Here is a 211515-nt window from a genome sequence, read left to right on the forward strand (position 1 = left end):
CGGCGCACGAGCCGCAGAAGAAGGTAGCGTCCCACAGGTCGTTGCCGTCTTGCACCAGGCCGTAGAACAACTCGCCCTCGTTGGGGACTTCCTGGAAGGTGCGCAGGTTCTTCTCGAACGGATCGGGTGAGAAGAAATAGTGCGGCGTCTGCAGCATGGCCAGCTTGGGGTCCTTGAGGAACCAGCCCATGCTGATCTGCAGGAAGGAGCGCGTGGGAATGTGGTCGCAATCGAAGATCGCCACGTACTCGCCGTGCGTGCCCTTGAGCGCTTCGTTGATGTTGCCTGCCTTGGCGTGGCGATTGTGGTTACGCGTCACGTGGGTGACGCCGACCTTCTCGCAGAACTCGCGGAATTCCTCGCGCCGGCCGTCGTCCAGCACGTAGACGTTGATCTTGTCGCGCGGCCAGTCCAGCGCCATCGCCGCGAATACCGTCGGCTTGACCACCGACAGCGGCTCGTTGTAGGTCGGGATGAAGATATCCACGGTCGGCCAGCTCGCGGTGTCCGCGGGCATGGCCACCGGACGGCGCTTGAGCGGCCACGCGGTCTGGAAGTAGCCCAGCATCAGCACCACGAACGCGTAGATCTCTGCCAGCACCAGGCCAATGCCAAAAGCGGAGTCGAACCAGCCGCCCAGCCCCACCGTTTCTGTCAGGCGCCAGTACATGTAACGGCTGGAGGCCGCGATCGACAGGATCACCATCATCAGCGTGGCGAGGTGGCCCTTGACCCGGTTCAGCCAGACCGCCAGCCCGAAGCACACCGCGGCAAACCCGACCTGCTGCCAGAAATCCAGCGGCACCGTGATGACCAGCGCAAACATGAACAGCCCGGCCAGCAACGCCAGCCCCCGCGCCACAGCGCTATCCCAAAAGGGAAGCTCGACGAAGGTGTTGCCGAAACGCTGCAACGCGGCTGACAGCGCATTGGGCTTGTCGTTGCCCTTGCTTTTGACCTTGTCCTTGTTCTTGCCCTTGGCCCGCGCGCCCTTGGGCGCCGCGGCGGCTTTTGCCTTGGCTGGCTTCACGCGGCTTCTCCGTGAGCGGCCAGCGCCTGGCGCACCCATGCAGCGCAGCGCTGCAGGTCGTGCGTGGCCTGGCTGTGAGGGTTGTACTCGAGCACGCTGCGGTCGTAGGCCAGCGCCTCTGCCACCGCCTGGTCCTGGTGGATCACGCCCAGCACGCGCTCGCCCAGCTGGGCGCGCAGCACCTGCACCACGTCCTTGCCGAGCTGACGGCTCACGTCGACCTGGTTGATCACCAGCATATGGCCCAGGTAATCGGGCCGGCCCTCGCAATAGGTGCGGATCAGGTCTTCCATCAGGGGCATGGTGGCGTAGGACGCGGCGTCCGGCAGCGACACCATCAGGCACAGCAGCGCGCATGACAGTGCCTGGCGCATGTATGGCGACGGGCCCGGCGGCGTATCAATCACAACGACATCGTCGCGGCCCAGGCCAAGTCCGGCAAGCTGGGCGCGCAGCCATCCCGGATGGGTAGAGAGGTGCGCTTCAAACGCAGAGCGGTCCGTCTCGTTGAGCGAGCCGAACGGCATGACCAGCACACGGGAGCGGCCCTTGTACATGCTCTGCTGCCATGCTTCTCCGGCCAGCGTGGCGCGCGCATGCCCGGCAACTTCCTGCGGCGGCATGCCGAAATGCAGGCGCAGCGCATTCTGCGGATCCAGGTCCACGGCGAGTACGTTCTCGCCGGCAACCGCCAGCGCTTCAGCCAGGTTGGCCGACAGCGTGGTCTTGCCCACGCCGCCTTTGGCCGAGACAACAGCAATGATCTTCACGAGCGATTCAGCCGATCTAGAAAGGAGCGGCGCGCGGGTGCGCGCTCGCTGGTGGTGGCCGGCTCCTGGCGGCCTTCGAGGCGGGCGAACACCTTGGATAATTCGGTGTCGGCGGCGCGGGCTGGCTCAGCCGCCGACACCGCGGGCGCCGCCGGGGACCAAATGCGGGCCGGCTCGGGCTCGGGGGCAGCGACCGGGTTCGCTACGGCTGCGGGTTGGGGCGACGCTGCGGCAACTTCCGGCGTTGATCGCGGCATCGAGGCCGACGTCACCGGCGCCATGCCTTCCGGCGTGCGGAAACGCGGCATCATCGCCGAGGCGGCCGCGCCCGTTGCCGCCGGTGCGGCCGGGGGAGCAACCTGAGCGGCAGGAGCCTCGGCGGCGCGAGCCGGCTCCGCGGCAGGTGGAAGCTCGCCTGCCGGCAGGGCCGCGCGCCACAATGGCGCAGGCGGCGCGGCCGGCGCCGCTGCCGTGCCGGCAACGTCATGCGCAGGCGGCGCGGCGGGCTGCACAGGTGGCACCACGGCAGCGCGGTCGACCCGCACGGACGTCAGCAGCGGCCAGCGCTCGCGCGCCTGCGTCGCCGCGTCTTCGCGCACGATCTCTTTATATGACTCCGCCTTGCCGCCGAAACGCTGGAACAGCTTGGACAAATCGTCGGATTGACTCATGGGATCTCACTCACGCAAGGCAGTACGCCGGCGCGAAAACTGCCGCAAACGGCGGACGGCACTTCAACGCCCGAACCGGAACTCCACGCATCCGGTAGCATCGATCGGTGTACTTTGGCTGACCCGCAGGGTCTCGGACGAGCCGAGCATACGGAACCAGTGCTGGTACGCCCCCTCCAGAAATGCCGGCGACCATGTGTCGGCTCCGTCTCCAAGCGCCGCGTTCAGCGGCGCGCAGAAATGCCGGACCACCAGGGCCCCCCCCACATCCTCGATGCTGGTCCAGCCCCAGTCCACATCCAGCCAGATCTGGGCGACGGCGCGCTCCAGCTCGGCAAGCGTCGCGCAGGCGCCAGGATCGAAACGCTTGGCAAAACGCGCGCCAACGCGCCACATCACGGCGCGCAGGCCGGCCACGTCCATGGACTCGGATAGTTCTTCGGCGAGCGCCGACAGTACATCACGCCATTGCGACGAGCAATGCCGCTCAGTAAGATATTGCAGAATTGCTTGATTCACCCCGAGATCCTGTTTTAATTGCTTACAGTCAATACTCTTCTTATTGTTGGAGCGCCATTTTCTTACCAACCCGGCGATCTGGGCAAATGCTTTGCGAGCGACAATGGCTATGTCCCATCCTCGCAACATCCACAACGGCAGCCCCCATGCCCCGATCCGGAGGATTTCCCGCGCGGGTAGGCGCCACGGCCTTTCGCGGGCAGCCCAAGCCTGACAGTTTCCACGTCATGAGGGAACCCACCCCCTTCTGAAGCGGGGAACACTTCACATTGCCAGCCAAATGTCTCTACATTATCCGGTAAGGCGCTGTTGCCGGGCAGCGATGACCGCTCGCAGTGCCATTCTGGCTCGATAAATTGCAGACCAGTGCATGTTCTCCCAGCGGGGATATCGCGCGGCTTAGGGCGAGAAACGATAGGACAGGGCCCGAGGCAGTAAAGCAGGCGGCTGCGGACTAGTCCGGCATGACCTGCGCGCCAGGGCGGGCCGCGGCGACGAATGCATCGATCAGGCGCGCGCCGCGTCGTTCGCGCAAAAAATAAAGATACTCACTCATTTCCTCGCTACTATCCTCAAAATCCAGCATTTTCAGGTGTGGATGGCTTGGCACCTCGTGGCGGGCAATGACGGATACGCCGAGTCCGCGAATGACCGCCTCCCGGATCGATTCCCGGCTGCCGATTTCCATCGGCGTGGCAGGCACCACGCCCGCCCGACGCCGTAGGCCTCCTCCAGCGCACGGATCTGGGCGGTGATGGTCGGCTGCGACAGGCCGAGCCGCTTGGCAGCCTGGGTCACGCTGCCGATGCGGGCGACCATGAAGAAGGACTTGAGCTGGGCAATGAGCATGCTGGAGACGCGTGGTGATAGCGCAGGTGAATCGGGCGCTGGGCCTCGGTGGCCGCGCCCGGCGCCAGGGATGACGCCGTTGCGGCCGGGGGCGTATTCTAAGGCGCGGGGATCTGTTGCCACGCCGCTTTCGACCGAACAGGAGAATGCCATGCCCGAGCGCAAGCAGGACGCCACCCGGATCGAGACCGACAGCCTGGGCGACATACCAGTATCAGCCCGGCACCTGTGGGGCGCGCAGACCGAGCGCTCGCGCCAGAACTTCCGCATCGGCAGCGAGACGATGCCGCCCGCGCTGATCGAAGCATTCGCCATCCTCAAGCTCTGTGCCGCGCGTGCCAACCGAGAGTTGCGCGTGCTCACGCCGGAACTGGCCCACGCCATCGAGGCGGCGGCGCAGGAGATCATCGCCGGCAAGTGGCCCGGGGAGTTCCCGCTCTCGGTCTGGCAGACCGGCTCGGGCACGCAGACCAATATGAACCTGAACGAGGTAATTGCCAACCGCGCGATCCAACTGCTGGGCGGCGAGCCGGGCGCGAAGCAGCCGGTGCATCCCAACGATCACGTCAACGCCAGCCAGTCTTCAAACGACAGCTTTCCCACGGCGATGCATATCGCCGCCACCCGGGCGATCCAGCTGCAACTGCTGCCCGCGCTGGAGCGCTTGCAGCAGGCGCTCGGGCGCAAGGTGGACGCGTTCAGCGACATCGTCAAGGTGGGCCGCACGCACTTGCAGGACGCCGTGCCGCTGACGCTCGGCCAGGAGTTCTCCGGCTACGAAGCCCAGGTGGGAGATGCCCAGTCGCGCCTGCGCCAGGCCATGCTGCGCGCCATGCCGGTGCCGCAGGGCGGCACCGCGGTGGGCACCGGGCTGAATGCGCCGCATGGTTTTGCCGCGGCCTTCGCGCGCGCGCTGTCGGACTACACGGGCCTGCCGTTCGAGCCCGCGCCGAACCGCTATGCGCTGCAAGCCTCGCACGATGCGCTGGCCGACCTGTCGGGCGCGCTCAATACCACGGCATCGTCCTTCCTGAAAATAGCGCGCGATTTCATGCTGCTCGGCTCCGGCCCGCGCGCGGGCCTTGCCGAACTGATCCTGCCGGCCAACGAACCTGGCTCTTCGATCATGCCGGGCAAGGTCAATCCCACCCAGGCCGAGGCGCTGGCCATGGTGTGCTGCCGGGTGATCGGCAACCACACCACCGTCACGCTGGCCAATGGTCTCGGCACGCTCGAGCTCAACGCGTACAAGCCCGTGATCATCTACAGCCTGCTGCAATCGGTCACGCTGCTTGCCGATGCCGCCGCGAGCTTTGCCGAACGCATGGTGCAAGGGGTACAGGCGGATCGCGAGCGCATCGCCGAGATGCTCGGGCGCTCGCTGATGCCCGTGACGGCGCTCAACCCGTACATCGGCTACGACCGCGCCGCCGAAATCGCCAAGCTGGCGGTCACGCGAGGCCTGCCGCTGCGCGAGGCGGCGCTTGCCTCCGGACATGTCACGGCGGCCCAGTTCGATGCATGGATCGACCTGAAGGGAATGACCAAGGAAATATGAGGCGCCGCTTAGCGCTGGCCCATCTCGCACACGGCGCAGACGGTAACGGCCGCACCACAGGTGAAGGCCAGCATCACCAGCACCATCAAGGCGTCGACAAAGCTCATGCTGCCCGGCGCAATCACGCTGACCAGCCGCCAGCAGATCCAGGCGATCCATCCCAGCGCCGCGATGGCACTGCAGACCGCCAGGGTTGCACAGGCACGGTGCGTCAACCGGCGCCAGGAGGCAGCAGGAGCGGGAGCGCTTTCGTTATCGGATATGACAGTCTGCATCCGGATTCTCCTTAGCCAAGCCTTGCGGCCTTGGCAGAAAACACCGGGGCCCGCATCGTATGCGCCTAAGAAGAGCCCAGCGCGGCGAGGCGCGCACGGAGCTATGAGGACGCATTGGGCCGCATTCGACAATCAGCGTGAGTGCCGCCAGAGTGCCGCCCGGACTGAGTATGGTTCGGCGAAAGCCGGTTGCCTATCGGTGGCCGTCTGACAAGGTGTCCTGGCCGGCTTTTGTTGCCGAAAGGCAAAAGCGTACCCGTTTCTGCGTGCCGTCAAACCCACCTGCAACGGCCAGGAAGGGGCTCGCGCCTACTTGCCCGCAGCCTTCTGCCGATAGCGCGCCAGTTCGGCGCCTAGCCACGGTGCGCTCTGCACCGGCTGGGCCTGGCCGCACTTGACCAGGTAAGGCTTGCCGCTGACGCTGCTCTTGCTCGCGCCCAGTTCGATAAAGCTCTCGCTGGTGCTGATGACGCCCTTGTCGGCCAGGTAGTCGTACTTCTTCTTGAGGTGGGCGGCCGCATCTGGCGCCGAATACCAGCTGCCATTGCGGTTGAACTGGCAATTCGAGCCCGCCAGGTAGCCAAAGAGATGGGTGACCTCGGCCTGCGTGGCGGCGGGCGGTGGCGCGGCGGCGGCGGGGGCCATGGGGGCCGCCAGCGCAGTGGCTAGCAGCAGGACGGACAGGAAGGCAGGCTTCATTTTCACGGAGTCGATAAGTCGCATCCGCTGCATTAGAGCGGTATTCCCGCTCCGGTTCAAGGCTTGACAAGCGGCCAGAGCGCCCGCCGCGCGGGCGGAACCAACTGCCGGCGCGGCAAAGCGTACCCGTTTCTGCGTAGCAATCCGGAGCGTCAGCCGATCGCGCCGCCGCCATCGAGCAGCACCGTCGAACCCGTGGCAAAGCCCGTCCCGGCCAGGTAAAGGATGGCCTGCGCCACGTCTTCTGGCTGGCCGACGCGCTGCGCCGGGAGCCGCGCGGCCACGTTTTCGAACATGGCCTTGCGCGCGGCGCCGTCCAGCTTGTCCCACAGCGGCGTGGCGATCAGGCCCGGAGAGACGGTGTTGACGCGCACCGGCGACAGTTCCAGCGCCAGCCCGCGGCTGAGCGCGTCCAGCGCGGCATTGATGGCGCCCTGCAGCACGGATGCCTTGCTCGGCCGCACGCCCAGGAAGCCCGAAACCAGCGTCAGCGAGCCATGCGCGCTGATCGGCACCAGGCGCGCCACGCGATAGGCGCCCCAGAACTTGCTGTTCATCGCGGCGTAAGCATCGGCCAACGGCAACTGGCGCACCGGGCCGGTGGGCGTCTGCGCGGCGGAGATCACAACGTGGTCCCACGGGGTGGCGCCGTCCATGAACTGCGCCACGCTGGCGTCGTCGGTGATATCGACCGTGGCGCCGCTGACCGTGCCGGCGCTGGCCAGCGTGCGTACAGCGGCATCGACTTTTTCCTGCGAGCGCGAGGCGATCGTGACGCTGGCGCCGCGCTCGGCAAAGGCAGCCGCGGTGGCCAGGCCGATGCCGGAACTGCCGCCAACCACCAGCACCCTGGCGTTCTTGAAATCGGGAAACATGGCAAGACTCCTTGAATTTCCTTCAATGGCCAATCCATGCGGCAGGAAGGAAGGCCGCATGCTTGCCAGCCATTATGGTCACGGCGCGCCGGCGGATCATCCACCCAGGATTGGAAGCACTCTTGGCAAGCATTTGATAATCGATGGCGCGCCGGAGCACGCCAGCAAGCCCGGCGCGCCGCCGCTACAATGCTGCGGTGCAGCTCAGGCCTCGTCCCGGGGCCGCTCACCCTCCTCCCAGCCGTCGCCAACGGCCCCGAAACAATCTCCTGCCCATCATGAAGCCGCTCCTGCTCGTCCTCAGCCACGTCAGCGCACAGCATCTGTCCTCGATTGCCGAACAATACGAGGTGCTCTACGCGCCCGACAGCGCGGCCCGTGCCACGCAGGTCCGGGAGGCCGGCGCCCGCGTGCGCGCGGTGCTGACGATCGGCACGGTCGGCCTCACCGCCGCGGAGATCGACGCCATGCCCGCGCTGGAGCTGGTGTGCGCGCTGGGCGCGGGGTACGAGAACATTGCCGTGGCCCACGCCCGCGCGCGCGGCATCGTCGTGGCCAACGGTGCCGGCACCAACGACAGCTGCGTGGCGGACCACGCCATGGCGCTGCTGCTAGCCACCGTGCGCGCCATCCCGGCGCTGGACCAGGCCACGCGCGCCGGCAAGTGGCGCACCGCGCTGCCGCTGCAGCCCAATGTGTCGGGCAAGCGCATGGGGATTCTCGGCCTCGGCACCATCGGCCAGCGCATTGCGCAGCGCGGCCTGGGCTTCGACCTGGAGGTGGGGTATCACAACCGGGCCCCGCGCGACGACGCGCCGTATCGCTATTTCGACAGCCTTGGCGCGCTGGCCGAATGGGCCGACTACCTGATCATCGCCACGCCCGGCGGCGCGGGCACCCGCCACCTGGTCGACGCCAAGGTGCTGGCCCAGCTGGGCCCGGGCGGCTTCGTGGTCAATATCGCGCGCGGCAGCGTGCTTGACACCGCGGCGCTGGCGGATGCCCTGCGCGCCGGCAAGCTCGGCGGCGCCGGACTTGACGTGTACGAGACCGAGCCCGAGCCACCCGCCGAGCTGTTCGACTGCCCCAATGTGGTCCTGACCCCGCACGTGGCAGGCAGGTCGCCGGAAGCCATCGACGCTTCAGTGCGGCAGTTCCAGGAGAACAGCCGGCTGCATTTTGCCGGCGAGCCTGTGCTTACACCGGTCGGCTGACGAGAGGCCCCGCCGCGCGCTCAGGCGACGGGAAACGCCACCCGCACGCGCAGCCCGGGCGCGGCGTCTTCCAGCGAGACGCGCGCGCCGTGCGATTGCGCGATCTCCGCCACGATGGCCAGGCCCAGCCCGCTGCCCCCGGTGGGCGCTTCCGGCACCCGGTAGAAGCGGTCGAACACGCGCGCGCGCTCGGCGGCGGGAATTCCCGGCCCGTCGTCCTGCACGATCAGTTCCGCGCTCTGCGTATCCGATTCTCCTCCGCCCGTCATGGCCCGTCCCCGGCCAACCAGCACATCGACCCTGCCGCCTGCCGGCACATAGCGCAGCGCATTGTCGACCAGGTTGGTCAACAGGATGCGCAGCGCATCGACGTCGCCGCGCACCATGGCCGGCCCGGCCGCGGCGTCGAGCCCCAGGTCGATGTGGCGGTCGAGCGCGGCCTGGGTCATCTCCGCCACCACGCTTTGCGCCAGCGCGCGCAGGTCCACCGGCTCATGCGGGGGCGCTGCCGCGCCGGGCTCCTGGCGCGCCAGCGTGAGCAACTGGGCCACCATGTGCGTGAGCCGCTCCAGCCCCTGGCGCAGCTTGCCCACGGCCTCCTGCCGCTCCTCGGCCGTATCGGCGCGCTCCACCAGCTGGGCCTGCAACTGCAGCGCGGCCAGCGGCGTGCGCAGCGCGTGCGCGGCGTCAGCCACGAAGGCGCGCTGGGTATCGATGGCGTGGGACAACCGCGCCAGTAGCTGGTTGAGCGCCTCGGTCAACGGCGCGATCTCGTCCGGCATGCTGCTGACCGCCAGCGGGGCCAGGGCGTTGGCGTCACGCTGGCGCACCCCGGCGGCGATCTCGCGCAAGGGCCGCAGGCCACGTCCCACGGCCACCCACACCAGCCAGCCGATCAGCGGCAGCAGCAATAGCAGGGGCGCCACGGTGCGCAGCGCCATGCGCGCGGCTACCTCGCTGCGCGCCGACATCGGCTGGGCAATCTGCACCACGCCGAGCCCGAGCTGCACGCTGTAGATCCGCCATTCGCCCTGCGCGGTCTTGACGTTGGAAAATCCCAGCTCGGCGCGCGGCGGCAACGCGGGATGCGCGTGCGACAGATACAGGCTGCGGCCGGAGCCATCCCAGATATGGATCACGACGTCTTCATCGGCATGGAACAGGCTGTCGCTAGGCGAGCCCGGCGCGCCGGGCGACTGCTGCGCAACGAACGGCGGCATCACCGGATCGGCAAACTGGCTGGGCAGCGCGGCGGCCACCTGCTTCATCTGGTAGTCGAACAGTGCGTTGGCTTCCTGCCGGGCCTGCCCGTAGATCAGCGCAGTGGCAATGGCGATGCCGGCCAGCAGGCCCAGGGCAAGCCACCACAGCAGGGTTCTCTGGATGGAACGCATCAGCCCGCGCCCCCGGCTTCGAGCTTGGGCACCACATAGCCCACGCCACGGATATTGCGGATCAGCCCCGCGCCGAATTTCTTGCGCAGCGCGTGGATGTAGACTTCCACCGTGTTGCTGCCCACTTCATCGCCCCAGCCGTACAAGCGCTCCTCCAGCTGCGCCACCGACCACACCTTGCCGGGCCGCGCCAGCAGCGCCGAGAGCAAGCCGAACTCGCGCGCCGACAAACGCACCGCCTCACCGTCAAGGGTGGCCTCGCGGGTCACGGGATTGATCACGATGCCGCCGTAGCGCAGCAGCGGCTCCGCCCGGCCTTCGGCGCGGCGCACCAGCGCGTGCATGCGCGCGGCCAGTTCCTGCAGGTCGAAGGGCTTGACGAGGTAGTCGTCGGCGCCGGCGTTCAGCCCCGCCACGCGATCGGCCACGGCGTCGCGCGCGGTCAGGATCAGCACCGGCGTATTCACGCCACGCGCGCGCAGCGCGGCGAGCACCTCCAGCCCGGAGCGGCGCGGCAGGCCCAGGTCGAGCAGGATCAGCGCATAGCAGGCCTCGCCCTCGGGGCCGCCCGACTGGGTGGCCGCGGCCAGGCCAGCCTCGCCGTCCTGCACCCAGTCCACCGCGAAGCCTTCCTGGCGCAGTGCCAGCTTCACGCTATCGCCGATCATGGCGTCGTCTTCCACCAGCAACACTCGCATGGTCAGGTCCGGATCAGGCAGGGTTAGGTTGGTTGGCCGGGTTGGCTTGGCTGGCACCATCGCCATCGCCATCGCCGTCGACGCCATGCGTGATCGCTTCGTCCAGCGCCTGCGCCAGTCCGGGCAGCGCCGGGTATTGCGCGTTGATGACGTAAACCGGCAGGCTTTCCAGGTACGCGCTCAGCCGCCCCTTGGCGGTAAAGCGCGCGTTGAACGCGGAGTTGCGCAGCGCGGGCACGAAGCGCGGCACGATGCCGCCACCCAGGTAAACACCGCCACGCGCACCCAGTACCAGCGCAATATCAGCCGCCACGGAACCCAGCAAGCCGCAAAACACGGCAAGCGCGCGCTCGCAGAGCGGGTCGTGCCGGTGGATCGCGCCTTCGGTTACCTCTGCCGGCTCGAGCTGGCGCGCCAGGGGCGTACCCGTTTCTGCGTGCAACGCGGCATGTATCAGCGACAGCCCCATGCCCGACAAAAGACGCTCGGCGGAGACACGGCCGAAGGCCTGGCGGGCCGCGCGCCACGCGATCCATTCGTCTTCGGTCTCCGGCATCAGCTCGATATGGCCGCCCTCGCCGGCCAGCGCCACGGCCGGCCCGGAGCGCGCGGGCACCAGCCCGGACACGCCCAGCCCGGTGCCCGGGCCCACCAGCGCGAGCGGCGCACCGGCCACGGCCACGCCCTGGCGCATCAGCGTCAGGTCCTGCGCGCCAAGGTGTGGCAAACCCAGTGCCAACGCGGTGAAATCGTTGATGGCCAGCAGCAGGTCCAGGCCCAGCGAGCGCTGCATCTGCGAGATGGAAAACGCCCAGGCGTGATTGGTCAGCTTGACGCGATCGCCGGTCACCGGGTTGGCGAGGCCAACGGCCGCGTGGCGCGGCCTGGCGCTACCGGCCGGCAAGCCGCCGAGGTAATGCTGCATGGCAGCCTCGAGCGAGGGGAAATCGGCCACTTTGAGCGCGGTCACCGGGCCGATGCGCTGCGGCGCGGTTTCCAGCGCAAAGCGCACATTGGTGCCGCCGACATCGCCCAGCAGGCGTGGAAAGTTCTGCATGGCATCAAGCCGAGAAGACATCGGTGCCATGCCGGTGCCGGCTCAGCACCAGGCTGATGGGCAGCGCCGGGATGGGTCCCTTGCAGGCGCGTGCGAACACGGCTGTCTTGACGGGTCCCGCGAACGACAGGAAGACGCGCTCGGCGGCCAGTAGCGCCGCCAGGTTCAGCGTGATGCGCGCGTGCGGCGCCTCGCGCGGATGCGTCACCATATAGCCCGGCTGCGGCTCGGCAAGAGCCTGCTGCAACTCGGGCGCCTCGGGAAACAGCGAGGCGGTGTGGCCATCCTCACCCATGCCCAGCACGATCACGTCGGGCTGGCGCCAGGCCGCGTTCAGCCGGGCCACCGCGCTGGCCGGGTCGGCCGCTTCGGCGGCGTCGGCCACCAGCGGCACGAAGGCCGCCTTGCCAGCCGCCTCGCGCAGCAGGTGGCGGCGCACCAGCGCGCCATTGCTGTCGTCATGGTCGGGTGGCACCACGCGCTCGTCGACCAGCGTGATGGTGACCGCGTCCCAGCGGATGGTGCGATGGCGCAGGCGCTCGAACATCGCCACCGGCGAGCGGCCGCCGGACACCGCCAGCACCGCCCAGCCGTTCACGCCGATGGCGATCTCCAGCGCGTGGGCTACCGAGATCGCCATTGCTTCGGCCAGGTCCGCCTCGGAGGTATGTTCGTAGCGTCGCATGGGCAGTGTCTCCTGTTCGAATGAGGGTCTATCAATGATCAACGGGCGCGGCTCACACCTCTTCGTGCCAGAGCGAGCCGTCGCGCGACATCAGTGCGGACGAGGAAGCCGGGCCCCACGTGCCGGCGGTATACGCCTTGGGCGGCACGGTGCTGCCTGCCCACGTATCGATGATGGGCTCGACCCAGCGCCAGGCCTGCGCCTGTTCGTCGCGCCGCACGAACAATCCGAGGCGGCCGCGAATGACATCGAGCAGCAAGCGCTCGTAGGCGCCCGCGCGGCGCACCTTGAAGGAGTTGGCGAAGTCCAGGTCGAGCGAGGTGCCCGTGAGCGCCACCGTATCGCCGGGCTGCTTGACCAGGAAATACAGGCGGATGCTTTCCTCCGGTTGCAGCCGGATCACCAGCCGGTTCTGCGGCGACAAGGTCAGCGGGCGCGGGAAGATGGCATGTGGCACATCGCGGAAGTGGATGACGATCTCCGCCACGCGCGACTGCATGCGCTTGCCGGTGCGCAGGTAGAACGGCACGCCGGACCAGCGCCAGTTGGCGATCTCGGCCTTGATGGCGACAAAGGTCTCGGTATGGCTGTCGGGCGCGATGCCCTTCTCGTCGAGGTAGCCCACCACCGGTTTGCCGCCCACGGCGCCGGCCCGGTACTGCCCGCGCACGGTTTTCTCGGCCACGTCCTGCGGCGTGATGGGCTTGAGCGCCTTGAGGATCTTGATCTTTTCGTCGCGGATCGCATCCTCGGACAGGCTGGAGGGCGGCTCCATCGCCACCATGCACAGCAGTTGCAGCAGGTGGTTCTGCACCATGTCGCGCAGCGCGCCGGTGTTGTCGTAGAACTCGCCGCGCGTTTCCACGCCAAGCTCCTCGGCGATGGTGATCTGCACGTCCTGCACCCATTCGCGGCGCCACAGCGGCTCGAACAGCGCGTTGCCGAAACGGATCGCCATCAGGTTCTGCACCGACTCCTTGCCCAGGTAGTGGTCAATCCGGTAGATCTGGTCTTCGGCGAAGTACTGCGCCACGGCCGAGTTGATCGCATCGGACGAATGCAGGTCGTGCCCGAGCGGCTTCTCCAGGACGATGCGGACATTGGGATGATTGAGCCCGGTGCGCGCGAGCTGCTCGCAGATGGGGACAAAGATATGCGGCCCGGTGGCGAGATAGCACACCACCACCTCTGGCGAGCGCTGCAGCACCTTGGCCGCCAGCGCGTCGAAGTGCTCGGGCACGCGGGCGTCGGCCTGCACATAGCTGATGCGCGCAAGGAAGGTGGCCCAGGCTTCGGGCGGTGCATGCTCAAGACCCGGCCGCACGCTCTGCTCCAGCGAGCCGACGTAGTCTTCGGTGGAAAGGGGATGGCTGCCGGTGGCAAGAATGCGGGCGTTGGGATGAAGCAAACCCGCGCGGTGTGCATCGAACAGCGCCGGCAGCAGCTTGCGCCGCGCCAGGTCCCCGGTGCCGCCGAACAGCACCATGTCGAAATCGGGCATGCTCACCCTGTACTCCTTGTCTTGGCCAACGTGGGTGCGGCGCAAGAGCCCGGCGGGGCCTGCGGGGTTCCAGGAACACCAGCGCGCGTCACTTTACTGAGTGCCGCGGTGCGCCGCATAAGTTCCGGCCAGTTTAGTTGAGTCGCTGCCGCTTGGCGAGGCGTGGAACGCTTGCGCCACCCGGCGCGGAACCCGAGATTTGCCGCCTGCGCGCACTAGCCGGCCAGCAGATCCACCCACAGGCCGCGAGCCTGGAGCTGGTAGGCGCGCGTGGCCTCGATCAGGGCGCGGCGGGGCGCCGGGTCCATGATGGCCTCGGGCAATAGCGGATCGCGCACGATGGCGCGGATGATGGCACGGCCCACCAGCATGGCTTCGCGCGCGCCGGCATCCGGCGCCATGCGCGCCAGCTTGGCCCGGCTGCGCTCAAGTTGCGCCAGCGCGCGGCGATAGGCGGATTGCAGTGCCGGCACGTCCCACAACTGGGGCATGCGCGCGGCGGCATCGGCATCGAACTCGCGGCCCACGAATAGCAGGCCGGCGCTGGCCATCCCGAGGCGGGACAGCGCGGCGCGCATGGCCGGGGCACCGCCCGCGAGATTGTCCGGGCGCACGTTGATGCCGGCGGCCAGCACCCGAAAGCCGGACAACGACAGCGCGCGCGCATGGTGGCGCCAGGCGGTCTTCTCGCTGCGCGCCACGGCGGCGTCCTGCACCACCAGCCAGTCGCCGGCCCAGTGCCCCAGCCGGCTCTCTTTTTCAAACCAGTGCTCGACCTCATCGTAGACCGGGTTGCCTTCCGGCAACACCGCGTAGCAGCCGCGCTCCGTCTTGACGATGCGGCCCTGGCGCTGCAGGCGCGTCAGCGCCACCCGCACGCTAGGCGTGCCGATGCCCATCACCTCAGCGCCGCGCGCCAGCGCCTGCACCGGCAGGGTACGCTCTGGATGGCCGTAGAGCAGGTCCAGGACCAGGTCGGTCGCCGAGGGCTCGCGGATTTCTATTTCATGCATGGGTCGAAAGCGGGAGCAACGTGGGCGGTAAAGGATGCCGCGAAGGGTAAACCAGAAATATTTCTTTTCTTGGCATAAATATATCATTCTGCGAAATATTTATGCATGTGGAAAAACACCTAGAAAGTACCCGATTCGTACAATTCACCCTTGCCAGGCGCAGGCACCGAGGATACGAGCATGGATAGTAAGCCCAGTCAGCCCAACCAGTATGTCAGGACCGAAACGTCCGGCCCGGTCCTCACCATCATTCTGGACCGCGCCGACAAGCGCAACGCCGTGGACGGCCCGATGGCGCTGGCGCTGCGCGAGGCATTCACCCGGTTCGAATCCGACCCGGCGCTGCGCGTGGCCGTGCTGTGGGGCGCGGGCGGCCATTTCTGCGGCGGCGCCGACCTGTCGGCGGTGAGCGACCCGGCGCGCCGTCACGAACTGGATCCACAAGGCGGTGGCTCGGGCCCGATGGGCCCGAGCCGGATGGCGCTGTCCAAGCCGCTGGTGGCCGCGGTCAGCGGCTATGCGGTAGCGGGCGGGCTCGAGCTGGCGCTGCTGGCGGACCTGCGCGTGGCGGAGCGCGATGCGGTCTTCGGCGTGTTCTGCCGGCGCTGGGGCATACCGCTGATCGACGGCGGCACGGTGCGCTTGCCGCGCATCGTCGGCATGGGCCGCGCGCTCGACATGATCCTGACCGGCCGCCCGGTGCCCGCCGAGGAAGCGCTCGCCATGGGGCTGGCCAACCGCGTGGTCGAGCCAGGCCAGGCCCGCGCCGCGGCCGAGGCGCTGGCGCATGCGCTCGCCGCCTTCCCGCAGCGCTGCATGCTGGCGGACCGGGCCTCCGCCTACGGGCAATGGGACCTGCCGCTAGCCGACGCACTGCGGGCCGAAGGCGCCAACGGCACGCCGATCGTGTTCGAGGAGGGCATCCCGGGCGCCGCCCGCTTTGTCGGGGGTGCCGGCCGCCACGGCAATTTCTCCGGCTAGGCAGGCATCGGGAACGGGAACGGGAACGGGAACGGGAACGGGAACGGGAACGGGGACGGGAACGGGAACGGGCCAAACACGCCCCGGCTCGACAAAGCGTACCCGTTTCTGCGTAGCTGAACCGGGACGCAATGGCCATGGAATCAGCCCTGTGCCGCCAGCGCCGAACGCAGCCCACCATGCATGGCCGGCCCGGCAGCCACGATCCCCTGGCACCCCCAGGTAAACGGCTTGCCATCCAGCGCGGTCACCACACCACCCGCCTCGGTTACCAGCAACGCGCCTGGCAACCAGTCGTAGTAGTCCTGCCCGCACTCCCAGTAGCCATCTAACGCGCCACCGGCAACCAGCGCCAGCAACAACGATGTGGGACCGTATACGCGCTGCCCAAACACCTGCGGCAACAAACGGCCAAAGCGATCCAGAAAGGCCGCGGTATCGCTACGCACCTGCCCTGGCCAGTTGGGATGCGCCGTGGAGATCAGCGCCGAGGCCAGATCTCCACGCGCATTGGCCCGCAATGGCGCCCCGTCGCAATCAGCGCCCTGGCCGGCCACCGCCCGATACGTCCGCCCGGTGGCCGGGTCATGCACCAGCGCCAGTGCAGGCACCCCCTCTACCACCAGGCACAGCGCAATGGTCCAGCCCGGCATGCCGCTCAAGTAGTGCAGGGCACCATCGATGGGGTCGCAAACCCAGTAAGCGTCGGCATGCTCCGGTGCCTGCTGCTCGCCGCTCTCCAGTTCCTGGTCGGAGAACGGGATCTGCGGCCAGCGCTCCAGCAAGGCCCTTTTCAGCGCCGAGCCGACGGCGCCGCTGTGCTGGTCGAACGCCGCCCGCAGGGCCTGGAAGTCAGCGGGGGCGCTGCGTGGCTGCTGCGTGCGCAGCCGCCGGCCTTGCTGGGCAAGCAAGGTGCTCAGGCTATCGAGCACAGCCACCACGGGCTGGCCGAGACGTTCGGAAAGGGGCTGAGTGTTGATGTTGGTGTTGATGTTGGTGTTGACGTTGGCATTCACGATGCATCGCTCCTGGCTGGGTTGGAGCAGCCAGTCTAGGCAGTTGCCGCGTTGCCATCTAACGATAGAATGCCAACTTATATTCGAAACGGGCCAAACCGATGTCGCTACGAGAAATCCGGCCGATCGCGCATGAAGCCGCCCGGGAACAGGTGCCGCATGCGCATGCCGAGGGCCAGCTGTTCACCGTGAAGTCCGGCGTGGTCAGCATCGAGGCCGGTGGCGGGCGCTGGCTGATGCCAACCGGCTGCATCGGCTGGGTGCCGCCGTATACATCGCACGGTGCGCGCATCCATGGCGCGATGACCGGAATGAGCCTGTATTTCAACGAGGCATGGAGCCGCGCCGCCATGCCGGAAACCCTCAAAGTGGTACGCCTGTCGCCGCTGCTGGCCGCGCTGCTCGACACGCTGGCGCAAGCCGAGCCGCCGTCCGGGGCGGTGCGCGAGCACTACCTGGCGGTCTTTGCCGATGACTTCATCCGCCAGCCGGCGCAAACACTGTTCCTGCCCATGCCCCAGGAGCCGCGCCTGCTGCGCATGGCCACCGCCTTGCTGGCCAGCCCGGACGACAACACCGGCCTGGATGGTTGGGCGGCGCGCATCGGCATGGCCCGCCGCACGCTCACCCGCCACTTTCAGGCCGACACCGGCTGGAGTCTGGCGCAATGGCGACAGCAGTTGCGCATGCTGGCGGCCATGGAGCGGCTGGTGGCAGGCGAAAGCGTCACTACGGTCGCGCTCGGCCTGGGCTACGCCAGCGTCAGCAGCTTCATTGCCCTGTTCCGCCGTTACACCGGCACCACGCCGCGTGCCTACCTGGCACTGGGCAAGGACTAAGGTACGACAGGCACGGAAGGCCTCTCGCGGGTGCAGCAAGCGCCAACCCACCCGCTCTTGTATGCTACGGCTATTGCCGCCGAAGAAGCCCGACCGCGCCATGAGCCACAAATCCCGCAGCCTCCTGCAGTCGATCTTCAGTCACCCGCTCAGCAACAACATCCACTGGCGCGAGGTGGAGTCGCTGCTGCAACAACTCGGCGCGAAGGTCGAGCCGATCCAGGGCGCCCGCTTCAGGGTGGTGCTCAACGAGTATGAGTTCTACCTTCATCACCCGCACCATGGCAATGTCTGCGCCAAGCAGGAGATCAAGCACCTGCGCGATTGCCTGGTCGCCGCCGGCGTCAGCCCTCCCGACGGCGACGACAAGCCGAAGTGACCCGGCGCTTGACCGGGCAAGCCCCGCGGCGAACCCCGGCACGGCCATCCTCTTCGGCCGCCAAGGCCAACCATTGCCCCAGCCCATCCATTCCTACGGATTTCCATGACCAATCTTTCCGCCTTCCTCGTTACCAATAAGTGGCCCGCCTTGCGCCCGGAGCGAATCCAGCTCTATTCGCTGCCCACGCCCAATGGCGTCAAGGTCTCGATCATGCTCGAGGAAACCGGCCTGCCGTACGAACCGCACCTGGTGCGCTTCGACACCAATGACCAGTACACGCCGGAATTCCTCTCGATCAGCCCCAACAACAAGATTCCCGCCATCCTCGACCCGAACGGCCCCGGCGACCAGCCGCTGGCCCTGTTCGAATCCGGCGCGATCCTGCTCTATCTCGCCGACAAGAGCGGCAAGTTCATCCCGCAAGATCCCGCCGGCCGCTACGAGACCATCCAGTGGCTGATGTTCCAGATGGGGGGCATCGGGCCGATGTTCGGGCAACTGGGATTCTTCAACAAGTTCGCCGGCAAGGAATACGAGGACAAGCGCCCGCGCGACCGCTATGTCGCGGAAGCCAAGCGCCTGCTGGCCGTGCTCAACGGACGCCTCGCGGACCGCGCCTGGATCATGGGCGACACCTACACCATTGCCGACATCGCGACCTTCCCCTGGGTGCGCAACCTGATCGGGTTCTACGAGGCCGGCGAGTTGGTCGGCATCCAGGACTTCCCCCACGTCACGCGCGCGCTCGAAGCCTTCCTGGCGCGTCCCGCGGTGGCAAAGGGCCTGGATATCCCGAAGCGCGTCTAAACCAACCCGGAGCCACACCAGTGCCGCTGATTCAGCTTGACGACCTTGCCGCCGCGCTGCCCAGCGCATGGAAGTCCACAGTCTTGGGCCAGGTCGGCCCCGCCCGCATCAAGGTTCTGCGCATGGATGAACAAGCGTATGAAGCGGAGACGCACGACTACAACGAAGGCCTGCTCGTGGTGAGCGGACGGCTCATGTTGCAAGTGCAAGGCGAAGCCGGCACGGTTGTCGTCGAGCCCGGGCAGATGTACCTCGCCCTTGCCGGCATCCCCCATGCCGTGCTGCCCGGCAGCCACGGCACGCTGGTGATCGTCGACATCTGAGCGAGCCTGTGCGCCCCGGCGGATGATGCCGCGCCGGTGGCCAAGGGGCGGGCACCCACGCGGCGCCCGCCCGATTGCAGCTGCCGTCAGACTCAGCCAGCCATCTCCACCACCGCCGCGGCTGGTGCCGCGGCATAGTGATCGAGCTGCATGGCAAAGCTGGCGCGGCCCGAGGTCAGCGCGCGCAGGCTGCCGATGTAGCCGAACAGGCTGGCCAGCGGCACATGCGCCTCCACCACCGTGGTGTTGCCGCCACCGCGTTGCGATTGCCCGCGCACCATGCCCCGGCGCCGGTGGATATCGCCGATGACGTCGCCCACATGATCGGCGGGCGTCACCACTTCCATGCACATCACCGGCTCCAGCACTACGGGCGCAGCCTGCCGCGCGGCTTCGCGGAAGGCGGACGCGGCCGCGGTCTCGAAGGCCAGGGCCGAGGAGTCGCGCTCGTGATAACTGCCGTCCAGCAAGATGGCCTGGACATCCACCACCGGGTAGCCCGCGAGCACGCCCTGCGCGGCCGCGCGCCGGATGCCGGCCTCCACCGCCGGCACGAACTCGCGCGGCACCGCGCCACCGCTGATGCGGCTCTCGAACCGGACGCCCTCGCCACGCGCCAGCGGCTCGAAGCGCAGCACCACTTCCGCGTACTGTCCCGGGCCACCGCTTTGCTTGCGATGCAGGTAGCGCGCGTCGGCGGCGCGGGTCAGCGTTTCGCGATACGCCACCTGCGGGCGGCCTACTGTGACCTCCACATGAAAGCGCGTGCGCAGCTTCTCCAGCGTGACCTCCAGCTGCAGCTCGCCCATGCCGGACAGCAACGTCTGCCCGCTCTCCGGATCCTGGCGCAGGCGCAGGCTCGGATCTTCCTGCAGCAGCACTTGCAGGCCGCGCGACAAGCCGGCCTGGTCGGACTGGCTCTTCGGCTCGATGGCCACGTCGATCACCGGCTCGGGCGCGTCGATCGTCTCCAGCACCATGGGGTGCGCGGGATCCGTCAGCGTGTCGCCGGTGATGGTGGCCTTGAGGCCCGCTATCGCCACAATATCGCCGGCCACGGCGACCCGCAGTTCCTGCTTGCGGTCCGCGTGCATCTCGTACAGCCTTGCCACCCGCTCGCGCTTGGCATTGCCCGCGTTGAGCACGGTGTTGCCGGCAGCGAGCCGTCCGCGATACACCCGCACGAACGTCAGCGTGCCGTGCGCGTCGTGCACGACCTTGAAGGCAAGCGCCACCAGCGGCTGGTCCGCGTGCGCGCTCACTGCATGACGGCCCGCTTCGCCAGGTGCAGGCAGGTACGCTGTCACGGCATCGAGCAAAGGCTCCACGCCCTTGTTCTTGAAGGCGGAACCCGCCAGCACGGGCACCACGGCGCCGCTGATGGTCACGCGCCGGATGGCTGCGCGCAAGGCGTCACTGGCTGGCTCGCGGCCCGCCAGGTAGTCTTCCAGCAAGGTATCGTCCTGCTCGGCCAGCGTTTCCAGCAAACGCTGGCGCCAAGCCGCGGCCTGCTCCGCCAGCGCCTGCGGCACGGCATCGGTCGCGTAGCCCGTGCCGCCCGCGCTGTCTTGCCATAGCAGGGCCTGCATGGTGACGAGATCGACCACGCCGTGGAAATCGCCTTCGCGGCCGATCGGCAACTGCAGCACGAGCGGCACCACGCCGAGGCGTTCCTCGATCATGGCGACCACGCGCAGGAAATCCGCGCCGGTGCGATCCAGCTTGTTGATGAAAGCCAGGCGCGGCACGCGGTAGTGGTCCGCCAGGCGCCAGTTGGTCTCCGTCTGCGGCTCCACGCCGGCCACGCCGTCGAACACCACCACGGCGCCGTCGAGCACGCGCAACGAGCGGTTCACCTCGATGTTGAAATCGATGTGGCCCGGGGTATCGATCAGGTTGATCTGGTGTCCGCGCCAGAACACGGTGGTGGCCGCGCTGTTGATGGTGATGCCGCGCGCCTGCTCCTGTGGATCGAAATCCATGGTGGCGGCGCCGTCATGCACCTCGCCCAGCCGGTGGCTGGCACCGGTGTAGAACAGGATGCGTTCCGACGTGGTGGTCTTGCCCGCGTCCACGTGGGCAATGATGCCGATGTTCCTGAGATTCCTGCTTTCCTTCCTGCTTTCGTTTCTGCTTTCCATGATGGGCTGCCTGAATGCAAACACCCTGGCGGGGTGCGTGCCTGCCAGGGTGTTTGTGGTCCCTGGGAGGCGATCTACGAGGCCTCCCGGACTGCATGTGCAGCCAGGAGGCTATGGGATCGCTTGCGAGGCGGCGCCAGCATGCCGCATGCGGCACGCAATGGTCTCGGTGACTACGCCAGACGACGCCGTTACCGCACCAAGGGACGAGCGCAAGCCCCCGTTCCCTTGGCCGGTTTGAATCGTGGCAATCAACTTGTCGTAGGTACGCATGGCGTGTCAGATGGTGGCGAAACAAAAAAACAAAACCCCGGCGGGCCTGCGGGCCGTCCGGGGTTGGCGATGATCGGTTTCGTCGTTCCCGGAACTGGCCTTGCAGCCTTCCGGGCGGGACGCTCGGAAGACTAGACGTGAATAGCCAGCAGCACGCGTTCACCGTGAGGTGCCGCGGCAAACGCTGCGATGGCGGGGCGTTGCGCTGCTTGCTTCATGTCGTTTGAACTCCAGAGAATGCGGCGGAGTCTAGCACTTGTGGAGAAAACGTGCAGCGGCTCATACTGGCGCCAAGCACGCACCAACCGCGCACCAACCGTGCGCCCCTCCCCAAAGTGCACTAGGCTAAAAAAGGCACCCACGCAGGAGATCCCCATGCCAAGTCACCCAGTCCTGGAACGGGTCACCGCCCGCATCGTCGCGCGCAGCGCCGCCACCCGCCAGACCTACATGGATCGCACCCGCGCCATGGCGGGACAGAAGGTGGAGCGCGCGCAGCTCTCGTGTACCAACCTGGCGCACGCCGTGGCGGCCATGCCTGAGCAGGCCAAGATCCGCCTGAAAGCGCAGGAGCGCCCCAACCTCGCCATCGTCTCCTCCTACAACGACATGCTGTCGGCGCACCAGCCCCTGGCGGAGTATCCACAATGGCTCAAGGAAGCCGCGCTGGAGGCGGGCGGCACCGCGCAATTCGCCGGCGGCACGCCCGCCATGTGCGATGGCGTGACGCAGGGCCAGGACGGCATGGATCTCTCGCTGTTCTCGCGTGACGTGATCGCGCTATCCACCGCGGTGGCGCTGTCGCACCAGATGTTCGACGCCGCGCTGTACCTCGGCGTGTGCGACAAGATCGTGCCGGGGCTGGTGATGGGCGCGCTGTCGTTCGGCCACCTGCCCGCCATCTTCGTGCCAGGCGGCCCCATGACCACCGGCATCGGCAACGAGGAAAAGGCGCGCGTGCGCCAGCGCTATGCCGAGGGCAAGCTCAGCCGCGCGGAGTTGCTGGAGGCAGAGAGCCAGTCGTATCACGGCCCGGGCACCTGCACCTTCTACGGCACCGCCAACTCCAACCAGATGCTGATGGAGATCATGGGCCTGCACCTGCCCGGCACTGCCTTCGTCAATCCCAACACGCCGCTGCGTGAAGCCCTCACGCGCGAATCCGCGCGTCAGGCGCTACGCCTTGTGCATGGCGGCGATCGCTATACGCCGGTGGCGGACGTGCTCGACGAGCGCGCCTTCGTCAATGGCATCGTCGGCCTGCTGGCCACTGGCGGCTCCACCAACCATACGTTGCACCTGGTGGCAATGGCGCGCACTGCGGGCATCGTGCTGGGCTGGGACGATTTTGCCGAGCTATCGGAAGTGGTACCGCTGCTGGCGCGCGTGTATCCGAACGGCAGCGCGGATGTGAACCAGTTCCAGGCCGCCGGCGGACTCGGGCTGGTGATTCGCGGCTTGCTGCAGCTTGGCCTGCTGCACGACAACGTGACCACCGTGGTCGGCAAGGGCCTGGCCGACTACACGCGCGAGCCGGTGCTGCGCGATGGCCAGCTCACCTGGATCGACGGGCCCGAAGCGCCGCTGGACGACACCATCGTGCGCGCCGCCGGCCAGCCATTCGCGCCGGAAGGCGGCATCAAGCTGCTCGACGGCAATATCGGCCGCGCCGTGCTGAAGATCTCGGCGGTCAAGCCCGAGCACCACATCGTGCAAGCCCCGGCAATGGTGTTCCACACGCAAGACGCGCTGATCGAAGCGTTCAAGCGCGGCGAGCTGGAGCGTGACTTTATCGCGGTGCTGCCATGGCAAGGGCCAGCCGCCTGCGGCATGCCGGAACTGCACAAGCTCACACCCACGCTGACCGTGCTGCAAGACCGCGGCTTCCACGTGGCGCTGGTGACGGACGGACGCATGTCCGGCGCGTCGGGCAAGGTGCCTGCCGCCATCCATGTGTGCCCCGAGGCATTGAGTGGTGGCGGCATCGCCCGTGTGCGCGATGGCGACCCCATGCGCGTGGACGCGCATGCGGGCGTGCTCACGGTGCTGGTGCCCGAAGCGCAATGGGCCGCGCGCTCGGTGACGCCGCCCGACCTCTCAGCCAACCGGCACGGCGTGGGACGCGACCTGTTCGCCAATTTCCGGCGTCATGTGAGCACGGCGGAGGCGGGGGCCTGCTCGCTGTTTGCCGAGGAAGGCTGACGGGAGGTAGCTTGTGCGCGGCTTAGAAGCCATGGCTGATGCCGGCACCGAACCCGGTGCCGCCAGCTGCGTAGCGACTGTGGCGATACGACACCGCGCCATACAGCGTGGTGCGCTTCGATAGCGCATAGTCCACGCCGCTGGTGACGTAGTCGGTCCCGCCCGCCGTGCCATAGCCCTGGAAATCGCGCGCGCCCGAGAGCTTCAGCGTATAGGCGCCCACGCGCCAGTTCACGCCAAGCGTGGCGGCGCTGCGCCTGGCGCTGGCGTCGCCGAGGAAGGCTTGGCTCGCGGCGCTTAGACGGGTCTGGCTGTACGAGGCCATCAGCCGCACCTTGGTGAACGCGTAGGCCAGCCCCGCGAACCACGTGTTGTCATCAGCCGAATTGCGCTCCGCCGTCAGCATGGCCGACCAGGGCCCGGCATCGTAGTTGAGCGAGGCCGCCAGCGGCCGCGTGCGGTCCCGGTTGCCGGCGGCGTCCGGCGTTTCGTTCTTCTCCACGCCGGCGGATACGTGCACGTGCATCCCGCCCCATTTCGGCGAGTCGTAGAACACGCCGTTGTTCAGGCGCGAGTATTCGCCCGCGGGGCCATTGTGATACGGATCGGTGCGATAGGACGGGTGGTACACGTACCACGCCACGGAACTCACGCGATTGAAATTGTCCCAGCTGTCGTACTGCCAGTCGTATTGCCACATCGGCGTCAGCGCACGGCCAACGCGCAGATCGCCGTAGGGCGACTGGATGCCAATAGTGGATTCGCCCTGGAAATACGGCGTGGCGCCGCTGGCTTCGAGCCGGCCATTGCCCATGTCGAAGCGCGTTTGCAGGTTCAGGGTGGCGGCCCAGCCGGGGGCTAGGGTCTCGCTGCCGCGCAGGCCGATGAAGCTGCGCTGCATGGTGCCGAGCTGAATGGGCTGGCCGGGCGCGGGGCGGAAGATGCCGACGTCGGCAAACCCATACAGCGTGAGGCCGCCCTGCGCATGCGCCGCCGGCGCGGCGGGAGCAAGCACGGCGGCGCAGGCCAGCGCAGGCAGGCACCGCGCGAGGCTTGCGCGCGGCGCACAGAGCGAGACGCCTTTGTTTGCGGGAGAGACTTTGCGCAAGCTGAATGGCTTCCGGGCGATGGGGTTCAGTTCGAGCTTGTGTGCAGACAGCAAATCCAATTCCAGAGATTGAAGGCATGCCGTGTTCCGCCGCGTGGCGCAACGAAACGCGGATGCCGGTGAAGAACCCAAAGGGACGAGAGAAATGGATTGGCCAATGGCGGCGCAAGCGCTCGCCACCAGACAGGATCGCCGCCTGGGTGCTTGCGCACCGCTGCGGCGGGATCCGAAGAGGTTGGTTCGTCAGCTCAGGCGATGCGAGGGACTCGGCGCGACGGGCGCGGCCGCTTGCGCGTCCTCGGACACGCGCCACTCCTGCACCGGCACGGCGATGGCGCAACCGGCAGCTTCGAGCACCAGCTTGATGCGGTGGTAGAAAGCGAAGCGCACGTTCCAGTAATCCCCGGCGGCAACCCAGCAACGCACGTTGAGCGTCACGCCCTGCGCAGCGTAGTTGATCACCATGGCCTCGGAGGCCGGGTCCGCCAGGATGCGCGCCTCAGCCGCAAGCATGGCGCGCAGCGCATCGAGTGCGGCCTGGATGTCGGCGCCAAAGGTGATGGTGACTTCGATATCGAGCCGGCGGGTGGGATTCTCGCTGTAGTTGGTGATGGCGCTGCCCCAGATCTTGCCGTTGGGCACGCGCAGGCAAACCCCGTCGAAGGTGGTCAGCTCGGTCATGAACAAACCCGTCTCGCGCACCGTGCCGGCCACGCCCTGCGCATCGATGTACTGGCCCACGCGAAACGGCCGCAGCAGGACCAGCATGATGCCCGCGGCAATGTTCTGCAGCGTGCCCTGCAACGCCAGTCCGATGGCCAGGCCGGCGGCGCCGAGCATGGCGATGATGCTGGCGGTCTGCACGCCAAATTGCGACAGCACCAGCACCACCGTGATCACGCGCACGATCCACTGCGTGACGCTGGCCAGCATCGGGCGCAAGGTGGCGTCCACGCGCGGGCGGTCAAACGCGCGCAGCACCGCGGCGCGGGCGCGCCCGGAGAGCCACCAGCCCAGGATCAGGATCAGCATGGCGGCGATGCAGTTCAGGCCTTGCTGCACCACCAGTTGCAGCAGGTACGCCCAGGCTGCTTCCAGCTTGTGGGGCTCGATGAAGTTCAGGTTCATGGATTCGACTCCGGCGATCAGTGTGGAAAAGCTGGACATGCGCGGCTCAGGATGCATCGTCGTTGCGGCGGCGGTGCGCCGGTCCTCCGGCGTCCGGCAGCGGCGTTTCGCTGCGCGCAAGCTGGCCCGGATCGAGCTGGTGCGAGAAGCCGGCCACCGAGCCGATGCGGCGCTGGCGGTCCTCCGGGAAGGTCGGCCCGCTCTGAATATAGACGGTGAGCCATTCCGCAAGGGGCGCCGGCACGGACATGCGTGTGCGCTCGTAGCCATGCGAGGCGTCGGCGCCAAAACAGAGCAACGCGGTACGCACATCGTGCTCGGCACTCACCGCCGCGCCTGCGTCGGAATGATAGAAGCGGAACACGTCCCGATGGCTGGGAATGCCGTGCTTGTCGCACAGGCGCGGCAAGCACAGCGGCAACTCCGCCTTGTTGTCGAGATGGCGCGAGACGATAAGGCCGTTGTCGACGATCTCGGGGTTGGCATCGAAGGCGACGAAATCGCCCACCTGTATGCCGATTTTGCGCGGCGCCTGCGGCGTGGTCTTGAGGTAAAGCGGGTCGATCTTCAGTGTCTGCATGCGGGCGGATTCATGGTTCGGTTCGAAGAATTTCAGGAAGAGGTTGGTACGCTATTGGTCGCGAAGAGGTTGGTACGCACGAGCGTGGCATCACGTGGCATCAGGCCGTGAACGGGAACAGCAGGTCAACAAAGCGCTCGGCAGTCGGCTGCGGTCGAAGAAGCCGCGCCGGTGAGTGATGACGGCGCCGCCAGCATCCGTGTTCGCGGCCAGCGGCGAGTACCAGTGGTGGCCGCCCACGGTTTCGAAGCCGAAGGCGTAGGTGCGCAGGTCGGGCGTACCCGTTTCTGCGAGCAATCCGGTGATCAGGCTGGAGTCCGTGCCGCCCGACAACAGCACGCTCATCGGCACCTCCGCCACGGTGCGGCGATGGCCGAACACGCGCGCGCCCAAGCCGAACAGGCCCTCTGCGTCGGGGCCACGCCTGGCCTGATCGCGGTTCATATCGGCAACGGCGTGCAGGTCGGCCATGACCCGATCAAAGCGTAGTTCTCCAGCAATGCCGCACATGTTTGTGTCACTCTCCTGTCACTGGCGGTGTCCGGCCTGCCAGAGCCGGCGATGGCCTGACTTGATGTCACACGATTGCCGGCATTTGATTGAAATTGACGATACTTTCAGGACAAATGACAGGGGAATTGGTTTCCCCCGGGTGCGCGGGAACAGCTGGGCGAATCGGCGCCAGCCCTGCGTGGGCAAGGGCTGGCCCCGAATGAAAAAATTTCGCCCGAGTAGGCTTGGGAGTACTTTCTATGAGGGGAGAATCGTGCGGCACCCCTGCGTGGGAGCACGCAGAATTGGGTACGCTTTGGTGCGCAGGAAGAACGGGTGCCGCACCCGGCCGGTGCTCGGACCGGCCGGTTTGGACCTTATTTCAGGCCGTGACGGGGTGATCATGCAAGCGGTCGCGCGCGGCTAGCGAGGGGAACAGGCGCATCCATACCGCCACCACCACCAGCGTGCCGATGCCGCCAAGCAGCACCGCGCCAACCGGCCCGAACAGCGCGGCCGTCACGCCGGACTCGAACTCGCCAAGCTGGTTGGACGCGCCGATGAAGACCGAATTGACCGCGCCCACGCGCCCGCGCATATCGTCGGGTGTATCGAGCTGGACCAGCGTGGAGCGCACCACCACGCTGATCATGTCGGAGGCGCCAAGCATGACCAGCGCCGCCATCGACAGCGGCAGCCAGTGCGAGATGCCGAACACCATCGTCGCCACACCGAAAACGGCCACTGCGCCGAACATCACGCGGCCCACGCGGCGATTCATCGGATGGTGGGCGAGCCACAGCGCGGTCGCCAGCGCGCCGATGGCGGGCGACGAGCGCAGCAGGCCCAGGCCCCAGGGGCCGGTATGCAGGATGTCGCGCGCGTAGATGGGCAGCAACGCGGTGGCGCCGCCCAGCAGCACGGCAAAGAGATCCAGCGAAATCGCGCCAAGCAGCACAGGCCGGCCGCGGATATACGAAAACCCCGCAAACAGCGTAGCGATGCTGACCGGCGTGGTCAGCCGCTGCGCGGCCTGGCGCAGCTTGAGCGCGGTGACCAGGCAAGCGGCCACGGCGAACAGCGTGGCGCTGATGGCGTAGACGACGCCCGGGCCGGCCACGTAGGCGAAACCGCCCAGGGCGGGGCCGATGATGATGGCGGTCTGCGTGGCGGAGCTGGACAGCGCCACCGCGCGCGGAAACATGCGTGGCGTGACCACGCTGGGCAGCAGCGCCTGCAACGTCGGCGTCTCGAAGGCGCGGGTGGCGCCGATCAGGGCCACGAACACGAAGATGTGATCGCGCGTGATCCAGCCCGACAAGCTCGCCACCGCCATCGACACCGCGATCAGCGCTTCCAGCGTCTGGCAGGTGCGCACGATCAGGCGCCGGTCGAAGCGGTCGGCCACATGGCCGGACATCAGTAGCAGCATCACCGAAGGCAGGAACTGCACCAGCCCCACCATGCCAAGCATGAACGGGTCGCGGGTGAGATCGTAGATCTGCCAGCCTACCGCCACAGTAAAGATCTGGTAGCCGATGGTGGTGCATAGGCGAGCAAACCAGAACAGCCGAAATGAAGGGTCGCGAAAGACTGAGTCCGGCTCGGGGGCCGGAACGGAAGCAGGGGTCGACATGGATGGCGGTGATGACAGGACGGGCGGCGGGGCAAAGCTGGCACGAATTCTATCCGAGCCGCGGCGTGCATGCAGGCGCATGCATCACGTTCCACCCCGTTCCATGTATCAACAATGATGCATTGTCGCAACAGGCAAGACATACACAGTGGAATCGATAATGATTCGCATTTATAATGCGAGCCCTCGATGCGGCGGACGCACGGATCCCCGCCAGCGCTTCCCAGGAATTCCATTTTGCAGCCCACCTTCAAGCTCTCCAGCGCCGCCATCGGCGCTGCCCTGCTTTGCCTGACCCTGTGCGTGCATGCGGCCGGCCCGCAGCCCGCGGCCGCGCCGGCAACCGCCCCTGACGCGCCAACCCCAGGTGCTTTCAGCGCCGAAAGCACCCTTAACGCCGTCACGGTGGTCGGCAACTGGCTGGAGAGCCCGAACGAGGCCAAGGTGCTGGAGCACCCCGGCGCGCGGACCATCGTCGACCGCGAGACCATGGTGGAAAGTGGCGCGAGCAATGTGCGCGATGTGCTGCGCCGGGTACCTGGCGTGCAGGTCCAGGACAGCAACGGCACCGGTGGCAGCGACATTTCGCTGAACGTGGGCGTGCGCGGGCTGGCCTCGCGCCTGTCGCCGCGCTCCACCATCCTGCTCGATGGCGTGCCGCTGGCCGTTGCGCCCTATGGCCAGCCGCAGTTGTCGATGGCCCCGGTGTCACTGGGCAACCTGGAAGCGGTGGACGTGGTGCGCGGCGCGGGCTCGGTGCGCTATGGCCCGCAGAACGTGGGTGGGATCATCAACTTCGTCACGCGGCCGATCCCCAAGACCTTCGCGGCAAGCGCCTCGGTGGAGTCCGACATCTACAGCCATGGCGGCGGCGTGAAGACCATTCCGAGTGCTTTCATCGGCGGCACCAACGAGCAGGGGCTGGGCGGCGCGCTGCTGTACTCGGGCGTGCACGGCAACGGCTACCGGGCCAGCAACGACCACGTCAACATCGACGACCTGATACTCAAGGGCGCCTACCGCATCACGCCGGCGGACGAGCTCACCGGCAGCCTGCACTACTACGATGCCACCGCCGGCATGCCCGGCGGCCTGACCTCGGCGCAGTACGCGGCCGACCCATTCCAGTCGGTGCGCCCCTTCGACAACTTCAGCGGACGCCGCAAGGACATCACGCTCAAGTACGCGCACAACGACAACAACCGCAAGTTCGAGGTGCTGACCTACTACACCGAGAGCTTCCGCGGCAGCAATATCGAAAGCGAATCCGGCAACCAGCGTCGCCTGGTCTCGTACCCGCGCAACTACCACACCTTCGCCGTCGAGCCGCGCTACTCGCAGCTGTTCCGGGGCGAGAACGTGAGCCACGAAGTGGGCGTGGGCTATCGCTTCCTGCGCGAGGCCAGCGACGAGCAAGCCTCGCGCACGGCCTTCTATCGGCCAGGCACCGGCTTTGACGCACCCAACGCGCCGTCCACGCTGTACCAGTCACGCACCGGCGGCACCACCGCCAATGCGGTGTACATCGACGACACGATCAACGTGGGCAACTGGACCATCACCCCGGGCCTGCGCTACGAAATGATCCGCTCCTACGTCACGGACAACCTCACCAGGCTGCGCAACGACGTGAAGTCCGAGGAGCCGCTGCCCTCGCTGGCGGTGATGTACCACGTGACCGACCAGTGGAAGCTGTTCGCCAACGCTGGCGTGTCCTTTGGCCCGCTGCAGTATTTCCAGATCGCGCAGACCACCAACGGGCTGACCCCGGAAAAGGCCAAGACCTATGAGATCGGCACGCACTTCGACAACGTCAATGGCTGGGGCGGCGAACTGACCCTGTTCAACATCGACTTCGATGACGAACTGCAACTGCGCGGCGGCACCAGCGGCAGCCCGGACGCCTGGACCAACCTTGGCGCGACCACGCACCGCGGGGTCGAATCCTCGTTGCGCTACGACTTCGCCAAGCTGACGCCGACGCTCGCCGGACTCTCGGCTTACGCTACCTACACCTTCACCGACGCCACCTACAACCAGGGCAACTTCGCCGGGCGCGACCTGCCGTTCTATTCGCGCCACGTCGCCACGCTAGGCATGCGCTACCTGCGCAACCGCTGGATGCTGAACGTGGATGCCTTCGCGCAATCGAAGCAGCGCTCGCCGGGCGACCCGGCAGTCGCCAATGCGCAATACCAGACCGCGGAAAGCGCCAACGGCGCGCTGGGCGATATCCCCGGCTATGCACTGATGAACCTGCGCCTGGGCTACGACTTCGGCAAGGCGGCGCAAAACCTGAAGATCGCGGTGGGCGTGAAGAACCTGTTCGACCGCCGCTACTTCACCCGCTCGACCGACAACAACGCGGGCAAGTACGTGGGCATGCCGCGCACGTTCTACGTCCAGGCCTCGCTGGCCTACTAGGGCACTAAGGCTGCTAAGGCCACTAAGGCCACTAAGGCGACCAAGGCGACTACCGAGGCGACAGCGCCGCGCGCAGGCTCTGCGCCAGCGCCGCGGAGGCTGGCGCGGCGTCGCGGCGCGACAGCAGCAGCACGCGCGTATCACAACGCGTATCACCGCCGGCATCGGCCAGCGGTACGCACCGCACGCCCGGCGGTGCCAGGCGACTGAGCGAAGCCGGCACCAAGGCCACGCCAAACCCTGCCTCCACCAGCGCCAGCTGCGACAGCTTGCGCGAGATCGCCGCCGCCGCGCGCGGATAGAAACCGCGCTCCAGGCAGCACTGCGCCACGCGATGGCTCAGGCCGCCCCGGTCCGGATGCGGCAGCGACACGAAGGGCTCTTCCCGCAACCTCTCCAACGCCACGCTTTCCTCGTGCGCGAGCGGATGCGCGCTACATACCGCCAGCACCAGGCGCTCTTCATAGAGCGAGTCCACCTCGACGCCGGGAAGCCGGCGCAGCAGCGGCTCGCGCGCCAGGCCCAGGTCGGCGCGGCCCTCCTCGATCTCCATCGCCTGCTGTTCGCTGGATGCCTGCGAGATCTCGAAACGGATCCCGGGGTGCTCTGCCTGGTACTCGCGTAGCACCGCCGTGCAGGCCGGCGTCAGCGGCACCGAGCTGGAATGCAGCAGGCGCACCGTGCCTTGCTCGCCGCGCTCGACCTGACGCGCCTGCGCCGAGGCCTCGGTCAGCTCGGCCAGGATGCGGCGTGCCGCCTCCAGGAAAGCGCGGCCGGCCGGCGTGGTCTCTACATGGCGCGGCTTGCGCACCAGCAGCACCACCTGCAGCATGCCCTCCATCTCCTTGATCTGCCGGCTCAGCGCCGACTGCGCGATAAAGAGCCGCTCCGCGGCCAGGCTGAAGCTGCCGGCATCGACAATTTCAACGAAGTAGCGCAACTGCTTGAGGGACGGACTCATTGAATGGGCGGGCTCATGGGACGCACGGGCTGACATCGGCCTGGATCGTGCGCGCAAGTGTGCCATGGCGCGCGCGCCGCGCCCAGCGCGCTGCCATGCCGCTTTGCGATGGATCGCGGGGCGCTTTGATATTGGTCCGCGCACGCGCGCGTGCCTATGCTGTGGGGCACGCAACCCTGATGCCAATGCCCGTGGACCTGACCGCCCTGCTGCCCGATGTTTCCCTGCCTGCCTACCTCGCCATGTGCGTGGCGATCGCCGGCGCCTATGTGATCTTCGGCATGGCGGGCTTCGGCACCGCGCTGGTAGCGGGGCCGCTTCTGGCTTACCTGATGCCAGTGAGCCAGATCGTGCCGCTGCTGGCGCTGATGGACTGCACAGCCGCAGCCTTTGCCCTGCTGCGCGATGGCCGCGCCGCCGACCGCGCAGAGCTTGGGCGGTTGCTGCCCTGCATGCTGGCCGGCAGCCTGGTAGGTGCCGCACTGCTGCTCAAGCTGCAGTCGGACCTGCTGCCGCTGCTGCTTGGGGTGTTCGCCATGGGGTATGCGATCTGGGCGCTTGGCGGCAAGCGACCCACCGGCTTTACGCCACGCGCGGCGCTGCCCTTTGGCCTGGGCGGCGGCGTGTGCTCGGCCATGTTCGGCAGCGGCGGCTTTCTCTATGCGATCTACCTGTCGGGCCGGCTGGGCAAGGACGCCATGCGCATGACGCAGTCCACGCTGATCGGCGTGAGTACGCTGACGCGGCTGGTGCTATTTGCCCTGGCGGGAGTCTATGCGGGTGCGGCCATCATCAAGCTGGCGCTGCTGCTGGCGCCAGCGATGGCGCTGGGCCTGTGGGCCGGGCGCAGGATCACGCTGCGCTTGTCGCGCGAGCAGTTCCTGCGCATGGTCAATGCGGTGGTGCTGTGCTCCGGCGGCGCGCTGGTCCTGCACTACTTGCTGCGCCTGGATTAAACGCGCCGCCCTAATGGGCGGCGCTTGCGCCAGATCGCTCCGGCAGCGCGAAAATCAAACGATTTCGCGCGTCTCCATGAACTGCAGCTTGGGGAAGCGCTCCTGCGTCAGGCGCAGGTTGACCATGCTGGGCGCCAGGTAGACGTGGTCGCCGGCGCCGTCGAGCGCCACATTGTGGCCCGCCTTCTCGATCAGCTTCTCGATCTCCGCGGGGTCGCCCTTGAGCCAGCGCGCGGTGGCGCAGTCGTGCGACTCGAAGATCGCGTCGACACCGTACTCGTGCTCCAGGCGGTGCGCCACCACGTCGAACTGCAGGATGCCGACGGCGCCCAGCACCAGGTCGTTGGAGGCGATCGGGCGGAACATCTGCGTTGCGCCCTCTTCCGCCAGCTGCTGCAGGCCCTTTTGCAACTGCTTGACCTTGAGCGGGTTGTTCAGCCGCGCGCGGCGGAAGAACTCGGGCGCAAACGACGGGATACCGGTGAACTTGAGCGCCTCGCCCTCGCTGAACGCATCGCCCAGCCGGATGGTGCCGTGGTTGGGCACGCCAATGATGTCGCCGGCGTAAGCCTCTTCGGTCGTATTGCGGTCCTGCGACATGAAGGTGATGGCGTTATTGATGGCCATGGTCTTGCCGGTGGACACATGCTGCACCTTCATGCCGCGCTCGAAGCGGCCCGAGCAGACGCGCACGAACGCGATGCGGTCGCGGTGGCGCGGGTCCATGTTGGCCTGGATCTTGAACACGAAGCCAGTGAACCTGGGCTCCTGCGGCTCCACCGCGCGCGACTCGGCATTGCGGCCCTGCGGCGGCGGCGCCAGCTCGCACAAGGCGTCGAGCAGAGATTGCACGCCAAAGTTGTTGACGGCCGAGCCGAAGTACACAGGCGTCTGCTTGCCGCTGAGGAACGCGTCCTTGTCGAAGGCATGCGATGCGCCGCGCACGAGTTCGATCTCGATGCGCAGCTCTTCCGCCTGGGTGCCCAGCACGCGGTCCAGCTCCGGGTTGTCCAGGCCCTGGACCATGGCCGAGGTGCCCTTCTCGCCGTGCGGGTCGAACAGCTGCACGCGGTCGTCGATCAGGTGGTACACACCGCGGAAGGCCTTGCCCATGCCGATCGGCCAGGTCATCGGCGCGCACTGCATCTTCAGCACGTCCTCGATTTCGTCGAGCAGCTCGATGGGCGAGCGGCCTTCGCGGTCGAGCTTGTTGATAAAGGTGATGATGGGCGTATCGCGCAGGCGGCAGACGTTGAGCAGCTTGATGGTCTGCGCTTCCACGCCGTTGACCGAGTCGATCACCATCACCGCGGAGTCCACCGCGGTCAGCGTGCGGTAGGTGTCTTCGGAGAAGTCCTCGTGGCCCGGGGTGTCGAGCAGGTTGATGATGTTCTCTCGGTACGGGAACTGCATCACCGACGAGGTCACCGAGATGCCGCGCTGCTTTTCCAGCTCCATCCAGTCGGAGGTGGCGTGGCGGTCGGCCTTGCGCGCGCGCACTTCGCCCGCGACCTGGATGGCGCCACCGAACCACAGCAGTTTTTCGGTCAGGGTCGTCTTACCCGCGTCAGGGTGCGAAATGATGGCAAAGGTGCGACGACGCGCAATTTCGGATACGAGCGAGCTCACGGCAGTGGATTCGGCAAACAGAAGATGGAAAAGGGGCCCGGGGCGCAGCGGACCGGCGCCAGGGGCCGGCGCGACCATCAGCTTGCGGTCGGGGGCCGGGCACTGCGGGCATGCACGAAGGGAATCGGGCCGTATTTTACCGGTTCGCGGGACCGGCCGCGCGCGGATCGGGCGGCGGGCTGATGCTTTGCCCTTGCAAGCTGCCGAATTGCAGCGCGTATTGGCGGGTCAGCTCGGCACCGAAGAAGAAAATTTGTGCCGAATAGTACACCCATAACATCAGTGCGACCACAGAACCCGCAGCCCCATAGGACGAAGCCACAGCGCTATTGCCCAGGTAAAGGCCGATCAGCCGCTTGCCCACCGAAAACAGCAGGGCGGTGATGATGGCGCCCATGACCACGTCACGCCAGGCGATGCGGGCATTGGGCAGCATCTTGAAGATCACGGCGAACAGCAGGGTCACCACGCCAAATGAAAATGCTGTTGAAAGCACGTCCGCCACCGGCGCAAACCACGATTGCGTCCACATCTGACCCCAAAACCGGTCGACTACCGCCAACGCGGCATTGACGATCAGCGACACCAGCAACATGAAGGCCAGCACCAGCACCAGGCTGAACGAGAGCAAGCGGGCGCGCAGCAATTGCTGCCAGCCGGCGCCCTGTGGCGCCGGTGTCTCCCAGATCTCGTCGAGGCTGCCTTTGAGTTCCGCGAAGGCGCTGGTAGCGCCGACAAACAAGATACCGGTGGCGATGGCCGCGGCCAGCCCGCCACCACCCGAGCGGTGCGTGGCGGCAAGGATTTCCTGGATGGCAGCCGCGCCCTGGGCACCGACGAGGCCGTCGATCTGAGCGAAGATCTCGCCCCGTGCCGCTTCCGCGCCAAAAAAGATGCCGGCAATCGAGATCACCAGCACCAGCACTGGCGCCAGCGAGAAGAGCATATAGAAGGACAGCGCCGCGCCCTTGCTGGCGGCTCGGTGCGCCAGCCATGCGCTGACCGCGGCCAGCACCACCCTGGCCGTGCGCGTAGCGGTATGGCGATCGGGCAGCCAATGGCCGATGCCGCGAGCGCGTTGCTTGGGCGGCGTGCGGTCCAGGGACTGGTCGGGGGAATCGGCTGGATTCAAGCGTGGATCCCGTTGTGGCTGGGCGACTAAAGGGTCCGGCGACCTGCCCTAGCCCCGGTCTTTGCTCAGGCCCCAAATCAACGACACCGCGCACAGCACGAGGAAGATGATGAAGAGGATCTTGGCGAACTCCGCCGCCGCGGCGGAGATGCCGCCGAAGCCAAACACGGCCGCGATCAAGGCGATGACGAAGAAAACCACGGCGTAGCGCAACATGATGGGACTCCAATGAAGCCTTCTCCCGTTTTGTTATCCGTTCCAAGGTTCATGATACAGCCCATCCCGCGCTTTTCCCAAGCCGCCCGGGCGCGGCTCGCGCCCCGGGTTCCGGCCCTGTCCGGGCGGTGACCGGCTAGACTGAAGACGGCTACGCGCCGTCTCGCTGCGGGTGACCGGCGCCACCGGGGCGGTTGGCCGCAAGCACCAGCCGTCCAGGTACCGTCCTCCCGCACACAACCTTTCGACAACCAGAAGGAGGCACCATGAACCGGAAATCCCTCCGCCGCCTTGGCACCGCCGTCTTCCTGGCGCTCGGCCTGCTCGCCGCCGCCGGCTGCGAACGCAGCCAGCCGGGACCCAAGCCCATCTCCGGTGCACTGGCCGAGCAAGCCTCCGGCACCGCGCAGGCACCCCTCGCTCCATCAGCCTTGCCCGTGCTGCCGGCCTGAGCGCCAACAGCTTCGCAACGGCGCGCCCAGGCCAATGCCGCCGACCCAGGCATCACGCTCCTGCAAGCCCGGAGCGTACCCGTTTCTGCGTACAGAGCCGCGCGCCGGGCGACGCGCGTAAAGCGGCGCAGACGAGACGCAAACGGCCTGGGCCGCCCGCCTTGCCGCCGATACCAAAGACGGGGCGGCACACTTGCCGGCCCCTGCCCTGTTTCAGCGATGCAACCAGCACCGGCCTGCCCTTGCGAGCGCTCATGGCGCGTCATCGTGCCTGACTGAGCATGGCCGCGCGCCCAATCGGCGATCGCTTTCATCCAGCGCCATCGGCAATGCCGCGTTACAGCGCTGCAACCAAAATGTTCTTCCTCTATCAGGGAACTTCCGCGCGCTCTTGCGCACCACCCGCAAACCGTTGACAGCGCTCAATTGCAGGGTATTGGCACGCTTGTCGCTCTGTTCGCCACAGGGAGACATAAAAAAATGACGCGACGAGTCCTACAACGCGGGAGTGAGTTCAGCCATGCGTCAGCCGCCAGCGCGAATGACGGCACGGAGGCGTTCGTATCGACTGGCGCGGCCTGCGCCATCGGTCTTGCAGCTTTTGTCGCCGCCCTTGCTTCCTTCCCCGCGATTGCAGACCCAGGCGATATCGTCGTTCTGCGCAGCGTCGAGCCGCGTATTGCCTATCGCGGCATACCGCAGGGGGACATGCCGATAGCCGCCGCTGTCGAGCCGTTTCCGTCCGCACGTTTCCAGCAGTCCACCGCCGCCATCGCCAGCGACCTGACCGACAGCGATCTCGCTGCCGCGGTAGGCCGCAGCGCGGCCGGCGCCGCCGTGTCCGGTGCCAGCCAGTCCGCCACCGGGCGGCTGGCCCTGGCGCCCAGCCAGATCGAGGGCCTGGCTAGTGGCAGTGGCGCTGGGAGCGTTTCGGGCGGCATCGCCGGCCAGGTCGCGCAGGCTACCGGCAACATGACTGGCGCCTTGATGCACGGACTGGCGCCGCTCGCGGTGGGAGGCCGGCCATGACATGCGTCCACACCACACGCGGCAATCACGCTGCCTGGCTTGCCGGCCTGATGCTTGCCTGCCTGCCGCTCCACGCGCAGGTCCAGGGTGCGGCCACCGACAGCACCCGCATCGATGCCGGCGCGCTCACCGGCGTTGCCGGTCGCGCCGCCGTGAACCTGGCCGCTGGCAGCGGCAACGCGCAAAGCAACCAGGCCGCCATCGCGAGTGGCAGCGCGGACGTGCAATCGCTGCAGCGTGCCGGCGCCACCGCGCCCGCGACAGGCGCCGTCAGCCAGATCGGCGGCGGTGCCTTCGCCAATGGCAGCGGGCTGCTTTCGGCAAACGTGGCCAGCGGCAACGGCAACGTGCAAATCAATGCGGCAGTGCTGGCGCCGGCCGCCAGCGTAAAGATCGAAGCCATCTCCGACGGCTTGCTAGCCGCGGAATCGGCCGGAGGAAGTCGCCCGGGTTCAGCGGGCCACGCAACGGGTCCGCGCGAGGCAGTCATCCAGCCAGATGCCTACCGCAACGCAACGGGCCTGGTGCAGCTGAACCAGACGGCAGGATCGGGGAATGTCTCGTCCAACGTTTTTGTGCTCCGTCCCCCGGCGGGCACTTTTTTCTAAGCAGGGAAGGAGAAAATCATGAGAACGAAAATCCTCGCCATCGCAGCGGGCATTGCGCTTTCAACCAGCGCATTCGCGGGCGGCTTCAGTTACTTCGACCGGCCGGACGACGCTGATATCTACAGCCAGACAGCGATCAGCAACGACATCTATGTCCGTGGCTTCGGCTTTGCCTGGGGAGATATCCACTTCCGGTCCGAATCGGGCGCGGTGGTCAACAGCCAGCAAAGCGCGCGTGACAATAGCGTGCGTATCGGCCCGTCCACCAACAGTGCATTCGGCGGCGGCAACGCGCTGGTCAATGCGCAAGGCAACATCGGCGTGAACATATCCGCGGGCGCGGGCAACGGCCAGTCCAACCAGGCCGCGCTGGCCAGCATCGATGCGTCGGATGTCTTCGCCTCGGCGCAGGTGTTCTCCAGCCAGAAGACCGGGGATAACGGCATGCACATGGTCGGCGCCGCAAACAGCGCCAGCATGGGCGATAACATGCTGGCCGGTGCCAAGGGCAACGTCGGCGTGAACATCGCGGCAGGCGCCGGCAACCTGCAGAGCAACGCGCTGGCGGCCTCGGTCAACATGGGCAGCGGCCGCGACGGCAGGCAGCCCGTCGGCGCGCTGGCCAAGGCAACCGCTTCCAATGACCAGACCACCTACGGCAATGACCTGTCGATGTGCGGCTGCAGGCCGAACAATGCCGCCACGCTCAACGGGGGCGCCCTGGCCAATGCGGTCGGCAACATCGGCGTGAACATCGCCGTCGGGGCCGGCAACGCACAGAGCAACGGGCTCGCCATTTCCACGGCGACCCACTGAGCATTGCGGCAACAGCACGAACGCGGCAGGAGAGCCGGGACCCGGGGGTCGCCGGCTCAACCCGCCCAAGGGGGAGTGTCATGCGCGCGCTATTCCGCGTGACCGGGGCATGCATGCTGCTGGCAGCGGCATTCAGTGCCAATGGTCAGAGCACGATGACGATCGACATCGACGGACAGCCGATGCTCAGGAAGCCCGTCAAGAGCATGCTCGAGATGCGCTACCAGAACATGATGCGCCAGCAGCTTGACTTCAGTTGCGGCGCGGCCGCGGTCGGCACGCTGTTGCGCTACGGCTACGGCTATGACCTGGCGGAGCCCAGGATCGTCGAGGACATGTTGCGCATCTCCGACGCCGACACCGTGGTCAAGAACGGCTTCTCCATGCTCGACATGCGCAATTACGTCGAAACGCTGGGCTTGCGCGGGCGAGGGTTCCGCGTGGACTACAGCGCCCTGCGGCAACTCAAGATCCCGGTCATCACCTTGCTCGACGTCAACGGCTACCTGCATTTCGTGGTGGTGCGCAAGGCCATCGACGGGCGCGTGTTCGTAGCCGATCCGGCGCTGGGCAACCGCATCATCAAGGAGGAGGATTTCGCGGCGAACTGGAACGGGCTGGTGTTCGCCATCGTCGGCCGGCCGTTCGATCCGAACTCGCCCCTGCTCGATATCGCCGCGCCCGCCTTGCGCGACCGGACCAACGCCGCGCTGGCCGGGGGCATGGTGCCCGCGGCGCTTGACTTTGGCCTGATACGGATGGACTACTTCTGACATGGACACCGCACAGCGCCTCCTCTGCCTGAGCTGCACCGCCAGCATGGCGCTGGTCACGCCAACGCTTGCGCTAGCATCCACCGCGGCTGACGATGCCAGCGACGTGATGGCCTCGCCAGCAATGGCGGAGCTCGTCTCCGACGCGGAGATGGCCGGCGTGCGCGGCAAGTACCTGGGCGCGAGCCTGGTCAGCGGCTTTGTGGTGGAGATGGTTTCACGCTGGCAGAACGATACGGCGATCGCCACCGCAACCGCCCGCGTCGCCGCCGCCAACCTCGCCGCCAACAGTGCGGTGGCGCAGGCCACGGCGAGCCTGTCGGCTCGCGTCCAGAGCCTTGCCCCGGGCAATGTGCAAGGCAATGGCGGCACTGCCAGCTCCGCGGTGCAGGTGGCGGGCGTGGGCCAGGTCGCGCAGATCGCCGGCGATGGCAATTCGGCCAGCAACGTCAGCACCATCACGACCCAGACCACACCCATCGCGGCGGCGCCCACGGCAAGCGTGGCAAGCAGCAACCCGGCAGCACAAGTGGCTCACGGCAACGGCATCACCGCCAGCGCCACGGTCGCGCCAGGCGGCGGCGTGTCGCTGGCCATCCAGTCGGCCGCGGGCAGCGCCACGCAGAATGCGCAAGGCGGCAGCCTGATGCAGGCGGCACGCATCACGGGCGATGCGCAGCAAGTGCTCAACCTCACCAACATTACGCTGCAGGTGCAGCAACTGACGATCCGGCAACTGACGCAATCCAGCATGCGGGACGCACTAGCGGCGATCGCCACGATGCGACGATAATCCAGCATACGCAGGGCTGGCGCACCCGCTTCGCGCCCATTCAGATTTCCGGGGGGAAAGATGAAGACCGAACTCGCTCTGATGGGTACCCTGGCGGGTACGCTGATCTCGGCCGGCGCGTGGGCGCAGGTCAGCGTCCAGCCCAGCGCCGACGAGCGGATCGAACGGCTGACAAAACTGGTCGAGCAACAAGACAAGACCATCAAGGCTCTCGAACAGCGCCTGAACGACCTGGAAATGGTCGGGGCGCGCGGGCGGGGGGTAGTAGCAGGAACGGGGAGCAGTGCCAACGGGAACGCCGGTGGCGGAATGACCGCCGCCGGCGTTCCCTCCTTGGCACAAAGCGCAAGCCCTGCCGCGGGCGGCACGGCCACCGCAGCGCCCGCCGGCGACACGCCGGTGGTGGGCTCGGACGCGCGCGAGACACAACAACAGGCGCGCGTGCAGAGCAAAGACCTGGTCTACCAGAGCGAGCATGCGCCACTGTTCGAGCGGCGCCTGACCATCGACAGCGGCTTCATCTACAGCTACTACGACCGGCGCGCGCTGTCGCTGTCCGGCTTCCTGGCGCTGGACGCCATCTTCCTCGGCACCATCAACCTCAACCAGACCAAGTCGCACACGCTCACGTACGACACCATCGCACGCTACGGCCTGTCCGACCGCCTGTCGATGGACTTCGATCTGCCGGTGATGTACCGCAACACCAACTTCATCTCCGGCGGTGCGGGCGGCTCCGCTTCGAGCCTGTCCGATGCCACGCTGAGCACGACGGCGCCGGGCGATATCAGCATGGGCCTGTACTACCAGTTCCTGCGCGAAAGCGGCGCCGCGCCCGATGTGGTCGGCAGCATCCGCGTGCGCGCGCCCACCGGGCGCTCGCCGTTCGGCATCAAGCTGGTGTCGGCGAATGCCAATAACAACAACCTGAATATCGCCGACCAGTTGCCCACGGGCAATGGCGTATGGGCCGTGACGGCCGGGTTGTCGCTGCTCAAGACCTATGACCCAGTGGTGTTGTTCGTCAATGCCAGCTACACCTACAACATCAAGCGCTCGGTGAGCGATATCTCCTCGGTGCAGGGACAAGTCACGCCGGCCGATGTGAAACTGGGCGACACCATTGGGTTCGGCGGCGGCCTCGCGCTCGCGCTCAACGACCGCACGTCGATGTCGATGGCCTTCAATGCTGCCATCTCATCGAGCACGCAAGTCACCACCGCGGGTGTCACGCAGACTGTGATCGGCAGCCGGGCCAACGTAGCCACCATGACATTCGGCTTCAATCACGTGATCACCAAAGGCTTGTCTGTGAGCACCGCGATCGGCCTCGGACTCACCCCGGATGCGCCGAACTACACGGTGACGCTGCGTTTTCCCTATACGTTCTGAGCGCCCCAAGGCCGGACAAGAAAAGCGGGCCGCAGCCCGCCTGTCCTTCGCTGGCCGGCTATTCGCCGGCGCCGGGATGCGCTTCAATCCGGATATTGTGCTTGTGCATCAGCCGGTACAAGGTGACACGCGAGACGTTGAGCTCGCGCGCGGCGGGTACCACGTGAAAGCCGTGGCTCGCCATCACGGTACGGATCGCCTCGCGTTCCGCCTCCTCGCGGATCGCGTCCAGGGTCTTGCGTGGCGAGTCGCTGCCGCCGTGCAATTGCAGGTCCTCCGCGGTGATCTTGCGGTTATCGGTCATCACGATCGCGCGCCGTACCCGGTTGATCAGCTCACGTACATTGCCCGGCCACTCGTATTGCATCATGGCCTGCGTGGAACATGGCGAGAATCCGCGAATGCGCCGATGGGCCTCGTGGCCATGCTCGGCAAGCACCGAGTTGGCCAGCAGCAGGATGTCCTCGCCGCGCTCGCGCAACGGCGGGATCGACAGGGTCAGAACGCATAGCCGGTGGAACAGGTCGGCACGGAAGCGTCCGTCGGATTGCGCCGCCACCAGGTCCACGTGCGTCGCCGAGATGATGCGCAGATCCAGCGGAATCGACTGGTGCCCGCCGAGCCGGGTGATGGTGCCTTGCTGCAAGAAGCGCAACAGGGCGACCTGGCTTTCCAGCGGCAGGTCGCCGATTTCATCGAGAAACAACGTACCACCCTGCGCCTGCTCGATCCAGCCGATCTTGCGCTGGTTGGCCCCGGTGAACGCCCCCTTTTCATAGCCGAACAGCTCGGATTGCACCAGGTGCGGGGGAATGGCGCCGCAGTTGATCGCCACGAACGGGCCTTTGCGCCGGCTCGAGGCTTCATGGATGGCTTGCGCCGCCAGCTCCTTGCCGGTGCCGGACTCGCCGGAGATAAAGACGGGCGCCTCGTTGTGCGCGACCTTGGCGAGCGAGCGGAACATGCTACGCATCACCGCGCACTCGCCGATCATGGGGCCGTGGCCGACCAGTTCGTGGCTGCGCGCGCCATGCAGGCAGGCCATGCCGTGGGCATGTTTAAGCGTGTAGAGCAGTTCGCTGAACGAAAACGGCGTGCGCACATAGTCCACGCAGTAGTCGCGTATCAGCCGCCTCACGCGCTCGTCCTCCAGCATGCGCGACGACGTGATCGCCACCCACATCACGTGCAGGTACTGCAAGCTCTGCTCGAGCTGCATCAGCTCGGCATCGCTGTATTCGGTCTCGAGATCGAGCACGCCAGCCATTGGCGCGCTGCCCCGCACCACCCGGCTAAGGTCCCGGATCTGCTGGATGTGGCGAATCTCCCAGCCGGAGCCGAACTGGGCCGGATCAAATCCATAGGGTTCGTGGCGAGATACGACCAACACCTGTGCGGTGCGTGTCGCCGCCTTGCACAGTCGGTCCATAACGTTCTCCCTGACATTGAGCATCTTGACTATTCCGGCTTGCACCGCGGTCCCGCTCTCGTGCGGGCGCTGTGTGCGGTCAAGCTGAGTCGGTTGGGGGGATTCCCCCACGCGCAACGTCGGCATTACGGCTTGGACAGACTGCGGGACTGCTCGCCAAGAATGGCGGTGTGGTCGCTGCCGGCATGGAGCTGGTCGCGAATACGCCGGCGCACCTGGTCTTTTTCGCGCATCAACTCAGTGCGTGGCGCTTCGGGCGATTGCCCCGAATACCGGTAATAGAGCGCCTTGTAGGTCAACTGGCTGAGAATCCATTCCTGCAGCAGCGCGCGCTGGCGGGACAGCTCGCCATCCATCGATCGCTGCCGCTGCAGCAACTGTTCGATCGCGGCACGCACGTAGGCCGGCAACGCCTGGTCCTGGCTCAGGAACGCTTCGACGGTAGTGGCGGCAGGGTCGCCGCGCTCGCTGACGCGGCTTCGGCGCGGTGGCTCGGCTGCGGCTTCTCCCAAAGCCGCCCAGGCACGGTGAATGGAAAGACTGGCGGACTCGCTGATGGGCCCCATGGCGGGTCGCCGGATTTCTCCTGCAGTCATGATTGATCCCCGTTGAACAACACCCCCGGCACTACACGTTCGCGATTACCACTTTTGTTTAGTCTTATTGTTTGCTCTTGTCGGGCGGGCGTGTCTCCGCGCGCTCCTTTCGTGGTGGCGAAGCCATCTTGGCGATGGTCTGCTCATTCAGTCCCTGCCCTCTTACTTGAGGTGGACTTGTTGTTGTCGCTATTGCAGGCCTGAAGGCGCTGAGCCAGCTGGCGCGGCCCCGGAGTGCCGGAGTCAAGAAGGGGCGCCCTGAAGCGCCCCGCAATCTGCCACGCCTCTAGTTCAGTGCATTTAGGCCAGTTTGTCCAGCCCTCAGTATGGGTACTCAGCCGAATATCATCCTTTAGTATGAGCATCTTGGTACACACATTCTGCCACACGAGGTAATTGGTCACTTACATTCCGCGCAGAAATGGGTACGCGAGTCTTATCCCGCGGTGTGCGCCGGCTACGCAGAAACAGGTACGCCGCCGTCCGGAGGGAAGGACAGGAGGGCCACGCCTGGACGCGCAGAAACGGGTACGCTTTTCTCGTCACCCGGCAGACGCTCGCCAATGCGGTCCCTCAAGCGGGCGCCAGGCTCAATGCCCCGGCAGGTAATAGAACTTGAAGATGAAGACCGCCGCGATAATCCAGACCATGAGCGGGACGCTCCTGGCACGTCCGGTCAGGAGCTTGAGCCCTGCATAAGTGATGAAGCCGAAGGCCACGCCGTTGGCCACCGAATAGGTGAAAGGCATGCCAAGCGCGGTCAGCACGGCCGGCACCACCTCGGTCGCATCGCTCCAGTCCAGTTCCACCAGTTCGCGCAGCATCAAGCAGGACACGTAAAGCAGGGCCGGCGCCGTGGCATAGCCCGGGACGGTCCCCGCGAGCGGCGAAATGAACAGGCATGCGAGAAAAAGCACGCCCACGGTGACGGCAGTCAACCCGGTACGCCCGCCTGCCTGCACGCCGGAGGCGCTCTCGATGTAAGCGGTGGTGGAGGAAGTGCCCAGGAACGAGCCCGCCATGATCGCCGTGCTGTCGGCCATCAGCGCTTTGTTCAGCCGGTCCATCTTGCCCGCCTTGAGCAGCCCGGCGCGGTTGGCCACGCCCATGAGAGTGCCGGTGGCATCGAACAGCTCGACCAGAAAGAACACCAGCACAACGTTGATGATGCCGATCGACAGTGCTGCTGAGATATCCAGCTTGAACAGGGTCGGCGCTATCGAGGGCGGGGCGGAAAACACGCCATGGAAGGTGTTATCGCCCACTGCGAAGCTAAGGAGGGTGGTCACCAGGATGCCGATCAGGATGGCGCCTTTGACCTTGAGGTGGTCGAGCGCGACGATCACGAAGAAGCCGACGATCGCCAGGATGGCAGGGGTCCGGTGCAGGTCGCCAATGGTGACAAGGGTAGCGGGGCTTGCGGTGACGATGCCGGCGTTCTTGAGCGCGACGATGGCAAGGAAGAGCCCGATGCCCGCGGTAATCGCCACCCGGATCGAGTGCGGGATGCCATTGACGATCATCTCGCGCACGCGGAACAAGGTGACGAGCAGGAACAGGCAGCCGGAGATAAAGACGGCGCCCAGCGCGGCCTCCCAGGGAAATCCCATGCCCTTGACGACCGTGTAGGCAAAGTAGGCGTTCAGTCCCATGCCCGGCGCCATCGCGATCGGGTAGTTGGCATACAGGCCCATGATGAACGTGCCGATCGCGGCCGCCACGCAAGTAGCGACGAATACGGCGTCCTTCGGCATGCCGGCATCGCCCAGGATGCTGGGGTTGACGAAGATGATGTACGCCATGGTCAGGAACGTGGTCAGCCCCGCCAGGAGCTCGGTACGCACGTCGGTCTGGTGCTCGCTGAGCTTGAACCAGCGTTCCGCCAGCGAAGTGCCGGCGGCGGCGGGTGGCGCGGGTTGGCTGATGGGTTCCTGTGTCGGCATGGGGTTTCCTGTTATCGTGGTCGCGGCCGTGTTTCTGGCATGCACATGCGGCTGGGGTTGCGTGCCGTGCACACAGGCCCTGCCGAGCGTACTGTCGGGCAATTTCCGCCTCGATGCAGCACTAGCGGCGAATAGGAATCATCTGAAAAACGTGATGACCCGACGATGGCTCGCAGTGGATCCAGGCAGACATCCAGAATGACCCTACCTTGACGCTGACGCTAATCCGCCGTATAAACCCCGCTAGATTCAAGCGACGAGGCAACAGCACATTCGTTAGCCACCGTCATGGTACTTCCGTTGTCCATGGTGTCCTTTCCTTGAGTTGCTTTGCTCGGATATGCGTGAGCTATCCGTTTCTTTTAAATTTTTCCCAGGAAAAGCAATACCATGCAAACCGGTATCGTTAAATGGTTCAACGACGCCAAGGGCTTCGGTTTCATCAAGCCGGACGCTGGCGGTGACGATCTCTTCGCGCACTTCTCTGAAATCCGCTCCGACGGTTTCAAGTCGCTGCAGGAAAACCAACGCGTGTCGTTCGAAGTCAAGAACGGCCCGAAGGGCCTGCAAGCTGCGAACATCACGCCGCTGTAAGCAGTAGACTGGCACCCCACTAGGGGTGCGCCCAGTCAGGAAAACCCCGCCTCTCGAGGCGGGGTTTTTTTTGTCCGGCAATCCTCCTGGCCTCGCGCGGATCCTGCATCGCAGCGGAATCGCCGCAGGGACGGCGCCGCTGATCCCACCTGGCAACGTCGTCTCCCCCCCAAAAAGCACGCAGAAACGGGTACGCCCCGCTCTCTGTGACCATTTCGATTCCAGAAAGCCTCCGAATCCCCGCGCAGAAATGGGTACGCACCCTCCAGGAACCGTGATTTCTTTAACCCGTAGTCGCCTCTCCTGACGTCAGGCAGCAGCCAGGCACGCAGAAACGGGTACGCATGGCGTGAAATTCCACCGCGCGTCGGCATTCGGGCGCTGTGAGCACCTCCGCGGGCCTCTCGCAAGGGGCTGAGTGACGCAATATCACAACGCAGAATCGGGTACGCCAAGTTTTTTTTCTTCTCATCGCCCCAGTAGCTCAAACACCTGAAATCGCGCAGAAACGGGTACGCGCGATGGCCGGAATCGCGTTTTCCGGTATTCAGCCGGCCCCTTCACGCGGCCCCTCGACCGCATTCCACGTCTCCTCCCCTCCTAAAGTCCTCGCCCCGCAAGGACTTTGCCCTTTTCCCGCAGAAATGGGTACGCATAGCGCCATTTTCGGCCCTGCCACGGCCGCAGAAACGGGTACGCACACCTGACCGGTGCTCGCCGCAGATTCTCGCGCCGGCGCCAGCCCGATCAGAGGCTTACGCAGAAACGGGTACGTCTGCAAAAGTCCTTTTATTTATTTGCTCTTTTTGAGTGCAAGCACTCGCTTTCGATATAAGTCTTGTGTATAATAGAAAGAAGAGAATTTTCTGCACCAGATAACTAGTTCTAAGGCCGCAGAAACGGGTACGCGAGGCGGAAAACGAGGTCGCAACGAGCACGCAGAAACGGGTACGTTTTTGGCTCCGCGCGGATCTGAATGCGGGTTCGCAGAATTGGGTACGCCGCAGAAACGGGTACGCTGCGGGTCGGCGAACCCCCGAAAGCCGGTTTTCAAATGCCGCAGCGCAGAATTGGGTACGCAAATGGAACGGAAGGGGCCTTCGCCACGCAGAATTGGGTACGCAAGGCAGCAGGAAGGGCTTTGGTAAACCTGGGGGGGCGTACCAATTTCTGCGGGGATAACTACTCCGGAATGCCGGTTTACGCGGTATACGTGATGAAAGGCGCTCGGCGCGCGCAGAAACGGGTACGCTTTTGGTGTCCCCAGCTGTGGAAAAGCCTGTGGGAACAGGGAGTTATCCACGCAGAAACCGGTTCGGGCTTTGCGCTGAAACGGGTTCGGTATACCGCAGAATCTGGTACAGCACTTCGCAGAATCGAGTACGGTTTCACGCAGAATCGGGTTCGCAGAGGGTGATTTTCCTCATGCGAATCAAGGGCCTGGGTCTCCCGTATACGGTTTACAAGTAGTTAACCCATACTCTTAACGTTTACCGGTAGCTGATGGCTGGCCTCCCGTGGACAACCCTTCGGGATTGCCCACCGTAGCCCACCATGCAATCAGCCATGAGACCCAGCACACCCAAAACACGCGGCATTGCAGGAAATTCGTCTACCGAACCCGTTTCTGCGTGACAAGGCGGATTGCTTCGCGTAAAAAGTCGTGTATTCCGAAGCACGCCAATATGCCCATCAAACGCAACCAGACCATCCTTGGGTCCCGCGGTCCAGCCGATATGGACAGTGAGCCCTCCCGCATCATCGTTCCCGGCGACGAGAACAGTCTGGTTCCGTCCGAGAAATTCCAGCGCCTGTTCGACGAAGCCCAGGCCATGGAGCGGGAAGATGCCTGGCAAAGTGGCGAAGTCGGCTTTTTGAGCCGGGCCAGTGTGCAGGTCACCTTGCCTTACCGGGCGCCAAAGGGTGCACCACCCGTCTGGACGCGGACCAGCGGAAATATTTCGTTGATGATCCAGCCCGGGTATTTCACCCAGCAGCGTTCAGAAAAGGCCAGCAACGGTCGCCAGAAACTGGTGTCCGAAACGGTTTCGCTCGGCTATCCCTATGGCTCCTATCCGCGCCTGATGCTTGCCTGGATCGGCAAGGAGATCATGGCAAAGAAAAAGCGCGGCGAGTTTACCGGGACGGTCGAGGACCGCCGCATTTCATTGGGCAATTCGCTGTCCGAGTTCATGTACAACCTGGGCATTCCAATGGCCACAGGTGGCAAGCGCGGCACCATGACGCTGGTGCGGCAGCAGATGATCCGCCTGTTCTCCGCCACCATTGCCATCGTTCAGAACAAGTCCACGCCGAGCCAGAATCAGAACCAGAGCCATGAGCCGCTTTCGATCGATCGCGTCGGCTATCTGCTGGCAGACCAGCTGTCGACCTGGTGGGATCCCATGCAGCCGGGGCAGGGCTCGATGTTCGAGAGCTTTGTGGTGCTGTCCGAGCCATTTTTCAATGAGCTGGTTAACCGGCCGGTTCCGGTCGACATGCGCGCGCTGAAGGCACTCAAGCAGTCGCCGTTCGCGCTGGACGTATACTCTTGGCTGACCTACCGTTTCTTCACGATCCAGCGGCGTACCGAGATTCCGTGGGAGGCCTTGCAGATGCAGTTCGGCACCGAAACCGAAAGTGAGCGGAAATTCCGTGCGCTGTTCCGCAAAGCGCTCAAGGATGTGCTGGTTGTCTATCCTGGCGCCAAGGTGGATGCGGATTCGTCCAAGGCCCTGATCCTGCAACCTTCCCGTACGAGCGTTCGCAAGCTCGCCTGAGCCTGGGCGCATGCATTGCCGAACCCGCCTGCTGAATGAGCTGGCGGGTTTTTCGTTGGGCCTCCTGGAAATGGCGCGAAGGGGCCTGGATGCAGAGCAGACGTTGTCGCATCGCAAAAGACACAAAAGGCAAGCGTGAAACGCTTGCCTTTTGCTTTACCTACCACGTCAGGCCCTAGAGCCCGACGTAGTCTGCGATTTCGGCGTGATTCGTGAGATCAGGCCGGCTTGATGGCGGAAGCCTGCAAGCCCTTCGGGCCCTGCTTTACTTCAAACGTGACGCGCTGACCATCCTTGAGCGTCTTGAAGCCCGAACCCTGGATTTCGGAGAAGTGCGCGAACAGATCCGCACCGCCGTCGTCCGGGGTAATGAAGCCAAAGCCTTTGGTCTCATTGAACCATTTGACCGTACCGGTTGTCATGTGAATTTCCTTTCGAAGCAAGTTCTTGTACACAACGCAAACAACGCTAACAACCGTTCAAGCACGCTAAGTTCTCGTAGTTACCGAACGGACGCCGACGAGGTGACACGACTTGACTCGACTGTTGCGGGCATCATAACCAGTTTGTCTAGTTGTGTCATGTGCGCCGAAAGACGCACTATCGCTACTTTAGGCGTATTCCGTGTCGCATTTCAAGTGGAAATCTTTCGTTTCCATAACGCGAAATATTCTCTCTAATATTATATTTAAAATATAAATTCAAAAAACAGTTGAGCCAGCACGTCACTTTGACTAAAGTTGCGGCTAGCGATAATCGCGCTTTCAGCGCTGAAAGAGAGGTCGTAGTGCCAGCTAAAATCATCACGGTCTTCAACCAAAAGGGCGGGTGCGGAAAGACCACGGTCAGCATGCATCTCGCAGGTACGCTCGGATTGCGCGGCGCGCGGTCGATGCTTGTCGATATGGACGAGCAGGGCACGGCAACGCGCTGGGCCGCGCAAGCAAGCGACGAGCGGCCTTTTCCTGCGTCCGTGATTGGCCTGGCGCCGTCCGGTGGCGCAATGCACCGCGAAGTCAGGAAATTCATCCAGGACTACGATTACATCGTGGTCGATTGCCCTCCAGCAGTACATTCGGCTGCACCGTCGAGCGCCCTGCTGATTTCCGATCTGGCAATCATCCCGGTCGTTCCATCGCCTCCCGACCTTTGGGCTGCGGTGGCCGCCAAGACCCTGGCCCAACATGCTCAGGTCCAGAATGAAACGCTGCGTATCCGCGTCATGGCAAACATGGTGCAACGGCGTGTTTCCATTGCGCGCCAGGCGATTGAGATTTTGGGGGACGATCTGGAAATCCCGCTGATGCAATCGATGATCGGTTCGCGCTCGCCGTTTCGCGAATGCCAGGCGATTGGATGCACCGTGCACGGCGTGGCCGGCGCACGCGAGTCCGTGCAGGAAGTCGACATGATGGTCGACGAAGTATTGTCTTTGATTGAGCACTAGGTATGGCAACAAAATTGAAAAGCCTCAAGGCAGGCATGTTGGCGGGAATGGCGGCAGAAAAAACACGAGGGGACGCGATCGATCGCTTTGCCCGCGCCGAAGCGGCAATTTCACAGCACCCCAACGGATTGCTCCAGGTGCGCGCCCGAGAGCCGAGCCCCATTTTCAGCGCTGAAAGTGAGTCCGAGGAGGAAGGCGGCCGAATCCTGTTGAAGGTGCCGCTGGCGCAGCTCCACGACAATCCGTTCAATGCCCGCCGCATCTACGACCCTGTAGTGGTGCAGGAACGCGCGGCTTCGATTGCCACCCACGGCCAGAAAACACCGGGCCTGGCTACGCCAGATCCGGCCCGGCCGGGGCACTACATCCTGATCGATGGCCACTACCGCAAGCGGGCGTTGGCCTCCGCGGGCAAGCTCGAGATGGAATGCTTCATCGAGAGCAACCTGAATGACCTGGATTTCTACCGGCTGTCGTTCCTGCTCAATGAGCAACGGTCCGACCAGTCGGCGCTGGACAACGCGATTGCCTGGCGGCAACTGCTGGACGAAGGCAAGGTCCAGAAAGAGGAAGACATCTGCGAACTGACAGGCATGTCAGCTGGCACGGTTAACAAGACACTGGCGCTGCTGAGGCTGCCCGAATCGGTCCTGGGCGTCATGCGTGAGCGTCCCAGCGCAATCGGGATTGCAACCGGCTATGAGCTGACGCTCTATTGCAAGATCGTTGGAGAGGACCGCACACGGGACCTGGCCACGCGCATCATGGCAGAGGGCTTGTCCAGCCGTGAGGTCGAGGCGATTCGCAAGCACGCGCAAGAAGGCAAGGCACGCAAGATCAAGGAGATCAGCCGCCAGTACAAGATCCGCAGCGACGCCGGGCAGTTGCTGGGCACGATCAAGGAGTGGGATTCCGGGCGCGTGGTGCTGGACGTGCAAGTGAGCGACCGAGGCGCACGCGAAGCGCTGGTCGAGACCCTCAAGGCGCGCTTCGGCCTGGAAAAGACCGCTAGCTGACAGCTTGCATAGCCATAGTTGAGAGGGGAGGGCAGCGATCACCCACCCCACCCGGTCACTCCAGGGCCGGAACGACATGAACATGATCCACGGTGCTGGCCCCGGAAGCCTCAGGGGCCATGACTCCCGCCCCGCCCGCCTCAATACGTTTCACCCGGGTTCTTCGCCCCGCAAGGTCGCGCGGCGAGCGGGCCGCAAACTCGGCATCCTCGGCCTGTCGATACCGTTCGATCACCTGGCTCAGCAAGGCATGCAATCCCCTGACTGAGTAGCCTGCACCCGGCGACCTCTCCGCCTTGCGCCTGGCACGGCCGGTGGGCGGAAGCCGGGGAGGGCCGACGAGCACGATCGGCTGGCCAGCCTGTCTGCTCCAATCCAGCCCGCGGTCGTGCCAGTGACGCTCCAGTGAGCTGCGAGCAGCTTGGCTAAGACCCTCCCCCTCGCGGGGCCCATCCCCGGCAGGGGCCGTACCAACTTCTTCATGCGTACCAACTTCTTCGTGCTCGCCAAGCTTGTCGCGCGTGAACGTCGCCAGGCTAGCAAATCCGATGGGCTGCTCCTGCAACAAGCGAACTGCTGCTTCGGCGGCGCGATAGCGAATGCCTTCGGGATCCCGGCCCTGGGCCGCTAGCCAGGCAAGGAATCTGGCCAGCGATTCGGGCTCGAGGGTGGTCCCGGCGCCCACGGGCACAGCCATGCGCAGCGCCATCCTCTTCGATTGGCTCTCGGGCTGCCAGACGTGCTCCGCCACATGTCCCTGGTCTTGCAGCCATTCAAACAGCGCGCCCAGGATGCGCGAAGCATGGAGCACGCTGCTCTCCGACAGCGGACCGGTGAACGGGCGCCATGCCGCCGACTCCCTTGGCGCACGCGGCCCGACCCACAATCGCACGGGAGCAGGATGGCGAAGGAACGCCAAATAGTCCTGGCGATCCTGCCGATCCAGCATGGCCAGCGGCTTGCATCGCTCCATCGCCGTCCAGAGCAAAAGTCGTTCGGCCTCCTTGCGGTAGGCCAGCCAGGTACTTTGCTGCGCCTGATTCGCTGCGAGCCAAGCCCGAACGGCGACGAGATCGCTTTTATAAGAGACTCTTAGATCACTATCAGGCGAAATCGCTGTCGCCGTACCCGATTCTTCTTCGCGCATCAGCTCAAATGGCACCAATTGGCGCAAGCGCGGGCCAAGCGTGGTTTCGGCCAGGCGGCCCCGCGCGAAAACGTGGTCCCGCAGCAAAGGTTCGCCCCGCTCATCCCGGACGACATCACGATGATCGGCCAGCCACCGGTTGATTGCCGCTCCGGCAAGGGCGCCGATGCGGGGCACCGAACGCCACCACGCATTGCCATGGCGGTTGGCAAGATCCACCAAAATATGCAGATTAGATATCTTCTGTGCCCGCAAGCGCCTTGCAAGGGCGGGGGAAAACCAGAGCTCGATGCCATGATCAGCGCGGGGCTGGGCAGTACCAAGCCGTTCCAGCTCGGCCAGCGCTTCGACCCGGCGGTCCATGCCCCGGTTGGAGCGCCCGGGGCCACCTTCCAGCAGTTCAGCCAGATCCTGCCGGCTATGCAGGTGCGCCAACTGCACCATGCGGTCGCGCAGCCCGAGCAACAGCCGCAAGGCGGATTCGCCACCGGCGTCATCGTCGTCGTTGTCGTCAACGAGGTAGCGCCCGGCTACCATGGCGGCCGGCATGCCTTGCACATAGGCCCGCACAGCGGCAAATTCGCTGCGGGTAAGACTCAGGCTAGGGGCTTTACCGGGTTGCATGACAACGTTCGATTTGGTCGCTAAGATCTTGATTCATAAGGCACTTAATCAATCGCTAAATGCATCCGGGTGTAAATGCATAGTGGAATTCAATGCCGATAATTATACCGGCAAAGCCCCCCTGCTTTCGCCGGTCAGCCGCCTGTGGCGGGCCGATCCGGCTGCGCAGTCCAACGCCGTTGGTCATGCACTACACGCTTCGCCGGGTGTAACCCTGACTTGCATTCACCCCCGCCAGTGCATATCCTGAGACCCAGAGTTAGATTTCTTTAACTCTGAGTTAAGAAACATCTACAGCGTAAAAAAAGCGCAAACGGGGCGATTCGATAGCGACTCCACGGGATGGTCAGTCGGGCAGCGGGACCTTGACGGGTACGCAGCCACGGCCTGGAGGCGAAACGGATCGTATGGAAATGCAACCGCAGCATAGTGGGGCATTTCCGTTAGCATGTGCGGGTTGTCGCGGGGCTCGCCATGCCGTAACAAAAAAAGAGAGCGGCCATGGCCACAATCCTCTTGATCGAGCCTCATCCCCTCCTGCGCCTGGGTCTGCGCCATCTGTTGACCCAGGCCGGCCTCCACGGCGACCTCGTCGATATCGATCCCGGTGCCCTGCCATATCCAGCCGAGTGGCTCTGCCATGCCGACCTGATGATCTACGGATTGTCGGCGGACCCGGTGTTGAGCTGGCAAGAACTGGATCAGTCTTGCCAGACACTGATGCCGAAGCGGGTCCTGGTGCTGTCCGAGCAGATTTTGTCGCCGCAGAACGGTACCCCCATGCCCGACAGCGTGCGCGGCCTGTTGTCCAAGGCCTGCAGCGCCGACATGCTGGATGCGGCGATCCGCCTTGTCCTTGCCGACGGCGAGTGCTTTCCCGCCCGGGCCCAGGCGGCGCACGCCGATGCGAGCCCTGTGCCGTGGCCCTCGGTCCCGGCCAGGCCGTCGCTGGCCACGCTGCATATGCACGCCGGACCGACCCAGGTCGATGGCGAACGTGAGGCAGCCGCCCACCCGGCACAGCACCTGCCGGGCGCCGATGCCCCAGAGCCGGAAACGCCTTCGGCCGGATCGCACCTGCTTAATATCACCGAGCGCCAGTACGAGGTGCTGGCGCTGCTGGCGCGCGGCTATCCGATCAAGACCGTCAGCCGCCTGCTGAACATCTCGGTGGCTACCGCCAAGACGCATGCATGCACCCTTTACCAGCGCCTGCACGTGCGCAACAAGGGCGAGGCGGTCTACGTAGCGCTGCAGCGTGGCGCGAAGCTGAGTTGGCCGGGCCCGGCAACCGCTGCCGTGCCGATTCGCGGCGCGGGGCTGTCGCCGGTCGAGCTGGCCGGTGTCTGCCAGGCGGCCTGATCGTTAGTCCCTCCGAGCGCGCGCAGTGGCGCCCGGCGGCCCAAAGCACCAGTGACTCCAGCCTCTGCAACACGCCGCCTCATCCGAATGCACGAGGCGGCGTAGTGCTCTACTTGCTACCCTGATCAACAAACAAGTGGCTCTCGCGGGAAGCCGGTCCTGGCACTCGCTGGCTTAGCGCACCCCGCGCAACCAACGCAACCAACGCAACCCGCTGTCGCCCACAGCCGATGACAACGCTCCTGCTTGCCCACAACATGATGCTGCGACGAGGTGTGCTGCGGCACCTCCGCGAGCTTGCCGCGCTCGCCCCCGTGCTATCGCAGACCCCCGAATGGCTGCTGGAGGCGACCCCAGCCGAATTACCTCCGGGTCCCATCGAGTTCGCGCTGCTTGACTGCAGCGGCACCGATACCGATCCGTTCCGTCTGCTCGATGCACTGCACTCCCGTCTGGCGCCCCGGCGCTGGCTGGTCATGAGCGAGACCCCCGACCCCGAGTTCGCGCGCTACGCCGCTGGCCTCGGCGCTGGCGGCTGCCTGCCGGTGCCCGCCTCGCCCGAGCAAACGCGGGCCGCGGTGGCGCTGGTGCGTGCCGGGGGCCAGTGTTTTCCGCGCAGGGCCTTTGCCATGCCACCGCCCTCCCCCATCGGTTCAGGTGGGTCTACGGCAAGGGGATGATGCGCGCGCCAATGCGGCTACCTATGCTGATAGTGCGCGGATAACGAAGCCGGGACGCTCAATGTCAAGCCGGCCGCCGCGCGCTGCACAGGGGGTCATATGGAAAACGGGCTGGATATCCTGGTCGTGCGCGGCTTTGCCGTGCCGGAGGGCCGGGGCAAGTGGGCGTGCTGCTACGAAATCAGGCTGACTACCGGGCGCGACGAGCCGCTGCTGTACCGCGGAGAGTTGCATGGCAGGCGCTACGCCTGCGAGGCTGCTGCGATCGCGGCAGCTACCTTTGCCGGTGAGCAGGAAGCACGCAGGCAGGTGGCATCCGTGCGGGCCGGACTGCTCGCTCGCCACGAGTACTGCGTGGTGGTGGCGAGCGAACCGGCGCTGGAGCGCGTGCATGAGCCGGCGGCCGGCTAGGCCGCGGCCGCTAAGCCAGGGCATCCCGGCAGCAGTGCGGGATGCCACCGGCTGCTCATCCGCGGCAAGACAACGAGAGTAAGGCAAGAGGGGGCGACGACGAGCGCGTGTTCGGGGGACCGGAGATTTTCCGGTGCGCATGCCGGTAGGGATGCGCGCACGCGTGTTTCGGTCGCAGCACATGCTGCGCCGGATCTTGATGGCCACGGTCGAGCCGGCTGGCAGAGGCGGCAAACCGTGGCCTGTTTCTTTTCCTGCCTGAGATGGCTGCCCGCAAAATTGCCGAAATCCAAAGGCGCCGCACAAAAAAAAAGAGTCCGCCGACCGGGGGACCATGCGGACTCTAAAGTGGCCAGCTCGATTCCGCTCGGCGGGCCACTCTCCGACGATAGCCAAACACCCGCGGTAGCTGTATCGACCAGAAGATGCATCTGCCACATGGCTGAAGGGCAGGCCCCCCAGTTCCCAGGGAAACCCGCCAGCCCAGTGCGTGCTTCGCATTGCCGCATGGCCCGCGGGTGGCACCGTGGCCGCCTCATGCTTCTGGTTGGGTTGAGGCCAGCCCGAAAGCCCGCGCAGCGGGCAAGCCTGCGGAGAAGCTGTTGCGCAACTGTGTTACTTTGCTCGCGTGCTCGACCCTCCAACAGCCATCATGATTCCCTGGCACCTCATCTCCCGCTTCGGCGAAACCTCCCTGCTGCTGCCCTGCGCCGTGTTGATCGCCGCATGGCTGTTCCATGCCGGCGCCGTTGCCAGCGCACGCCGCTGGGTGCTGAGCTTCGGTGTGACCGCAGCAGTGGTGCTGGCCTCCAAGCTGGCCTTCATGGGCTGGGGCATTGGCTGCGCGGCGCTCAACTTCACGGGGTTTTCCGGGCATAGCATGATGTCGGCGTCGGTATTGCCGGTGCTGTTCTACCTGATCGTGTCGGCGCGGCATCCTCGTCTTGCAGTTGGCGCCGGCGGGATCGGCCTGTTGCTGGCGTTGCTGGTGGGCGTCTCGCGGCTGAAGCTGCAGGCGCATTCAGGCTCGGAAGTGCTGAGCGGGCTTGCGCTCGGATTTGCCGTCAGCCTGAGCTTCATCTTCTGGGGCCGGCGGCCGGCCCGCTCGGCACCGGCCCTGGCAGGCGTGCTGGTGGTCGTCCTGATGCTGGGCGTGCCGGCGGTTGGTGTCGCCGCGCCCACGCATCACTGGCTCGAAATCCTTGCCGCCCGGCTGGCCGGGCGTGACAAGCCGTTCCAGCGCGGGCAATGGCGCGAATGGGCTGGCCAGCGCGAGGGATCCGCGGTGCTGGCTTGCCTGTCCCCCGCCACGCCGCGCTGAGGCGGGAGGCCCCGCCCGCCAGCACGCGTCCAGAGCCCGTCTGTGCGCAAGCAAACAGACGGTAGCGCTGCCGCGGCGTAACCATGATCTGCATAACAAGTCCGGCTCGCCGGATGGAGGCAGATCATGTCGACGGTTCGCGCATTCGTTGCCGAGAGGCAGGCCGCCTTCCAAATCCTGTATCGCTTCGCCGATGCGGCCATCGTTGCCGCCTGCGGCGCGGTGGTTGGCGAACTGCTGTTTCCCCAGGGCCTGCGTGGCGCCGCTCCGGTCCATGGCTTCATCACCGTGTTGTGCTCGGTCAGCACCTTGCTGGTGTTCCCCGCCTGCGGCCTGTACAACTCCTGGCGCGGCCGCAGCCGCGCCGCGTTGGCGGTGCGCACGCTCGCGGCCTGGGGCGCGGTGTGCATGCTGGGCTTGGTCACGGCGTACCTGATGCACCAGTCGGCCGCGCTGTCCCGGCTTTGGTCGATGGGCTGGGTCCTGAGCGTGGCCGTCATGCTGCTGGCCTCCCGGGTGGTGCTCTACGGCATGCTGGGCAGCGTGCGCGAGCACGGCATCAATGCCAAGCGTGTGGTGATCCTGGGCTACGGCTCGCTTGGCCACGAGATGTACCAGCGCGTACGGAACAATCGCGGCGCGGGATACGATGTCGCCGGCATCTACGACGAAGGCACGGAGCAGCCGGTGCCCGCGGGCGTAACGCGGCTGGATTCGCTGCAGCAGGTTTGCACGTTCGTGCGCAACAATGGCGTGCGCGAAATCTGGCTGACGCTGCCGATGGCTGCGTGCCGCGATCTCTATGACGTGGTCTCCCACTTCCGCAACGACCTGATCGACATCCGCTGGGTGCCTGACATCATGGCGGTCGAACTGCTCGGCCATCGCTTCAGCGACTTCCTCGGCCTGCCGGTCATCGACCTGAACAGCCCACCGCAGTCGGGCATCACAGGATTGCTCAAGGGCAGCTTCGACCGCGTTTTCGCGCTGGCGGCGCTGGTCGGGCTGTCGCCGCTGCTGCTGCTGATCGCGGTGCTGGTCAAGCACTCGTCTCCCGGCCCTGTCCTGTTCCGCCAGGCTCGGCTGGGCATGGATGGCCGGCCATTCCACGTCTACAAGTTCCGCACCATGGTGCAGCACCAGGACGCGGGCAGCGTGACCCAGGCCGTGCGCGGCGATGCACGCGTCACGCGCATCGGTGCCTTCCTGCGCCGCACCAGCCTGGACGAGCTGCCGCAGTTCGTCAACGTGCTGCGTGGCGAGATGTCGGTGGTGGGCCCGCGCCCGCACGCCATCGAGCACAACGAGATCTACAAGGAAGTCATCGATCGCTACATGCTGCGCCACCGGGTCAAGCCCGGCATCACCGGCTGGGCGCAGATCAACGGCTTTCGCGGCCAGACCGACACGGTAGAGAAGATGCGCCAGCGCATCGAGTTTGACATCTTCTACATCCGCAACTGGTCCTTCCGCCTGGACCTGCACATTATCTTGCGCACGGCGCTGCATGGCTGGACGGGACGCGAGGTGTTCTGAGTTCTTCACCCCCCAGGACACCCGGGCCGCCAGCCGACTTGCAAAGTTGGTGGGCCAGCGCACCGAAGCCGGCCAGTAGCTGCGGCCCAATGATGAAACCCGAGCATCCTCACAGAGGAGAACCAGAGATGAAGGCAACCATTCGACAGATTCTTGCCGAGGTGGCGCGGCTCGACGTGTCGGTAGACGCGCTCGATGACCAGGCCGATCTTTACGAAGCCGGATTGTCATCGCTTGCCACCGTTCATGTGATGCTGGCAATCGAAAACGCATTCAATATCGAGATCCCGGATGCCATGCTGACCCGGCAGCTCTTTCGCAGCGTCAACTCGCTGGCAGCGGCGGCCGAACAGCTAAGACAGCAACAGGAGGCAGCATGAGCCCCCCCTTAACCAGCGTGGACCTGGCACGCCCGATGACTGAGCACACCACCGCCACCGAGCTGATGGCGGCGGCGCAGCTTGCGGCGCTCGAAGCGGCCAAGCACGCCGATCAGGTTGACCGCGATGCGGCGTTCCCGCACGACGCGTTTGCTGCAATCCGGCAGCACCGGCTGCTTAGCGCCATGGTGCCCGCGGCGCACGGCGGCGCAGGCGCGTCGCTCGACACGGTCGCGGCCATCTGCCGCGTGCTGGGCGCGGCCTGCTCCTCGGTGGGCATGGTCTACGCCATGCACCAGATCCAGGTGGCCTGTATCGTCGAGCACGGAACGGGCAACCCCTGGCATGAGCAGTTGCTTCAACGCATTGCCTCAGAGCAATTGCTGCTTGCCTCGGCCACCTCCGAGGAAGCGATCGGCGGTGCCCTGCGCAACAGCGGCTGTGCCGTCAATGTCGAGAACGACCGATTCCATCTGCTCAAGATGGCGCCCACGATTTCCTACGGCGCGCAGTCCGACGCCATCCTGGCCACCGCGCGCCGCCATGCCGATGCCTCGCCCTCGGACCAGGTCATGGTGTGCCTGCTCAAAGACGATTTCACGCTGCAGAGCCTCAGCGCGTGGGACACCCTTGGCATGCGTGGCACCTGCAGCAACGGCTTTCGCCTGGAAGCGCGCGGCGCCTGCGAGCAGATCCTTCCGGTGGCGTTCGGCGAGATCGCGGACGGCACCATGACGCCGGTTTCGCACATCCTGTGGGCCGCCTTGTGGACCGGCATCGCCGGTGATGCCGTGCAGCGCGCCAAGGCCTTCTTCCAGGGGCAGGCGCGTGCGCGCCCGGGCTCGCTGCCGCCTTCGGCCACGCGGGTGGCCGACGCGGTGGCGATGGTGCAGATGATGGAGGGGCGGCTTGAGCTCGCATTGGAGCACCAGCGCCAGCGTCACACGGGCCTCTCGGTGTCGGCACTGTTCTCGCTCGCCGCGGAGATGAACGGCCTGAAGACCAGTGTGAGCACGATGGCGATCGAGGTGGTGCAGCAGGCGATGATGATCTGCGGCATGGCCGGCTACAAGCAAGGCACGCCTTACAGCCTCGGGCGTCACCTGCGCGATCTCTGGTCCGCGCCGCTGATGATCAACAATGACCGGATCCTGACCAATACCGCTAGCTTGCTGCTGGCCGAGCGTTCCAGCTAAGGAGCACGACATGGATGCCAACGTCAGCGTGGAAGATCGCGCCAATTCCGCGCCCGCGGACGCAGCCGCCGCTTCGGCCGCTACGCCTTCGTACGGCGATCCGCAGGCAGGCCAGCGGCGCTACCAGCAGGCATTGATTGAGGCGGGCCTGCTGATCCCGAGCGGGGTCGACGGCGTTTATGGCCGCAGCGCGGTGTTCGAGGCCATCGCGGACGGCCTGAACGTGGCCGTCACCGCGCTCGGCGCCGACCAGCGCGCGGAAGTGATGCGCTTTCCGCCCGCCATGTCGCGCGAGGATTTCGAGGCTAGCGACTACCTGAAGAGCTTTCCACAGCTAGCCGGCACCGTGCACAGCTTTTGCGGCAGCGATCGCGACCATCATCGCCTGCTTGCGCGGATGGAGGCGGGCGAGGAATGGGCTGACGAGCAGCGGCCGACCCGCGTGGTGCTAACGCCGGCCGCGTGCTACCCGATCTATCCGGCGGTGGCGCGGCGCGGCCCGATGCCGCCGCAGGGGCTGGTGGTGGATGTGATGTCGTATTGCTTCCGCCACGAGCCTTCGATCGATCCGGCGCGCATGCAGATGTTCCGCCAGCGTGAGTATGTGCGCCTGGGCGATGCCGGGCAGATCATCGCCTTTCGCCAGTTGTGGATGGAGCGCGGCCAGCAGCTGGCCACCATGCTCGAGCTTCCGCACGAGGTGGACGTGGCCAATGACCCGTTCTTCGGGCGCGGCGGCAAGATCGTGGCGGACAGCCAGCGCGAACTGAAGCTCAAGTTCGAGTTGCTCATCCCGATCAACGAGGGCGCCCCGCCCACGGCGTGCATGAGTTTCAATTACCACATGGACCACTTCGGCCAGGTGTGGGCGCTGCGCACCGCCGACGGCGAGCCGGCGCACACCGGCTGCGTGGGATTTGGCATCGAGCGCCTGACGCTGGCGCTGCTGCGCCACCACGGCTTCGACCTGTCGCTGTGGCCCAAGGACGTACGCGCCACCCTGGGAGGGCTGTAATGCTCGTTGACCCGCGAACCCTGGAGCGCGGCATGCACGTGTCGCACGCCTTGCACAATGGCAATCCCGTCTGGCCGCAGACCAACTGCTATGTGGACTTGTGGATCGAACTGCTGCACGGCTGGGAGCTGGACCCGGTTGCGGCGCTCGGGTTCACCGTGTCGCAGGATTTCGAGGGCGATCAGTTCACCTTCTTCAAATACCCGCCGGACGATCTCGAACGTCTCTACGGCGTGGTGGTGCAGGAGCTGTCGCTATATGAGTCGATGGAAGACCGCGTCGCCGGGCAGACCTGCCGCGGCCACGTGGTACTGCTCGAGGTGGATGGCTTTTACCTGCCGGACAACCGGGCTACGTCGTACCGGCGCGAGCATACCAAGACCACCATCGGCATCGATGTGATGATGCCCGAGGCGCAGTCCGTGGGTTACTACCATAACGAGGGCTATCACGTGGCCACCGGCGAGGACTACGCCGGGCTGTTCCGTCGTCTGCCCGCGCTGGCGGACGACGTGAACCTGCTGTTCCCCTACGCCGAGGTGGCGCGCCGCCGGTTCCCCGCGCTGGAAGGGGCGATGCTGGTGCGCGCGTCGCTGGCGCTCCTGCGCAAGCACCTGGCGCGCCGTCCGCGTCAGAATCCCATCACGGCATTCCGCACGGCGTTTCCCGCGCATCAGGAAGCACTGATGGCCGGTGGCGAGCAAACCTTCCATCCCTACGCCTTTAGCGTGCTGCGCCAGCTCGGCGCCAACTTCGAGCTGCTCGGGCAGTACCTGCGCTGGCTGGCGCAGCATGGCCAGCCGATGCCTGAGAGCATTGCGGGCGCGTGCCAGAAGCTCGCGTCCGAGGCCATGGTGATGCAGTTCCGCCTGGTGCGCTCCATCATCAGCCGCCGCGTGGATCGCTGCCAGGATTGCCTGGACCAGCTCGAGGCCTCCTACGAGCTGGCGGTGCCGGCGCTGGCGGGCTACGTGGGCGAAGCCGAGCACTGAGGGCCGCCTCCCATGCATGCGCCGCCTGGCTTGACACCCGTCCCTGGGCGACCCGTGCACCGGCACCCGCTCGCCGGCGACTGGGCCTTGCTCGAGACGCCCGCCGGCGCCGTGGCATCGCCCGCGGCGCTGGCCGGGCGCGGCCCGTGGATGGCGGCCCAGGTGCCCGGGACGGTGGCGCAGGCGCTCCAGGCTGCGGGGCAATGGCAGGCGGCGGCACCGCGGCCGCTGCACGATCACGACTACTGGTACCGCGTGACGGTGTCCGGCACGGGCGCGTACCGGCTGCGCCTGCACGGCCTGGCTACCGTGGCCGAGGTCTGGCTCGATGAGGTGCGCGTGCTCGACGCGCAGAACATGTTTACGGCGTTCGAGGCCGAGCTCCATCTCGATGGCGAGCATGTGCTCTGCCTGTGCTTTCGCTCGCTGCACCGCTGGCTGCGCACGCAGCGCGGCCCGGTGCGCTGGAAGCCGCGCATGATCACGCCGCCCACATTGCGCCTGGTCCGCACCACGCTGCTGGGCCACATGCCCGGCTGGTGCCCAAGCGTGCATACGATCGGGCCCTGGCGCGGCATCGACCTGCTGGCGCTTGCCACCGACGCGAGCCCGCTGCTGACGGCGCGCCTGGACCTGCAGGCAAGCCTGGCCGCCGATGCGGCGCAGGGTGGCGTCATCCGGCTGCGCCTGCGCGACGTGGCACCGCTGCCGCCAGCGATGACGATCATGCTGTGCGTCGATGGCCGCGAGGCACCCATGAAGGCAGTGGACGCCGCCGGCACCGGCGGCATCGCCTACGAGGGCGAGCTGGCCGTGCCCGAGCCGCGCTTGTGGTGGCCGCACACGCATGGCGCGCCCGAGCGCTATGCGGTGCATCTGCGGCTGGGCGAAGAGCGCATCGCGTGTGGGCAGGTCGGCTTTCGCCGCATCGAGCTCGACCGAACCATCCATGGCAGCACCGACGGCCTGGCGGACCACGAAGAGGACGCCCAGGGGTTTGCGCTGCGCATCAACGGCGAGCGCATCTTTTGCCGCGGGGCCTGCTGGACCAGCCACGACCTTGCCGGCCACGCCGATGCGCCCGACGAAGTGCGCAAGTGGCTCGCGCTGGCGCACGGCGCGGGCATGAACATGGTGCGCGTGAGCGGTGTTACCTGCTACCAGGGGGAGGCCTTCTTCGACGCGTGCGACGCGCTTGGCCTGCTGGTCTGGCAGGATTTCATGTTCGCGAACTTCGATTACTCGGCCAGCGCCGAGGCCGTGCGCCCGCTGATGGCGCAGGCCACGCGCGAGGTCAGCGAGTGGCTGGCGGCGCATCGCCATCATCCCAGCGTGGCGGTGCTGTGCGGCGGCAGCGAAGTCGAGCAGCAGGCCGCGATGATGGGCACGCCCGCGGCCACCTGGCGCCAGCCCTTGTTCGACGAGATCATTCCAGCGTGCATTGCAGCCTGGCATCCCGACGCGGTGTATGTGCGCAACTCGCCGTGCGGCGGTGCGTGGCCCTTCCAGGCCGACAGCGGCGTGACGCACTACTACGGCGTGGGCGCCTACCAGCGCTCGCTTGACGACGCGCGCCGCGCCAATGTGCGGTTTACCTCGGAGTGCCTGGCGTTTTCCAACGTGCCTTGCGCGCGTACCGTGTCGGACGCGCTCGCGGTGCCGCCCGTGCATGATCCACGCTGGAAGGCCCGTGTGCCGCGCGATGCCGGCAGCGGTTGGGACTTCGAAGATGTGCGCGACTTCTATTTGCGCGAATTGTTCAAGGTGGACCCGCCGCGCCTGCGCTACGAGGACACAGCGCGCTACCTGATGTTGTCCCGCGCCGTGGTGGCGGAGTTGATGACCGACGTTTTCAGCGAATGGCGGCGAGCGGGCTCTACCTGCTCGGGCGGCCTGGTGTGGCAGTTGCAGGACCTGCTGCCCGGCGCGGGCTGGGGCATTGTCGATGCGCTGGCCCGGCCCAAGTCGGCCTGGCATGCCTTGCGCCAGGTGTGGCAGCCGCTGCAGGTGCTGATCACTGACGAAGGCCTCAATGGCATTCACCTGCACCTGATCAATGAGCGCGCCACGCCGCGCAATGTGCGCCTGCAACTGCAATGCTGGCGCGACGGCGAGACCGCGTTGCTCGATGTCGCGCACGATGTGTGCCTGGCCCCGCGCTCCACGCGGCGCATCAGCGGCGCCGCGCTGGCGGGTGCCTTTTTTGATTTCACATACGCCTATCGTTTCGGGCCGCGCCTGCACGATGTGGTGCGCGCCGCGTTGCTCGATCCCTGCGACGGCGCCCTGCTGAGCCAGGCCTGCTACCTGCCCGAGCGCAGCGCGGCCGCGCTCGAGCCGCCGGAGCTGACGGTCGGCGTGGCGCGCGAGGACGGCGATTGGTGGCTCACGGTGTCGACCCGGCGCTTTGCGCGCTGGGTGCACATCGACGATATCGCCTTTCGCGCGGAACACGACTGGTTCCATCTTGCGCCCGGCAGCCAGCTGCGCGTGAAACTCTTGCCCGATAACGGCCAGCAAGGTGGAGGCCGCGAAGGCGCGCAGGGTGTAGGCCTTGCGCAGGCAGATCCCATCCCGATGGGGGAGGTCCATGCACTCAATGCGCGCCGCGCGATTGCCTACAGCGCGCCAGGCGCCTGAAGAGGCGGAAAAACGCCAGACGATGACGGCGCGAAGCGCCGCCTGGCCGTCATTGCCGCGCACCGGCGATGCGGCCCGGCCGCGCTCTCACACCTACCGAAGGATGATCAGGTTTCAGCCGTGCGGCTACTGTTGGCAGGGCCACATATGGCACTTAATACAAGCACAAATGCCGTGCGAACCAGGGTCAAAGAAAAGGTGGTCGGCGCGGGTCCTCCGGAGCTAGGTGGGCCGGCTTCGGTCGAGGTATTCGTACGGCTGGTCACGGGGAGAGAGTAATGATCAGTCAGCGTTCGGATCTGCACGTCAATCATGTGCTTGGCGCCTTGCCGCGCAAGGATTGGGAATTACTGTCGTCGCATCTTGAGCTGGTACGCATGCGCGCCGGGCAGTTGCTGACCGATTCCGGCCAGCGCATCCATCATGTCTATTTCCCCACGACGGCCATCGTCTCGATGCTGTCGCTGCTGGAGGACGGCGCCACCGTCGAGATCGCCGCCATCGGCAATGAAGGCCTCGTCGGCATCCCGGTGCTGACCGGCGGCGACACCATGCCCTGCCGCGTCGAGGTACGCACGCCGGGCTTTGCCTACCGCCTTTCCGCCGCCACGCTCAAGCAGGAATTCACGCACTCCCCGGCCATCCAGCGCGTCACCCTGCTCTATGTGCAGGCCGTGCTCACCCAGATCGCGCAGACCGCCGTGTGCAATCGTCACCACTCGCTCAACAAGCAGCTTTGCCGCTGGCTGCTGCTGGCCCTCGATCGCATGGCGTCCAACGAGCTGGTGATCACCCAGCAGGTCATCGCCAACATGCTGGGCGTGCGCCGCGAAGGGGTGACGGAGGCCGCCGGCAAGCTGGAGGACCTGGGCCTGATCCAGCATAGCCGCGGGCACATCACGGTGCTCGACCGGCATGGGCTGGAGGCACATTCCTGTGAGTGCTACAAACTCGTCAAGCGCGAGTTCGATCGTTTGCTGCCGGCGCTTGCCAGTGCTTGAGGCGGGAGCGGGGTTGGGTCAGGGAGATTGCCGTGAAAAGGTTGACCTTTGCCGGTGCGTCGCCGGCTGCAAATGAGCCGGCGCAGCCGCGAGCGCAGGGCTCGCGCGCACTAGTCGATCACCTTGGCTGGATCGTTGCGCTGACGCTCGCCGGTGGCGCCATCGGTGCGCTGGTTGCGTTGTCCATGCCGCAGCACTATCGCGTCGAGGCGCTGGTGCAGGTGGAGCCACGCGACGCAGGCCAGAATGCCGGCGCGCGCGGCGCGGCGCAGGCCGGCCCCGCCGCCCCGTTCGATGCCGGCATGCTCACCAGCCGCGCGGTGGTCGGGCCCGTGGTGGAGCGGCTGCACTTGGACGTCTCGGCGGTGCCGTTGCGCGCGCCGCTGGTGGGTGCGCTGGTGGCGCGCTTTGCCGAGCCCGGGCAAGCCATGGCCCCTTGGCCGGAAAGCCTGGGCTACGCCTGGGGCGGCGAGCGCATCCAGATCGACAGCCTGGCGGTGCCCGAGCGCCTGCTTAACGTGCCGCTGATGCTGGAGGTCCAGCCGCAGGGCCACTATCGCCTGTATGCCGGCAATGCGCTGCTGTTCGAGGGCGTGGCGGGCGAGCCGGCTGCGGGCAACGATGTGGAACTGCAGGTGGCCAACCTCGATGCGCGGCCGGGCACGCGCTTCGAACTGATCCGCCATGATCCGCTTTCCACCGTGGATGCCATCTCGCGCGAGCTGGTGGTGGACGAACACACGCGCGACGCCGGCACTGTGCGCATCGCCTGGCGCTACCCCGATCGCAAGCTGGCCGCCGCGCTGGTCAATGGCGTGGCGCAAGCGTATATCGACAGCCAGACCACCCAGCGCCGCGATGATGCGGCCGGCAGCCTTGCCTTTGTCACCGGCGAGCTGCCGCGCGTGCAGGGCGAGCTGGAGCGCGCCGAGGCCGCGCTCACGCGCTACCGTACCCGTAGCGGCACCATGGCGCCGACCCAGGACGCGCAGTCGTACCTGAACGGCAGCATGGACTACCAGCGCCAGATCGCCGCGCTGCGGCTGGAGCGTACCCGCCTGCTGCAACGCTTTACCACCGACAGCAATGAAGTGCGCACGGTCGACACCCAGATCCAGGAGCTCAGCAAGGTGCGCCGCGACATGGATTCGCGCATGCAGAACCTGTCGGAGACGGAGCGCGAGTCCGTGGCGCTCACGCGCGACGTGAAGGTGGCCGAGGACATGTACATGACGTTGCGCAACCGGGTGCAGCAGCTCTCGCTGGTGCAGTCGGATCGCTCCAACAACATGCGCATCGTCGATGCGGCGCTTGCGCCCGCCCGGCCCGACGGGGTTGGCCCGTGGCCGCTGACCGGCGGCGGCGCGCTGCTTGGGCTGTGCCTCGGGCTTGCCGGCGTGGCCGCGCGCCAGCGCTACAGGCCTTCGGTGGCCGACGCCGCCGATGCCGAGGCGCGGCTGGGCATGCCCATGCTCGGCGAGATCGCGTTCAGCAGCGAGCAGACCGAGCTCGAACACCAGTCCGAGGTGCATCGCCGCCTGGGCATGATGATGGGCTTCGCCGCCCAGCCCACCCCGCGCCTGTATGCGCCCGCGCCTGGCAGCGCCTTGGCCGAACCCGGCGGGTTCTCCACCGGCGAGGCCGAGCGGCTGCTGCGGTGCGGGCTGCATGACCGCTTCTTGCTGGCGCGGCGCTCGCCGCACGCGCTCGCGGTGGAGGGCCTGCGCAGCGTGCGCGCGGCTTTGCATTTCGCCGTGCGCAACGCGCCCGATGCGGTGCTGGCCGTGACCAGCCCGGCGCCGGGCACCGGCAAGACCTTTGCCTCCGTTAACCTGGCCGTGCTGTTCGCCGAGGCTGGCCAGCGCGTGCTGCTGATCGACGCCGACCTGCGCCGCGGCAAGATCGCCAACTGGTTCGACCAGGCCGCCGAGCCGGGGCTGGCCGAATTGCTCGCGGGCCATGCCGAGCTCGCGGCGGTGATGCGGCCCACCGTGGTGTCGGGGCTTTCGGTGATCACCGCCGGATCGATGCCCCCCAATCCCTCCGAGCTGCTGATGATGCCGGCGCTGGCCGAGACGCTGCAGGCCTGCAAGGCGCGCTTCGACCTGATCATCATCGACACGCCGCCGGTGTTGGCCGTGGCCGATGCCACCCTGGTCGCCAACCTGGCCGGCTCGACGCTGCTGGTGGTGCGCGCAGATGTCACGCCCGCCGCGCAAGTGGACGAGGCGCTAAAGCGCCTGGCTCGCGCCGGGGCGCGGCTTGCCGGTGGCATGCTTAACGGCGTCACGCCCCGGCGCAGCAACCGCGCGGACTTCGCCGCGATGAGCCCGTACCTGGGGCTGCCGCTGCCGGCCGCGCGGCCTGAAACGCTGGCGCTGGAGTCGCGCCCCGCGCCGGCCGGCTCGGCAGAGCAGCAGGCAGGCCATGGCTCCATGCCAGCCGCCTGATAGCCGGGGACGCCAGGGAAATCTCCATGAGCGTACCCGTTTCTGCGTGCGCCCGGGCCTTGTGAAACGCCTCCTCGCAACCTGCGCGCAACGTGCCCTGCACGTTGCGCGTTGTCATGAAAATCGCGGCCTGCGGTGGCCAATCAGGGCCGTTGGGCGGGCCGCGACACGGATTTCGATGGGTTATGCCAGGCCGGGAGCCGCCGGCGGGCATGGCGCACGAACACGAACCAACAACATCAGAAGGCAAAGCGTACCCGTTTCTGCGTGCGCCAATGCCTGGGGCCAACGCCCCATTTCTCGCTGGGAGAGGTCATGAAACCGGTCTTGTTCGAGGGCTGTGCCGGCTGGCTGCACGAGGCCGCAGGCACCACGGGCGTGGTGCTGTGCAACCCGCACGGCCACGAGGCGATGTGGTCGCACAGGGCGTTTCGCCACCTGGCCGCAGATCTCGCCGCCGCGGGTTTGCCGGTGCTGCGCTTCGATTATCCCGGCACCGGTGACTCCGCCGGCACCGATGCCGATGGCGAGCATATTGCCTGGTGTGTGCATGGCATCCTGGCCGCGGTAACCACGCTGCGCGAGCAGGCTGGGGTGAGCCGGGTCGTGCTGTGCGGCCTGCGCCTGGGGGCCACGCTGGCCGTGCTCGCCGCCGAGGCAATGGCCGCGCGCGAGCCCGGTACCGTGGCCGGCCTGGTCCTGCTGGCGCCGGTGGTGAGCGGGCGCGCCTATCTGCGCGAGCTGCGCGCGTTGCACACCAGTTGGGTCAACAACGTAATCCCCGACATCGAGCTCACGCCGCCCACCAACGGGTCGCTCGACGTGCTGGCCTATCGTTTCCAGCCCGACACCGTGACGACGCTCGAAGGCCTGCGCCTGGCCCGCCGCAAGGGCTGCCCCGCGCCGCGCGTGCTGCTGCTCGACGCTTGGCCGGGGGCCACCTCCCCCGTCGCAGAAATGGGTACGCTTTATCGCGGCTCGGGGGCCGAAGTCACGCTGGGCACCTTTGGCGAGTACCCCGGCATGATGCAAGCCGCCGAGTGTGCGCAGGTGCCTGAGAGCGCCTGGCAAGAGGTGCTGGCCTGGGTGCGCCCGGCCGTCGTCGCAAGGCGCCGCGGCGCCGCGCCCGGCCTGCCTGCGCCAGGCAATGAGAGTCCTGCGCTGGAATGCGAGGTGGACGGCGTGCGCGAGCAACGGGTATGGCTGGATCGCGGGCGCCAGTTCGGCATCCTTTGCCAGCCCGCGCGGCGCGGCGCGAGCGATGTCGCGGTGCTCTTTCCCAATACCGGCGGCAACCACCATGTGGGCGACGGGCGGGTCTTTGTGAGCTTGTCGCGCGAATTGGCTCGGCACGGCGTAACCGCATTACGCCTCGATCTCTCTACGCTGGGCGATAGTCCGGCCCCGGCACGCCAGATGAGCATTCCCGCGGTATACGCGCAGAGCGCCTGCGACGATGCCAGTGCCGCCGTCGACTGGCTGCGCGCGCAGGGGTACAAGCGCATCGTCATGTCCGGGGTTTGCTCGGGCGCGTTCATCAGCCTGCACGTGGCGTTGCGCAATCCGGCGGTCAACGGCCTGGTCCTGGCCAACCTGGCGAAATTCCGCTGGGACGATGCCGACACCGCCGCCGTGAACGAACGGGTGCAGTCCATGCGGGGCTACGTGGCGGCCGTGCGCCGCGCGCAGAACTGGCAGCGGCTGTGGCGCGGCCAGGTCAAGGTCTGGCCGATCCTGTCCGGCTTCGCACGCCGATGCGCGCGGCGCGCGATGCAACGCGGCGCCGCCTCCATGGCGCGCTGGCGCGGCGGCGGCGACACCACCACCGTGACCGGCTTCGCGCGGGCCGCCATGCGGGAGCTCGACCGGCGCGGCGTGCAGACGGACTTCCTGTACGGGATGAGCGATATCGGGCTGGAAGAAGCCAAGGACCGCTTTGGCGGCAACCTCGAAGCGCTGCAGGGCCTGGGCAACATCCGCGTGCGCACCCTGCCCACGTTCGATCATTCGCTGTTTCTTGCTGACAGCCGCGCCGCGCTGGCGGCGCATCTGGTGCGCTACATCGAGGTGCAGCTGGCGCGCGGCGAGCCGGCCGAGGTGAGCGAGGCGAGCGAGGCGAACGAGGACAGCGCCGGCGCGCTGGCGGATGCGGTGTCAGGCACGGCGAGCGCCTGAGCGTGGGCGGCAAGCCGGCCGCGCACGACAAAAAAGAGGCGCCGGAATCCCGGCGCCTCAGATTGCGCGCTACGCGCGGCAGCCCTACCGGCTCTGCACCGTATCCACGTCCTGGTACCGATAGTTCAGATACCGGTACTTGCCGAAGTTGTAATGCGCCCGATACCAGCGCCCTTGCACATTCAACCCGTTGAACAGCACGCCCTTTACTTCCCCACCCACCTGCCTGATCGCCCTGCCCGCGGCTTCCAGTTCATCCACGGTAGTCGAGTCCGCACGGGCCACCATGAAGACCGCATCTGCCTTGGTAGCGAGGATTCCGGTATCCGAGGCGGCCAGCACTGGCGGCGTGTCGATCAGCACGATGTCGTAGTTCGCCTTTAGGGCATTGAGCAGCGCGTCCATCGCGGGACTCAGCAGCAGGTCCGCGGGATGCTCGGGCAACGTCCCGGTGGGAATGAAATCCAGCCCGGGCACAACCTGCCTGCGAACGGCGGGCTCTACCGGCGCGCCCTGCAGCAGATCGGTCAGGCCGGGGCCACGGTCGGTGTCGAAGCGCCGGTTCAGGTTGCCCCGCCGCAGGTCGGCGTCGATCAGCACCACGCGCTTGCCGCCGGCGGCGAGCACCGCGGCGAAGTTGGCGCAGATGAAGGACTTTCCGACACCCGGCGCCGGGCCCGTCACCAGCACCACCGGATGGCGGTTGCCAAGTAGCGAGAACTGCAAGGCGGTGCGGAAGCTGCGCAAGCTCTCCATGGCGGGATCGTCAGGCATCCGGCAGGCCAGCAGCGCGGCTTTCGGGTTGCCCTGCGTGGCCAGGCGCGACTGTTCCGGGCTGAACGGGATGGTGGAGTACACCGTGAACCCCGTCAGGTTTTCGATATCGTCGGCCTCGGCGACGCCGCCGTCCAGCATGTGGCGCAGGCACACGACGATCAGCGCGCCCACGGTGCCAAGCATGGCCGCGAATATCACCAGCAGCGACCGGTTGGGCCGCACGGGCTGCAAGGGCACTTCGGCCGGGTCGACCATGCGCGCGGTCCCCACCTTGCTGGCCTTGGTCAGCTTGAGTTGCTGGGCGTCGTTGAGCAGCGACTGGTAAAGCTCGGTGCTGACCTTGACATCGCGCAGCAGGCGCAGCACGTTTTGCTCCACTTCGGGCAGTTTCTGGATACGCGTGGTCACGCCGGCGAGCGCGGCATTCAGGCTGCCGATCTGCTCGTCGATGATGCCGATGCTGGGATGGTTGCCGGTAAAGCGCGTCACCAGTTCCTGGCGTTTCGCGCGTAGCTCCTGCAGGCGTGTCTGGATCTGCACGGATTGCGAGAGGATCAGCTTTGACTCCTCGCCCAGGTCGATCGTGCCGCGCTGGTTGCGCAGCGCGTTATAGCGCGTCTCGGCGGTTTCCACCTGCTGCTTGACCTGCGGAAGCTGCTGGTCGAGGAAGGCCAGGGATTTCTCGGCCTCTTCCGCCCTGCGGCGCACGTTCTGGTCGACATACTCGCTGCCGATCTCGTTGAGCGTTGCCGCGATCAGGTCCGGGTCCGGGCCTTCAAGGGTGATGCCGATCACCCCGCTCGACTTGCCGCGCTCGGCAATCTGCAGCGATTGCTGCAGCTGCGCGATGGCAATGGCCCGAGGCAGCCGCGTCACATTGAAGCTGGCGCCAGGGTTGCCTTCCAGTTCCGTAACGAGGATCTCGACGTTGCCGCGTGAGGTTGGCACGACCAGCGGCTGGCCGACGGTGCCTGTTGCCATGGTCTGCTCGCCCTTGACTTTCAGCCGGTACCGTTTGCCGTCAAGGGCTGTCACTGTCATCCTGGTGCCTTCCAGCCGCGTTGGCATGTCGAGGCGGCCTACCGTAATGCGCTCGTCGCCCCAGACGAAGCCGCCCCAGCCGAAGAGGCCGGGTTCCGACAGGCCAGGGTTGTAGCGTGCCAGCGCCTGGCCGATCACCGGAAAGTAGCTCGGCCTGGCATCAATGAACAGCTTCAGGCTTTCCACCGCCTTGCCCACCACCATGCGCGAGTGCAGCAGCTCGATTTCCGCGGCGGCGGCCGGCTTGACGTCGAAGACCGGCGCCACGCTGCCCGCGAGCTTGCTGTTGGTGCTGCTCCCCGTGTCCTCCACTTGCACCACGATGTCGGTACGGTAGACGGACTTGGTGAAGAACGCGTAGGTCGCGCCCAGGGCGAAGACCGTGCCCGCGATCAGGATGAAGGTCCAGCGGTAGCGCATCAGTATGTCGAGATAGCCGGTCAGGTCGATCGATTTTTCCCGCTGAGCGCGTCCCACCGGCAATGCCTCGTTTGGATTGAACGTGTTCATGCGACCTCCCCATGACATTGATCCCGTGCAATGGCGCGAATGCGCACCGACCATGAATCGACCCCTTGCTTGATCAGCCCCAGCACGATCCGGAACATATTCTGCGAACAGCCATAGGGGTCGGGCACGTCAGCGTGCATGAATTCGCAAAGGCGGTAGACCTTGCCGCGTGCCTGCGGATACTGGCGCTCAAGCGCCTCTCTTTGTTCCGTGTCCATCACCAGCACCAGGTCGGCGCCGTTGATCATGTCCCCGTCCACGGTGCGCGCGCGGTGCCCTGAGAGATCGAGGCCGTCCTCCTCGAGCAGGCGCACCGTATGCGGATCGGCGGCGGCGCCCTCCAGCGGGGCCAGCCCGGCGGAACTCACCGTGCAGCCGGGCAGCGCGTGGCGCAGCAGGCCCTGTGCCATGGGGCTGCGGCAGGTATTGCCGATGCACACAACCAGGATCGAGCGGATCATCGCGGCCTCGCTTACTTGACCACGCTGGCGGCGCTGAACGCACCGCTCGTCGATGGCAGCAGCAGGTTGACCACGCGGCTCCAGCGCACCAGTTCGCGCGCGTCGACATACACCACGTCCTTTGCCTCGAGTTCGAAGCCTTCGGCAATGGCCAGCGCCACGGGCGACGTGCCGTCCAGGTGATACACCTTGGGCTCGCCGTCCGCCGCCTTGCGGATCACGAAGATCTGCTCCGCGTTGGCGGTGTTCGGGTTCACGCCGCCAGCGTCGCCAATGGCCTCATTCAGCGTCATGCGGCCATTGCGCATCAGCAAGGTGGTGGGGCGCACCACCTCGCCGGTGACGAAGATCTTGCTGTCCTCGCGCTGTTCCACGCGCACGATGTCGCCGTTCTTGAGCATGATGCGCGAGGGATCGATGCCGCGCGCGAGCAGTGCCGGGATGTTGACATGCCAGCTGCGCTCGCCGCGCGTGATGCGGATGCGGCTGTTGTCGCCTGTCAGGTTGAGCACGCCACCCGCACGGTTAAGCGCCTCGATCAGCGTCATCGGCGCGTCGTCGATCGGTTGCATGCCAGGCGTACGCACTTCGCCATCCACATAGATGCGCTGGCTGCGGAACGCGAGCACGCGCACCGTCATCTGGGGATCGCGCACCACGCGCGAGAGCACCTTCGCGATCTGGTCGCGCACGTCGTTCGCCGTCCTGCCGGCGACCTTCATCACGCCAGCGTAGGGAAACTGGATATCGCCCTGCGCGCTCACCACATAGCCGGGCACATTGGAGCCGCCGCCCACCGCGGGGATTTCATACGCGGCGCCGATGCTGTAGGTCTGGTTGGGGAAGACCAGTTCCGGGTGATCCCATACCACCACCGAGACGATGTCGCCCGGGCCGATGAGATAGGGCTGCGGCTTGCCATAGAGTTCGTCCAGCTTCTCGACCTCGCGTTGCGCCATGGTGCGCTGGTTGCGCACCACCTCCAGCGTGATCGGCGTGATGTTGGGCATGGCATCGGGTCCGACCGCGCCGACGGGCGCCTTGGGGTCGAAGTGCATGCCTGGGGAGCTTGCGCAGGCGGCGAGCATCAGGGTCGCGCATAGCATGGCAAGGCATGCCAGCGGCCGGCCTTGGCGTTGCGCGTTCCTGTGTTGCCCGTCATGGTCGGTGATCTCGTTCACGGCAGCCTCCGGCATTGGGCGACAGGGACATCGCAACCGCTGCGACAGTCCCCCGATGCTCCCATCCTAGGAGGCCGACGGGGGCCAATCGGTGCGCTTTCACACATTGCACTGCGATGCCGGAACCAGCGTGCGCGAGGCGCCAGGGCGAACGGGGGCGGCTTGCTTTTGGGACAAGCAAGGCACACAACGTATGCGGGAAAGCGTGCCCCGCGGCCCCGCATAAAAGACAACGGCGGCAGGCTTGCGCCTGCCGCCGCCGGTTGGCTGCGCCGCAAGCGCGCCTCAGCGCATCGCGGCGGAAGCGCCCGTGCCGTACTCCGCGACCGTGCGTGCCGGCCTGGCGGCGGCAGACGGCGCGTTGCGCACCGCCGTGCGCGGCGCGGCCTCGTCGCCGCTGACCCATTCCAGCGACGCGCCGCGCTGGAGCGCCGCGTAGACCGCCTCGCCCTTGTTGCGCACCTTGAGCCGCTGGTACAGGGTGCAGGCATGGCTCTTGACGGTCGCCACCGAGATATTGAGCATGCGGCTCACGGTCTTGATGGGATGTCCGCGCGCCAGCAGCACCAGGACCTCATATTGCCTCGGGGTGATCTGCAGCATCTCGGCTTCGTCGTACGCGGTCTCGCTGTGCCCGCCGGTGCCACCGGCATCGGCCGGAACAGCGCCCGGGCGAGACACGGCGGCCAGGGACTCGCGCGAGGATGGCGCGGCGTGGACGCGCATGCCCGCGGGGTTGCACTGTGCGCTGTCGGTCAGCGGTGCCAGCACGGGAATGCGTCCACCTACTGGATAGTTGCCGGCCGACAGACCCGGCGATCCGCTGCTTGACGCGCCGGCTTGGCGGTTGTTCTGGCCGCGCACGTATTGCCCGCCAACCATGGCCAGGCGGATGCCAGCTTCCAGCACCGCCAGCGAAGCGGATTTCGGCAGGCAGCCGCAGATCCCTTGCGCCATGGCGAGCGCCGGAATCTGCAGCGGGATCATATCGGCGAGCAGCAGCAAGCGATCGGCCGAGAGCACGGAGCGCACCTTGTTGAGCAGATGCCATCCGGCGTCGGTGTCGGCCGGCATGCCGAACACGAGCAGGTCGCAATGATTGCCTTCCAGCAGGGCGACGTCGGCCGGGTCGACGGTGATGACGTGGTCGACGCCATGAATACGCTCGAGCATTTGCAGCAACCCGAGACGCAGCAGTGGGTGACCCTCGATGAGCAGTGCGTTCATGTTGTTATTCCCCCCGTATGATTGCGGTAGGAAACAGGTTGAACGCAGCGGAATAATGACCTGCGCGACCCTCGTGGTGCTCCACGCGCGCCGCCCCTATTTATCCCCGTACCACCGCCAAGCCGGACCGCCCGTTCTTATTGCCGGGAACTGACCGCGAGCCGGAAGGCTGACCCCCTGAACCCACCCCAAAATGCCATTCGTCTTAAAACGAATTAAGGTCATATTATGGTCTGATCTGCACGAAATCAAGTTGCTTTGGCGGCGCTCCAATTAGGTTGGAGAGGTTTGTTCTCATCATCCGGAAAGCCTTGATGGTGGCCGCATGGCGGGTTACCCGAACGGGTGATGGATAATCGACGGGATTATGTTTCAAGACTGAAACAGTTATTGGTCGATAAAGTTTCACCGCTGCAACGGAAAAGGGGTGTTGCTAGCGCATTTATGGCTTTTCCGGGTGGCGCGCCCGGGTGGCGAACCAATCTTGAAACTCGCGCCGAGGTGGAGTCCGCGATCCACTTGCGCCTTCGGCATGAGCCTTGGGCGAGCGCCGCGCGACAAACGGATGAGAGCTATCTCAGCCATCAGGATGAGGGGAGAGCGGCAGCCGGCACGCGAGCATGCCCACGGTGCCGGATGCCCCCTTGCGCTGCTGGAAAGCGATGCTGGCGATACCCCGTCGCCGCGCCTGAAGCGGGCCCCGCAGATGCCTCGCAGCGCACGCCGATCTGCCAGTTCCCGGCGTCCCGACCCGTGTGTGGCAACGTACAGAAACCTGAATCCCGCGCCGGCATCCTCACTGCAGGCAGACCGGTCATCCGCCCGGCAAGGCATGCCAGCGGCATGGCTGCGCTTTGGTCCAACGTTGCTCATCTTCACGAGGATGTCATGGCTTCAGGCACGGCGCAGGATCGCATCAACCAACACGCATGGCGTAGCTGGGGCGCGCGCCGGTGGTTCGGCACCGCCAGCGATTGGACGGACCCTGGCGAGGCTGCGGCGATTGCCTGGGTGGCGGACGAAGTGCGGGGCCAGCCCATCCTCGACGTTGGCGTGGGCGGCGGGCGCACCGTGGCGCTGCTGCGCACGCTGAGCGACGACTATACGGCAGTCGACTACATGCCCGAGATGGTCGAGATCTGCCAGCGCAATCATCCCGGCGTGCGGGTGATGCAGATGGATGCGCGCAACATGTCGCGCTTTGCGGACAACAGCTTCGCGCTGGTGATGTTCAGCTTCAACGGCATCGATGCGGTCGACTACGCGGGGCGCGTCGCCATCCTGCGCGAGTTCGCGCGCGTGCTGCGTCCCGGCGGCCTGATGCTGTTCTCCACGCACAACATGCGTGGGCCGAGCTATCGCGAGACTCTCTCGCGCTTCGTGCGGCTTCCGCATCTGTCGGCCAACCCTATCGCGGTTGGCATCGATACCGCGCGGGTGATCTGCAACCTGCCGATTGCCACCTTCAACTACCTGCGGCACTCGCGGCTGAACCGCGAGTTCGATGGCTATGCCATCCGGGTTTGCGCCGCCCACAAGTTCGGCATCGTGATCGTCTATACCGAGTTCGCCGCGCAGAAGCGCGCGCTCGCGGAGCTGGGGCTGCACACCGATGTGGTGTTCGGCAACCTGAACGGCGAGCCGGTGCGCGAAGGCCAGGACCTGCGCGACGTGTACTGGTTTCATTTCATTGCGCGCAAGGCCGCGGCCGGCGACTCGTCACCGGCGGCCCCCGGAGCCCGGCCATGAAGATCCTGCACGTGATCTCGTCGATCGATCCGGGTGGTGGCGGCCCGATCGAGGGTGTGCGCCAGCTGCGCGCACCCTTGCGTGAGCGCGGCGTACAGGTGCAGGTGTGCTGCGGCGACGCGCCCGATGCGCCCTGCGTGCGCGACAGCGAGCTCGACGTCATCGCGTTGGGGCCGTCATCGCTCAAGTACGGCTTCAACCGGCGCATGGTGGCCTGGCTGCGCGCGCATTGCGAAGCGTACGATGCGGTCATTGTCGAAGGCCTGTGGCAGTACCACGCGCTGGCCGTGTGGCTGGCGCTGCGTGGCAAGCGGGTGCCGTATTTTGTGTTCACGCACGGCATGCTGGACCCCTGGTTTCGCGACCACTATCCGCTCAAGCATCTGAAGAAGAGCCTCTACTGGCTGGTCGGGGACTATTGGGTCTTGCGTCATGCGCGCGGCGTGCTGTTCACGTGCAGCGAGGAGAAGCAGCGCTCCAGCGGTGCGTTCTGGCCATACCGGTGCCGGGAGGTGGTGGCAAGCTACGGCACGGCGCAGCCGCCGCAGGACGGCGCGCCGTTGCGTGAGGCCTTTCTTGGCGCCTTCCCGGAGGTGCGCGGCAAGCGCATCGCGCTGTTCCTCGGCCGAATCCACGAGAAGAAGGGTTGTGACCTGCTGGTCGACGCCTTCGCCGGCGTGGCCGCGGCGCATCCCGCGCTGCATCTGGTGCTGGCCGGACCGCACGACACCGCGCTGCGCGCGATGCTGGAGCAACGCATTGCCGCGCATGGGCTGTCCGCGCGCGTGAGCTGGACCGGCATGCTCAAGGGCGAGCTCAAGTGGGGCGCGTTTCACGCGGCCGAGGTGTTCTGCCTGCCTTCGCACCAGGAGAATTTCGGCGTGGCGGTGGCCGAGGCGCTCGGCTGCGGCGTGCCGGTGCTGATCTCCGACAAGGTCAACATCTGGCGCGAGATCGTCGCCGACGGCGCCGGGCTGGTGGGCCCGGACACCGCGCAGGGCGCCGCTGCCTGCCTGCGGCAATGGCTGCAGGCCGAGCCCGCCGAGCAGGCACGCATGCGCATTGCCGCGCGGCAGTCCTTTGCCCGGCGCTTCCATGCCGGACAGGCCGCACAGCGGCTGCTGGACATCATCCATGGCGCGACCGAGGCTGCGCAGCCTGTCCACCACGCGGCGGCGGGATAGAGGAGGAGAGGCCATGGTCGCGCCGTCATGCCACAGCGTCATTGAGCGGGGAGCGGGAGCGCCGTGAAGCTGCTCAGATTCCTCGTCTATGCGGTGCTTTCGCAGGGGATCGGCGCGATCACCGGCCTGCTGCTGGCCCGTTGGCTTGAGGTGGGCGACTACGCCATCTACACCGTGGTCGGCCTCATCATGGGCGCCATCGCCATCGTCACCAAGGGTGGCATCCAGCTTGGCCTGAACGCGCTGCTGGGCAAGACCTGGCCGGACCGGGAGCGTGCCGCGGAACTGGCCTGCGCGGCCATGGGCCAGCGCTGGAAGCTCTCCGCCTGGCTGTTGCCGGTGGTGCTGGCGATCGCCGCGTGGCTGCTGTATCGCAACCATGCCAGCGTGATCCTGATCGTGCTGCTGCTGGCGCTGTTGCTGGCGACCTGGTACTTCGACATGCAATCGCGCGTCGTGGACCAGGTGCTGCTGTTTGCCAACCGCGCGCCCGCGCTGCAGGCGCTGGATACCGGCTTGTCCGTGGGGCGCCTGGTACTGTCGTCCGCGCTCTACGCGCTGGGCCTGCTCGGCGTGTTGGGCGCGACCCTCGTCAACGTGCTGTTCGCGGGACTGCGCGTGCCGTTCGTGCGGCGCTGGATCGCGCGTGAGATACCGCTGGCGGCGCATGCCGGCAGCGCGGGCAAGGCGGAAGACAGCCAATACATCGGCCGCATCATGCGGCGGCAATTGCCGCTGGAGGCGTTCTACTGCGTCCAGGGGCAACTGGTGTTCGCCATCGTCGCCTATCACGGCGCGGTCGGGCAAACGGCCTCGCTGGGCGCGCTGTCACGCATCGGGCAATTGCTGATGCCGGTGGGCGCCGTGGTGGCCGCGTACGTGATTCCGCGCTTCGCGCAAGCGCGCGACGGCGTGCTGCGGCGCTTTGCCGGCTGGGTGGCGCTGGCTTGCCTGCCTGCCGCCGCGCTGGTGCTTCTGGCCGTGACATGGCCGGGGTTGCTGCTGTGGCTGGTGGGGCCGAACTACGCATCGTTGGGCGCCGAACTGGTGATCGCCTGCCTTGGCGCGGGCTTTGCCAGCGTGGTCGGCATCGCCTGGCAGTTGCTGGCCAACCGTGGCCTGAATCATTTTGCCTTCGTGCAGGTGCCGGTGGTGCTGGCCTGGTGCGCGGCCGCGCCGCGCTTTCTCGATCTCACCACGCTTGATGGCGTGCTGTGGTTCCAGCTCGGGCTGTCGTCGGGGCTGGCCGCGGCCATCGTCTGCGAACTCGCCGCGGCCGTGCGTGCCGGGCGCCTGCTGCCAAGCGACGAGCGCCTTGCCCCCCATGGAGGAAGCACGCAATGAGCGATGCGCCCAGCGTTACGCTGATGGTCCCGACCTACCGGCGCCCGGACATGCTCCAGCGCTGCCTGCAGGCTGCCGCCGCGCTCGTGCCGGCGCCGGTTCAGCTGATCGTGGTCTGCCGCGGCGCGGACGATCCCGACACGGCGGCGTGGCTGGCAAATACGGCGCAGGTTCGCTATCCGGCGTTGCAGGTAGTCAAGGTGACCGAGCCTGGCGTGGTGGCTGCCATGAATGCCGGCCTGCTGCACGCAACCGGCGAGCTGCTCGCGATCCTGGACGACGACGCGCTGCCGCGCGCGGACTGGCTGGCCTGCTTGCTGCCCCACTTTGCCGATGCCACGGTGGGCGGTGCCGGTGGCCGGGATGTCGTGCGCAGCGCCGATGGCGCGCCACTGGCCGTGCCGGATCTGCCGCTGGCCGGCTATCGCGACGGCTGGGGCAGGATCATCGGCGAGACGCATCGGGTGTGCGGCGCGCCGCGCGCGGTGGAAACGCTCAAGGGCTGCAACTGGATCCTGCGCCGGGCGGCGCTGGGCACGGCGCGCTTTGACGAGCGGCTGCAGGGGCAGGGCGCGCAGCCCGGCAACGAGACGTGGATGTGCCAGATGCTGCGGCACGCAGGATGGCGCCTGGTGCTCGATCCCGGCGCCATCGTTGATCACTATCCGGCCGCGCGCTACAACTACGAGCGCCAGAGCTATGCGCACAGGCGCTGCTTCGAAGAGACCTGCAACATGACGGCGATCTCGATGGCATATGCACCGCCCGCGATGCGCCTGCGGCTGGTGTTGTTCCAGCTGCTGGTGGGGTCGCGCAGTTGCCCGGGCGCTTACTTCCTGGCGCACAGCCTGCTCAAGCGTCCACGCAGCCTGCCCGGGCAATTGCTGGGTGGCTGGGGTGGCTTCGTGCAGGGCGTGCGCCTGGCGGGCACGCTGCGCATGCAGCCGCCCGGGCGGCCCACGCGCTGCGCCGGGCCGCCCGCGCAAGCCGTGTCCGCCGGAGCGAGGCTCGATGGCCCCCCACGGGGGAGCGAAGCATGAAAGCCCTCGTCACGCATCCCGGCCTGCAGCATTCGCACCAGATGGCACAGGCGCTTTATGAGCACGACATGCTCAAGCAATACTGGTCCGGCGTGCCGGTGCGCGCCCCGGGCGAGGCGCCGCCATGGTGGCTGCCGGCCGGATATCACGCCAAGGTGCGCGAGGTCGCCATCCCCAAGGCGCTGCGGCGGCACCCGGTGTTTTTTCCCGGTGTGCTCAAGCTTGGCCTCAATCGCTATGTCGGCCGCTCCGGGGCAGCTTACGCGCACCGGATCTTCCATCTGTTCGACCAATGGGTGGCCGCCCGGGTGGAGGCGGTGCGCCCGGATATCGTGGTCGCTTACGAGAATTCTGCGCTGCGGACCTTCCTGGCGGCGCGGCGCATCGGCGCGCGCTGCGTGCTGGAGGCGCCGGCCGTGCATCATCGTGCGGCCGAAGCCATGGTGCCGGTCGAGGACCGCACCTACCTTGCGCAGATCAATGCGCAAAAAGATGCGGAGATCGCGCTGGCGGACATCATCATCACCTGCTCGGAGTTTGCCGCGCGTACCTATATCGACGCCGGCGTGCCCCCCGCCAAGCTAAAGACGATCCTGCTTGGCGCAACGCTGCCGGACGACGTCCGCCGCCAGCGGCTCGCCGGCGGCCCGCGCTTTGTGTTCGCCGGGGCGGTGCGCGTGGGCAAAGGCATCGACCTGCTGCTTGACGCGTTCGCGCGGCTGCGGGAGCGGGTGCCGGAGGCGGAGCTGGCGCTTGCCGGCGCGCTCGTGGAGCAGGAGCTGGGCGGGCGCATCGCTGCCATGCCGGGCGTGCTTCAGCTTGGCGCGTTGCCGCAGCCGGCGCTGTTCCAGGTATTTGCCGATGCCGATTGCTTCGTGCTGCCGTCGCGCTTCGATTCCTTCGGCATGGTGGTGGCTGAGGCCCTGGCATGCGGCACGCCGGTGCTGCTCTCGGATCGGGTTGGTGCGAAAGAAATCATCGATGAATTCCCGCAGGCCGGGTGGGTGGTGCCGCTTTGCGCGGACGCGCTGTACCAACGCATGCTGGCCCTGGCGACAGATCGCGCGCAGCTGGAGCGCGCGCGTGCCCATGCCCGTATCGCCGGGCAGAAGTACACCTGGGCGAGGTATCGCCTGAGTGCAGCCGAAACGGTAGGCGCGCTATGCTGAGCCATTCCCTTCCCTATGCAAAACCTGCCGTGCCAGCCCACCTGGCGCGCGTCACCGTGTTCGGGCGGATCTTCATCACGGTCTTCGTGATTGCCGTGTTCGAGGGCGCCGCGCGCAAGTGGGTCTCGGATTCGCTCACCATGCCGCTGATCCTGCTGCGCGACCTGATGGTGGTGTATGCGCTGTACCACGCGGTGCGCTATTCAGGCTTTACCCCGGCGCGGCGCACCGTGCGCATGCTGCTGTGGTGGTCGGCCATTGTTTGTTTCTGGGGCTTGCTGCAGCTTGTTGCGGGCATCAACTCGCTGCCCATTTTCCTGATCGGCGTGCGCTTCTGGCTGCTGTACCTTTGGTTTGCCTACGCCGCGGCCGAGCTGCTCGAGGAGCAGGACCTGGAAGCCATCTCCAAGGCCGCGCTTGCCATGCTGCTGTTCATGGCTCCGCTGGCACTGGTGCAGCATTTTCAGTCGCCGGAGAGTTTCCTCAATCGTCAGATCGAGGGCGATCCGGATACGGTCTTCCGCGTGACGGCCGACGTGGTGCGCACCACGGGCACCTTCTCGTTCACGCTGGGCTACACCCTGTTCCTGGCGATCGTCAGCCCCTTCGCGCTGGAGGCCGTGCTGGGCGAGCAGAAGCCGGGGCTCCGGGGCAAGCTGCATTCGCTTGCGGTCATCGGCAGTCTGTTCATCGCCTCGCTGGTGAGCGGGTCGCGTTCGGCCATCCTGCTTTTGCCGATCGTGTTTGGCATCGCGCTGCTGGCAAGCTTGCGCTACGGCAAGGGAAAGCGGCGCAGGGCGGCGTTGTCGTGGGGCATTGTTTCCATCCTCATGAGCGTGGTCATCGTGCTGTTTGTCAGCTCGGCGGTGGACGCGACCTTGGAGCGCTTCAGCTCCGCGGCGGAGTCGGAGAGCTTCGCCGACCGGGTGGAGTCGATGTTCTTCGGTGTCAACGATGTCTCGGCCGAACAGAGCCTGCTTGGCAGCGGGCTCGGGCTTGGCAGCAACCTGGCCAACTATTTTCTGCAGACCGGCCTGCTGTTCGTGATCAGCGAAACCGAGACTGGCCGCGTCATCGGCGAGATGGGCCTGGTCGGCTATCTGAGCATCTTGCTCAAGGCGCTGATCTTCATCAACGGCATGTGGCGCGCCTTGCGTGTGGCCAGGCGCACCGGCAACTCTTTTCTCATCCTGATGTGGACCATTGCCATCTTCGGGCTGACCTCCTGGCCGGTAGTCGGGCAGCTGACAGCCAACGCGCTTGGCTTCGTGTTTGCCGGCATAACGCTGGCGGCCACGCGGCAAGCGAGCCAACGCTTGTATCACCCTGGCGTTCAATCACCATGAAAATCATCTTGTTGGGTCACCCCGCCTTTTTTGGCAGCCACAGCATGGACCGCTTTGCCGCGATGATCATCGACGGCATGCGCGCGCGCGGCCACCAGGCTGAACTATGGACCCCCGCCGCCGTGATGTGCCGGCTGCCGGCGCGCGGCGGGCTGCGTAAATGGCTGGGCTACATCGACCAGTACATCCTGTTCCCGATGCTCGCGCTATGGCGTCTGCGCAAGGTCGACAAGGACACCTTGCTGGTGCTGGCCGATCATGCGCTGGGCATCTGGATGCCGCTGCTGCGCCATCGTCCGCACGTGGTGCATTGCCATGATTTCATTGCCCTGCGCACGCTCGCCGGCGAGTTCCCCGAGCACGGGCTCTCGGCCAGCGGGCACACCTACCAGTCGCTGATCCGTTGGGGCCTGTTGCAGGGAAGGGCGTTTATCGCCGTCTCCAACAAGACCATGCGCGACCTGCGGCGGCTGCATCCGTGCGCGCCCGAGGCCGCGTGGGTGGTCTACAACGGAATGAACTATCCGTTCCACAGGATGGGCACCACCGAAGCGCTGGCCTGCCTGCAGCGCGCTGGCGTGCCGGCCGATCCGCAAGGCATGCTGGTGCATATCGGCGGCAACCAGTGGTACAAGAACCGCGAAGGCGTGCTGGCGCTCTACCTGGCCTATTGCCAACGGTGCCGCGTGCCGCGGGCGCTGTGGATGATCGGTGGCGATCCCACCGCGGAAATGCGCGAGCAGGGCGAACGGGCGAGCCCCCTTGGCGGCAGCGTGCGCTTTCTGACGGGGCTGCCCACCGAGGCGGTGCAGGCAGCCTATTCGCTAGCCGCCGTGATGCTGTTTCCGAGCCTGGAGGAAGGGTTTGGCTGGCCCATCATCGAAGCCATGGCATGCGGCGCGCCGGTGCTCACCACCAACCGCGCGCCGATGACCGAGATCGGCGGCGACCAGGTGCAGCTGCTCGAGCCGTTGGCTAGCAGTGACATGGATGGCTGGGCGCAACGCGGCGCGGACGTGCTGGCCGGGATGCTCGCATGGCCGCAAGCGCGGCGCGCCGAAGTGGCCGCGCGCTCGATCGCGTGGGCCGGGAACTTCTCCGCCGAGAAAGCCATCGACCAGTACGAGAGCATCTATCTCACGGTGCTGGCGGCGGCTTCGGTGGAAGATCGCGTGTCGGTGGACGCCTGAACGTCTGAACGTCTGAACGCCTGAACGGTGGCGTGTGCTATTCGCTGCCGACCCCGGCGGTGCTGGGCGCGCCGGCGGGCTGGTGCCTGATCAGCGCGAACAGCGCCTTCTCCAATTCGCCCAGCACCATGTCGAGGTCCAGGTGCTGCTCGGCCCAGCGCCGGCCGGCGCCGCCCAGGTGCGCGCGCAGGGCGGGCTGCGCAGCCAGCATGTCGATGGCGGCGGCCAGCGCGGCCGCGTCGCCAGGCGGCACCAGCACGCCGCATTGCGCAACCACGCGGCCAAGCTCCGTGTCCGGCTCCGCGGTGGCGACCACCGGGCGAGCGCTGGCCAGCATGCCGGTCAGCTTCGAGGGCATGACCAGGTCGGCGGCGCCGGCGCGTTGTGGCAGCAGGTGAATGTCGGCCGCGGCCAGCAGCGAGGCAAACATGGCGGCGGGCTGCAGGGACAGGAAGCGCACCTGTGGCAGCCCCGCGCAGGCGGCCTCCAGCGCGGGGCGCCCGGCGCCGTCGCCGCAGAAGATGAAGTGCAGGCGTTCATGGCCATCGAGCAGGCGGGCGGCATCGGCCATGACATCCAGCCCCTGCTTGGCGCCCATATTGCCTGAGTACAGCGCCACCACGGCATCAGCTGGAATGCCCAGCGTGCGGCGCGCCAGCATGGCGCTGCCGGCGCCGATTTCCCACAGGTTGACCCAGTTGGGCAGCAAGGCCGCGCGCTCAGGCTCCGTGCCCTTGCCACGCGCCAGAGAGACCATGGCCTGCGAGATCGACGAGACCCGGTCAAAACGCGTCATCAACTGATGCTCCACGCGCCGCGCCACGCGGCGCAGCCAGGGCCGGCGGAGCAGCCCCAGCGCAAAAGCCGCGTCGACCTCATAGTCCTGCACATGCAGCCAGGTCTTGCAGCCGCTCCAGTGTGCGAACAGCAAAGCGGCCGGCGCGCACATCAGGGGAGGCTCCACCACGAACAGCACATCCGGGCGCCAGCGCAACTGGGCCATCAGGCTGGGCAGGCTGGATACGGCAAAGCTCGCCAGGTGCAGCAGCCGCGTGATGCCGTCCGGCTTGCGCGGTACCCACAGCGGCGCGCGATACACCTCCACCCAGCGCCGCCGCTCGCGGCTGTATTGCCACGCGCGATAGCCCTCGCCCACGCGCCACGCCGGATAGTACGGCGGCGCGGTGACTACCCGCACCTCATGGCCGCGCGCGGCCAGCCACTCGGCCTGCTCGCAGGTGTACTTGCCGATGCCGGTCAGCTCGGGCGCATAGTTCAGGCAGTACATGAGTATCTTCATGGCAACCGTAGCGTCAGTGGCGTCGATGCTCTGTATGGGGTACGCAGCTGTCGCGCCCGCTGCGGCGTGCGTCTAGTCCGCGGCCATGATCCGCACGCAGCCAGCCGCCATGGCCCTGCCCGCGGAGGCGGGAGAGTCCTCCAGCGCGGCGGCCTGGCAGCGCTCGGCGGTGGCGGCGGCATCCGCAAAACGCGTGGGCACCTGCACCAGGCACCTGGCCAGCGCACCGGCGTCGCCCGCCTTGAAATACAGGCCGGTGACGCCGTCGCGTATCAGTTCGCCGGCGTCGTCGTTATTCACGCTCACCACCACCGGGCAGCCGTAGCTCAGTGCCTCGCGTACCAGCGGATGCCAGCGCTGCGCGGCATCTGGCAGCACCAGGCAGCTCGCCTTGCGGTACTCCACGGCGAAGTCGGCCGGCGCCATCGCGCCCAGGAAGCGTACCGACGGCCCCAGCCCGAGCGCGTCGGCCATGGTGCGCAGCCGGCCATAAGCGCGGCCCGTACCCACCAGCGATAGCGTGGCCGCCGGCCACGCCTGCCGCGCGCCGGCAAAGGCATAGAGCAGCAGCACCAGGGCCGGATCGTGCGTGAGGGCGCCAACATGCAGGAAATGCGGCGCATGCGGCGGTGCAGCGTGCTCGACCCGCTCGCGCCGTTCGGCGGCAGCATCGAAGCCGTCCGGCAGCACGGCTGGCGGGCGGCAGGCAAAGATCTTGCGCGGGGGAACGTCGGCGGCAATGGCGCGCGCGCAGCCGCGCTCGCTGCCGACGAATACGCCCTGGCAATGGCGCAGCAATACCGCGTCTGCCAGCGCGCCAACTCGCCCAGGCACGCTGGCAAAGGCGGCCCCGTGGAAGAAGGCCGCGCGTCGCCGCCCCAGCGCCATGCTGGCCAGCAGCATGGCCCAGTTCTCCAGCCGGCTCTGGCCCGCCAGCACCACCAGCGCGCCGGGACTGAGCGAGATGGCGCGCATCTGCTGCAGGCAGCGCCGCCACAGGCCCGCATCCGCGCTGCCCGTGGGAAAGATGACCTGTCCGGGCCAGAGCGCACCGGGACTCGCTGCCGCGCCGCTGGCGGCCGAGGTTGCCGAGGTAGCCGACGTTGCGGACGCAGTGGCCTGAGGCCGCGCGCGCTTGTCGGGATGGCGGAGCAGGGGTTTCATGTCAGGTCTCCACGTGTTGTGCCGGTGCTGTGCCATGTGCCAGCCTTCCGCTCTGCAGTGCATCCAGGTAGGCCAGGCGCAGGCCGTCGCGCAGCGCCACGGCCGGTTGCCAGCCGGTGGCGGCAAGGGCCGTGCAGTCGAGCCGCTTGCGCGGTGTGCCGTCGGGCTTGCCGCTGTCGAAGACGATGTCGCCGCGAAAGCCCACGGTCTGCGCCACCAGCCCCGCCAGTTCGCGCACGCTGACTTCCTCGCTGCTGCCCACGTTCAGGAATCCGGCCGGCGCGGTCTGGCGGTACACGTCCTCGGCCAGCGCCATCACATGCAGGCATGCCGCGGCCAGGTCGTCCGCGTAGAGGAACTCGCGCAGCGGCGTGCCGCTGCCCCACACCGGCACGTGCTGGGCGTGGGCCATGCCGGCTTCGTGGAAGCGCCGCAGCAGGCCCGGTATCACGTGGCTGTTGTCGGGGTGATAGTTGTCGCCCGGGCCGTAGAGGTTGGTCGGCATCACGCTGCGGTAGTCGGTGCCGTACTGGCGGTTGTAGCTCTCGCACAGCGCAATGCCTGCGATCTTGGCCAGGGCGTAGGGGGCGTTGGTGGGCTCCAGCGGCCCGGTAAGCAGCGCGGCCTCGCTGATGGGCTGGGGTGCGAACTTCGGGTAGATGCAGCTCGATCCGAGGAATAGCAGGCGCTTCACGCCCGCGCGCCAGGCTTCGTGGATGACGATGGCCGCGATCATCAGGTTCTGCTGGATGAACTCGGCGGGAAAGGTATGGTTGGCGTGGATGCCGCCTACGCGCGCGGCTGCCAGGTAGACCGTGTCGATGCCCTGGGTGGCGAAGAACGCGCGCACCTGCTGCTGGTCGGTGAGGTCGAGCTCGGCGTGGCCGCGCGTGATGATGTCGGCCTGGCCACGCGCGTCCAGCGCACGCACGATGGCCGAGCCGACCATGCCGCGGTGGCCCGCCACGAACACCCGCGAGTGCCGCGCTGGCAAGGATGCGGATGACGGCGTGGGGTCGCTTGACACTGCGGTGCCGGCGTCACTCATGATGGTCATAGGCCCGGAAGCCAGCCAGCTTGACGAACGCATCGCGCCGCGCCGCGGCAAAGTCCGCTTCCATCATTTCCCGCACCAGCGCCCCGAAGCTCGTGCGCGGCGACCAGCCCAGCTGTTCGCGCGCCTTGCTGGCGTCGCCCAGCAACGTCTCGACTTCGGTTGGTCGGAAGTAGCGCGGGTCCACCCGCACAATCGTGTCGCCTGGCTTGCAGCGCGCTGCCACCGGGCAGGTGGCGGCATCAACGTGCGCCACCACGCCCACCTCGCCGGCGCCTTCGCCCTCGAAGCGCACCGCGATGCCGAGCTCCAGGGCGGCCAGCTGCACGAACTCGCGCACGCTGTGCTGCTCGCCGCTGGCGATCACATAGTCCTCGGCTTTGTCCTGCTGCAGCATCAGCCACTGCATTTCCACGTAGTCGCGCGCGTGGCCCCAGTCGCGCAGGGCCGACAGGTTGCCGAGATAGAGCGTGTCCTGCAGCCCCAGCACGATGCGCGCCATCGCCCGCGTGGTCTTGCGCGTGACAAAGGTCTCGCCGCGCACCGGGCTCTCGTGGTTGAACAGGATGCCGTTGCAGGCATACATGCCGTAGGCCTCGCGATAGTTCACCGTGATCCAGTAGGCGTACAACTTGGCGGCTGCATAGGGGCTGCGCGGGTAGAACGGCGTGGTCTCCTTCTGCGGTGTTGCCTGCACCAGGCCGTACAGCTCGGATGTGGACGCCTGGTAGAAGCGCGTTTGCTTCTCCAGGCCAAGGATGCGCACGGCTTCGAGCAGGCGCAGCGTGCCCAGCGCATCCGTGTTGGCGGTGTATTCCGGTTCCTCGAACGACACCTGCACGTGGCTTTGCGCCGCCAGGTTGTAGATTTCGTCAGGTTGCGATTGCTGTACCACCCGCACCAGGCTGGCGGTGTCGGTCATGTCGCCGTGATGCAGGATCAGGCTGCGCCTGGACGCTTGCGGATCCTGGTACAGGTGGTCGATGCGCTCGGTGTTGAACAGCGAACTGCGGCGCTTGATGCCGTGCACCTCGTAGCCTTTGGCAATCAGCAGCTCACACAGGTAGGCACCGTCCTGGCCGGTGATGCCAGTGATCAGCGCGCGGCGCGGGCGTTGCGCCCCGCCGCTGCCGGTGTTGCCGCTGGCTTCGGGCTGCAGCTCGGTGGTCGCAAGCCGGCCGAAGGGTTCGAGATCATGTGCGCCCATAGATATCTGCCATCCGGATGATGTCGTCTTCGCCAAGGTAAGAGCCGGACTGGATCTCGATCAGTTCGAGCGGGATCCGGCCGGGGTTTTCAAGGCTGTGCGCCTCGCCGATCGGGATATAGGTGGATTGGTCTTCGGTCAGCAGGTACTCGACGTCTCCGCGGCGCACGCGCGCCGTGCCGGAAACCACCACCCAGTGCTCGGCACGGTGGTGATGCAGTTGCAGCGAGAGCTTGGCGCCGGGTTTGACCGTGATGCGCTTGACCTGGTAGCGCGTACCGTGGTCCACCGCGTCGTAGGCGCCCCAGGGCCGGTAGACCTTGCGATGCTGGGTGGCCTCGGGGCGGCCCTGGGCGCGTACCGTTTCCACCAGTTGCTTCACGTCCTGGCAGTGATCCTTGTGGACCACCAGCACCACGTCCGGCGTTTCCACCACCATCACGTCGTCCAGGCCGGCGACCGCCACCATTCGGTGCGAGGCGTGGACGAGGCAGCCCCGCGCGTGGTGCGTGACCACGTCGCCGATGGCCACGTTGCCATCGGCGGTCTTCTCTGCGGCCTTCCAGACCGCATCCCAGGAGCCCACGTCGCTCCAGTCGGCGGACAGCGGGGCCATTTGCGCGTCACGCAGGTGCTCCATCACGGCGTAGTCGATCGAGTCGGAGCGGCAGGCGGCGAAGGCGTCCGTGTCGAGCCGGAAGAAGTCCAGGTCGCGGTGGCCGCGCACCATCGCTTCCTGCGCGGCCAGCAGGATGTCGGGGGCGAACCGCTCCAGCGCGGCGAGATAGACGGAGGCGCGGAACAGGAAAATGCCGCTGTTCCAGAAGCAGTTGCCTTCCTGCAGGTAGCCGGTGGCCATTTCCAGCGAGGGCTTCTCGACGAAGCGCGCGACCGACAGCAAGTCGGCCGTATTGCTGGGCACCGCCTTGATATAGCCGTAGCCGGTGGCGGCAAACGTGGGCACCACGCCCAGCGTCACCACCACGCCCGTTGCGGCCACGGCGCTGGCCTGGCACACGGTCTGCGTGAAGGCGGCGCGGTCGCGGATCAGGTGATCGGAAGGCAGCACCAGCAGCACCGGGTCCGCGCCGCCGCTGCGCGCTTGCAGCGCGGCCACCGCCGCGGCGGGCGCGGTATTGCGCGGATGCGGCTCGAGCACGATGGCGGACAACGCGCAGCCAGCCTCCCGCGCTTGCTCGGCCACCACGAAACGGTGCGCTTCGTTGCTGACCAGGATTGGGGCTTGCGCACCGGGAATCTCCCGCACCCGCAACAGGGTGTCCTGCAGCAGCGAGTCTTGTCCGAGCAGGCGCAGGAACTGCTTGGGATAGCCGTCGCGCGACAACGGCCACAGCCGCGAGCCCGCTCCGCCACACAGGATGACCGGTACGATCTGCTTGTCGTCTGCCATGGCATGTCTCCTTCACGCAGCACGAAGCCTGGCTCGCGTTCGTGGCGAGCCGGGTGACGGGTAGTGAAGTGACTGTAATGCCGGGCCACAGGGGGGGACTGTTGGCTAGCACACACTCGATGGCGCGCTGGCGCGGCGTGACGGGTGCGCTATGCAAGCACAAAAAAAGACGCCGTCCGCGCGCAAGGCGGGACGGCGTACGTGGCTACCTTGCCGGGACGGCTCGGCCGGTTTAGCGGGTCCAGTAGCCGGGCCGCATCACCCAGCCGCCGTGCGGGCTTTGCACCCAGCGCTCGGGCACATAGCGGTGACCCGGGCGTTCGCGCTGCCAGTAGCCGCCGCGCCAGGCATAGCTGCCGCCGTTGGCGTTCCAGTGTCCCGGCACCCATGCCTGGCCAGGGCGGCCCGGCGGGCGCGGTTCATAGCGCGGCGGGGGCGGCGCGGGGCGCATGTGCGGGCTGCCGTGGTAGCCCGGGGGATAGGCCTGGGCCTGGGCCGGCGAGATCAGGCCAAGCGCGGCGCCGGCGGCAAGGGTAGTGAGGGCGAGCAGCAGTTGGCGTTTCATGGTTCAACTCCAGGGGTGCGAGCGATGCATTGGATTTCGGGGGCGGCGCGTGCGTGTTACCTGCAGCCGCTCAATAGCGGTCGTGGTAACGGTACGGCGGCGGGCCGCCACGCGGGGGCACCACGATGCAGGCGGACAGCAGGGACGCTGCGGAGCAGAGCAGGACAACCAGGGCGATGGCGCGTTTCATGTTGGGGACTCCGTGACTGGCTTCGCGTTGAACATGGCCTCACTGTAGCCATCGGGCCCGCGCCGGTGTGCTTGCACTTGTAAGGCGCAATCACACTTTCAAGGGCCTCGGCTTCACCTTTGGCGAGGCTTTCCGGGCCCTTGCAGGTCACCCGCCAGGCCTTGCCGGCATTGGGCGCACGGGTGATGGCGCGGGGCCGGCCGCAGCCTCGAAAAGAAAACGGGACCGTGGCCGGTCCCGTAATGTGGCGTTACATCGGAAATAACTCTCGCAAAGATTTGCCTGTGCAGCGGCCCGTTTGCACGCGTCTCAGCGTGCCCGCACCTCGCGCTGGAACACTGCCAGCGCATGCGCGCGGGTGGCGATGAAGCGCGGATCGGCCACCGCCTGCGCATCGCGCGGGCGCGGCATGTCGAAGTCGATCGCCTCGGCCACGCGCGTGGGCCGGCGCGTCAGCAGCAGGATGCGGTCGGCCAGGAAGACTGCGTCTTCCAGGTCGTGCGAGACGATCACCATGGTGGTGCCCTCCGCCAGTTGCACCTCCTGGAGCTTGTCGCGAATGAACAGGGTGGTCTCGAAATCCAACGCAGAAAAGGGTTCGTCGAGGAACAGCACCTCGGGCCGCGGCGCCAGCGCGCGCATGATGCAGATCAGCTGCTGCTGCCCGCCCGAGAGCTCATAGGGAAAGCGGTTGACGTCGAAGCGCACGTCGAAGGTGCGCAGCAGCTCCTCGGTGCGGGCCTTGGCCTGTGCCTCCGGCATGCCTTTGCGGCGCAGCGGGTAGGCCACGTTGTCGCGCGCGGAGATCCACGGCAGCAGGGCGTCCCGGTAGTTCTGGAAGACGTAGCCGATCACGGTCTGGCGCAGCGTCTTGCCATCGAACAGCACCTCGCCCCGGTCGAACGGCAGCAGGCCGGCCACCATGTTGATCAGCGTCGACTTGCCGCAGCCATTGGGCCCGAAGATCGAGACGATCTTGCCGCGCGGCAGGTCCAGGTCGAGATGCTGGTACAGCGGCACGCCGCCGAAGGCCTTGGACAGGCCGCGGATGGTGACATGGACCTCGCGCCCGGCCGGAGCGGCCACCAGCGCCGATGGCGGCGGCGCGTCGGCCACGCCGGCGCCCGATTGCAGGACTCTCATTTGCCGCTCCAGTGGACAAAGCGCTTCTCCAGCATGAAGAAGGCCAGGTTGAGCACGTAGCCAAGCGCGCCGGTGACCAGGATGGCGGCGTACATGCTGCGGATATTGAAGACCTGCTGCGCATCGATGATGCGGTGGCCAAGGCCTGTGTCCGAGCCGATGAACATCTCCGCCACGATCACGATCACCAGCGACATCGACACGCCGGTGCGCAGCCCGACAAAGGTCTGCGGCAGGCTCTCCATCAGCAGCACGTCCTTGAACACGTGCCACTTCGATACGCCCATGGCCTGCACCGCCAGCACGCGCGTCTTCCTGGCGTTCATCACGCCATACGCACTGTTGAACAGGATCAGCAGCACCGCCGCGAAGGCGGCAATGGCGATCTTGTTCGCATCCGACAGGCCGAACAGCAGCATGAACAGCGGGATCAGCGCGGATGACGGCGTGGAGCGGAAGAAGTCGATCAGGAATTCCACGCTGCGATAGGCCGGGACCGAGCTGCCCAGCGCCACGCCCAGCGGCACGCCGATCACCGCGGCGATCGCAAAGGCGTAGAAGGTGCGCGACACGGTGGCCAGCAGGTCCGCGTTGATGGACCCGTCGGCAACGCTTGTGAACAGTACCCCGAGCGTTGCCGCCGGCGATGGCAGCAGCACCGGGTTGACCCATTTGGCCGACACCGCTGCTTGCCACAGCGCCAGCAGCGCCAGTGGGCCGATCAGCGGCAGCAGCCGCGGCGCCAGGTTGGATGCACGCATGTCAGCCCCGGTAGAGCATGTCCGCCACCGGCACCCGGCGGGCAAACAACTTGCGGTCGTGGAAGACGTCGAAGAATTTCTGGAAGGCCTCGATATCGGCCGGCTTGAACTCGTTGTAGAGCGTGAAGCCGGGCAGCGGCACTTCCCTGGCCAGCTGGTCGTCGATGCTGGTGTAGCCCTTCAGGAAGGGGCGCACCTTGACGGGGTCCTTGCGCACCATGTCGATGGCCTGGCCGTAGGCGGCGATAAAGCGTTTCGACAACTCAGGGCTGGACGAGAGGAAGGCCGAGGTCAGCGAAGCCGAGCCGCCAAACCACGGCAGGCTGGCGTTGCCCAGCACGTAGCGCGAGATCACGCCGTACTCCAGCGCGCGGCAGGTGCCGTTGAGGCGGCCCACGGTGCCGGTGGGTTCCAGCGTGTAGACCGCGTCGAGCTGGCCCGCGGCGAGTGCGGCCACGTGCTGGCCTACCGGCAACTCGATGGGTTTGACGTCGGCGTAGCCGTTCTTCTCGAAGATCACCTTGGCCAGCGTCACGTTCTGGATGCCGGGGCCGCAGCCGATGCGCTTGCCCTTGAGCTCGGCCAGGGTCTTGAAGGGGCTGTCCTTGGCCACCAGGATTTCATCGAGCAGCAGCGTAGCGTTGGACGGGTTGGCGGCAAAGATCTTGCACAGGCCGGGCGAGGTGATCTCGCCCAGGCCTAGCGCCGCGGAAGCCGTGCCGTTGGCCGAGCCCTCGATGCGCCCGGCGATCATGGCTTCCACCACCTGCTGCGCGCTGGCGAACTTCACGGCCTCCACGTCCAGGCCGGCCCGCTTGAACAGCCCCGTCTCGATGCCCGCGTACAGCGGGATGCCGCCGGCGATCGGCCAGAAGCCCAGGCGGATCTTCGGCGCCTGCGCGCGCACGATGGCAGGCGCGGCCAGCATCGCGCCGGCGGCAAGGCTCTGGCGCAGGGCGAGGCGGCGGCGTGGGTTGAAGCGTGAATCGGTCATGTTGATCTCGCAACGAAAGGAGTGGAGGGACAGAATCGGGAGACGCCGGGGAGTGCCGCGCCTATGCGGTGCTATCTCGGTGCATGTCAGGCGCGTGCGCGCGCGCCGTCGGTGCGTATCGTCTGCAAGCGGTGCAGCGTGATCTTGCGCACTTCGGCGCGGCTTTCTTCAATATGGCTGGACAGCAGCAAAACGGCCTGCTCCGCGCGCTGGCGCTGGATCTCGCGCAGGATGGCGGCGTGCTCGTCGTAGGTGGCGGTCACGCGCGCGGCGTAGGTGAAATCGAGCCGGCGGATGATGCGGATGCGCTCGGTCACCTGACGGTGCACGCTGGCGATTTCGCGATTGCCCGCCGCCGCTACCAGTGCCGCGTGAAAGGCCTCATCGTGTTGCGCCACCAGGCGGCCGTCGTCCAGGCGCGCGTCCTGCGGCACCTGCCAGAACTGCGCAAGCTGGGCCAGCGCGCCGTGATCCACCGTGGGTGTGGCGTGCGTGCAAAGCATGCGCACGGCGTTGACCTCGATCAGCTTGCGCAGTTCGTAGAGCTCGTCGAAGCGTGTGAAATCCAGTGGCACCACCTCCCAGCCGCTGCGGAAATACACCTGCACCAGCGCGTCGGATTGCAGCCGCAGCAGCGCCTCGCGCACCGGCGTGCGCGACACGCCCAGGCGCTGGGCGATCTCGCCTTCGGTGAAGCGGTCGCCGGGAAGCATCCGGAACTCGAAGATGTCGTCGCGCAGCTGCGCGTAGACCGCTTCGGCGCGCGAGACCACACGGACCTCGGCGCCGCTCATGCCGCGGCCCGCGCGAGCAATGCGGATGGCCGCGGGCATGCCGCCACGCCTACGGCCTCCAGCGCCTGGGCGGCCGCAAAGGCCAGGTCCTCGCGCCACGGCGGCGCGATCAGTTGCACGCCTAGCGGCAAGCCGGCGGGGCCGGCCAGCGGCACAGTGAGCACTGGCAGGCCGATGCACGAGATGGGCTGGGTCAGCAGGCCCAGGCTGGCGCGCGCCGGCAGCACCTGGCCGTTGATGTCGATGCTCTCCTGCCCGGCCAGCGGCGCAGCCACCGGCGTGGCCGGGGCGATCAGCAGCTCGGTGCGCGTGAAGGCGTCGAGCAGTTCCTGGCGAAAGGCCGCGCGCACTTGCTGTGCGCGCACATACCACGCGGCCGGCAGCACCAGTCCGGCGGCCAGGCGGTCGCGCGAGAGCGGCTCCATCTGCGCGTACTGGTGCCGCAGATGCTCGCGGTGCAGGTGCCCGCCCTCGGTGCCGGTGATGACGAAGGCGGCCGAGCGCGCGGCCGCCGCGCCCGGCAGATGGATCACGTCCGTGGCTTCGAGCGCGTCGGCCACGCGCTGCGCGGCGGCGCGCGCATCGGGGCCGGCCATGTCATCGAAGTAGCCGCCCAGGCGTGCCGCGCGCACGCGCCTGGGCGCCTGGCCGCTGACCGCTTCGAGCGGGCGGCGCGCACAGGCCGGATCCCGGGTGTCGGCGAACTGCAGCATATCGTAGGCCGCCGCGAGGTCCGCCACCGAGCGCGCGAAGGGGCCGACGTGGTCCAGGCTGTGCACGAACGGATAGCTGCCGCGGCGGGACAGCCGCCCATAGGTGGGCTTGAGCCCGAAGATGCCGGTGAGCGCGGCCGGCACGCGGATCGAGCCATTGGTGTCCGAGCCGAGCGACAACGGCACCAGGCCCGCGGCCACCGCCGCCGCGCTGCCGCCGGAGGAGCCGCCCGCCACGCGGGCCAGGTCGTGCGGATTGCGGCAGGTGCCCCGATGTGCGTTCTCGGTGGTGAAGCCGTAGGCGAACTCGTCCATGTTGAGCGTGCCCACCAGCACCGCGCCCGCCTCGCGCATGCGCGAAACCAGCACCGCGTCGCGCCGGGCCGGTGCGGTGCCGGCCAGCACGCGAGAGCCCGCCAGCGTGGTGAGGTCCGCCACGTCGAACAGATTCTTCACTGCATAGGGCACGCCCGCCAGCGGCGGCAGCCGCGCGCCCTGGGCGCGCAGCGCATCGACGCGGCGCGCCTCGCCCAGCGCGCGCTCGCGCGTCACGGCGGTGAAGGCGTGCAGCAGCGGGTCGCAGGCCTCGATGCGCGCGAGCGTGGCGGTGGCCACATCCAGCGCGCTGCGCGCGCCGGTGTCGATGTCACTGCGGATCGCCAGCGCGGATTCGAACACGGGATCGCGCGCGCTCATGGCCGGTACACCGGAGCTGGCTCATCGTGCGCATCCAGCGGGTGCGCCAGCATGGGCGCTGCTATCGCGGCCACGCGCAGGAATTGTTCGATCACGCGCGTCTCGGCGTCCTTGGGCAGCTCCAGCCCGTGCAGCTTGAGCGCGCTGCGGGCGTAGTGCGCCAGCGTCTCGTCGCAAAATTGGGTCATGGCGTTTCTCCGGGAATTCGCGGGTCTCAGGCTGCGGCCGTTGTGCCCTGCTTGTATGCGATCTTGTATGCAAGCAATGGCTGTGCCACGTGCGGCGCGACGCGATGCACGGCGTGCGGCAGGATTCCACCCGCCGCGCTGCACCGCTTGGGGGCGAGGGTGCAATGCCAGGTGCGCACGCGCGGCGTGATTCACCGCGGCAGTGCGTGCGCCGCAGCGGCCTTGGTGCGCCTGTGCGTAGCGCCTGCGCTTGCAGGCACCACCTGGCGAGGCGTCCAGTGTCCTGCGCAGTGGCATGAACCTTGCGCGGAGCGCTTTGTCACGGAGGGCGCGCGCGTGGTCATTCTGGTGATGCGCGCACCGATCCACACTGGCACGCGGTGACATTGCCTGATGTGTGCCTGAGGCGTGCCGGACGCGTCACCATCTAGTGCGCGTGAACCTGCGGAGGTGCGATGCCGATCCTTCTTGTCGTGTTGGCGCTGCAGGCCCTCGTGCCGGGTGCTACGTCCTTTGCCGCGCTGGTGCGATACGACAACGCGCGCACCGCGGTTTGCACGCGGCTGGACGGGCTTCCCTGACATCGTCCGGCGCTAGTGCCGCCCCGTCTTGGCATCCGTCCCCCCAAAAGTCCCCCCAAAGCCAATCCAGAAACCAGAGGAGCACAAATGAATCGCAGCGATATCACCGACCTGATCATCGAAGCCAAGGTCACCAAAGGCATCAGGTGGTCCGATGTGGCCGAGAAGGTCGGCAAGAGCAAGGAGTGGACGACCGCCGCGTGCCTGGGCCAGATGGCCTTCGACGCGCCCGGCGCGCAGGCCGTGATGGAGATCTTCGGCTTGCCGCCGGAGGCCGAGCCGTGGCTGCGCACCGTGCCATACAAGGGCTCGCTGCCCACTCCCGTGCCGAGCGATCCGCTGATCTACCGCTTCTATGAACTGGTCAGCATCTACGGGACGACCTTCAAGGCGCTGATCCATGAAGAGTTTGGAGACGGCATCATGAGCGCGATCGATTTCCGCATGGACCTGCAGCGCGAGGCCGATCCGAATGGCGATCGCGTGAAGATCGAGATGTCGGGCAAGTTCCTGCCCTACAAAACCTACTGACCGGGGCTGGCACCCAGGCGCTTTGCACCACGCAGAAACGGGTACGCCCCCTGTTCCGGCCTGCTGAAAATCACGCAGAAACGGGTACGGAGCGGGTTCTGTGGATCACGCAGAAACGGGTACGCTTTGCATTTGCGGCCCGTTTTTGCGCATGGCTTTCGCCCTATGCCCCATACAGTTGCGCTGCTGTCATCCCTGCCGGCAGGCGGGTGAGCGGCAGCGGCGGCGGATCCAGCGGCAGGCGCAGCGCCTGGTAGGCGGCCTCGCTCGAAAGCCCGTAGGGCGCGGCGTCGGCATTGTCGAAGGCGTAGTACACCGCCTGCACGCCGATCATGATCAACGCGGCCAGGCACATCGGGCACGGATGGCCGCTGGCGTACACCACGGCACCCTTGAGGCTCGGCCGGCCGAGCTTGCGGCACGCGGCGCGGATGGCCTGCATCTCCGCGTGCGTGGTGGGGTCGAAGCTGTGCACGATGTCGTTGACGCCGGTCGCCACCTGCTCGCCATCGAGCGTGAGCACCGCGCCAAAGGGGCGGCCGCCGCGTGCGCGATTGGCGTGTGCCAGGCGTACAGCTTCCCGCAGGTGTTGTTCATGCATAGACATGGGGGATCTCCGGGAGGGGGAGTGTGGCTAGGGCAGAAGCAGACCGCCCTTTACCGCACGCGATGCGCGTAAATATGAAACCCGGCGCATCATGGTATTTGAAAAAAATGATATACAATGGCGACGCTGAATCCCGCCATTGCGCCTGCCCAAATCCTAGGCTGGCGTGCCAGGGCCGACCTGCAAGGTCACCACCAGCGACTGCAGCACGGACATCGGGATTGGCTTGGAAAAGACACGGATATGCCCGGGAATACCGCCGCGGTCCGCAATGGCATGCTTGTCCAGCGAGGTCACCACGACGATGCGTGTGGCGGCAAACTCCTGCTGCGCGTCGATGGTCCTGCACAGGCGGAAGCCATCGATGCCAGGCATGATCAGATCCAGGAGGACAAGGTCGGGTTTGCTGCTGCCAATGAGCAGCAGGCCGTCGTATCCGTTCGTGGCCTCGAGTATTTCGACCGACGGGTTGAGGGTTTCCAGCGCCATGCGGTAAATCTGCAGCAGGTGCTCGTCGTCTTCCACCAGCAGTACGCGAAACGCCCTTCCCGCCGGGGCGGCTGCCGCTGTCGTGGGTGCGGCGGTCTGGCTGCGCTGGTCGGCCACCATGCGGTCGACCGAATCGGCCGGGATCCTGCGATGTCCGCCGTCAGTCTTCCACGCGGGCAGCCGGCCATTTTCGACCCAGAGCTGGACCGTGCGCAGGGAGACGCCCAGCATCTCGGCAGCGGTCCTGGTGGAATAAAAGCGCAGATCGGTCATATGGCCTCTTCAACTGACGCAACGCGCGCCGGGCGAGGCTGCGGCGTTACGTATCGTATTGTTTTCATTATTCTTCGGAAAGCTGCCTAAGCGCAACTTAATGCCAGGAAAACACGCAATTATGATGAAGCCTCGCTGAACCGTTGAAGTTAACGCTTCGCGATGCACCTGGCCGGCTACGCCGGATATCCCGGGGCGATGGGCCAGTGCGAGCGGACTGGCGCAGCCGAATAGATCATACTGTGAAGTTTTGCCGCAAGCAGGCTGCCTTCAGGCAGCGGCACCCGGGGGGTGCGCGGGGCGCACGCACGCGCTGACTAGTATCGAAGGCTGCGATTCACGGCTGTGATGAACAATATATTCGTTTTTTGGTAGCTTTCCCATGAGGCTGGAAATCTACCGACAGGTATTGGCAGGTGCGCATCGCTCCGCGAGACGCCCGTTCTGGTCAGGCATTGTCATCGTGGCCTGCATCTGGTGCGCGCTCGCCGGCTTGGGGCTATGGGACCGCGCGGCCGAATTGCGGCACGTGCATGCCGGCCTGGCCCGCGTGGCCGGGCTGCTCGGCGAGCACGCCGAGCGCACGCTGGCCGAGGCCGACCAGATCGCATCGCTCGTTGGTGGCGCCGTGGTGGAGCGCGGGCCCGCGCTGCCGCTGGCGCAATGGAAGCGTGGCGGCTACCTTGCCGTCGCCCCCTTTCTCGAAGTATCCGTGCTCGACCGCGCCGGCAGGCTGCGCGCATCCACCAGCGCGGGCTTCGAGTCGGCGGACCTGAGCGACCGCCAGTATTTCCGCGTGCACGAGAGCCGCGCGCTGCCGTCGCTGTATGTCGGCATGCCCCTTGTCGGGCGTGTCAGCGGCCACTGGTCCATGCCATTGTCCCGGGGCATCGTGGGCGCCAAGGATGGCCGCTTCTCGGGCGTGGTGGTGGTGTCGCTCGACCCCGGCTACCTGTCGAGGGTCTACGCCAAGGCGGGCCTGGGGGAGTCCGGCACCGTGCTGCTGGCGGGCACGGACGACTTCGTGGTGCGCGCGCGCTGGAGCCAGGAAAGCAGCCAGCCGGGTCAGGTGCTGATGCCCGGCTCCGCGTTGCGCGGGGTGCTGGCCAGCGCGCAGGACAGCCTCATCACAGCCGTTGGCGGGTTGGATGGCGTTCGCCGTATCTACGCTATCCAGCGCTTGCCCGGGCGCAATCTCGCGGTGCTGGCAGGCATCAGCAGCGATGCGGCCCTTGCCAGCTATCACGACCGCTTGCGCGCCGGGATCGCGATCGCCGGCATGGTCACCGTGCTGGTGATGTTCTTCCAGGTCAGGCAGTTCATCGCGGTCGGCCAGCTCGCCGCGCTGGCCGACCGCGAGACCGTGGTGCGCGATATCCTGGCCGAGAAGAAGCAGCATTTGCGCGGGCTGTTTCTGGCCATGCCCGACGGTGTGGCGGTGTTTGGCCGCGATCGTGTGATCGACGAGACCAATACCGCGCTGTGCGAACTGCTGGGCGTGTCGTTGTCGCGGCTGCGCGGCGCCACGCAGCGCGAGTTTGTCCACTGGCTCTACCGCGGCCGGCGTGCGGCGCGGCAGGCCTGCCGCGCCGAGCAGCTCCTGGCGGAGCTGGACCGGGCTGAGCCGGCCGGGGAGTTCGCCGGCATCGTCGAGTTCGACATGGCGGTGTCGCCCGCCTACGAGGTGCGCATCGTGCATGCGGCCAGCGGCGGCGGCCTGGTGCTGGTGCTGCGCGACGTGACGACGCAACTGCGCCATGACCGCATGAAATCCCATTTTGTCTCCGCGGCCGCGCACGAGCTCAAGGCGCCCGTGGCGGGCATTGCCGGCTATGCCGAACTGCTGAGTGCCGATGTGGTGCCGGTGGAGCGGCGCAGCGGTATTTATCATGCCATCCACGCCCGTGCCGGCCAGCTCAATGCGCTGTTGTCCGACCTGCTCGACCTGGCCCGCATCGAAGCGCGCAGCAGCGGCATGCTCGAGCGTGAACGCGTGGAGGTAGCCACGCTCGTGCGCGAGACGGTGGCGGGCGAGTTCACCGAAGCGGGCAGGGTGCGCGTGATCGATGCCGGCATGCCGCTGCACGTTTTGGCGGACCGCGCGCAATTGACACAGGCGGTACGCAACCTGATAGAAAATGCGCTGAAGTATTCAGACGGGAAAGACGAAGTTACCGTCACGGTCGAGCCGCTGCCGCTAGAGCAGGAAAAGGTCTCGGTCAGGGTCGAGGATCGGGGTATCGGCATGACGAAGGAAGAAGCGGGCATGGCGTTCGACAATTTTTACCGGGCCAACCGGCAGGGCAATGCAACGGGGAACGGCCTGGGCCTGGCGATCGTGCGCGAGATCGTGGCGGTGCATCAGGGGCAGATCACGCTTGCCAGCGAGATCGGCAAGGGCACCGTCGTCACCCTCAGCCTGCCGGCGGCAATATGAAGCGCTGTCTGCGGGGAGAAGCCGGCCGCGCCGGGGCGCGGCGGCCCGCCTTGCTGGCGGCGTTGCTTGCCACCGGCCTGGCACTATGGCTGGTCGCGATGCTGGCCGCGCACGATGCGCGCGAGCGCGTGGAGCGCATGGCGTCGGCGGTGCGTGACAACCTGGAACTCGCGCTGGCCGATACGCTTGACATTGCCTACCAGGACCGTGCGTTGGTGGGCGCACCCTGCCGCCGCGTGGCGCGCCAGTTGCAGGAGCAGGGTGCCTATACCGCCTATATCCGCGATGTGGTGCTGGTGGCGCGCGGCATGCGCTATTGCTCGGCGGTGCGCGGCGAGATCGCGACCCCCCTGGGCGAGCTGCTGAACTGGCAGCCCGGGTTGCAGTACCTCCTTGCCAAGCCCCCTCGCGGTGGCAGCATGGCGCTTGCCGTGTTCTTAGGCACTGCCCCGGGCGGCGGCGTGCTTGTCTGGGTGGAGGGGCGTTACCTGGCCGACATGGTGCAGTCGGCGGGCAAGCTGGGATTTCCCGGTATCGAGATCGAGGTGGCGGGCAGGCGTTTCATGCTCAACGGCGGCGTTGGTGGCGAGTTGGGCGGCGCGGGCGAGCACGCCGGTGCCCCAGCCCTGGTGCGGCGTGATGACGCCGGGCAGGGCGCGCATGGCATTGTCGATATCCGGCCACTGACGGGACACCCGATCACCGTCATCGCGAGCGCGCCGCACAGCCTGATGCTGCATGAGAGCCTCAAGTACATGGTGCTGCCACCGCTGGCCGCAGGCATCGCCGCGCTGGTGGTGCTGGGGCTGCATTCGCGCCGGGCGGCGCGCCGCTCCTTTGCCGCGGAGCTGCAGCGCGGGCTGCGCAACGGCGAGTTCGTGCCTTACTACCAACCGGTGGTCGATCTGGAGAGCGGGCTATGCACGGGGCTGGAAGTGCTGGCACGCTGGGCGCACCCGCGGCGCGGCTTGCTCGAGCCGGAGCATTTCATCCAGGCCATCGAGCAACAGCATCTGGCGGTCGCGCTGACGCTGAACCTGATCCCCCGCGTGCTGCGCGATCTGGAGTCGCTGGCGTTGCCGCCCGCGTTCCATCTCGCCTTCAACGTCTCCAGCGAGCACTTCGACGACGCGGGCTTCTGGGCGGAAGACTCGCCGCTGTTCGCGCTGCTGCGGGCCAACGTGACCCCGGTGCTGGAAATCACGGAGCGCGATGCCGTCTCGCTGGTGGAGCACCAGCGCAGCGCGATCCAGCGCGCCAAGGCGCGCGGCATCAAGCTGGCGGTGGACGACTTCGGCACCGGCTACTGCGGGCTGGCCTACTTCAAGCAGTTCGAGGTGGACTTCCTCAAGCTCGATCGCATCTTTGTGCAGGCCGATCCTGGCGACAAGGTGAGCGGCCAGATCGTCGACGTTACCATCAACTTTGCGCACGCCCTGGATCTGGCGGTGGTGGCTGAAGGCATCGAATGCGAGGCGCAGCGCGCGTGGCTGGCGGGCAAGGGCGTGCGCCTGGGGCAGGGCTATCACTTCGCGCGCCCGCTAACGCGGGCCGGGCTATGCGAGTGGCTGCCCGCGCATCTCGAGCGCGGCGCGCCGGCAGCGTTGCCTGGCGGCAGCCTGGGTGTGCCGGAGTGCGTCTGATCCTGTTTCGTCGGATCGGTTTTTTGCGCAAATATGAAACATCACCCCTGTTTTTAATTGATAAAAATGATATAGAATCCGCGTGTAGCCTTACTTTCCCCGTCGGGCTATGCGCCTCCCTGCTGGAATCTCCTTGCCGGCCAGCGCCTCGTGTTCCCACGCGAGGCGCTCTTTTGATTTCCCTGTTGATTTCCCTGTCTCCCCGGACGGCCGTGCCTCATTCGCGCGTCAATCCCGGACGCGTGCGCATTCGCCTGGGCATTCGTCCTACAGGGCTTACAGCCGCCGCCTGACACGCAAGGCCGCCGCGACTGCCTAAGCTGATTTCAGCGCCCTCCTGTCCATGCATGTGGGCACGGCGCGGGCACGGCGAGATTGCCGGCTCGCCGCTGGAGGGCGATTCATTCCTGTACCGTCGCTAAAACTGGAGCTGACCATGAACAAGGATCAAGTGAAGGGCCGTATCGAGGAAGCCAAGGGCAAGGTGAAGGAAGTTGCCGGGAAGGTGACCGGCAGCGCCAGCACCGAGATCAAAGGCAAGGCGGAGCAGATCGCCGGCAAGACGCAGGCCGCTTATGGTGATGCCAAGCAAGACGCCAAGCGTACCCGCTAACGCGTGAGCGCAATGGCGCAATGGAAAACGCCGCGGATGGCCGGGGTCACGCGACTCCGGGCATCCGCGGCGTTGCCGCATTCAGCGGTTCAGAGCGGCTCAGCTGAAGCACTCGTTGTAGAAGCGAGTGGCGGCGCCCACCGGTCGAAACGTATACGGCAGCTCGGCAAGTGCCGCCGCGTCGAGCGAGCCGTATGGGATATCGAGGCCGAGGCCGCTGGCGTCAGTGACTGCCTGTTCCTTGCGCTGGGTGTCGTGCGTGGATTTGTGATGTGTGCTCATGTGCGTTCTCGCTGAGTCTGACGGGCGTGCCACGCGGTGATGCCTCGTAGCTGGCGCTGGTGAAATGGCGATTCCTGCGGCTGCCATCGGTACCGGCCATCTTAGCTAAACGTGCCAGAAAGATAATCCGGCCCTGGCAAAATACACTGTTGCGCAATCCCATCCAATGGCGCGCTGGCCGAGGCGCCGCCAGCACGTGGCGCGGTGATCGGGCATGCACGGTGCCTTAGCCGTCCCATCCTGCTTTCCTTTCCGGATTCCTTTCCCCATCTCGATTCGCCGGCCTTATCGGTCTATATTTGGCTAGTGCACGCGCACGCCGCGTTGCCTCGCTGCCGTGAGCGCGTGCCGGCACCGCTGCGGCACTGGCCTGCCCCGGCCCGACCGACCCTCTGCAGGAGCCAGCCATGTCACGCTTCCCGCCATTGCCGCCGTGCTTTGCCGATCGCCGCGAAGCCGGGATCTTTCTTGGACGGCACCTGGCGGAACGCGGCTTTGGCGCCGCTGCGGCTGGCGAGGCGCCGCTGGTGCTGGCGCTGCCGCGCGGCGGTGTGCCGGTTGCCTTCGAGGTGGCGCGGATCCTCGAGGGACGGCTCGATATCCTGCTGGTCCGCAAGATCGGCGCTCCCGGCTATCCCGAGCTGGCGCTGGGCGCGGTGGTGGAGGGCGACGCCGCTGGCAGTGCGCCGCTGACGGTGGCAAACGACGATCCCTGGACGCGCCGCGCACGCGACAGCGGTGCGTTCGATGCCGAGCGCGGCCGCCAGCTCGACGAGATCGGGCGGCGGCAGCAGCGCTATCGCGGTGGTGCGTCCGTGCCGGCCATGGCTGGGCGCACCGTGATCGTGGTGGACGATGGCGTGGCAACCGGCGCCACCATGCGCGCCGCGCTGGAGGGCGTGCGCCGGGCGCAGGCAAAGCGAGTGGTGGCGGCCGTGCCAGTTGCCTCCATCGAGGGCGAAGCCGGCCTGCGCGCCTCGGCGGACGAGGTGATCTGCCTGAACGTGCCAGCCAGCTTTGGCGCCGTCGGCGCGTTCTACCTGGATTTCAGGCAGACCACCGATGAGGAAGTGATGGCCTTGCTGCGCCAGTTCGCCTGCTGGCGCCCTGCTTGAGGTTGCGCTGCTGCCTGTGCGGGCGCCTTTAGCGCTGCGCCGCCAGCCTGGCCCGCAAATGCGGCACCAGCCCGCCGGCCTGCAGCAAGGCACGCAGGAATTCGGGGATCGGCTCGCAAGCCACGCGCTTGCCATCGGGCAGCATCAGGCAAGCCTGCTCGAGCTCGAGCCGCGCCGTGCCGCCATCCACCAGGCGTGTGACATCGGGGCAGATCAGCGCCGGCAGGCCCAGATTGATCGCATTGCGGTAGAAAAGGCCAGCGAAAGACGGCGCAATCACCGCGGCCAGGCCGAGATGGCGCAGTGCCTGCGGCGCCTGCTCGCGCGAGGATCCCACGCCAAAATTACGCCCGGCCACCAGCAGGTCGCCGGGGCGCACCGTGGCTGGAAACTCGGGACGCAGCCCGGCCAGGCAGTGGCGGGCAATCTCTTCGACACCCCCCTTCATATGGGCGCCGGGTGCCATCTGGTCGGTATCCACGTTGTCGCCAAAGCGCCAGATCCGGCCGCCCGGAAGGGGGGGGATGGGGGCTGGGCTCATGGCAGCAACCCGCGCGGGTCGGTGATGCTTCCGGTGACGGCGGACGCCGCCACGGTCAGCGGCGAAGCCAGCCAGACCGCGCTGCCGCTCTCGCCCATGCGGCCGGCAAAATTGCGCGCGGTCGAGGCGATGGCGCGGCTGTTGGCAGGAAAGCGGGAAGGGCCATAGCCCGCGCACGCGTTGCACGCATTGGGCAGCAATTGCGCCCCGGCATCCAGCAAGATGGCCAGCGTGCCCTCGCTCTCGGCCTGGCGCTGGTCGCGCAGCGAGGCGGGCGCCACCTGCAGCGTGACCCCCGGCGCCACGCGCCGGCCGCGCAGCACGCTGGCAGCCATGCGCAGGTCCTCCAGCTTGGCGCCGGTGCAGGCACCCAGGTAGGCGATGTCCACGCGTTGGCCGGCGGCCTGGTCGACCGGGCCGGTGTTGGCCGGTGAATGCGGCGCGGCCACCTGCGGCGCCAGCGCGGCCGCGTCGAAGCGGTGGTTCGCCAGCACTGGCGCGCCGGGCTCGGTGCGCCAGTGCGAGAGCGCGATGGCGTCGAGCGTCGCGGCGGGCACGCCGGCCTGTGCCAGCCAGGCCCGTGTGGTGGCGTCGGGGGCGATCAGGCCGGTCTGTGCGCCAAGCTCGGCACTCATGTTGGTCAGCGTCATGCGTTCCTGCATGGGCAGGGCCATCACGGCCTCGCCGGTATATTCGATGGCTTCATAGCGGCCGCCGTCCAGTCCCAGCCGGCCGCACAGGAACAGCATGATGTCCTTGGCGCAAACCCCGGCCGAGAGCCTGCCGTCCCATTGCAGGCGGATGGTATGCGGCACGCGCAACCAGATCTCGCCGGTGGCCAGCACGCCAGCCATCTCCGTCGCGCCGATGCCGAACATATAGGCCCCGAACGCGCCGCCGGTGGGGCTGTGGCTATCGCCGCCCACGATGAAGCGTCCCGGCAGCACGTGGCCGTGTTCGGGCAATACCAGGTGGCAGATGCCTTCGCCGTCGATGAAGTGGGGCAGGCACGCCTCGCGGACCCAGTCGCGGGTGAAGCGCACGATGGCCTCTGCCTCGGGATCGGCCGCGGGCAGGTAGTGATCGGTCACCACCACATAGCGCTCCGGGTCCCACACTTTGGCGCCCAGTTCGCGCAGCAGCGGCGCTACCCGGCGCGGGCCGCTGGAATCGTGCGACATGGCCAGGTCCACCCGGCACGTCACGATGGTGCCCGGCGTGACCGTCTCCAGGCCGGCAGCCCGGGCAACCAGCTTCTGCGCCAACGTGGCCGGGGTGTGGGCGGGCCCGGCAAGCGGTCTCATTCCGGCGTGGCTCCCGAATACTTGACCACCTTGGCCCAGCGCTTGATGTCATTGCGCACGAAAGCGGCAAAGGCCTCCGGCGAATTGCCGACCGGCTGCGCGCCGTCGAGCTCCAGGCGCTTGTGCACCGCGGGCGCTTCAAGGCCCTTGCGGGCAGCCTGGTATAGCGCCTGCAAGACGTCCGGCGGCAGGCCGGCGGGGCCGAACAGGCCGAACCAGGCGCTGGACTCGAACCCCTTGACGGTGGCGCCGATCGGCGCGACGCCGGGGAACTGCGGCAGCGGCGCCGGGCTGGTGACGCCAAGCACCTTGAGTTTCCCGCTCCTGACGTGCGGGAGCACATTGAAGGTACTGGCGAACATCAGGTCGACCTGGCCCGAGAGCAGGTCGGTAATGGCCGGCGCAGTGCCCTTGTAGGGGATGTTGACGATGTAGGTGTTCGTCATCATCTTGAACATGTCGCCGGCCAGGTGCACGGACGAACCCACCGAGCCGATCGCAAAATTCAGCTTGCCGGGCTTGCTCTTGGCCAACTGGATCAATTCCGGGATGTTATTCGCGGGCAGGCTCGGCGTGGCAACCAGCACGCTGGGGACAGTCGCCACCAGCGTGATCGGCGTGAAATCCTGGACCGGGTCGAAGGGCAGCTTCTTGTACAGCGTGGCGTTGATGGTGTGGCTGGTGAAGCTCATCAGCAAGGTGGTGCCGTCGGGTGCGCTCTTGGCGACCAGGTCGGCGGCGATATTGCCGCCGGCACCCGGGCGGTTTTCCACCAGCACGGGCTGGTCCAGCTCCCGGGACATTTCCTGGGCGATGGTGCGCGCCAGCGTGTCCGTGGTGCCTCCGGCGGGCGCGCCCACCAGGATGCGGATGGGTTTGCGTCCGGCCACCTGGGCGCGCGTCGACGGCGCCTGCGCAAGCAAAGCAAGGCTGGCGGCGGCGCCGAGCAGCCCGCGCATTGCCTTGCGGCGCGAGGGGTGTGTGAGCGCTTGGGAGCGTGGTCGGCCCATGCGGGGAGCAGGCATCGCGGTTTCCTTCCAGGAAGATCGTGAGCGTGCAGTATCGCTTGCTTTTCTTACTCGCGCAGCCCCGTCCGTGCTTCGCGCTCCACCCACACGTTGGCGCTGTCGCCACCTGCGGGAGAGAGCTCCATGCGGTACTCGTAGCGGTCCGGACGGTATTGGCCTAGCAGGAATTGCACCGGGCGGCCAGCCTTGTCCAGCACCACGCGGCGCACCGCCAGCAGCGCACCGCCTACCGGCACGTCCAGCAACGGCGCTACCACCACGTCGGCCAGCCGGGCCGAGAGCGTCTGGCTGGCGCGCCCAAGCTGCACGCCCGCAGCCTCGAGCAGGCGCAGCATTGGCGTGATCTCGAGATCCTTGCGATTCAGGCCGCGGCCCAGGTCGGCCGGCAGATAGGCTGTGATGTGCGACAGAGGGCGGCTGCCGTAATGACGCACGCGCACCACCTTGACCACCGGGTCGCCCGGCTGCAGGCCAAGCGCTTCGGCGACTTCCGGGGTGGCATGCACATCGTCGATCGAGATCACCTTGACCGAGGTCTTCTGGCCCATGTCGATGATGTTGTCGAGCAGGCTGCCGGGCCGGTCGCCGAGCGTGACCGGCTTGATCGGATGCGGGTTGACGAAGGTGCCAAGGCCACGGTGACGGCGTACCAGACCCTCCTGCACCAGGCGGTCGAATACGCGCCGCATGGTCACGCGCGAGGCGTGAAACTGCTTGGCGAGGTCGATTTCACCGGGCAAGGGGCCTTGACCAAAGCGGCCTTCCACGATCTGTTGGCGTAGTACCACGTAAATCTGGTGATACAGGGGAACGACGGCTTCACTCATGGTTTCCCTTGTGATTGGGCGACAGGTTTGAATTAGCCTTAATGTACTTTAAATCAGACATAGAGCCTAGTCATGTTGCCATATGTTGCTTATTAGTTACTTAAACGTTGCGAAGGCGTTGCGCGCGCGCACCGCATAGGCAGCATGCAGCGCAATCTCCATACATTAAGGCCACTGCCCGGCAGGCAACACATGCCGTGCCGGACTGCAGCGGCCGGGTGTCATCCGAAGGTTTGAGACCCGTCGCGAGCGACGACCAGTGCACCGGCAGCGAGGCGTGTTTCATTCGCGATACAGCGCCTGCGGCCAAGGGTTTTCCTTAGGAACCCCGCTAAAGGCCTGATAGCAGGGGATTTTCGCCTGTCCCGGGGAAAGCCTGGCCATGCGATGCGTCCGGCCGTGTCACAGCCGTGTGACATGTCGTGTGCGGTTCACAGCGGCGGCGTCCGCGACTGTCCTCAGGAAGCTAGAAAAAGGCTGATTGGATGGCTTTGTAGCCCTTGTGTTTCAAGGGATTACGGGATTTGAACCGCTCCCTGGCACTGATTATGCGCAATGAGAGGCTGGTTTGGCGGAATGCCGGACCTGAGCCTTTAGCCGGCGTTCTCCCCGAGTGCCGGAGCGAGGCTGAGCCGCTGTGACATCCTCCTGGGAGCTTTGTATGAAAAAGACCTTACTTGCGTCGGCGATTGCTTTAGCCCTTGGGGCTGGCGGTCAGGCCTGGGCCAATCCGACGAACAACAATAGCGCGAAATCAGATGGCAGCAACACACAAACGGCCACTGCAACTTCAACTCAGTCCGGTAGTGGCGCTGCGGCAAACGAGAACTCCACGGCGTGGCAGGATTCCAGCACTCACACCAAGGTAGACACCAAGACCTCGACCAAGAACACCACCGTTACCAAGACCAACGCCGATAACAAGGGCAAGGTCACCTTCGACGCTGGCTATGGCAACGCTGGCGCCAACAACGGCAGCACGGCCACCGCCAACTTCAGCAACTCCTTCAACAGTAGCAAGGCCATCGCAATCAGCAAGCTATCTGGCTCGGTGAGCGGCATCTCGATCGGCAATATCGGCAACGTTGCCACCAACAACGGCAACGCCAATGGCGGCGCCGGTGGCAAGGGCGGCGCTGGATATGGCGGCACCGGCAAGGGCGGCACTGGTGGCAACGGTGGCAACAGCGGCAATGGCGGCAACGGCGGCAGCGGCGGTTCGGCTACCAATGGCAGCGCCACTGCAGGCTATGCCTCCAACGGCAGCGCCAATGCGGGCGACGGCGGCAATGGCGGCAAGGCCGTTGGCTGGGGCGGCGACGGCGGCAACGCCAAGGCGTCTGGTGGCGATTCGCTCGCTGGCAGTGCTGGCCTGGGTGGCAAGGGCGGCAGTGTCTACAGTGACGGCGGCGGCGCGCTCGGCGCGGCAAAGACGGGCAGCGGCGGCAAGGGCGGCAGCGCCGGTAGTGACGGCGGTGGCGCGCTTGCGGCAAGCGTTGGCGTCGGCGGAGACAGCAAAGCCAAGGGCAACAATGGAAGTGGTGGCAACGGCAGTGCCGGTACGGCTACTGCGACCGGTGGCGCCGCATCGGCATCGGGTGGCGCCGGTGGCTCCAGTGGCGCTGGCACGGCTGTGGCTACCGGCGGTGCAGCCGGCGGCACGGGCGGCGCAGGCGGCTCGGGTAGCGGCGGCGCGGCGACCTCTACTGCCGGCGCAGCCACTGGCACGGGCGGCGCGGGCGGTGCCCAAACCAGCGTGGCCGGCAACGGCGGTGCAGGCGGTAGCGCGACCAATGGCGGCGCATCGACCATGGCCAGCAACGGTAGCGCAACGGCCGGCAACGGCGCGGTTGGCGCGGCATCCGGCGCCGGTGGCGCTGGCGGCGTGGGCATGGGCGGCACCGGTGGTACCGGCAATGGCGCAGTGGGCGGAGCCGGCGGTGCCGGCGGTAGCAACTCTGTCAATGCTGGCACCTTCAATATGTCCAACACCATGACCAGCGTTGGTCAGTCGGCGGCGGGCATCATGATCGCCAACCAAAACAGCGGCTTCGCTTCGCTGGTGCAACAAAGCGTCAACGTCCAGGCCAACCTGGCGGTCGGCAAGTAAGGCAAGTGCGCGGTGGTGGCGCGCGCAGCGGGTGGATGGCCCGCGCGCACGTCCCGCCGGCACGGCTTGACTCCGGCAACTTAGGGCATTCCGGCGCGTTGTTCGTGTCCGGGATGCCCATTCGACGAAGAGTCCACTCGTCTCTTGTGTGAGCGTCAGGATGGGGACGCCAAACAGAAGGCTGAAGGAGACACCAATGCGATCGGTCCGCTCCGCTGTCATCGCGATGACGGCAGCAATCCTGGTTTGGCCTGGCCTGCAGGCCTACGCCGAGCCGCAGCCCGCGGGGCCATCTGCCGCAGTGCCTGCGGTCAACACCGGCACCGCCACGGAACACAGTGCGGCGGCACCGGACCAAACACCTCCCGCGACCGCGCGTGAGCGCGGCGTTCTCGCCGGTCTTGGCAAGCCTGTCGGCAGCGACAAACTGCAGGATATCCGTGGCGGCTCCGAGCTCGTGGTCAATGACATGCGTCTGGCCGGCACGGTGGCGGACAACAGCGCCAACCGTGTGATCAGCGGCTCCAACAGCATTGCCGGAGGGTCTTTCGCCAGTGCCGCGGGTTTGCCTACCGTGATCCAGAACACGGGTTCCAATGTGCTGATCCAGAACGCGACCATCATTAACGTCCAGTTCAAGCCATGACGCTGCGCAAGCTGCTTTTGCAGGCTACGCTGCTGCTGGTTTCGGCCAGCGCACCGCTGGCCTGGGCCGACTACGCCGTCGTCACGGGCGATGGCGGCAACTACTACAACGTACGGGTGACCAGCCTCAAGGAGGCGCGGTACAAGACCACCATTCGCCAGCAATACGACTTTAGTTGCGGCTCCGCCGCCGTGGCGACGCTGCTCACCTACCAGTATGGCTATCCGGTCAATGAGCAGACAGTGTTCCAGAACATGTACGTCAACGGCGACCAAGCCAAGATCCGGCAGGAGGGCTTCTCGCTGCTGGATATGAAACGCTTCCTGGAGTCGCGCGGCTTCCTGGCCGACGGCTATGAATTGCCGCTTTCCAAGCTGGAGGAAACCCAGATCCCGGCCATCGTGCTGGTGATCGAGAATGGCTACCACCATTTCGTCGTGGTCAAGGGCGTGCATGGCAACCGCGTGCTGGTCGGAGATCCGGCGCTGGGCACGCGCGCGCTGTCGCGCGAGCACTTCGAGCAGATCTGGGACAGCCATTTGCTGTTCGTGATTCACAACCGCGAGGAATCGGCGCGGTTCAATCTCGCAGCCGATTGGCGCATCGCGCCAAGCGGCCCTTATTCGATGGGCATCAACCGGGATAGTCTGTTCTTCACCGTCATGCCTTCGCATGGCGGTAGCGATTTCTAAGGAACGTACCATGTTCCAGACATCCTCAAAGCCAGCGCAGCGCCGCCGCGGCGGGGCCGGTTCGGCCACCGCAGTGGTGTTGCTGGGCGCTGGCCTGGCCTGCGCCGGGCAAGCGCGGGCCGACGAAGGCACCGGGATCGAGGCGCTCGGCTCGCATAGCGCGTCCGGCGCCGCCGGCCTTGCCGCAGCGCCGGCCGTGCCGGAGCAAACCGATAACCGGACCGATAACCCTTACCTGGCTGCCGCGCTCGGCAGCATGGCCGGCCGGACGCCGGCCCAGCAAGAACCCATTGCGGCGCCCCTGGCGGACCACCCCGCCGAAGTCGCGCTGGATCCCACGACAGATAGCAGCGGCGCGCTCGAGGCCGCATCCGAGCCATCCGGGCCATCCGCTCCATCGGATACCAAGGATCTCCAGGCCGCGGCACCACCGCCGGCGGCGCAGGCCGACACGGTTGCCTGGAAGCCGGTGGCGGACAAACACCTGCAAGACCTGCGCGGCGGCTTTGCCGCAGCCGCGCGGCCGGCCGCCGATGCGTCCGGCGACCCCGCCATCGCGAGGCCTGAAGCCGTGCGCGCGCAAGCACCGGCACCGCAGGTGCACGCGGCTCGCACCACCATGGCGAGCTGGAAACCCGTGGCGCAGGAGCGCCTGGATGACCTGCGTGGCGGCTTCGACGTTGGCGGTGGGCTGCAGGTTTCGTTCGGTATCGAACGCTCAGTGCTGATCAACGGTGCATTGGTGGTGTCAACCAGTCTTACTATTCCCGATGTGAGCCGCATCACCGCCGATCAGGCGACACGGTTGGCCGCGGCACTCGGTGTGGCGACCGGCGCCGGGGCGGCGGCGGCCACGGCCGTGGGCAACGCGCTGGCCTCCAATCCCGTGACCGCCGGCACCAGCGGGGCCAACGGCAGCGGCGCAGCAGGAGGCAGCAGTAGCAGTACCGGCACCAGTGCCAGCGCCAGCGCGGGCACCGTGGTGACCAGCCTGCCGGCGACAGCGATCGCGGCGGCCGGTGCCGCGGTAACTACCAACGGCGTCCTGAGCCTGATCCAGAACGGGCCGGGCAATAGCGCCGCGGCGAGCATGCTGGCCGGTGCGCCGGTGACGGTGATTCAGAACACGTTGAACAATCAGTCGATCCAGAACTTGGTGACCATCAACGCAGGGGTTAACACCTTGCAGGCATTCCGCGCCCAGGTGGCCAACGCGACGTTGAACAGTGCATTGCTCAGTGCAGCCGGCAGGCATTGAAGACGGACGACTGGCAGCAAGTTGCGCAAAGAGAGAGAGGCAGTATGGGTTAAGCAGGTTGCGGACTCCTGTGCGAAGTAGTCCGCCGTCCGGGGGAGGAAGGCGAAATGAAAAAAGGGTCGCTGCGAGGCATCCGTCAGGCCGGGTGTTCGACATTGCTGTTGCTGGGCGGGATGGCACAGGGCCAGACCCCACCCGACGAAGGACCGGCCGCGGCAAAGCTGGAGGCGCTAAAGCGGGAGGTGACCGAGCAGGCCGCCACCCTGGAGCAGATGAAGCGCTCGATGGCGGAGCAGGAGGCCACCATCCGCGAGTTGCGCAGCGTGCTGGGCACCGACGTGCTGGCGAGAAAGCGCGGCGGCCAGCGTGCGCCTGGCACCGGCGGCGTGACCCCTGGCGATACCGCCACCAATGCCGCTGCCGCCGCTGCCGGCTCGGCGGGCACGCAAGGCTTGCCCAATACCAACAACCTGCCGCAAGCCAGCGACAGTCCCCCTAACAACAACCAGAGCAGTGCGCAGGACAGCACCCAGATGGCTCTCGCCGGCGACGAGCAGCCGGTGGGAAAACCACCCGAAGCCAACACGGCCCCTCCTGCGATCGCGCCGATCTTCGATCAGCCAGGCGTGCTGACACCCGCTGGCAAGCTGGTGGTCGAGCCAAGCTTCCAGTACGGATATTCGTCCAGCAACCGGGTGGCGCTGGTTGGCTACACCATCATCCCCGCGATCCTGATCGGCCTGATCGATGTGCGCGAGGTCAAGACCTCGACCTACATCGAAGCTGTCGCGCTTCGCTACGGCCTCACCAAGCGCCTGGAGATCGAGGCCAAGGTGCCCTACGTGCAGAGTTCCGGCTCGACGATCAGCCGTGAAGTCTTTACCGGCACCGCGGTCGATAACGTCTTCAATGCCAGCGGCAAGGGGCTGGGCGACGTGGAGGCGACCCTGCGCTACCAGATCAACTACGGCAACGAGAAAATGCCGTACTTCATCGGCTGGCTGCGCTACAAATCCGCCACCGGCAAGAGCCCCTTCGATGTGGTGACCGATTGCGTGACGCGCTGCGTGGGCAATACCACCGGCACCGGCCTGCCGCTGGGGCTGCCCACGGGTACCGGCTTCCAGGCGATCCAGCCAGGCATTACGTGGTTGTTGCCGACCGACCCAGCGGTGTTTTTCGGCACCTTCAGCTATCTGCACAATTTCGCTCGGGACAATGTCAGCCGCACGGTACTGAACGGGCAACAGGAGTCGCTTGGCAAGATCGCGCCGGGCGATATCTTCGGCTTCAATTTCGGTATCGGCCTCTCGCTCAACGAGCATGCCTCGTTCAGTATCGGCTACGACCAGAGCATCATCTGGCCGACCAAGCAGAACGGCTCGACGGTGCCGGGCTCGGTGCGGGTGACGCAAGGCACCTTGCTGGTGGGCTATTCCTATCGGTTCAACAGCCGGTACACGCTGAACGTATCGGTCGGCGCCGGGCTGACCACCGACACGCCAAACCTGACGGTAACCGTGCGCTTGCCGATCACATTCTGATGTAAGCCGCGCACACGAACGGGCAGAAAACGGCGCGAGGTGACGCGTGGGCGGCATCGCTGCGATGTTGCCTTGCGCTCCCCCCGCGACTGGCGTACAAATGAAAAAACCCGTCCCCAGGGCGGATACGGATGCACCTCCACCATCTGGCTTGGCTGGCATGGTTGCGTGAAGGCGACTCCGCATGCACACCGCTGCCGGGATAGTCCGAAACGGCCTGACGTGGCCTGAAGCGAGGAGAGAGTCATGCGCAAACGTATCTTCTGGTTGTTGCCCGATCTGGCGAGTGCTCGCCGCACCATGGACGACTTGCTGCTGGCTCGCATCGAGAACAGCCATATCCACTTTGTCGCGCGCGATGGCGCCGATATGAGCGGCTTGCATGAAGCCAACCTGTTCCAGACTTCCGATATCGTCCATGCCGCCGAGATGGGGCTGATGGTGGGCGGTGGCATCGGCATCGTGGCAGGTGCGCTGGTGGCGATGTTCCCGATCGTCAGCGATACCCCGCAATGGGGCCTGGTTGGCGTGCTGGCGGTGCTGGGCGCGGTGTTCGGCGCCTGGGCGTCCAGCATGATCGGCTGCTCCGCGCCCAACAGCCGGCACAAGGCCTTCGAAAAGGACATCGAGGAAGGCAAGATCCTGCTGATGGTGGACGTGCCGCGTGGCCGCGTCGAGGAAATCGAAGCGCTGCTGCAATCGGCCCACCCGGAAGCTCGCTTCGCCGGGCTGGATCCCGCCGTACCCGCTTTTCCCTGAGTTCTCCCTTGCGCTTGCCCTCATCCTGATGGGCAGGACGGTCCCGTTGTCACGCCGAGGCTCGGCGGCCTGAGGGCCGCCTGCCCCGGCGGGCCAGCTCCCGATATTTCCCCAGCCGAGCCCTCCCTCGCCGCTTTTGCAACAGCGATTTGCCGAATCGCCTTGCTTTGAGGTAATTTGCTTGTCGCCGCGCCCATCCGTGGCGCGCATGACAAAGCAAAAGATTCGCAAACGAACGAGGGGTCGGAGATGAAGACAACATGGATGGCGTGCGGCCTGCTGGCCGCCACGCTGGGTGGGCTTGCGCCGCTGGCACAGGCCGAGCAAGGGGTCACCAGGACCACCATCAAGATCGGGCAATCGGCCGGGGTGACCGGGCCGGTGGCGGGCTCGGTCAAGGAGCAGATCGCCGGGGCGCAGGTCTACCTGAAAACGGTCAACGCCAACGGCGGTGTAGGAGGGCGGCGCATCGAGCTGGTGACGTACGACGACGGCTTCGACGCCAAGCGCACGCCCGACAATGTGCGCAAGCTGGTCCAGGAAGACAAGGTGTTCGCGCTCTTCATGGTGCGCGGCACGCCGCAGAACGAAAGCATCCTGCCCATCGTCAACACCGAGAAGGTGCCGCTGGTGGCGCCGCTGACCGGCGCCATCACCTTGCACCGCCCGGTCAACCGCTACGTGTTCAACGTACGCGCCAAGTACCAGGACGAGGTGGCCCGCGCAATCAACCATCTTGCCACCTCGGGCATGACCCGCATCGCCATCTTCTACGCCAACGACGGCTTTGGCCAGGACGTGTTCGAAGGCTTCAGCACCGCGCTGCAGGCGCGTGGCGTGCAGCCGGCGGCCAGTGCCTCGTTTGCGCGCCCGATGGGCGATATCCAGGCCGGTGTCACCGCCATCAACAAGGCCGGCCCGCAAGCGGTGCTGGTCATCGGCTCCGGCTCCGAGGCGGCGCGGCTGATCAAGGAACTGCGCCGCGGCGGCAGCCAGGCGCAGTTCGTCACGCTGTCCAACAACGCTGCCGACTCCTTTATCAAGGAGCTCGGCGAGGATGCGCGCGGCCTGATCATCACGCAGGTGGTGCCAGGCACCAATTCAAGCCAGATGAGCATTGCCAGCGAATACCGCAGCCTGGCGCGGCAGCAAGGCGTGGACCCGAGCAATGCCGGGATGGAGGGTTTCATGTCGGCCAAGGTGCTGGTAGAGGGCTTGCGCCGTGCCGGGCCGGACCTGACGCGCGAGCGGCTGGTCGGCGCGCTGGAGAGCCTGCGCGACTATGACCTCGGCGGCATCCTGATCAGCTACAGCCCGACGCGGCATACGGGTTCGTCGTTTGTCGAAATGTCGATCGTGTCGTCCACCGGCAAGCTGATCCGCTAGGCCCGCTGCGGTATAGTCGCCGCATGGCTACCTTACCTTTTTCCCTCGAAGGCCGCGTGGCGCTGGTCACCGGCGGCGCGCAAGGCCTGGGCCAGGCGATTGCCGCCGGGCTGGCGCAAGCCGGTGCACACGTCATCGTCGCCGCGCGCAACGCCGAGCGCGTGCATGCCGCCGTTGCCGCGCTGGCCGCTGACGGCGGCCGCGCCGAGCCGCTGGTGCTCGACGTCACCGATGCGGCCGCGGTTGACGCCGCCTTCGCCCACATCGATGCCACGCATGGCCGCCTGGATATCCTCGTCAACAACGCCGGCGCGCGCAACCGCAGCAATATGGCGCACCTGGGCGCGGCGGACCTGCGCGAGATGCTGGAGACCAACCTGGTGGCGCCTTACGCCTTGTGCCGCCACGCGGCGCAGCTGATGCGGCGCGGGCGCTACGGTCGCATCGTCAATGTCAGCTCGATTGCCGGGCAGGTGGCGCGTGCCAACGATGTGCTGTATCCCGCTACCAAGGGTGGGCTCGATGCGCTGACGCGCGCCATGGCAGCGGATCTCGGGCGCGACGGGGTGACTGTGAATGCGGTTGCGCCCGGGTATTTTGCTACCGAGCCTAATCAGCCGATGGTGGATGACGCTGGCGTTGCCGAGTGGTTGCGGCAGAGGACTGCGCTTGGGAGGTGGGGGCAGCCGGAGGAGATTGCGGGGGCGGTGGTTTTTCTGGCTTCGGGGGCGGCTTCATATGTTACTGGGCATGTTTTGGCGGTGGATGGGGGGTATCTGGCGCATTTTTGATTTTTGATTTTGGGTTGAAACTGCAACTGCAACTTATTAACTTCAAAGTCAAAAGCAACTGCGGTTTCACCTCCCCTGCGGGGCGGCGACCTACTTTCTTGTCTCGCCAAGAAAGTAGGCAAAGAAGCGACCCGGATGGGGCGAAAGACTCCTCGTCGGCAGGCAAAAAGAGCGGCCGGGGGCCAAACTCACATCGCCTTAAGGCGATGCTCAAACATGGCCCCCTCGTTTCCGCTCTTTTTGCCTTCCGACGAGGCGCCCCATAACGGGAGATGAAAACCCTGACGGCTCGCTTCGCATCGCGCTGGGGTGATTCCCGCCCTTCGTTCGGGGATCACGGCTACACCGGATCGCGGGTCTGGCGCCATGCTTGTGCTGGTGCTCGTCGGTGTGCAGGACCATCTTGTCGATTACCCTGCCTTGCCCTTCTTGAAATGGGCTTGCAGCGCTTCGATCATCGCGGCGGCTGCCGTTGAGTCGCCTCTTTCCCTTAGCCGCACCAGGCAAATATCCCGCACCAGCGATGGCAGCTGCATGGGCCGGATGGCCAGGCTTTCTTGCTGGAACTGGAATAGCGCCAGGGCTGGCACCACGGTCACGCCAAGTCCGGCGGCTACCAGCGCGGCCACGGTGGCCAGGTGTTCCACTTCCATGACCCCGTTGAGCTTGAGCGGATGCAGCGCGGCATCCAGGTGCTGGCGTACGCTGCTGGTCCGGGAGAGCTGGATAAAGGGCAGGCCTGCCAGCGCCTGGGGTGTCACGCGCCGCCGGCTGGCCAGGGGATGGCCTGCGGGGCAGACCAGGTGGAAGGTGTCCGTTACCAGGGGCTCGATGCGCAGGTCGCTATCCTGCGCGGGGGCGGGCGCCAGCGCAAAATCCGCGCGGCCGCGCCTGACCAGGTCGATGCAGCCGTCAGCCAGCAGGTCGAACAGTTCGATGGTGATGCCGGGGTAGCGCTGGTGGAAGGCGGCCAGGATCGGCGGCAGGTCGCCTGCCGCCAGCGAGGGCAGCGCGGCGATCGAGACGCGTCCTTTGCGGCGTTCGGCGTGGTCGCGCAGCTCCGCGAAGGCGGTCTCGAAATCGGCCAGCAGCCGCGCCGCCACGTCTTCGAAGCGCCGTCCTTCCACGCTGAGTTCCACATGGCGCGTGGTGCGCTCGAACAGCCGCGTGCCGGCTTGCTCCTCCAGCGTCTGGATCAGCGCGCTGAAGGCGGATTGCGACAAATGGCAGGCCTGCGCCGCGCGGGTGAAGTTGCGGTGCGTGACCAGGGCCACAAAGGCGCGCAGGTGTTTGACGGAGAGGTTCATTGGCAAGCGCGAGCGGCTTCGATTTAATCTGGAAAGTCGATAGATTAATCCAAATTATCCGCTTTTTGGTTGACGGCGGCGCGTCTAGAATAGCCGCATCGGCCCGCAACCCCGCGCGCGGCCAGCCTTTGTTCACCCGGTTCTCACCAGGCTTTCATCCTATGACCGCCCCTTTGCTGATCGGCTCCGGCGCCGGCTTCTCCGGCGACCGCACCGACGCCGCCCTGCCCGTGGTGCGCACGCTGATCGCAGCGGGCGGGCCGGCCGTGCTGATGTTCGAGACGCTGGCCGAGCGCACGCTGGCGCTGGCCCAGCTGGCGCGCCGCAACAATCCCGCCCACGGCTACGAGCCGCTGCTCGACGCCTTGCTCGCGCCGGTGCTGGGGCTGTGCCTGGCCAACGGCATTCCCATCGTCGGCAATTTCGGCGCGGCCAATCCCCATGCTGCGGCGCAGCGCGTGCGCGCGCTGGCGGCGGAGCTGGGCCTGGCACCGCCGCGGGTGGCGGTGGTGGAGGGCGACGATCTCTCGCACGATGCGGGCCGCGCGGTACTGCGCAAGATTGTCGGCGCGGGCTTTCCGGAGGCGCGCTTCGTTTGCGCCAACGCCTACATTGGCGCGCAGGGCATTGCCGATGCGCTGCGCGCCGGCGCGCAGGTAGTGGTGTGCGGCCGCGTGGCGGATCCCGCGCTGGCAGTGGGCCCGGCCATGGCGCATTTTGGCTGGTCGTGGCAGGACTGGGACCGCCTGGCGCGCGCCACCATGGCCGGGCATTTGCTGGAATGCGGGGCGCAGGTCACCGGCGGCTATTTCGCCGATCCCGGCATGAAGGACGTGCCGGATGTGCACGCCGTCGGCTATCCCATCGTGCGCCTGGACGAAGACGGCAATATCGAAGTGGGCAAGGCGGCGGATACGGGCGGCTGCGTGGACCTGCGCACGGTCAAGGAGCAGCTCCTCTACGAGGTGCACGACCCCGCCGCCTATCTGACGCCCGACGTCGTCGCCGACATCAGCGCGGCCACGGTCGAGCAGATTGGCCCGGACCGCGTGGCGGTGCGCAATGTGCGTGGCCGCGAGCGGCCCGAGCAGCTCAAGGCCAACCTGTTCTACGAAGGCGGCTGGATCGCGGAAGGCGAGATCTCCTACGCCGGCCCGAACGCGGCGGCGCGCGCACGCCTGGCTGCGCAGATCGTGCGCAAGCGCATGGACCTGCTCGGCCATGCGGTGCCGATCCGCTTCGACCTGATCGGTGTGCTGAGCGTCTTTGCCGACGATGGCGGCCGCCTGCTGCAACAAACACAACCCGGCGAGGCACAGGCGCAGGACGTACGCCTGCGCGCTGCGCTGGCCCATGAGGACAAGCCCGTGGCCGAAGCGCTGCTGCGTGAAGTCAATGCGCTGTACACCTGCGGCCCCGCCGGCGGCGGCGGTGTGCGCACCGCGTTGCGCGCGCGGCTGAACGCCATGTCCTGCCTGGTGCCGCGCAGCGCCGTCACCGCAAGCCACTCCCTGCTGCCATGAACGCAACCGCCGCTACCGCTACCCGTACCACCATCGCGCTCTACCAGCTCGCGCACGGACGCACGGGCGACAAGGGGGATCGCTCCAACATCAGCGTGATCGCCTACGACGCGCGCGACTTCGACCACCTTGTCGCGCATGTCACCGAGGACGCGGTGGCGGCGCTGTTTCGCTACCGCCAGCCAGAGGCGGTCAAGCGCTACCTGGTGTCCTCGCTGCAGGCGATGAACTTCGTCATCGACGGCGTGCTCGATGGCGGCGTGAACGATGCCCTCAACCTGGATACGCACGGCAAGGCACTGTCTTTCCTGCTGCTGCAACTGGAAATCCCTTTGCCCCCGCGGCTGGCCGGCGCTGGTTGAAGCAGAACACCGAAGCAGAACACCGAAGTAAAGCGACAAACCAAAACGACAAACCAGAACGATTCCAGATTCGAACAGGAGACCAAAGATGTCCGCATACACCAAGCCCGCTTCCCGCCTGAAAGTGGTCACCGGCATCGCCGCCGCCGCGGCGCTCGCGCTGCTGGCCGGCCCGGCGCAGGCGGAGTTTCCGGACAAGCCGATTCGCTTCGTGGTGCCGTTCGCCGCCGGCAGCGCCACGGACCAGCTCGCCCGCGCGATCGGCCAGGCCATTACGGTCGATGCCAAGGTGACGGTGGTGGTCGACAACAAGCCCGGCGCCAACGGCTTTATCGCTGCCAGCGACGTGGCCAAGGCCAGCCCGGACGGCTATACCGTGCTGATCAGCACCAACACCACGCATGCGGCCAACGAGCATCTGTTCAAGAAGCTGCCCTACGATCCGGTCAAGGACTACGTGCCGGTGACCGCGCTGGGCCGTGGCGGCCAGATCATGGTGGTCAACCCGCAGTTGCCGGTCAACAACGTGGGGGAATTCATCGCGCTGGCCAAGAAGGAGCCGGGCAAGCTCAGCTTTGGCAGCGGCAGTTCGTCTTCGCGCATTGCCGGGGAGCTGTTCCAGCAGATGGCGCATGTGCAGTTGCTGCACGTGCCCTACAAGAGCAACCCGCTGGCCATCACCGACCTGCTGGGCAACCAGATCCAGATGATGATCACGGATACCGCCACCGGCCTGCCCCAGGTCAAGAGCGGCAAGCTCAAGGCGCTCGGTGTGTCGGGCAAGACGCGCTCGCCGCTGGCGCCCAATGTGCCGACCATCGACGAAGCCGGCGTCAAGGGCTATGAGATGAGCTACTGGTTCGCCGCCTACGCGCCGGCCAAGACGCCGCAGCCGGTGGTGGACAAGCTCAACGCCCTGATGGTGAAGGCCGCCAGGAGCGAGACGGCGGCAAACTTCTACCAGTCCACCGGCACCGATGTATTTACCAGCACGCCCGCAGAGCTGGCCAAGTTCCAGGCCCAGGAATCGGCCAAGTGGGGCCGCATCATCAAGGCCGCCAACATCCAGCCTGAATAAGAGGCCATTTCAAAAAGATTCTGGCGTCGTTGCGCCGCCTCGCTGTGCGATCCACCTGCACGGCGAGGCGGCCAGGCCAGCTTACTGGGCCAGCGTCGCCTTGTAGCCCACCGCATACGGCAGCTTGCCGGGCTTGGCGCTGCCCACCGGCTGCGACAACGCCGTGAACTCCGTCTCGTTGAGCACCGTCAGCCCGCCCAGCGCCACGGCGGTCTTGCCGCTGCTCACCGGATCGGCGGGGGCCAGCGCCACCATGGCGGTGGCCGCTGCGCGCACGGCACTCAGGTAGCTCGTGGTGTCGTCCAGGCGGTAGTTGTCCAGGTTGACGCGCTGACGCAGCCAGTCACCCCAGTAAAACTCCGTGAACTCCGTGGCGTCCGCCAGTTGCTGGTAGCCGATGTCGCGCGTGAAATACACCAGCGAGCGATAGCGGTCGTTGCCCAGGCCGTTGCGCAGGCCGAGCGCCGGCGGCAGATCGGCCGGTGTGGTCGGGCGGTTGGCGGTGTCCCTCAGCCACATCAGCTTGCGCTCGCGTAGCGTGCGGAAGAACGTGGCGCGGTCCTGCGTGGCCAGGTTGTCCTGCACCTTGATCCACATCTTCGCCTGCGGGCCGCCGTCGGTAGCCTCCCACACGCTGGTGAAGGTGTGATGGCCGTCAGTCAGGTACGGCTTGCCCGCCGGGCCGATCACCATGGTCTTCATATCCGCAGGCTTGTTGCCGACCGCCTTGGTGCAGGTGAAGGAGGCGAGGTTGTCCAGGCGCGAGGCAGCGGTCGTCGTGCTGGCCTTGTTCTGGCCGTTGGCCTCGCAGGCATCGTCGAACTTCTTGGCCGGGTCGGCCGCGTAGCGGCCCAGCTTGTAGTAGATCTGGTCGAAGCCGATGGCTGGCTGGGTCGGGCGCAGGTCGGCCAGCGTGACCTGCACGATATCGCCGGCCTTGGCTTGCAGGTAAGTGGTGGTCGGGGTTTGCGCGGCCAGCGGCGTGCAAACGCTCTGGAGGCGGCGCTTGGCGCCGGGTACGTCGCGCAGCTGGTAGGCCAGCTTGGCGGTGACCGGCAGAAACGCCAGCGAGGCGGCTTGCGGCTGGGCGGCGACGGTGTCCTGCCAGGCCCCGGAGATCAGCCCATTGGCGCCGGTGGCGATGGCGCCACTGGCCCCGATGGCCGCGTTGTAGTTCAGCGCGACGTCCGTGGCGATATTGTCGGCGGCGAGCCGGTTGCCCGCGATCGACACGATGTTGCGGCGGGTGCGGCCAGTGGCCGCGTTGCCGTCGTCCAGCTCGGGCTCGGCGCATAGCCAGTCGCCGTCGGCGGCGCCAGCGGCAATGGCCTGCGTGCTCTTGAGCACCCAGCTGCCGTTGCGTGGGCTGCCGTCGGCATTGCTGGCGGCTTCGTCGACGAACAGCGTTGCCTGACCATCCTGGCGTGCCACGAAGAGGCGGCCGATCTTGCTGCCGCCCAGCGTCACGGCAAAGGCGCCGGGGAAGCGCTGCTGGTCGGCGTCCGCGGCGAGCGTGCCGCTTTCGCCGCCGGCGCAATTGTCGGCATAGGCGGCGCCGGCGCAGGCGCGCACCGTCCCGTTCGCGGAGATCTTGACCTGTCCTACGGCGGCCGTGGTGCCTGCTTGGCGCAGATAGTTGTAGACGCCAGCGACATCGCTTAGCTGCGCGCCCTTGTTGGCCGCGCTCACGTGGCCCTGGAGCAGCGCGCCGCCGCCCGCGAGGAGGTTGGGCACCTGGCCCAGCGCACCGGACAGCACGCCGGCATCGACCACGAACTCAAAGCTGATGGCGCTCGCGGCGGTGGCCAGTGCCGCGGGTACGTCGGCACCGGCTGCCGCCAGCTTGGTGACTTTGTAGGTGTCGCCGCTACGCGTGTAGCTGCCCACCAGCGTGCCGCCCAGGCCAAAGCGGGAATCGAGAAAGCGTAGCGTGACTTGGCCGGTGGCCGGCTGGTCGAGCGCAACGGACACGGTATCGCCGAAGCTCACCGCGCCGACATAGAGCGAGCCGCCCGCCAGCGGCGTGAGCGCGGCCGGCTGCGTCACCGCGCCGCCATTGCCGCCATTGCCTCCGGTGCTGCCGCCGCTGCCCGCTTGCGCAGCCTGCGTCTGGTCGCCGTCGCCGCCGCAGGCGGCCAGCGCTGCCGTTGCCAGGGTACAGGCCACTGCAGCCCATTGCTTTCGCTTGATCATCGATCTTTCACTCGTTCGTTGTTTTCGTTTGTTCTCGTGTGTTCTCGTTTGCCGCCCGCCTGTGGGGGCGGGCGGCGGCAGGGCCACAATCTATGCCGGCTTGATGACGTGCTCGTGACGAAAGGTCTTGAAGCAAAGGCAACCAGGCCGGTGCGATTGCGGGAATCGGCGCATTCCGAAGCAACCTTGCTGGCGGGAGGGCCGCGCCACCGCTGGCGCGGGAGACGGGCTACCATGCCGCCAACTACGCAAAAGGCACGCATGAACGCACCCGTATCGACGTTTTCCGGGGCCCTCGATCCCCAGGCCCTGATCCGCACCTATATCCGCGCCAAGGATGAGAACCGCCCCCATCTGATGGCGCACGCCTTCGCTGCCGATGCCACGCTGGAGATGACGGTCAAGTCCGAGGCCATCGTGTTCCCGGCCCGCAGTGAAGGCCTGGCCACGATCAGCGACGTGCTGGTGCGGCGCTTTGGCCAGAGCTACGACAACGTCTACACGTTCTGCCTGGCGGAGGCCCCGCCCGCAGCCGACGCGCAACGCTATGGCTGTGACTGGCTGGTAGGCATGACCGACAAGGCCAGCGGCGGTGTGCGCGTGGGCTGCGGCAGCTACGCGTGGGAGTTCTCCGGGCAAGATGGCGCCCGGCGCGTGCAGGCACTCACCATCGTGATCGAGGCCATGGACGTGTTGCCCGCCGACACCGCACAACAGGTGCTCGACGGCTGGCTGGCCCGCCTGCCCTATCCCTGGAGCACTGCTTCGCACGTTTGCGCGCAGGCTCCGGCACTGGCACAGTTGGCACCGGCGCTGGCGTATCTGCGTTCCGGCGCTGCGCAAAACAGCCGTTGATCAGGCAGCGGCACGTGGCCTTGCCTGGCTTGCCCTCCTAAAGGATCGACCCATGACCCTGCCCTGCCTTGCTGCCCGCCTGACTTCGCTTTCGATGGTCTGCGCCCTCGCCCTTGCCGGCCTGCCCGCGCTGGCGCAGGTCCGGCCGCCAGCGGCCCCGCCGGCCCAGCAGAAGACCCAGGTGCCCGGCTACTACCGCATGATGCTGGGCCAGTTCGAGGTCACCGCGCTCTACGACGGCTATGTCGACCTGGACACCAAGGTGCTCAAGTTCACCAGCCCGGGCGAGGTACAAGGCCTGCTCGCGCGCATGTTCGTGGCCTCCACGCCCGGCATGCAGACCGCCGTCAACGCATACCTGATCAACACTGGCACCAACCTGATCCTGGTTGACACCGGCACGGCGGCTTGCTTCGGCCCCACGCTGGGCCGCGTTGTCGAGAACCTGCGCGCGGCGGGCTACAACCCCGCCCAGGTCGATACGGTGCTGCTGACTCATATGCACGGCGATCACGCGTGCGGCCTGACGGCCGACGGCAAGGCCGTCTTCGCCAACGCCAACGTGTATGTCGACAAGGCCGAGGCGGGCTACTGGCTGGACGAAGCCACCGCCGCGCGCGCGCCACAGGACGCGCAGTCCTCGTTCGCCATGGCGCGCGCCGCCGTCGCCCCTTACCAGGCCGCCGGCCGGATGCGTACCTTTGGCGCGGGCGACAAGCTGGTGGCGGGCGTGAGCGCGGTGCCGGCGCGCGGGCACACCCCGGGCCACAGTGGCTACCTGTTCAAGTCAGGCGATCAAAGCCTGCTGGTGTGGGGCGATATCGTGCACAGCCACGCGGTGCAGTTCCGCCGCCCAGAGGTGGCGCTGGAATTCGACTCGGACAGCACGCAGGCGGTGCGCACGCGCAAGAAGATGTTCGCCGATGCCGCGCGCGGCAAGCTGTGGGTGGCGGGCGCCCACCTGCCGTTCCCGGGGATCGGCCATGTGCGCGTGGAGAGCAAGGGCTACGCCTGGGTGCCGGTGGAATACGGGCCGCTGCGCACGGACCGGTAATGTCGATGCGACCCCATGTGCCGGAGTTGCCTCTTAGCGCTTGAACCCTAGTACCAGCACGCCGGCGCCGACGAGCGCGATGCCGGCCCACTCGCGCAGGTTGGGGCGTTCGCCGAGAAAGATCACGGCGAACACCGCCACCAGCAGCAGGCTCAGCTTGTCCACCGGCGCCACCTTCGAGGCATCGCCAATCTTCAGCGCCCGGAAGTAACACACCCATGAGGCGCCCGTGGCAAGTCCGGAGAGCACGAGGAAGATCCAGGTCCGCGGCGACAGCGCGAGCGGGTTGCTCCACTTGCCCGTGAGCACCACGAAAAAACTCAGCACCACGATGATCACCGCCGTGCGCACCAGCGTGGCAAGGTCCGAGTTGATGCCTTCCAGCCCGATCTTGGCGAAGATCGCCGTCAGCGCGGCAAATACGGCCGACAGCAACGCCCAATGAAACCAACCGGTGGAAGAGGCCATGTGTTGTTGTGCGCGATGAAGGATTGAGCGGCAGGCCAGCCCGCCGGGCCCGGCTCAGGTGCGCCGGCGCTCCATGGCCACCAGCGAGGGCACAAAGCCGAGCTGCCCGAAGAAGGCCGCCTCGGACGAGCGCCCGGCGCGCAGCACCCACGTGATATCGGGATCGTTGCCGACGATGTGGCGCACCAGCGCGCGGCCGATGCCGCGGCGGCGATGGCTCGGCGTCACCGCGACCATCGACAGGTAACCGTTGGAGATATCGTCGCACAGCGCCCGCGCGAAACCCACGATCTCTCCGTTATCGACCGCCACCACCACCCGTTGCGAGTTGGCGATCAGCCGGGCGAAGCGTTCCGTGTTGGCAACGCGGTGCGCCCATCCGTTGGCCGCAAGGAGTTGTCTGGCCGCCTCGATCTCTTCTGGCAGCAGATTGCGGATTTCCATCGGGGCTCCCAATGCAAGCAGATACGGCAACTCGGCGCTGCCCTTCTAATGGGGGGCGTCACGAGGCGAGTGCGGCGCGGGGCCGCAAAAAAAGACTGCAGGCAGTGTAGCGAGCGCGCGAAGGCCCGTCAATTTGCGGCAGGCCATGTTGCTTCCGCTCTGTAGCGGGGTATCATGTTTCCCATGAATGCCTCGATCTTCTCTTCCGCCCATCCGGCCGATCAGCTGGCCGAGTTCTCCGACGCCGACGCGGCGCTGGCTCGCATCCGTGAAATCTACGATGCCTCGGTCGGCGCGATCCGCGCGCGCTTCGATGCCTTCGCCCAGGGCCAGCCGCTGCCGTCCGCGGCACATGCCTGCTATCCCTACCTTGGCATCTCGGTCAATCTCGAAACCATGGTCACCGACAGCCGGCCATCCTGGGGCACGGTTGCCTACCCCGGGGTCTACGGCACCACGGTCACCCGCCCCGAACTGCTGGCCGATTACTACCGCGACCAGATCGAGCGCCTGATACGCTACCACCGCGTGCCCGTGGTGGTCGGCGTCAGCCGCCGCCCGATCCCGTTGCCGTTCGTCATCGAAGCCTCCACCACGGACATCAGCTACACGCAGGCGCGCGAGCTCGAAGCCTCGTTCGTGCTGCCCGAACTGAGCCGCATCGACGACGCCATTGCCAACGGCACCTATGAGCCGGTGCCCGGCGAAGCCTGGCCGCTCTCGATGTTTCCCGGCGAGCGCGTGGACCTGGCGCTGCAGCGGCTCTATCACTACACCGGCACCGCGCCCCAGCATTTCCAGCGCTTTGTGCTGTTTACCAACTATCAGCGCTACGTCGACGAATTCATTGCGCTCGGCCGCTCGCTGATGGCCGCCGAAGACGCGCAAGGCGCGGACGGCTACGTGCGCTTCGTCGAACCCGGCGATGTGATGCAAGAGCGCGGCGAGGCCGAGCCCGACGACGCGCTGCGCCCGCGCGCGCTGCCGCAGATGCCCGCCTATCACCTGGTGCGCGAGGACAATCTCGGTGTCACGCTGGTCAATATCGGCGTGGGCCCGTCCAACGCCAAGACCATGACCGACCACCTTGCCGTGCTGCGCCCGCACTGCTGGCTGATGGTTGGCCACTGCGGCGGCCTGCGCCGCTCGCAGCAACTCGGCGACTACGTCCTGGCGCACGCGTATGTGCGCGATGACCACGTGCTCGATCACGACCTGCCGCCCTGGGTGCCGGTGCCGCCTATCGCCGAGATCCAGGTCGCGCTGCAAGAGGCCGTGGTGCGTGTGACGGGCTTGTCCGGCAACGAGATGAAGACCCGCATGCGCACCGGCACCGTTGTCTCCACGGACGACCGCAACTGGGAGCTCAAGTCCAAGGCGTTGTACGCCCGCTTCAACCAGTCGCGCGCGATTGCCATCGACATGGAAAGCGCCACGGTCGCGGCCAACGGCTTCCGCCTGCGGGTGCCGTATGGCACCTTGCTATGCGTGTCCGACAAGCCGCTGCATGGCGAACTCAAGCTGCGCGGCATGGCCAATGCGTTTTATCGGCAGCGGGTGAGCCAGCATATGTCGATCGGGCTGGAGGCGATTCGCATCTTGCGCGAGGGCGGTGCCGAGCAACTGCACTCGCGAAAGCTGCGTAGTTTCGACGAGCCGGCGTTTCGGTAGGCTGGCTCCTGCCGGCGTTCCCGTGCGAGCGGGGACGCCGGTGCCTTGCATCCCTCACTCACCACGCGGTCGGGCCGCCACGCGCCTTGGCCGGCTTCCCCTCGAAATGCGCCACCAGGAAGTCAAGGAACACCCTGACCTTGGCTGACATATTGTGCCGTTCCGGAAACACCGCATAGGCCAGTCTCAGCATGGATTGAGGCAGGCGAAGTGCGTGGCCACGAAGGCGGTTCGCCATCAGCTATTGGCGATATGCCTCGACAGGCATAGAATCTCGCGCTTCGCCCAGCTTCAGCACCATGACTACGAATCCCCATGCGGTTATGACGCTGGCCAGCCTGACGCTCGCTGGCTGCTTGCGTTACCCGCATGCATCGGGCCATCTCGTTCGCACCGCGACGATCGCCGCCTGCCTTGCCGATCTGCTGGGGCTGGATGCGGCGCACTGCGAGCGCATACGGCTCGTTACGCCGGCGCACGACGTGGGCAAGCTTGCCATCCCCGATGCCGTACTGCTCAAGCCTGGCAAGCTGCTCCCCGAAGAGCGGCAGGTGATCGAGCGGCATGCAGAGATCGGCGCGAACATCCTCGCGGGCAGTGCGGACGTGCTGATGCGTCTGGCATCGCAGGTCGCGCACCATCACCACGAGCGTTTCGACGGCACGGGCTATCCACGCGGCCTGGCCGGCAAGGAGATCCCGCTGGCCGCGCGTATCGTGGCGCTCGCCGATGCGTTCGATGCCATGACGGAGTCGCGTTGCTATCGTCCCGGCATGAGCGACGACGATGCGCTGTCGATTGTCTCGGCAGGTTCCGGCACGCATTTCGACCCGGACGTGGCGAGCGTTTTCCTCGCCAGCATCCCGCAGATACTGCGGAGCCGGAAATCAGCGCAAGCGCTGCTGGATGCTGGCTCGGAGATGGCCGTGGTCGCGCGCTTCTATGGCTTGAGTCGCAACGCATTGCGGCAGATCCCGCGCCAAGCCAGAACCTGACGCGGGATCCGCCGCGCGTTCGTTGTGCCGTGGAGCGACGTACCGCGATTCGTCAGAAGCGGTAGCCCACACCCATGCTGAACAGCCACGGATCCAGGCTCACGTTCGAGACCTTCACACCGGCCGCCTTCACATCGCTCGACAGCCACACCTTCTTGACGTCGGCATTGAGGAACCAGTTCTTGGTGAGCTTGTAGTCCATGCCGATCTGCAGGGCCGGCGCCACGCTCCAGCTGTCGAGCGACAGCGAATTGTTGGCAATGTCGGCACCCCAGATGCGCGTGAAGTTCAGGCCAGCGCCGATATACGGGCGGAAGGTGCCGTTGGGAATGAAGTGATACTGCACCAGCAGCGTCGGCGGCAGATGGGTGAAGGAGCCGATCTTGTTGCCATCCAGGTAGACGTTCTGCTTCTGCGGCACGGTCAGCACCAGCTCGGCGGCGATGTGCGGCGTGAAGAAGTAGGTGACATCGAGTTCCGGAATCCACTTGTTGTTGACCGTGATGCGGTCCGAGGCGCCAACGCCGCCGATCGGGTCGGACTTGCCGGCCATGTCGAGATAGGTGCCGCGCAAGCGCACCATCCAGTTGCCCTGCGCTTCATCGGCGGCAGCGGCAGGCGTTGCGGCAACGGCGCCGAGCACGGCAAGGGTGGCAATGGCAGTGGTGCACAGACGGATATGCAGGTGCTTCTTCATGATGGTTGGCTCGTGTTTTAGGAAACTTCACGCACAGTTTGGCGCAGCGTTTCCGGTCGAGCCTTGACCGAAAGCAAGAAGATGGGCATCGGTGGCGCGCGCATGCGCATGCGTCGCCGCGTTGCTACAGTCCCGGCCCGCGCTGGGCTGCTTGCGCACGAGCCGCGCAGCGCGCTTTCGCATTTCCAATCCCGGGCCGGGCTTCTAAGGACATGCGCAAATATTCGTGGCGGCAAGTTTGCACCCGCCTTACGCTGTGCACACAGTCAAGCAACGAGCATGTCGTGGGCGTCCCGCAAGGGCGTCTTTCCGGGTGTGCCCCGTGGGGGCGGGGCACACCGGTTTTTCTGCGCCGAGGCCTTGAGCCCGGGCGCGGGCGGCATCAATCGGCCAGGGCTTGCTCGCGCCGCACTTGGCTGGCCGCAAGCAGGTGGCGGTTTACGCCCGACACCACGGCCTTGAGCGATGCCGTGACGATACTGGCGTCGATGCCAGCGCCAAAGCCCGTGGCGGAGTCTCCTACCCGCACTTCCACATAACAGGCCGCGGCAGCATTGGCGCCGGACGACAGCGCGTGCTCGTGGTAATCCATCACGCGCACCGGCATGTCCAGCGCGCCTTTGAGGCCGCTGACGAATGCATCGATCGGGCCGTTGCCCCGGCCGCGCGCGCGCAGCGCTTCGCCATCGCGCAGCAACGCCACTTCGATCTCCACCTGGCCGTCGTTGCCGGACACCATCTGATGGCCCATATAACGCAGCGGCGCCTCATGTTCGAGATATTCGCGCTTGAACAAGCCATACAAGTCATCGGCGCTGGCTTCGAGCCCGCTCTCGTCTGTCATCGACTGCACCGCGCGGCTGAACTCGATCTGCAGGCGGCGCGGCATATAGATGCCGTGCACCTGTTCCAGCAGGTAGGCCATGCCGCCCTTGCCGGACTGGCTGTTTACGCGGATCACCGCATCGTAGCTGCGACCAAGGTCGGCCGGGTCGATCGGCAGGTATGGCACCTCCCAGATCGCATCCGTCTTCTGCTGCGCGAAGCCCTTGCGAATCGCATCCTGGTGCGAGCCGGAGAAGGCCGTGAAGACGAGGTCGCCCACATACGGGTGGCGCGGATGCACGGGGAGCTGGTTGCAATCCTCCACGCATTGGCGCACTTCATCGATGTCGGAAAAATCGAGCTCGGGGTCCACGCCCTGCGTGTAGAGATTCAACGCCAGCGTCACCAGGTCGACATTGCCGGTGCGCTCGCCATTGCCAAACAAGCAGCCTTCCACGCGATCGGCGCCCGCCATCACGGCAAGCTCGGCGGCTGCCACTGCGGTGCCACGGTCATTGTGCGGGTGCACCGACAGTACGATGTCTGCGCGCCGTGCAAGATGCCGGTGCATCCATTCGACCTGGTCGGCGAAGATATTGGGTGTGCTGCATTCCACCGTGGTCGGCAGGTTGAGAATGAGCGGGCGCGTGGCGCTAGGCTGCCAGATCGCGGATACCGCATCGCAAACCTCGAGCGAGAAATCCAGCTCGGTCATGCTGAAGGTCTCGGGCGAGTATTCGTAGGTCCATGCCGTCTCGGGCATGCCGTCGGTCAGCGCCTTGATCAGGCGGGTGCCCGCCAGCGCGATCTCCTTGACCTCCTCGCGGCTCGCACCAAACACGATGCGGCGAAACGCGGGGGCGATCGGGTTGTAGAGGTGCACCACGGCGCGCGCGGCGCCGCGCACGGATTCGATGGTGCGTTGTATCAGGTCTTCGCGCGCCTGGGTCAGCACCACGATGGTCACGTCGTCCGGGATGCGGTCTTCCTCGATCAGCATCCGTACGAAATCGAAATCGGTCTGCGAGGCCGAGGGGAACGCCACTTCGATCTGCTTCAACCCGATCTTGACCAGTTGCTCGAAGAAGCGGAGCTTGCGCTGCGGGTTCATCGGCTCGATCAGGGCTTGGTTGCCATCGCGCAGGTCCGTGCTCATCCAGACCGGCGCGCGCGTGATGCGCTTGGCGGGCCAGGTTCGGTCGGCGATATCTACGGTAGTGGCAGGGCGGTATTTGGTGGCGGGGTTGCGCAACATCATGACGGTTCTCCTTCCTCGCGGGAAGATGCAAGAGACAAAAAGCAAAAAGTAAAAGGCAAAAAGCAGGACGCAAGATCGCCGGGGCGTTGAAACGCTCAATAGCGAAGGCGTCAGAAAGCCGATGCGGAAAAAGGGTGGCGCGAGGCTGCCGAACTGCCACTAGGCACTAGGCCCGGCAACCGATCAGTAGGTCTAGCAGTAGCGAGGAGGAAAGACGCGGCGCCGACAGGGCCGGTGCAACTAGAGCAATGGCGGTACCCAGCGCGCGACCTGCTGCCGGCACGCGCACGGCTGCAGCGATGCGGGAGGCATCGGCGGCGCGGCGGTGGAAGCAGGTGGCTTGGTGCATTGCGTGGTGTGTGGGAAGCGGTGCGGATGACGCGGATGACGCGGCTTACGCCAATTACCAAGGTGCGTCGATCACTTGTACTTGTCATGCATGCCGAGCCCGCTTTTCAGCGGTCGGCATCCGGCAAGAATAGTCGAGAACGCGAACGGGCGTCAAGGACGAGTGCGCGGGTCCCCTGCGGATAACCAGTTGGCCAGCCACCTCCGCCTGGCCATCGGCACGGACTTGTGACTGAGCCCAGGCGTGCGTCAGCGTACATAAGCGCCGAACTCTCAGCCGTTTGGCTGGTACAGCAGCTTGCACATCGTGACTAGCCTAGAAAGCGCGTGACTGTCCAATTCCGCCATTTACCTGTCCGGTCGCGCCAACCAAACGAGTCTGGCCAGCGGCGCCCTGCTTCCGCTTTTGTCGGCAGGGGGCCCGGGATTTAACGCCATACGGGGAGACATCATGAGCAACACCAAGATGTGGCCAGCGTGGCTGGCCTGCGCCGCCATGGCATTGCTGATGGCGGGCTGTGGCGGGGGCGGTGGCGGCTCGGGCGCTGCATCGCCCAGCACCGCGAGCACCGCGGCGGATACCACCCCGGTGAAATACTCGGTGACGCTCACGATGACCTCGGGACAGGTCGGGGTGGGCCGCAGCATCTCGATGTCAGCCTCGGTGGTGGACAGCAAGGGAGCGGACGTAACGTCGTCCAGCACCTTTGCCTGGACTTCGTCCAGCAACGCCATTGCCACCGTGGTGCCGGCCGCAAACGCCAGCGCCACCATCACGGGTGTGGCGGTGGGCACGGCCACCATCCAGGTGGTGGCCACCATCAAGACGGCGGACAACAGCACCACGCAACTGCCCGCGCAAACCGCCACGGTGGCCGTGCAGCCCACCGCCGTCAGCTACAACCTGGCACTGTCGAATCCGGTCCTGTCGCTGGTTGACGGGCAGGTGCAGCCGGTCACGGCGACGCTGGTCGATGGCAACGGCAGCGACGTCAGCGCAGCCGTGCACGACTGGGCCTGGGCCAGCTCGACTAGCAACGTGCAGGTCAGCGCCGCGCAGAATGCCGCATCGCTGACGGGCGTCAACAGCTCGGATACCGCCGCCGCGGTCGGCACCGTCACGGTCTCGGTCACCGCGCCCAACGGCAATGCTGTCAGCGGGCAGATGCTGGTGACGGTGCAGAAGAACAGTGGCTACACCTACCGGCTCGAGCTTTCACAAGGGGGCGTGCCCATCAACGCGCTGTCGGTGCTCAACGGCTATCCGCAGGTCTTCAACGCGCGCGTGATCCGCAGCGATTCGCATGATTCCACCGCGGATTTCGACGGCACCTGGAGCTACGCCGCCACCTCGCCAACGCTCTCCGTCGCGGCGGATCCGGCCACGCGGCAGGCCACGTTGAGCACCAGCATCGTGATCGGCACGCCCACCGCGCAGAGCCTGCTGCAGGTGAGCGCGGCCAGCAGCAAGATAGCGGGCACGCCCAAGGCCAGCCTGACGGTGACGGAGCAGCCGAAGTGGGCGCTGGTCTATAACGGGCCACAACCGCTCAAGCTGCTGCTGTCGCTGCCCGTGCCGATTCCCGTCACCGCCACGCTCAAGAACTTCGGCGCGGATGTTCCCTATCTTGGCTGCACGGGCTGGAGCTGGGCCAGCAGTGCCAACGTAGCGTTCGCGGGTGGCGTCAATGCTGCGCAGATCGTGGTGACGCCCTTGGCGCTTGGCGATTTCACGGTGACAGCGACCTGCACGGCCGGCCCTGAACTGCAGCCGATTTCCATCACGATTCCGGGAACGGTGAGCTGATGCGGCGCCCGGCATGTGTTCCTGCCGCGCGTCGTTGCAACTGCCCGCGCTTGTTTCTCTGTGGTTTCAATGATCCGTCGCCAGACGGCCGCCTGATGGAGATCGTGCCGCGCAGGTGCGGACGAGGGGGGAAAGCGGGAGGGAGGAGGTGCCGAAGACGCTGTGAACCAGCGCGGCGAACCCAAAGCGTACCCGTTTCTGCGTGGATCAAAAACGTGGCTAGCGATGGGTTTGGGGCCGTATCAGCGCTTGGCCACGAAGCGGATGATCTGCTCGCCGGCCTGTTGGGCGGGCACTTGCTGCGCGCTGTCGGTGGTGCTGGAGCCGCAGGTATTGCAGCCGCCGCTGTCGCAGCCGCTGGCGCAGCCGGCCGCTGCCTGCGGTGCCAGCCAGGCCACCGCGCGCTGGCGCCAGCCGGTGGCCGCGGTGCCGCCCAGGCGCGCCGCCAGCCCGCTCTTGATCCGTTCACGGGTGCGCGGTGCATAGCGAGCCAGCACGGAGAGCGTGCAGCCCAGCACGATCAGCGGCACCAGCAGGGTTTCAAAGGCATGGTAAAGGCTCATGGCTGCAATGTCCTCGCTTTAGCTCAGCATCAGGGTGATGCGGTACGTGGCAAAGGCAGCCAGGTAGCCCAGGCCCGCCAGGTAGGCCGTCGAGGCGGCCATCACCTTCCAGGAGCCGGTTTCGCGCCGGATCACCGCCATCGTGGAGATGCATTGCGGCGCGAACACGTACCAGGCCAGCAGCGACAGCGCCGTGGCGAGCGACCATTGCGCGGCGATCATCGGCACCAGTTGGCTGGCCATGGCGTCCTCGCTGCCGGACAGCGCATAGACGGTGGCCAGCGCGCCCACGGCGACTTCGCGCGCGGCCAGGCCCGGCACCAGCGCGATGCAGATCTGCCAGTTGAAGCCGATCGGGGCAAAAACATGCTCTAGCGCCCGGCCGATCATGCCGGCGAAGCTGTAGTCGATGGCCGGGGCGGTGGCGCCGTCCGGCGGCGACGGAAACGTGGCCAGGAACCACAGCAGCACCGTCAGCGTCAGGATCACCTTGCCCACGCGGGACAGGAAGATGCGGGCACGCTCCCACAGGCCGATTGCCACGTCGCGCGCATTGGGGATGCGGTACGAGGGCAGCTCCATCATCAGCGGGTGGTCGGTGCGGTCGCGGCGGAAATACTTCAGCACGTACGCCACCACCAGCGCGCTCACGATGCCCGCCACATAGAGGACGAACAGCACCAGGCCCTGCAGATTGAACATTCCCATCACCGTGCGCGCCGGGATGAAGGCGCCGATCAGCAGGGCGTACACGGGCAGGCGCGCGGAGCACGTCATCAGCGGGGCCACCAGGATGGTCGCGAGGCGGTCGCGCGGGTCCTGGATGGTGCGCGTGGCCATGATGCCGGGAATCGCGCAGGCAAAGCTGGAGAGCAGCGGGATAAAGGAGCGGCCGGACAAGCCGGCGCCCATCATCAGGCGGTCGAGCAGGAAGGCGGCGCGCGGCAGGTAGCCGGATTCCTCCAGCGTCAGGATGAACAGGAACAGGATCAGGATCTGCGGCAGGAACACGACGACGGCACCCAGGCCGGCGATCAGGCCATCCACCAGCAGGCTGCGCAGCATGCCCTCGGGCAGATGGCTGCCGACGATCTCGCCGAACCAGTGCACGCCGCCCTCTATGCCGTCCATCAGCGGGGCGGCCCAGGAGAACACCGCCTGGAACATCAGGAACAGCAGCACGGCCAGGATCGCCAGGCCGAACACCGGATGCAGCAGGATGCGGTCCAGGCGGTCGTCCATGGCCGCGGTGCGTGCCGGCATGGTCACGGCGGCATCCAGCAGGCGCTTGACCTCCTGGTGCACGTCCAGGTCGGATGCCGGCTCGGGGGCTGCAGCCGGCACTTCAGGCAAGGCCGCGTCCAGTGCGGCCAGCAGGCTGGCGGCGCCATCGCGCTTGACGGCAATCGTCTGGACCACCGGCACGCCGAGCGCGGCGGCCAGCTTGTCGCGGTCGATGTGGATGCCGCGCTTGGCCGCGGCATCGCTCATATTGAGCACCAGCACCATCGGCAGCCCGAGACGGCGCAACTCCAGCACGAAGCGCAGGTGCAGGCGCAGGTTGGTGGCATCCACCACTGACACCAGTAGTTCGGGGCGCGGCTCGCCCGGGCGCTTGCCCAGGCAAACGTCGCGCGTGATGGCTTCGTCCAGGCTGGCCGCGTGCAGGCTATAGGCACCCGGCAGGTCCAGCACACGCACCTGGCGGCCGGCTGGCGAAACAAAATGGCCTTCCTTGCGCTCGACGGTGACGCCAGCGTAGTTGGCCACCTTCTGGCGGCTGCCGGTCAGGCGGTTGAACAGCGCGGTCTTGCCGCAATTGGGATTGCCCACCAGCGCAACGCGCAATGCGGGACGCTGGGAAGCGGAAGTCGGGTTGGCGACAGACATATTCTTGGCAGGTGCCCGGTCAGGCAGCGGAGCGTTTGGCGGCGGGCGCGTCGGGCTGCGCTGCCGGCGTGATGCTGGAGACGGAAGCGCTCACCGCTTCCACGGTGATGCGGGCCGCTTCGGCGCGGCGCAAGGCAAACCGGGTAAAGCCCACCTGGGCGACAAGGGGATCCATGCCGAACGGTCCCAGCGCAATGACCTGTACGGCTTCGCCCGGCACAAAGCCGAGTTCGCGCAGGCGGCGTGCTATTGGATCGTTAGGAGAATTGTCATCGATTGACACGATGACAGCGGCGGTGCGCCGCGGAAGTTCAGACAACCGCATGTGGCTTCCAGTCCGTTGGCGCGAGGCACGGCACGCAGTCGGCAAACTCACACCAGGGTTGGTAAATGAAAATCGTTCCTATTGTAGCCGATTTGCATGCGGGCGTTTCGATTTCGCGCCGTTGTGCTATCAGTGCGCCATGCATGCATGGCGCACGACAATGCCGGCGGTCTGCAATCGCCCCATAGCGCACGTCGGGCAACAATCGGTTACGCCCGACCATGCGGCACCCTGTGCGGGTGCCGCGCCCTGCTCACCGTGCCGCAGCCCGCCCGGCCTAGAACTTGTGCCGGATGCCCGCCACCGCGCCAAGCTGGTTCAGGCCGGGGCCGATGCTGGCCTGGATGCCGTTCAGGCCGACACGCGAACCGTCCTTGTTCTTGACGTATCCGAGCGTCAGGTAGCCATCGGTGCGCTTGGACAGCGCGTAGTCCAGCGTGCCGACAAGGCTCCAGGGATCTTGCGCGCTGCGCTTGTCGTTCATCACGTAGGCCGACGCACTCAACGTCAGCGCTGGCGTAAACGCATAGCTCGCGCCGAGCCAGAACAGATCGTTGCGGCGCGCGGCCACGGTGGGGGTGCTGCCAATGTCGCCGCTCAGCCAGCGATAGCCCGCGAACACCTTGGCGCGAGCGAACGCGTAGCTGCCGGCTACGGCAATGCGCCGGTCGCGCTGCGCCGGGTTTTGGCCGGACAGGCCGGTGGTGCCCTGCTGCTGGTCGTAGATGATTGTGGCCCCGGCGTTGCCCGTGGCGTATTCCAGCGCGGTGCTCCAGGCGCGGTCGTTCCGTGCGTTGCCGGCGGTCTCGCCCGTGATGGTGCTGGTGGTGCCTATGGTTACGGAGGTCCCGCGCGCGAACGCGTACATCGCGCTTGCCGTCAGCCCGCCGAACTTCCCTACGTACTTGGCGGCGTTGTCATAGCGTCCCGCGAGTGAGCTATCCATCAGGAACGCGGAGTAGCGCGGCGCGATGGCCATGGCGTCGTAGTTGATCAGGATGTCGTAGAGCAGGTTGTTCTGGTGGCCCGCGGTGATCCGCCCATAGGGCGTGTTCAACCCGGCATAGGCCTGCCGCCCGAACAGCCGGCCGGCCTGGCCCAGCGTGCCCGCATCGATATCGAAGCCGCTTTCGAGCACGAACAGCGCGCTGGTGCCGCCGCCGAGGTCTTCCGTGCCGCGCAGGCCCCAGCGCGAGCCGGACAGATTGCCCGAAGCCATCCGGGCGAGGGCGTTGCCGCTGGCGTCGGCGTGGGTGAGGTATTCGATGCCGACGTCGGCGACACCATAGAGCACCAGGCCGGACTGCGCCCAGGCGGAGGCGGACAGGGTGAGTGCTGCGATGGCGAATGCGAATACGGGCGTCAGGCGGGGGACGTCCTTCATTGCCTTGATTTCCTTCATTTCCTTCATGTCTTTTCCTTACGGCAAGTGCAAACGCAAGGCGCAAGCGGTCGCACGGGATCCGTGATGGCCGTGGCGTAGCGGTGCTGCAATGGGAATGGGTGGGGCGGGCGGCGCGCGTTGCCCCGTGGGTCTCAGTTGGCCTTGGCGACCTTTAGCAGGCTTCTGTCGGCTTCTGTGAGTTTTTGTTAGCTTTTTGCGGGTCTTAGTCGACCCGCAGGCCGATCTGCGCGGCGAGCTTCTTCCAGCGCTCGATGTCGGTGTTCACCACTTTCTGGAATTCCGCCGGGGTGCTGCTGGCGGTGGCAAATCCCAGTTGGGCGAGATTGGCTTTGACCTCCGGCTTGGCGACGGCCTTGGCGATGGCCGCGTTGAGCTTTAGCACGATGTCCGGCGGTGTGTGCGCCGGGGCCAGGATGCCAAACCACTGGTCGACGTCATAGCCACTGACTCCAAGCTCGCTCACCGAGGCCACGTCGGGCAGCAGCGGCGACCGGCCTTTGGAGGTGACGGCCAGCGCGCGCAGCTTGTTGGCCTTGAGGTAAGGCACCGTGTTGCTGAGCGTGTTGATGCTGACGTCGGCCTGGCCGCCCAGCACATCGGCGAGCGCCGGAGCGCAACCCTTATAAGGCACGTGCAGCAGGTCGATCCTGGCCGAGATCTTGAGTAGCTCGCCGGCAAGGTGCTGGGGCGTGCCGTTGCCGCAGGAGGCGTACGTCGGCGGCTTGCCCGAGCGCCCCGCTGCCAGCAGGTCATTGAACGTCTGGATCTTGGAAGAAACGGGTACGGCGATGACGGATGGCACGGATGCCACGGAGATCACCGCGCTGAAGTCCTTGCCCGGATCGAACTGCAGGTTGCGGAACACACCGGGGTTGATGGCAAAGCTGCTGTTGACAACCAGCAAGGTATAGCCGTCCGACGGGCTCTTGGCGACGTACTCGGCGCCGATATTGCCGCTGGCGCCCGGCCGGTTGTCGACCACCACGGGCTGGCCCAGGCTGCGGCCCACCTCCGTGCCGATCACCCGCGCCAGCGTGTCGGTTCCCCCGCCCGCCGGGAACGTCACCACCAGCCGGATCGGCTTTTGTGGAAAGTCGCCGCCGATATTGGCGCTCGCCTGCGCGGGCAGGCCGAACAGCGTGGCCCCCAGCAAGGAGATCGATGCGAGACTGCGTACCACGGATAAGGATGTCATTTGTTGCCTCATCGGTTGAAGGAAATGATAGATCAGTGCGCCAGTGCAGGCGGCGCGCTCGGACGCGCTGCTAGTCCCGCCGGATACGAATCGGTGGCCCGGCGAGCTCCGCCGAAGCGTGGGCCCGTACGCCCGCCTCCAGATCGCTGGCGGTCTCGGCGTGGATCCTGAATAGCGGTTGCCCGGCAACGAGCCGGTCTCCCACCGTGCACAGCAGGTCCACGCCAGCGCCAGGCCGGCGTGGCGCGCCGGCGCCGCGCGCAATGCCAGCGATGGCAAAGCCGTTGATGTCCGCGACGACGCCCGCCGTGCTGGCCGGTACGGTGTGGACATGGTGGCCCGGTGCATCCGGTGCCGCCCTTGCGCCCTGCGCGGCCACGATCCGGTCGAATGCGGCGCTTGCGGCCCCGCAGGCAAGCAATTCGCCCGCAATCCGCCGCCCCTCGGCGGGAGATCCCACGGCCGGGTCGAACGCAAGAATCTGTCCGGCAAAGAACAGGGCCTTCTCGCGCAGGTCCGCGGGTGCGTCGGGGCTGCCGTTGAGTACCTGCAGCACATCCCGCACTTCCAGTGCCGGGCCTACGCCGCGCCCGATGGGTTTGCTGCCGTGCGTCGCGAACGCGCGCACCTGCATGCCCAGCCCCGCGCCCACCGCTTCGAACAAGACGCCCAGGGCTTGTGCTTCGGCTTGCGACTTGAGCTTCGCCTGCGGGCCGAAGGGCAGGTCGACGATCACATGGGTCGAACCCGCTGTGTATTTCTTGGAGAGGATGGATGCCACCGACCACCGGTTGGCGTCCAGGCCGAGCGGGCGCGTAATGGCATTCATCACATCGTCGATAGCCGAGTGATTAAGGCGGCCGTTCCAGGCAATGCAGGCCCGCGCTTGCTCCACGCAGCGGCGCACGTCGTCGATGTCCAGGTCCACCCGCGCCACCGTCTCCATGGCCTCGGCGGTGCCGGCCGCGGAGGTGATCGCGCGCGACGAGGTCTTGGGCATCGCCAGCCCGAACGCCGCGACGATCGGCACCACGATCAGCGTGATGCGGCTGCCCGGCACGCCACCCATGGAGTGCTTGTCCACCACGATGGGTTCGTCCCAGCCGATCCTGGGGGCAAAGCGCGTGCGGGCACGAGCGACGCTGACCACTTCCGCATCGGTGAGGTGCTGCGAGGCAGCCACCAGGAACGCGGTCAGCTCGATCTCCGTATAGCGGCCCTCCACCGCATCGCGCAGCACGGCTTCGTACTCGGCCTCGCTCAAGGCATCGCCGCGCAGCTTCTTGCGCAGCACATCGCGGCTGACGGGGCCGGGAATCCGGCGCAGGCGCACGATGCTGCCGGGCGCAACGCCCAGGCGATCGAAGAGGGCATCGGACAGGCCGATTTCTTCGTCCTGCAGCAAGGCCGGGCTCTCGACCACATGCAAGGCCGCGGGGATCTCGGCCGTTCCCGAGCGCACAGCCATGCGGGTCTGGCCAGCGGCAAAGGCGGGCGACACGTAAGCAATGTGCGCGTCGCCGGTGGCGATCGGCATGCGTCTGGCCTTGAGCGGCGTCGACGCCGTGTGCAGCGCTTCCAGGAAGCGCGCGATGCCCACCTCCATGGCCGCGTCGTTCAATACGGAGACGCTCGCCACGCCTGCGGGAATCGGATCGGGCATGCGCTCCAGCCTGCGCAGCACCGCGTCGCCGGATTCGCGTCCGCGCGCGGCAATGCGCTGCGCCAGCACCTGCAGCGGCGCCGTGACATGGATGACGACGAAGTTGCGCAGCCGGCCAGCCAGCGCGGCAGCAATGCCGCGCGAGCCGTTGGCGATGACGTGCCGGCCGCGCTCCAGTTCATCCAGCAAGCCGGCCGGCAGCCCATAGCGCAAGCCATGCGCTGCCCACGTGATCAGGAAGGCGTTGGCCGCCTCGCGCGCCGAGAATTCGGCCTCCGTCACGCCCTCGTGGTCCTCGCCCGGCGAACCCGTTGGCCGGGTGATGACGCGCCTGGCAAACACATAGCGCGGATCGGCCAGCAGCGCCGCCCTGGCACCGTCCATCAGCGAGTCCTTGCCCGCGCCGCTGGGGCCAACCACGAGGAAGAAGGTGCCGACAGCTTGCACGGGCTTATCCCGCGTGGTGGAGACCGCCGCCAAAGCCGATGGCCCGACGCGGTTCGGATGGGGGGAGGATTCCAGGCTGCTTGTGCATGTGTCGTTCCAGGTCTCGGGGTTCTTCATGGTCATCCTCTTCTTTCTCTTGGTCCCATTCCTGGTCCCATTTCGTCGACTGTGCCGCGTATGTCCTCAGACAATATGCTTAGATATCGAAGTACAAAGGCAATGCTAGCACCAGATGAAGCCTTGTCAAGATAAGTTCGACATCTAAGAATATGCAAGAGTCGGGCCATCGCCGGGAAGGGCCGTATCCACGGCCTGTGGCGGGGATTCCAGCAATGTCTAGCAGGGAAATCCCTCTGCAGGTGCGTTGCTGCATCGTCGTGGCGCAAGCCCGCACTGATGTAGTGAGCACTACATTCGGTCGAAGAAAAATGGTTAGCTGGCGAATATCCGCCGGGAGAGCGGCGTGGCGGAACATACGGCCGCTTTGCTAACGCGTTATCATGTTTTCCATCTTCGGGCGCGGGCATGGCCGGCGCCGACAAGGACTCCCACACCGTCTTATGGCCACTTCAAAACTGACTGAAACGCAGGTGCCCGCCCAGCCGGGCGACATCGCCAACGAGCGCCTGGCGCATATGGTGAAGGACGCCGCCCGGGCCTATATCCGCGCCCTGCAGATGCGCCTGGCCGAACACACGGTCTCCTATGGGCACTGGACCATCCTGCGGATCCTCTGGGATCACGACGGTTTGTCGCAGCGGGAGCTGAGCGACCTGGCGGGCGTCACTGAGCCGACCACGTTCGCGGCGGTCAAGGCGCTGGAAGCGCTGGGCTATATCGAGCGCACGCACCTGCCCGGCAACAAGAAGAATGTCCATGTGTTCCTGACCAAGACGGGACGCGCCCTCAAGCGCAAGCTGGTGCCGCTGGCCGAGGAGGTCAACGAGATCAGCGTGGAGGGGGTCTCGGCCGAGGACGTCGCGATTGCGCGCAAGGTGCTGATTGCCATCAACCGCAACCTGGCCAAGGATGAGGAAGAGGCCCAGGGCACGGCACGGCGTGTGCCATCGACGCGCGAGCTGGGGCGGCTGCTGGCGGATCTTTGAGCCAGTGACGGCGCTGGCGGCGAGCGCGGCATAAAAAAAGCGCGCAAGGCAGCAGCCAGGCGCGCGTCAAAGTGGCGGGAAGGAGTGACTCCCGCTCACACGGTATCTTTACACCGCCTGTTCACAGCGCTTGTTCACACCGCATCGTCCAGCCCGATATCCACGGCCGGCGCGGACTGGGTGATCTTGCTGGTGGAGATGTAGTCAACGCCAGTCTCGGCGATGGGGCGGATGGTCTCCAGGTTGATGCCGCCGGACGCCTCCACCTTGGTGCGCCCGTTGACGATGGCAACGGCTTCGCGCATGTCGGGCACGGACATGTTGTCCAGCATGATCACGTCGACGCCCGCCTTCAGGGCTTCATGCACCTGGTCCAGCCGGTCGCACTCCACTTCCAGCTTGGTCAGCACGGGCAGTTGCCGGCGCGCGCGCTCCACGGCGGCGGCGATGCTGCCGCACACGGCGATATGGTTGTCCTTGATCATCACGCCGTTATCGAGCCCCAGCCGGTGGTTCAGGCCGCCACCGCAGGTCACCGCGTGCTTCTCCAGCACGCGCAGCCCCGGCGTGGTCTTGCGGCTGTCGATCAGGCGCGCCTTGGTGCCGGCAATTGCCTCCACGTAGCGGGCGGTATGGTTGGCGATCCCGCACAGCCTTTGCATGATGTTCAGCGCCGTGCGCTCGGCGGTCAGCACGCTGCGCGCCGAACCGCTCACGGCGATCAGGATGGCGCCCTTGGCGACCTTGTCGCCATCGCTCACGCGCACATCCACATGCAGCGACGGATCGTAGCGGGAGAACACCCGGGCGGCCACATCCACACCGGCGATCAGCATCGGCTCACGCGCATTCATATAGAACGAACCCGTCTCGCCCTTCTCGATCATGGTGTGGACCGTCAGGTCGCAGGCGCCGATGTCTTCGGTCAGCCACAGGTCAATCAGCTTGTCGGTTGCAAATGGGTCGTACATGCTTGGCTCCAGGGTTCCGGGGGTCCGGTGGGTTGGTGTCGCGGTCTTGATGTGAATGCAAAAAATACTTAGATATCGAAGTACGTATGGCAATCCTAGCAGTTGCCGTGGCCTTGTCAAGTAATGTTCGACATCTAAGAATAATTTCGCGGCGACGCGCGATGTCCCGGCCTGTCATAAAATGCTTGTCGACGCACGACCGGGCCAGGCCCCGGCCTTCCTGACACGCACAGACGGAGCACAAGACATGATTCTCGAAATAGCGCAGTTCCAGATCAAACCGGGCACGGAGTCGGACTTCGAGGCAGCGGTTGCCAAGGCGGCGCCGCTCTTCAAGCGCGCCCGCGGCTGCCACGCCATGCGGCTGCTCAGGTCGATCGAAAACCCCTCGCACTTCACGCTGGAGGTCAAGTGGGATACGGTCGAGAACCACATGGTGGATTTCCGCGAATCCGCGGACTTCGCCGAATGGCGCAAGCTGGTTGGCGACTACTTTGCCGCTGCGCCCAACGTGGGCCATGTCAGCGTGGCGGTCGAGGGGTTCTGAATCCGGACCGGGGGGCAATCCTCCCCCCGCTTGAGTAGGGTCCCGAATAACGCAATTGCGTTATTGGTGGGGGAAAGTGCAGCGGGTATGCTGCTTGCACGCTGAACACCCCGTTCCACGCGTATTTGACATGCCACCTGCCGGTAAAGCAGGTGGCATTTTCTTGGTAGTCCTAGTGTTTACCCTGAGTGCGTTCGCCATCGCAAGTGCTCGCCGCATTTCGGGGTGAGCAGGAAAGGCCCGGCTTTCTTCCCGTCCCACCTCCTTATTTCTCATCCCGCATCTTCTCCAGGAAGCGGTCGCGCGCGGGCTCGTCCGTTCCTGCCTTCCAGACGCAATACACCTCCGACGGCACCGTCGCCTGCGCCAGCGGCAAAAACACCGCCCCCGCCATTGCCGACCTCTGCAGCGCCGCCGGCACTAGCGCCACGCCGGTTCCTTGCGACACCAGGGACACCACCGACAGCCAGTGCCGCACCTCATGCCGGATCTGCGGATAGAAGCCCTGCGCCGCGCACATCTCGAAGATGCGGTTGTAGTAGTCGGGCGAGGCCTTGCGGGAGAACAGCACAAAGGGCTCGCCGCGCAGCTCGCTCAGCGCCACGGTGGCCTGGCGCGCCAGGGGATGATCGTGCGGCACGCAGCACAGGAAAGGTTCGCTATGGACCAGTGCGGTGGCCAGTTCGTCGGGCACGCGGTCGGTGTGGATGAAGCCAGCATCCAGCCCGTCATGCAGCAGCGCGTCGATCTGCTCCTGTGAGTTGAGTTCCGTCAACGCCACCTGGATGCCGGGGTAGCTGGCCTGGAACTCCCGCAGGCGCTGGGGCAGGCCGCGGTACAGCATGGAGCCCACGAAGCCGATGCGCAGCCGCCCGACGGCGCCGGCCTCGATCTCGCGCGCCAGCAAGCGGGCCTCCTCGGCCTGGGCCAGCAGCGCGCTGGCCGATTCGCGAAAAGCCCGGCCAGCGGCCGTCAGGCGCACGCCGCGGCTGTCGCGCTCGAACAGGCGGGCGCCTACCGAGGCTTCCAGCTGCTGGATATTGAGCGAGAGCGGCGGCTGCGAGATCGACAGGCGGCGGGCGGCCCGGCCGAAGTGGAGTTCTTCGGCGAGGACGAGGAAGTAGCGCAGGTGACGGAATTCCATGGCGATATAAAAAATATATGGACCAAGCCAATTTTAGAATTAGACACGAATCGCCGGACTTTGAATAATGCAGACAAAGTATCCGGCGCCACGTGCCGGCAAACACAGGAGACACTTCATGCGGACCAGCGCAGCGCGCCATACTGCCTCTTCGGCCACCCCGGCCGCCTCGGCCATTCCCGCAACCTCGGCCACGCCCGCCCATCCGGTGCCCGACCAGCAAGGCGTCAACCTGTTTGCCAGCGATCCGGACCTGCGCGCGCTGCTGCCGCTCTACCTCCCGCCCGACCTGTTCGCCCACCTGCTGCCCCACCTCGATCGCATGGGCGCGCTGGCCGGCGGCGTGCTGGACACGCTGGCGCATACCGCCGACCAGAACAAGCCCACGCTGTCGCACCGCACCCGCACGGGCATCGACGCGCAGCACATCGAGAAGCATCCGGCCTATGTGGAGCTTGAGCGGGTTGCCTTCTCCGAGTTCGGTCTGGCGGCGGCGTCGCACCGTGGCGGCGTGCTGGGCTGGGACAAGCCGATGCCGGCCGTGGCCAAGTACGCGCTGACCTACTTGTTCGTGCAGGCCGAGTTCGGCCTGTGCTGCCCGCTGTCGATGACGGATTCGCTGACCCGCACCTTGCGCAAGTTCGGCGATCCGGCGGTGGTCGAGCGCTTCTTGCCGAACCTCACCACCCAGGTCTTCGAGGACCTGTACCAGGGTGCCATGTTCATGACCGAGCAGGGCGCAGGCTCCGACGTGGCTGCCACCACCACCCGCGCCGCGCGCGATGCGCAGGCCGAGGGCGGCTGGCGCCTGTCGGGCGACAAGTGGTTCTGCTCCAACCCGGACGCCGCGCTGGCGATGGTGCTGGCTCGCGTCGAGGACGAAAACGGCGAGGCCGCGCCCGGCATCAAAGGCGTGTCGCTGTTCCTGCTGCCGCGCACGCTGGCCGATGGCAGCGCCAACCACTATCGCATCATCCGCCTGAAAGACAAGCTTGGCACGCGCTCCATGGCCAGTGGCGAGATCCGCCTGGAAGGCGCGCATGCCTACCTGGTGGGCGAGCTGGGCCGGGGCTTCGTGCAGATGGCCGACATGATCAACAACTCGCGCCTGTCCAACGGTGTACGCGCGGCCGGCCTGATGCGCCGCGCCTTGTCGGAGGGCCAGTTCATCGCGCGCGAACGCCGGGCCTTTGGCAAGCGCCTGCTGGACATGCCGCTGATGCGCCGCCAGCTGCTCAAGCTCGCGCTGCCCACCGAGCAGGCCCGCACCATGGTGTTCCAGACCGCCGAGGCGCTGCGCCGCGCCGATGCCGGCGAGGCCGATGCCTATCCGCTGATGCGCGTGCTGACGCCGCTGATCAAGTTCCGCGCCTGCCGCGATGCGCGCAAGGTCACCGGCGACGCCATGGAAATGCGTGGCGGCTGCGGCTATATCGAGGAATGGAGCGATCCGCGCCTGGTGCGCGACGCGCATCTTGGCTCGATCTGGGAAGGCACCAGCAATATCGTCGCCCTGGATGTGCTGCGCGCGATCCGCCGCGAAGGCGCGCTGCCCGTGCTCGAGGCTCACCTGGCCGGCCTGCTGCAAGCCACGCCGATGCATGCCGGCGCACGCGGCGTCTTTACCACCGCGATCGCGCGTGCCACCACGCTGGCCGCCCGCGCCGCCGAAGCCGGCGCCGATGGCGACGTGCTGGCGCGCCAGGCCGCATCCGGGCTGTACCACGTGACCAGCGCGGTCGCCATGGCTTGGGAAGCGGGCCGCATCGGTTCCGTGCGCCGCATGCGCCTGGCCCAGTTGGTGCTGCTGCATCGCGTGCTGCCGCAGGATCCGCTGGCAGGCGAGGCCGAGCCCGACTGGCTGGCCGACACCATTGCGCCGCCAGAGGATGGCGCAGTGGACGCCGCCACGGCCGTGGCGCAGGTCAACCTGTTCTGATCCCGCAAGGGCAGGACACAGCCCCCGCTGCGCCGCCAGAAGCCGGCGCAGCACACTTCACCATGGCGCCCCGCCGGGTGGACATCGACCTAATAGACCAATATCAGGAGACAACCATGACCCTCTGGCAACGCCTCGCCGCTGTCGCCGCCTGCACCCTCTGCGTGGGCATTGCCCCCGCGCTGGCGCAGAAGGACTACCCGTCCAAGCCCATCATGATGATCGTGACTTACCCGCCCGGCGGCCCCACCGACGTGATGGCGCGCACCCTGGCGTCCGCGCTCAAGGGCAGCCTTGGCCAGACCGTGGTGGTGGAAAACCGCGCCGGCGCCGGCGGCAACATCGGCGCCGAAGCCGTGGCGCGCGCCGAGCCGGATGGCTACACGCTGATGTTCGGCACCTCGGCGCCGCTGGCGATCAACGTCAGCCTGTACCGCAAGATCAAATATGACCCGATCAAGAGCTTTGCGCCGGTGATCCAGATCGGCCAGTTGCCCAATGTGCTGGTGGTGAACCCCTCGGTGCCCGTCAAGACCGTCGGTGAGCTGATCGCCTACGGCAAGGCGCACCCCGGCAAGCTGAGCTACGCCTCGTCGGGCAATGGCGCGTCCTCGCACCTGGCTGGCGTGCTGTTCAACAACCTGGCCGGCACGGACTTCCAGCACGTTCCCTACAAGGGCACCGGCCCGGCGCTGAACGACCTGCTTGGCGGCCAGGTGAGCATGAGCTTCACCGACGTGCTGACCGCGCTGCCCTTCATCAAGAGCGGCAAGTTCCGCGTGCTGGGCGTGACCACCAAGGCCCGCTCGCAGGCGCTGCCCGATGTGCCCACCGTGGCCGAGCAGGGCGTGCCCGGCTTCGACGTCTCGGTGTTCTTCGGCGTGGTCGCCCCGGCCGGCACGCCGCCGGCGGTCATCGCCAAGCTCAACCACGCCTTTGCCGATGCGCTGCAACAGCCCGAAGTGCGCAAGACCCTGCAGGCGCAAGGGCTGGAACTGCCGCCATCGACCTCGCCCGAGCAGCTTGGCAGCTTCGTCAAGGCAGAGGTGGCCAAATGGCGCGGCGTGGTGCAGAAATCGGGTGCTCAGCTGGACTGAGCCAGGGGCACGCTCCGCCAAGCCAGGCTATGAATCATGGCCGGTTCGGCGGTAGTATCGACGTTTGCCAACCTGCGTGCAGTCCAATGCACCTGGCGGCATGTGGGCGAATTCGTGGGCATCGCGGCATAGCGGTGCCCGCTTTGCCTTCATGCGGCCCCAACCTACTCTGTGCCCGCCATGACCGATCTTTCCTCGCCCGCGCCCGTCAACGAATTTGCCGGTGAAGCGCCGGGCCTGCTGTTTGCCCTGCCGATGCCCATGGCCCGCGTGTTCGGCCTGACCGGGGTGCACATCAACGCCAATGAGGCGCGCGTGAGCATGGCCTACCACCCGGACCACACCAACAGCCGCGGCGACGTGCACGGCGGCGCGCTGGCCACGCTGCTCGATTGCGCGCTGTCCTGCGCCGCGCGCGGCCACGATCCGCGCCGCTTTGGCGTGGCCACGATCGACTTGTCGGTGCATTTCACCGCCCCCGGGCGCGGCGAGTTGACCGCCACCGCCTGGTGCGAGCGGCGCGGCCGTTCCCTGTGCTTCGCGCGCGGCGAGATCCGCGATGCGCAGGGCGAGCTGCTGGCGCTGGCCACCGGCACCTTCAAGTTGCTGGATCGCACGCCCGCGCCGGCCGCCTGAGCCAATCCGCGTTTTTTGTCGCACGTTCATCGCCGCAGTTACGGAACCCCTCTCATGAGCAAACTCCCTGTCTCGCCCGGCGCGCTTGCCGGTATCCGCGTGGTCGATCTCTCCCGCATCCTGGGCGGGCCGTTCTGCGGCCAGATCCTTGGCGACCATGGCGCCGACGTGCTGAAGATCGAGCCGCCCCAAGGCGACGATACCCGCACCTGGGGCCCTCCGTTCAAGGACGGCGTGGCCTCTTATTACTTCGGCCTGAACCGCAACAAGCGCGTGATGCGGCTGGACCTGACCACCGATGCCGACCGCGAGGTGCTGCTTGCCCTGCTGGCGGACGCCGACGTACTGGTCGAGAACTTCAAGACCGGCACGCTGGAAAAATGGGGGCTGGGGTTTGACGCGCTGTCGGCGCGCTTCCCGCGCCTGGTGCACTGCCGGGTTTCCGGCTTTGGCGCGGATGGCCCGCTGGGTGGCCTGCCCGGCTACGACGCGGCCATCCAGGCCATGGCGGGCATCATGAGCATCAACGGCGAAGCCGGCGGCGACGCGCTGCGCGTGGGCTTGCCGGTGGTGGACATGGTCACGGGGCTGAACGCCGCGCTGGGCGTGTTGCTGGCCCTGCAGGAGCGCGAGCGCAGCGGGCGCGGCCAGTTTGTCGAGGCGGCGCTGTACGACTCGGGCCTGTCGTTGCTGCATCCGCACGCGGCCAACTGGTTCATGAGCGGCAAGGAGCCGACCCGCACCGGCAACGCGCACCCGAACATCTATCCGTACGACACCGTCGCCACCGCCACCGACCCGATCTTTCTCGCGGTCGGCAACGATCGCCAGTTCCGCATCCTGTGCGAGCACCTGGAGATGCCCGGGTTTGCCGACGATGAGCGCTATGCCACCGCCGGCGCGCGCTCGGTCAACCGTGCCGCGCTCAAGGTGGAACTGGAAGCGCGCATGGGCAAGCTGGATGGCAAGGTGCTGGCCGATACGCTGGTGGCCGCCGGCGTGCCGTGCGCGCCGGTGCTGTCGGTGGCGGACGCCTTGCAGCATCCGCATACCGTCCACCGCGAGATGGTGGTGGAGATGGCGGATGGCTACAAGGGCCTTGGGTCGCCCGTCAAGCTCAGCCGCACGCCCGCCACCTACCGTTACGCGCCCCTGGCCGAGGGTGACCAGTTCCTGCCGCGCGACGCCGCCAACGACAGCGCCTGAGCTTGGCGGCCATGCCCGCTTAGTGGGGAATCATCCCCGTGAACACGTAAGCCTGCAGCATGGTGATGATGCCCACGATCACCGCGAACAGCAGGCTGTGCTTCACGGTAAAGCGGAACAGCTCGGATTCCTTGCCGACCAGCCCTGTGGCCGCGCAGGCTACCGCGATGGATTGCGGCGAGATCATCTTGCCGGTCACGCCGCCGGTGGTGTTGGCCGCCACCAGCAGCGTGTCGGACACGCCGATCTGGTGCGCGGTGGTGCTCTGCAACGAGCAGAACAGCGCATTGGACGACGTGTCCGAGCCAGTCAGGAACACGCCCAGCCAGCCCAGGAAGGGCGAGAAGAACGGAAACGCCGCGCCCGTGCCGGCCAGCAGCAGCGCCAGCGTCGACGACATGCCCGAGTAGTTGGCGACAAAGGCGAAGCCCAGCACCAGCCCGATCGACAGGATCGGGCGGCGCAGCTCCATCAGCGTTTCGCCGAAGGTGGCCAGCGCATCGCGCGGCTTCATGCGCAGCAGCACGGCGGAGATCAGCGCGGTCAGCAGGATGGCGGTGCCCACCGCCGATACCAGGTCGAGCTTGAACACAGCTTCGTAGGCCTTAGGCTGTGCCACGATCGGCGCGGCCTTGATCACCAGCTGGTCCAGCGCCGGCACATGGAACTTCAGCACCCACCCAGCCAGCGCGCCGTTGCCGGCGAACAGCGCCTTGAACGACGGCAGGCTCCAGACCGTCACGATGGCGGTAAGGATGCCGAAGGGCGCCCACGCGCGCACGGTCTGTGCCACGGTGTAGGGCGAGGCGCGGCGGTTGTTGCCCGCCCCGTCGCCCGCCCCGTTGCCGAAGCTGCCCGCATCGCTTGCCAACCCGCCACCCATGCGCGCCAGTGCTGCCGCCCCGCCGCTCGCCTTCACCGCGCCGCCAGCCCGCTGGCTTGCGCTCTTGGGCTGCCACACCTTGAGGAACAGCGTCAGCGACACCAGGCTCACCAGCGCCGACGTGATGTCAGGCAACTCCGGCCCGATATGGTTCGAGGTGAAATACTGCGTCACCGAGAAGCTCGCGCCGGTCACCAGCGCCGCCGGCCATGTCTCTTTCACGCCGCGCTTGCCGTCCATGATGAACACCAGCCAGAACGGCACCGCCAGCGACAGCAGCGGCAATTGCCGGCCCGCCATCGCGCCGATGTGCATGGCATCGATGCCGGTCACCTGGCCCGCCACGATGATGGGAATGCCCATGGCACCGAAGGCCACCGGCGCGGTGTTGGCGATCAGGCACAGGCCCGCCGCATAGAGCGGGTTGAAGCCCAGGCCCACCAGCAGGGCCGCGGTGATGGCCACCGGCGCGCCAAAGCCCGCCGCGCCTTCCAGGAAGGCGCCGAAGGCAAAGCCGATCAGCAGCATCTGCAGGCGCTGGTCATCGGTGACGGCGAGCACGGATGCGCGGATGATGTCGAACTGCCCGGTCTTCACCACGATCTTGTAGAGGAACACTGCGGTCACGATGATCCACGCGATCGGCCACAGGCCGTAGGCAAAGCCGAAGCCCGCGGCGGCGAGCGCCTGCCGCACGGGCATGCCGTAGGCGAAGATCGCCACGCCGATGGCGAGGAGCAGCGTGATGGCTGCTGCCACATGGCCTTTCATGCGTAGCACCGCCAGGGCGAGGAAGAAGAACAGGATGGGCAGCGCTGCCGCGAGCGCGGACAGCCACAGGCTGCCTAGCGGTGTGTAGGTCTGGGTCCAGGGTTGCACGGTGGGTCTCCTCCGGGGATTGTGTTTGAGTGAACTGGGGTGGGGCGTTTTGTTGCTTGTGTTTTTTTGTCTGGTTTTTGTTGCCTTGTTGCCTGACGGCGAAGTCAAAGGCTTAAGGTCAAAGGCTTAAAGTCAAAGGCGGTTTCACCACCCCTGCGGGGCGGCGACCTACTTTCTTGTCTTGCCAAGAAAGTAGGCAAAGAAGGCGCCCCATACGGCCTGGTAAACCTTGACGGCTCGCTTCGCATCGCTTGGGGGGCTCGCTTCGCATTGCGCTGTGTTGCCCGCTGGCGGGCCTACTCCGCCTGTCCACGCTCGCGCAGCAAGTCCGACAGACTGCGCGGCGCTGGGGTAAGCGGTGCGCGGTGCCGGGTCCACCCGAGTTGCTGTTTTGGCGTCAGCACCCGCAGCCGCGTGGCGGCCCAGCGGAACAGCCGGTAGGCGAGCGGATGCGCGAACGCGCCGCTCCAGAAGCGCCAGACCAGGTGCTCGCCGCGGCTGAACTTGGCGCCTTGGCCGCGCAGCGGATGCGCAACCTGTTCGTCGGGATCGCGGTTGGCTTCGGTGCGCAGGCGGATCAGCAATTGCGGAATCGGGATGCGCACGGGGCAGACTTCGCCGCAGGCGCCGCACAGGCTGGAGGCGGTGGCGAGGTCCGCCGTGGCATCGAGCCCGAGCAGGTGTGGCGAGATGATCTTGCCGATCGGGCCGGGGTAGGTGGTGCCGTAGGCATGGCCGCCGATGCGGGTGTACACCGGGCAATGGTTCATGCACGCGCCGCAGCGGATGCACTGCAGCGTGGCGCGCAGCTGCGCATCGGCATAGGCCTGGCTGCGGCCGTTATCCAGCAGCACCAGGTGCACCTCGCGCGGGCCGTCGCGCTCGCCCGCGCGGCGCGGGCCGGAGATCAGGTTGAAGTAGGTGGTGATGGCCTGCCCGGTGGCCGAGCGCGTCAACAGGCTGGACAGCGGCACGATGTGCTCAAGCCGGGCCACTACCTTCTCCATGCCCATGATGGCGATATGCACATCGGGCACGGTGGTGGACAGGCGGCCGTTGCCTTCGTTTTCCACCAGCCACAGCGTGCCGGTGTCCGCGGCGGCAAAGTTCACGCCGGACAGGCCGATGTCCGCGTTGACGAATTCCTGGCGCAGCGCGCGCCGGCCGGTCTGGATCAGTTCGTCCACGTCCTCGGTATAGGGCGTGCCGGGGATATGCTGCTCGAACAGCGCGGCAATGTCGCCGCGCGTCTTGTGGATGGCCGGCATCACGATGTGCGACGGCTTCTCGCCCGCGAGCTGCACGATGTACTCGCCCATGTCGGACTCGATGCAGTCGATGCCACGCTCGGCCAGGTAGTGGTTCAGCTCGATTTCCTCGCTGGCCATCGACTTGCCCTTGATCACGCGGCTTGCCTGGCGGGCCTGTGCGATGCCGTGCACGATCGCATTGGCCTCGTCCGCGGTCTCGGCCCAGTGCACCTGCACGCCGGCCGTGGTGAGCTTGTCCTCCAGTTGCACCAGCAGGTCCGGCAGTTGCGACAGTGCGTGCTGGCGGATCGCTTCGCCCAGGTCGCGCAACTGCTCCAGCTCATCGCCGTCGGGGAACTGCACGGCGCGCTTGGCCTGCAGGAAGTCCATGGCGCCGCGGAAGCTGCTGCGCAACTTGGGGTCGTCCAGCGCCGCGCGCGAGCGCGCCTTGAAGTCCGCGGCGGGCACGAAGTGCAGGGGTTTGGCACCGGCCTGAGTAGTCGTGGGCGTACTCATTGCGCGGCTCCTGTTCCGGCGCTGCCGGTCACGATGATGACCCACAATTCGCGCGGGCCGTGCGCGCCGTAGGCCAGCGTTTGCTGGATGTCCGAGGTCTTGGATGGGCCGGAGACCAGCACCAGGTTGGTCGGCATGCCCGCGCTCCAGCGCTCGGCGCGCGCGGCGCAATGCAGGTCCGGATGCAGCGTTTCGGCGTATACCAGCGCGATATGCAGCGGCGGCACCAGCGAGACCGTGCGTGGCGTTTGCGCGTCGGGCGCCAGCACCAGCGTGCCGGTGGCGACAATGCCGGAGCGCGCCACGGTAAAGCCCGCGTCCACGGTGTCGAAGAGTTCCGCCTTCCACGCTTCGATGGGGCGCGCGTAAGACAACGGCGCCACGCTGGCGGGCAGGGCGCGCATCAGCGCGGCGCCTTGCGCGGAGGCGGGGTCCAGCAACAGGCGGCGCACGCCGGCGGCAGCGAGCCTGCCAGCGAGTTGCGCGGGCCAGGCCTCGGCGCTGGCGCACCAGGCCAGCGCGTGCGAGGCGCCCAGTGCCGCCTGCATGGCCTGCGCCAGCTCGGCGGGGGTGGCCGCCTCGCGGCGGGCGTCGTAGTGCGCGTCGATGCGCGCATCCAGCTGGCTGGCATCGGCAGTGGCAGCGGGTGCAGGTGCGGCCGCGCGTAGCCGGCCGAGCATGCGCTCGCGGGCGCTCAGTGTGCTCATGCTTGCTCCTTGGCGGCACCGCCGGTACGCCGCCACAGGAAGGTGGCGAGGTGCTCGACAGGCAGCGGCGCCCCCTGGTGCCTGGCCGCGTGCCCGATATTGAGCAGGCAGCCGCAGTCGGCGGAGACCAGCCGGTCGCAGCCGGTGGCGCAGGCCGAGGCGATCTTGTCCTGCACCATCGCACCGGAGATGTCGGGATGCTTGAGCGAGAAGGTGCCGCCAAAGCCGCAGCATTCGGATTCGCGCTGATGCTCGGTACGCGTGACGCCGGGCAGGGTGTCGACCAGGGCCACGCCATGGTCGCGCGTACCCATTTCTCGACGGGCGGAGCAGGAGGTGTGCAGCACCACGGTTTCGGGTGGCTGGCCGGCGACGCCGCTGACATCGAAGCGGACGTTCAGCACGTGCAGCAGGAATTCGCTCAGCTCGTACACGCGCTCGGCCAGCAAGGCGGCCTTGGGGCCGGCCACGGGATCTTGCGCGAACAGCTGCGGCCAGTGGTGCCGCATCATCCCGGCGCAAGAGCCAGAGGGCACGATCACCGGCCACGGGTCGGCGAATAGATCCAGTTGGGCCAACGCCACGGCCCGGGCCTGTGCCGGGTTGCCGCTGCTATAGGCGGGCTGCCCGCAGCAGCTCTGCCCACGCGGGAAGTGCACGGTCAGGCCCTCTCGCTCCAGCAGCCGCACGGCGTCCAGGCCGGCTTGCGGCACGAACATGTCGACCAGGCAGGTGGCGAACAGGTAGACCTGTGCCGGGGCAGGGGGATAGCGCCTTTGCTTCATGTCTCGCTCCGTGGGGGCGGCCGCCTGGCTGTGGGGCTCAGGGCTGGCCGTTGTTTGAGCGCATAATTCCGCGAGACGCGCGCCAGTTCAAATTGGTTGGACCAGTTGGGCGTGGCGAACGGATTTCGGAGCGAGAGGATGGCGGCGGGCAGGCAGGCGCGCGGGCGCGTGGAAGAGGTGATGCGGAAACTGGAAACGGCGATGCTGGACGGCACCTGGCCGGCTGGTGCCCGCCTGCCCGCGGAGCGGCTCCTGGCCGAGCAATATGGCGTGGCGCGCAACACCATCCGCGAGGCTACCCAGCGGCTGGCGGCGCGAGGCTTGCTGCAAAGCCGGCAGGGCGCAGGGGTGTTCGTCACCGAGCAGCTGCGCACCGGCTTTGCCTCGCCATGGCGCCAGCTGGTGGCGGACCACCCGGTGCTGCGTGACGATATCCTGGAGTTTCGCCGGGTGCTGGAGGGCGCTACCGCTTACTTTGCCGCAATGCGCGCGGATGCCGCGGATCTCAAGCGCATCCGCGGCCTGCTCCGCGCGCTGGAAGCCGCCCGCCAGCAAGACGACAAGGCCGCCGAGGCCGAGGCGGACGCCAAGCTGCATGAGGCCATTGCCCAGGCCTCGCACAACACCATGTTCCTGCACCTGCATACCAGCGTGATCGGCATGCTGCGCGAACACATCACCATCAACGGCACGGGCCTGCGGGTGCAGGACGAGGATGCCTCCGCGCTCTTGCTGCTGCAGCACCGCACGCTGTGCGAGGCGATCTGCGCGCGCCGCCCGGAGGAGGCGCGCACCGCCATGCAGACACACATCGACTTTGTGCGCAGCCGGGTTGAGCAGCAAGGAGACGGGGCAAGCCCCTGAAGCCGGGCACCGGATCGGCGGGCGCTGTATCGGCGGAAATTGGTCCTACCGGTGACGCCAGGCGTCAGATCAGGCCCTTGTTCGACAGCTCGCGCTTGAGATAGGCGTAGTAGATCGGCCCGGCAATCACACCGGCGACGCCATACAGCGACTCCGTCAGCAGCATGACCGTGAGCAGTTCCCAGGCGGCGGCATTGATACGCGCGCCGATGATGCGTGCGTTGAGGAAGTACTCGAACTTGTGGATCAGCACCAGGTAGAACAGCGAGGCGATCGCCATGGGCAGCGAGATCGACAGCGAGGCCACCACGATGCCCGTGTTCGACACCAGGTTGCCCAGTACCGGCAGCAGCCCGACCAGGAACGTGAAGGCGACCAGCGTCTTGGCCAGCGGCAGGTGCACGCCAAACAGCGGCAGCACCACCAGCAGGTAGACCGCGGTGAGCGCGGTGTTGATCAGCGAGATCTGCACCTGGGCGAAGATGAACTGCGAGAACGCCAGCTGCAGGTTGCGGGCACGTTCCACCAGCGCCGAGGCCAGCGGCCGGCGGTTGGGCTTGGAGATGGCGCGGTACAGCGCGACCATCGCGCCGATCACCAGGCCGATCAGGATATGCGCGAGGCTGCGCAGCACCTCGGTGCCGAACTTCTGCGCCATCTGCGCGTGCTCGCGCAGCCAGGCAATGAGGGCGTTGGCCAGTTCATCCACGCCGCGCGGCAGCGCGTCGCTGACCCAGACCGGCAACTGGGCGCGGGACTTGTCGATGATGTCGGCGGTGCGGATCAGCAGGGTGTCGAGCGTATTGCCGTCGCCGCTGACAAAGCGCACCAGCGCCCAGCCCCCAAGCGTGAGCCCCAGCAAGGTGACAGCGGAGAGAATCGCCACCGCCAGGGCGTCGTGGCGCTGGTGCAGGCCCACCAGCTTGGGCGCCAGCACGTCCACCAGCGAGTACAGCAGCAGGCCCGCCATGAGCGCCGCCACCAGGTTGGCCTGCATCACCATCCAGAGCGCCAGGGCGGTCAGGATATAGGCGGCAGTCGTGACATTGAACCACTTTGCATCCGGCAAGCGGGGTATGCGTGGCGGATCGGGTTGATTCATCAAGTCTCCTGCATTGAGGGGCCGCGCCGTCTGGTGGACGGCCGGGCGTCTGTGCATTGTACGGCGCTCGATTGTCCGATGGGCGGACGGCGAAGGCAAGCGCCCGGGCGGCGACAATGTGCGCTCGTGGTTGCTATGATCGGGCTGTTCGCGGGCCCGCCAGCTGACCGAGACAGATCCCATGACCTTTGCCCATACCGTAGCCTCGCGGCGGCATCTCTTCGCCGATCTCAAGACCCTGCTGGCCAAGGCCAGCCCGGCGCGCTCGGGCGACTACCTGGCCGGGCTGGCGGCTGCCAGCGAGGAGGAGCGCATGGCCGCGCGCATGGCGCTGGCCGAGGTGCCGCTGGCGCACTTCCTGGCCGAGGCGCTGGTGCCCTACGAGGACGACGAGGTCACGCGCCTGATCATTGACAACCATGACGCCCAGGCCTTTCACGAGATCGCGTCCTTCACCGTGGGCGACTTGCGCAACTGGCTGCTGCTGCACGAGACCGACTCCGCGACGCTGGCGCGCGTGGCGCCGGGCATCACGCCGGAGATGGCGGCGGCGGTGAGCAAGCTGATGCGCAACCAGGACCTGATCGCGGTGGCGCGCAAGTGCCGCGTCGTCACGCGCTTTCGCAACACCATCGGCCTGGCCGGCCGGCTCTCGGTACGGCTGCAACCCAACCATCCCACCGACGATGCCCGCGGCATTGCCGCCTCGATGATCGATGGCCTGCTCTACGGCTGCGGCGATGCCACCATCGGCATCAACCCCGCCACCGACAGCCTCGGCGCCATCGTCACGCTGCTGCGGCTGGTCGACGACCTGCGCTGCCGCTTCGATGTGCCCACCCAGTCCTGCGTGCTGACCCACGTCACCAACACGCTGCGCGCCATCGAGCAGGGCGCGCCGGTGGACCTGGTGTTCCAGTCGGTGGCCGGCAGCGAGCGCGCCAACGCCGGCTTCGGCATCAGCCTGGCGCTGCTGCGCGAGGCGCATGACGCCGCGCAAGGCCTGGCGCGCGGCACGGTGGGCAACAACGTGATGTATTTCGAGACCGGGCAGGGCAGCGCGCTGTCGGCCAACGCGCACCACGGCGTGGACCAGCAGACCATGGAGGCGCGCGCCTATGCGGTGGCGCGCGCGTTCTCGCCGCTGCTGGTCAATACCGTGGTGGGCTTTATCGGCCCCGAGTACCTGTACGATGGCAAGCAGATCATCCGCGCCGGGCTGGAAGACCATTTTTGCGGCAAGCTGCTCGGCGTGCCGATGGGCTGCGATGTCTGCTACACCAACCATGCCGAGGCCGACCAGGACGATATGGACACGCTGCTGACGCTGTTCGGCGTGGCCGGCATCAACTTCATCATGGGCGTGCCCGGCGCCGACGACATCATGCTGAACTACCAGAGCACCTCGTTCCACGACGCGCTCTACCTGCGCGACACGCTGGGCTTGCGCCCCGCGCCCGAGTTCGAGGACTGGCTGCAGCGCATGGGCATCCTCGGCGCGGATGGCCGCTTGCTGGAGCTGGCCGAGCGCCAGCCGCTGCTGCAACTCGCGCACGGCCTGTAACGCGTCATGGCCAGCCAACGTTTTCCCGCCCGCACGAGGCCCGCGTCATGAGCCAGAAGCTGATCCACGACAACCCCTGGCAGCGCCTGCGGCAGTTCACCGTGGCACGGATTGCACTGGGCCGCTGCGGCAACAGCCAGACGACGCAGACCGTGCTCGCGTTCGGCCTGGCGCATGCGCAGGCGCGCGACGCGGTGCATGCGCCGCTGGCGCGCGCAGCCATTGAACAGGCATTGCGCAATGCCGGCTTCGACACCGTGGCCGCGCACAGCGCCGCACCGGATCGGCAGCACTACCTGCGCCGCCCGGACCTTGGCCGCCAGCTTGACGACGCCAGCCGCGCGCTGCTGGCGCGGGCGCGCCCTGCCGAGCCGCCCGACGTCGTCTTCGTGATGGCCGACGGCCTGTCCGCGCTGGCGGCGCAGCGCCACGGCGTGCCATTGCTGCTGGCCGTGCGCGAGCGCCTGCCGGGCTGGCGCATCGGCCCCGTGGTAGTGGCCGAGCAAGCCCGCGTGGCGCTCGGTGATGAAGCCGCGCTGCTTCTCGGCGCGCGCCAGGTGGTGATGCTGATCGGCGAGCGCCCCGGGCTGAGCTCGCCCGACAGCCTCGGCGTCTACCTGACGCACGACCCGCGCCCGGGCCGCACCGACGCCGAGCGCAACTGCATCTCCAACGTGCGCCCCGAAGGGCTGCCCTATGCGCAGGCTGCGGCCAAGCTGGCCTTCCTGTTGCGCGGGGCGCTGGCGCTCGGGCACAGCGGGGTGGATTTGAAGGACGACAGCGAGCATGGGGTGTTGCCGGAGCCATCGGCGCGGCAAGGACCGTTGGGGAACTGACTGGCCATCGCGGATGTTCTACTCGTTTATCGGTAAACGATATACAATTCCGCCATGATCCAGTCGTTCAAATGCGAGGACACTGCAGCGTTGTTCTCTGGCCGGCGCATTCCGCGTTCGGCGATTCGCCAACATCAGGGCAACGGCTGAACGCAAGCTGGAGATGCTTGCGGTTGCTGCCTCGCTCGACTTCCTGCGGTCCCCACCTGGCAACAGGCTCGAAGTGCTGGGAGGCGACCGCAAAGGGCAGCACAGCATTCGCATCAACGATCGGTGGCGAGTGTGCTTCGTTTGGACGCCCGATGGCCCGGAGGCCGTCGAGATCGTGGACTATCACTGAAAGGAGATCACCATGGCCCGCTTCCATAACGGTATGCGACCGGTCCATCCCGGCGAAATCCTCCGCGAGGAGTTTCTCGTCCCGCTTGGCATGAGCGCCAATGCGCTCGCCGTGGCGCTGCATGTCACCGCGGCTCGCATCAACGACATCGTGCGCGAGCGCCGGGGCATTACGCCGGACACCGCCATGCGGCTGGCTCGCTACTTTGGCGGCGACGCCGAGTCCTGGCTCAACCTGCAGCAGTCTTATGACCTGAAAGTGGCTCAGCGCGAACACGGCAAGGAGATCGCGGCCCAGATCGCGCCACGCGACCTGGAAGCGGCTTGATGACATTTTCCCGCCTTTCAGGCGGGCTTCTTGCTGCGCTCACGCAAGATCAAACACCCGCCCTGGGCTGAGGATGTTGTGCGGGTCCAGCGAGCGCTTGAGCAAGCGCATCAATCCCAGCTCCTCCGGCGTGCGCGAGCAGTGCAGGTAGGGCTTCTTGTGAAAGCCGATGCCGTGCTCGGCGGAGACGCTGCCCTTGAACTCCTGCACCACGCCGTACATCACATCGGAAATCTCATGCTCGGGGAAGTCGTGGTCGGTGGCGCCGGGCAGGTACACGCTGACGTGCAGGTTGCTGTCGCCCACGTGGCCGAAATTGACCGGCTCGGCATGCGGCCACACCGCCAGCAAGCGGGCGCGCAGCGTCTCGGCGAATTCACCGATGCGGCCGATCGGCAGGCTGATGTCATAGGCGGCATTGGGCGACCACATCACCGGGAATTCGGCCACCGCATCGCGCAGTTGCCAGAAGCTCTGCGCTTCCTTGTGGCTGGAGGCGACCGCCGCGTCCTGGATCAGGCCGGCTTCCATCGCGGATTCCAGCATGCCTTCAAAGACCGGCGCATCCTGCGCGGCGTCGTTGCCTTGCAGGTCGAGCAGCACGTAGAAGGGATGGCCGGCGGGCAGCGGCGCGCGCACGCCGGGCACGCGCGTGGTCACCAGCCCGTAGAAATCCGCCCACATGACTTCAAAGGCTGACAGCCGCCCCGAGAGCTTGCGCTGCGCATGGCGCAGCAGGCGCACCACGTCATCGTAGGTTTCGAGCGCGCACAGCGCCGTTTGCGTGGCGCTGGGCAGCGGTGCCAGACGCAGCACGGCGCGGGTGATCACGCCCAGGGTGCCTTCGCTGCCGATAAACAGCTGGCGCACGTCGTAGCCGGCATTGTTCTTTTGCATCTTGTTGAGCGACGACACCACCGTGCCATCGGCCAGCACGGCTTCCAGCCCCAGCACCTGGTCGCGCATCATGCCGTAGCGGATCACGCGGTTGCCGCCCGCGTTGGTGGCGATATTGCCGCCAATCTGGCAGCTGCCGCGCGCGCCCAGGTCCACCGCCAGCAGCCAGCCGGCCGCGCGCGCCGCTTCCTGCGCCGCCTGCAGCGTGGTGCCGGCCATCACGGTCATGGTGCCGGCCTGCGCATCGATCTCTTCCACGCCGCGCATGCGCTCCAGCGAAAGCACCACCTCGCCGCCTTCGGGCGTGGCGGCGCCGGCCAGGCCGGTCAGCCCGCCTTGCGGCACCACGGGCTGGCGCAGCCGATGGCATAGCGCCAGCACGGCGGCCACGTCTTCCGTATTGCGCGGGCGCACCACCGCCAGCGGCGGCACCGCGCCGAGCGGCGCGTACCAGTCCTTGCGAAAGCGGGTCTCGATGGCGTCGCCGGTTTGCAGCCCGGGCGCGTCCAGCAGCGTGGCGAGTTCCCTGAGCAGGGCGGAGGACGGAGCGGATTGGGGAGCGGGGCTTGCCATGTGCGGTGTGTGTGAAGGAGAAGGGTGCTAATGCTATGGGAGGATGGGCACAGCGTTAAGGGCCAATCGGGCCGGTGACGATGGCACCATCGCCGCAATGGGGCTCATTGCGCCATGAACGCCGAGATCGCCTGGGCCAGGAAGGCGCGATCGGCCGGGATGTTGTGCGGGTTCCCGGCTCGGTGCCCGTAGTCCGAGGGAATCGGCCGCAGGGTGGCAGTGCGGGCTCCGGTGAGCTTGCCGATTTCCGCGGCGTTGTCTTGGGCCTGGAAGTAAGCATCGGTCTGGCCGGGCATCAGCAGCACGTGCGCCCGGATCGCCGCCAGCGCGCGGTCCAGGTCGCCGCCGAAGGCATCGCAGCGGCTGATATCGCCGTTTTGCCACGTCCACAGTTGCGCCAGCAGATCGTTGGCGTCACGGCGCGAAAAGTTGACGTCCCAGGTCTTCGCCAGGAAATCCTCCAGCGAGGCAAAGCCCGATTGCCGCCACAATTCGTCGCGGTAGAACGCATGCGACAGCGCCCAGCCGGCGTACACGCGGCCCATGGCGCGGTACCCCGCGCGCTGCCGCAGACCACGGCGATCCGCTCGACCATGTCCGCATGGCAGGCGCCCCAGTGGTAGGCCTGCATGCCGCCCATCGACCAGCCGTACACCAGAGCGATCTTCTCGATGCCGAACACCTCCTGCAGCAGCCTGCGCTGCACCGCCACGGCGTCGTGGTAGGTCACGCAGGGGTAGGCGCCCGGGGCGAACCGTGCCGCGGCATTCGACGGCGACGCCGACAGGCCGTTGCCAAACAGGTTCGGGATGATGACGAAGTAGCGTTCCGGATCCAGCACCCCGCTAGGTGCGACCAGCCATTCGGTGTCGTAGTGCTGCGCGCTGAACGAGGTCGGGTAGACGATCACGTTGTCCTTGCGGGCGTTGAGCGTGCCGAAGGTCTTGTAGGCCAGCTGCATGCCGGGGAAGGCCTGGCCGGATTGCAGCGTCACGGTGCCGGCATCGAACAGCGCGTAGTCTTTGTCGACGGTCATGTCAGCAGCTCCAGGTAGGGATGGCGGCTATTGTGCCCGCACTCGCGTCATCACACTCAAGCACCGCTCCAGGCTTCCCGGTTGATCCCCGCCACCGGCGCGCGGCGCGGCGCCTGCGTGCGTGCCAGATGCTCCAGCGCGGGTTCGATCACTTCCGCCAGCTTGTGGAAGGCCGGCGCGATCTCGTCGTCCGGCACGCAGGCATACCCCAGCAGCAAGCCCTGGTTGGTCGCCCGCGCGGGGTCCGCGAAATAGCGCGACAGCGGCCGCGTCGACAAGCCCTGGGTACGCGCCGCCATGCTGATGCCGAGGTCGTCGGCGCCCGGCGGCAGGTGGATCACCATATGCAGCCCGGCTTCATGCGTGGAGGTGGGCCAGTCCGCGCCCAGGCGCGTGGCGATGGCCTCGCGCAGCAGCCCCTGGCGTTGCGCGTAGCGCTGGCGCATGCGGCGGATATGCGTGGCGTAATGCCCCTCCTCGATAAAGTCGGCCAGCACCGCCTGCTGCACCAGCTGCCCCTCGCGGAACAGCTCCGACAGCCCGGTTGCGAAATGCGGCGCCAGCGGCTTGGGCAGCACCATGAAGCCCATGCGCAGACCGGGGAACAGCGTCTTGGAAAACGTGCCCATGTAGATCACGCGGTCATGGTCATCCAGCCCCTGCAGCGAGGCAAGCGGGCGGCCCTCGAAGCGGAATTCGCTGTCGTAGTCGTCCTCCACGATCCACGCGCCGCGCTGGCGCGCGTATTCCAGCAACATGCGCCGGCGCGACAAGCTCATCACCATGCCCAGCGGGTATTGGTGTGACGGCGTGGCAAAGATAAAACGTGGCGGGTTCTGCAGCGTGGCCGCATCCGGGGCAAGGCCTTCGCTATCCACCGGCACGGGGATGGTTTCGATGCCGGCGCTGTTGAGCAGGCTGCGCGTGCCCCAGTAGCCGGGGTCTTCCATCCAGGCCTTGTCGCCGACATCGCCCAGCAGCCGCGCGATGAGGTCGATGGCCTGGTGGATGCCGGTGGTCAGGATGATCTGCTCCGGCTCGCAGCGTACCGAGCGCACCAGCCGCAGGTGCTCGGCCATCACGCGGCGCAGCGGCAGGTAGCCACCGTTGTGCGCATACGTCAGTAGCTCGGGCTTGGGGGCGCGCCAGTGCTTGTTCAGCAACCGTGCCCAGACCGCGTGCGGAAACAACGAAACGTCGGGTACCCCGGAGACGAACGCACCCCATTGGCGATCCGACGCACCGGAATGCGACACCAGATGTTGCCCCCGCCGCGAAAGCGTGAAGCGATTCGGATTTTGCTGCGCCGCGAGCACCGGCATGGTGCCACTTTGCGCCCTAACGTTGTGCAATGCACTATGGTCGGGAAAACTCTGCGACACGAAGGTGCCACTTCCGCTGGCCGCGGTGACATAGCCCTCTGCCAGCAGCTGCTCAAATGCGTAAAGCACGGTATTGCGGGAAACCCCTATCTCCTTCGCAAGGAGGCGCGACGCAGGCAGCTTGCTACCCGCAACCAAAGACCCAGCAAGGATTTCCTGCCGAATGATCTCGTAGAGCTGGCGGTTCATATGCGCGCCGTTTTTGTCCGCCGCACCATCCGCGGGCCGCTCCAGACGCTGCAGCAGCAGCTCCGACAAAATCGTCTCTTTCAAAGTGGCCCCGCGCGAAAAGAAAAATATGGATCTATGTATGGTACCAATGATCGGCTAAGTTTCGACACATCTTGTTTCGATCGTCGTTTTTCTCAACGACGTTTTGCCAATCAGGCCGATTCGATCCTCTCCGGGCACGTTCCAAGCGCGCGCACCGGACAGCCAGTGGAGCCACTTATGCAACGTCCCACCGCTATGCCCTCTACGTCCTCTACGTCCTCTACGCCCTCTATCCCCGCCACCCCCGCGCTTTCCACCGATGCCATCGCCGCCGCCGTGCGCGCGCTCGAGCCGTACATGGTGCGTACGTTGTCGGAATTCGTGGCGGCACCCAGCCCCTCCGGGCAGGAACAGCCGGCCGTGGCGTTCATGGAGGGCGCGCTGCGCGAGCTGGGCCTGGAGCCGGAGCGCATCTACCTGCGCAGCGAGACGTTGAAGGATCTGCCGCTGTTCTCACCGCCATGCTGTCCGGACGGCGGACGCTATAACCTGCTGGCTACGCATCGCCCGGCGACGAAGGGCGGCCGCTCCGTGCTGTTCAACGGCCACCTGGACGTGGTCCCCACCGGCCCGGAGTCGATGTGGCGCCAGTCGCCGTATGCGCCGTTTGTCGAGGACGGCTGGCTGTTCGGCCGCGGCGCGGGCGACATGAAGGCCGGCATCATCTGCACGCTCGCCGCCTATAAGGCGCTGAAAGATCTCGGCGTGCAGCCCGCCGGCGCGGTCGGCTTCAATGCCGTGCTCGAAGAAGAGAACACCGGCAACGGCGCGCTGGCGACCGTGGCCGCGCTCGCCAGCGCGGTGGGCGCCGGCAAGCTGGCCTCGTTCGACACCGTGGTGATTCCCGAACCGCTGGGCGAGAGCCTGATGAGCGCGCAGATGGGCGTGTTCTGGATGTTCGTCGAACTCACCGGCCGCCCGGCGCATGCCGCCTACATGACCACCGGCGTGAACCCGGTGGAGGCCGGCATCGAGGTGATGGCCGACCTGCGCAAGCTCGAGGCCGAATGGAACCTGCCGGAAAACCGCCCCGCCGTGTACCGCGACCACGCGCACCCGATCAACTTCAACCTCGGCCAGATCCAGGGCGGCGAATGGAACTCGTCGGTGCCCTGCACCTGCACGCTCGGCATTCGCATCGGCTTCTACCCGACCATGAGCGTGACCGATGCCAAGGCGCGCGTCGAAGCCTGCGTGCGCGGCACGCTGGAGCGCCTGGCCAGCAACCTCACGCTCGATCTGCGCTACGAAGGCTTCCACGCTCCGGGCTGCGAGTTCGATCTCGATGTGCCCAGCATGCAGGCGCTTGGCGAAGCCCACCGCAAGGTCAATGGCGAAGAGGTGCGGCGCGAAGCCACCACCGCTACCACCGACGCGCGGCATTTCCGCCTGATGCTGGAAACGCCGGTGACCTGCTACGGCCCGCAGGCCCGCAACATCCATGGCATCGACGAGTCGGTTTCCATCCAGAGCATGGTGCGCGTTGCCACCACGCTTGCACAGTTCATGCACGACTGGTGCGGCGTAGAGCCGGTCAGCGCTTGAAGTCCACGCAGCAAATCGTCTTCGCGTATTCGCAGATCACGATCACCACCACAGGAAACTGACCGATGAAACACCTCACCCAACACCTGAAAAAGAGCTTTGGTAAAAGCCTGGTGTCGATGGCGCTGGCAACCGCCGGCCTGGCCCTGGCACCGGCACTGTTGCCCGCGGGCAACGCGGTTGCGCAGACCGTTGGCGGCACCTTGTCCGGCATCGTGCAACCCGAGCCGCCGATCCTGATCAGCGCGATGAACTCGCAGGCGCCCACGCAATATGTCGCCGGCAAGATCTACCAGGGCCTGCTCACCTACGGCCCCGACCTCAAGCCGCGCCCGGAGCTGGCCAAGTCGTGGAAGATCTCGCCTGATGGCCTGACCTACACGTTCGAGCTGCAGAGTGGCGTGAAGTGGCATGACGGCAAGCCCTTCACTTCCGCCGACGTGGTGTTCTCGATCGACAAGATGCTGCGCGAAGTGCATGTTCGTACGCGCGCCGTGCTGAACAAGTACATGGAATCGATCCGCGCCGTGAACGACGGCACGGTCGAGATCAAACTCAAGGAAGCGTTCCCGCCGTTTATCTCGATGTTCGAGACCGGCACCATGCCGATGATGCCCAAGCACATCTACGACGGCACGGACTACCGCAACAACCCGGCCAACCAGAAGCCTGTCGGCACCGGCCCCTTCATGTTCAAGGAATGGAAGAAGGGCGCCTATATCAAGCTGGCCAAGAACCCCAACTACTGGAAGAAGGGCAAGCCCTACCTGGATGAACTGGTGTTCTACGTGATCCCGGACTCGGCCTCGCGCGCGGTGGCCTTCGAGAAGGGCGACGTGCAGGTGCTGCGCGGCGGCGACGTGGACAACGTGGACGTGAAGCGCCTGCGCGCGTTGCCCAATGTGGAATACACCACCAAGGGCTGGGAGCTGTTCTCGCCGATGTCGAACCTGTTGATGAACATGCGCAAGCCGCCGTTCAACAACGTCAAGGTACGCGAGGCGGTGATGCACGCGCTCAACCGCAAGATGATCGTGGACAACATCTTCTTCGGCATGGGCAAGCCGGCGGTCAGCCCGTTCGCCTCCGCCACGCTGTTCTTCGACAAGACCACACCCGTCTATGACTTCAACCTGAAGAAGGCGCGCGAGCTGATCAAGGAATCCGGCGTCAACGTGGGCCAGTACCCGGTCAAGATCCTGTCGTCATCCTATGGCGCCAACTGGGACCGGCTTGACGAGTACATGAAGCAGATGCTGGAACAGCTTGGCTTCAAGGTCAGCATCGAGTCCGCCGATGCCGGTACCTGGTCCGCCCGCGTCAGCAACTGGGACTTCGACCTGACCGCCACCTACACCTACCAGTACGGGGATCCGGCGCTGGGCGTGGAGCGGCTCTACGTGACCAAGAACATCGTCAAGGGCACGCCGTTCGCCAATGTGCAGGGATACAGCAATCCGCAGGCCGATGAACTCTGGGCCAAGGCCAGCGTCACCATGGACCCGGCCGAGCGTCAGAAGCTCTACAGCCAGGTGCAGAAGATCCTGATGACGGAAGTGGCCGCGGGCAACCTGTTCGAGCTGGAGTTCCCCACGCTGTACCGCAAGAACGTCAAGAACCTCGTGACCACCGCCATCGGCCTGAACGAGTCGTTCGACAACGTTTCCATCGAGAAGAACTGAGTACGCCAGAGTACGCCGCTACCCAGGTAACAAGTCGCCAGTCAGTTCACGCGCCGGGCCATCCGCCCGGCGCGTGCGTGGAGCATGCCGTGAATTTCCTCTCTTTCCTGCTATCCCGACTGTGGAAGGCCCTCGTGGTCGTCCTCGGCGTGGTCATCATCAATTTCTTCCTGATCCGCATGGCGCCTGGCGACCCCGCCACCGTGCTGGCGGGCGAGGCCGGCGCGGGCGATGCCGCGTTCGTTGGCCAGTTGCGTCAGCAGTTCGGGCTGGACCAGCCGGTGCTCACGCAGCTTGGCATCTATCTCAAAGGCGTGGCCAAGCTCGATCTTGGCTACTCGTATCGCAATCACCTGCCGGTGCTCGACCTGATCCTGGACCGGCTGCCCGCCACCATCGTGCTGATGAGCGGTGCCTTTGTCTTTTCCCTCGTGCTTGGCGTGTTTCTCGGCGTGATCTCGGCGCGCACGCGCTATGAGAACAAGCGGCGCTGGATCGACAGCGCGGTGATGTCCGCGGCGCTGCTGTTGTACGCCACGCCGCTGTTCTGGCTCTCGCTGATGGCCATCATCCTGTTCTCGGTGGTGCTGGGCTGGCTGCCGGCGTTTGGCATGGAAACCATCGGCGCAGGCTATACCGGCCTGGCGCGCATCCAGGATGTGGCGCTGCACATGATCCTGCCTACCATCTCGCTCGGCTGCTTCTTCATGGCGGTGTACGTGCGCCTGACCCGCGCCTCGATGCTGGAAGTCATGGGCATGGACTTCGTCAAGACCGCGCGCGCCAAGGGCGTGCCCGCTGGCCGCGTGATCCGCGTGCACGTGCTGCGCAACGCGCTGCTGCCGGTCATCACCTTTGCCGGCATCCAGCTCGGCCAGATGGCAGGCGGCGCGGTGCTGACCGAAACCGTGTTCTCCTGGCCGGGCATTGGCCGGCTGATGTTCGACGCCCTGCTGCAACGTGACTACCAGCTGCTGCTTGGCATCTTCTTCGTCACCTCGGCGCTGGTTGTGTTCTTCAACCTGGTGACCGATATCGTCTACCGCTTCATCGACCCCCGCATCTCGGTGGGCGGCAAGGGAGCCACGGCATGAAAGCCTTCGCACAACGTTATTGCCGCAACTACGGCGCCGTGATCGGCCTGATCGTGCTGATGCTGGTGGTCGCCGTGGCGCTGCTGGCGCCGGTGCTGTACGAGGAGTCGCCCTGGCTGATGGTGGGCGATCCGCTGGTGCGTCCGTTTGCCGACGCGGCGTTTCCCTTTGGCACCGACATGCTCGGGCGCGACATCACCGCTGGCATGCTGTACGGCGCGCGCGTCTCGCTGCTGGTGGGCGTGATCTCCACCGGCGTGGCGCTGGTGTTCGGCATCCTGATCGGGTCGGTGGCCGGCTATTGCGGCGGACGCATCGACGACGCGCTGATGCGCTTTACCGAGTTCTTCCAGACCATCCCGCAGCTGGCGATGGCGGTGGTGATCGTGGCGATCTTCAATCCCACCATCTACTCCATCGTCGCCGCCATCTCGGTGGTGTCCTGGCCGCCGGTGGCGCGCCTGGTGCGCGGCGAGTTCCTCACGCTCAAGCAGCGCGAGTTCGTGCAGGCTGCGGTGGTGATCGGGCAGAAGCCGTTGCGCATCATCCTCACGCAGATCTTGCCCAACGCCATGTCGCCCATCATCGTGTCGGCCTCCTTCATGGTGGCCACGGCAATCCTGACGGAGTCCGCGTTGTCCTTCCTGGGCCTGGGCGACCGCAACATGATGAGCTGGGGCTTCATGATCGGCGCGGCCCGCACCATGATCCGCGAGGCCTGGTGGATGAGCGTGTGGCCCGGCGTGGCCATCCTGCTGACGGTGCTGTCCATCAATCTGATCGGCGAAGGCCTGAACGACGCCATGAACCCGCAACTGCGCCGCCGTGGCGAGTAACGACAAGGAAGACGCCACCATGCAAGCACAAGACAAGCTACCGCTGCTATCCGTGCGCGACCTCACCATTGCGCTGCCTACGGGCGGTGACCGTGCGCACGCGGTGAAGGACGTCAGCTATGACCTGCACGCCGGCGAGATTCTCTGCATCGTCGGAGAATCCGGCTCGGGCAAGTCGATGAGCGCCAACGCTATCATGGGCCTGCTGCCGCCGTACCTGAAGCCGCAGGGCGGCCAGATCCTGTTCCAGGGCAAGGACTTGCTCACGCAGGATGAGCAGACCTTGCTGTCCATGCGCGGCAAGGCCATGGCCATGGTGTTCCAGGAGCCGCTGTCGGCGCTTAACCCCGTGATGACGGTGGGCGACCAGATTGCCGAGGTCATGCGCGTGCACGACGCCTACCCCGGCGAGGCGAGGACAAAGCGCGTGCTGGAACTGCTGGAGTTCGTCGGCCTGCCCGATCCGGCCACGCTGATCCACAGCTATCCGTTCCGCCTGTCGGGCGGGCAGCGCCAGCGCGTGGTGATCGCCATGGCGCTCGCGCTGGAGCCGGCGCTGCTGATCGCCGACGAGCCGACCACTGCCCTGGACGTGACCACGCAGGCCCAGATCCTGGCGCTGATCAAACGCATCCAGGCCGACAAGGGCATGGGCGTGATGTTCGTCACGCACGATTTTGGCGTGGTGGCGGAAATCGCCGACCGCGTGGCGGTGATGGAGCGGGGCGTGCTGGTGGAGGTAGGCCCGGTGCAGCAGGTGCTCAACCATCCGCAGCATCCCTATACGCGGCGGCTGATCAGCGCCGTGCCGCATGGCCGCGCCAAGGCGCGCGACCAGCAGGCGGCCGAGACGGTGCTGGAAGTGCGCGACCTGCGCAAGACGTATTCCTCCGGTGGTGGCCTGTTCAGCAAGAAGCGTGTGGTCAACGCCGTGGACGGCGTGAGCTTCAGCGTGCGGCGCGGGCAGACGCTCGGCATCGTTGGCGAATCCGGCTCGGGCAAGTCCACCATCGGCAAATGCCTGCTGAAGCTGACCGACATCGACGGCGGCGAGCTGCTGTTCGATGGCCAGGACATCGCCCGGCTGACGGAGCGCCAGTTCCGCCCGCTGCGCAGCGATGTGCAGATGATCTTCCAGGATCCGTTCGCCTCGCTGAACCCGCGCCATACGGTGGGCCGCATCATCACCGATGGGCCTGTCGCCAATGGCGTGCCGCTGGCGCAGGCCCAGGCGCGCGCTCGCGAGCTGCTGCAGCTGGTGGGCCTGGAGCCTTCCGCGTTCGACCGCTATCCCAACCAGTTCTCCGGGGGGCAGCGCCAGCGCATCGGCATTGCGCGCGCGCTAGCGCTGGATCCCAAGTTGCTGGTGGCGGACGAGTCCGTCTCCGCGCTGGATGTCTCGGTGCAGGCGCAGGTATTGCAACTGCTGGCCGACCTGCAGAAGCGCCTGAACATCGGCCTGATCTTTATCACCCACGACCTGCGCGTGGCCGCGCAGATCTGCCACCACGTGATCGTGATGCACAAAGGCCGCGTGGTGGAGTCCGGCCCGCCCGACCAGATCTTCGACGCGCCGCAGCATGCCTACACGCAGCGGCTGATTGCCGCGATTCCCGGCAAGGAGTGGGATCCGGCACTGATCCGCGCCGCTGCCTGAGCCCAATAGCACAACCCCGACAGCACAACCGATATCAAAGATGGAGCAACAGATGAAGAACGCCGAACTGGTTCGCCGCAAGGATGCCGCCACGCCCCGTGGCGTTGGCGTGATGTGCAACTTCTACGCCGAGCGTGCCGAGAATTCGGAGATCTGGGATGTGGAAGGCAAGCGCTATATCGACTTCGCCGCCGGCATCGCCGTGCTCAACACCGGCCACCGCCACCCGCGCCTGGTCGAAGCCATACAACGCCAGCTTGAGCGCTTCACGCACACCGCCTACCAGATCGTGCCGTATGCCAGCTATATCGAGCTGGCCGAGCGGATCAACCAGCGCGCGCCAGGCCGCAGCGCCAAGAAGACGGCGTTCTTCACCACCGGCGCCGAGGCGGTGGAGAACGCCATCAAGATCGCGCGCGCCGCGACCGGCCGCCCGGGCGTGATCGCCTTCTCCGGCGGCTTCCACGGCCGCACCATGATGGGCATGGCGCTGACCGGCAAGGTGGTGCCGTACAAGGTGGGCTTTGGCCCGTTCCCCGGCGAGGTCTTCCACGCGCCGTACCCGTGCGCGCTGCATGGCGTGTCGGTGGAGGACGCGCTCAAGGCGATGGAGCACCTGTTCAAGGCCGACGTGGATCCCAAGCGCGTGGCCGCCATTATCTTCGAGCCGGTGCAGGGCGAGGGTGGCTTCAACGTGGCGCCGCCGGCCTTCGTCAAGGCGCTGCGCGCGATCTGCGACGAGCACGGCATCCTGCTGGTCGCCGATGAAGTGCAGACCGGCTTCGGCCGTACCGGCAAGCTCTTTGCCATGGAGCACTACGACGTGGCGCCTGATCTCACCACCATGGCCAAGAGCCTGGCCGGCGGCATGCCGCTGTCGGCGGTGTGTGGCCGCGCGGAGGTGATGGACGCCCCCGCGCCCGGCGGCCTGGGCGGCACCTATGCCGGTAATCCGCTGGCCGTGGCCTCGGCGCTGGCGGTGCTGGACGTGCTGGAAGGCGAGCAGTTGATCCCGCGTGGCGCGGCACTTGGCCAGCGCCTGGTAGAGCGGCTGGAAACCCTGAAGGCGCGCGTGCCGCAGATCGCCGAGATCCGTGGCCTGGGCGCGATGGTGGCGGTGGAATTCCGCCGCGCCGACGGCGCGCCGGATGCGGAGTTCACGCGCGAGGTGCAGAACCGCGCGCTGGAGCAAGGCTTGCTGCTGCTGTCCTGCGGCGTGTACGGCAATGTGATCCGCTTCCTGTTCCCGCTGACGATTTCCGACGCGGTGATGAACGAAGGGCTGGATATCCTGGCCGATGTGCTGACGCGCTGAGCCACGAATTCATCCAAGAAGCCATCCACGAAGCCATCCACGAACAGACATAGAGAGTCAGAACGATCATGCAACTCAAAGACCCCACCCTGCTGCGCTCGCAAGCCTTTATCGGCGGCCAGTGGCAGAACGCCGACAGCGGCGCCACCTTCCCCGTGACCAACCCCGCCGACGGTTCGCTGATCGGCACCGTCCCGCTGATGGGCGCGGCGGAAGCCACCCGCGCCATCGAGGCGGCCCGCGTGGCGCAGGCCGCATGGCGCCGCAAGACGGCCCGCGAGCGTGCCCAGGTGCTGCGTGCCTGGTACGACCTGATGCTGGCCAATGCCGACGACCTCGCCGTGCTGATGACCACCGAGCAAGGCAAGCCACTGGCCGAGGCGCGCGGGGAAGCCGTCTACGCCGCCTCCTTCCTGGAATGGTTCGCCGAGCAAGCCAAGCGCGTCCACGGCGACGTGCTGGCCACGCCCGCGTCCGACAAGCGCCTGCTGGTGGTCAAGGAACCGGTTGGCGTGTGCGCGGCCATCACGCCGTGGAATTTCCCGCTGGCCATGATCACCCGCAAGGCCGGCCCGGCGCTGGCGGCCGGTTGCGCCATGGTGCTCAAGCCGGCGGAAGACACACCGCTGTCGGCGCTCGCGCTGGCGCTACTGGCAGAACGCGCTGGCCTGCCCGCCGGCCTGCTGAGCGTGGTGACGGGCGACGCCGCCAGCTCGATCGAGATCGGCGGCGAGCTGACCGGCAGCCCGGTGGTGCGCAAGCTCAGCTTTACCGGCTCCACGGAAGTCGGCCGCATCCTGATGCGCCAGTCGGCGCCCACCATCAAGAAGCTGTCGCTGGAACTCGGCGGCAACGCACCCTTCATCGTGTTCGACGACGCGGACCTGGACGCTGCCGTGGAAGGCGCCATGGCGTCCAAGTACCGCAACGCCGGCCAGACCTGCGTCTGCGCCAACCGCCTCTACGTGCATGACAAGGTGTACGACGCCTTCGCCGAAAAGCTGGTTGCCGCGGTGAACAAGCTCAAGGTCGGCCACGGCCTGGAGCCTGGCGTACTGCAAGGCCCGCTGATCAATGAAGACGCGGTCGCCAAGGTGGAGCAGCACATTGCCGATGCCCTGGGCAAAGGCGCGCGCGTACTCACGGGCGGCAAGCGCCACAGCCTGGGCGGCACCTTCTTCGAGCCCACCGTGCTGGCCGGCGTCACGCCGGACATGGTGGTGGCGAAGCAGGAAACCTTCGGCCCGCTCGCGCCGCTGTTCCGCTTCACCAGCGACGAGGAAGTGGTCAACATGGCCAACGATACCGAGTTCGGCCTGGCCTCCTACTTCTTCAGCCGGGACATTGGCCGCGTCTGGCGCGTGGCCGAGGCGCTGGAGTACGGCATGGTGGGCATCAACACCGGCCTGATCTCCAACGAGGTGGCGCCTTTCGGTGGCGTCAAGCAATCCGGCCTGGGCCGCGAAGGCTCCTCGTACGGCATCGAGGAATACCTGGAGGTCAAGTACCTCTGCATGGGCGGCGTGGACCGCTAAGCCCTCGGCACAACACAACGCGTTTTCAGGAGAACCCACCATGAGCAGACCCCAGGCCGTACCCACCGTGCAGGTGGACAATGATCGCGTGGTCGTTACCGAGTGGCGCTTTGCGCCGGGCGCGCAGACCGGGCATCACCGCCACGGCTACGACTACGTGGTGGTGCCGATGACCACCGGCGCGCTGCGGCTGGAGAAGCCGGCCGGCGAAGTCGTCAGCCAGCTCGTGGCGGGCCACGCCTACTACCGTGGCGCGGGCGTCGAGCACAACGTGATCAACGCGCACGAAGGCGAATGCGTGTTCGTGGAAATCGAGATCAAGCCAGTTGCGCCGCCTCCCGCAGCCGGGAAACCGTGAGTCTCACCAAAAAAACAATCATGCGCGCCTTCTTCTCGGATGACCAACTGCTGCACCAGCCCCGCCAGTTCATGCGTGCGGGCCGCCTGTGCGAACCCACCGACGTGCCCGCCCGGGCCCACGCGCTGCAACGCGCGCTGGCCGGGCGCGGCATCACGCTGGCTGAGCCGGCCGACTTTGGCCGCGCGCCGCTGGAGGCCGTGCACAGCCCGGCGTATCTCGATTTTCTTGGTTATGCGTACGAGCGCTGGATGGTGCTGGCGCGGCCCGGGTTCGAGCCGGGCATCGAAGTGCTGCCCAATCTTTCGCCCTACTACAACGGCCGTGTGGACCAGCCGCGCCGCGTGCCGTGCCCGACGGATTCCATCATTGCCCAGGCCGGCTATTACCTCGGCGACCTGAGCGCGCCGCTCGGGCCGCAGAGCTGGCGCTCCATCCTGCGTTCCGCGCACAGCGCCGTGGCCGCCGCCGAGTACGTGTGCGAGCAGCAGGACCGGCAAGGCATCGCCTACTCGCTGTCGCGCCCGTCCGGCCACCATGCGCACAGCGACCGCGCGGTGGGCTTTTGCTACGTCAACAACGCAGCCATCGCCGCCGAGACCTTGCTCAAGCGCTTCAACAAGGTGGCGGTGCTCGACGTGGACGCGCACCACGGCGATGGCACGCAGCAGATCTTCTACCAGCGCTCCGACGTGATGACGATCTCCCTGCACGCCGATCCGAGCGCGTACTACCCCTTCTATACCGGCTACGCTAACGAGCGTGGCTACGGCGCGGGCTACGGCTACAACCTGAACTTCCCGCTGCCGCACGGCACCGAGGACGCCGGCTTTCTCGGCGCGCTCGACAACGCGCTCGATGCCCTGCGCGACTACCGTCCGCAGGCACTGGTGCTGGCACTGGGCTTCGACACCTACATCCACGATCCCATCAGCGTGCTGCGCGTGGGGCTGGACGCCTATCGCGGCATCGGCGAGCGCATCAATGCGCTGGGCGTGCCCACGGTGGTGGTGCAGGAAGGCGGCTACGAGGTCGAGGCCATCGGTCCGGCGCTCGATTCCTTCCTGTCGGGCCTCGTGCCTGCCACGGCCTGAGCCACGTGCCGCAACCCTTGCGCTACCCGATTCCGCTTGAACAAAGAGAGCCGACATGACGACACTGAAGATCGATGGCGACCGCCTCTGGCAGTCCTTGATGGCATTGGCGCGCATCGGCGCCACGCCGCGCGGCGGCAATGCGCGCCTGGCGCTCACCGCGCTCGACGGCCAGGGGCGCGACCTGGTCACGGGCTGGATGCGCGATGCCGGCCTTGCCGTCACGGTTGACAAGGTCGGCAATATCTTCGGCCGCCGTGCCGGGCGCAACAACAGCCTGCCGCCCGTGATGACCGGCAGCCATATCGATACGCAGCCCACGGGCGGCAAGTTCGACGGCTGCTTTGGTGTGCTGGCCGGGCTGGAAGTCATGCGTACCCTGAATGACCAGGGCGTGCAGACCGAGGCGCCACTGGAACTGGCAATCTGGACCAACGAGGAAGGCACGCGCTTTGTGCCGGTGATGATGGGCTCGGGCGTGTTCGCCGGCATCTTCCCGCTGCAGACCGCGCTGGATGCGACAGACAACGACGGCAAGCGCGTGGACGATGAACTGCATGCCATCGGCTACGCCGGCAGCGCCGAAGTGGGCGGCCGCGAGATTGGCGCGTATTTTGAGGCGCATATCGAGCAGGGCCCGGTGCTGGAGGACGCCGAAAACGTGATCGGCGTGGTGACCGGCTCGCTAGGCCTGCGCTGGTACGACGTGACCGTCACCGGCATGGAAGCCCATGCCGGCCCCACGCCGATGCCGCTGCGCCGGGATGCGCTATATGGCGCGTCATTCATCCTGCAGGAGGTGGTGCGCATCGCGCACGATTTCGCGCCGCACGGGCGCGGCACGGTCGGTGTGCTCGATGTCCATCCGGCCTCGCGCAATGTGATTCCCGGCACGGTGAAGTTCACGGTGGACCTGCGCCACCAGGACGCCGGCAAGCTAGCCGAGATGGACGCCCGCCTGCGCGCGGCCTGCGACGCGCTCGCGCAAGGCAAGACCACGGGCAACCCGCTCGGCGTGCAGATCGAAGACGTACAGTATTTCCCGCCCACGCCGTTCGCGCCGGAACTCGTGGGCCACGTGCGCCAGCAGGCGGCGGCGCTAGGCTACACGCATCAGGACATCGTCACCGGCGCTGGCCACGACGCGGTGTATATCGCCACGGTGGCGCCTACCGCCATGATCTTTGTCCCGTGCAAGGACGGCATCAGCCATAACGAAGTGGAAGACGCCAAGCCCGAGCACCTGGAAGCCGGCGCCAATGTGCTGCTGGGCGCGATGGTGGCACAGGCTGGTGGCGTGAGCGGCTGATCCGCGACGTTCCCGGAGCCGTCACGGATCGGTCCAGACCAGTGCGCCACACAAGCAGGATGCACCGCGGCGCGAAGCCCCGCTGACCATCGCGGTGCGCTAGCCAACCCAACACCACGGTAACGGCGGGGGTGGCCCAGCCGCGTCCGCGCGGACCGGCTTTCCGGCTCAAACCGGATGGCACAGCACTTGCAATTCAAGCGCATCGCCCGTCGCTGCCACCACGACGGTTCACGTCTTCACTTCCGCAAAAGCAAGGAATCCCATGTCCATCCGTTTGCTCCAACACCGCACCGGCGCCATCGTGCTGGCGGCCATGCTGGCCACCGGCTTACTTGCCACGTCCCCTGTATCGGCGCAATCCACGCACGACTGGCCCACCCAACCCGTGCGCATCGTCGTGCCGTTCCAGGCCGGCTCCGCTACCGATCTCATCACGCGCCAGCTCGGCATCGGCCTGGGCCGCGAGTACGGCCAGACCTTCGTCGTCGAAAACCGGCCAGGCGCCGCGGCCATGATCGGCAGCGAAGCAGCCGCGCGCGCGCCTGGAGACGGCTACACCTTGCTGATGTCGGGGCCTGCTTCCATGGTGACCAACCGCTTCCTCTACAAGAAGCTCAGCTACGATCCAGACGCCTTCGAGAAGGTCGCGGTGGTGGCCATCACGCCGAACATCCTGCTGGCCAGCCCCGGCCTGCCCTTCAAGACGCTGCCGGAAATGATCGCTTACGCCAAGGCCAATCCAGGCAAGCTGACCTATGCGTCGTTTGGCGCGGGCACCACGTCGCATATGGCAGGCGAGATGCTCAAGGCGCTGGCCGGCATCGATATCGTCCACGTGCCGTACAAAGGCGCGGGCGAGGCGATTCCCGCCTTGCTTTCCGGACAGGTGTCGATGTACTTCGACACCATCATGACGGGGTTGCCGTATGTGAAGGCGGGCAAGCTGCGTGCGCTGGGTGTTTCCAATGCCAGGCGCTCGCCGATGGCGCCGGATATTCCCACCATTGCCGAGCAGGGCTATCCGGGCTTCGATATCGCGCCCTGGTACGGGATTGTCGCGCCGAAAGGCACACCAGCCGAGGTGGTTGCCAAGTTGAATGTCTCGATCAACAAGCTGCTCAAGGATCAAGGTTTTCGCGAGAGGCTCGCTGCAACCGGCGCGGAGCCGCGCGGCGGTTCGGTGGCGGATTTCAACGCCATGGTAGGCGCGGAAATCCCGCGCACGGAGAAGCTGGTCAAGCAGTCGGGGATCAGCCTGCAGTAAGGCCGCCGGCGCGAGGCAAAAACACGGGCTTCGCTTCAAGTGGCTCCTAGCTAAGCCACCCCTCTCCCCGGCCCTCTCCCCATGAGGGGAGAGGGAGAGACAGCCGTCGTCATGGCGCGCGGTTTTGGCCCGTTCGGCGGCTTCGGCCCGCTACATCATGTGGCGCGAGAAGCGCCCGTGCTCGGCACCGACCATCAGGTCGGCGAACTGTTCGCTGCTCATGTGCACGAGTTGTTGGTGATCGCCGGCTTCAAAGAACACTTCGGGCTGGGCCAGCAGGGCTTCGTCGAGGTAGGTGTGCATGCCGTAGGCCATGGCTACCGGCGGGATGGCGCCCAGGTCGCAATCCTTGAAGACTTCGCGGATCTCCTCTTCGTGGGCGAGTACCAGCGTGCGGCCGGATTGCGCGCAGATGGCTGCCAGGTTCAGGTGATGGCTGGACGGGATCACCGCGGCTACGTAGCCGATGTCATCCTCCAGCAACAGGGTCTTGGCCAGGCGATCTCCGGGAACGTGCGCTGCCTCCGCAGTGGCCATGCTGCTGAGGGTGTAGGGATGGCGGATGGTGTCGAAACGGCTGTTCCTGCTGTTGAGGCAATTTGCCAGGGTGGTAGCCAAGGCCATGATGCGTCTCCTTCGCTGTACGTTGCGCTCAGGGCCGCGACGGACCCTAGCGCTTCCTACTATAGACGGTGCCTTTGGCGCCGGGGTGCCATGCGCGGCGTGTCATGCTTCGTCGTGCGCATCCATGGGCGGCAAGCGGCGCGGTTGTGGCCACAGGGCCTGCAGTTCGGTCTTGAGGAAGTTCAGCAGGTAGCGCGTGGCCATGGTCTGGTAGCGGTTGGGCATGGTCAGCATGTAGAGGCGGCTGCCGAACACGCTGATGTGGTAATCCGCCAGCACGGGCAACAGGGTGCCCGCGTCGAGTTCCGCGCCGATGGCATAGAGCGGGAAGATGCCCAGGCCCAAGTCGCCCAGCACGCCGTCCTTCAGGAAGGCGAAATTCTCCGAGCTCAACGTGGGCTCCAGCGCCACTTGCTCGCGCACGGCGTCGCCGCCGGTGCCGCGCGTGCCAAAGGCCTTGAGCTTCTGGCCGATGGGCGAGGCGCAGACGATGGCGTGGTCCTTGAGATCGGCCAGGTCGCGCAGGGGCGGCTGCGTGGCCAGGTAGCCGGGAGACCCGCATACCACCCACTCGACCGCGCCGATCTCGGTCGCCACCACCGAGTCCGGCGGCGTGGAGATGATGCGCAGCGCCACCTCCACGTCTTCGGACACCAGGTTGTGGATGCGGTTGTCGAACACCACATCGAGGGTGATGTCGGGGTAACGGTGCTTGAACTTCACCAGCAGCGGCGAAAGCATCGAGTGCCCCAGCCCGGTAGGCACCGACAAGCGCACATGGCCATGCAGGCTCTTGCCCATGCTGTTGATCAGCGCGTTAGCCGCCGCCACTTCACCGAGGATGTTGCGCCCGTGCTCGTACAGGCCGGCGCCCACGGGAGTGGGCTCGACGTGCCGGGTGGTCCGGCGCAGCAGCTGCACGCCCAGCGCTTCTTCCAGCGCCTTGAGGTGGTAGCTCACGTTGGCGCGGGTCATCTTGAGCTTGCGCGCGGCAGCCGAGAGGTTGCCGGCGTCGACGATGTCCACGAAAAGGCGTAAGGCGTTCAGGTCCATTTGGTGGCTTGCTCTTGTTCGGGTGAAAGCGTGCTGGCGTTGACGGGCATGGCAAACAGTTTATCAAGCCGCCGCGCGTCTAATGCGTGAGCCAGCCATGCTGGCCGCTCCTGGTGGCGGCACGCCATCTAAAGACGGGCAAGCCAAGACAACGCAATTGCGTCAAAGGCCGATGCGCAAAGGATTGCGCCGAGGCATTCCCTTTATGTTCCCTTATGCCCCCTGATGTCCCCTGATGTCGAAGCGATGATCTTCGCAAGCAACGGTTTCTTCCAGTGCGGGGGAGCGGATTGCCACTACAGCGGAGAAATATCCGTTGCCGATATTGCGTTCGCTCACCACCGTGCGCTGGTGATCGGCGATCATCGATTGATTGTGCATGCGCCGGTCCAGGCGCCGGAAATTGGTGGCGAATTCCAGCCAGCGCCAGGCGCGCCACGACAGCGTCCAGGCCGGATAGGAGCGGGTAGAACACGGATTCGCCGGGGTGTTGCGCCTGGCCCGGCGCCAGCGCACCGCGGCGGCGGAACTCGCGCGGTGCTATCGGCGTCTCAGGGATTTGCTCCGGACTATGCGACACGGCGTTTCCCCCAAAATTGGCGTTGCCGGCTCACTTTGGAATGGCGCGATTTGCACGGTATCACCGGCCCGGTCGGTAAGGAAAGGAGAAATCCGCACGGCCTTTGCGTGCAATGCGGTCCGGCGCGGTCCAGCGCCTATTGGAATGACATTGAACACTGGATTCCGCAAGCGCGAATGCAGCGTATCAAACGCCGTGCGAGAGCCGGTCCGCCGGGGCTTGCATCGCGCTAGCGGATTGCCATTTCCTGTTTTTGAATGATGGATGGGGCTTGAATGCCAGGCATCCAAGTCAGGATCGAGTCCAGGCGTGGATGCATGCGAGCTTGCGCTAAAAAGTGGATATTGCTTAGCTTCAGGCCCATGCGATTATCCGGTTTGGGGGCAATTACGGCAAAGCCGGGCGCGCTCCGACAGGCTTTTCTATCACATTGTCTGTACATTTTTTGTGGCAGAACGGGAATTGCGGCTTCCATGCCTGCGGGGCAATGGCCTTTCAGGAACCTTTCGGAATGTTGTCATATTGTGTCATCGCGCTGTCGGGTGAATGCACCGTCAGGGCGCATGCCAATGGGGGGATCCAATGGGGGGGCCAATGGGGGGATCCAATGGCGCCGATGGCATGGCAGAGAAATCCCGCATATAGGGTATTACCTGAACCCGCATTGCGATCCGCAATGCGGAGGCTTCGCACGTGCGATCCGGCGTCCAATCGCACCCGCATTCGGCGTGTCCACGGCGTTTTCTATTCTTGTGCAAATCTGGTCGGTTGTATCAACTTCTTACGCGATTGGATTTTCTTTAATCAAACGTGGTAGGCTATGCCAGCAAATTTTCCCCTATCATTGAATTAACACCGCTCCAGGAGAATCAAAATGGCAACTTACAAGCAGCTGATTGCAGAGAAGGAAGCGCTCGAAGCAAAGCTGGCCGAGATGCGTGCCAGCGAAGTGGCGGGCGTTATTGCGCAGATCCAGGGCCTGATGGCGGAATATGAGCTGACGGCAGACGACATCGCCCCGAAGCGCCGCCGGGGCCGCCCGGCAGCCAGCGCGAATGGCGCCGCGGCTAAGCCCAAGTCCACCCTGCCCGCGAAGTATCGCGATCCCAAGACTGGCGCCACCTGGACCGGCCGTGGCCGCGCACCGGGTTGGCTGGGTAAGAACCGTGCCCGCTTCCTGATCGCCGAAGCCTGATCGCATTGCTGTCTCAATGACGCAGTGGCGCCGGCCCCGCCGGCGCTAGCTTCCCCTTTGTGGGCACTGCGGCAAGCCATTGGCGCAAGCCTTGCGCAAGGCCAATGGCGCTCCTCATCAAATTCCCCCCTGCCAGACCCCAGACCCGATATGAAAAAAGCGCTGCTTTCCGCGTTGCTGCTTTGCGCGTCTTTTGCCGCGCAGGCGGATGAAAAATTGTTGTCAAAGCAATACGGGGCCTGCATGGATCGTCCGGATGTCACTACCGCTGGCATGCACGACTGCATCGCGGCGGAGACGGCGCGGCAGGATAAATCGTTGAATGCCGCCTATAAAAGCCTTCAACAGGCACTGCCTCCTGCCAGGAAAGCAACATTGCTCGACGCCCAGCGCGCTTGGCTGAAGTTCCGGGACGCCAATTGCAGCTTCCAGGCCGATCCCGATGGCGGCACGATCGCCGGTGTCAACGCGTCCGCCTGTTTTATGCAGATGACGGCGGACCGGGCGCGGGAGCTTAGCGATTTCGCCGCCGAAGCGGCAGGGCGCTAGCCGGCAGGAGGCCAGCGGCACCAAGAATGTGCCTCTTTATGCTCTTATCCTTATTGTCAAAAGGGATTATCCATTCTGTTCAAGACCTGTGGGATTGTCAAAACCGGGTGACGGCGTACCATGTTGGGCACATCGTTGCTTGCTTTGACCGGAGATCCCCATGAGCCTGGATGCAGAATCCTTTTCGCTGCTGCGCGCGTCGGTGCAGCGTTTCATCGACGAACGCCTGAAGCCGGCGGAAGACACGCTCGAGGAAACCGACGATGTGCCGGCGGACATCGTTGCCGACATGAAGGAGATGGGCCTGTTCGGGATCTCCATTCCTGAGAACTACGGTGGCATCGGCCTGTCGATGTCGCAGGAATGCGACGTGGTGTACGACCTTGGCCACACAGCCTTTGCCTTCCGCTCGGTCTTCGGCACCAATGTCGGCATCGGCTCGCAGGGCATCCTGATGGACGGCACCGAGGCGCAAAAGCAGGAATACCTGCCCAAGATCGCCAGCGGCGAACTGGTGATCTCGTTCGCGCTGACCGAGCCCAATGCCGGCTCCGATGCGGCTTCGCTGCAGACCAAAGCCGAGCTCGACGGCGACCACTACATCATCAACGGCACCAAGCGCTTCATCACCAACGCACCGCGCGCGGGCGCTTTCACCCTGATGGCGCGCACCGGCGGTGCCGGCGCTTCGGGCATCTCCTCGTTCATCGTGCCGGCCAACACCCCGGGCATTTCGCTTGGCAAGCCGGACAAGAAGATGGGCCAGCGCGGCACCAAGACCTGCGACGTGGTGCTGGAAAACGTGCGCGTGCCGGCGGCCAACATCATCGGCGGCGTGCCCGGCGTTGGCTTCAAGACGGCCATGAAGGTGCTCGACCGCGGCCGCCTGCATATCTCGGCGCTGGCCTGCGGCATGGCGCACCGCCTGATTACCGATGCCGTGGCCTATGCCAAGGAGCGCAAGCAGTTCGGCCAGCCGATCGGCGATTTCCAGCTGATCCAGGCCATGCTGGCCGATAGCCAGGCCGAGCTGTACGCTGGCTTGTCGATGGTGCGCGATTGCGCCCAGCGCTACGATGCCAAGACCCCGGGCAAGAGCGATCCGGAAGTCAGCATGCTGGCCTCCTGCACCAAGATGTTCTGCACCGAGATGGTGGGCCGCGTGGCCGACCGCGCTGTGCAGATCCATGGCGGCGCCGGTTATATCGCCGAGTACAAGGCAGAGCGTTTCTATCGCGACGTGCGCCTGCTGCGCCTGTATGAAGGCACCACGCAGATCCAGCAACTGATCATCGCCAAGCAGCTGCTGCGCGACTGATCGGAGGGCGCGGATGCCTGCCGGCATGACCGGCGGGCTCCGCGAGAGGGCCCGTGCCGCACTAGTGCCACTTGTGGGCAGCGTGCATCGGCCCGGCCAATGGACACGCGCAACGCAATGTCCTGTTGTCTCAACGGAGGCTGCCCCGATGGCGATTGCCGCTCTCAAGGTTCCCGCTAGCTACGCCGGTTTTCCGTCCATGCGTGCCCCTTGCCGACTCGATGCGCCGCCCTCGCAAGCGGCCCCCGGCAACGACCACGCGGGCCCGGATAGCACCGCACCTTGCTACCCGATCATCGCAGCGCTGATGGCCCGCGCCGCGCGGCCCGCCTACATGCCGCTGGACTGCATCCGCCTGGCGCTCGATGCCGCCGGCGCGCTGGGCCGCGACGATCCGGTTTCCTCGGTCCAGCCAACCCGCCTGCAAAGCTTCGACGGCGCGCTGTATCGCACGGGCACGGGCGCCTGGACCATTCTCTACAGCGATAGCCTGGCAGCGCCGGATGTGCGCTTCATGATTGCGTACCTGCTAGGCCGGCAGCTTTTGGGTGGCAGCGAGCTGGATTACGTGGAGTGCACCAACGCCGAGCTGATGGCCATGCCGGACGATGACTCGGCCGGCGGGCTCGCCTATGCCTTTGCCAGCCGGCTGCTGATGCCGCTCAATGCCTGCCGCCTGGCCTTGCCCGGCGCGGTGGACCTCGACGTGCTGGACGCGCTGGCCGAGCGCCTGTGCCTGCCGGTGCATCACGTGGCTATACCTCGCACAAGGCCGTGCTGACGCTCAAGCGCGATGGCGCTGCGCTGGGCATGTGGGCGAGCGAGACGGCCTTCGGGCTGCGGGCCGATGACCTCGGTGGCGGCATGGGCGTGCGCACGGCGTCGCAGGCATTGTTGCTTGGCGATGGCGTGGGCATCGAGCTGGCCGTGGGCCCCAGGCACGTGGCAAGCCGGGCAGGCGCGCGCCAGCGCGCTGCCTTTCCCATCTGACGCGCTGGCGCGTCAGTGCTCGTGGTGCAGGTACCTGGCCTGTCGCGGCAGCCGGAAGCTGACCAGGAACACGATCACCATCATCGCCGTCACGTACCAGTAGAAGCTGGATTCGTGGCCTAGCGATTTCAGGTCCAGCGCGACATACTCGGCCGAGCCGCCGAAGATCGCGTTGGCCACGGCATAGGCCAGTCCCACCCCCAGCGCCCGGATCTCGGTCGGGAACATCTCGGCCTTCACAATGCCGCTGATGGAGGTGTAGAGGCTCACAATGGCCAGCGCCAGCGAGATCAGCACGAAGGCGACAAAGGGACTCTTCACGCTCCCGAGCGTCGTCAGGATCGGAACCGTGGCCAGCGTGCCGAGCGCGCCGAACAGCAGCATATTGGTGCGCCGCCCGATGCGGTCCGACAGCGCGCCGAAGAACGGCTGCATGCACATGTAGAAGAACAGGCAGCCGGTCATCACGTAGCTGGCTGTCTTGATCGACATGCCGGCCGAGTTGACCAGGTACTTCTGCATATACGTGGTGAAGGTATAAAAGATCAGCGAGCCGCCCGCGGTGTAGCCAAGCACGGTGAAGAAGGCTGCCTTGTGGTTGCGGAACAGCTCCGTCAACGTGCCGGCCTCCTTGCTCGCCCGGGTGGCGGCGGAGGTCGTTTCATGCAGGGTGCGGCGCAGGAACAGTGCTACCACCGCCGTGGCGGCGCCGATCACGAACGGGATGCGCCAGCCCCATGCCTTGAGCTCAGCCTCGTCGAGGAACTGCTGCAGCACCACCACCACAAGCACCGCCAGCAACTGCCCGCCGATCAGCGTGACATATTGGAACGAGGAGAAAAATCCCCGCTGGCCCTTGAGCGCCACCTCGCTCATATAGGTGGCGGTGGTGCCGTATTCGCCGCCGACGGACAGTCCCTGCAGCAGCCGCGCGACCAGCAGCAGCGCCGGCGCCCAGGCGCCAATGCTGTTGTAGGTAGGCAGGCTGGCGATCAGCAGCGAGCCGCAGCACATCATCGTCACCGAGATCAGCAGCGAGTTCTTGCGGCCATGCCGGTCGGCAATCCGCCCGAACAGCCACCCGCCAATCGGCCGCATCAGGAAGCCCGCGGCAAATACGCCGGCGGTGTTCAGCAATTGCGCCGTGGGATCGGATTTGGGGAAGAAGGACCCCGCGAAGTAAATGGCGCAGAACGCGTAGACGTAAAAGTCGAACCACTCGACCAGATTGCCGGAAGACGCGGCCACGATCGCGTAGATGCGCTTGCGCTTTTCCTCGGCGCTCGGCGGCGCATCGAGCAGGGGGGCGGACAGGTCTGTCATGGTTTGTCTCTTCCTTTCGGCATGTCGCCCACGCTAAAAGGCCGTGGTGCGAGATCGGCACGCAGAATTCCAGTGTAGTGCGATTGCGCCGCGATGGCGGCGCAGAGTGACCTGCCTTGCACTACTTGGGGGGCGGAAGGGAATGGCTGGCGAGGCGGCGCGATGCCCGCACCGGCGGGGTGCCGGCCGAAAAACGCGACTGGCCGCATCACGCGGCAGGGCTGGCGCCGTGGGTCGCGGCAGCGGGGCGAGGCGATGGGCCAGGTCCGCTGCGTTTGACGTGAATGACGCCTATTAGTGGGTCTTGCTGTGTCTTGCTTGGTCTTGCCGCGCTTTGTCTGCGTTACTGCGCTTCTTGCGGCCAGACTCCGTCCACATCCCTTAGCAGATGGCCTGCCAGGATGTAGTCGCCCAGTCGGGTCGCCTTGGCTTCGAGATCGAGCAGTTCATGGTCGGCAAGCGTGCCGAGATCGAACTGGCAATACAGATTGCGCTGCCTGAAGGTGGTCTTGGTCTTAGCCAGCCCTTCGATCAGGGCCTCGCGCGAATGGACGGCAATGCTTTCCTGTCCGCGGTATTGCACTTTGATGCCGCGTTTCTCTCCGAGCCGGCCAAGTTCGACGGCGTCCTGCCATCCGGTTTCATAGTCCAGCTCAAGCGCCAGCACATCTTTCGATGCGAGAAGCCGAAGCGCTTCTGCTTTGCTGCTAGCTCGCACTATTGACATCCACACCTCTTATATCGTCTTATACTGTACGAATATACAGTCAACGCGTCATTGCGGCAAGGGGTTGCCCCCAAGCCGTTTGGACTACTGCGCCAGCGGTGTCCCGCACCGCCCTGCGTTGCCACTATTTTCCTCCAGTATTGCCTTTTAGGGGACGGCCACGGCTTCGTTTGCCGGCCCATTCGCCTCTATCGCCTCTATCGCCTTTATTGTCTTTATCGTCGCCCCGGCATCTTGCACTGCCGTGACAGAAAAATCTCCCGCATACACATGCACCACCCGCGCCGGGTCCAGGTGCTTGCGGATGGCCGCGTTGACCTGTTCGACGGTCGCCGTGGCGATACCTTGCTCGTATTCCGTGACAAAGCGCATCGTGCGCCCCAGAAATAGCTGGCTGGCGAGCGTGCCGGCCAACGCGGAATCACTGGTGCGGGCCAGCGTGCCTTGCTGCAGCAGGCCACTCCTGGCTTGTGCCAGCTCCTGTGGCGTGATGCCGGCGGCTGCCAGCCGCGACAGTTCCTCTTCCACGCCACGCTTGAGCTTGTCCAGGTTCTGCGGCGCATAGAGCGCTTGCATGCCGAAGCGCCCGTTGGTGTCGAGCGCACCCACCTGAACGAAACTGCCGACACTGTAACTGATGCCGTCGTGTTGGCGCAGGCGATCCGCCAGCCGGCTCTTGAGCGCGCTCCCGCCGAACACACGATTGGCGATCACCAGGGCCGGATATTCCGGTGCATCGCTGGTCAGCGCGACCGGCAGCGCGGCCAGGTAGATGGCATTGGCCTTGTCCGGCGTCTCGCGGGTCAGGTGCGCCGGTGCCAGCGGCACGAAGGGGCGTTCGATGCGGGCGTAGGGCGCCTGGGCCTGCCAGTCGCCGAACAGCGTGGCCAGTTGCGCCTGCGCCGCCTCGCGGTCGAAGTCACCGACCAGCGCCACCTGGCCGTGGCTCGCGCCGTAGAAGCGCGTGTGGAAGGCGCGCAGGTCGGCCAGTTGCACTTGCCGCAGCGCCGCGATGTCCTCCTGCGGGGTGCCGACATAGCGCGGATCCCCCAATGGGTAGGGATTGCCGTGACGGCCAAGCACGTTCGACGCGATCGCCTCGGGCTGGCCCAGGCCGCTCTCGATGCCGGCGATGGCGTTGGCGCGCAGGGTCTCGAACTCCGCGGCGGGCAGGCTCGGCTCGCGCAGGATGTCGCGCAGCAGCGCGAGCGTGTCGGCCAGCGTTTCGCGGCGCGCTTCAAAACGCACAGTGACCGCCTCGGCATCGCCCTGGACCGACACCACCGCCTTGAGCGCGGACAGGCGGTCGGCAATCTGCTGCCGCTCCAGGCGGGCGGTGCCGCGCATCAGCATGGCGGCCGTGAGGCTGCCGACCGCGTCCTGGCCTTGCAGGCTGGTGACGTCGCCCATGCGCAGGATCAGCGTGCCGTTAACAGTCTGGCCACGGCTGGGCTTGGGCAGCAGCGCGAACTGCATGCCGTTGGCCAGCTTGCCGCGCAGCGTGTGCGCCTCGATATTGTCCGGGCTGGGATCAAAGGCGGCCACCGCGGCCTTGGGCGGCTTGCCCTGGTAGGCCGCCACCAGCGCGGCGACGTCCGGCGCGGCGGGCATGGTGGCCCGGGCCAGCGTCTCGGCCGGCGCATCGCCGGGCATGTCGATGGGGATGAAGCGGCCGAGCGTGCGGTTGCTGGCGCGCAGATAGTTCTGCGCGACCCGCTGCAGGTCCGCCAGCGTGACGCGCTCGGCTTGCTGGCGTGCCACCAGCAGCAGGCGCCAGTCACCCTTGGCGATGGCCTCGGACAAGGCGACGGCGTAGCCGGAAGGATTCTCCAGCAGGCGCTCGTAGCTGTTGAGCAGGCGGGTGCGGGCGCGGTCCAGCTCCACCTGCGTCACCGGCCGGGCGGCAAAGCCCTCCACCTGCGCCACCAGCACCTGCCGTGCGGCTTCGAGATCCTGCGTCTTGCTCAGCCCGGCGGCGAACAGCACCGAGCCGGGATCCTTCATGCCCGATACCGAGCCAGACTGCCAACTGGCCTTGCCGCTCTCGACCAGCGCCTTGTACAGGCGGCCGCCCGAGCCATCGGTCAGGATATCGGCGAGCAGTTGCAGGGCCACCGTATCCGGATGCGCGCCCGGCGCGATGTGATATTGCACCGCGACCAGTTGCGAGTCGCCCACGCGGCGCAGCGTGACCTCGCGCGCGCCCTCCTGCGGCGGCTCCACGGTGTACTGGACCGGCAGCGCGCGCGTGGGCCGGGGGATCGCGCCGAAGCACTTGCCGATGCGCGCGAGCGTGGCGGCCACATCGAACTTGCCCGCCACCACCAGCACCGCGTTGTCAGGCTGGTAATAGCGGTGGTAGAAGTCCTGCAGGTTGCCGATGGCGACGTGCTCCACGTCGCTGCGCGCACCGATCGGCGCCTTGCCGTAGTTGTGCCAGCGGTAGGCGGCCGAGCGCATCTGCTGCATCAGCATGCCACCGGGATTGTTCTCGGCGCGCTCCATCTCGTTGCGCACCACCGTCATCTCGCTGTCGAGCGCCTCGCGCGCGATAAAGCTGTTGACCATGCGGTCCGCTTCCATCTTCAGCGCCCAGTCGAGGTTTTCCTCGCTGGCGGTGAAGCTCTCGTAGTAGTTGGTGCGGTCGAACGCGGTGGTGCCGTTGAACTGCATGCCACGGCGCGTGAGCTCCTGCGCAATGGTGTTGCCCGGCAGCGCCGGCGTGCCCTTGAACAGCAGGTGTTCGAGCAAGTGCGCCATGCCAGTCTCGCCATAGTTCTCATGGCGGCTGCCGACCAGGTAGGTCATGTTGACCGTGGTGACGGGCTGCGCAGCATCGGGCGCAAGCAGCACGCGCAGGCCGTTGGGCAGCCGGTACTCGGTAATGCCTTCCACGCTGACGACTTCCACCGGCGCCGCGCCCGGCAGCTTCGCAGCAGCAGGCGCCGACGCCTGGGCCACACCCGGCGCGGCGTTTGCGGATACGCTGAAAGCCAGGGCTAGCAGCAAGGAAAGGCGCTTGATGATAAGACGCATGCGGAATTCGAAGTCTGGATTGGCTCCCTTGTCGCGGAGATCTGTGCGATTCCACGGGGCGCGGCAAGGCAGCGGTAAGGCTGGCCCGATGGCCGATTCTAGCTGTTGCCGCGCCCACAGCGGCATGTTGCTGCGTTTTTCAGCCGGTGTGCAGTGAATTTGGGAATGTTCCGCACCCCTCAAGCTGTGGCAGCGCGCTGGCATCATCCATCGTCACTCTCGCCTTTCGGCTCATCCATCGCGGCGGCCAGTTCGCTCAACACCAGCGTCTCATGCGCAAGCACGGCCACCAGCGAAAGCAGATGGGCCTGGGTTTCTTCACCAAGGTTGCAGAAGGTGCCGCCCGCCGCGTTCTCGACGGCGACAGACAACAACGCATTGAGCTGCGCGGTCTTCTCGGCAGCAAGGCTTAGCGGGCTTTCGGATGGGGCATGCGCGGTCAGGAAGGTATCGCGGCCCGTGCGTTGGGCGGTGATGTTGTAGCGCGGGTAGTTATACATCGAGCGCCCTCCGGTGGGAGGCGCGCAGGCGCTGGTGGATGACGGGGAGCTTGCGGGATGCGATTGGCCCGGAATGGGCGAGCGAAGACTGGGGCATGGAGGTGCCTCCTTCTTAAGCGATTTCGACCCCGCTCCCCGCTGCTAATCGGGGTGGGCGGGCGCATGGCGAGGTTAGCAGACCGGTAAGAAGGTACCGGCGAGCCCGAAGGCTCCCCCGCCAAGGCCCGCCCATAGGGACGTGCGAAGGCGCGACGGACAAAAACCGCCTGGTGGCGGTTGTCCGCCTTCCTAAACGGGCTGCTAAACCCGGCCGCTGCGGTTGCAGCGACGAGCGAAGTATAGCGTCGCGCCATGCAGCCTAACCCAGCCGCAACAAAAAGTCACACCCGCTACACCATTCACGAAATATCCATCTCAGATTGAGATTTGTCTCATTGATTTCGATGAGGAATTACGCGCAAATGGGTGGCGAATTTGCGCACAGGGCCAACTCGACGGTAACAAATTTTAACGCCGGCTCCAGCCGAAATTCGTACTTGTCCGATTTCAATCGCCGCCCTCCATTGCTACGCTGCGCAACTTGATATCCGTTGCCGGCAGCGTAACGCTCCACGGCGAAATCGCAAACGGCCAGATCCGGCATCGCTGCACGAAGCCGCCATCCCTTGCAACGTCTTTTTGCATTGGCGCGCTCGCAACGGAACGTGAAACGCCGCGACTTCCGCGTTGATGCCCAGCGCAGGGTGGGCGCATTCCGGCTTCGCCGGCATTTCCGTCCAACCAAGACAACGATTGAGCCGATTGCATGGGTCCATGCCTTGCTCCGTTTCTGCGCCGCGCCTGCGCGGCAGCCCTGTGAAAGGCCTGCACTACGACGCCTTCCTCGCCTGGGGTCTCGTCAAGCCCGCCAATTTCCCTACACGCTCGCCGACAGGCGGGTTTTCGGTGTCTTTCCAATACCAGGAGAACAAGGATGCAAAAAAAGATGAAACCCGCGATGGCCGCGATGGCCGTGACGACCTTCCTGCTCGTCGCCTGCGGTGGCGGATCGGATGGCAGCAGCGGAGCCAAGCCCAATGACGCGCCGGCCGCCACCGATAGCGCAACAACACCCGCGCCGGTGAACACAGACCCGCTCGATGCGGCCTGCCTGGCGGCGCCTGCCGCCGGACAAAAGGTCACCGCGACGCTGAACTTCGGACCTGTGAGCGAGGTGGCAACCTTTGATGCCACAACCATTGGCACCACAGTCTTCGACGGCGGCAGCTACGACACGCTCGAGGTCAAGCTGGTCAATGGCCTCTTCAATGGCCACGGGACGAACGCGCGGCTCTATATCGATCCGGCCTCCGCGATTTTTCCAATCGGCGCAACCGATTACGGCGACCTCGATCAGGGCCCGTACAGCAAGTACACCAAGTACACCAAGTATCGCCGTTTCACCTTCAAGGACAACGTGTCGGGACAGACAGGCACACCAAACCTGGTTGGCATGAAGCCAAACGAGACACGCAGCTTCACCATGTCGGAAGCGAACGCCGAGGCTCTGGCGACCGAGCCGCAACCCGCCCTCAAGCCGATCGGCCGGGTCGTCAGCGTTGCCGTGCAATACATCGGCCGCGAAGACGTGACGGCCAAGGGTGTGACGTACAAGGGCGCTTGCAAGCTGGCGCTGCATTACGACCGCAAGTATCCCGGCACCCTGTTCCCGCTGCCCGTGCTGGAAGGGACCGCCTGGCTGGCTCCGGGCGCCGGCATCGTCAAGCTCTCCGGCGCGCCGCTGGTGGGCGTGGCCACCGTAACGGCTGAAACGACAGGCATCGTGGCCGCGAACTAGTGCCCTGACAACGCGTGCCCTGAATCCGAAAGCGCATTACGGCTGGCTGCCGCCGCATGCTCCATGTTGCGCACAAAGCGGTCTGATAACCAGTACCAGCAGTTCTCGGTCACGGGCGCGGCGTCAAGCGAGTTGTGAAACCAGCGCGCTGCCGGTCTGTTGACCTGGGCCGGTCAAGGCAGCCGTAAGCGAGGATGCTGGCAAGGGCGACCCAATTGCCGGCACCGGCAGCACAACGCAGACCGGCGCCACGGTGGCGGCAAATGTGTCGCCCGCCAACACGCCGATCGAGCTGGCGCCGCTGTGCCGGTGGTCCCTTGTCCGCTCGCGCATGCTCAGAGCCTACTGCATCGGGCTCGCGCTATTCGGCGGGGCGTGGACTTCGTCTCGCAGCGGATCGCCGCGCGTTTCCCCTCGTGAACAAAACCATCCATCGGCTGATGGATGGTTCGCGTTCCGCCGCCAACTCGATGGCAATCTGGCCGCGTCCAATCCACATCGCTTGGGGCGCGGCAGATCAATACACGCCGCCGAGGCAAATGTCCGAATCCAGCTAGTTCCGCATGCGCAACGGAGTAGCATGCTGGCTATGAAACTCGATCCGGATACCTGCTACAAGGCCGTGGCTTCGCACGACCGCCGCTTCGACGGGCGCTTCTTCGTGGGCGTGTCGTCCACCGGCGTCTACTGCCGGCCGATCTGCGCGGTGCGCACGCCCAAGCGCGAGAACTGCACCTTCTACGACAGCGCCGCCGCGGCCGAGAAGCAGGGCTTCCGGCCCTGCCTGCGCTGCCGGCCCGAACTGGCGCCGGGACACGGGCTGGCCGACCTGTCGGGGCGCCTGGCCCAGGCCGCGGCCACGCTGATTGACGAGGGCTTCATGGTGGATGCCGGCGTGGCCGGGCTGGCGGCGCGCATCGGCATTACCGAGCGTCACTTGCGCCGGCTGTTCGATGCGCAGTTCGGCGTCTCGGTGCTGGAGTATGCGCAGACGCAGAGGTTGCTGCTGGCCAAGCGTTTGCTGACCGATACGGGGCTGACCGTGACCGACGTGGCGCACGCTGCTGGCTTTGGCAGCGTGCGGCGCTTCAACGATGTGCTCAAGACGCGCTACGGGCTGACGCCCATGGCCATGCGCAAGCGCGCCGCCGACAACGTGGCCGACGAGCTGGTGTTCGAGCTGGGCTACCGCCCGCCGATGGCTTGGGCGGCGTTCCTGCAATTCCTGGACGTGCGCGCGGTGGATGGCATCGAGCAGCTTGGCGATGGCAGCTACGCGCGCACGCTGGCGATCGACAGCGGCGGCCGCATGCATGTGGGCTGGCTGCGGCTGGAGCATGTCGCGCGCCGCCATGTGATCAAGGTGACGTTGTCCGGTTCGCTGGCGCATGTGATTCCGCAAGCGCTGGGCCGCGTGCGGCGCTTGTGCGACCTGGGCTGCCGGCCCGATGTGGTGGATCAGCATCTGGGCCCGCTGGCTGCCGAAGCGCCCGGCATGCGCTTGCCGGGCGCGGTGGATGGCTTCGAGATCGCCGTGCGTGCGGTGGTGGGCCAGGTGATCTCGGTGAAGCACGCGCGCACGCTGCTGGCGCGGCTGGCTGAGCGCTACGGTTTGCCGCTGGCGCAGCCCACGCCGGCGCTGCGCGTGACGTTCCCCGGCGCGGCTGCGCTGGCTGGCGTGCCGCCCGAGGCCTTGCGTGAGATCGGCATCCCGCTGGGCAAGGGCCGGGCCATTCATGCCATCGCTGCCCGCGTGGCGGCGGGCGCGCTCAAGCTGGAGCCTAACGCCGCGCCGGAAGACACCATGGCGCGCCTGCGCGAGGTGGAAGGCGTGGGCGACTGGACCGCGCAGTACGTGGCGATGCGCGCGCTCGGCTGGCCGGATGCTTTTCCGGGCACCGACTATGTCTTGCGCAAGGTGCTCGGCATCGCTACCGTGCGAGGCATGAACCAGCACGTCGCGCAGTGGGCGCCTTGGCGCGCTTACGCCGCCATCCACCTGTGGCGGCGCTACGAAGAAGGCAAGTCGGACAAGTCGGAACGAAACGACAAGACAAGAGACACAACAAGGAACACACCATGATTGCCTACCGCATCGTCGCCAGCCCGTTGGGCGAAGTGCTGCTGCGCGTCGACGGCGCGCGCTTGAGCGGGCTGTTCTTCTCCGGGCAGAAGTACTACCCGGCGGCGGCCACGCCGGACACCAACGTGCCCGCCGCCGCGAAGCCCGTCTTCGAGCAGGCCGCCGATGAACTGGCCGATTACTTCGCCGAGCGCTTGCAGGTCTTCACGGTCCCCATGGTGCTGGGCGGCAGCCCGTTCCAGCACGCGGTCTGGCAGGCACTGTGCGAGATCCCGTTCGGCGAGACCACGTCATATGGCGAACTGGGCGCTGGGCTGGGCCTCGCCCCCACCCATGCGCGCGCGATCGGCGGGGCGGTGGGGCGCAACCCTTTGTCGGTGATCGTGCCTTGCCATCGCGTGCTGGGTGCCAGCGGCGACCTCACCGGCTATGCCGGTGGCACCGACCGCAAGCGCGCGCTGCTCCGGCTCGAAGGCACGGCCGCGGCCATGGCACTGCCCATCCTGCGCCAGTCGGCGTTGGCATTTTGAGCAAGCGGCATCGCGCCGCTGCGCTTGACCACCCGCGCCAGGCCGTCACGGGAGGTGAGACCGATGGCACGTTTGTTCGTGGCGATTGAGGTTCCGCCAGCGCTGGCGTCCGCGTTGCTGGCTCGCGTGCCGCGCGTGGCGGGCATCCGGGCGGCGGCGCCGCATCAGGTCCATCTCACGCTGCACTTCCTCGGCGAGCAGGACGACGCCACCGCGGCATGCATCGAGCAGGTGCTTGGGGGCGTCTGCGGCGCGGCCTTTGCGCTCACGGTGAAAGAGGCCGGCTATTTTCGCGGGCGGCGGGCGAGTGTGCTGTGGGCGGGCGTGGCGCCCCATGCGGCGCTGGACAGCCTGCATGCGCAGATGGCGCAGGCGCTTGCCGGATGCGAGGGCACAACGTTACCCGATGCGGGCTTGCAGCAGCGTGCGGGCTTCCATCCCCACATCACGCTGGCGCGCTGCGGGCCTGCCGTGGCGGATACCGCGCTGCAGGCATGGCGCGACGCGCAGGCCGGGCTGGTGTGCGAGCCGTTCCCTGTGGCGCGCTTCATCCTGTATCAAAGCCACCTGCGCGCGGGCGGCGCGCAGCATGTATGCCGGCGTGCGTATGGGCTGGATCCGGCGCCAGGCTGATGCCGCCGGCAACGGCCCGCGTCATGCCAGGTTGCCCAGGCCAAGCGCCACGCCCAGCGCCAGCAACACCGAACCAATCACCCGATCCAGCCAGCGCTGGCGCCGCAGCATGGCGGCGCGCAACGCGGGCGTGGAAAAGCAGCACGCAATCAGGCCGAACCAGGCCAGGTGCGCCAGCGACATGAACAGGCCATAGCCGAACTGCACGGCCAGCGGCGTTTGCGCATTCACCACCTGCGTATAGGTGCTGACCACGAACAACGTGGTCTTGGGATTGAGCGCATTGGTGAGAAAGCCCATCTTGAGCGCGCCGAGCGCTGTCAGCGCAGGTGTGCCCGCATCCGCACCGAGCGGCGGCGCATTCGGGTCCGGCGCGCGCTTGCGCAGAGTCTGGATGCCGATCCAGATCAGGTAGGCGGCGCCGAGCAGCTTCACCACCGTCAACAGCTTGTGCGCGTGCTCCATCAACAACGCCACGCCAAACATTGTGTAGAAAACGTGCACCTGTACGCCAAGGGCGATGCCGAGCGCGCACAGCAGCCCGGCCTTGCGGCCATGCACGAAGCTGTTGCGCATCACCATGGCGAAGTCGGGGCCCGGGCTGATCACGGCCAGCACGGTGATAGTGGCGACGGCCAGCAGTTCGGTGAGAGGGTGCATTTTGTATGAGAATCCTTGACCGGATAGAAATCGGGTTCCAGGCATTCTCTGCGTTGATGTGTGGCGCCACAACCGATTTATACTCGTGCAAATCCGTGAGAAAAACTGACACATCAAGGCGAGCATGCACTGGCTGGGCGGGATCCGTTTCTTCGAGGCCGCGGCGCGGCACCAGAGCTTCATGCGGGCTGCGGACGAACTGCACCTGACCCACGGCGCGGTCAGCCGCCAGATTCGCCAGCTGGAGGAAGCGCTTGGCGTGGCGCTGTTCGAGCGCCGCAACCGCGCCGTGTTCCTGACCGAGGCGGGGCACATCCTGCATGCCGCCGCCACGCAGTCGCTGGAAGTGCTGGGCGCGGCCGCGCAGCGCATCCGCGCGCATGGGCAGCCCAGGGCGCTGGTCTTGTCGTGCGAGCCCACCATTGCCATGCGCTGGCTGATTCCTCGCCTGCCGCGCTTTACCGCGGCGCATCCGGAGGTGACGCTGCACCTGATGGCCGCCGGTGGTCCGGTGGACTTCGCGCGCAGCGGCGTGGACCTGGCGCTGCGCCGCAACGATTTTCATGTGGGGCCGGAGCTGCATGCCCATGAGGTCGCCGAGGAATGGGTGGGCGTGGTCTGCCGCGTCGGGGCTAGTGTCGGGGCGTTGTCCCACCGGCTGCACACACGCTCGCGCCCGGATGCCTGGCAGCGCTGGGCCAAGGCCGCCGGCGGCGCGCAACGCTTTGGCGCGGATGCCTGGTACGAGCATTTCTACCTGACCATCCAGGCTGCCGCGGCCGGGCTTGGCTGCGCGATCGCGTCGCGCCTGATGGTGGCCGACGAGCTCGCCGACGGCCGCATCGCCGCGCCGCGAGGCTTCGTGCGCGACGGATCTTGCTATCAGTTGCTCTCGCCAGTGGCGTTCGAGCACGATGCGCGGCGTCGCGCGGTCAGGGACTGGCTGTGCCAGGAGGCGCAAGCATCGCTCGGCGCGGATCCGGCCCAGGTGGCCGCATCGCCACATCCGGCACGCGGGGCCAAGGGCGCGGCAAAACAACGTGGCCGTGAAGACGGCAAATGAGGCGCGAACCCGTCCCGGCGGGCTACCCCACGGAAGTCTGGCTCAAGTTTTGCCACACTTCGCCGTTGTTCAAACAAGAGCTTGCGCAGCAGCAGGCGTCGCGCTTAACATGCGGCGCTAGCCGCTCGCCCCCGCTTGCATCCGGGTATGCGGGTAGCCCGAATTCCCCCGTCGCAAGCCAGTCTGGCGCGACGCAGGCCTCTCTCAGACGTTTGCGTGATTTTCATGAGTCTCCAAGATTCCCCGGAGCAATCCGAGCTTGACGCCGGCGCGTTGCCAGACGACCGCTATCGCCTTACCCATTCCTCGCAGATCGGCACCGTGCTGCGCGACCTCGCCTGGCAGAAGTGCATCCTGAACGTGCGCGCGCGTACCGCCCACGAGATGGTCACGTCCGTGCTGCATGTGGATCCGGCCAGCCGCACCTTTGTCTTCGACTGGTGCTCCACCGAGCCCGAGCGGCAGGCGCTGCTGGCTTCCAACGAGAATGCCTTCTCGGCATCGCTGCGCGGGGTGCCCGTGAACTTCATGATCGGCACGCCCGAGATCACCCAGTACAAGGGTGGCCCGGCATTTTCCGCGCCGTTCCCGGAGAAGCTCTATCACTTCCAGCGCCGCCGTCATTTCCGCGCACGCACGCTGGTCACCAAGGGCTACGTCTGCACCATCAAGATGAGCGACGGCACCGTGCTCAAGCTCGATATTGCAGATCTCTCGCTCTCGGGTGTCGGGTTGCGCTCCAAGACCGTGGACGCCACGCAGCTGCCGGTGGGCACCACCATCTCCGGCGTGCATCTGGATTTTGGTGCGCTGGGCAAGCTGGACCTGAGCCTGCAAGTGGTGGGCCACTGGCTGGCCGGGCGCGATGACAGCGCCATCCACCATTTCGGCTGTGCGTTCTCCAACCTTGACGGCCGCATGGAGAATTTCCTGCAGCGCCTGGTGTTTGCACTGGAGCTTGCCAGCCGCGGCTAAGCGCATCTGGCTGCGGTTTCCGCTGCTTGCGCTCAACCCGCGCTGATGCGAATCCGGTTGCGGCCGGCCCGCTTGGCTTCGTAAAGCGCGCGGTCCGTGTGCGCCAACCATTCGTGGTGGCCCGCCATGCCGGCATCAAAGGCGGCCACGCCAAGGCTGGCGGTGTGGCCGCGCAGCGCGGCAATGCCCGCCCCGCAAGCGGCGCCCGGCTGCAGCGAGCGCGACAGACGCTCGGCCATTTCCACCGCCTGCGTCAGGCTCGCGCCACTGAGCAGCACGCCAAACTCCTCGCCGCCGTATCGTCCCACCAGGCATTGCCGCGCTTCACCGCGGCCAGCCGGGCCGTGCTGCGCAGCGTGCTGCACCACCAGCGCGGCAAAGGCCTTGAGCGCTTCGTCTCCGGCCAGGTGGCCGTGGGTGTCGTTGAGCTGCTTGAAATGGTCGATGTCGAGCAGCACCAGGCTGGCGGTGCTGCGCCGCCCGGTCTTGCAGGCCTGGAACTCCGCGGCCAGCATGGCCTCCCAATAGCCCCGGTTGAGCACGCCGGTGAGGCCGTCCAGGCGGCTGTTGGCCTCGATCTCCTTGCCGTGCGCGGCCAGCCGGCGGGAGATGCTGTAGGTGGTGCGCCCCAGCGCCAGCGGGTAGAGCACCAGCATCGGCAGGCTGGCGACGATGGTGGTGAGGTTGGCCTCCGGATGCCAGGCTGCGCCGAAGGCCACGATGCCCGCCAGCACCCCCGCCAGGTGCCACCCCAAGCCATGCAGCAGCAGGCGCGTGCCGCCTGCCGCCACATTGTTCATGCTCATCATCGACAGGATCAGCACGCTCGGCAGCAGGTTGAATTTCATGCCCGCGGCCCAGATGCCACCGAGCACGGCGTCGATCATCATGTTGCGGGTTTCCGCCCGGAACGGCACCTCGCTGCGCCTTGAGCGCCAGGCAGCGACGTGTGGCCAGACAAAGCCGTGCAGGAACACCAGCGCCAGCAGCCAGCGCGGCGCGCCCGCTTCCAGCATGGCCGCCGCCACGGCAAAGAACCCGATCGCCAGCCCGATGGCGCGCATGGCATAGACCCGCCGGACAAAACGCATGCCCTTGCCTGCCAGCGGGTTAAGGGTGCTTTGCGCCATGAATCTGCGGTTCCTTGTCGGTTTTGGTTTTAGGCGGCTCAGGCGGCTCAGGCGGCGATCAGCTTGCCGATCGCCACTGCCGCTTCGCGCATGGGCGGCAGCAGGCGCGAGATCATCTCTGCTTCCGATACCTGCGCCGCGCGCACGCTGACGCTGATGCCCGCCATGACGCTGCCTGAGATGCCGCGCACCGGCACCGCGATGGCGCGCAGGCCGGGCTCCAGTTCTTCGTCGATCAGCACATAGTCCAGTTCGCGCGCATGCGCAAAGCTGGCCTCCAGCTCGGGCCGCGAGATCTTGGTCTGCAGCGTGCGCGGGCGCAGGTCGACGTGATCGAAGAAGTCTTCCAGCGCCGGCTCGGCCAGGTGGGCCAGCAGCATGCGGCCGATCGATGTGCAGTACGCCGGTAGCCGGCTGCCCATGCCGAGCGAATAAGTGAGCACCCGCTGCACCTCCGAGCGCACCAGGTAAAGGATGTCGGTGTCGTCCAGGATGGCCAGTGCCGAGGTCTGCTGGATGCGCGTGCTCAGCGCGTCGAGGATCGGCTGGGCCAGCGACACCAGCGACGTCGACGAGAAATACGCATGGCCCAGGTGCAGCACGCGCGGGCGCAGCGCGAACTGGCCGCCTTGCTGGCTGACGTAGCCAAGCTGCTCCAGCGTGTACAGGCAGCGCCGTACTGATGCGCGCGAGAGCTGGGTGCGCTGCGCCACCTGGGAAATGGTGAGCGGGCGCTTACGCTCCGAGAAGGCTTCGAGCACGCTCAAGCCGCGCGCCAGCGACAGCATGAAATTCGGGTCGCCGGCAAAACTGTTGAGAAGGTCGGCCTGGGGGCGGGCGACGCGGACAGTGGCGGCCGTTGCCTGGCCAGGGCTGCTGGGAATGGGGGCGTCCATGTGGGCGAGTGCGCGCGGATTGTTCGATAATCGCGCATCTTAAACCGGCTGGGCGCCTCGGGCCAGCGCTTTTGTTGCGGCCGATCCCCGTTTTGGTGCGGGGATCGGGCAGGCCGCCAAAAAAACGTCGCCGTCTCAAGGACACGGCGACTGGAAGGGTGTGTCATCAAGACGGGGGTCTCAGCGACATGTCCAGCATAGGACGCGGCGGTTAGACATTAAATACAACTTCCGAGGGGATTCATGCCTCGCGATGTCTCAGCCGCCGGGCGCGCGTGACGCCTGGCGCCCCCGCCGTGGCGAGGGGGGTAAAATCGCGCCCTTGATGCCGCCGCCGTCCCGGTCCGCCCCCGCCAAGTATTGCGTGGCGCCCCGGCCAGCGCCCGCAGCCCACCGCGCAGCCCCGAATTGAAGCCAGCCATGACCCATCAGCCCGAACTCTCCACCGAAGCCGACGACCAGGACGCCGCAGGGGACAACGCAGAAAAGATCCAGGAGCCGCGCCTGTGGCGTGCCGACGGCTGGACCGCCCGCGTGATCAAGAACGAGGACGACGACGGCTGGGCCGTTGCCATGATCAAGGACGGCGAGCCCGAGCCCGCCCTGGTTGGCCCCTGGACCATGGGCCGCGACAAGAAGAACCCCAAGCCGCTGGACACCAACGCCTTCTCGACGCTGGTCAAGACGGCCTCCGAAGTGCTGCGCCGGCACGAGCAGCAACTGCACGCCATGCTGCACAAGAGCGTGATCGTCGACACGGACACGGCGCGCATCAGCGTGACGCTCGACATCGTGCCCGACGAAGACAATCCCTTCGCGGTGCTGCGCGCCACCGACGAGCTCGGCGACGAACTGGCCCAGGTGCGCGTGTCGCCGGGCTTCAAGCTGAGCAAGGCCAGCGCCGCGGACTGGATCGAGAACGAATACCGCAAGCCGCGCTGAGCGGCCCTGAGCGGCCCTGAGCGGCCAGGAGAATGCTCACACAGCGCGGTGAACAGCGCCGAGGCCGAGCTTGCCAGCGCCAGTTCCGCGGCGGCGGCAAGCAGCGCCGGGCCCAGCGCCTTCATGCGCTGCTCGGTCAGCCGGCTCAGCGGGCCCGCAATGCTGATCACGCCGATTGCCGGATAGCCCCCACGGCGCTGCACGGGGGCCGCCATGGCCGTCATAGCCGGCGCAAAGACTTCATTGATCGTGGCATAGCCGCGCTCGCGCGCCCGGTGGATGAAGCCCAGCAGGGCCTTGATGGTGGTGGGCGCATTAGGGCCGTACTGATTCGGTTGCCCGAACCCTTGCCGCGACACCAGCTCCAGGGCGCGTTCGTCCGTCATGGTCTGCATCCAGGCGTGTCCCGTCGCGCTGCACGAAAGAATCGTGTCCATGCCCATGTCGGGGTCATAGCGCAGTCCCCGCAGCGCGCCTTGCGCCTTGGCCACCCAGGTCAGGCGATCCCCGTCGACAATGGCCAGGCGCACCAGCTCGCCCGACGTATCCGCCAGCCGGTCCAGCCTGGCCTGCGCGATGTCCACGATGCCGGACGTTGCTAGAAAGCCCAGCCCCATTCCCACCAGTTTGGTTGTCAGGATGTAGTCGCCGTGGTCCCGCAACTGGCGTACATAGCCCGCATTCTTGAGGTCGACCAGCAGGCGGTGGCACGCGCTGCGCGGGATGTCGAGATCGTCGGCGATGGCGGCGAGCGGCACGGCCTCGACCTGGGTACAAAGATATTCGAGGATGCCTAGTGTGCGTAGTACGCCTGACATGGCGAACTCCCTGCTGACGTCAATATAGTTCGTGACTATCTAATACGAATTTCAATGCGTCAAGATTGGAATGATATTCACAAACCCTTGCTAGCATGCTTTTACCGATCCAACCGGCACGAAGGCAGAAGCGCGAGAGCGTTGGACGGCTTCAACGAACATCGGAAGGGCAGCGACGCCTACCCTTCCCAGGAAGAGAATGCCAGGAGACAAAATGACTGCAGAGACACTACGCCCGGCCAATGCAGCGATGCGCACGCGCGCCGTGGCGGCCGCCACCATCGGCACCGCACTGGAGTGGTTCGACTTTACGCTTTACGGGGCATTGGCGGCCACCATCCTGCCCAGGCTGTTTTTCCCGGCCATGGAGCCAACATCCGCGCTGCTGGCATCGCTGGCCACCTTCGGCGTTGGCCTGGCGGCACGGCCCCTCGGTGCCATCATTTGCGGCCACCTTGGCGACAAGCTCGGGCGCCGCAACCTGTTGCTGGGCACGGTCACGATCATGGGGCTGTCCTCCGTGCTGATGGGCTTGCTTCCCACTTACTCGCAGATCGGCGTCTGGGCGCCGGTGTTGCTGGTGCTGTTGCGCATCCTGCAGGGCTTTGCGCTCGGGGGCGAATCGACCGGCGCGCAACTCATGGCTATCGAGCACGCCAGCCCGGACCGGCGCGGCAAGTACTCCGGCCTGCTGGGCCTTTGCTCTCCGCTGAGCCAGATACTTGCCAATGGCGTGCTGTTGCTGCACGATGTCGGCGGAATCGTTCGACGCCTACGGATGGCGGGTACCGTTCCTGCTGAGCTTCATCCTGGTGATCGTCGGCGTGTATATCCGCCTGAAGGTCAGTGAAACGCCGGCATTCGTCGAGCTGCGCAAGAGCCAGGTGGCCGAGGTGGGCAACCCGCTGCGCGATGCATTGCGCCTGCACGGCAAAACGGTGTTGCGCTGGATGCTGTTCTTTTGCGGCCCGGCGGCGATCTTCTACCTCATTGTCGTGTTCTCGCTGAGCTACATCACCAAGACGCTTGAAGTGCCGAAGCAGACCGGCTTCCTGCTGTTGATGGGCGCCAATGTCTGCGCCATCGTTGGCGCGCTGGCGGGTGGCATGCTCAGCGACAAGATCGGCCGCAAGAAGGCGCTGGCCATTGGTTCCGTCGCAACGCTGCTGATCCTGTTCGTCTACTTCCAGATCCTCGACACCAAGAGCTTCCTGCCGATGCTCGCCATCATGGGCCTGTTCCTGGGCTTCACCCAGTTCCAGAGCGGCATCCAGCCGGTCGCCTTCGCCGAAGCGTTTCCGACCAATGTCCGCTATTCGGGATCGGCGCTTGCATACACCGGCGCAAACCTGATTGCCGGCGGGCCGATGCCGGTGGTCGCGGTGTGGCTGCTGCAGGTTTGCAACGGCTCGCCGTGGGGCGTGGTCGCCGTCTGCGTCGTGTTCAACCTGATCTCGCTGGCCATGATCCTGACGGCGCCCGAGACGCGTGGCATCGACATGAACCGTTCCGATGCACCCGGCGTCATCGCCGAAGGCGCTCGGTTCATGCCGATCGGCACGCGCAAATCTCACTAACCCTGCAAATCCCACTAACTCATTCAGCGCGCGGCGCATTGCCGCGCGCCACAAATCATGACCGAACTCGTCTATGTCCTGAATGGCTCCAACCTCAACATGCTGGGCAAGCGCGAGCCGCACCTGTATGGCACGACCACGCTTGCCGAGGTCCAGCAGCGGGTTGCGGCGCTGGCGGATGAACTGCGGATCGCGTGCGATTTTCGCCAGACCAACAGCGAAGCCACGATGGTGGACTGGTTGCAGGAAGCGTTTGAGAAGAACGCGGGCGTGATCATCAATCCGGCCGGATTCTCCTTCGCCTCCATCCCCGTGCTGGATGCCGTCAAGCTGATCCAGCGTCCGGTGATTGAGCTGCACATCACCAATATCCATGCGCGCGAGGAGACCCATCGCCATTCGCTGATCTCGCGCGCGGCCACCGGCGTGATCTGCGGGCTTGGCGTTGCCGGCTACACGCTGGCGCTGCGCGCCATGGCCGAGGCCCTGCGCAGCTAGTACGACGCCAAGCCTGCCGGCCGCCTCAGGCCAGCAGCACCAGTGCGATGGCGATCGCCGCCGGCAAGCCCTGCACCCACAGGATCTTGCGGCTGGCCGTGCAGGCGCCGAAGATGCCGGCCACCAGCACGCAGCACAGGAAGAACAACTGCACCGGCACCGCGGCGGTGGCCAGGCCCCACAGCAGGCCAGCCGCGAGAAAGCCGTTGTACAGCCCCTGGTTGGCCGCCAGCGCCTTGGTGGCAACGGCGAACTCGTGCGTCAGCCCGAAGGCCCGCATGCCCTTGGGCTTATCCCACAGGAACATCTCCAGCACCATGATGTAGACATGTTCCAGCGCTACCAGCGCCACAGCTGCAAGGGAAAACCATTTCATGGCGGGGATCTCGAAAAGAGAAAAAACGGGAAGGGGTTTGGGCGGTCTGCCGTTTTAGCGCATCAGCGCATCAGCGTTGTGGCGCAGGGGCGAGCCGCGCGATCAGTGCGGCATGGCGCGGGTGCGATGCCAGCAGGCTGTCGGCATCGGCCAGCTCGAACTCGCTGAACTCAAAGCCCGGCGCCACGGTGCAGCCTACCAGCGAGAAGCCATCCGGATCGCTGCGCTCGGCGGCGAACCAGCAGCCAGCCCGGACCACGGCCTGGAACACCGCGTTGTCATCGCTGAGCGCATTGCCCAGCCGGTGCGTGGTGAGGCTGCCGTCTTGCTCCAGCACATGCACGTTGAGCGGGCAACCCGCGTAGAAGTGCCACACCTCGTCGGAGCGGATGCGATGCCAGGCGGAGTATGCGCTGTCGCACAGCAGGTAGTAGATCGCAGTGGAGGCGGCATGTGTGGCGGGATTGCCTGCCCCTTCACGCGACAGATGCGACACACGCGAAACACGCACGGCGTCGCGATGGGTCTCGCGGTAGTAGCCGCCTTCCGGATGCGGCTGCAGGCCGAAGCGCTGGATCAGCTGGTCTTTGTCTTGGTGTTGCGAGTCAGGTTGGGCAGGCATGCGCGGGGCTCCGGGATCGGTAGCCGCCATCATGCCCGCTTGCCGGCGCGGTAAGCAACCAGCAACCACGCGAAAACAACTCCGCAGGATGAGCGACTCCGCAGCCTCAGCGCATCGCGTTATCCGCCTGCGGGCCGATCCATGCGCGCACGGCGCGCACCGCGTCGTCGTCGCGCCGGTGTGCCGGGTAGACCAGGTAATAGCCGTCGCCCTCGATGGCCGGGCCGCAGGGCTGCACCAGCGCGCCGCTGCGCAATTCCTCCTCCACCAGTGTCAGGCTCAGCAAGGCGACGCCCTGGCCGCCAAGCGCCGCGAGGATGGCGTGGGTCTCGTCGGAGAAAACGGGGCCGCTGGCCGCATCCAGCCGGTCCAGCCCGGCCTCCTGCTGCCACAGGGCCCAAGTTATGGGGCGGCGCGCGTGGCTGCGCCATTGGTGGTGCAGCAAGGTCTGGCGGCGCAGCCCTGCGGCGCTCTTCACGCCTAGCAGCGGGCTGCAGACCGGGGCAAAGCGCTCACGCCATAGCAGCTCGGCGTCCAGCCCGCGCCATTTGCCGCTGCCGTAGCGGATGGCGGCGTCGGCGTGGCCCGCATGCAGGTCCACGGCATCCAGCGAGGCATGCACATGCAGGTCGAACTCCGGCGCCACGGCCCGCAGCCTCGGTGCGCGCGGCAGCAGCCAGCGTGCGGCGAAGGCCGGCGTTGCCGACACCGTGAGCGTCTTGCGCGATGGCGGCGCGCGCAGCCTGCCCACGGCCCGCTCCAGCGCATCAAAGCCCTCCCGCGTGCCCGGGTACAGTGCGGCGCCGTGCGCGCTCAGCACTAGCCGGCGCGGCAGGCGCTCGAACAGTGTCACGCCAAGCACCTGCTCCAGCAGCCGCAGTTGATGGCTCACCGCCGTCGGCGTGACCGACAGCTCTTGTGCGGCGTGCTTGACGCTCAGGTGCCGCGCGGTGGCTTCGAAAGCGCGCAGCGCGGCGAGCGGCGGCAGGCGGCGGGGCGTGGTTTCAGATGAGAAATCTTCAGCCATGAGGCAGAGAAAGGATCGGTTGTGAGGGGATTGTAGCGAGTCTACATTGCCATCACCCCTAATCGCATGTGCTGAGCCATGAGAACGGCTCAGGCATGACCAACCGCAATGAGAACAACATGGCTCACCTCCTGCATATCGACGCCAGCGCCCGCCCGGGACGTTCCGGCACCGACGCCCACGGCTCGCACACGCGCCGTCTCTCGCACCGCTTCGTCAGCCTCTGGCAAGCGGCGCGTCCCGCGGACACGCTGACCTATCGCGACGTGGGACAGCAACCGCCCGCGCCCGTCAACGCTGACTGGATTCGCAGCGCCTTCACGCCACCCGCGCGGCGCGAGCGGTGGATGGATGCGTTGCTGGCCGAAAGCGATCGCCTGGTCGCGGAAGTCGAGCGCGCCGATGTGCTGGTGATCGGCGTGCCGATGTACAACTTTGGCGTGCCTGCACAACTCAAGGCATATATCGACAATATCGTGCGCGTGGGCAAGACCTTCGGTTTTGATCGAGAACGCGTGGGAGAGCCTTACTGGCCGATGTTGGCGGGACGCGGCAAGCAACTGGTGCTGCTGACCGCGCGCGGCGACTACGGCTACGGTGGCCGCCTGGCCCGGCTCGACCATGTCACCCCGGCGCTGCGTGCAGCGTTCGACTACATCGGCATCGATGACACGCTGGAGGTCGCTATCGAGTATGACGAGTTCGGTGGCGAGCGGCTGGCTACCTCGATTGCGCAGGCCGAGGTGCAGGTGGATGCCGCAGTCGCCACGGCGATGCGGCGAATGACCTGCGAGGCCGCTGCCCTGCAGCCCTGAGCCCAGTGCGGTCTTTGCGCGTGGCTCGCACGCATCCAGCGTCCTTGTGCATCCACGCCGCGCTTTGCAGCGTATCTGGTTTAACCGCGCGATTCACGTGTGGCCGGACCAGCGCAAGGCGCTGCTCCCCTGCAAGCCAGCCGCGATCCGCCGATCGCCCAGAAGGAGATTGCCATGCCCCGCCATTTCTTCAAGTTGTTGATGACTTCGGCCGCACTTGCCGGCATTGCCGCCACGGCGGTTCCGGCGCAAGCCGCTGGCCCCCAGGACAGTGCCGTGTCCGGGGACCGCTACGGCTACGTCTTCCATGCGTCGCGTTTCGATGTCTTTAGCGATGGCGCTCGCCTGGACCCGGCCGCCGCGCCGGCGACGGGCGCGGATGCCAGCCGCCTGCGCAAGCCGGATCCGTTCTCGGACGGCGCGCAGAAGCTGGCTGGCATGGACCGCGGCGGTGTTTCCGCGGACCCGGCGCGCACGGTCGATCCGTTCCAGGACGGCGCGCAGAAGCTGGCCGGCATGGACCGCAGCGGCCCTTCCGCGGATCCCGCGCGTAAGTTCGACACCTATCAGGATGGCGCGCATGCCTGATCATCGGGGCGATAGCCGAAGCGCTGGCCCGCGGCTTTGCAGGCGCCTCGTTCAGGGTTTTTGAAGTTCGCATGCAAGTCAATGCACTGCACCGCGCCACCTTGGTGGCACACTACTGCCTATGCCCGTCGGCGCGAGCATCCTCGCTCGCGCCGATTACCCTGAAGGGGCGAAAACGGCCATAGCGCGGGAGATCGGTGTGGGTGAATTGCAGTCCTTGCTGGAGAGCCACGGCGTGATGCTCGTGTTTCTCAATGTGCTGGCCGAGCAGGCCGGGCTGCCGGTGCCGGCCGTTCCCATGCTGTTCGTTGCTGGCGCGCTCGGCATGCGCGAGGGCGGCCCCGCGCTGGGAGCCGTGCTGGCGGCCGTTATCCTGGCCTGCCTGATTGCCGACACGGCCTGGTACTTCGCCGGCAAGCGGCTCGGGCAACCCATGCTGCGCACCATCTGCCGCGTTTCCATCTCGCCCGACAGCTGCATCCGCCAGACCCAGTCGCTATACCTGCGCGTGGGCCCGCGCTCGCTGGTGTTCGCCAAGTTGCTGCCGGGCGCCGGCGCATTGTCCACCGCCATGGCCGGCATGACCTCCACGCCGTTCGCGGTGTTCCTGTTCTACGACGCCATCGGGGCGCTGGTGTGGGCCGGCGGCGCGCTGCTGGTTGGCGTGGTGTTTACCGATTTTGTCGAAGTCATCCTGGACGCCTTCAGCACCTATGGCCCGGTGGCCGTCATGGTGGTGTTGGGCGCCTTCGCCGCCTTCGTCGCGTGGAAGTTCTGGCGGCGCGTGCGCCTGTTGCGCCGCACCCGGCGCGTGCCCCGCATGTCGGTGGGGGAGCTCGAAGCGCGCCGGCTGGGCGATCGCTTCCCGCTGGTGCTTGACGTGCGCAGCGACGCGGTGGAGCGGATCCCCGGCGCGATGATCATCGACCTGAATGCGCCGCTGGAATTACTCTCCGAGCATCCGACCAGCATCGACATCGTGGTCTACTGCGCCTGCCCGCATGAGGTGTCGGCAGCGGTGCTGGCGGAACGCCTGAAGGCGGCCGGCTACGCCAATACCTGGGCGCTGGCCGGCGGCTTTGACGAATGGAAGCGCCTGCATGGCGAGGCATCGCAGGCCGCTGCCACCGAGGGCGATGCCGCAGCGGCGCTTGCGCCACACACGGGTGGTCCCGGCGCGCTGCGCTAGCGCCGCGGGGGTCAGCAGCCGACCCAGTAGGCGTAGCCCACCAGCCGGTCGCCGAGGAAATACAGGCGGTACTGGTCGCCGTCGCCGTCCAGCGTGTAGAGCGTGGTGTAGGCGAGCTGCTCAAGCGGGTCGCCCTCGTCGCGGTCGGACGGGCTGCGTACCTTGCCTGGCCCCTCCGCCATCTTCCAGCGCGGGTTCTTGCGCAGGGCCGTGTTGAGCTGCGTCAGCGTGGAGGCCGCGGTAATGTCCTGGCTTTCCAGCTTGAGCGTCAGCCCGGCCGGGATGCCGTGCAGCGCGCGGATCACGGCGTCGCCGCTGCGGCCCACTTCGATCAGCGCATCGGGGTAGTGGTAGTGCATCAGGTGCTCTTCGTCGAGCGCCGTGCCGCATTCATCCTGGTTGGGCGTGATGTCCGGCGGCTTGCCCCACGCCGCCTGCACGTCCGCCATGCTGGTCAGCCCGCGCAGCGCGACCAGTGGGCGGGCCAGCGGCGCGGGCGCAAAGCTGGGCGCGTCGTCCGGCGGGGCGGCGTCGTCGGCGCGCGCCGCCTGCGCATCCGATGCGGCAGCGCCGGATGCGGATGTGGCGGAGGTGGCCGGAGCCGGTTCATTGCGTTCGCAGCCAGGCAGCGCTGCAAGCGCGGCGCAGGCGGCGAGGGTGGACAGGCAGCGGGACAGCGTGGGGCCGTCGGTGTCGTTCAGGCGGAGCATGTTGCAAGAATAGCCGCTCAAGCGGCGACTGCGTCAGGAGCGCAACCATACACCGAAGCGCGCCCGCTGAAAATGCCCGCGTGTGGCTTGCCGCACGTCCGGGCACCGCGGCGCTTCGTTTCAGTGCGCCGTGCCGGCGCGCTGGAAACCTGTCATGTCGGGATAGATCGCGCGGATCTTGCCCCATTCCACCACGTTGAAGAACTGGCACTTGCCCGCGCCGAAGCGCTTGGCCACTTCCACGCAGAAGCGCACGGCTTCGGCAATGTCGATCTCGTGGTTGGCGCTGGTGGCGCTGCCCGAGACCACCGACTGCGCCGTCAGCGCCACGCCTACCACCGGAGCGGCGGTGGCCACATGCGGCTGCATGATGCTGTTGAAGTGGTACAGGCCGTTGTGATAGGGCGTGATGTCCTGCTGCGAGATCGGGAAGGTCACTGCCGGGCAACCGGTGGTGGATTCCATCGCCGCCACCAGGTCCGGGCTCACGCGCAGGATATAGCCTTGCATGGCGGTGGGCGAGATCGCAAAGCCGCGGTGCTTGATGATGCTGTTGCCCTTGGAGGCATCGAGCGACAGGATCGCATCCATTTCGGGCAGCACCTGGTACTCGTTCATGGTGTCGGACGACACCGGCATGCCCATGAAGGGCACCGGATCGTGCGGCTGCATCGACACGTTGGTGGACAAGTGCGTGGTCACGATGACGTCGCCGGCCAGGTGGTCGCCCTTGTGCTTCATCTGCGCCAGCTTGAGCGCCACGGCCAGGCTGCCGATCGGGCCGTCCGCGTCGGACACCAGGCCTACCAGCTCCGGGCGCGCGCCGATGGCGCCATTGCGGCCGATCACGCCTAGCGTGGGGGCTTTGCCACCGCCGCGCTTGCCTTGAGTGCCGGGGATGACGATGGTGATGAAGTCGGTGGTGTTTGTGGTGGGTTCCGGCGGGGCGTTGTTGATGGTGACGACGTCTACCGTTACGCCGGCGGGGGTGTAGGCATCGAACAGTTCGCGGACTGCGCCGTTGGCGTTGGGGCTGTCCAGGGCTTCGTGGATGACGAGGGTTTGTTGCAGGGTCATGGGGGTCTCCTTGAATGGGGTGGGTTGGAGTCAACTTCAAAGGCCTAAGGTCGAAGGCTTAAAGTCAAAGACTTAGAGTCAAAGGCAGTTTCACCACCCCTGCGGGGCGGCGACCTACTTTCTTGTCTTGCCAAGAAAGTAGGCAAAGAAGGCGCGCCGGA

The 211515-nt window shown here is 66.5% G+C and carries 192 protein-coding genes and 3 pseudogenes (1 of these 195 cut by a window edge); 102 read left to right on the plus strand and 93 right to left on the minus strand.

The window, feature by feature from the left end; genetic code table 11:
- The 6 genes from bcsA to AC1RQC_RS14505 all read right to left on the minus strand — a co-directional run.
- Window positions 1-1030, minus strand: partial view of a UDP-forming cellulose synthase catalytic subunit gene (gene bcsA / locus AC1RQC_RS14480; RefSeq protein ID WP_492371942.1) — the 5' end (the start) only. The gene continues 1238 nt to the left of window position 1, outside the view; the window shows 1030 of its 2268 coding nt (coding positions 1-1030); the start codon lies at window positions 1028-1030; its stop codon lies beyond the left edge, outside the window.
- Window positions 1027-1800 carry a cellulose biosynthesis protein BcsQ gene (gene bcsQ / locus AC1RQC_RS14485; RefSeq protein WP_492371941.1) on the minus strand — a complete coding sequence of 258 codons (774 nt, stop codon included), beginning with the start codon at window positions 1798-1800 and terminating at the stop codon, window positions 1027-1029. Before bcsQ ends, bcsA begins: the two co-directional genes overlap by 4 nt.
- A complete protein-coding gene (gene bcsP, locus AC1RQC_RS14490) occupies window positions 1797-2471 on the minus strand; it encodes a cellulose biosynthesis protein BcsP (protein WP_492883782.1) in 675 nt (224 codons plus the stop codon). The genes bcsQ and bcsP overlap by 4 nt, the downstream gene beginning before the upstream one ends.
- Window positions 2472-2534: 63 nt before the next feature.
- Window positions 2535-3119, minus strand: coding sequence for a cellulose biosynthesis protein BcsD (gene bcsD, locus AC1RQC_RS14495; protein ID WP_492371939.1), 585 nt, complete (start codon window positions 3117-3119; stop codon window positions 2535-2537).
- A 325-nt stretch (window positions 3120-3444) separates the two neighbouring features.
- Window positions 3445-3678 carry a LysR substrate-binding domain-containing protein gene (locus AC1RQC_RS14500; protein ID WP_492811091.1) on the minus strand — a complete coding sequence of 78 codons (234 nt, stop codon included), beginning with the start codon at window positions 3676-3678 and terminating at the stop codon, window positions 3445-3447.
- Window positions 3579-4109: a LysR family transcriptional regulator gene (locus tag AC1RQC_RS14505; protein ID WP_492811093.1), complete on the minus strand. Its 531-nt coding sequence runs from the start codon at window positions 4107-4109 to the stop codon at window positions 3579-3581. Before AC1RQC_RS14505 ends, AC1RQC_RS14500 begins: the two co-directional genes overlap by 100 nt.
- On the opposite strand from AC1RQC_RS14505, the gene AC1RQC_RS14510 reads away from it, so the two are divergent.
- Window positions 3991-5397 carry a class II fumarate hydratase gene (locus AC1RQC_RS14510; protein WP_492829970.1) on the plus strand — a complete coding sequence of 469 codons (1407 nt, stop codon included), beginning with the start codon at window positions 3991-3993 and terminating at the stop codon, window positions 5395-5397. The two genes, AC1RQC_RS14505 and AC1RQC_RS14510, sit on opposite strands and share 119 nt — an antisense overlap.
- Before the next feature lie 8 nt (window positions 5398-5405).
- Here AC1RQC_RS14510 and AC1RQC_RS14515 read toward each other — a convergent pair whose 3' ends face one another.
- The 3 genes from AC1RQC_RS14515 to AC1RQC_RS14525 all read right to left on the minus strand — a co-directional run bounded on the left by AC1RQC_RS14515 (window position 5406) and on the right by AC1RQC_RS14525 (window position 7246).
- On the minus strand, window positions 5406-5672 hold the full coding sequence (locus AC1RQC_RS14515) for a hypothetical protein (RefSeq protein WP_492883784.1): 267 nt from the start codon (window positions 5670-5672) through the stop codon (window positions 5406-5408).
- A 309-nt stretch (window positions 5673-5981) separates the two neighbouring features.
- On the minus strand, window positions 5982-6371 hold the full coding sequence (locus tag AC1RQC_RS14520) for a YfeK family protein (RefSeq protein ID WP_492371936.1): 390 nt from the start codon (window positions 6369-6371) through the stop codon (window positions 5982-5984).
- 152 nt (window positions 6372-6523) lie between these two features.
- A complete protein-coding gene (locus AC1RQC_RS14525; protein ID WP_492883787.1) occupies window positions 6524-7246 on the minus strand; it encodes an SDR family oxidoreductase in 723 nt (240 codons plus the stop codon).
- Between the two features lie 278 nt (window positions 7247-7524).
- Between AC1RQC_RS14525 and AC1RQC_RS14530 the strand changes: the two genes are divergently transcribed.
- A complete protein-coding gene (locus tag AC1RQC_RS14530; protein WP_492371934.1) occupies window positions 7525-8460 on the plus strand; it encodes a 2-hydroxyacid dehydrogenase in 936 nt (311 codons plus the stop codon).
- Window positions 8461-8480: 20 nt separating this feature from the next.
- Here the strand turns inward: AC1RQC_RS14530 and AC1RQC_RS14535 are convergent, their stop codons facing one another.
- The 6 genes from AC1RQC_RS14535 to AC1RQC_RS14560 form a co-directional block, all read right to left on the minus strand.
- Window positions 8481-9854, minus strand: coding sequence for an ATP-binding protein (locus AC1RQC_RS14535; RefSeq protein ID WP_492371933.1), 1374 nt, complete (start codon window positions 9852-9854; stop codon window positions 8481-8483).
- On the minus strand, window positions 9854-10552 hold the full coding sequence (locus tag AC1RQC_RS14540) for a response regulator transcription factor (protein WP_174425788.1): 699 nt from the start codon (window positions 10550-10552) through the stop codon (window positions 9854-9856). The genes AC1RQC_RS14535 and AC1RQC_RS14540 overlap by 1 nt, the downstream gene beginning before the upstream one ends.
- A gap of 13 nt (window positions 10553-10565) precedes the next feature.
- Window positions 10566-11630 (minus strand): glucokinase, encoded by a 1065-nt coding sequence (locus AC1RQC_RS14545; RefSeq protein ID WP_492883789.1) that lies wholly within the window; start codon window positions 11628-11630, stop codon window positions 10566-10568.
- Window positions 11614-12294 (minus strand): 6-phosphogluconolactonase, encoded by a 681-nt coding sequence (gene pgl, locus AC1RQC_RS14550; RefSeq protein WP_492371931.1) that lies wholly within the window; start codon window positions 12292-12294, stop codon window positions 11614-11616. The genes AC1RQC_RS14545 and pgl overlap by 17 nt, the downstream gene beginning before the upstream one ends.
- Before the next feature lie 52 nt (window positions 12295-12346).
- Window positions 12347-13795 carry a glucose-6-phosphate dehydrogenase gene (gene zwf / locus AC1RQC_RS14555; protein WP_492371957.1) on the minus strand — a complete coding sequence of 483 codons (1449 nt, stop codon included), beginning with the start codon at window positions 13793-13795 and terminating at the stop codon, window positions 12347-12349.
- A gap of 215 nt (window positions 13796-14010) precedes the next feature.
- A complete protein-coding gene (locus tag AC1RQC_RS14560) occupies window positions 14011-14808 on the minus strand; it encodes a PaaX family transcriptional regulator (RefSeq protein WP_492811105.1) in 798 nt (265 codons plus the stop codon).
- A gap of 180 nt (window positions 14809-14988) precedes the next feature.
- Here AC1RQC_RS14560 and AC1RQC_RS14565 point away from each other — a divergent pair, with 180 nt between their 5' ends.
- Entirely contained in the window at window positions 14989-15789 is an 801-nt protein-coding gene (locus AC1RQC_RS14565) for a crotonase/enoyl-CoA hydratase family protein (RefSeq protein ID WP_492883791.1), read from the plus strand.
- A 143-nt stretch (window positions 15790-15932) separates the two neighbouring features.
- Here AC1RQC_RS14565 and AC1RQC_RS14570 read toward each other — a convergent pair whose 3' ends face one another.
- Window positions 15933-16805, minus strand: a complete 873-nt coding sequence (locus AC1RQC_RS14570) for an inositol monophosphatase family protein (RefSeq protein WP_492883793.1) — start codon at window positions 16803-16805, stop codon at window positions 15933-15935.
- Between the two features lie 101 nt (window positions 16806-16906).
- On the opposite strand from AC1RQC_RS14570, the gene AC1RQC_RS14575 reads away from it, so the two are divergent.
- The 4 genes from AC1RQC_RS14575 to AC1RQC_RS14590 all read left to right on the plus strand — a co-directional run bounded on the left by AC1RQC_RS14575 (window position 16907) and on the right by AC1RQC_RS14590 (window position 19156).
- Window positions 16907-17644, plus strand: a complete 738-nt coding sequence (locus tag AC1RQC_RS14575; protein WP_492829982.1) for a helix-turn-helix domain-containing protein — start codon at window positions 16907-16909, stop codon at window positions 17642-17644.
- Window positions 17645-17744: 100 nt separating this feature from the next.
- Complete coding sequence (locus AC1RQC_RS14580; protein ID WP_174425730.1) at window positions 17745-18023, plus strand: type II toxin-antitoxin system HicA family toxin; 279 nt, start codon at window positions 17745-17747, stop codon at window positions 18021-18023.
- A 105-nt stretch (window positions 18024-18128) separates the two neighbouring features.
- On the plus strand, window positions 18129-18833 hold the full coding sequence (locus AC1RQC_RS14585) for a glutathione S-transferase N-terminal domain-containing protein (protein ID WP_150989243.1): 705 nt from the start codon (window positions 18129-18131) through the stop codon (window positions 18831-18833).
- Between the two features lie 20 nt (window positions 18834-18853).
- Window positions 18854-19156: a cupin domain-containing protein gene (locus AC1RQC_RS14590; protein WP_492371926.1), complete on the plus strand. Its 303-nt coding sequence runs from the start codon at window positions 18854-18856 to the stop codon at window positions 19154-19156.
- A 92-nt stretch (window positions 19157-19248) separates the two neighbouring features.
- Here the strand turns inward: AC1RQC_RS14590 and fusA are convergent, their stop codons facing one another.
- Window positions 19249-21297, minus strand: coding sequence for an elongation factor G (gene fusA, locus AC1RQC_RS14595; protein WP_492883794.1), 2049 nt, complete (start codon window positions 21295-21297; stop codon window positions 19249-19251).
- Window positions 21298-21945: 648 nt separating this feature from the next.
- Here fusA and edd point away from each other — a divergent pair.
- Window positions 21946-23772 carry a phosphogluconate dehydratase gene (gene edd / locus AC1RQC_RS14600; protein ID WP_492829986.1) on the plus strand — a complete coding sequence of 609 codons (1827 nt, stop codon included), beginning with the start codon at window positions 21946-21948 and terminating at the stop codon, window positions 23770-23772.
- A gap of 22 nt (window positions 23773-23794) precedes the next feature.
- On the opposite strand, the gene AC1RQC_RS14605 is transcribed toward edd, so the two are convergent.
- From AC1RQC_RS14605 to AC1RQC_RS14625, 5 genes are all read right to left on the minus strand, one after another.
- The gene (locus AC1RQC_RS14605) at window positions 23795-24934 is read right to left on the minus strand and encodes a porin (RefSeq protein WP_492371923.1); all 1140 of its coding nucleotides are present in this window, start codon (window positions 24932-24934) and stop codon (window positions 23795-23797) included.
- Window positions 24935-25123: 189 nt separating this feature from the next.
- Window positions 25124-26008, minus strand: a complete 885-nt coding sequence (locus AC1RQC_RS14610; protein ID WP_492371956.1) for a mechanosensitive ion channel family protein — start codon at window positions 26006-26008, stop codon at window positions 25124-25126.
- A 46-nt stretch (window positions 26009-26054) separates the two neighbouring features.
- Window positions 26055-26588, minus strand: a complete 534-nt coding sequence (locus tag AC1RQC_RS14615) for a hypothetical protein (RefSeq protein ID WP_492371922.1) — start codon at window positions 26586-26588, stop codon at window positions 26055-26057.
- A gap of 90 nt (window positions 26589-26678) precedes the next feature.
- A complete protein-coding gene (locus AC1RQC_RS14620) occupies window positions 26679-27059 on the minus strand; it encodes an asparagine synthase-related protein (RefSeq protein ID WP_492371921.1) in 381 nt (126 codons plus the stop codon).
- 403 nt (window positions 27060-27462) lie between these two features.
- Window positions 27463-28716: an MFS transporter gene (locus AC1RQC_RS14625; RefSeq protein WP_492371920.1), complete on the minus strand. Its 1254-nt coding sequence runs from the start codon at window positions 28714-28716 to the stop codon at window positions 27463-27465.
- A 237-nt stretch (window positions 28717-28953) separates the two neighbouring features.
- Here AC1RQC_RS14625 and AC1RQC_RS14630 point away from each other — a divergent pair, with 237 nt between their 5' ends.
- Window positions 28954-31140, plus strand: a complete 2187-nt coding sequence (locus tag AC1RQC_RS14630) for a TonB-dependent receptor family protein (protein WP_492371919.1) — start codon at window positions 28954-28956, stop codon at window positions 31138-31140.
- A 49-nt stretch (window positions 31141-31189) separates the two neighbouring features.
- On the opposite strand, the gene AC1RQC_RS14635 is transcribed toward AC1RQC_RS14630, so the two are convergent.
- Window positions 31190-32101, minus strand: a complete 912-nt coding sequence (locus tag AC1RQC_RS14635; RefSeq protein WP_492371918.1) for a LysR family transcriptional regulator — start codon at window positions 32099-32101, stop codon at window positions 31190-31192.
- Between the two features lie 179 nt (window positions 32102-32280).
- Here AC1RQC_RS14635 and AC1RQC_RS14640 point away from each other — a divergent pair, with 179 nt between their 5' ends.
- Window positions 32281-33057 (plus strand): sulfite exporter TauE/SafE family protein, encoded by a 777-nt coding sequence (locus AC1RQC_RS14640; protein ID WP_492811121.1) that lies wholly within the window; start codon window positions 32281-32283, stop codon window positions 33055-33057.
- 54 nt (window positions 33058-33111) lie between these two features.
- On the opposite strand, the gene AC1RQC_RS14645 is transcribed toward AC1RQC_RS14640, so the two are convergent.
- The 3 genes from AC1RQC_RS14645 to AC1RQC_RS14655 all read right to left on the minus strand — a co-directional run bounded on the left by AC1RQC_RS14645 (window position 33112) and on the right by AC1RQC_RS14655 (window position 36034).
- Window positions 33112-34686: a peptide chain release factor 3 gene (locus AC1RQC_RS14645; RefSeq protein WP_492371916.1), complete on the minus strand. Its 1575-nt coding sequence runs from the start codon at window positions 34684-34686 to the stop codon at window positions 33112-33114.
- A gap of 136 nt (window positions 34687-34822) precedes the next feature.
- Window positions 34823-35788 (minus strand): YihY/virulence factor BrkB family protein, encoded by a 966-nt coding sequence (locus AC1RQC_RS14650; RefSeq protein WP_492811182.1) that lies wholly within the window; start codon window positions 35786-35788, stop codon window positions 34823-34825.
- Window positions 35789-35866: 78 nt separating this feature from the next.
- Window positions 35867-36034 carry a DUF1328 domain-containing protein gene (locus tag AC1RQC_RS14655; RefSeq protein ID WP_492371915.1) on the minus strand — a complete coding sequence of 56 codons (168 nt, stop codon included), beginning with the start codon at window positions 36032-36034 and terminating at the stop codon, window positions 35867-35869.
- A 266-nt stretch (window positions 36035-36300) separates the two neighbouring features.
- On the opposite strand from AC1RQC_RS14655, the gene AC1RQC_RS14660 reads away from it, so the two are divergent.
- From AC1RQC_RS14660 to AC1RQC_RS14690, 7 genes are all read left to right on the plus strand, one after another.
- Window positions 36301-36486: a hypothetical protein gene (locus AC1RQC_RS14660; RefSeq protein WP_492371914.1), complete on the plus strand. Its 186-nt coding sequence runs from the start codon at window positions 36301-36303 to the stop codon at window positions 36484-36486.
- Between the two features lie 480 nt (window positions 36487-36966).
- A complete protein-coding gene (locus AC1RQC_RS14665; protein ID WP_492371913.1) occupies window positions 36967-37515 on the plus strand; it encodes a FapA family amyloid fibril periplasmic chaperone in 549 nt (182 codons plus the stop codon).
- Window positions 37512-38123, plus strand: coding sequence for a FapB/FapC family functional amyloid domain-containing protein (locus AC1RQC_RS14670; protein ID WP_492371912.1), 612 nt, complete (start codon window positions 37512-37514; stop codon window positions 38121-38123). Before AC1RQC_RS14665 ends, AC1RQC_RS14670 begins: the two co-directional genes overlap by 4 nt.
- An 18-nt stretch (window positions 38124-38141) precedes the next feature.
- Window positions 38142-38939 (plus strand): FapB/FapC family functional amyloid domain-containing protein, encoded by a 798-nt coding sequence (locus AC1RQC_RS14675; RefSeq protein WP_492811125.1) that lies wholly within the window; start codon window positions 38142-38144, stop codon window positions 38937-38939.
- Between the two features lie 80 nt (window positions 38940-39019).
- Entirely contained in the window at window positions 39020-39712 is a 693-nt protein-coding gene (locus AC1RQC_RS14680; protein WP_492371910.1) for a C39 family peptidase, read from the plus strand.
- A 1-nt stretch (window position 39713) separates the two neighbouring features.
- Window positions 39714-40505 (plus strand): hypothetical protein, encoded by a 792-nt coding sequence (locus AC1RQC_RS14685; protein ID WP_492811127.1) that lies wholly within the window; start codon window positions 39714-39716, stop codon window positions 40503-40505.
- Window positions 40506-40565: 60 nt separating this feature from the next.
- Window positions 40566-41897 carry a transporter gene (locus AC1RQC_RS14690; protein WP_492811129.1) on the plus strand — a complete coding sequence of 444 codons (1332 nt, stop codon included), beginning with the start codon at window positions 40566-40568 and terminating at the stop codon, window positions 41895-41897.
- Between the two features lie 58 nt (window positions 41898-41955).
- On the opposite strand, the gene AC1RQC_RS14695 is transcribed toward AC1RQC_RS14690, so the two are convergent.
- The 3 genes from AC1RQC_RS14695 to AC1RQC_RS14705 all read right to left on the minus strand — a co-directional run bounded on the left by AC1RQC_RS14695 (window position 41956) and on the right by AC1RQC_RS14705 (window position 45865).
- On the minus strand, window positions 41956-43326 hold the full coding sequence (locus AC1RQC_RS14695; protein WP_441632568.1) for a sigma 54-interacting transcriptional regulator: 1371 nt from the start codon (window positions 43324-43326) through the stop codon (window positions 41956-41958).
- Between the two features lie 125 nt (window positions 43327-43451).
- On the minus strand, window positions 43452-43922 hold the full coding sequence (locus AC1RQC_RS14700; protein ID WP_492371907.1) for a hypothetical protein: 471 nt from the start codon (window positions 43920-43922) through the stop codon (window positions 43452-43454).
- A 590-nt stretch (window positions 43923-44512) separates the two neighbouring features.
- Window positions 44513-45865: an NCS2 family permease gene (locus AC1RQC_RS14705; RefSeq protein ID WP_492883797.1), complete on the minus strand. Its 1353-nt coding sequence runs from the start codon at window positions 45863-45865 to the stop codon at window positions 44513-44515.
- A 390-nt stretch (window positions 45866-46255) separates the two neighbouring features.
- Here AC1RQC_RS14705 and AC1RQC_RS14710 point away from each other — a divergent pair, with 390 nt between their 5' ends.
- Window positions 46256-46459 (plus strand): cold-shock protein, encoded by a 204-nt coding sequence (locus AC1RQC_RS14710; RefSeq protein ID WP_006159057.1) that lies wholly within the window; start codon window positions 46256-46258, stop codon window positions 46457-46459.
- Window positions 46460-48144: 1685 nt separating this feature from the next.
- Entirely contained in the window at window positions 48145-49239 is a 1095-nt protein-coding gene (locus tag AC1RQC_RS14715) for a replication protein RepA (protein WP_174425750.1), read from the plus strand.
- Between the two features lie 218 nt (window positions 49240-49457).
- Here AC1RQC_RS14715 and AC1RQC_RS14720 read toward each other — a convergent pair whose 3' ends face one another.
- Complete coding sequence (locus AC1RQC_RS14720; protein ID WP_043352637.1) at window positions 49458-49661, minus strand: cold-shock protein; 204 nt, start codon at window positions 49659-49661, stop codon at window positions 49458-49460.
- 365 nt (window positions 49662-50026) lie between these two features.
- Here AC1RQC_RS14720 and AC1RQC_RS14725 point away from each other — a divergent pair, with 365 nt between their 5' ends.
- Window positions 50027-50686 (plus strand): AAA family ATPase, encoded by a 660-nt coding sequence (locus AC1RQC_RS14725; RefSeq protein ID WP_006159055.1) that lies wholly within the window; start codon window positions 50027-50029, stop codon window positions 50684-50686.
- Between the two features lie 2 nt (window positions 50687-50688).
- Window positions 50689-51702, plus strand: coding sequence for a ParB/RepB/Spo0J family partition protein (locus tag AC1RQC_RS14730; protein WP_492811135.1), 1014 nt, complete (start codon window positions 50689-50691; stop codon window positions 51700-51702).
- A 55-nt stretch (window positions 51703-51757) separates the two neighbouring features.
- Here the strand turns inward: AC1RQC_RS14730 and AC1RQC_RS14735 are convergent, their stop codons facing one another.
- Window positions 51758-53473: a phage integrase family protein gene (locus tag AC1RQC_RS14735; protein WP_492883799.1), complete on the minus strand. Its 1716-nt coding sequence runs from the start codon at window positions 53471-53473 to the stop codon at window positions 51758-51760.
- Between the two features lie 501 nt (window positions 53474-53974).
- Here AC1RQC_RS14735 and AC1RQC_RS14740 point away from each other — a divergent pair.
- The 13 genes from AC1RQC_RS14740 to AC1RQC_RS14800 all read left to right on the plus strand — a co-directional run bounded on the left by AC1RQC_RS14740 (window position 53975) and on the right by AC1RQC_RS14800 (window position 70632).
- Complete coding sequence (locus tag AC1RQC_RS14740) at window positions 53975-54835, plus strand: response regulator transcription factor (RefSeq protein WP_492371903.1); 861 nt, start codon at window positions 53975-53977, stop codon at window positions 54833-54835.
- Between the two features lie 230 nt (window positions 54836-55065).
- Entirely contained in the window at window positions 55066-55515 is a 450-nt protein-coding gene (locus tag AC1RQC_RS14745; protein WP_492371902.1) for a DNA-binding response regulator, read from the plus strand.
- 99 nt (window positions 55516-55614) lie between these two features.
- A complete protein-coding gene (locus AC1RQC_RS14750; RefSeq protein ID WP_492371901.1) occupies window positions 55615-55926 on the plus strand; it encodes a hypothetical protein in 312 nt (103 codons plus the stop codon).
- Window positions 55927-56578: 652 nt separating this feature from the next.
- Entirely contained in the window at window positions 56579-57247 is a 669-nt protein-coding gene (locus tag AC1RQC_RS14755; RefSeq protein ID WP_492371900.1) for a phosphatase PAP2 family protein, read from the plus strand.
- Window positions 57248-57373: 126 nt separating this feature from the next.
- The gene (locus tag AC1RQC_RS14760; RefSeq protein ID WP_492883801.1) at window positions 57374-58783 is read left to right on the plus strand and encodes an undecaprenyl-phosphate glucose phosphotransferase; all 1410 of its coding nucleotides are present in this window, start codon (window positions 57374-57376) and stop codon (window positions 58781-58783) included.
- A gap of 128 nt (window positions 58784-58911) precedes the next feature.
- On the plus strand, window positions 58912-59163 hold the full coding sequence (locus AC1RQC_RS14765; protein ID WP_017225097.1) for an acyl carrier protein: 252 nt from the start codon (window positions 58912-58914) through the stop codon (window positions 59161-59163).
- Window positions 59160-60359, plus strand: a complete 1200-nt coding sequence (locus AC1RQC_RS14770; protein ID WP_492371898.1) for an acyl-CoA dehydrogenase family protein — start codon at window positions 59160-59162, stop codon at window positions 60357-60359. The genes AC1RQC_RS14765 and AC1RQC_RS14770 overlap by 4 nt, the downstream gene beginning before the upstream one ends.
- A gap of 10 nt (window positions 60360-60369) precedes the next feature.
- On the plus strand, window positions 60370-61374 hold the full coding sequence (locus tag AC1RQC_RS14775) for an amino acid--[acyl-carrier-protein] ligase (RefSeq protein ID WP_492371897.1): 1005 nt from the start codon (window positions 60370-60372) through the stop codon (window positions 61372-61374).
- Complete coding sequence (locus tag AC1RQC_RS14780) at window positions 61374-62366, plus strand: DUF1839 family protein (RefSeq protein ID WP_492883803.1); 993 nt, start codon at window positions 61374-61376, stop codon at window positions 62364-62366. Before AC1RQC_RS14775 ends, AC1RQC_RS14780 begins: the two co-directional genes overlap by 1 nt.
- 30 nt (window positions 62367-62396) lie before the next feature.
- Complete coding sequence (locus tag AC1RQC_RS14785) at window positions 62397-65006, plus strand: glycoside hydrolase family 2 protein (protein WP_492883805.1); 2610 nt, start codon at window positions 62397-62399, stop codon at window positions 65004-65006.
- Window positions 65007-65284: 278 nt separating this feature from the next.
- Entirely contained in the window at window positions 65285-66007 is a 723-nt protein-coding gene (locus AC1RQC_RS14790) for a Crp/Fnr family transcriptional regulator (RefSeq protein WP_492371894.1), read from the plus strand.
- Between the two features lie 41 nt (window positions 66008-66048).
- Window positions 66049-68457, plus strand: a complete 2409-nt coding sequence (locus AC1RQC_RS14795) for a polysaccharide biosynthesis tyrosine autokinase (RefSeq protein WP_492371955.1) — start codon at window positions 66049-66051, stop codon at window positions 68455-68457.
- 315 nt (window positions 68458-68772) lie between these two features.
- Window positions 68773-70632 carry an alpha/beta fold hydrolase gene (locus AC1RQC_RS14800; RefSeq protein ID WP_492883807.1) on the plus strand — a complete coding sequence of 620 codons (1860 nt, stop codon included), beginning with the start codon at window positions 68773-68775 and terminating at the stop codon, window positions 70630-70632.
- An 84-nt stretch (window positions 70633-70716) separates the two neighbouring features.
- Here the strand turns inward: AC1RQC_RS14800 and AC1RQC_RS14805 are convergent, their stop codons facing one another.
- From AC1RQC_RS14805 to AC1RQC_RS14820, 4 genes are all read right to left on the minus strand, one after another.
- Entirely contained in the window at window positions 70717-72960 is a 2244-nt protein-coding gene (locus AC1RQC_RS14805) for a polysaccharide biosynthesis tyrosine autokinase (protein ID WP_492371892.1), read from the minus strand.
- Window positions 72957-73421 (minus strand): arsenate reductase/protein-tyrosine-phosphatase family protein, encoded by a 465-nt coding sequence (locus tag AC1RQC_RS14810; protein WP_492371891.1) that lies wholly within the window; start codon window positions 73419-73421, stop codon window positions 72957-72959. Before AC1RQC_RS14810 ends, AC1RQC_RS14805 begins: the two co-directional genes overlap by 4 nt.
- An 11-nt stretch (window positions 73422-73432) precedes the next feature.
- Window positions 73433-74527, minus strand: coding sequence for a polysaccharide biosynthesis/export family protein (locus AC1RQC_RS14815; RefSeq protein WP_492371954.1), 1095 nt, complete (start codon window positions 74525-74527; stop codon window positions 73433-73435).
- A 360-nt stretch (window positions 74528-74887) separates the two neighbouring features.
- On the minus strand, window positions 74888-75829 hold the full coding sequence (locus AC1RQC_RS14820) for a response regulator transcription factor (protein WP_492371890.1): 942 nt from the start codon (window positions 75827-75829) through the stop codon (window positions 74888-74890).
- Window positions 75830-76717: 888 nt separating this feature from the next.
- On the opposite strand from AC1RQC_RS14820, the gene AC1RQC_RS14825 reads away from it, so the two are divergent.
- From AC1RQC_RS14825 to AC1RQC_RS14855, 7 genes are all read left to right on the plus strand, one after another.
- Window positions 76718-77578: a class I SAM-dependent methyltransferase gene (locus AC1RQC_RS14825; RefSeq protein WP_492371889.1), complete on the plus strand. Its 861-nt coding sequence runs from the start codon at window positions 76718-76720 to the stop codon at window positions 77576-77578.
- The gene (locus AC1RQC_RS14830) at window positions 77575-78762 is read left to right on the plus strand and encodes a glycosyltransferase (protein WP_492371888.1); all 1188 of its coding nucleotides are present in this window, start codon (window positions 77575-77577) and stop codon (window positions 78760-78762) included. The genes AC1RQC_RS14825 and AC1RQC_RS14830 overlap by 4 nt, the downstream gene beginning before the upstream one ends.
- A gap of 63 nt (window positions 78763-78825) precedes the next feature.
- Complete coding sequence (locus AC1RQC_RS14835) at window positions 78826-80106, plus strand: hypothetical protein (RefSeq protein ID WP_492371887.1); 1281 nt, start codon at window positions 78826-78828, stop codon at window positions 80104-80106.
- Window positions 80103-81146, plus strand: a complete 1044-nt coding sequence (locus AC1RQC_RS14840) for a glycosyltransferase family 2 protein (protein ID WP_492371886.1) — start codon at window positions 80103-80105, stop codon at window positions 81144-81146. Before AC1RQC_RS14835 ends, AC1RQC_RS14840 begins: the two co-directional genes overlap by 4 nt.
- Window positions 81143-82315 (plus strand): glycosyltransferase family 4 protein, encoded by a 1173-nt coding sequence (locus AC1RQC_RS14845; RefSeq protein WP_492371885.1) that lies wholly within the window; start codon window positions 81143-81145, stop codon window positions 82313-82315. The genes AC1RQC_RS14840 and AC1RQC_RS14845 overlap by 4 nt, the downstream gene beginning before the upstream one ends.
- 29 nt (window positions 82316-82344) lie before the next feature.
- Window positions 82345-83661: a hypothetical protein gene (locus AC1RQC_RS14850; RefSeq protein ID WP_492371884.1), complete on the plus strand. Its 1317-nt coding sequence runs from the start codon at window positions 82345-82347 to the stop codon at window positions 83659-83661.
- Entirely contained in the window at window positions 83658-84851 is a 1194-nt protein-coding gene (locus tag AC1RQC_RS14855) for a glycosyltransferase (RefSeq protein WP_492371883.1), read from the plus strand. The genes AC1RQC_RS14850 and AC1RQC_RS14855 overlap by 4 nt, the downstream gene beginning before the upstream one ends.
- A gap of 37 nt (window positions 84852-84888) precedes the next feature.
- On the opposite strand, the gene AC1RQC_RS14860 is transcribed toward AC1RQC_RS14855, so the two are convergent.
- From AC1RQC_RS14860 to AC1RQC_RS14915, 12 genes are all read right to left on the minus strand, one after another.
- Window positions 84889-86151: a glycosyltransferase WbuB gene (locus tag AC1RQC_RS14860; protein WP_492883810.1), complete on the minus strand. Its 1263-nt coding sequence runs from the start codon at window positions 86149-86151 to the stop codon at window positions 84889-84891.
- 72 nt (window positions 86152-86223) lie between these two features.
- Window positions 86224-87315, minus strand: coding sequence for a glycosyltransferase (locus AC1RQC_RS14865; protein ID WP_492830012.1), 1092 nt, complete (start codon window positions 87313-87315; stop codon window positions 86224-86226).
- A 1-nt stretch (window position 87316) separates the two neighbouring features.
- Window positions 87317-88363 (minus strand): GDP-L-fucose synthase family protein, encoded by a 1047-nt coding sequence (locus tag AC1RQC_RS14870; protein ID WP_492883862.1) that lies wholly within the window; start codon window positions 88361-88363, stop codon window positions 87317-87319.
- The gene (gene gmd, locus AC1RQC_RS14875; RefSeq protein ID WP_492371880.1) at window positions 88356-89576 is read right to left on the minus strand and encodes a GDP-mannose 4,6-dehydratase; all 1221 of its coding nucleotides are present in this window, start codon (window positions 89574-89576) and stop codon (window positions 88356-88358) included. The genes AC1RQC_RS14870 and gmd overlap by 8 nt, the downstream gene beginning before the upstream one ends.
- Window positions 89563-90987, minus strand: coding sequence for a mannose-1-phosphate guanylyltransferase/mannose-6-phosphate isomerase (locus AC1RQC_RS14880; RefSeq protein WP_492371879.1), 1425 nt, complete (start codon window positions 90985-90987; stop codon window positions 89563-89565). Before AC1RQC_RS14880 ends, gmd begins: the two co-directional genes overlap by 14 nt.
- A 232-nt stretch (window positions 90988-91219) precedes the next feature.
- On the minus strand, window positions 91220-91552 hold the full coding sequence (locus AC1RQC_RS14885; RefSeq protein WP_492371878.1) for a hypothetical protein: 333 nt from the start codon (window positions 91550-91552) through the stop codon (window positions 91220-91222).
- A gap of 499 nt (window positions 91553-92051) precedes the next feature.
- Window positions 92052-92885, minus strand: a complete 834-nt coding sequence (locus tag AC1RQC_RS14890; protein WP_492371877.1) for an ABC transporter ATP-binding protein — start codon at window positions 92883-92885, stop codon at window positions 92052-92054.
- Window positions 92882-93646, minus strand: a complete 765-nt coding sequence (locus AC1RQC_RS14895; protein WP_492371876.1) for an ABC transporter permease — start codon at window positions 93644-93646, stop codon at window positions 92882-92884. The genes AC1RQC_RS14890 and AC1RQC_RS14895 overlap by 4 nt, the downstream gene beginning before the upstream one ends.
- Before the next feature lies 1 nt (window position 93647).
- Window positions 93648-94640: an ABC transporter substrate-binding protein gene (locus AC1RQC_RS14900; RefSeq protein WP_492883812.1), complete on the minus strand. Its 993-nt coding sequence runs from the start codon at window positions 94638-94640 to the stop codon at window positions 93648-93650.
- An 86-nt stretch (window positions 94641-94726) separates the two neighbouring features.
- Window positions 94727-95473 (minus strand): GntR family transcriptional regulator, encoded by a 747-nt coding sequence (locus AC1RQC_RS14905; protein ID WP_492883814.1) that lies wholly within the window; start codon window positions 95471-95473, stop codon window positions 94727-94729.
- Window positions 95431-96843 carry an AtzE family amidohydrolase gene (locus tag AC1RQC_RS14910; RefSeq protein WP_492830016.1) on the minus strand — a complete coding sequence of 471 codons (1413 nt, stop codon included), beginning with the start codon at window positions 96841-96843 and terminating at the stop codon, window positions 95431-95433. Before AC1RQC_RS14910 ends, AC1RQC_RS14905 begins: the two co-directional genes overlap by 43 nt.
- A complete protein-coding gene (locus AC1RQC_RS14915; protein ID WP_492371873.1) occupies window positions 96840-97031 on the minus strand; it encodes a DUF4089 domain-containing protein in 192 nt (63 codons plus the stop codon). Before AC1RQC_RS14915 ends, AC1RQC_RS14910 begins: the two co-directional genes overlap by 4 nt.
- A gap of 455 nt (window positions 97032-97486) precedes the next feature.
- Between AC1RQC_RS14915 and AC1RQC_RS14920 the strand changes: the two genes are divergently transcribed.
- On the plus strand, window positions 97487-97612 hold the full coding sequence (locus AC1RQC_RS14920) for a hypothetical protein (RefSeq protein ID WP_492371872.1): 126 nt from the start codon (window positions 97487-97489) through the stop codon (window positions 97610-97612).
- A gap of 87 nt (window positions 97613-97699) precedes the next feature.
- Complete coding sequence (gene cynS, locus AC1RQC_RS14925; RefSeq protein ID WP_492371871.1) at window positions 97700-98143, plus strand: cyanase; 444 nt, start codon at window positions 97700-97702, stop codon at window positions 98141-98143.
- A 163-nt stretch (window positions 98144-98306) separates the two neighbouring features.
- Here the strand turns inward: cynS and AC1RQC_RS14930 are convergent, their stop codons facing one another.
- Together AC1RQC_RS14930 and AC1RQC_RS14935 are read right to left on the minus strand one after the other, a co-directional pair.
- Window positions 98307-98750 carry a nucleoside deaminase gene (locus tag AC1RQC_RS14930; protein WP_492883816.1) on the minus strand — a complete coding sequence of 148 codons (444 nt, stop codon included), beginning with the start codon at window positions 98748-98750 and terminating at the stop codon, window positions 98307-98309.
- Window positions 98751-98906: 156 nt separating this feature from the next.
- Window positions 98907-99512 (minus strand): response regulator, encoded by a 606-nt coding sequence (locus AC1RQC_RS14935; RefSeq protein ID WP_174425785.1) that lies wholly within the window; start codon window positions 99510-99512, stop codon window positions 98907-98909.
- A 382-nt stretch (window positions 99513-99894) separates the two neighbouring features.
- Here AC1RQC_RS14935 and AC1RQC_RS14940 point away from each other — a divergent pair, with 382 nt between their 5' ends.
- The 3 genes from AC1RQC_RS14940 (at window position 99895) to AC1RQC_RS14950 (ending at window position 104205) form a co-directional block, all read left to right on the plus strand.
- Window positions 99895-101949, plus strand: a complete 2055-nt coding sequence (locus AC1RQC_RS14940; RefSeq protein WP_492830023.1) for an ATP-binding protein — start codon at window positions 99895-99897, stop codon at window positions 101947-101949.
- Complete coding sequence (locus tag AC1RQC_RS14945) at window positions 101946-103592, plus strand: EAL domain-containing protein (protein ID WP_492371867.1); 1647 nt, start codon at window positions 101946-101948, stop codon at window positions 103590-103592. Before AC1RQC_RS14940 ends, AC1RQC_RS14945 begins: the two co-directional genes overlap by 4 nt.
- A gap of 436 nt (window positions 103593-104028) precedes the next feature.
- The gene (locus AC1RQC_RS14950) at window positions 104029-104205 is read left to right on the plus strand and encodes a CsbD family protein (protein WP_492371866.1); all 177 of its coding nucleotides are present in this window, start codon (window positions 104029-104031) and stop codon (window positions 104203-104205) included.
- A gap of 99 nt (window positions 104206-104304) precedes the next feature.
- Here the strand turns inward: AC1RQC_RS14950 and AC1RQC_RS14955 are convergent, their stop codons facing one another.
- The gene (locus AC1RQC_RS14955; RefSeq protein ID WP_492371865.1) at window positions 104305-104487 is read right to left on the minus strand and encodes a hypothetical protein; all 183 of its coding nucleotides are present in this window, start codon (window positions 104485-104487) and stop codon (window positions 104305-104307) included.
- Between the two features lie 407 nt (window positions 104488-104894).
- Between AC1RQC_RS14955 and AC1RQC_RS14960 the strand changes: the two genes are divergently transcribed.
- Complete coding sequence (locus tag AC1RQC_RS14960; RefSeq protein ID WP_492371864.1) at window positions 104895-105602, plus strand: phosphoribosyltransferase; 708 nt, start codon at window positions 104895-104897, stop codon at window positions 105600-105602.
- A gap of 28 nt (window positions 105603-105630) precedes the next feature.
- On the opposite strand, the gene AC1RQC_RS14965 is transcribed toward AC1RQC_RS14960, so the two are convergent.
- Genes AC1RQC_RS14965 through AC1RQC_RS14980 form a run of 4 tightly spaced genes read right to left on the minus strand, consistent with a single transcriptional unit; the run spans window position 105631 to window position 109302 of the window.
- Entirely contained in the window at window positions 105631-106143 is a 513-nt protein-coding gene (locus tag AC1RQC_RS14965; protein WP_492371863.1) for a LeuD/DmdB family oxidoreductase small subunit, read from the minus strand.
- Complete coding sequence (locus AC1RQC_RS14970) at window positions 106140-107447, minus strand: 3-isopropylmalate dehydratase large subunit (protein WP_492830024.1); 1308 nt, start codon at window positions 107445-107447, stop codon at window positions 106140-106142. The genes AC1RQC_RS14965 and AC1RQC_RS14970 overlap by 4 nt, the downstream gene beginning before the upstream one ends.
- Window positions 107444-108472 (minus strand): tripartite tricarboxylate transporter substrate binding protein, encoded by a 1029-nt coding sequence (locus tag AC1RQC_RS14975; protein ID WP_492371861.1) that lies wholly within the window; start codon window positions 108470-108472, stop codon window positions 107444-107446. Before AC1RQC_RS14975 ends, AC1RQC_RS14970 begins: the two co-directional genes overlap by 4 nt.
- A gap of 50 nt (window positions 108473-108522) precedes the next feature.
- Window positions 108523-109302: a GntR family transcriptional regulator gene (locus tag AC1RQC_RS14980; RefSeq protein ID WP_253928545.1), complete on the minus strand. Its 780-nt coding sequence runs from the start codon at window positions 109300-109302 to the stop codon at window positions 108523-108525.
- A gap of 661 nt (window positions 109303-109963) precedes the next feature.
- On the opposite strand from AC1RQC_RS14980, the gene AC1RQC_RS14985 reads away from it, so the two are divergent.
- From AC1RQC_RS14985 to AC1RQC_RS15020, 8 genes are all read left to right on the plus strand, one after another.
- A complete protein-coding gene (locus tag AC1RQC_RS14985; protein ID WP_492371860.1) occupies window positions 109964-111412 on the plus strand; it encodes a hypothetical protein in 1449 nt (482 codons plus the stop codon).
- A 196-nt stretch (window positions 111413-111608) separates the two neighbouring features.
- Entirely contained in the window at window positions 111609-112058 is a 450-nt protein-coding gene (locus AC1RQC_RS14990; RefSeq protein ID WP_492883818.1) for a hypothetical protein, read from the plus strand.
- A complete protein-coding gene (locus tag AC1RQC_RS14995) occupies window positions 112055-112750 on the plus strand; it encodes a C39 family peptidase (protein WP_492371858.1) in 696 nt (231 codons plus the stop codon). Before AC1RQC_RS14990 ends, AC1RQC_RS14995 begins: the two co-directional genes overlap by 4 nt.
- A gap of 10 nt (window positions 112751-112760) precedes the next feature.
- On the plus strand, window positions 112761-114008 hold the full coding sequence (locus AC1RQC_RS15000; RefSeq protein WP_492830028.1) for a hypothetical protein: 1248 nt from the start codon (window positions 112761-112763) through the stop codon (window positions 114006-114008).
- 107 nt (window positions 114009-114115) lie between these two features.
- Window positions 114116-115552, plus strand: a complete 1437-nt coding sequence (locus tag AC1RQC_RS15005; RefSeq protein WP_492371856.1) for an acetate kinase — start codon at window positions 114116-114118, stop codon at window positions 115550-115552.
- A gap of 246 nt (window positions 115553-115798) precedes the next feature.
- Complete coding sequence (locus AC1RQC_RS15010; RefSeq protein WP_492371855.1) at window positions 115799-116311, plus strand: DUF1269 domain-containing protein; 513 nt, start codon at window positions 115799-115801, stop codon at window positions 116309-116311.
- A 249-nt stretch (window positions 116312-116560) separates the two neighbouring features.
- Entirely contained in the window at window positions 116561-117697 is a 1137-nt protein-coding gene (locus AC1RQC_RS15015) for an ABC transporter substrate-binding protein (RefSeq protein ID WP_492813440.1), read from the plus strand.
- 23 nt (window positions 117698-117720) lie between these two features.
- Window positions 117721-118488 (plus strand): SDR family oxidoreductase, encoded by a 768-nt coding sequence (locus AC1RQC_RS15020; protein WP_492883820.1) that lies wholly within the window; start codon window positions 117721-117723, stop codon window positions 118486-118488.
- Between the two features lie 410 nt (window positions 118489-118898).
- Here AC1RQC_RS15020 and AC1RQC_RS15025 read toward each other — a convergent pair whose 3' ends face one another.
- Window positions 118899-119795: a LysR family transcriptional regulator gene (locus AC1RQC_RS15025; protein ID WP_492375540.1), complete on the minus strand. Its 897-nt coding sequence runs from the start codon at window positions 119793-119795 to the stop codon at window positions 118899-118901.
- Window positions 119796-119956: 161 nt separating this feature from the next.
- Here AC1RQC_RS15025 and AC1RQC_RS15030 point away from each other — a divergent pair, with 161 nt between their 5' ends.
- The 3 genes from AC1RQC_RS15030 to AC1RQC_RS15040 all read left to right on the plus strand — a co-directional run bounded on the left by AC1RQC_RS15030 (window position 119957) and on the right by AC1RQC_RS15040 (window position 122758).
- Complete coding sequence (locus AC1RQC_RS15030; protein ID WP_492813443.1) at window positions 119957-121318, plus strand: acyclic terpene utilization AtuA family protein; 1362 nt, start codon at window positions 119957-119959, stop codon at window positions 121316-121318.
- Window positions 121315-121680, plus strand: coding sequence for an AtuA-related protein (locus AC1RQC_RS15035; protein ID WP_492813445.1), 366 nt, complete (start codon window positions 121315-121317; stop codon window positions 121678-121680). Before AC1RQC_RS15030 ends, AC1RQC_RS15035 begins: the two co-directional genes overlap by 4 nt.
- A gap of 88 nt (window positions 121681-121768) precedes the next feature.
- Complete coding sequence (locus AC1RQC_RS15040; RefSeq protein ID WP_492375542.1) at window positions 121769-122758, plus strand: Bug family tripartite tricarboxylate transporter substrate binding protein; 990 nt, start codon at window positions 121769-121771, stop codon at window positions 122756-122758.
- An 81-nt stretch (window positions 122759-122839) separates the two neighbouring features.
- Here the strand turns inward: AC1RQC_RS15040 and AC1RQC_RS15045 are convergent, their stop codons facing one another.
- Entirely contained in the window at window positions 122840-124951 is a 2112-nt protein-coding gene (locus tag AC1RQC_RS15045) for a ParB/Srx family N-terminal domain-containing protein (protein WP_492375543.1), read from the minus strand.
- Window positions 124952-125212: 261 nt separating this feature from the next.
- On the opposite strand from AC1RQC_RS15045, the gene AC1RQC_RS15050 reads away from it, so the two are divergent.
- Together AC1RQC_RS15050 and AC1RQC_RS15055 are read left to right on the plus strand one after the other, a co-directional pair.
- Window positions 125213-125806 (plus strand): hypothetical protein, encoded by a 594-nt coding sequence (locus AC1RQC_RS15050; RefSeq protein ID WP_492375544.1) that lies wholly within the window; start codon window positions 125213-125215, stop codon window positions 125804-125806.
- 52 nt (window positions 125807-125858) lie between these two features.
- Window positions 125859-126860, plus strand: coding sequence for an MBL fold metallo-hydrolase (locus AC1RQC_RS15055; RefSeq protein ID WP_492375545.1), 1002 nt, complete (start codon window positions 125859-125861; stop codon window positions 126858-126860).
- 33 nt (window positions 126861-126893) lie between these two features.
- On the opposite strand, the gene AC1RQC_RS15060 is transcribed toward AC1RQC_RS15055, so the two are convergent.
- Together AC1RQC_RS15060 and AC1RQC_RS15065 are read right to left on the minus strand one after the other, a co-directional pair.
- Window positions 126894-127328 (minus strand): EamA family transporter, encoded by a 435-nt coding sequence (locus AC1RQC_RS15060; protein WP_492375546.1) that lies wholly within the window; start codon window positions 127326-127328, stop codon window positions 126894-126896.
- A gap of 54 nt (window positions 127329-127382) precedes the next feature.
- Window positions 127383-127772: a GNAT family N-acetyltransferase gene (locus AC1RQC_RS15065; protein WP_174426156.1), complete on the minus strand. Its 390-nt coding sequence runs from the start codon at window positions 127770-127772 to the stop codon at window positions 127383-127385.
- A gap of 174 nt (window positions 127773-127946) precedes the next feature.
- On the opposite strand from AC1RQC_RS15065, the gene AC1RQC_RS15070 reads away from it, so the two are divergent.
- Window positions 127947-129443, plus strand: coding sequence for an AMP nucleosidase (locus AC1RQC_RS15070; RefSeq protein WP_441632696.1), 1497 nt, complete (start codon window positions 127947-127949; stop codon window positions 129441-129443).
- 299 nt (window positions 129444-129742) lie between these two features.
- Entirely contained in the window at window positions 129743-130438 is a 696-nt protein-coding gene (locus AC1RQC_RS15075; protein ID WP_492375548.1) for an HD-GYP domain-containing protein, read from the plus strand.
- A gap of 52 nt (window positions 130439-130490) precedes the next feature.
- Here the strand turns inward: AC1RQC_RS15075 and AC1RQC_RS15080 are convergent, their stop codons facing one another.
- Window positions 130491-131135 carry an OmpW/AlkL family protein gene (locus AC1RQC_RS15080; RefSeq protein WP_492375549.1) on the minus strand — a complete coding sequence of 215 codons (645 nt, stop codon included), beginning with the start codon at window positions 131133-131135 and terminating at the stop codon, window positions 130491-130493.
- 382 nt (window positions 131136-131517) lie between these two features.
- On the minus strand, window positions 131518-133215 hold the full coding sequence (leuA, locus tag AC1RQC_RS15085) for a 2-isopropylmalate synthase (RefSeq protein ID WP_492826198.1): 1698 nt from the start codon (window positions 133213-133215) through the stop codon (window positions 131518-131520).
- 802 nt (window positions 133216-134017) lie between these two features.
- On the opposite strand from leuA, the gene AC1RQC_RS15090 reads away from it, so the two are divergent.
- A complete protein-coding gene (locus AC1RQC_RS15090) occupies window positions 134018-135373 on the plus strand; it encodes a hypothetical protein (RefSeq protein WP_492883822.1) in 1356 nt (451 codons plus the stop codon).
- Between the two features lie 242 nt (window positions 135374-135615).
- Here the strand turns inward: AC1RQC_RS15090 and AC1RQC_RS15095 are convergent, their stop codons facing one another.
- The 6 genes from AC1RQC_RS15095 to phnN all read right to left on the minus strand — a co-directional run bounded on the left by AC1RQC_RS15095 (window position 135616) and on the right by phnN (window position 142861).
- Window positions 135616-135936 (minus strand): DUF6587 family protein, encoded by a 321-nt coding sequence (locus AC1RQC_RS15095; protein ID WP_492375551.1) that lies wholly within the window; start codon window positions 135934-135936, stop codon window positions 135616-135618.
- Window positions 135937-135954: 18 nt separating this feature from the next.
- Window positions 135955-137826, minus strand: coding sequence for a ferrous iron transport protein B (gene feoB / locus AC1RQC_RS15100; protein ID WP_492375552.1), 1872 nt, complete (start codon window positions 137824-137826; stop codon window positions 135955-135957).
- 19 nt (window positions 137827-137845) lie between these two features.
- Window positions 137846-138151, minus strand: a complete 306-nt coding sequence (locus tag AC1RQC_RS15105) for a FeoA family protein (protein WP_492375553.1) — start codon at window positions 138149-138151, stop codon at window positions 137846-137848.
- A 277-nt stretch (window positions 138152-138428) separates the two neighbouring features.
- The gene (locus AC1RQC_RS15110; RefSeq protein ID WP_492883864.1) at window positions 138429-139553 is read right to left on the minus strand and encodes a porin; all 1125 of its coding nucleotides are present in this window, start codon (window positions 139551-139553) and stop codon (window positions 138429-138431) included.
- 205 nt (window positions 139554-139758) lie between these two features.
- Window positions 139759-140751: a tripartite tricarboxylate transporter substrate binding protein gene (locus tag AC1RQC_RS15115; protein WP_492375555.1), complete on the minus strand. Its 993-nt coding sequence runs from the start codon at window positions 140749-140751 to the stop codon at window positions 139759-139761.
- Window positions 140752-140821: 70 nt separating this feature from the next.
- Window positions 140822-142861 carry a phosphonate metabolism protein/1,5-bisphosphokinase (PRPP-forming) PhnN gene (gene phnN / locus AC1RQC_RS15120; protein ID WP_492375566.1) on the minus strand — a complete coding sequence of 680 codons (2040 nt, stop codon included), beginning with the start codon at window positions 142859-142861 and terminating at the stop codon, window positions 140822-140824.
- A 560-nt stretch (window positions 142862-143421) separates the two neighbouring features.
- Here phnN and AC1RQC_RS15125 point away from each other — a divergent pair.
- Entirely contained in the window at window positions 143422-143967 is a 546-nt protein-coding gene (locus tag AC1RQC_RS15125) for a MarR family winged helix-turn-helix transcriptional regulator (protein ID WP_174426145.1), read from the plus strand.
- Between the two features lie 134 nt (window positions 143968-144101).
- On the opposite strand, the gene nadC is transcribed toward AC1RQC_RS15125, so the two are convergent.
- Entirely contained in the window at window positions 144102-144938 is an 837-nt protein-coding gene (nadC, locus tag AC1RQC_RS15130; RefSeq protein ID WP_416051251.1) for a carboxylating nicotinate-nucleotide diphosphorylase, read from the minus strand.
- Window positions 144939-145185: 247 nt separating this feature from the next.
- Between nadC and AC1RQC_RS15135 the strand changes: the two genes are divergently transcribed.
- Entirely contained in the window at window positions 145186-145485 is a 300-nt protein-coding gene (locus AC1RQC_RS15135; protein ID WP_492375558.1) for an antibiotic biosynthesis monooxygenase family protein, read from the plus strand.
- Between the two features lie 265 nt (window positions 145486-145750).
- Here AC1RQC_RS15135 and AC1RQC_RS15140 read toward each other — a convergent pair whose 3' ends face one another.
- A complete protein-coding gene (locus AC1RQC_RS15140) occupies window positions 145751-146629 on the minus strand; it encodes a LysR family transcriptional regulator (RefSeq protein WP_492375559.1) in 879 nt (292 codons plus the stop codon).
- A 118-nt stretch (window positions 146630-146747) separates the two neighbouring features.
- Between AC1RQC_RS15140 and AC1RQC_RS15145 the strand changes: the two genes are divergently transcribed.
- The 4 genes from AC1RQC_RS15145 (at window position 146748) to AC1RQC_RS15160 (ending at window position 151507) form a co-directional block, all read left to right on the plus strand.
- On the plus strand, window positions 146748-148568 hold the full coding sequence (locus AC1RQC_RS15145) for an acyl-CoA dehydrogenase family protein (RefSeq protein ID WP_492813459.1): 1821 nt from the start codon (window positions 146748-146750) through the stop codon (window positions 148566-148568).
- 116 nt (window positions 148569-148684) lie between these two features.
- A complete protein-coding gene (locus AC1RQC_RS15150; RefSeq protein ID WP_492375561.1) occupies window positions 148685-149665 on the plus strand; it encodes a Bug family tripartite tricarboxylate transporter substrate binding protein in 981 nt (326 codons plus the stop codon).
- A gap of 180 nt (window positions 149666-149845) precedes the next feature.
- On the plus strand, window positions 149846-150301 hold the full coding sequence (locus tag AC1RQC_RS15155) for a PaaI family thioesterase (protein WP_492375562.1): 456 nt from the start codon (window positions 149846-149848) through the stop codon (window positions 150299-150301).
- A 54-nt stretch (window positions 150302-150355) separates the two neighbouring features.
- Window positions 150356-151507 (plus strand): CaiB/BaiF CoA transferase family protein, encoded by a 1152-nt coding sequence (locus AC1RQC_RS15160; protein ID WP_492375563.1) that lies wholly within the window; start codon window positions 150356-150358, stop codon window positions 151505-151507.
- Window positions 151508-151526: 19 nt separating this feature from the next.
- Here the strand turns inward: AC1RQC_RS15160 and AC1RQC_RS15165 are convergent, their stop codons facing one another.
- The 4 genes from AC1RQC_RS15165 to AC1RQC_RS15180 form a co-directional block, all read right to left on the minus strand.
- A complete protein-coding gene (locus AC1RQC_RS15165; protein ID WP_492387144.1) occupies window positions 151527-153269 on the minus strand; it encodes a lactate permease LctP family transporter in 1743 nt (580 codons plus the stop codon).
- Between the two features lie 296 nt (window positions 153270-153565).
- Window positions 153566-155035 carry a LutB/LldF family L-lactate oxidation iron-sulfur protein gene (locus AC1RQC_RS15170; RefSeq protein WP_492883825.1) on the minus strand — a complete coding sequence of 490 codons (1470 nt, stop codon included), beginning with the start codon at window positions 155033-155035 and terminating at the stop codon, window positions 153566-153568.
- A complete protein-coding gene (locus AC1RQC_RS15175) occupies window positions 155032-155742 on the minus strand; it encodes a LutC/YkgG family protein (RefSeq protein WP_492883827.1) in 711 nt (236 codons plus the stop codon). The genes AC1RQC_RS15170 and AC1RQC_RS15175 overlap by 4 nt, the downstream gene beginning before the upstream one ends.
- Window positions 155739-156527 carry a (Fe-S)-binding protein gene (locus AC1RQC_RS15180; protein WP_492883829.1) on the minus strand — a complete coding sequence of 263 codons (789 nt, stop codon included), beginning with the start codon at window positions 156525-156527 and terminating at the stop codon, window positions 155739-155741. The genes AC1RQC_RS15175 and AC1RQC_RS15180 overlap by 4 nt, the downstream gene beginning before the upstream one ends.
- Window positions 156528-156665: 138 nt before the next feature.
- On the opposite strand from AC1RQC_RS15180, the gene AC1RQC_RS15185 reads away from it, so the two are divergent.
- Window positions 156666-157391 carry a FadR/GntR family transcriptional regulator gene (locus AC1RQC_RS15185; RefSeq protein ID WP_492813470.1) on the plus strand — a complete coding sequence of 242 codons (726 nt, stop codon included), beginning with the start codon at window positions 156666-156668 and terminating at the stop codon, window positions 157389-157391.
- A gap of 64 nt (window positions 157392-157455) precedes the next feature.
- On the opposite strand, the gene AC1RQC_RS15190 is transcribed toward AC1RQC_RS15185, so the two are convergent.
- On the minus strand, window positions 157456-158493 hold the full coding sequence (locus AC1RQC_RS15190) for an AI-2E family transporter (protein WP_492883831.1): 1038 nt from the start codon (window positions 158491-158493) through the stop codon (window positions 157456-157458).
- A gap of 181 nt (window positions 158494-158674) precedes the next feature.
- On the opposite strand from AC1RQC_RS15190, the gene AC1RQC_RS15195 reads away from it, so the two are divergent.
- The 4 genes and pseudogenes from AC1RQC_RS15195 to AC1RQC_RS15210 all read left to right on the plus strand — a co-directional run bounded on the left by AC1RQC_RS15195 (window position 158675) and on the right by AC1RQC_RS15210 (window position 161560).
- Window positions 158675-160057 (plus strand): ethanolamine ammonia-lyase subunit EutB, encoded by a 1383-nt coding sequence (locus AC1RQC_RS15195; RefSeq protein WP_492883833.1) that lies wholly within the window; start codon window positions 158675-158677, stop codon window positions 160055-160057.
- Between the two features lie 47 nt (window positions 160058-160104).
- On the plus strand, window positions 160105-160893 hold the full coding sequence (eutC, locus tag AC1RQC_RS15200; RefSeq protein ID WP_492375339.1) for an ethanolamine ammonia-lyase subunit EutC: 789 nt from the start codon (window positions 160105-160107) through the stop codon (window positions 160891-160893).
- Window positions 160894-160947: 54 nt separating this feature from the next.
- Window positions 160948-161233, plus strand: a pseudogene (locus AC1RQC_RS15205) (type II toxin-antitoxin system RelE/ParE family toxin).
- A gap of 12 nt (window positions 161234-161245) precedes the next feature.
- Window positions 161246-161560, plus strand: a complete 315-nt coding sequence (locus AC1RQC_RS15210; RefSeq protein ID WP_150986486.1) for a HigA family addiction module antitoxin — start codon at window positions 161246-161248, stop codon at window positions 161558-161560.
- 39 nt (window positions 161561-161599) lie between these two features.
- On the opposite strand, the gene AC1RQC_RS15215 is transcribed toward AC1RQC_RS15210, so the two are convergent.
- From AC1RQC_RS15215 to pdxR, 4 genes are all read right to left on the minus strand, one after another.
- On the minus strand, window positions 161600-163030 hold the full coding sequence (locus AC1RQC_RS15215; protein WP_492813474.1) for an FAD-binding oxidoreductase: 1431 nt from the start codon (window positions 163028-163030) through the stop codon (window positions 161600-161602).
- A gap of 104 nt (window positions 163031-163134) precedes the next feature.
- Window positions 163135-163335 (minus strand): hypothetical protein, encoded by a 201-nt coding sequence (locus AC1RQC_RS15220; protein ID WP_492883835.1) that lies wholly within the window; start codon window positions 163333-163335, stop codon window positions 163135-163137.
- Window positions 163326-164066: an alpha/beta fold hydrolase gene (locus tag AC1RQC_RS15225; protein WP_492883837.1), complete on the minus strand. Its 741-nt coding sequence runs from the start codon at window positions 164064-164066 to the stop codon at window positions 163326-163328. The genes AC1RQC_RS15220 and AC1RQC_RS15225 overlap by 10 nt, the downstream gene beginning before the upstream one ends.
- Window positions 164067-164122: 56 nt before the next feature.
- The gene (gene pdxR, locus AC1RQC_RS15230; RefSeq protein ID WP_492883839.1) at window positions 164123-165721 is read right to left on the minus strand and encodes a MocR-like pyridoxine biosynthesis transcription factor PdxR; all 1599 of its coding nucleotides are present in this window, start codon (window positions 165719-165721) and stop codon (window positions 164123-164125) included.
- 195 nt (window positions 165722-165916) lie between these two features.
- Between pdxR and AC1RQC_RS15235 the strand changes: the two genes are divergently transcribed.
- From AC1RQC_RS15235 to AC1RQC_RS15285, 11 genes are all read left to right on the plus strand, one after another.
- Window positions 165917-167266: an ArgE/DapE family deacylase gene (locus AC1RQC_RS15235; RefSeq protein WP_492813522.1), complete on the plus strand. Its 1350-nt coding sequence runs from the start codon at window positions 165917-165919 to the stop codon at window positions 167264-167266.
- A gap of 119 nt (window positions 167267-167385) precedes the next feature.
- Window positions 167386-168948, plus strand: coding sequence for an ABC transporter substrate-binding protein (locus AC1RQC_RS15240; RefSeq protein ID WP_492375359.1), 1563 nt, complete (start codon window positions 167386-167388; stop codon window positions 168946-168948).
- Between the two features lie 89 nt (window positions 168949-169037).
- Window positions 169038-170042, plus strand: coding sequence for an ABC transporter permease (locus AC1RQC_RS15245; RefSeq protein WP_492825926.1), 1005 nt, complete (start codon window positions 169038-169040; stop codon window positions 170040-170042).
- Window positions 170039-170878 (plus strand): ABC transporter permease, encoded by an 840-nt coding sequence (locus tag AC1RQC_RS15250; protein ID WP_492375346.1) that lies wholly within the window; start codon window positions 170039-170041, stop codon window positions 170876-170878. The genes AC1RQC_RS15245 and AC1RQC_RS15250 overlap by 4 nt, the downstream gene beginning before the upstream one ends.
- A gap of 19 nt (window positions 170879-170897) precedes the next feature.
- Window positions 170898-172535, plus strand: a complete 1638-nt coding sequence (locus tag AC1RQC_RS15255) for an ABC transporter ATP-binding protein (protein ID WP_416051234.1) — start codon at window positions 170898-170900, stop codon at window positions 172533-172535.
- Between the two features lie 52 nt (window positions 172536-172587).
- Complete coding sequence (locus AC1RQC_RS15260) at window positions 172588-173850, plus strand: 4-aminobutyrate--2-oxoglutarate transaminase (protein ID WP_492375348.1); 1263 nt, start codon at window positions 172588-172590, stop codon at window positions 173848-173850.
- 68 nt (window positions 173851-173918) lie between these two features.
- Window positions 173919-175385, plus strand: coding sequence for an NAD-dependent succinate-semialdehyde dehydrogenase (locus AC1RQC_RS15265; RefSeq protein WP_492883841.1), 1467 nt, complete (start codon window positions 173919-173921; stop codon window positions 175383-175385).
- Between the two features lie 40 nt (window positions 175386-175425).
- Window positions 175426-175743 (plus strand): cupin domain-containing protein, encoded by a 318-nt coding sequence (locus AC1RQC_RS15270; RefSeq protein WP_492883843.1) that lies wholly within the window; start codon window positions 175426-175428, stop codon window positions 175741-175743.
- Between the two features lie 20 nt (window positions 175744-175763).
- The gene (locus AC1RQC_RS15275; protein ID WP_492883845.1) at window positions 175764-176837 is read left to right on the plus strand and encodes a histone deacetylase family protein; all 1074 of its coding nucleotides are present in this window, start codon (window positions 175764-175766) and stop codon (window positions 176835-176837) included.
- A 55-nt stretch (window positions 176838-176892) separates the two neighbouring features.
- Complete coding sequence (locus AC1RQC_RS15280) at window positions 176893-178146, plus strand: Zn-dependent hydrolase (RefSeq protein ID WP_492883846.1); 1254 nt, start codon at window positions 176893-176895, stop codon at window positions 178144-178146.
- A 265-nt stretch (window positions 178147-178411) separates the two neighbouring features.
- Window positions 178412-179413, plus strand: coding sequence for a Bug family tripartite tricarboxylate transporter substrate binding protein (locus AC1RQC_RS15285; RefSeq protein WP_492375351.1), 1002 nt, complete (start codon window positions 178412-178414; stop codon window positions 179411-179413).
- A 150-nt stretch (window positions 179414-179563) separates the two neighbouring features.
- Here AC1RQC_RS15285 and AC1RQC_RS15290 read toward each other — a convergent pair whose 3' ends face one another.
- The 3 genes from AC1RQC_RS15290 to AC1RQC_RS15300 form a co-directional block, all read right to left on the minus strand.
- The gene (locus AC1RQC_RS15290) at window positions 179564-180037 is read right to left on the minus strand and encodes an aminoacyl-tRNA deacylase (protein ID WP_492813487.1); all 474 of its coding nucleotides are present in this window, start codon (window positions 180035-180037) and stop codon (window positions 179564-179566) included.
- 102 nt (window positions 180038-180139) lie between these two features.
- Complete coding sequence (locus AC1RQC_RS15295) at window positions 180140-181090, minus strand: LysR family transcriptional regulator (protein WP_492375352.1); 951 nt, start codon at window positions 181088-181090, stop codon at window positions 180140-180142.
- A gap of 213 nt (window positions 181091-181303) precedes the next feature.
- Complete coding sequence (locus AC1RQC_RS15300; RefSeq protein ID WP_492375353.1) at window positions 181304-181471, minus strand: hypothetical protein; 168 nt, start codon at window positions 181469-181471, stop codon at window positions 181304-181306.
- Between the two features lie 1073 nt (window positions 181472-182544).
- Here AC1RQC_RS15300 and AC1RQC_RS15305 point away from each other — a divergent pair.
- The 5 genes from AC1RQC_RS15305 to AC1RQC_RS15325 all read left to right on the plus strand — a co-directional run bounded on the left by AC1RQC_RS15305 (window position 182545) and on the right by AC1RQC_RS15325 (window position 185722).
- Window positions 182545-182865 (plus strand): H-NS histone family protein, encoded by a 321-nt coding sequence (locus tag AC1RQC_RS15305; RefSeq protein ID WP_174426112.1) that lies wholly within the window; start codon window positions 182545-182547, stop codon window positions 182863-182865.
- A 150-nt stretch (window positions 182866-183015) separates the two neighbouring features.
- A complete protein-coding gene (locus tag AC1RQC_RS15310) occupies window positions 183016-183414 on the plus strand; it encodes a lysozyme inhibitor LprI family protein (RefSeq protein ID WP_492375354.1) in 399 nt (132 codons plus the stop codon).
- 160 nt (window positions 183415-183574) lie between these two features.
- Window positions 183575-184732: an acyl-CoA dehydrogenase family protein gene (locus AC1RQC_RS15315; protein ID WP_150986502.1), complete on the plus strand. Its 1158-nt coding sequence runs from the start codon at window positions 183575-183577 to the stop codon at window positions 184730-184732.
- A gap of 148 nt (window positions 184733-184880) precedes the next feature.
- Entirely contained in the window at window positions 184881-185513 is a 633-nt protein-coding gene (locus tag AC1RQC_RS15320; protein WP_492883848.1) for a M78 family metallopeptidase domain-containing protein, read from the plus strand.
- Window positions 185507-185722, plus strand: coding sequence for a hypothetical protein (locus tag AC1RQC_RS15325; protein ID WP_492883849.1), 216 nt, complete (start codon window positions 185507-185509; stop codon window positions 185720-185722). The genes AC1RQC_RS15320 and AC1RQC_RS15325 overlap by 7 nt, the downstream gene beginning before the upstream one ends.
- Window positions 185723-185734: 12 nt before the next feature.
- Here AC1RQC_RS15325 and AC1RQC_RS15330 read toward each other — a convergent pair whose 3' ends face one another.
- The 4 genes from AC1RQC_RS15330 to AC1RQC_RS15345 all read right to left on the minus strand — a co-directional run bounded on the left by AC1RQC_RS15330 (window position 185735) and on the right by AC1RQC_RS15345 (window position 191308).
- Window positions 185735-187045, minus strand: coding sequence for an MFS family transporter (locus AC1RQC_RS15330; protein ID WP_492375356.1), 1311 nt, complete (start codon window positions 187043-187045; stop codon window positions 185735-185737).
- Window positions 187046-187388: 343 nt separating this feature from the next.
- The gene (locus tag AC1RQC_RS15335) at window positions 187389-187772 is read right to left on the minus strand and encodes a hypothetical protein (protein ID WP_006159736.1); all 384 of its coding nucleotides are present in this window, start codon (window positions 187770-187772) and stop codon (window positions 187389-187391) included.
- 147 nt (window positions 187773-187919) lie between these two features.
- Entirely contained in the window at window positions 187920-190808 is a 2889-nt protein-coding gene (locus AC1RQC_RS15340) for a M16 family metallopeptidase (RefSeq protein WP_492883850.1), read from the minus strand.
- Between the two features lie 203 nt (window positions 190809-191011).
- On the minus strand, window positions 191012-191308 hold the full coding sequence (locus AC1RQC_RS15345; RefSeq protein ID WP_253928491.1) for a hypothetical protein: 297 nt from the start codon (window positions 191306-191308) through the stop codon (window positions 191012-191014).
- A gap of 997 nt (window positions 191309-192305) precedes the next feature.
- Between AC1RQC_RS15345 and AC1RQC_RS15350 the strand changes: the two genes are divergently transcribed.
- The 4 genes from AC1RQC_RS15350 to thpR all read left to right on the plus strand — a co-directional run bounded on the left by AC1RQC_RS15350 (window position 192306) and on the right by thpR (window position 196391).
- Window positions 192306-193145, plus strand: a complete 840-nt coding sequence (locus AC1RQC_RS15350) for a hypothetical protein (RefSeq protein ID WP_492883852.1) — start codon at window positions 192306-192308, stop codon at window positions 193143-193145.
- 589 nt (window positions 193146-193734) lie between these two features.
- Window positions 193735-195228, plus strand: a complete 1494-nt coding sequence (locus AC1RQC_RS15355) for an AlkA N-terminal domain-containing protein (RefSeq protein ID WP_492883867.1) — start codon at window positions 193735-193737, stop codon at window positions 195226-195228.
- The gene (locus AC1RQC_RS15360) at window positions 195225-195758 is read left to right on the plus strand and encodes a methylated-DNA--[protein]-cysteine S-methyltransferase (RefSeq protein ID WP_441632802.1); all 534 of its coding nucleotides are present in this window, start codon (window positions 195225-195227) and stop codon (window positions 195756-195758) included. The genes AC1RQC_RS15355 and AC1RQC_RS15360 overlap by 4 nt, the downstream gene beginning before the upstream one ends.
- A gap of 63 nt (window positions 195759-195821) precedes the next feature.
- Window positions 195822-196391 (plus strand): RNA 2',3'-cyclic phosphodiesterase, encoded by a 570-nt coding sequence (gene thpR, locus AC1RQC_RS15365; RefSeq protein WP_492825946.1) that lies wholly within the window; start codon window positions 195822-195824, stop codon window positions 196389-196391.
- Window positions 196392-196412: 21 nt separating this feature from the next.
- Here the strand turns inward: thpR and AC1RQC_RS15370 are convergent, their stop codons facing one another.
- Window positions 196413-197051, minus strand: coding sequence for a LysE family translocator (locus AC1RQC_RS15370; protein ID WP_253933311.1), 639 nt, complete (start codon window positions 197049-197051; stop codon window positions 196413-196415).
- A 124-nt stretch (window positions 197052-197175) separates the two neighbouring features.
- Between AC1RQC_RS15370 and AC1RQC_RS15375 the strand changes: the two genes are divergently transcribed.
- The gene (locus AC1RQC_RS15375) at window positions 197176-198114 is read left to right on the plus strand and encodes a LysR substrate-binding domain-containing protein (RefSeq protein ID WP_492883853.1); all 939 of its coding nucleotides are present in this window, start codon (window positions 197176-197178) and stop codon (window positions 198112-198114) included.
- Window positions 198115-198339: 225 nt separating this feature from the next.
- Window positions 198340-199089 (plus strand): flagellar brake protein, encoded by a 750-nt coding sequence (locus AC1RQC_RS15380; RefSeq protein ID WP_492376343.1) that lies wholly within the window; start codon window positions 198340-198342, stop codon window positions 199087-199089.
- A gap of 32 nt (window positions 199090-199121) precedes the next feature.
- Here the strand turns inward: AC1RQC_RS15380 and AC1RQC_RS15385 are convergent, their stop codons facing one another.
- Window positions 199122-200219, minus strand: coding sequence for a diguanylate cyclase (locus tag AC1RQC_RS15385; protein WP_492825950.1), 1098 nt, complete (start codon window positions 200217-200219; stop codon window positions 199122-199124).
- Between the two features lie 47 nt (window positions 200220-200266).
- Entirely contained in the window at window positions 200267-201115 is an 849-nt protein-coding gene (locus tag AC1RQC_RS15390; protein ID WP_174423415.1) for an IclR family transcriptional regulator domain-containing protein, read from the minus strand.
- A 420-nt stretch (window positions 201116-201535) separates the two neighbouring features.
- On the opposite strand from AC1RQC_RS15390, the gene AC1RQC_RS15395 reads away from it, so the two are divergent.
- Window positions 201536-202057, plus strand: coding sequence for a hypothetical protein (locus tag AC1RQC_RS15395; protein WP_492376341.1), 522 nt, complete (start codon window positions 201536-201538; stop codon window positions 202055-202057).
- 50 nt (window positions 202058-202107) lie between these two features.
- On the opposite strand, the pseudogene AC1RQC_RS15400 reads toward AC1RQC_RS15395, so the two are convergent.
- A pseudogene (locus AC1RQC_RS15400) lies at window positions 202108-202875 on the minus strand (IclR family transcriptional regulator); the annotation flags it as partial.
- Window positions 202876-203125: 250 nt separating this feature from the next.
- Between AC1RQC_RS15400 and AC1RQC_RS15405 the strand changes: the two are divergent.
- Both AC1RQC_RS15405 and AC1RQC_RS15410 read left to right on the plus strand, forming a co-directional pair.
- Window positions 203126-204452, plus strand: a pseudogene (locus AC1RQC_RS15405) (MFS transporter).
- A gap of 57 nt (window positions 204453-204509) precedes the next feature.
- Entirely contained in the window at window positions 204510-204950 is a 441-nt protein-coding gene (locus AC1RQC_RS15410) for a type II 3-dehydroquinate dehydratase (protein ID WP_492376339.1), read from the plus strand.
- A 25-nt stretch (window positions 204951-204975) separates the two neighbouring features.
- Here AC1RQC_RS15410 and AC1RQC_RS15415 read toward each other — a convergent pair whose 3' ends face one another.
- The 3 genes from AC1RQC_RS15415 to AC1RQC_RS15425 all read right to left on the minus strand — a co-directional run bounded on the left by AC1RQC_RS15415 (window position 204976) and on the right by AC1RQC_RS15425 (window position 206975).
- Window positions 204976-205326: a DUF1304 domain-containing protein gene (locus AC1RQC_RS15415; RefSeq protein ID WP_492376338.1), complete on the minus strand. Its 351-nt coding sequence runs from the start codon at window positions 205324-205326 to the stop codon at window positions 204976-204978.
- 70 nt (window positions 205327-205396) lie between these two features.
- Window positions 205397-205948 carry a cupin domain-containing protein gene (locus AC1RQC_RS15420; RefSeq protein WP_492883855.1) on the minus strand — a complete coding sequence of 184 codons (552 nt, stop codon included), beginning with the start codon at window positions 205946-205948 and terminating at the stop codon, window positions 205397-205399.
- A gap of 106 nt (window positions 205949-206054) precedes the next feature.
- Window positions 206055-206975, minus strand: a complete 921-nt coding sequence (locus AC1RQC_RS15425; RefSeq protein ID WP_492376336.1) for a LysR substrate-binding domain-containing protein — start codon at window positions 206973-206975, stop codon at window positions 206055-206057.
- A 95-nt stretch (window positions 206976-207070) separates the two neighbouring features.
- On the opposite strand from AC1RQC_RS15425, the gene AC1RQC_RS15430 reads away from it, so the two are divergent.
- The 3 genes from AC1RQC_RS15430 (at window position 207071) to AC1RQC_RS15440 (ending at window position 209567) form a co-directional block, all read left to right on the plus strand.
- Window positions 207071-207790 (plus strand): FMN-dependent NADH-azoreductase, encoded by a 720-nt coding sequence (locus tag AC1RQC_RS15430; RefSeq protein ID WP_492376335.1) that lies wholly within the window; start codon window positions 207071-207073, stop codon window positions 207788-207790.
- Window positions 207791-207964: 174 nt separating this feature from the next.
- Window positions 207965-208378 (plus strand): copper resistance protein CopQ, encoded by a 414-nt coding sequence (locus AC1RQC_RS15435; RefSeq protein ID WP_492376334.1) that lies wholly within the window; start codon window positions 207965-207967, stop codon window positions 208376-208378.
- A 199-nt stretch (window positions 208379-208577) separates the two neighbouring features.
- On the plus strand, window positions 208578-209567 hold the full coding sequence (locus AC1RQC_RS15440; protein WP_492376333.1) for a VTT domain-containing protein: 990 nt from the start codon (window positions 208578-208580) through the stop codon (window positions 209565-209567).
- A gap of 11 nt (window positions 209568-209578) precedes the next feature.
- Here the strand turns inward: AC1RQC_RS15440 and AC1RQC_RS15445 are convergent, their stop codons facing one another.
- The gene (locus AC1RQC_RS15445) at window positions 209579-210277 is read right to left on the minus strand and encodes a hypothetical protein (protein ID WP_492813516.1); all 699 of its coding nucleotides are present in this window, start codon (window positions 210275-210277) and stop codon (window positions 209579-209581) included.
- Between the two features lie 120 nt (window positions 210278-210397).
- Entirely contained in the window at window positions 210398-211354 is a 957-nt protein-coding gene (locus AC1RQC_RS15450; RefSeq protein WP_492883857.1) for a DUF1177 domain-containing protein, read from the minus strand.
- Between the last annotated feature and the right edge of the window lie 161 nt (window positions 211355-211515).

The sequence above is a fragment of the Cupriavidus sp. GW822-FHT03E04 genome (assembly GCF_058801495.1).

Bases quoted from the DNA above. Each gene is read 5' to 3' on its own strand.
- bcsP (WP_492883782.1), bottom strand. From the start codon at position 2,471: ATGAGTCAATCCGACGATTTGTCCAAGCTGTTCCAGCGTTTCGGCGGC.
- bcsD (WP_492371939.1), bottom strand. From the start codon at position 3,119: ATGTTGCGAGGATGGGACATAGCCATTGTCGCTCGCAAAGCATTTGCC.
- AC1RQC_RS14500 (WP_492811091.1), bottom strand. From the start codon at position 3,678: ATGGAAATCGGCAGCCGGGAATCGATCCGGGAGGCGGTCATTCGCGGA.
- AC1RQC_RS14510 (WP_492829970.1), top strand. From the start codon at position 3,991: ATGCCCGAGCGCAAGCAGGACGCCACCCGGATCGAGACCGACAGCCTG.
- AC1RQC_RS14505 (WP_492811093.1), bottom strand. From the start codon at position 4,109: ATGCGGAAGTTCTGGCGCGAGCGCTCGGTCTGCGCGCCCCACAGGTGC.
- AC1RQC_RS14515 (WP_492883784.1), bottom strand. From the start codon at position 5,672: ATGCAGACTGTCATATCCGATAACGAAAGCGCTCCCGCTCCTGCTGCC.
- AC1RQC_RS14520 (WP_492371936.1), bottom strand. From the start codon at position 6,371: ATGAAGCCTGCCTTCCTGTCCGTCCTGCTGCTAGCCACTGCGCTGGCG.
- AC1RQC_RS14525 (WP_492883787.1), bottom strand. From the start codon at position 7,246: ATGTTTCCCGATTTCAAGAACGCCAGGGTGCTGGTGGTTGGCGGCAGT.
- AC1RQC_RS14530 (WP_492371934.1), top strand. From the start codon at position 7,525: ATGAAGCCGCTCCTGCTCGTCCTCAGCCACGTCAGCGCACAGCATCTG.
- AC1RQC_RS14535 (WP_492371933.1), bottom strand. From the start codon at position 9,854: ATGCGTTCCATCCAGAGAACCCTGCTGTGGTGGCTTGCCCTGGGCCTG.
- AC1RQC_RS14540 (WP_174425788.1), bottom strand. From the start codon at position 10,552: ATGCGAGTGTTGCTGGTGGAAGACGACGCCATGATCGGCGATAGCGTG.
- AC1RQC_RS14545 (WP_492883789.1), bottom strand. From the start codon at position 11,630: ATGTCTTCTCGGCTTGATGCCATGCAGAACTTTCCACGCCTGCTGGGC.
- pgl (WP_492371931.1), bottom strand. From the start codon at position 12,294: ATGCGACGCTACGAACATACCTCCGAGGCGGACCTGGCCGAAGCAATG.
- zwf (WP_492371957.1), bottom strand. From the start codon at position 13,795: ATGCCCGATTTCGACATGGTGCTGTTCGGCGGCACCGGGGACCTGGCG.
- AC1RQC_RS14560 (WP_492811105.1), bottom strand. From the start codon at position 14,808: ATGCATGAAATAGAAATCCGCGAGCCCTCGGCGACCGACCTGGTCCTG.
- AC1RQC_RS14565 (WP_492883791.1), top strand. From the start codon at position 14,989: ATGGATAGTAAGCCCAGTCAGCCCAACCAGTATGTCAGGACCGAAACG.
- AC1RQC_RS14575 (WP_492829982.1), top strand. From the start codon at position 16,907: ATGTCGCTACGAGAAATCCGGCCGATCGCGCATGAAGCCGCCCGGGAA.
- AC1RQC_RS14580 (WP_174425730.1), top strand. From the start codon at position 17,745: ATGAGCCACAAATCCCGCAGCCTCCTGCAGTCGATCTTCAGTCACCCG.
- AC1RQC_RS14585 (WP_150989243.1), top strand. From the start codon at position 18,129: ATGACCAATCTTTCCGCCTTCCTCGTTACCAATAAGTGGCCCGCCTTG.
- fusA (WP_492883794.1), bottom strand. From the start codon at position 21,297: ATGGAAAGCAGAAACGAAAGCAGGAAGGAAAGCAGGAATCTCAGGAAC.
- edd (WP_492829986.1), top strand. From the start codon at position 21,946: ATGCCAAGTCACCCAGTCCTGGAACGGGTCACCGCCCGCATCGTCGCG.
- AC1RQC_RS14610 (WP_492371956.1), bottom strand. From the start codon at position 26,008: ATGAACCTGAACTTCATCGAGCCCCACAAGCTGGAAGCAGCCTGGGCG.
- AC1RQC_RS14615 (WP_492371922.1), bottom strand. From the start codon at position 26,588: ATGCAGACACTGAAGATCGACCCGCTTTACCTCAAGACCACGCCGCAG.
- AC1RQC_RS14620 (WP_492371921.1), bottom strand. From the start codon at position 27,059: ATGGCCGACCTGCACGCCGTTGCCGATATGAACCGCGATCAGGCCAGG.
- AC1RQC_RS14625 (WP_492371920.1), bottom strand. From the start codon at position 28,716: ATGTCGACCCCTGCTTCCGTTCCGGCCCCCGAGCCGGACTCAGTCTTT.
- AC1RQC_RS14635 (WP_492371918.1), bottom strand. From the start codon at position 32,101: ATGAGTCCGTCCCTCAAGCAGTTGCGCTACTTCGTTGAAATTGTCGAT.
- AC1RQC_RS14640 (WP_492811121.1), top strand. From the start codon at position 32,281: ATGCCAATGCCCGTGGACCTGACCGCCCTGCTGCCCGATGTTTCCCTG.
- AC1RQC_RS14655 (WP_492371915.1), bottom strand. From the start codon at position 36,034: ATGTTGCGCTACGCCGTGGTTTTCTTCGTCATCGCCTTGATCGCGGCC.
- AC1RQC_RS14660 (WP_492371914.1), top strand. From the start codon at position 36,301: ATGAACCGGAAATCCCTCCGCCGCCTTGGCACCGCCGTCTTCCTGGCG.
- AC1RQC_RS14665 (WP_492371913.1), top strand. From the start codon at position 36,967: ATGACGCGACGAGTCCTACAACGCGGGAGTGAGTTCAGCCATGCGTCA.
- AC1RQC_RS14670 (WP_492371912.1), top strand. From the start codon at position 37,512: ATGACATGCGTCCACACCACACGCGGCAATCACGCTGCCTGGCTTGCC.
- AC1RQC_RS14675 (WP_492811125.1), top strand. From the start codon at position 38,142: ATGAGAACGAAAATCCTCGCCATCGCAGCGGGCATTGCGCTTTCAACC.
- AC1RQC_RS14680 (WP_492371910.1), top strand. From the start codon at position 39,020: ATGCGCGCGCTATTCCGCGTGACCGGGGCATGCATGCTGCTGGCAGCG.
- AC1RQC_RS14685 (WP_492811127.1), top strand. From the start codon at position 39,714: ATGGACACCGCACAGCGCCTCCTCTGCCTGAGCTGCACCGCCAGCATG.
- AC1RQC_RS14690 (WP_492811129.1), top strand. From the start codon at position 40,566: ATGAAGACCGAACTCGCTCTGATGGGTACCCTGGCGGGTACGCTGATC.
- AC1RQC_RS14695 (WP_441632568.1), bottom strand. From the start codon at position 43,326: ATGGACCGACTGTGCAAGGCGGCGACACGCACCGCACAGGTGTTGGTC.
- AC1RQC_RS14700 (WP_492371907.1), bottom strand. From the start codon at position 43,922: ATGACTGCAGGAGAAATCCGGCGACCCGCCATGGGGCCCATCAGCGAG.
- AC1RQC_RS14705 (WP_492883797.1), bottom strand. From the start codon at position 45,865: ATGCCGACACAGGAACCCATCAGCCAACCCGCGCCACCCGCCGCCGCC.
- AC1RQC_RS14710 (WP_006159057.1), top strand. From the start codon at position 46,256: ATGCAAACCGGTATCGTTAAATGGTTCAACGACGCCAAGGGCTTCGGT.
- AC1RQC_RS14715 (WP_174425750.1), top strand. From the start codon at position 48,145: ATGCCCATCAAACGCAACCAGACCATCCTTGGGTCCCGCGGTCCAGCC.
- AC1RQC_RS14720 (WP_043352637.1), bottom strand. From the start codon at position 49,661: ATGACAACCGGTACGGTCAAATGGTTCAATGAGACCAAAGGCTTTGGC.
- AC1RQC_RS14730 (WP_492811135.1), top strand. From the start codon at position 50,689: ATGGCAACAAAATTGAAAAGCCTCAAGGCAGGCATGTTGGCGGGAATG.
- AC1RQC_RS14735 (WP_492883799.1), bottom strand. From the start codon at position 53,473: ATGCAACCCGGTAAAGCCCCTAGCCTGAGTCTTACCCGCAGCGAATTT.
- AC1RQC_RS14740 (WP_492371903.1), top strand. From the start codon at position 53,975: ATGGCCACAATCCTCTTGATCGAGCCTCATCCCCTCCTGCGCCTGGGT.
- AC1RQC_RS14745 (WP_492371902.1), top strand. From the start codon at position 55,066: ATGACAACGCTCCTGCTTGCCCACAACATGATGCTGCGACGAGGTGTG.
- AC1RQC_RS14750 (WP_492371901.1), top strand. From the start codon at position 55,615: ATGGAAAACGGGCTGGATATCCTGGTCGTGCGCGGCTTTGCCGTGCCG.
- AC1RQC_RS14755 (WP_492371900.1), top strand. From the start codon at position 56,579: ATGATTCCCTGGCACCTCATCTCCCGCTTCGGCGAAACCTCCCTGCTG.
- AC1RQC_RS14760 (WP_492883801.1), top strand. From the start codon at position 57,374: ATGTCGACGGTTCGCGCATTCGTTGCCGAGAGGCAGGCCGCCTTCCAA.
- AC1RQC_RS14765 (WP_017225097.1), top strand. From the start codon at position 58,912: ATGAAGGCAACCATTCGACAGATTCTTGCCGAGGTGGCGCGGCTCGAC.
- AC1RQC_RS14770 (WP_492371898.1), top strand. From the start codon at position 59,160: ATGAGCCCCCCCTTAACCAGCGTGGACCTGGCACGCCCGATGACTGAG.
- AC1RQC_RS14775 (WP_492371897.1), top strand. From the start codon at position 60,370: ATGGATGCCAACGTCAGCGTGGAAGATCGCGCCAATTCCGCGCCCGCG.
- AC1RQC_RS14780 (WP_492883803.1), top strand. From the start codon at position 61,374: ATGCTCGTTGACCCGCGAACCCTGGAGCGCGGCATGCACGTGTCGCAC.
- AC1RQC_RS14790 (WP_492371894.1), top strand. From the start codon at position 65,285: ATGATCAGTCAGCGTTCGGATCTGCACGTCAATCATGTGCTTGGCGCC.
- AC1RQC_RS14800 (WP_492883807.1), top strand. From the start codon at position 68,773: ATGAAACCGGTCTTGTTCGAGGGCTGTGCCGGCTGGCTGCACGAGGCC.
- AC1RQC_RS14805 (WP_492371892.1), bottom strand. From the start codon at position 72,960: ATGAACACGTTCAATCCAAACGAGGCATTGCCGGTGGGACGCGCTCAG.
- AC1RQC_RS14810 (WP_492371891.1), bottom strand. From the start codon at position 73,421: ATGATCCGCTCGATCCTGGTTGTGTGCATCGGCAATACCTGCCGCAGC.
- AC1RQC_RS14815 (WP_492371954.1), bottom strand. From the start codon at position 74,527: ATGCTATGCGCGACCCTGATGCTCGCCGCCTGCGCAAGCTCCCCAGGC.
- AC1RQC_RS14820 (WP_492371890.1), bottom strand. From the start codon at position 75,829: ATGAACGCACTGCTCATCGAGGGTCACCCACTGCTGCGTCTCGGGTTG.
- AC1RQC_RS14825 (WP_492371889.1), top strand. From the start codon at position 76,718: ATGGCTTCAGGCACGGCGCAGGATCGCATCAACCAACACGCATGGCGT.
- AC1RQC_RS14830 (WP_492371888.1), top strand. From the start codon at position 77,575: ATGAAGATCCTGCACGTGATCTCGTCGATCGATCCGGGTGGTGGCGGC.
- AC1RQC_RS14840 (WP_492371886.1), top strand. From the start codon at position 80,103: ATGAGCGATGCGCCCAGCGTTACGCTGATGGTCCCGACCTACCGGCGC.
- AC1RQC_RS14845 (WP_492371885.1), top strand. From the start codon at position 81,143: ATGAAAGCCCTCGTCACGCATCCCGGCCTGCAGCATTCGCACCAGATG.
- AC1RQC_RS14855 (WP_492371883.1), top strand. From the start codon at position 83,658: ATGAAAATCATCTTGTTGGGTCACCCCGCCTTTTTTGGCAGCCACAGC.
- AC1RQC_RS14860 (WP_492883810.1), bottom strand. From the start codon at position 86,151: ATGAAGATACTCATGTACTGCCTGAACTATGCGCCCGAGCTGACCGGC.
- AC1RQC_RS14865 (WP_492830012.1), bottom strand. From the start codon at position 87,315: ATGAAACCCCTGCTCCGCCATCCCGACAAGCGCGCGCGGCCTCAGGCC.
- AC1RQC_RS14870 (WP_492883862.1), bottom strand. From the start codon at position 88,363: ATGAGTGACGCCGGCACCGCAGTGTCAAGCGACCCCACGCCGTCATCC.
- gmd (WP_492371880.1), bottom strand. From the start codon at position 89,576: ATGGGCGCACATGATCTCGAACCCTTCGGCCGGCTTGCGACCACCGAG.
- AC1RQC_RS14880 (WP_492371879.1), bottom strand. From the start codon at position 90,987: ATGGCAGACGACAAGCAGATCGTACCGGTCATCCTGTGTGGCGGAGCG.
- AC1RQC_RS14885 (WP_492371878.1), bottom strand. From the start codon at position 91,552: ATGAAACGCCAACTGCTGCTCGCCCTCACTACCCTTGCCGCCGGCGCC.
- AC1RQC_RS14890 (WP_492371877.1), bottom strand. From the start codon at position 92,885: ATGAGAGTCCTGCAATCGGGCGCCGGCGTGGCCGACGCGCCGCCGCCA.
- AC1RQC_RS14895 (WP_492371876.1), bottom strand. From the start codon at position 93,646: ATGCGTGCATCCAACCTGGCGCCGCGGCTGCTGCCGCTGATCGGCCCA.
- AC1RQC_RS14900 (WP_492883812.1), bottom strand. From the start codon at position 94,640: ATGACCGATTCACGCTTCAACCCACGCCGCCGCCTCGCCCTGCGCCAG.
- AC1RQC_RS14905 (WP_492883814.1), bottom strand. From the start codon at position 95,473: ATGCCCGCGGCCATCCGCATTGCTCGCGCGGGCCGCGGCATGAGCGGC.
- AC1RQC_RS14910 (WP_492830016.1), bottom strand. From the start codon at position 96,843: ATGAGCGCGCGCGATCCCGTGTTCGAATCCGCGCTGGCGATCCGCAGT.
- AC1RQC_RS14915 (WP_492371873.1), bottom strand. From the start codon at position 97,031: ATGACCCAATTTTGCGACGAGACGCTGGCGCACTACGCCCGCAGCGCG.
- AC1RQC_RS14920 (WP_492371872.1), top strand. From the start codon at position 97,487: ATGCCGATCCTTCTTGTCGTGTTGGCGCTGCAGGCCCTCGTGCCGGGT.
- cynS (WP_492371871.1), top strand. From the start codon at position 97,700: ATGAATCGCAGCGATATCACCGACCTGATCATCGAAGCCAAGGTCACC.
- AC1RQC_RS14930 (WP_492883816.1), bottom strand. From the start codon at position 98,750: ATGTCTATGCATGAACAACACCTGCGGGAAGCTGTACGCCTGGCACAC.
- AC1RQC_RS14935 (WP_174425785.1), bottom strand. From the start codon at position 99,512: ATGACCGATCTGCGCTTTTATTCCACCAGGACCGCTGCCGAGATGCTG.
- AC1RQC_RS14940 (WP_492830023.1), top strand. From the start codon at position 99,895: ATGAGGCTGGAAATCTACCGACAGGTATTGGCAGGTGCGCATCGCTCC.
- AC1RQC_RS14945 (WP_492371867.1), top strand. From the start codon at position 101,946: ATGAAGCGCTGTCTGCGGGGAGAAGCCGGCCGCGCCGGGGCGCGGCGG.
- AC1RQC_RS14950 (WP_492371866.1), top strand. From the start codon at position 104,029: ATGAACAAGGATCAAGTGAAGGGCCGTATCGAGGAAGCCAAGGGCAAG.
- AC1RQC_RS14955 (WP_492371865.1), bottom strand. From the start codon at position 104,487: ATGAGCACACATCACAAATCCACGCACGACACCCAGCGCAAGGAACAG.
- AC1RQC_RS14960 (WP_492371864.1), top strand. From the start codon at position 104,895: ATGTCACGCTTCCCGCCATTGCCGCCGTGCTTTGCCGATCGCCGCGAA.
- AC1RQC_RS14965 (WP_492371863.1), bottom strand. From the start codon at position 106,143: ATGAGCCCAGCCCCCATCCCCCCCCTTCCGGGCGGCCGGATCTGGCGC.
- AC1RQC_RS14970 (WP_492830024.1), bottom strand. From the start codon at position 107,447: ATGAGACCGCTTGCCGGGCCCGCCCACACCCCGGCCACGTTGGCGCAG.
- AC1RQC_RS14975 (WP_492371861.1), bottom strand. From the start codon at position 108,472: ATGCCTGCTCCCCGCATGGGCCGACCACGCTCCCAAGCGCTCACACAC.
- AC1RQC_RS14980 (WP_253928545.1), bottom strand. From the start codon at position 109,302: ATGAGTGAAGCCGTCGTTCCCCTGTATCACCAGATTTACGTGGTACTA.
- AC1RQC_RS14985 (WP_492371860.1), top strand. From the start codon at position 109,964: ATGAAAAAGACCTTACTTGCGTCGGCGATTGCTTTAGCCCTTGGGGCT.
- AC1RQC_RS14990 (WP_492883818.1), top strand. From the start codon at position 111,609: ATGCGATCGGTCCGCTCCGCTGTCATCGCGATGACGGCAGCAATCCTG.
- AC1RQC_RS14995 (WP_492371858.1), top strand. From the start codon at position 112,055: ATGACGCTGCGCAAGCTGCTTTTGCAGGCTACGCTGCTGCTGGTTTCG.
- AC1RQC_RS15000 (WP_492830028.1), top strand. From the start codon at position 112,761: ATGTTCCAGACATCCTCAAAGCCAGCGCAGCGCCGCCGCGGCGGGGCC.
- AC1RQC_RS15005 (WP_492371856.1), top strand. From the start codon at position 114,116: ATGAAAAAAGGGTCGCTGCGAGGCATCCGTCAGGCCGGGTGTTCGACA.
- AC1RQC_RS15010 (WP_492371855.1), top strand. From the start codon at position 115,799: ATGCGCAAACGTATCTTCTGGTTGTTGCCCGATCTGGCGAGTGCTCGC.
- AC1RQC_RS15015 (WP_492813440.1), top strand. From the start codon at position 116,561: ATGAAGACAACATGGATGGCGTGCGGCCTGCTGGCCGCCACGCTGGGT.
- AC1RQC_RS15020 (WP_492883820.1), top strand. From the start codon at position 117,721: ATGGCTACCTTACCTTTTTCCCTCGAAGGCCGCGTGGCGCTGGTCACC.
- AC1RQC_RS15025 (WP_492375540.1), bottom strand. From the start codon at position 119,795: ATGAACCTCTCCGTCAAACACCTGCGCGCCTTTGTGGCCCTGGTCACG.
- AC1RQC_RS15030 (WP_492813443.1), top strand. From the start codon at position 119,957: ATGACCGCCCCTTTGCTGATCGGCTCCGGCGCCGGCTTCTCCGGCGAC.
- AC1RQC_RS15035 (WP_492813445.1), top strand. From the start codon at position 121,315: ATGAACGCAACCGCCGCTACCGCTACCCGTACCACCATCGCGCTCTAC.
- AC1RQC_RS15040 (WP_492375542.1), top strand. From the start codon at position 121,769: ATGTCCGCATACACCAAGCCCGCTTCCCGCCTGAAAGTGGTCACCGGC.
- AC1RQC_RS15045 (WP_492375543.1), bottom strand. From the start codon at position 124,951: ATGATCAAGCGAAAGCAATGGGCTGCAGTGGCCTGTACCCTGGCAACG.
- AC1RQC_RS15050 (WP_492375544.1), top strand. From the start codon at position 125,213: ATGAACGCACCCGTATCGACGTTTTCCGGGGCCCTCGATCCCCAGGCC.
- AC1RQC_RS15055 (WP_492375545.1), top strand. From the start codon at position 125,859: ATGACCCTGCCCTGCCTTGCTGCCCGCCTGACTTCGCTTTCGATGGTC.
- AC1RQC_RS15060 (WP_492375546.1), bottom strand. From the start codon at position 127,328: ATGGCCTCTTCCACCGGTTGGTTTCATTGGGCGTTGCTGTCGGCCGTA.
- AC1RQC_RS15065 (WP_174426156.1), bottom strand. From the start codon at position 127,772: ATGGAAATCCGCAATCTGCTGCCAGAAGAGATCGAGGCGGCCAGACAA.
- AC1RQC_RS15070 (WP_441632696.1), top strand. From the start codon at position 127,947: ATGTTTCCCATGAATGCCTCGATCTTCTCTTCCGCCCATCCGGCCGAT.
- AC1RQC_RS15075 (WP_492375548.1), top strand. From the start codon at position 129,743: ATGACTACGAATCCCCATGCGGTTATGACGCTGGCCAGCCTGACGCTC.
- AC1RQC_RS15080 (WP_492375549.1), bottom strand. From the start codon at position 131,135: ATGAAGAAGCACCTGCATATCCGTCTGTGCACCACTGCCATTGCCACC.
- leuA (WP_492826198.1), bottom strand. From the start codon at position 133,215: ATGTTGCGCAACCCCGCCACCAAATACCGCCCTGCCACTACCGTAGAT.
- AC1RQC_RS15090 (WP_492883822.1), top strand. From the start codon at position 134,018: ATGAGCAACACCAAGATGTGGCCAGCGTGGCTGGCCTGCGCCGCCATG.
- AC1RQC_RS15095 (WP_492375551.1), bottom strand. From the start codon at position 135,936: ATGAGCCTTTACCATGCCTTTGAAACCCTGCTGGTGCCGCTGATCGTG.
- feoB (WP_492375552.1), bottom strand. From the start codon at position 137,826: ATGTCTGTCGCCAACCCGACTTCCGCTTCCCAGCGTCCCGCATTGCGC.
- AC1RQC_RS15105 (WP_492375553.1), bottom strand. From the start codon at position 138,151: ATGCGGTTGTCTGAACTTCCGCGGCGCACCGCCGCTGTCATCGTGTCA.
- AC1RQC_RS15110 (WP_492883864.1), bottom strand. From the start codon at position 139,553: ATGAAGGAAATCAAGGCAATGAAGGACGTCCCCCGCCTGACGCCCGTA.
- AC1RQC_RS15115 (WP_492375555.1), bottom strand. From the start codon at position 140,751: ATGACATCCTTATCCGTGGTACGCAGTCTCGCATCGATCTCCTTGCTG.
- AC1RQC_RS15125 (WP_174426145.1), top strand. From the start codon at position 143,422: ATGGCCACTTCAAAACTGACTGAAACGCAGGTGCCCGCCCAGCCGGGC.
- nadC (WP_416051251.1), bottom strand. From the start codon at position 144,938: ATGTACGACCCATTTGCAACCGACAAGCTGATTGACCTGTGGCTGACC.
- AC1RQC_RS15135 (WP_492375558.1), top strand. From the start codon at position 145,186: ATGATTCTCGAAATAGCGCAGTTCCAGATCAAACCGGGCACGGAGTCG.
- AC1RQC_RS15140 (WP_492375559.1), bottom strand. From the start codon at position 146,629: ATGGAATTCCGTCACCTGCGCTACTTCCTCGTCCTCGCCGAAGAACTC.
- AC1RQC_RS15145 (WP_492813459.1), top strand. From the start codon at position 146,748: ATGCGGACCAGCGCAGCGCGCCATACTGCCTCTTCGGCCACCCCGGCC.
- AC1RQC_RS15150 (WP_492375561.1), top strand. From the start codon at position 148,685: ATGACCCTCTGGCAACGCCTCGCCGCTGTCGCCGCCTGCACCCTCTGC.
- AC1RQC_RS15155 (WP_492375562.1), top strand. From the start codon at position 149,846: ATGACCGATCTTTCCTCGCCCGCGCCCGTCAACGAATTTGCCGGTGAA.
- AC1RQC_RS15160 (WP_492375563.1), top strand. From the start codon at position 150,356: ATGAGCAAACTCCCTGTCTCGCCCGGCGCGCTTGCCGGTATCCGCGTG.
- AC1RQC_RS15170 (WP_492883825.1), bottom strand. From the start codon at position 155,035: ATGAGTACGCCCACGACTACTCAGGCCGGTGCCAAACCCCTGCACTTC.
- AC1RQC_RS15175 (WP_492883827.1), bottom strand. From the start codon at position 155,742: ATGAGCACACTGAGCGCCCGCGAGCGCATGCTCGGCCGGCTACGCGCG.
- AC1RQC_RS15180 (WP_492883829.1), bottom strand. From the start codon at position 156,527: ATGAAGCAAAGGCGCTATCCCCCTGCCCCGGCACAGGTCTACCTGTTC.
- AC1RQC_RS15185 (WP_492813470.1), top strand. From the start codon at position 156,666: ATGGCGGCGGGCAGGCAGGCGCGCGGGCGCGTGGAAGAGGTGATGCGG.
- AC1RQC_RS15190 (WP_492883831.1), bottom strand. From the start codon at position 158,493: ATGAATCAACCCGATCCGCCACGCATACCCCGCTTGCCGGATGCAAAG.
- AC1RQC_RS15195 (WP_492883833.1), top strand. From the start codon at position 158,675: ATGACCTTTGCCCATACCGTAGCCTCGCGGCGGCATCTCTTCGCCGAT.
- eutC (WP_492375339.1), top strand. From the start codon at position 160,105: ATGAGCCAGAAGCTGATCCACGACAACCCCTGGCAGCGCCTGCGGCAG.
- AC1RQC_RS15210 (WP_150986486.1), top strand. From the start codon at position 161,246: ATGGCCCGCTTCCATAACGGTATGCGACCGGTCCATCCCGGCGAAATC.
- AC1RQC_RS15215 (WP_492813474.1), bottom strand. From the start codon at position 163,030: ATGGCAAGCCCCGCTCCCCAATCCGCTCCGTCCTCCGCCCTGCTCAGG.
- AC1RQC_RS15225 (WP_492883837.1), bottom strand. From the start codon at position 164,066: ATGACCGTCGACAAAGACTACGCGCTGTTCGATGCCGGCACCGTGACG.
- AC1RQC_RS15235 (WP_492813522.1), top strand. From the start codon at position 165,917: ATGCCCTCTACGTCCTCTACGTCCTCTACGCCCTCTATCCCCGCCACC.
- AC1RQC_RS15240 (WP_492375359.1), top strand. From the start codon at position 167,386: ATGGCGCTGGCAACCGCCGGCCTGGCCCTGGCACCGGCACTGTTGCCC.
- AC1RQC_RS15250 (WP_492375346.1), top strand. From the start codon at position 170,039: ATGAAAGCCTTCGCACAACGTTATTGCCGCAACTACGGCGCCGTGATC.
- AC1RQC_RS15255 (WP_416051234.1), top strand. From the start codon at position 170,898: ATGCAAGCACAAGACAAGCTACCGCTGCTATCCGTGCGCGACCTCACC.
- AC1RQC_RS15260 (WP_492375348.1), top strand. From the start codon at position 172,588: ATGAAGAACGCCGAACTGGTTCGCCGCAAGGATGCCGCCACGCCCCGT.
- AC1RQC_RS15265 (WP_492883841.1), top strand. From the start codon at position 173,919: ATGCAACTCAAAGACCCCACCCTGCTGCGCTCGCAAGCCTTTATCGGC.
- AC1RQC_RS15270 (WP_492883843.1), top strand. From the start codon at position 175,426: ATGAGCAGACCCCAGGCCGTACCCACCGTGCAGGTGGACAATGATCGC.
- AC1RQC_RS15275 (WP_492883845.1), top strand. From the start codon at position 175,764: ATGCGCGCCTTCTTCTCGGATGACCAACTGCTGCACCAGCCCCGCCAG.
- AC1RQC_RS15280 (WP_492883846.1), top strand. From the start codon at position 176,893: ATGACGACACTGAAGATCGATGGCGACCGCCTCTGGCAGTCCTTGATG.
- AC1RQC_RS15285 (WP_492375351.1), top strand. From the start codon at position 178,412: ATGTCCATCCGTTTGCTCCAACACCGCACCGGCGCCATCGTGCTGGCG.
- AC1RQC_RS15290 (WP_492813487.1), bottom strand. From the start codon at position 180,037: ATGGCCTTGGCTACCACCCTGGCAAATTGCCTCAACAGCAGGAACAGC.
- AC1RQC_RS15295 (WP_492375352.1), bottom strand. From the start codon at position 181,090: ATGGACCTGAACGCCTTACGCCTTTTCGTGGACATCGTCGACGCCGGC.
- AC1RQC_RS15300 (WP_492375353.1), bottom strand. From the start codon at position 181,471: ATGCACAATCAATCGATGATCGCCGATCACCAGCGCACGGTGGTGAGC.
- AC1RQC_RS15305 (WP_174426112.1), top strand. From the start codon at position 182,545: ATGGCAACTTACAAGCAGCTGATTGCAGAGAAGGAAGCGCTCGAAGCA.
- AC1RQC_RS15310 (WP_492375354.1), top strand. From the start codon at position 183,016: ATGAAAAAAGCGCTGCTTTCCGCGTTGCTGCTTTGCGCGTCTTTTGCC.
- AC1RQC_RS15315 (WP_150986502.1), top strand. From the start codon at position 183,575: ATGAGCCTGGATGCAGAATCCTTTTCGCTGCTGCGCGCGTCGGTGCAG.
- AC1RQC_RS15320 (WP_492883848.1), top strand. From the start codon at position 184,881: ATGGCGATTGCCGCTCTCAAGGTTCCCGCTAGCTACGCCGGTTTTCCG.
- AC1RQC_RS15330 (WP_492375356.1), bottom strand. From the start codon at position 187,045: ATGACAGACCTGTCCGCCCCCCTGCTCGATGCGCCGCCGAGCGCCGAG.
- AC1RQC_RS15335 (WP_006159736.1), bottom strand. From the start codon at position 187,772: ATGTCAATAGTGCGAGCTAGCAGCAAAGCAGAAGCGCTTCGGCTTCTC.
- AC1RQC_RS15340 (WP_492883850.1), bottom strand. From the start codon at position 190,808: ATGCGTCTTATCATCAAGCGCCTTTCCTTGCTGCTAGCCCTGGCTTTC.
- AC1RQC_RS15345 (WP_253928491.1), bottom strand. From the start codon at position 191,308: ATGTATAACTACCCGCGCTACAACATCACCGCCCAACGCACGGGCCGC.
- AC1RQC_RS15350 (WP_492883852.1), top strand. From the start codon at position 192,306: ATGGCCGCGATGGCCGTGACGACCTTCCTGCTCGTCGCCTGCGGTGGC.
- AC1RQC_RS15355 (WP_492883867.1), top strand. From the start codon at position 193,735: ATGAAACTCGATCCGGATACCTGCTACAAGGCCGTGGCTTCGCACGAC.
- AC1RQC_RS15360 (WP_441632802.1), top strand. From the start codon at position 195,225: ATGATTGCCTACCGCATCGTCGCCAGCCCGTTGGGCGAAGTGCTGCTG.
- thpR (WP_492825946.1), top strand. From the start codon at position 195,822: ATGGCACGTTTGTTCGTGGCGATTGAGGTTCCGCCAGCGCTGGCGTCC.
- AC1RQC_RS15370 (WP_253933311.1), bottom strand. From the start codon at position 197,051: ATGCACCCTCTCACCGAACTGCTGGCCGTCGCCACTATCACCGTGCTG.
- AC1RQC_RS15375 (WP_492883853.1), top strand. From the start codon at position 197,176: ATGCACTGGCTGGGCGGGATCCGTTTCTTCGAGGCCGCGGCGCGGCAC.
- AC1RQC_RS15380 (WP_492376343.1), top strand. From the start codon at position 198,340: ATGAGTCTCCAAGATTCCCCGGAGCAATCCGAGCTTGACGCCGGCGCG.
- AC1RQC_RS15385 (WP_492825950.1), bottom strand. From the start codon at position 200,219: ATGGCGCAAAGCACCCTTAACCCGCTGGCAGGCAAGGGCATGCGTTTT.
- AC1RQC_RS15390 (WP_174423415.1), bottom strand. From the start codon at position 201,115: ATGGACGCCCCCATTCCCAGCAGCCCTGGCCAGGCAACGGCCGCCACT.
- AC1RQC_RS15395 (WP_492376341.1), top strand. From the start codon at position 201,536: ATGACCCATCAGCCCGAACTCTCCACCGAAGCCGACGACCAGGACGCC.
- AC1RQC_RS15410 (WP_492376339.1), top strand. From the start codon at position 204,510: ATGACCGAACTCGTCTATGTCCTGAATGGCTCCAACCTCAACATGCTG.
- AC1RQC_RS15415 (WP_492376338.1), bottom strand. From the start codon at position 205,326: ATGAAATGGTTTTCCCTTGCAGCTGTGGCGCTGGTAGCGCTGGAACAT.
- AC1RQC_RS15420 (WP_492883855.1), bottom strand. From the start codon at position 205,948: ATGCCTGCCCAACCTGACTCGCAACACCAAGACAAAGACCAGCTGATC.
- AC1RQC_RS15425 (WP_492376336.1), bottom strand. From the start codon at position 206,975: ATGGCTGAAGATTTCTCATCTGAAACCACGCCCCGCCGCCTGCCGCCG.
- AC1RQC_RS15430 (WP_492376335.1), top strand. From the start codon at position 207,071: ATGACCAACCGCAATGAGAACAACATGGCTCACCTCCTGCATATCGAC.
- AC1RQC_RS15435 (WP_492376334.1), top strand. From the start codon at position 207,965: ATGCCCCGCCATTTCTTCAAGTTGTTGATGACTTCGGCCGCACTTGCC.
- AC1RQC_RS15445 (WP_492813516.1), bottom strand. From the start codon at position 210,277: ATGCTCCGCCTGAACGACACCGACGGCCCCACGCTGTCCCGCTGCCTG.
- AC1RQC_RS15450 (WP_492883857.1), bottom strand. From the start codon at position 211,354: ATGACCCTGCAACAAACCCTCGTCATCCACGAAGCCCTGGACAGCCCC.